The organism is Klebsiella sp. P1927 (assembly GCF_018204675.1).
Classification (GTDB): domain Bacteria; phylum Pseudomonadota; class Gammaproteobacteria; order Enterobacterales; family Enterobacteriaceae; genus Klebsiella; species Klebsiella pneumoniae.
Window position 1 is genome coordinate 2,195,998 of record NZ_CP073377.1, and the last position, 228,301, is coordinate 2,424,298.

The following is a 228,301-nucleotide window of genomic DNA, read 5'->3' on the forward strand; positions in this document are numbered from 1 at the left end:
CGCCTATTTTTCCCGTCTGAGCTGGACGGGTGAGCCTGATGTTTCCATTGATACCCTGCGGGAACTGCATCTGCAGCATAACAGCGCCATCCCCTTTGAAAACCTCGACGTCCTGCTGCCGCGTGAAATCCACCTTGACGATGGGGCGCTGGAAGAGAAGCTGATCGCCGCCCGCCGCGGGGGGTATTGTTTTGAACAGAATGGCCTGCTGGAGCGCGCGCTGCGCGAAATAGGCTTTAACGTCCGCAGCCTGCTGGGCCGCGTGGTGCTGGCCAACCCGCCGCAGATGCCGCCGCGTACTCACCGTCTGTTGCTGGTGGAGGTGGCGGGGGAGCGCTGGATCGCCGACGTCGGCTTCGGCGGCCAGACGCTGACCGCGCCGATCAAACTGCTGGCCGATATCCCACAGCAAACGCCGCACGGCAGCTATCGTCTGGTGCATGAAGGGGATGAGTGGACGCTGCAGTTCAACCATCACGAACACTGGCAGTCGATGTACCATTTCGATTTAGGCCGCCAGTATGCGTCTGATTATGTGATGGGCAATTTCTGGTCGGCGCACTGGCCGCAGTCCCACTTCCGTCACCATCTGCTGATGTGTCGTCATCTCCCGGACGGCGGCAAAATGACCCTCACCAACTTCCACTTTACCCACTGGGAGAATAACCATGTGGTGGAGAAGGTCGATTTTGCCGATGTCTCCGCGCTGTATGAAGCGCTGCAGACCCGTTTCGGCCTGGGGGTGGACGATCCTAAACATGGCTTCAGCGAAGCGGCGCTGGCGGCGGTGATGGCGGCGTTCGATACCCATCCGGAAGCCGGGAAGTAAATCTCCTCATGCCCGGCGGCGCTGCGCTTGTGCGGGTCTACGGGGTATGAGCCTGTAAGAGGACCCTGTAGGCCGGGCAAGGCGACAGCCGCCACCCGGCGAAATTACAGGAACCGTGCCTGATATCTTGCCCGGCGGCGCTGCGCCTGCGCGGGCCTGCGAGGTATGAGCCTGTGAGAGGACCCTGTAGGCCGGGCAAGGCGACAGCCGCCACCCGGCGAAATTACAGGTACCGTGCCTGATATCTTACCCGGCGGCGCTGCGCTTGCGCGGGCCTGCGAGGTATGAGCCTGTGAGAGGACCCTGTAGGCCGGGCAAGGCGTAGCCGCCACCCGGCGAAATTACAGGTACCGTGCCTGATATCTTGCCCGGCGGCGCTGCGCTTGCGCGGGCCTGCGAGGTATGAGCCTGTGGGAGGACCCTGTAGGCCGGGTAAGGCGACAGCCGCCACCCGGCGAAATTACAGATACCGTGTCTGATATCTTGCCCGGCGGCGCTGCGCTTGCGCGGGCCTGCGAGGTTTGAGCCTGTGAGAGGACCCTGTAGGCCGGGTAAGGCGACAGCCGCCACCCGGCATAAAGCCTGGAGCCAGGTACGATAAATACCCGGACTTGGCGCGAAGGCCTCGTCCGGGCTACCGGTAAGGATGAATGGTAAACGCCGCCAGCGCTCAGCGCCGGGAGCGTACCACCTGGTAACGCCGGGTGAAATATTCCACCGGCGCGCTCCAGACGTGAACCAGGCGGGTGAAGGGGAAGATCAGAAAGATGGTCATTCCGAGCACCAGGTGGACGCGGTAAATCCATGCGACACCGTCCAGATGCGCCGAGGCGCCGCCGTGGAAGGTGACCACCGCCTGCGCCCAGTCCACCAGCTTGAGCATTTCGCTGCCGTCCGGATGCTGGGCGGAGAAGGGGATGGTCGTCAGCCCCAGCGCGCACTGAATCAGCAGAATGCACAGGATCAAAATATCCGCGGTCGTGGAGGTGGCGCGAATTCGCGGGTTGGTCAGGCGGCGCATCAGCAGGCCGATACCGCCTACCAGGGTCAGCACGCCGCAGATGCCGCCAAGGATCATGGCCATCAGCTGCTTCTGGGACATCGGCAGGAACCACGAGTAGACCCAGTGTGGGGTCAGCATGCCAAAGAGATGGCCAAAGAAGATGCCGAGAATGCCGATATGAAATAAGTTCGACCATAGCACCATCCCGCGCTTATCCAGCATCTGGCTGGATGAGGCGCGCCAGGTATACTGCCCGTAATCGTAGCGCAGCCAGCTGCCCACCAGAAAGACGGTGCCGCACAGGTAAGGGTAGATATCGTAAAAGAAGAGGTTCAGATACTGGATCATTTCGGGCCTCCGGCGCGGATGTCAACGTACTGCGGCGCCACATCCTGACTAAAGCGTCGTTGATAAGCTTGCATCGACGAGCTATCGCAAGCGGTCGCATTATCTTCGATAAACTTCACCTGCTCTTCTTCCCACACGGCGTCCAGCGCCTGACGGGTATCGTCGCGCTTTTCTCCCGCCACCTGTTTTGTGACACTGTCACTGGTGAGCGGGCTTTTAGCCAGCGCCAGCAGGGCGTCAAACAGCTGGTAGTACGGGCAGGCTCGCTGCTTAAGACGGCCGCCGATCAGCGCCAGAATCGGCGCGATATTCTGCAGCCCCTCCCGAGCCTCCGCGGGAGGTAGAATACTGAGATACTCCAGATACAGCGGCAGATGGTCGGGCAGCTCGCGACAATCGATCTGCAGACCCGCCTGCTGATACTGATTCATCAGGTCGACCATCGCCTGGCCGCGGTCGCGGGATTCGGCATGCACATGTTCAAACAGCAGCAGCGAGGTGGCGCGCCCGCGCTCGAACACCTCGCACCATTCGGCCTGGCGATCCAACAGCGGAGCCGTCAACAGCTCACCGACAAACGGCGTCAGGGAAGGGACATCGGCCCTGATCAGCGCCAGGGCGTCGTCGCGGTTCTCCCACAGTAACTCGTCGGGGTACTCCAGCAGCAGACCGATCACTTTCAGGATCCGCATCACTCGCCCTCCCCATGCTTACGCACGCCGCTGACGTCGATGGCGTCGATCCGCCGGCTGTTAAACAGGTTGAATTTCGTATCTGACCCGTGGCAGCCATCGCCGAAGGTAAAGCCGCAGCCGTTACGTTCCGGAAAGGCATCCTCCGCCAGTTCGCGATGGCTGGTGGGGATCACGAAGCGGTCTTCGTAGTTGGCGATCGCCAGATAGCGATACATCTCTTCGACCTGCTCAACGCTGAGGCCCACCTCTTCAATGGCGCGGGTATCGGTGACGCCCTCGACGGTTTGCGAGCGCTTGTAGTGGCGCATCGCCATCATCCGTTTCAGCGCGCGCAAGACCGGTCCGGTATCGCCGGCGCTCAGCAGATTCGCCAGGTATTGCACCGGGATGCGCAGACTCTCAACCGCCGGCAGGATGTTGCCGTTGCTCGGTAAGCCGCCGGCGTCGGCAACCGACTGGATCGGCGACAGGGGCGGCACGTACCAGACCATCGGCAGGGTGCGATACTCCGGATGCAGCGGCAGAGCCAGCTTCCAGTCCATCGCCAGCTTATAGACCGGCGATTTCTGCGCCGCCTCAATGACGTTGTGCGGGATGCCTTGCTTTAGCGCTTCCTCGATGACCGCCGGATCGTTTGGATTAAGGAACACCTCGCACTGGCGCTCATAGAGGTCGGTTTCATGTTCGGTACTGGCCGCCTCTTCAATGCGGTCGGCGTCATACAGCAGTACGCCAAGATAGCGGATGCGCCCGACGCAGGTTTCTGAGCAGACCGTTGGCTGCCCGGACTCAATGCGCGGATAGCAGAAGATGCATTTTTCCGACTTACCGCTCTTCCAGTTAAAGTAGATTTTTTTGTACGGACAGCCGCTGATGCACATCCGCCAGCCGCGGCATTTGTCCTGATCGATCAGTACGATGCCATCTTCCTCACGCTTGTAGATGGCGCCGCTCGGGCAGGTGGCCACGCAGCTCGGGTTGAGGCAGTGCTCGCACAGGCGCGGAAGATACATCATGAAGGTATTTTCGAACTGGCCGTACATCTCTTTTTGCATGGCTTCGAAGTTACGGTCGCGGGCGCGTTTCTCGAATTCGCCGCCGAGCAGCTCCTCCCAGTTCGGGCCCCAGCTAATCTTATCCATACGCTCGCCGCTGATCAGCGAGCGCGGGCGGGCGGTCGGCAGATATTTGCCCTCCGGCGCGTTGTGCAGGTGCTGGTAGTCGTAGGTAAAGGGTTCGTAGTAATCGTCGATCGCCGGCAGCACCGGGTTGGCGAAAATCTTCGATAACACGCTGACCCGATTGCCGAGGCGGGGCGTCAGCTTACCGCTAATGCCGCGGATCCAGCCGCCTTGCCACTGATCCTGGTCCTCCCAGTTTTTGGGGTAGCCAATGCCCGGTTTGCTCTCCACGTTATTGAACCACGCGTACTCCATGCCTTCGCGGCTGCTCCAGACGTTTTTACAGGTGACCGAGCAGGTGTGACAGCCGATGCATTTGTCCAGATTCAGCACCATTCCAACCTGAGAACGGATTTTCATTTTTTCGCCTCCTGTACCTGATCGCGACCTTCGTCATCCAGCCAGGCAATATTCTTCATTTTGCGGATCATGATGAACTCGTCGCGGTTCGATCCGACGGTGCCGTAATAGTTAAAGCCATAGGCCAGCTGGGCGTAGCCGCCAATCATGTGCGTTGGCTTCGGACAGACGCGGGTTACCGAGTTATGAATGCCGCCGCGACGACCGGTCACTTCCGAACCCGGGATATTCATAATCCGTTCCTGAGCGTGGTACATCATGGTCATCCCCGGCGGCACCCGCTGGCTCACCACCGCCCGCGCGGTGAGAGCCCCGTTGGCGTTGAACGCTTCAATCCAGTCGTTATCTTCAATGCCCAGCTCTTTCGCGTCGGTTTCGCTAAGCCAGACGATCGGCCCGCCGCGCGACAGCGTCAGCATCAGCAGGTTTTCGCTATAGGTGGAGTGGATCCCCCACTTCTGGTGCGGCGTCAGGAAATTCAGCGCTTTTTCCGGAAAGCCGTTTGGCGGCACGGCCTTCATCTGGCTGACGCTGCGGGTATCAATGGGCGGGCGATAGGCTACCAGGCTTTCGCCAAAAGCGCGCATCCACGGATGGTCCTGATACAACTGCTGGCGGCCGGAGAGGGTGCGCCATGGGATCAGCTCATGCACGTTGGTATAACCGGCATTGTAGGAGACGTGCTCGCTTTCCAGTCCCGACCACGTCGGGCTGGAGATAATTTTGCGCGGCTGCGCCTGAATATCGCGAAAGCGGATCTTCTCATCCTCTTTATTGAGCGCCAGATGGGTATGATCGCGGCCGGTAAACTCTCCCAGCGCCTGCCAGGCTTTCACCGCCACCTGGCCGTTGGTTTCCGGGGCGAGGCTAAGAATAACTTCAGAGGCGTCAATGGCGCTGTCGATCCGCGGCCGGCCTTTGGCCGGACCATCGGGCTTGACGTAGTTAAGCTTGCCGAGGAAATCGACTTCGCTTTGCGTATTCCACGAAATGCCTTTTCCGCCGTTGCCAAGCTTATCGAGCAGCGGGCCGAGAGAGGTGAAGCGTTCCCAGGTGGCAGGATAGTCGCGTTCCACCAGGGCAATCGACGGTGCGGTTTTCCCGGGGATCAGATCGCATTCGCCCTTGCGCCAGTCAAGCACCTCGAACGGCTGCGACAGTTCGCCGGGGGAATCATGCTGCAGCGGGACCAGCACCACATCGGTCTCTTTGCCAAGATGGCCGACGCAGACCTGCGAGAAGGATTTAGCGATATCCTTGTAGATCTCCCAGTCGCTTTTCGCCTCCCAGGCCGGGTCGACGGCGGCGGAGAGCGGGTGGATAAACGGGTGCATGTCCGAGGTGTTCATATCGTCTTTTTCATACCAGGTGGCGGTCGGCAGGACAATATCGGAGAAGAGACAGGTACTGGACATGCGGAAATCCAGCGTCACCAGCAGGTCGAGTTTGCCCTCAATCGCCGCGGTCTGCCACTCGACTTCCTCAGGTTTTACCTCATCGCTGGCGCCCAGTTCATCACCCTGAATACCGCTGTCGGTCCCGAGCAGGTATTTCAACATGTACTCATGCCCCTTACCGGACGATCCCAGCAGGTTTGAGCGCCAGATAAACAGGTTGCGCGGATGGTTTTTGCCGCTATCCGGCTGCTCGGCGGCAAAGCGAATATCGCCTGATTTTAACGACTGGACGGTGAACTCCGCGGGGGAGAGCCCGGCGGCCTCGGCCTGCTGCTTAATGGTCAGCGGGTTGACGTTGAGCTGGGGCGCAGAGGGTAACCAGCCCATCCGTTCCGCACGGACGTTGAAGTCGATAAGGCTGCCGCTAAATTTGCTGGCGTCGGCCAGCGGCGACAGCAGCTCCTGCGCGGTCAGTTTTTCGTAGCGCCACTGGCTGGCGTGGTTGTAGAAATAAGAGGTACTGTTCATCTGCCGCGGCGGACGACTCCAGTCCAGGGCGAACGCCAGCGGCAGCCAGCCGGTCTGCGGGCGCAGTTTCTCCTGACCGACATAGTGCGACCAGCCGCCGCCGCTCTGGCCGACGCAGCCGCAGAATACCAGCAGATTAATCATCCCGCGGTAGTTCATATCCATGTGGTACCAGTGGTTCACCCCGGCGCCGAGGATAATCATTGAGCGGCCGTGGGTCTTATGCGCCGTATCGGCAAACTCGCGGGCGATTTGTTCGATATGTTGACGCGGTACGCCGGTGATCTGCTCCGCCCATGCCGGGGTATAGGCTTTGACCTCGGCGAAATCCTTCGCCGCATTGACATCGTCAAGCCCGCGATCCAGACCGTAGTTGGCCAGAATCAGGTCATAGACGCTGACCACCAGGCCGCTTTCGCCACTGGCCAGCGTCAGCTGTTTAGCCGGTAGCGGGTGAAGGGTCACCGGTGACTGCGCTACGCTGCGAAAATGCGGGTTTTCGTTGCCGCCAAAGTAGGGGAAGCCCACCGACACCACGCTGTCGCGAATATCCAGCAGCGACAGCTTAAGCTCGACATCTTTGCCGTCTGCCCGTTGTTCGAGATTCCATTTGCCTTTTTCGCCCCAGCGAAAGCCGATGGAGCCGTTCGGCGCCACCAGTTCGCCGTCGCTGTTATAAGCCACGGTTTTCCATTCCGGGTTATTACTTTCTCCGAGACCGTCAAGCAGGTCGGAAACACGCAGCATACGGCCCGGCGTATAGCTGCCGTCGTCGCGCGGCTCGAGTATCACCAGCATCGGCATGTCGGTGTAGGTCCGGCAGTAGTTGAGAAAGTAATCGCTCGGGTTATCGAGGTGGAAGGCTTTGAGGATCACATGGCCCATGGCCATCGCCAGCGCGCTGTCGGTGCCTTGCTTCGGCGCCAGCCACTGGTCGCAGAGCTTAGCGACTTCCGAATAGTCCGGCGTGATGGCGATAGTTTTGGTGCCCTTGTAGCGCACTTCGGTAAAGAAGTGGGCGTCCGGGGTTCGGGTCTGCGGCACGTTGGAGCCCCAGGCAATAATGTAGCTGGAGTTGTACCAGTCGGCGGATTCCGGCACGTCGGTCTGTTCGCCCCAGGTCATCGGCGAGGCGGGGGGCAGATCGCAGTACCAGTCATAAAAGCTCAGGCAGGTGCCGCCAATCAACGATAAATAGCGAGTGCCCGCGGCGTAGGAGACCATCGACATCGCCGGGATCGGCGAGAAGCCGGCGACGCGGTCCGGGCCATAGTGTTTGATGGTCCAGACGTTGGCGGCGGCGATGAGCTGGTTCAGCTCTTTCCAGCTGGAGCGGACAAAACCGCCTTTGCCGCGCGCCGCTTTATAGCTGCGGGTTTTTGCCGGATCCTGCATGATGCTATCCCATGCCAGCACCGGGTCGGGATGCTGCGCCAGGGCTTCGCGCCACAGCTCAATCAGTCGTTTACGCGCCAGCGGGTACTTCAGGCGGTTGGCGCTGTAGAGATACCAGGAGTAGCTGGCGCCGCGCGGGCAGCCGCGCGGTTCGTGATTTGGCAGATCCGGCCGGGTGCGCGGATAATCGGTCTGCTGGGTTTCCCAGGTAACGAGGCCGTTTTTGACGTAAATTTTCCAGCTGCAGGAGCCGGTGCAGTTCACACCGTGCGTGGAGCGGACAATTTTGTCGAACTGCCAGCGTTGACGGTAGCTGTCTTCCCAGTCACGGTTGTTGTTGTAGACCTGGCCGTGGCCGTTGGCAAAGGTCTCGCCCTTCTGCTTAAAGTAGCGAAAGCGATCCAGAAGTTTACTCATGACATTTCTCCTGCTCCGATGATGTCCGGCATCGTGCCACCCGGCCGGATGAGCGAACGAACTCGTAAGGCCGGATAAGGCGTAAGCCGCTATCCGGCAGATAAATCGTTATGGTTAAGCGGGTTTACGGCGGCCGTAGACCAGCCAGGTCACCAGCACGCAAACCACATAGAAGACAAAAAAGACTTTCATCGCGCCAACCGGTGAGCCGGTCATCGCCAGCGAGGTGCCGAAGGCTTTCGGAATAAAGAAGCCGCCGATGGCGCCGATCGCCGAGATAAAGCCCAGCGCGGCAGCGGTATCGGTCACCGCCTCGTGCTGCGCTTCTTCATCGCTTCCGCCGCGCTGTTTTACGCTGTCGATGGTGAGCTGGCGGAAGATGACGGCGATCATCTGGAAGGTGGAGCCGCTTCCCAGACCGGCGGTTAAAAAGAGCCCCATAAACACCACGTAGAAAGCGAGAAAGCTGCCGGAGCCGCTGCCTGGCAGGGTCAGAAACAGCAGGCCGGTAAACAGCGCCATCAGGACGAAGTTAACCAGCGTCACCCGCACGCCGCCGAGACGGTCGGAGATGATCCCGCCGAACGAGCGCGCCAGCGCGCCGATGAACGGTCCAAAGAAGGCGAGCTTGAGGATATCGACCGCGGGAAACTGGGTTTTCGCCAGCATGGCAAAGCCGGCGGAAAAGCCGATGAACGAGCCAAACGTCGCCAGATAGAGCAGGCTTAACAGCCACATATGCGGTCGCTTGAGCACGGGAAGCTGATCGCGAATCGAGGCCTTTGAACCGGCGATATCGTTCATGCCGAACCATGCCGCGACGGTGGCGAGCAGCAGCAGCGGTACCCAGACGAGCGCCGCATTACTCAGGGTGATTGTCGAACCATCGGGCTGGGTGACGCCATGGACGCCGAGAAAGGTGAAGAGCGGCAGGAAGATGACCGCCGGGGCGACCATCTGCATCACGCTTACGCCCAGATTGCCAAGACCGCCGTTGACTCCCAGCGCGCTGCCCTGTTTCGCTTTGGGGAAAAAGAAACTGATATTTCCCATGCTGGAAGCAAAATTCGCTCCGGCAAAACCGCATAGCAGCGCAATAATAATAAATACCCAGAACGGAGTAGTAATATTCTGGATTGCCACTCCTAACCAAATACAAGGCACGATCAGGATAACGGTACTTAATACGGTCCAGTAGCGCCCGCCAAAAAGGGGTACCATAAAGGAGTAGGGGACCCGTAATATCGCGCCGGAAAGTGAAGGCAGGGCGGTTAATAAAAAAAGCTGGTCGGTGGTGAAATGAAAACCGACCTTATTGAGATTGACCGCTACGGCGCTGAATAACATCCATACGCAGAAAGCAAGCAGCAGACAGGCCACTGATATCCATAGATTTCTTCGCGCAATGGCTTGGCCTTTATTTTCCCAGAATGCCTTGTTTTCAGGCCGCCAGTTGTTCAAAAGGTAATGATTATCTTTATCATTCTGCACCGACATATTGCCCTCTACTTGCCCGGAAAGGAGTAAATAAATAAGGTCAACAGCTGAATACAAGGGGATAGTGAATAACGCTTAATTTGCGTTATCTATGAAGCGTAGATAAAAAAAACGTGCTGACAGAGAGCACGTGGTAAGCGTAGCGGAATTAATTGTTACTAAATGTAAAGATAGCTAAAACAACTCCAGCTTAATCATCTTATTTACATAGCGGCTAAACGCCGCCTCATCCAGGGCCTGCGCGTCCAGCGCATAAATCCCGTCGAGGCCGCACACCAGGGCGATAAAGCGCCAGGCGATATCCGCCGCAGGCTCAGCCGACCGAAATTCGCCGCTGGCGAGGCCCTGCTCGATGATGGCGACGGTCTCGGCATGCCACATATTCATGGTCAGCAGGTAGGCCGCTTTGATGTCCGGATCGCTGTCGGCCAGCACCTGGCCTTCGCGCCACAGGCGGATATAGGGTTCCAGTCGGCCATCCTCGCTGCCGATCATCGAGAACAAGCGCTCGCGCCAGCTGGCGTCCTCAGCCACCAGCGGCATGTCGAGCATCTCGCGGATCAGGCGGATGAAAACCTGCGCTTTCAGCTCGCCGATGGAGGTGAAGTGGTGGTGCAGCTGCCCGGCGGCCACCTGGGCTTCGCGGGCGATCTGCCGCACGGTCATGGCGGCAAAGCCGCCGCGTAGCGCCAGGCGCATGGCGGCCTGCATAATCCCTTCCCGTCGCGCATCACGTTGTAAATAGTGCATAGAACCCCACTGTCATCTGGCTTTGGCCGAGTGTAACAAAAAGTTGGACATGTGTTCAACAATCCGGCAGGATCGCCATCCTGGACGTGTGTCCAATATTCAATATTGATTGAGGTACAAGCTATGTCACGGCAATGGATGACGCTGATGGCGATTTTGCTGGTTTATATTCCGGTGGCGATTGACGCTACGGTGTTGCATGTGGCCGCGCCGACCCTCAGCGTGGCGCTGGGTAGCAGCGGCAATGAGCTGTTGTGGATCATTGATATCTACTCATTAGTGATGGCCGGCATGGTGCTGCCGATGGGCGCCCTTGGCGATAAGATCGGCTTTAAGCGCCTGCTGCTGCTCGGCAGCGCCATTTTTGGCATCGCCTCGCTGTGCGCCGCGCTGTCGCCTACGGCCATGACGCTGATTGCCTCACGCGCTTTGCTGGCGGTGGGGGCGGCGATGATCGTCCCGGCGACGCTGGCCGGGATCCGCAGCACCTTTGCCGAGGCCAGCCAGCGCAATATGGCGCTGGGGCTGTGGGCAGCGGTCGGCTCCGGCGGCGCGGCCTTCGGCCCGCTGGTGGGCGGTATCCTGCTGGAGCATTTCTACTGGGGGTCGGTGTTCCTGATCAATGTGCCGATCGTGCTGGTGGTTATCGCGATTAACGCGAAAGTGGTGCCGCGCCAGCCCGCGCGCCGCGAACAGCCGCTCAATCTACTGCAGGCGCTCGTTTTGATTGCCGCGATCCTGATGCTGGTGTTTAGCGCGAAATCGGCGCTGAAGGGCCAGCTGGCGCTGTGGCTCACCGCGCTGGTGGCGCTCGGCGGGGCGGCGATGTTAACCTGGTTTATCCGCAAGCAGCTGTCGGCGGCCCGCCCGATGGTGGATATGCGCCTGTTCACCCATCGCATTATCTTAAGCGGGGTGATGATGGCGATGACGGCCCTGATTACCCTGGTCGGTTTTGAGCTACTGATGGCCCAGGAGCTGCAGTTTGTGCACCAGAAAACGCCGTTCGAGGCGGGGATATTTATGCTGCCGGTAATGGTGGCCAGCGGCTTCAGCGGCCCGATTGCCGGCCTGCTGGTGTCGCGGCTTGGGCTGCGCGAGGTGGCGACCGGCGGGATGCTGCTCAGCGCCTTCAGCTTTCTCGGCCTGGCGTTGACCGATTTCAGTACCCAGCAGTGGCTGGCCTGGGGGCTGATGACGCTGCTGGGCTTTAGCGTGGCCAGCGCGCTGCTGGCCTCCAGTTCCGCGATTATGGCGGCAGCGCCGAAGGAGAAAGCGGCGGCCGCCGGGGCGATTGAAACCATGGCCTATGAGCTGGGCGCCGGTCTCGGCATAGCGCTGTTCGGCCTGATCCTGACCCGCAGCTACAGCGCCTCTATTGCGCTGCCGTCTGGCCTGAGTGGCGCCATGGCGCAGCAGGCGGCGTCATCGATTGGCGAGGCGGTGAGTCTGTCCCAGGCGCTGCCCGCCGGGGTGGCGCAGGCGCTGATGGCGGCGGCGAAGACGGCTTTTATTCAGGCTCATAGCCTGGTGCTGGCGACGGCGGGTGTATTGCTTCTGCTGCTGGCCGCTGGGATCTGGCGCAGCCTCGCCACCGTGGCGAAACCGCAGTCGGCGCTATAGCTGCAGCGACAGATCCATCGCCGCGCGCCGTAGCGGGGCGAGAGCCTTCTCTTTTAACGCCGCGGCGCTGACCGTCGCGGCAGGTACCCCGACATTCAGGGCGGCCACCACCTGACCGTGACGCGACAGCACGGGTACCGCCAGCGAGCACAAGCCTACCTCGATCTGCCGGTCGGCGAGGGCATAGCCCTGCATGCGCACCCGGGCGATCTCTGCACGTAAACCGGACAAATCGCACAGGGTATGCGGAGTGTAGCGAATAAGCGTAGCCCGTGACAACGTCACTTCCAGCTGTTCCTCCGGCAGCGCGCTCAGCAACACCCGCCCCATCGACGTGGCCCACGCCGGCAGGCGGCTGCCTCGCCCCAGATCGATGCTCAGTAAATTATTGACCGCCGCGCGGGCAATATAGAGCACGTTATCCCCGTCGAGCGTGGCCGCCGAACAGGATTCGCCGAGCGCTTTGCCAAGATTATCCAGCGCCGTCTGCGCCACCTTGGCCAGCGGCGTGCCTGCCAGATAGGCGTGGCCGACGGCCAGCACCCGGGGGAGCAGTTCATAGCTACGGCCATCCGGACTGTGCACCATGCCCAGCGCGGCGAGGGTATACAAACAGCGGCGTACCGCCGCGCGCGAGATTTGCGTTTTCTGGCTGAGCTGGGAAATGGTCAGCCGCTGGCGCTGGGGGGTGAAGGCGTTAAGGACCTCAAGCCCGCGGGCCAGAGACAGCATAAAGTTAGGGTCGTGCTCGGCCTGCCTGGCGCTCAGCGTATTGGGTATATTGTCGCTCATCGCATCCTTCTCCGTTGCAGCGTAAAGCTCACGGCAGATCACTATACCTTGCGCAAAATGGGGCGCGCTGAATTGTGCCGGTTTTACCACCATGATCACATTAATAACCGTCTATTAACAAACGCGTCGATAATCGCACAACATTTCGATTATCGCCGTTGACCATCCGCCAGGCTGAACCCTATTGTCAATGGCACAGACCCCCGTTATGGATGTGGGTACAAAAAGTTATATATCTCATCAGGAACAGAAGATGACTGCCACCATAGAGCAAATCGAGAGCTGGATTGTGGATGTCCCGACCATCCGGCCGCATAAATTGTCGATGACCACCATGGGCTGCCAGTCGCTGGTGATTGTGCGCCTTACCCGTTCCGACGGCATCTGCGGCATCGGCGAAGCCACCACCATCGGCGGCTTGAGCTATGGCGTTGAGAGCCCCGAGGCCATCTTGTCAGCGATCACCCATTATCTGACGCCGCTGTTGAAAGGGCAGCCGGCCGATAACCTGAATGCGCTGACCGCCCGCATGAACGGCGCCATTAAAGGCAACACCTTTGCGAAGTCCGCCATCGAAACCGCACTGCTCGACGCCCAGGGCAAAGCCTTAGGTCTGCCGGTATCAGCCCTGCTCGGCGGCGCGCTGCAAACGGCGTTGCCGGTGCTGTGGACCTTAGCCAGCGGCGATACCGCGAAAGATATCGCTGAAGGAGAGAAACTGTTGGCCGAAGGCCGCCACCGGGCGTTCAAACTGAAGATCGGCGCGCGTGAACTCGCCACCGACCTGCGTCATACCCGCGCCATCGTTGAAGCGTTAGGCGACCGCGCCAGCATCCGTGTCGACGTCAACCAGGCCTGGGACGCCGCCACCGGCGCGAAAGGCTGCCGCGAACTGGCGGCGATGGGCGTCGATCTTATCGAACAGCCGGTCAGCGCCCACGATAATGCCGCCCTGGTGCGGTTTAGCCAGCAAATTGAAACCGCGATCCTCGCGGATGAAGCGGTCGCGACCGCCTACGATGGTTATCAGCTGGCGCAGCAGGGCTTTACCGGCGCTTACGCGCTGAAAATCGCCAAAGCCGGGGGGCCGAACAGCGTGCTGGCGCTGGCCCGCGTCGCGCAGGCGGCAGGGATTGGCCTGTACGGCGGCACCATGCTGGAAGGCACCGTAGGGACCGTGGCTTCTCTGCACGCCTGGTCGACGCTGCCGCTGCAGTGGGGTACCGAGATGTTCGGCCCGCTGTTGCTGAAAGACGATATTGTCAGCGTGCCGCTCACCTTTGCCGACGGTCAGGTGGCGCTGCCGCAAACGCCGGGACTTGGCGTCGAGCTGGATGAAGACAAACTGCATTTTTATACCCGCCAGCCGTAGCGGGGAACAGGAGAAAAAAATGTTATTTAAAGTGGAGATGACCGTCAATATTCCGCCTGGCTTTCCCGCCAACGAGGCGGAGGAAATAAAACAACGCGAAAAAGCCTATTCGCAACAATTACAGCGGGAAGGCAAATGGCGGCATATCTGGCGCGTTGCCGGCCTTTATGCCAACGTCAGTATTTTCGATGTTCAAGATGCCGAAGAATTGCATCAAATATTAATGGGATTGCCGCTATATCCCTTTATGGCGATAAAAGTGGAAGCCCTCTGTCGTCATCCGTCATCAATTCGCGATGACGATCGCTAATAATAATATCTGACCTCACGCCGGTATTACCGGCGTATACCCTGCAAAATATAAGAGAGAACCAGTATGAGTAATGTATTCGTACAACAGCCAGCTATTCAGAAATTATTACGCGACAGTGCCGGATTAGATGTTGCCGGCGGCGATGAACGTTTTAAGGCGATTATTCATCGTCTGCTGGAAAATATCTGCACGCTCATCGACGACTATAACGTTACGGAAGAAGAGTTCTGGCACGCGGTAAACTATTTGCACGAGCTGGGCGGGCGTCAGGAGGCGGCGCTGCTGGCGGCGGGTCTGGGACTGGAGCATTTCCTCGATCTGCGCCAGGACGCCATCGACGCGGCAGCGCATCGGGAAACCGGCACCCCGCGCACCATCGAAGGGCCGCTGTACGTGGCTAATGCGCCGCTGGCCGAGGGTCACGCCCGCATGGATGATGGCGCCGACGCCGGAGAAGTGATGTGGCTGCACGGTGAAGTCAAAGACACCGAAGGCCGGCCAGTGGCCAACGCTATTGTTGATATCTGGCACGCCAACACCCTCGGAAATTATTCCTTCTTCGACCCAGGCCAGAGTGAGTACAACCTGCGCCGGCGGATCCGCACCGGCGCCGATGGCCGCTACAGCGTGCGCAGCATCATGCCCTCCGGCTACGGCTGCCCGCCGGATGGCCCAACCCAGAAACTGCTGGACAGACTGGGTCGCCACGGCAACCGTCCGGCGCACATTCACTTTTTCGTCTCCGCGCCGGGTCATAAACATCTGACCAGCCAGATTAACCTCAATGGCGATAAATACCTGTGGGACGATTTTGCCTTTGCCACCCGCGACGGCCTGATTGCCGATCCGGTAAAAGTGACCGACCGCGAGATCATCGCGCAGCGCAATCTTGAGGGAGAGCACACCGAGGTTTGTTTTGATTTCACCCTGTGTAAAGCGCTGAGCGCCGACGAAGAGCAGCGCGGGATCCGCGTGCGCGCCAAAGAGTAAGCGGCATTATCGGCCCCGGGCACGCTACTGCCCGGGCCAGATATTGCACTCGAAAACGAAGAATTCACCCTGTTTCTTTCATCCTGAATCCTGCAGGAGGGACCGACTCATGCAAAAAACGCTCTCGACGCTCAAAGACAAAATCAATAATGCCTTAGTTGTCGACCGTGAAAATCATATTTACCGCTGCCATCGTTCTATATTTACCGACCAGCAGTTATTTGATTTTGAAATGAAACATATCTTCGAAGGAAATTGGGTTTTTCTTGCCCATGAAAGCCAGGTTGCCGAGCCGGGAGATTATTATACCCTGACGCTGGGACGGCAGCCGGTTATTATTACCCGCGATAAAAAGAATGAGCTGCACGCGCTAATTAACAGCTGCGCTCACCGCGGCGCCATGTTATGTCGACGCAAAACCGGGAATAAAAATTCTTTCACCTGTCCGTTCCACGGCTGGACCTTCAGCAATAATGGCAAATTATTAAAGGCCAAAGATGAGAGCACTGGCGGCTATCCGCCGAGCTTTAAACAAGACGGCTCCCACGACCTGCAAAAGTTGCCGCGTTTTCAGTCCTATCGCGGTTTCTTATTCGGTAGCCTCAATGACGACGTGCAGCCGCTGGAGGCCTATCTCGGGGAAACCTGCAAGATTATCGACCTGATCGTCGACCAGGCGCCGGAGGGGCTCGAGGTACTTAAGGGTTCGTCGAGCTATGTATATGAGGGCAACTGGAAACTGGGCGCGGAAAACGGCGCCGATGGCTATCACGTCAGCGTGGTGCACTGGAACTACGCCTCAACCATGTCACGCCGCAACTATGAAGCGGAAGGGACGCACGCGGTGGATGTCAACGGTTGGTCAAAAAGCCTCGGCGGCGGCTATGGATTTGATAACGGCCATATGCTGTTGTGGACCCGGGCGCTCAACCCGGAAGTGCGCCCGGTCTATGCCCACCGCGAACGGCTGCAGGCGGAATTTGGCAAACACCGTGCCGACCAGATGGTCAACGAAACCCGCAACCTGTGCCTGTACCCCAATGTCTACCTGATGGATCAGTTCTCGACGCAAATCCGCGTAATCCGCCCCATTGCGGTGGATAAAACCGAAGTCACCATCTGGTGCTTTGCGCCGAAAGGGGAATCCGACCAGGCCAGAGCGCTGCGAATCCGCCAGTACGAGGATTTCTTTAACGTCAGTGGGATGGGGACGCCGGACGACCTCGAAGAGTTCAGCGCCTGTCAGCGCGGCTATCTCGGCGAAAATCTGCCATGGAGCGACCTCAGCCGCGGCGCGCTGCGCTGGGTCGATGGCGCGGATGAGCATGCGCAACATGCTGGCTTTTCGCCGCGGTTAAGCGGGGTGAAATCGGAGGACGAAGCGCTGTACATCGCTCATCACCACCACTGGCAGACGCTGATGCTGGCGGCCATTGAACAGGAACAACAGCGTTACGACCAGTCCATTACCCAGCGCGTGGAGGTGGCCTGATGCTTAACCTCGAACAGGTTCGCCAGTTTCTCTACTACGAAGCCCGTCTGCTGGACGATCGTCAGTGGGACGAATGGCTCAGCTGCTACAGCCCGCAGGTGGTCTACTGGATGCCGGCGTGGGGCGACGATGACCAGCTGACCCGCGACCCGCAAAAAGAGATTTCGCTTATCTACTACCCCAACCGCGAAGGGCTGGAGGATCGCGTCTACCGCATTAAAACCGAGCGCTCCGGGGCCAGCACGCCAGAGCCGCGGACCACCCATATCATCAGCAACGTTGAGCTGATGGGCGAAAGCGACGAGGGTCTGGAGGTGCGTTACAGCTGGGTCACCTGGAGCCATCGCTATCAGCACACTGATGCCTATTTTGGCTCTACCTGCTGCACGCTAATTGAGCAGGACGGCAGGCCGCAGATCGTCCGTAAAACCGTGCGCCTGAATAACGACTATATCCGTCAGGTGATTGACGTTTACCACATTTAAGAGGCGCTTATGACCTTCAATATTGCTCTTAATTTTGAGGACGGCATTACGCGATTCATTCAATGCCATGCCGGGGAGAAGGTGCTGGATGCGGCCTATCGCCAGAAGGTAAACCTGCCGATGGACTGTTCGGACGGCGTTTGCGGTACCTGCAAATGCCACTGCGCCAGCGGTGAGTACGACCTGGGTGAAGATTATCTCGACGAGGCGTTAAGCGACGACGAAGCGCAGGCCCGTCAGGTGCTGACCTGTCAGATGGTCCCGACCAGCGACTGCGTGATCGATGTGCCGGTGGCCGCCGCGCAGTGTAAAACCGCGCTGACCAACACCGGGGCGCAGGTACGACAGGTGAATTTACTGTCCGATACCGCCATCGAACTGGTGGTCGCCCTCGATGAGCCGCTGGCCTTCCTGCCGGGGCAGTACGTCAACATTCAGGTGCCGGGTACGCCTCATGTCCGCGCCTACTCATTTAGCTCGCAACCGGGCTCCCTCGAAGGGCGTTTTCTGATCCGTAACGTGCCTGGCGGGATGATGAGCCAGTGGTTAACCCAGCGGGCGCGGCCCGGCGATCGTCTTACCCTCAGCGGCCCGATGGGCAGCTTCTATCTGCGCCACGGCGAACGTCCGCTGCTGATGCTGGCGGGCGGTACCGGCCTGGCGCCGCTGCTCTCCATGCTCCATACCCTGCAGACACAGGGCAGCCAGCGTCCGGTGATGCTGCTGTACGGTGTTACTCGTGACTGCGATCTGGTGAAAACCGACGCGCTGGATACCTTTACTCAACAGCTGACGGGGTATCGTTGGCTACCGGTGGTGGCCGATGAAAACAGCACTTGTCCGCAGCGCGGCTTTGTCACCGACCATCTCGACGACGCGATGCTGAACAACGGCGACGTGGACATCTATCTCTGCGGCCCGCCGCCGATGGTTAACGCGGTTGCCACGGCGTTGCGCGACCGCGGGATCACCCCGGCGGGGTTCTGGTATGAGAAATTTATCGCCAGTCAGAGCGCGGCGGCATAAGGAGACAAAATGCGTTTTACCGATAAAGTCGTCGTCATCACCGGCGCGGCGCAGGGCATTGGCCGCCAGACGGCGGAGCAGGCGGCTGCAGAAGGCGCGGCTCTGCTGCTCATCGATCGCTCGTCATACGTCCATGAGCTGGCGGCGACGCTGGCGCAATCCGGCTGTCTGGTGCTGGCGCTGGAGGCGGATCTGGAAGCGTGGGAAAGTACCGAGCAGGCGTTTGCCGCCGGGGTCGCTCATTTTGGCCGTATCGACGTGCTGATCAACAACGTTGGGGGCACCATCTGGGCGCGCCCCTTTGCCGAATATCAGCCGGAGCAGATTGAGAAAGAGATCCGCCGCTCGCTGTTCCCCACGCTGTGGGGCTGCCGCGCGGCGCTGCCATGGATGCTGAAGCAGGGCAAAGGCAGCATCGTCAACATTTCGTCGGTGGCGACGGCGGGAGTGAATCGGGTGCCGTACTCGGCGGCGAAAGGCGGCGTTAACGCGCTGACCCGCTCGATTGCCATGGAGTACAGCGGCAGCGGTATTCGGATTAACGCCGTGGCCCCGGGCGGGACCGAGGCGCCGCCGCGCCTGACGCCGCGTAACGAAGAGCAGCCGAGCGAGCAGGAAAAGGCGTGGTATCAGCAGGTCGTCGATCAGACGGTGGCGAGCAGTCTGCTGCACCGGTACGGCACGCTGGCGGAACAGGCGAATGCGATCCTGTTTCTCGCCAGCGATGAGGCCAGCTATATCACCGGCGTGACGCTGCCGGTAGCAGGAGGCGATCTCGGCTAACGGCGGGTGGCGTACCAGCAGAGCAGGGAGCCGAGACATACCATCCCGGCCCCCTGCCAGAAGGACCACGACAGGGTCGCACTCAGCAGGATCGCCGCCAGCGCAGAGGAGAGCACCGGCGTGAAGTAGGAGGCCGCCGCCAGCAGGCTGACGTTGCCGTGCAGGATGCCAACGTTCCACGCCGCGTAGGCCAGCCCCAGCGCCACGGAGACCGTCATCAGCTTAATGACCACCGGCCAGCTAAACAGCATCGGCGGCTGGTCGCTGGCGAGGAATTTCAGCCATAGCGTCAGGGCGGTTAACAGGACGAACAGCGTAATGGCGTTTTTACCGCGGGCATATTTGGCCGTCACCGTGCAGTAGGCGGCCCAGATAAACGCCCCGACAAAGGCCAGCAGATAGCTAAGCGGGCTGGAAATGACGTTACTGATAATCTCATCGGGCTGTAGCCCATGCTCACCGCCCAACACCCAGCCAACGCCCAGCAGGGCGAGAATCAGGCCGGGGATCACCAGCCAGCTGCTTTTCTGGCCATTAAAGAGAATGGCGAATAAAATCGTCAGGCTGGGCCACAGGTAATTGACCATCCCCACCTCAATGGCCTGCTGGCGGCTGGCGGCATAGCCCAGCGACAGCGCGAGGCAGATTTCATAGCTGACAAACAGCACGCTGCCGGCCAGCAGATAGCGACGCGGGATCTGGCGCAGGTTGGGAAAGCCGACGGTAAAGATCAGCAGCAGGCCGCTAAGGCTGTAAATCATCGCCGCGCCGCCGACCGCTCCCAGTCCTTCGCTGACGCCGCGAATCAATCCGACCATCGTGCTCCATAAGATAATGGCGGCGAAGCCGATGGTCGTGGCTCTCTTTTTCTCCATGCTTTTCCTGATGGTTACGCAAATGCAGCCGGCATATATATCATCTTTTTATCGGTGAGGGGCGAAATTTTCCGCCGTTGCTAACCCTTAGGGATTAGCGAAAATGGCCAGGGCTGGCGATTAAGGGGGCGAAGGTTTTCCTCCTTGATTTGACGCAAATTTTCCCGGGATTTTGCTGTTAGTTTCCTCCGCGCGATGAATCAACATCCTGCATGGAGGAATGCAATGGACGTCAGCCGCAGAAAGTTCTTTAAGATCTGCGCAGGCGGTATGGCCGGAACTACCGCCGCCGCCCTGGGCTTTGCCCCTAAAATGGCGCTGGCTCAGGCACGCAATTTCAAATTGCTGCGTGCGAAAGAGATCCGCAACACCTGCACTTACTGCTCCGTGGGCTGCGGGCTATTAATGTATAGCCTCGGCGACGGTGCGAAAAACGCCAAAGAAGCGATCTACCATATCGAAGGGGACCCGGACCATCCGGTGAGCCGCGGCGCGCTGTGCCCGAAAGGGGCAGGCCTGCTGGACTATGTCCACAGCGAAAACCGTCTGCGTTATCCGCAATACCGCGCCCCGGGCTCGGATAAATGGCAGCGCATCTCCTGGGATGAAGCCTTTAACCGCATCGCCCGACTGATGAAAGCCGACCGCGACGCCAACTTTATTGAAAAGAATGAACAGGGCGTGACGGTTAACCGCTGGCTTTCCACCGGCATGCTGTGCGCCTCGGCGGCAAGCAATGAGACCGGCATGCTAACGCAAAAATTTGTGCGATCGCTGGGTATGCTGGCGGTAGACAACCAGGCGCGCGTCTGACACGGACCAACGGTAGCAAGTCTTGCTCCAACATTTGGTCGCGGTGCGATGACCAACCACTGGGTGGATATCAAAAACGCCAACGTCGTGGTGGTGATGGGCGGTAACGCCGCCGAAGCCCATCCGGTGGGTTTCCGCTGGGCGATGGAGGCGAAAAACAATAACGACGCCACGCTGATCGTCGTCGACCCGCGCTTTACGCGTACCGCGTCGGTGGCCGATATCTATGCGCCGATTCGTTCCGGTACCGACATTACCTTCCTGTCGGGCGTGCTGCTGTACCTGATCGAAAACAATAAGATCAATGCCGAGTACGTTAAGCATTACACCAATGCCAGCCTGCTGGTGCGGGATGATTTTGCCTTCGAAGAGGGGCTGTTCAGCGGCTACGATGCGGAAAAACGCCAGTACGATAAATCGTCCTGGAACTACCAGTTCGATGAAAACGGCTACGCCAAACGCGATGAAACGCTCACCCACCCGCGCTGCGTGTGGAATCTGCTGAAGCAGCACGTTTCCCGCTACACGCCCGAGGTGGTCGAAAACATCTGCGGTACGCCGAAAGCGGACTTCCTTAAAGTGTGCGACGTGCTGGCCTCAACCAGCGCCGCGGACCGCACCACCACCTTCCTGTATGCCCTGGGCTGGACGCAGCACACCGTCGGCGCGCAGAACATCCGCACCATGGCGATGATCCAGCTGCTGCTCGGCAATATGGGGATGGCCGGCGGCGGCGTCAACGCCCTGCGCGGCCACTCTAATATTCAGGGGCTGACCGATTTGGGCCTGCTGTCGACCAGTCTGCCGGGCTATTTGACGCTGCCATCGGACAAACAGACCGATCTGCAAAGCTACCTCAGCGCCAACACGCCGAAGGCGACCCTGCCCGAGCAGGTGAACTACTGGAGCAACTACCCGAAATTCTTCGTTAGCCTGATGAAATCCTTCTACGGCGAGGCGGCGCAAAAAGAGAACGACTGGGGCTTTGAGTGGTTACCGAAGTGGGACCAGGCTTACGACGTTATCAAATACTTCAATATGATGGATAACGGCAACGTCACCGGCTATATCTGCCAGGGCTTTAACCCGGTTGCCTCCTTCCCGGATAAAAACAAAGTGGTTCGCAGCCTCAGCAAGCTGAAATATATGGTGGTTATCGACCCGCTGGTGACCGAAACCTCGACCTTCTGGCAGAACCACGGCGAGTCTAATGATGTCGACCCGTCGGCGATTCAGACCGAAGTCTTCCGTCTGCCGTCGACCTGCTTTGCCGAAGAGGACGGTTCGATCGCCAACTCCGGCCGTTGGCTGCAGTGGCACTGGAAAGGTCAGGATGCCCCAGGTGAAGCGCGCAATGATGGCGAAATCCTTGCCGGGATTTACCATCGCCTGCGCGAACTGTACCGCACCGAAGGCGGGAAGGGCGCGGAACCCCTGCTGAAGATGAGCTGGCGCTACAAGCAGCCGGACCATCCGGAATCGGAAGAAGTGGCAAAAGAGAACAACGGCTACGCGCTGGCGGATCTCTACGATCAAAATGGCACTTTGCTGGCGAAAAAAGGCCAACTGCTTAATAGCTTCGCGCTGCTGCGCGATGACGGCAGCACCGCGTCGTCTTGCTGGATCTATACCGGCAGCTGGACCGAGCAGGGTAACCAGATGGCGAATCGTGATAACGCCGATCCTTCGGGCCTGGGCAATACGCTGGGATGGGCCTGGGCGTGGCCGCTCAATCGTCGGGTGCTGTACAACCGCGCTTCGGCCGATATCAACGGCAAGCCCTGGGATGCGAAGCGGATGCTGATCCAGTGGAACGGCAGCAAGTGGGTCGGGAATGATATTCCGGACTTCAATACCGCGCCGCCAGGGAGCAACACCGGGCCGTTTATCATGCAGCAGGAGGGGTTGGGTCGCCTGTTTGCGCTCGATAAACTGGCGGAAGGGCCGTTCCCGGAGCACTACGAGCCGATGGAAACCCCGCTTGGCACTAACCCGCTGCACCCGAAAGTGGTCTCCAGCCCGGTGGTGCGGTTGTATGAAGAGGACGCCATTCGCTTAGGTAAGAAGGATAAATTCCCGTATGTCGGGACCACCTATCGTCTGACCGAGCATTTCCACACCTGGACCAAGCATGCGTTGCTCAATTCCATCGCGCAGCCGGAACAGTTTGTCGAAATCAGCGAAGGGCTGGCGAAAAGCAAAGGCATCGCTAACGGCGATTGGGTGAAAGTCAGCAGCAAGCGCGGCTTCATTCGCGCGGTTGCCGTGGTGACTCGCCGACTGCGCACGCTGAACGTCAACGGCCAGCAGGTGGAGACCGTCGGGATCCCGCTGCACTGGGGTTTTGAAGGCGTGGCCCGTAAAGGCTACATCGCCAACACCCTGACGCCTAACGTTGGCGATTCCAACTCGCAAACGCCGGAATACAAGGCGTTCCTGGTCAACATCGAGAAAGCGTAAGGAGCGATTCAATGGCGATGGAAACCCAAGACATTATTAAACGCTCCGCGACCAACCCGATCACCCCCGCGCCGCGCGCGCGGGACTATAAAGCGGAAGTCGCCAAGCTTATCGATGTCTCCTCCTGCGTGGGCTGTAAAGCCTGCCAGGTGGCCTGTTCCGAGTGGAATGACATCCGCGATGACGTGGGGCACTGCGTCGGGGTGTACGACAACCCGGCGGATCTCAGCGCCAAATCCTGGACGGTAATGCGTTTTAGCGAGACCGAACAGAACGGCAAACTGGAGTGGCTTATCCGCAAGGATGGCTGTATGCACTGCGCAGAGCCGGGCTGCCTGAAGGCCTGCCCATCCGCCGGGGCGATTATTCAGTACGCCAACGGCATCGTCGATTTCCAGCAGGAAAACTGCATCGGCTGCGGCTACTGCATTGCGGGGTGTCCGTTTAACGTCCCGCGCCTCAATAAAGAGGATAACCGGGTCTATAAATGCACCCTGTGCGTGGATCGGGTCAGCGTCGGCCAGGAACCGGCCTGCGTGAAAACCTGTCCTACCGGCGCGATCCACTTCGGTACGAAGAAAGAGATGCTGGAGGTGGCCGAGGAGCGGGTGGCTAAGCTTAAAAAACGCGGTTATGCCAACGCCGGGATTTACAACCCGCCGGGCGTCGGCGGAACCCACGTGATGTACGTCCTGCATCATGCCGACCAGCCGGAGCTGTATCACAAGCTGCCGAAGGAACCGCAGATCGATACCAGTATCAGTCTGTGGAAGGGGGCGCTGAAACCGCTGGCGGCGGCGGGCTTTATCGCCACCTTCGCCGGGCTGATTTACCACTACATCGGTATCGGGCCGAACAAGGAAGTTGACGACGACGAGGAGAAGCATGATGAGTAAATCGAAGATGATTGTGCGCACAACGTTTATCGATCGCGCCTGTCACTGGACGGTGGTTATCTGTTTCTTCCTCGTGGCGCTGTCGGGAATATCGTTCTTCTTTCCGACGCTACAGTGGCTAACGGAAACCTTCGGCACGCCGCAGATGGGGCGTATTCTGCACCCGTTCTTTGGGGTGCTGATTTTTGTCGCGCTGATGTTTATGTTCGTGCGCTTTGTCCACCATAACATCCCTGATAAACAGGATATTCCGTGGCTGAAAGGCATCGTCGAGGTGCTGAAAGGCAACGAGCATAAGGTGGCGCGCGTCGGTAAGTATAACGCCGGGCAGAAGATGATGTTCTGGACCATCATGAGCATGATATTTGTGCTGCTGGTGACCGGGGTGATTATCTGGCGCCCATATTTCGCGGAATATTTCCCGATGCAGGTGATTCGCTATAGCCTGCTGATTCATGCGACGTCGGCCATCATTCTGATCCACGCCATCCTTATCCATATGTATATGGCGTTCTGGGTGAAGGGGTCGATTAAAGGCATGATCGAAGGCAAGGTGAGCCGCCGCTGGGCGAAGAAACACCACCCGCGCTGGTATCGCGATGTCGAACGCCTGGAGGCGATGAAAGAGAATCGTGAAGGGATGAAGTAAGCCTTCACGGCGCGAAACCCGCTCCGGAGATGTCGGAGCGGGTTCCCGGCAGTCAGCAGTTCGTGATAAGTGTATCGATTGAATCGATAACGCCCTGGCGCGCATGACTCAGATTGCAGACGAAATCCTGTGGCGGGATCCGTTTATTATTTAAGTTACTGCTCATTGGCGTACAAAGTAAAAAGCTGTCAAATTCTATATTTATCCTTGGTACGGCATGCTGATGCCAGCGTGGTAACTGTTGTGGTCGCATTAAAGGAATAATGACTCTCGTGGCCAGGTCTGTATAATAATCATTCTGCACGATCATATAATATGGCAGGGTTTTATTTGTCTGAGCAGAACAATTTCGATAAACATTGAATTGTTCAAGCATCATAGCACCCTGAAAAATTCATCATCAGTAAGAGTGCCTCCTTTTGTAATAAATTCATTCATTGCGGCAATGAATTCCTTGTGCTGTCGCTGTTTATCCGCTTCTCGTAAATCCTTACCTGGCTGTTCTGACGCCTTCTGGACGGGTACGTCAGTGGGTCTTTTACGTAGCGTATTACTTTTCATCATAGGCTCCTTGCGGTTGGTTCTGTGATTATTGACTTTACCCACTAAAAAATAAATACCAGCAGTAAGTTTAATATTTATTTTGCGAGACAGCTTCCAGAGGGAAGTAACAGCCTGAAATATTCATGGTTATAGTAATAAACCTGGCGCTGGCATTAACCAGCGCGACGGGAAATAATCAAAACTTCTCCGGAATAAAGCGGAAAGGAAAATTAGTCTGTTTCATTTTGCCAATTTTGCGCTTCGGCAGCGTCACAGGCTCCACCGGTAAAGCTTCATAGGGGATCTGCGACAGCAGATGGGTGATGATATTCAGACGCACGCGCTTTTTATCCTCCGAGCGGGCGACGAACCACGGCGCCCAGGCGGTATCGGTGGCGGCGAACATGGCGTCGCGGGCAGCGGTATATTCATCCCAGCGGTTGAAAGACTTAATGTCCATCGGCGAGAGCTTCCAGATTTTACGCCCGTCGTCGATGCGATCCCGCAGACGGCGCTCCTGTTCCTGCGGAGAGACCTCCAGCCAGTACTTGAGCAGAATAATGCCCGATTCGACCATGCCGCGCTCCACCATCGGCGCGCCGTCGAGGAACTTCTGCACCTCCTCCGGCGTACAAAAGCCCATCACCCGTTCGACGCCGGCGCGGTTATACCAGCTGCGATCGAAAATCACGATTTCGCCGGCCGCCGGGAGATGCTTGATATAGCGCTGAAAGTAGAGCTGGCTTTTTTCGCGCTCGGTGGGCGAGGGTAAGGCGACGACCCGAAAGATACGCGGGCTGACGCGCTCGGTGATGGCCTTAATGGTGCCGCCTTTCCCGGCGCCGTCCCGGCCTTCAAAGACAATGCACACTTTCAGTCCCTTGTGCACTACCCAGCGCTGCAGTTTCACCAGCTCAACGTGGAGTTTGCGCAGCGCTTTCTCGTACGCTTTGTTGTCGAGCGGCGCGATTTTTGTCGCCGTGTCGACCGGATTACCGCTTTTCTTGTTGCCCATCGCCATGCTCCGTGTTGCCGAGGTATCCCTTTGAAGTGTAATCCTCCCCCGGCGAGGCGGTGGAAAATTATTCGCCGGGTTTTCCCGCCAGGATGACTTCCAGTCCCACCCGCTGCCCCCACGACAGCTCCAGGGTGTTACCGTCCGGGTCGGCAAAGAAAGCGAAATAGCCCACCGGATCGCCCAGCTGCTCCGGCTCCCGGCGTAAAACACCTTCCCGCCGTGCGAGGGCCACTTTCTCATCGATCTCGGCCTGGGTGGCGCAGGCGACGCCGAGATGGCCGAACGGTCCCAGCGGCGTATCGGCCGGATCGTCACTTTGCACCAGCACCAGGGCGAAAGGCCGGGTGCGGTCGCTGAGCCATGCCACTTTCCGCGCCGAGGGGAGGTCGGGCTCGCGCTGGTGAATGACGGTCATCGCGGTATAGCGGGTATAAAAATCGATGCTGCTGGCCAGACAGCGGACGGTAAAGGCGACATGAGTAAAACCGACATCAACACTTTGCATGGATAATTCTCCCAAGGTGAACGATGTTTTGACTTTACAACCTCAAGTTAACTTGAGATCAATGAGGTGTTTATCTCTTTGAGCTCACTGATTTTGATAGGGGATTGTTTCTACGAAACCACGCCGCCGGTATGCCACGCGGCTGGGGAACATGAACGAATCAGGCTGTTGTATGGAGGAAACTGCCGTCGGGCGTTTTTAGCTGGTGTGTCGGGGCGGGATAGTAAATAATGCCGGCCGGCTCTCAATACCCCTATAAGATGTATGAAAAAAACGATTTTTTCACTGGCGCTGGGCACCTTTGGACTTGGCATGGCGGAGTTTGGCATTATGGGCGTGCTGCCGGATATGGCGCACGATGTCGGAATATCCATTCCCGCCGCCGGCAATATGATTGCCTGGTATGCCTTCGGCGTGGTGATCGGCGCGCCGATCATGGCGCTGCTCTCCAGCCGGTTTTCCCTGAAATCGGTGATGCTGTTCCTGGCTGGCCTGTGTATTCTCGGCAATACCCTGTTTACCTTCTCCAGTAGCTACGCCATGCTGGCGCTTGGCCGGCTGGTTTCCGGGTTTCCCCACGGGGCGTTCTTTGGCGTCGGCGCGATTATCCTGTCGAAAATCGCGCCCCCGGGGAAGGTGACCGCCGCGGTGGCGGGGATGATTGGCGGCATGACGATCGCTAACCTGGTCGGCGTCCCGGGTGGCACCTGGCTTGGGCATCACTTCAGCTGGCGCTATACCTTTGCGCTTATCGCGGTATTTAACGTGGCGGTATTTCTGGCGATCTTCTGCTGGGTGCCCACGCTTTATGACCGGGCCAGCACGCGGCTGCGCGAGCAGTTCCGTTTTCTGGCCTCCCCGGCGCCGTGGCTGATTTTCGCCGCCACCATGTTCGGTAACGCCGGCGTGTTTGCCTGGTTCAGCTATATCAAGCCCTTTATGCTCAACGTCTCCGGCTTTGCTGAAAGCAAGATGATGCTGATTATGATGCTGGCGGGGCTGGGAATGGTGGTCGGCAATCTGTTGAGCGGCAAAATTTCCGGGCGCTACAGCCCGCTGCGCATTGCGGCCATGACCGACGGGGTCATAGCCGTGACGCTGCTGCTGATCTTTGCCTTCGGTGAACACAAAGTCGCTTCGCTGGCGCTGGCGTTTCTCTGCTGCGCGGGACTATTCGCCCTGTCAGCGCCGCTGCAGATCCTACTGCTGCAGAACGCCAAAGGCGGCGAGATGCTGGGGGCGGCCGGGGGACAGATCGCCTTTAACCTCGGCAGCGCCATCGGCGCCTTCTGCGGCGGAATGATGATCGCCCAGGGCTTTGGCTGGAACAGCGTGGCGCTCCCCGCCGCCGCGCTGTCGTTTCTGGCGATGAGCGCCTTGCTCATCTATGGCTGTCATCAGCGGCGACAAGCTTACTAACGACGCCTACTCACGCCAGGGTTCGCCCAGGGTCAGCATCAGGCGGTTGGCCCAGGCGAAAAAGGCCGCGGACTGCAGCAGATCCAGCTGGGCCAGAGTATCTAAGCCCTGCTCATCAAGCGCCGCCAGATGATCGGCGTTTAACGCGGGTGGCGTCACCGATAGCGCGGCGGCGGCGTCGATTTCCGCCTGCCAGCGCGGCGATTGCCCGTCGCGCAGATCCTCTCCCGGCGTCACCGCCAGCAGCGTGTCGACGGCGGTCTCGTCCTTCGCCAGCTGCGCCGCTTTGCGGGCATGCACCGAGGCGCAGTAGATACAGCCGTTGATTTTACTGGCGACCGTGGCGGCCAGCTCGCGATCGGCGCGCGGCAATCCTCCCGCGGTATAGAAAATGCCCCTATCGGTCAGGGTCCGCTGCTCCAGCACCGGCTGGTTGCGCGCCAGCAGGCGAAAGTAGGGGGAGTCGCTATGGCCATATTTGGCCAGAATCGCCTGTTCTTCAGCGTTGAATTCCGCCAGCGGTTTATCGGCCAGCCAGGGTTCCCAGTGCAGCTCGTCGCGGGTGAAGCGAACCGGGGCCGCTTTGCCGCTCTGCGCGTACGGGGTGGTATGCCAGTATCCGGCGACCAGCGGCGTATCTGCGCTGACGATGGGCTTATGGTTGAGCGCCCGCAGGCCCAGCAGCAGTCGGCTCTGGAAGCTGACAAAGGCTACCAGCTGCGCCAGGGTGACGATGCCCCGCAGGCTCCAGCCCGCGCCGGTTAAGGTGTGCAGCGCGCCGGGAGTGGCTTCAACGGGGGTGAAGGTGAGCAGGCGGGCAAAGGCCAGCGCCGGGACCAGACGATCGGTGGTCGGATCGGCGAGGCCGAAACCGGCATAGTGCGCCGCCAGCGCGTCCGCCTGGTGCAGTTTTGCCACCTTCGCGGCCACCGCGAAGCGTTCATCAAGAGGAAAGTCAGCGTCCTGCTGGCGGAACAGCACTTCATAACTTCCCTGGGCGTGACGGGTGGCGGCATCGCGGACGGCGCGCGCCTGATCGAGCGGGGAACCGGGGGCGATCTCCGCCAGTTCGGCCAGAATATCCTGACTCAGCGTCATGGGGACTCCTTATCTGATGTGGGGGGCAATATGCTGAGCGATCAGCTCAATGGAACGCAGCGTATCCCGGTGCGAAGGCTCGACTGAGTGCACCTGAAACGAAATATCGGTGGCGCGGGCCAGCACGCTGTCCTGCGCCAGGGAGGCAATAACATGCTCAGGATCGCCAACGTGGGCATCCAGCTGTTGCAGATAGTCGGTGACACTGTCACCTTCTATCGTATGACCCGCCGCCCGGTGCTGAGTCGCCTGCTTGCGCAGACCGGGCTCGGCGACCTGCAGGGCGTGGGCGTGACTGTCGGCGACGAAGGCGGTGCGCGAGGCGAGGATCCGCGGCGCAACGCCGTCCGGTAGCGCCGACAGGTAGGCGTCGATGATCGGGTTCTGAATGGCGTCCAGCGGCAGACGTGGCTCGCCGGGCGGCCGTGGCTGGGTGCGGGACAGCATCAGCCCGTGTCCCGCCTGACCGGCGCGGATGGCGCCCTCCGCCGAGAAGGTGGCGATCCAGATACGCTCCGCCAACTGCGGCGCCGGCGGATAGAGACGGTTGTCCGGGTGGCTCAGCGTGTCGCCGCGCCAGGCGCTATGGATCAGGTGCAGATGGTCGGCAAACGCCGCCCCGCGCTGCTCGCTGGTCAGGCCGAAGGGCAGAAACGAGGTTGGCGTGCCGCCGGAGCCAAACCCCACCTCCAGACGTCCGTCGGTGAGTAAATCCAGTACCGCTGCGTCTTCGGCGACGCGCAGCGGATTTTCCATCGGCAGAGTGATAATCGCCGTGCCGAGACGGATCCGGTCGGTCTGTGCCGCGACGTGGGCGAGAAACACCAGCGGTGAAGGCAGGCCGCCTTCCTGTTCATGAAAATGGTGCTGGGCAATCCATGCGCTGTCGAAGCCCAAACGCTCCGCGTGGCGGATCTGTTCGGCCGCCAGCCGGTAGCGCGTTTGCGCGGAGCCCTGATCGAGCAGACGGGTAAAAAAACCGAGGCGTTTTGGCATTATGCGTTCTCCGTGTGGGCCTGTGCTAAGCGGGAGGAAACCTGGGGAATGGCGGCGATCAGTTCGCGGGTGTAGGCCTGCTGCGGGGCGGCGAACAGGCGGTTTACGTCGCCATGCTCCACCACCTGGCCGGCGCGCAGCACCGTGACGCTGTCGGCGATCCGCCTGACCGTCGCCAGATCGTGGGTAATGAACAGGTAGCTCAGACCCAGCTGCTGCTGTAGCTGCTGCAGCAGGGCGAGGATCTGCGCCTGAACGGTGACGTCGAGCGCCGAAGTCGCTTCGTCAAGGACCAGTATCGCCGGCTCGAGGATCAGCGCCCGGGCAATCGCCACCCGCTGGCGCTGGCCGCCGGAAAGCTCCCGCGGCGTACGCGACAGCAGCTCGGGGGCCAGGGCCACCCGGGCGGCAACGCTCTCCACACGCTGGCGACGCGTCGCCGCGCTGAGGCGCTCAAAGTTTTTTAACGGCTCTTCGATAATCGCAAACAGCGTCTGGCGCGGGTCGAGCGAAGCGAAGGGGTTCTGGTAGACAAACTGGATCTTGCGCCGCAGCTGACGCTGTGCCTCGCGGCTGAGATGCCCGGCGTCGATACCGTCGATGATGACCTGTCCGGCATCGGCGCGCTCAAAGCCCAGCAGGATCCGCGCCAGGGTGGTTTTCCCGGAGCCGGATTCGCCCACCAGCGCATGGGTGCTGCCGCGTCTGACTTCAAAGCTGACGCTGTCGAGCGCCTGCAGCGCCTGTTTGCCCAGCGAGAAGCGTTTGCTGATCCCCTCCACGCGAATGGCCGGCGTGGCCAGCGGCCGGTGACGAGCCGCCGCCAGCCCCAACGGCGCATCCAGCAGGTCGTGGAGCAGCTGGCGGGTGTAAGGATGCTGTGGACGCTGGACAATCGTCTCGGTGGCGCCTTGTTCCTGAATCTCTCCCTGGCGAAACACCATGATCCGGTCGGCGCGTTCAGCGGCCAGCGCCAGATCGTGGGTGACAAACAGCACGGCGGTACCCGACTCGCGACGCAGGATATCGAGCAGGTCGAGAATGCGCTTCTGCACCGTGACGTCGAGGGCGCTGGTGGGCTCGTCAGCAATAATCAGATCCGGCTGCAGGGCAATGGCGATGGCTATCAGCACCCGCTGTTTCATCCCGCCAGACAGCTGATGCGGATACTGGTCAAAACGCTGTTCCGGGTGGCTTAGACCGACTTTAGCGAGCAGGTTAAGGGCCTGCTGTCGGCGCTCAGCGGCGGAGAGGGACTGATGCAGCCGCAGGATCTCTTCCACCTGCTGACCAATGGTTTTTACCGGGTTGAGCGAATTACCGGGATCCTGCGGGACCAGGCTGATGCTCACTCCGCGCAGGCGGTTCAGGCGTTTATCCGACCAGTCGCTAATCACTTCGCCATTGAGGACAATCCGCCCGGCATCCCGGCGGGCATTATCCGCCAGCAGGCCGATAATGGCCTGCGCGGTGGTGGTTTTCCCCGAGCCGGATTCTCCGACGAAGGCCAGCATTTCGCCGCGCTGGATGGAAAAGCTGATGTTGTGCACCACCTCGCGCCATTCGCCCCGCGAGCGGTAGCTGATGCGTAGATCTTCAACGGACAGAACGGTCATGGGCGTACTCCACTCCACTGGCGGCTAAGACGATTGGCGGCAAGGACCACGGCGACCACGGCGAGGCCGGGGAAGGTGGTCAGCCACCAGGCGGTTGACAGGTAATTGCGACCTTCGGCGATCAGTAGTCCCCACTCCGGGACCGGCGGCGGAGTGCCGTAGCCGAGGAAGCTGAGGGTGGCCAGGGCCAACATCGCCTGACCGAACTGCAGCGTCGCGAAAGCAAGCACCGCAGTGAGCGAGTTGGGCAGAATATGGCGCCAGAAGACGGCGAAAAAAGTGCCGCCGCTGCCCCGGGCCGCCTCGACGTAATCGCTGTGGCGCACGCGCACCACTTCTGCTCGCGCCAGGCGCGCGAAGCTGGCGATAGCCGCGACGCCAACCGCCACCGCCGCATTTACCGTGCCGAAACCCAGCAGAATAATCACCGTGAGCTGCAGCAGCAGGGAGGGGATGGCCAGCAGGACATCGACCAGGCGCATGATGGTGGATTCCACGCGTCCGGCCAGCGCCCCGGCGAGGGCGCCAAGGGTGGTACCCACCACCAGGCCGATGGCGACGGCGATCAGCGCCGCCGACAGGGAATGCACCGCGCCGTAAACCACCCGCGTCCACAGGTCGCGCCCCAGCTGGTCGGTACCCAGCCAGTAGTGCGCCTGCGGCGCCAGGCGCTGAGCGCCGGGGATCCCCTCCAGCGGGTTAGCGGAGGTAAACCACTGTGGGGCAATGGCCATTAACAGGGCGGCGATCATCACCGCCCACGCCAGCCACAGGCCAGGCTGCAGGCGCACTCTACGCCACTCCGGGCGGCGGCGAACCGCGATGGTATAGTCGACCAGGCTCATTTTGCACCTCCGGTCTGTAAATGGAGTCGGGGATCCAGTCGCGGCATGACCAGGTCGACCAGCAGGTTGATCAGGACGAAACCGAGGGCGGAGATCATCACCACCGCCTGTAGTACGGCGATATCCTGGTTATTGACCGCCTGCTGGGTCAGCTGGCCGAGGCCGCTGCGGCCGAAGACGGTCTCGGTGATCAGCGCCCCGGCAATCAGTTCGCCGAGCAGCAGCCCGGCAATATTCAGCGCCGGCAGCAGGGCATTCCCCATCACATGGCGCCAGAGGACGCCCGTTTCGCTCATGCCCTTGGCGCGGGCGACCGCGACGAAGGGCTGAACCGCCACCTGATCCATGCTGCGCATCAGGATCTGCGCCAGCGGGGCGGAAATGGGCAGCGCGACGGCGATAACCGGTAAAATCAGTCCTTCCAGTGGGCCGGGGTTGATTACCGGGATCCAGCGCAACTGAAACGAGAAGAGCTGGATCAGGGCGATACCCAACCAAAAGGTAGGTAGAGAGATAAACAACACCGGTAGCGACTGCAGAAAATTGCTCAGCCAGCGCAGCCCCGGCAGCCGCGAGGCGAAAGCGAGGGCGAACGCCAGCGCCACGGCCAGCAGGAAGGCCGGCAGCGCGAGGCTTAAGGTATCCGGCAGGTTGCTGGCAATCAGACTGCTGACCGCCAGACCCGCCTGCAGGGAATAGCCGAAGTCGCCGTGCAGCATCGCCAGCAGCGTGTGCAGGTACTGGCGCCACAGCGGGCTATCGGCGCCGTAGGCCAGCCGCATCTCCGCAATTTGCGCCGGGCTCAGGCCGAGGTCCGGGTTCTGAAACTTGATCAGCACCGCATCCCCCGGCAGGACCTGCAGCAGGAAAAAGGTGAGGGTAAAGGCCGCCCACAGGACCAGCAGCCCCTGGCCGAATCGTCGCAGAAGATAAGCGCTCATAACCGGCCTCTTAGTGCTTGTCCAGCCACGCGCCGTAGAACGACGGACGACCGACGGCCTCGAAGCTGACGCCTTTGACCCACGGCGCGCCGGCGAACACCTGCGGCTCTTCGAAAATAGGGATCACATAGGCGTTATCGATCAGATAGCGCTGGGCGTCACCGGTTAACTGCAAGCGCTGCTGCGGCTCTACCGCCGCGGAGATGCCGGTCAGCAGGTCATTGAGCTTATCATCGCGGAAGCGCTGCACTTTATCGCTGGAGCCGCCTTTCTGCAGCAGCGCATCGCGGTTGTTGGGGAAGAACATACTTTTCACCACATCCGGGTCGGCGCGGCCCACTTCTGAGACGGTGAGCGGGGTTTTCTGCGGGTCGAGGTTATCCAGCGTACGGCTACCGGCATCCCCGGCTTTGACCGTCAACGCCACACCCACCTGGCGCCACTGCTGGGCGATCAGCTGCAGCACTTCCTTATTTTGCGGCTGCGGCAGCGACTCATAGACGGTCAGCGCCAGCCGCTGACCGTCTTTGCTGCGAATACCGTCGGCGGCGGGCTTCCAGCCGGCGTCATCCAGCAACTGCCGGGCTTTGGCCTGGTCGAAGGTGAGTTTATCGCTGAGATTGACATAGCCGGCGGCAGAGCTGGCCAGCACGGAGGTGGCTTGCGGGTAGTTAGCGGAGAACAGCGTCTCCACCACCTGCCTGGCGTTGGTGGCATGGAGCAGGGCCTGACGCACCCGCAGGTCGGCGACCAGTGGGTTATCCGGGCGGAAGCTCAGGCTGTCGTTGACCCCGCGGGTAGGGGCAGCGTAGATCTTAAATCCCTGATCGGTAGCCTGCTTTTCATCGTAGGCCTGCACCTGGCGAATAAAGCCCGCCTGACCTGCCAGCAGCGCGCCGATACGCACGCTGTCTTCCGGCGTCACAATATAGGTGATGCCGTCGAGGTTAGCGGGCCCCTGCTGGGCAATGTTTTTCGGCCCCCACTGGTAATCCTTGCGCGCCACCAGCGTCAGCTCGCGGCCTGGTTTTTCATCCTGCACGACGAAGGGGCCGGAGCCGATAATATGTCGGGCATCGCCCAGCTCTTCAAAATTACGCTGCAGGGTGCTGAGAGATACCAGACCGGAGCCGATGGTGGCGGTTCCCTGCAGGAAGCCCGGCGACGGCTTGTTGAAGTAGAATTTTACCGTCAGCGGGTCGATCACTTCGCTGCGCTGGTAGTTATTGATGACCTCCGAGACGGGCAGACGATGGGCTTTATCTCCCAGACCATAGGTATCGAAGTTTTTGGCGACGGCGGCGGCGTCCAGCGGTGTGCCATCTGAGAAAGTGACCCCTTTGCGCAGGTGGAAGGTGTACTCGGTTTTATCGGCGTTGCTGGTCCAGCTCTCGGCGATCCACGGCTCAATCTCCAGCGTTTTGGGATTCTGCCAGGTGAGCTTGTCGGTTATCTGATTGAGAATCCCGCCATTCGGGTAAAAGCCGCCGGCGGGCGGATAGAGATTGGTGTGCGGTTGCTGCTCCAGATAAATTAAGGTGCCGCCTTTAACCGGCGTGTCGGCGGCCCAGACGGAAAAGGCGCCGGTGAGAAACAGCGCGGCCAGCGCGGGCAGGCGAAAATGACGATGCATGGTGAATTCCTTTGTTATCTATTGTGTTGCCATCATCGGGCGCGGCTAAAAACAAAGGAACCAAGGAATTGCGCTAAGCATTTGCGGAAATTGCATTTACTTCCCGGGTTGGGAAGCGAGAGGACGTGCCAGGGGGATCGCCTCTCCCGGACGGGAGAGGCGCGGGTGATTAGCTACGCAGATCGATAACCATACGGCCGCGGATCTGACCTTGCTCCATCTCTTTGAAGATAGCATTGATATCTTCCAGCGGACGCAGGGTGACTTTCGGCACCACTTTGCCTTCGGCGGCAAACTGGAAGGCTTCCACCAGATCCTGACGGGTGCCGACCAGCGAACCGACCACCTCGATGCCGTCCAGCACCAGACGCGGAATATCGAGGCTCATCGCCTCCGGCGGCAGGCCCACCGCAACCACGCGGCCACCGGCGCGAACGGCATCCACCGCCGAGTTAAAGGCCGCTTTAGCCACCGCGGTTACTACCGCAGCGTGGGCGCCGCCGGTTTTTTCCTGAATCACTTTCGCCGCATCTTCATTGCGGGAGTTGATGGTCAGGTCGGCGCCCATCGAGGCCGCCAGCTCCAGCTGTCCGTCGTTGACGTCGATAGCGATCACTTTGGCGTTAAAGACATTCTTCGCATACTGCAGCGCGAGGTTACCCAACCCGCCGAGGCCGTAGATGGCGATCCACTGGCCCGGTTTGATGTGGGAGACCTTGACCGCTTTGTAGGTGGTGACGCCCGCGCAGGTGATGCTGCTGGCGGCGGCGGAGTCGAGGCCGTCCGGAACTTTTACCGCGTAGTTGGCGGTGACGATGCACTCTTCCGCCATGCCGCCATCGACGGTATAGCCGGCGTTTTTCACCGAGCGGCAGAGCGTCTCGTTGCCGCTGTTACAGTAATCGCAGTGGCCGCAGCCTTCGAAGAACCACGCCACGCTGGCGCGGTCGCCCGGCTTCAGGGAGGTGACGCCCGGGCCGACTTTTTGTACCACCCCGATCCCTTCATGGCCGAGAATGACGCCGGTTTTATCGCCAAAATCGCCGTTTTTCACGTGCAGGTCAGTATGACACACGCCGCAGCATTCCATTTTCAACAGCGCTTCGCCGTATTCCAGCGGGCGCAGCGTTTTTTCCGTGACGTTAACCTGATGGTCGTGGGTAACAACAGCTGCCTTCATGCCTGTCTCCTTGTGGGGGAATTGATTAACTTAATTAATGCAATAGTACCCAATAAGGATTAGACGCTGAGCGGTAAAATACAAGGCGCTTAGTACAGAATGTGGCTTTTTGCTACAGAGATAGCACAAAATTCAGACAACATCGCTATATTTGGTAGGTAATAATATTGACGCTGAATGGTCATGTTTTTGTCATCACTCGAATCTATTGTTTTGCGCATCAATTTCTTATAACAACAGAGTGATACAACAATGCATCTGGTAAAAACCATCCTCACCGCCGGTCTGCTTTTGTCCGCCGCCGCCCAGGCCCACAATGTGCTGGAATTTCCCCAGCCGGAAAACAACCCGGAAGAATTTTACGCCGTCACTGAGATCCCGACGGGCGGGATCATTAAGTACGAAACCGATGCTAAAACGGGGTTTATCGTCGCCGACCGCTTTCAGTCGATGCCGGTGGCCTACCCGGCGAACTACGGCTCGCTGACCCAGTCGCTGGCCGGGGATGGCGACCCGCTGGACGTGGTGTTTTATACCCGCGCGCCGATGGCCCCGGGCACGCTGATTAAGCTGCGGGCAATTGGTGTGCTGAAAATGATAGACGGCGGTGAGAAAGACGACAAAATCATCGCCGTACCGGCCAGTAAAATTGACCCGACCTACGACGACATCAAGACCATCTCCGATCTGCCGAAAATAGAACAGCAGCGGCTGGAGGCCTTCTTCCGGGTCTATAAAGAACTGCCGGAGGGGCGTAAAAAGGTCGAGCTGGCCGGCTTTAATGACGCCGCGGCCGCGAAGCAGGAGATCAAATCGGCCTGGGAGGCCTGGAAGGCGAAGAACCCGCAATAATATTCATCGCGGGCGCTGTCCGGCGCCCGCGGCATTCGCTTTCACGATCCCTATGGCGGCAAAATCACACGTCACACGTCACACGACAACGCTTATTCCACCATATTGCATCTTGACGCAGGATGAAGGCGATGGTTGTATTGTACAACCATTTCATTTTCTGGACCCGCCGCCATGCCTGATACCCCCTTAATCCAACAGATTCGTACCGCCTCGCGGTTAATGGTGCGCGAGCTGGGCTTTATGAGCACCACGCTGGCCGCCACCCATTATTCACCTTCGGCGGTGCACACCCTGCTTGAGGTATCGATGAGGGGGGAGATGACGGCCGCGCAGCTGGTCACGTTGCTGGGACTGGAAAAATCAAGCGTCAGCCGGATGGTCTCTCGTCTGCTGGCGGCTGGTGAGCTGGAGGAGCGTCCTTGCGCGGAGGATGCGCGCGCGAAATCACTCGCCCTGACGGCAAAGGGGCACGATACGGTGGCGAAAATTAACGCCTGGGGTACCCGTCAGGTGGTGGAGGCGTTAGACCATCTGGATGAGACGCAGCAGCAAACTGTCGCCACTGGACTGGCGGCCTATGCCCGGGCGCTGGCGCAGTGTCGGGATAGCGCGCTTGCGGATACGGCTCCGCAAATTTCACTGATGACCGGCTACCATCCGGGGATGATCGGCCGGATAGCCCAGATGCACGGGGAGTATTACGCCCGTCATCATGACTTTGGCGCTTTTTTTGAAGGCAAGGTCGCCAGCGGCGTAGCGGAATTTGCCACCCGGCTCTCCTCCCCGGCCAACCAGATCTGGCTGGCGATCCGCGAAGGGAAAATCGTCGGCTCGCTGGCTATCGATGGCGAGGACCTCGGCCAGCAGGAGGCGCATTTGCGCTGGTTCATTCTCGATGACAGCTGCCGGGGAACCGGCATTGGCAGGCGGCTCCTCAGCGAGGCGATGGCTTTCTGCGATAGTCGCCAGTTTAGCGCGGTGCAGCTGTGGACCTTTAAAGGGCTGGACGCGGCCCGCAAACTGTATGAATCCTTTGGCTTCACGTTAATCCGCGAATGGCAGGGGGAGCAGTGGGGAAAGGTAATGACCGAGCAGCAGTTTACCCGGTCCGGAAACACCGGCTAAGGGCGTGGCGCCTTAGCCGGTGGGGGGACATGGAGATTACGTCAGTTGGTTAAGCAGGCGGGCAATCTCCTCTTGCCACTGTGCCTGCAGTGACGGCTTTTGATGTTTTGGCTTGCGGGCCATGTCGTCAGCCAGCCACTGCTCCAGGTCAATCAGCCGCGCCAGCAGCGCCTCCTCATCATCGTCAGCCCCGGCGGGTGTACTCTGCAAAGCGAGCCGACTGTCCGGGGCGGGCGCCACGGCCTGCAGACGGGCATAGACCTCCTCCAGGCTGTGCCACTCCGTTAGCCCGGCGCTGTCAATCAGCCAGAAGCGGTTACAGCTTTCGCTAATCAGCTGGCGGTCATGACTGACCAGCAGCACGCCGCCGGGGTAATCGCGCAGCGTCTGCGCCAGCGCCGCTTTACCCTCCATATCAAGATGGTTGGTGGGTTCATCCAGCAGCAGCAGACTGTAGCGCGCCAGCGACAGGCCAACGAACAGCAGCCGCGATCGCTCGCCGCCGCTGAGGGTGCTGATCTTCTGGCTATGTCTCGCCCAGCCAAACCCGGCGGCGATCAGCGCCCGTTTACGGGTGTCCGCCGACGGGGCAAACGGCGTCAGGGCCTCGAGCAGGCTGGCCTCGTCCGGCAACTGCGCCAGCGTCTGGTCATAGTAGCCGGGGTGCAACCGGGGATGCAGGCGCAGCCCCGGGAGAGGCGATGCGTTGTTCATCTGCTGCCACAGCAGGCGCAGCAGGGACGATTTGCCGCCGCCATTACGTCCCATGATGGCCACGCGATCGCCGCTGCGCAGGCGCGCCACGCCGGTGGTGAAGAGGGATGGCTGACCCGGCGCGGGCGAGACGGGAAGGGTGTCCATCTCCAAAAGGCGGTCGGCCGGCAGGGGGTCCCCCTGTAACACCAGGCGCCACGGCGGGCCGACGCTGAGCTCGGTCTGCTCGTCTTTCAGGCGGGCGACCTGCTTCTCCATCTGTTTGGCTTTGCGGGCGAGATCTTCATTGTCATAGACCCGACCCCAGGTGGCCAGCCGCCGGGCGCTGGCGCTGACCCGGTCGATCTCTTTTTGCTCCGCCTTATGACGTAACGCGGCGCTTTCATCCTGCTCCTGCAGTGCCTGACGGGCAGCGCTGCAGGGCAAGGCGAAGCAATGTAGCGTCTGGTCACGGAGGATCCAACTCGCATTAGTTACAGCATCCAGTAAGGTGTTGTCGTGTGACACCAGTACGAAGCTCCCCTGCCAGGTTTGCAGGAAGCTTTCCAGCCACAGCAGGGTGGGCAGATCGAGATGGTTGCCCGGCTCATCCAACAAGAGCAGATCAGGCTGGCGGATCAGCGCCCGGGCCAGCAGCAGACGCGTGTGCTGGCCGCCGCTCAGGGTGGCGGTCTGCTGCTCCATCACCGCCGGGGTAAAGCCCATCTGCGCCAGCAGGCGCTCGGCCAGCCAGCGCTGTGCTTCCCGCGCGTCGGCGGGTAATGGGGCCAGCACCGCCTGCAGCAGCGACTGCGTATGCAGCGCCTCCGGCAGATGCTGTTCAACGCGGGCCATCAGACACTGACCGGCGAGCGAGACGCTGCCCGAGGTGGGCGCGAGGGTGCCCTCCAGCACCTGTAACAGGGTGCTTTTGCCGCAACCGTTATGGCCGATGAGACCGATCCGGTCGCCTTTCTTCAGGGTGAAGGAGAGGGAGTTAAACAGCGGCCCAAAAGCCGTCTCCACGTGGAGCGCATGGGCAGTTAGTAATGTACTCATAGTCAACTTACTCAAGAGTTACAGGCATGCAAATGCCTCGTCAAAACTCGCTGACGATAACCCGGTAAGCCGGAGAGAAGGGATTGCGTGAAGGGTCTTCGCTCAAGCCATAGTTATCGCAGCACGATACCGATAACGCTTGAGCTGGCGCAATTGCCTAAGGCATGTGAAACAATAAACATTTCACAATACAGCATGGGGGGCCTCCTTTTTTATTCAGTCAGTGGATGGGTGATGGCAGTGTAGTGGGGAAAGGGAAAGCGCGCCAGTGACAAAACTGGCAGGGGCCGATACCCACCAGTTTTCGTGTTCAGTGCCATTACCGGCGAGATATTGTTGGCGCAGAAGGCTAGTGTGTTTGCTAAAACGTAATGGGAAACCAGCGGGCGTGGTCGCGGGTATATTCCGTCATCGCCTGGGGATCCTTTATCGCCTGGCAGGGAGCCTCGAGAATATTCGGATACGAATCCGGATACCAATCCTCTTCGGTCGTTAAGGTAAAAAAGCGAGACTCCCGGTGGGTTTCACAGGTATAGGCGTTTTTAATATTGTCGACTTTGCGATATCCCCTGGGATCACGATATTCGATATACACGTTGTACTCAGAGCGGGTACCCCGCCACGCGCCAGGCTCCGGTTTCTGCCAGCGTATCGTCTGGTAGTAGCGCTCCCGCTCGCCGTAGCGATAGACAGGGGTTTCCCCGCCGGGAATCACGTCGGGTCTCAGGAAGAAAAACAGCAAACCCGCCAGCAGGAGTAACACCGATGGGAGAGTGTGGGTCAGCAGCCGCGGCGCCCGACGGTTAACCAGCAGCAGCCACAGCAGCGGCGGGATCGTGCTGACGATAAAAGCAAAGAGGATTTTCGCCGGCGTATAGAGTTCATGCACAGAGACCTCGCCGGCTTTCGCCGCGTAAAACGCCTGCTTATCGCCGAAATACCAGTACTCACCGTGAAAGGCGCTGATGGCGCTCACCAGCAACAGTCCGCTAAACAGCCCCAGCCAGAGGCGTAATATCGGCTGCAAAACCATTTTTTGCTGGCTCATTTACGGCTCCTGATGGTTTTAGTGACAAGCAGCTCGTCTTCAGAGACCGTATCCAGATCGGCAATCTGACTACACTGGTTGGCAAGGACCTGCGGATCGCCGTTCGGGAACCAGCCCTCATTGAATGACAGGGTGTAAAACTGGGTATGCCGCTGCACTTCACAGCGCCAGGCGCGGCGAAGATTGTTTCTGTCGATAAGCCAGCGGGGATCTTTCGCTTCAACAAAGGTTTCATATTTTGATTGCTTAGCGGAATGACTACCTGACCGGGTTTTCATCCAGAATATGGACGCATAATAGGTATTGTGTTTACCGTACTGAATACTGGCATCCCGACCCGGGGTGACCTCCGGGTGGAGGAAAATAAATATCCCGGCGGCAATCAGTACCATCAGCGGTAATATAGGATGCTGTATCGGCCGCCAGGGGATTTTACGTACCGCCAACAGCCAGACCAGGGTAATAATAAACACGTAGAGCAGAGCGAAGAAAAATTTACTCGGTTCATAGATGACGACATCCACCAGATCGCCGGTGGCGGGCTGATACTGTTCCGCCCGCGGGGTGAGCATCCACATATCGCCGCTGAAGAGGCACATTCCGGTGATGATGGCGATACCTCCGATAAGAAACAAGACAATACGGATCAGAATCGCATTCGCTTTATTCGCGCCAAGGGTTAATTTTAGCATTTCACATTCCGTTGTGAGGGGGTGAGAAACAACTATTTTGCACAGCGGAGGGCGCGCGGCAAATGCTATCCGTTTTATATTTTTACGATGAATGTATATAGGCGGAAAAAACGTTTCTGTGGCGGGAGGTATTATTCTGACGTTATTAAAAACCGGGCCGATATGTCGACCCGGTGAGCGTGATTAAATCGAGGTGCGGCGATAATTGCGATATTCCGGTAGCCAGAAATTATCGCTGATCGCTTGCAGCAGCGCTTCAGCGGAAGTTTTCACCGCCACGCCTTGCTCCTGGGCCACCTTGCCGACCGCGAAGGCAATTGCCCGTGAGACGGTCTGGATATCCTTCAGCTCCGGCAGCACCGGACCTTCGCCGTTGTTGACCAGCGGCGAGTGCTGCGCCAGGGTTTCGCTGGCAGCCATCAGCATCTCGTCGGTGACCCGCGACGCGCCGGAGGCGATCACCCCCAGTCCAATACCCGGGAAGATATAGGAGTTATTGCACTGGGCGATGGGATACTGCTTGCCTTTCACGGTAACCGGGGAGAATGGACTGCCGGTGGCGACCAGCGCCTCGCCGTCGGTCCAGCTCAGGATATTCTGCGGCGTCGCTTCCACCCGTGAGGTTGGGTTGGAGAGCGGCATCACGATCGGCCGCGGGCAGTGCTTGTGCATCTCGCGGATAATCTCTTCCGTGAACAGTCCCGGCTGACCCGAGACGCCGATCAGGATGTTCGGCTTCACGTTGCGCACTACTTCCAGCAGGGACAGCGCCTCGCTGGTGGTATCCCAGCTCTGCAGCTGCTCACGCTTTTGCACCAGCTTGTTCTGGAACGGTAGCAGATTAGGCATGCCGTCGGTTAACAGGCCGAAGCGGTCAACCATAAACACGCGCTGGCGGGCCTCTTCTTCACTGAGTCCTTCGCGGACGATCTGGGCGATAATCTGTTCAGCGATACCGCAGCCGGCCGAACCCGCGCCGAGAAAGACGATTTTTTGCTCGCTCAGCTGGCTTCCGGCGCCGCGGCTGGCGGCGATCAGCGTCCCGACGGTCACCGCCGCGGTGCCCTGAATATCGTCGTTAAACGAGCAGATTTCATTGCGGTAGCGGTTGAGCAGCGGCATGGCGTTCTTTTGCGCAAAATCTTCAAACTGCAGCAGCACGTCCGGCCAGCGGGCCTTAATCGCCTGGATCACGTCGTCAACGAACTGATAGTACTCGTCGTCGGTAATGCGTGGGTGGCGCCAGCCCATATACAGCGGATCGTCGAGCAGCTGCTGGTTGTTTGTTCCGACGTCCAGCACGATTGGCAGGGTGTAAGCCGGGCTGATGCCGCCGCAGGTGGTGTACAGCGACAGTTTACCGATCGGGATCCCCATTCCGCCGATTCCCTGGTCGCCGAGGCCGAGAATGCGCTCGCCATCGGTGACCACAATCACTTTCACGTTGTGGTTCGGGACGTTTTGCAGGATGTCGTCAAGGTTATGGCGATTCTGGTAGGAGATAAAGACGCCGCGGGCGCGACGATAGATCTCGGAGAAACGTTCGCAGGCCGCGCCTACCGTCGGGGTATAGATAACCGGCATCATCTCTTCAAGGTGGTTGCCGATCAGGCGATAAAACAGGGTTTCGTTGGTGTCCTGGATGTTACGCAGATAAATATGTTTGTCGATTTCAGTTTTGAATCCCTGATACTGGATCCAGGCGCGTTCCGCTTGCTCTTCGATAGTTTCAACCACTTCCGGCAGCAGGCCGAGCAGATTGAAATTGCTGCGCTCTTCCATACTGAAGGCGCTTCCCTTGTTGAGCAGGGGGAATTCAAGCAGAACGGGACCCGCGTAGGGGATGTACAGGGAACGGTTTTTCTTATGGGTAAATTGCATCGCACTAACTCCTTGATCATGACCACAGTCCCGGCGCGGCGATAAGCGAAGGGCGGGTGGAAAGCAGCGGGCAGAGTATAGAGCAGAAGGTCTTCAAGCGGGTAAACAAGCAGTCAATTGCCATAAAAAAACACCATCCTGGCAACAGGACGGTGTTGTTTATCATCACTCAGGCTGAAAATTAACCACCGCGGCGTTTGCGGCCGGTAGCATGGATGTGGTTGATGGTGGTTTCTTCATCGCCTTCCAGCACCACTTTTTTCTGCCGGGAAAGCTTATAGTTCAGACCGAGAAGATGACGTGCCTGATGGTTCGATTTCATTCTGACTCCTTTATCCTGTTCTGGTTTCAAGGGCAAACCCGGTAATGACCGGATGAAATGTAACCCAAAGTCGGCCGCGCGTTTTTTGTGCGGCCACAGGTAGGGTGGTCCATTTTCTCGGTAATAGCAACCCTGGGGAGCCAGATTAAGAACAGTCCTCCTTGCGCGCCGCAGGGGTCACCACTTCATCTCACCGGTATTAACTTTGGCGCTTAACTCCAGCGAGCTGGTCTCCGCCAGGCCCGGCCACTGTGCCTCCATCGCCTTGATCACCCCGGCCGAATCCGAATGCGTCTTCAGCGCCTGCTCGAACTGCTGGAGATAAGTTTTTGTAAAGCGCACCGCGCTGTCTCCCTCCGGCGGGGTGCCGAGATAATGGCCCGGGATCACCCGCTGCGGGTGCAGGGCGATCATCTGGTCCAGCGTATTACGCCATTGCTGACGACTGGCCGGCGTCTGGGTGTCGGCGGTCCAGAGATGCATACCCCACGCCACGCCGGTGCCGCCGAGGATCGTTTTGTTCGCCCGGATCCAGACGAACGCCGCGTAGTCATGCGGCTGCATGATGGTCACTTTCTCGCCATCGATGGTAAAGCTGTTGGCCTCCAGCGCCTGCGGGACATACACCTGCGTCGGCGCGCCGTCTTTCATTTGCGGGCCCCAGTACGCCAGTTTGGCCGCTTTGGTGGCTGCAATATGTTTGACGACCTCCGGCGTGGCGACCACCTCCGCCTGCGGGAAGGCTTTTACCAGCGGCTCAAGACCAAAATAGAAATCCGGATCGCCAGAGGTGATCACAATCCGCGATAGCGGTTTGCCGTTTTTCTTGATCATCTCCACCAGCTTTTCCCCATCTTTGACGCTGAACTGCGCGTCGAAAAGTACCGCTTCATGCGGACCGGAAACGAGGGTCGAGTTGACGGCAAAAAGTCCTTTTTCCTGCGGGTTGTAAGTTTGCAGCGTCAGAGGCGCCGCGAAGACCGCGCCGCTGAACAGGGCGGTAGCAACAGCAAGGGCAGATAATTTCATGATTTATTCTCAGTAACAGGTGAATGCGTTCCATTGTACGGATTTCGCTATTTGATAAAATTCCTGAAACAAGAGATGCTGAGTTTCATAAAACGTGCAGATCAGGGGGAGTGATGGACAGGGTGATTGCTGCGCAGGTGTATCTGCGCATCTGCGAGCTGGGAAGTCTTAGCGCCGCGGCGCGGGCGCTGGGTATGTCGCGCCCGATGGTGAGCCGCTATCTGGAACAGATGGAGAGCTGGGCCGGCGCCCGGCTGATCCATCGCTCAACCCGGCGGCTGACGCTGACCCCGGCCGGGGAAAAGGTATTGCTCAAGACCCGCGGTTTGACGCGGATCGCCGATGAAATCGCCGGCGAGCGTCAGCGGGCCGATCCCAGCGGCACACTGCGCGTCGCCTGCGCGCACTTTACCGCCATGCAGCTGATCTCCCCGCTGCTACCGGACTTTCTCGCCCGCTATCCACTGCTGCGCCTGGAGCTGGATATCAATAACCATCCGGTCAGCCTGATCGGCGAGCGTATCGACGTGGCCATTCGCATTACCGACAACCCGGAAGCGGGGGCCATCGCTCGTCGCCTCGGAGTGTGCCGTTCGCTGCTCTGCGCCGCGCCGCGCTGGATGCGCCAGCATGGCCCGTTGACGACGCCCGACGATCTGCAACGACATAACTGCCTGCTATACAGCCATTTCGCCAGCCAGCACTGGCAGTTCAGCGATGCGCAGGGGCGGGAAGCGTCGGTGGCGGTGAACGGTAATCTGAGCGCAGGGATATCTTCATTGCTGCTGGAGGCGGCGGTTGCCGGGTGCGGCATTGCGATGCTTCCCGAACTGGAGGCCCGGGGCGCGATTGACAGCGGCACGCTGGAGGTGGTGCTTCCGGAGTGGACGCCAAAGGCGTTGAGCGTTTACGGCATCTATCTTTCCCGCGACTACCAACCTGACGGATTACCGCTATTTCTTGATGCGCTGCAGAGGCGTCTGGGAGAGGAGACTGGCCACGGCTGAGTCTAGGCGCTTCGTGCCCAGGCAGCACCGGCGGAAGGCAATTCCGCCGGTAGGCTGACGTTGAGCTTTATTCGTTGCCCCACTGATTAAGAAAATTAGCGATATCGTCAATGCGGTTTTCGTTAATGGCCGCCTCGCGGGCCATTTCTCGCTGCGCCTCTTCGTCAATCTCTTCGTTATTAGTTAACCGCGCAATCAGCAGTTGGAAATAGCGCGCCAGCGCATCGCGTTCTTCATCCTTTACCGGCGCAGCCGCTTCGGTCTCGTATTCGTCCACGATGTCATAAAATTTCAGGGGGATGTCATTACTCATCTGTCGTCCTCAGGGGTGGCGTCGGGGCCAGGGTTAGCGCACAGCGGCGGGCGGACATCATAGCATGCGGCCAGAGTAGCGGAGTGCAGGAAAGAAAAAATTGCCGCAACCGGGAGGCGAGGGGCCAGTATATAGCCGCAAGGGTTGGCCGGGAAAATACCGGCGCGCGCTGGCGCGCGTCGGTATGCCGGGAGGCTTAGACCACACCATCCCCGCCGTCAGAGCACCACACCTGTCCGGAGGTATATGAGCAGGCATCGGATGCCAGGGTGACATACAGCGGGGCGATCTCTACCGGTTGCCCCGGGCGCCCCATCGGCGTGTCTTTGCCAAACTGTTTCACCTTCTCGTCCGGCTGGCCGCCGCTGGATTGCAGCACCGTCCAGTAAGGGCCAGGCGCTACGGCGTTTACGCGAATGCCTCGTTTCGCCACCTGTTTAGCCAGCGATTTAGTGAAGATCGCGAGACAGGCTTTGGTCTGCGCATAATCGAGCAGGATCGGGCTGGGTTTATACGCCTGCACCGAGGTGGTATTGATAATCGCGCTTCCGGCCTGGAGGTGAGGCAGTGCGGCGCGGGTGATCCAGAACGGCGCGTAGACGTTGGTTTTGAAGGTAGCGTCGAAATCTTCGGTAGTGAGTTCCTCAAGGGTTTCACAGTATTGCTGACGCCCGGCGTTATTAACCAGGATGCTCAGACCTCCCAGCTGTTCCACCGCGTCGGCCACCAGCGACTGGCAGAAGGATTCGGAGCGAATATCACCCGGGAGGGCCACCGCGGTGCGCCCTTCGGCTTTGATCAGGGCGATAACTTCATCCGCATCCTTTTGCTCTTCGGGCAGATAGTTTATCGCGACGTCGGCGCCTTCGCGGGCAAAGGCGATCGCCACCGCACGGCCAATACCGGAGTCGCCGCCGGTAATTAACGCTTTCTTACCGGCCAGTCGCCCGGAGCCGGTGTAGCTGGTTTCACCGTGGTCCGGGGATGGCTCCATTTCCGCATCCAGACCCGGCGGGGTTTGTTCTTGCTCCGGGAACTCCGGACGTGGAGCCGTCTCTTCTGGCAACATGGAGGTGGGTAACTTCTTCATTGGCGGTTTTTCATCTTGCATAGTCATCTCCTTCAGACAGAACGGGCCAGCTCTAAGAATAGGTCAGCTTCTCCTGGCGACAGACCCTGGATGACTCGCAACATCGCAGTCAATGGCCAATCGTAGGCGTAACGGTATGCCTTAACCGACTGATCCTTGGCGTATTTCGGGGGATAGCGTTGCGTTATTATTGCTGACGTTAAATTAGGATTATTCCATCCTTAATCAAGGGCCAAGGGCTATTTTCGTAACGCGCATGATCTTTTTCTCAAGTTACGATGAAGGTGCTGCCTGAATAAACGATGAAGATGTTCATTCGCAAACCATGGTCTATAAAGTAATACCTCTTTAGGGGTAATATTCCTGGGGTTGTGTTCCGCGGGATAAAGAAATATTTATTCATTAAATCGTTTGCATTTTTTTACAAACGGCCGTTGGACGTTTCTGTTTTACCCGCCGGTGAACATAACCTACGTCAAATAAAGGAGTTGTGTGAGGTATATTTTATCTTACCGCTTCGTTAGTAAAGCTTTATTTTGTCAGTGCGCGGATGGGTATCTGAAATTAATTTGACTCCTGCAGGCATTCCTCTAGTGTTAGATATCGAGGGCGATGATTTGTAACAGGGTCATTTTCCATTTACCAACCGATATTGATCAAACCAAAGGTGAAAATTATGGCAGAGCATAGAGGCGGTTCAGGTAATTTTGCAGAAGATCGTGAGAAAGCATCCGAAGCCGGGCGTAAAGGCGGACAGCACAGCGGCGGGAACTTTAAAAATGATCCTGAACGTGCATCCGAAGCCGGTAAGAAGGGTGGTAAGAACAGTCATGGCGGCGGTCGTAAATCCGGTGACAGCTAGCGACTGATGAGCTGTGACGCCGACAAATCGGCGTTGAGACAAAACCTGTGGGCCAGATGGTCCGCAGGTTTCTGCATATTCAGGGTTTATTTATCTATAACGACATTCATTATCCGCGATGTGGGGAAACTAAAAGGTGAGGAGGAAATCGCCGCATCACTAGCAATTAAAGACGGCCGCAGCGGCAATAAATTAGCCGGACGGTAAAGACAGAAAATAACGGAACGGGACAATACGCAACGCTGTTTTCTTTTTTATGCTTAGGCAAAAGAAAGACATTTTCAGCGTAAGGTTTAGCGCCTGACGCAGCGGTCAGAGCGTCGATAAAATGGTCGCTCAATATTGTTCGGTCCTAAGGTAATAAAATGAAGTTGACGCCAGTGTTTATTAAGCGCTGTCATCTTGTCGCCGCCGTTATGTGGGTGGGTCTGGCGATACCCTCGTTAATCTGGTGGAAAGACAGCGTACTGTGGGTCATTCTCATCAGTATTTATGCCAATATTGTTGGCCATTTATCCGGATATAGCGCAGCGCGAGCTGACCAGGCGGCGGAAGAGAGTGAAGATTCCACGTCAAAATAAAAGGTTAATGATCAGAGGTGTATATGACGGATATCGAAAATTATCACAACTGGCTTCGCGATGCGCATGCCATGGAAAAACAGGCTGAGTCGCTGCTGGTGGCCACCATCAGACGCCTCGATAATGAACCGCAGTTACGCACCCGCCTTGAACAACATCTCTATGAAACCCGACGGCAATTGTCCGCCCTGCAGGATATCATCGCCCGCAACCATATTTCCCGCTCCGCGCTGAAGGATGCGATGAGCCGGGTGGCGGCGTTAGGACAGACCATTGGCATCATGCTGCCCGGTGATGAGGTTATTAAAGTGATTATCACTGCCTACGTTTTTGCCCATTTTGAGGTCGCCTGCTATACCGCTTTATTAACGGCGGCGAAAAGAGTAGGCGACCACAGCGCGATGCATACACTGGAGGGTATCCTGGCTGAAGAGAGAGGAATGGCTGATTGGCTGCTCCATTATCTGCCAGCGCTGACCGGGCAATATCTTATGGATACCGATATGCCTGGCGTTGAGGCCGGGCATTAAGCCGCCGGAGAACGCTATGGTCAAACGGCAAACCATCGCGCTCCTCGCCGCCGAGGAACAGGTTCCGCTGGTATTAACCGCCAGGCAGCAGGCGCTGGTGGACGCGGTAGCGAACAGGATGCTACCAGCGGAACGCAATCCCGTATCGCCTGTCGGCAAACCGCGCGCGAAGGCCAGGGCGGGGTCCGGATCGCGCTGAGGCGGCTGACAGGGACGGGCAGAACGCGAGGTGAGAGTGATGCAACGGGAAGAGTGGTTTCACAGAGCGGTCATCTATCAGGTTGACAGTTCGCTCTTTTATGATGCCAATGGCGATGGTTTTGGCGATCTCGCGGGCATTCGCCAAAAGCTACACTACATTCGCAGCCTCGGAGCGACGGTGCTCTGGCTGACTCCGTTCTATCTCACTCCTCTGCAGGATGATGGCTATGATATCAGCGATCATCTGCAGCCCGATCCGCGGTTCGGCACTATCGCTGACGTGATTGAGCTGATTGCCCGCGCCCGCGAGCTGGGACTGCGGGTGATCGTTGAGCTGGTGATCCAGCACACCTCCGCGCAGCACCCGTGGTTCCAGGCGGCGCGACGCGATCCCCGGTCGCCGTGGCGGCCGTATTATCTGTGGGCCGATCGGCCGCCGGAAAACGACGATCCTCCCATGTTTCCCGGCGTTGAGGAGAGCGTCTGGCGCTGGGACGAACAGGCTGGGCAATATTATCGCCACATGTTTTATCACCACGAGCCCGACCTGAATCTCGCCCATCCGCCGGTGATCGCTGAAATCGAAAACATTATCACCTTCTGGCTGCAGGCTGGGGTGTCTGGCTTTCGTCTCGATGCCGCGTCACATCTGGTCAAGCAGGCCGGAAAGGGCGACGAGACGCGCGGCTACCCGCTGCTGACCCATCTCCGGCAGGTTGTACAGCGCCTCAATCCCGATGCGATACTCCTGGGTGAAGTGGACGTCGCGGTAGAAGATTACCGTCATTATTTCGGCCAGGGCGATCGGCTGCAGATGGTGCTTAATTTCTGGCTTAACAAATACCTCTACCTCAGCCTGGCGCAGCAGCGCGCCGCGCCGGTGGTGAAGGCCCTGCAGGCGATGGTGACCCCGCCGGACGGGTGCTGCTTCGTCAACTGGCTGCGCAACCATGATGAACTGGATCTTGAGGGGATTGGCGAGCGCAACAAGCGCCAGGTTATCCGCACCTTTGCCCCTGATAAATCGATGTCCGTTTACCAGCGCGGCGTACGCCGAAGACTGGCGCCGATGCTGGACGGCGATACCCGACGCATAGCGTTAGCCCATGCTATCCTGCTGGCGCTGCCCGGCGTGCCGGTGATGCGCTATGGCGACGAGATTGGCATGGGTGACGATCTCTCCTTACCGGAGCGCTACGCGGTCAGAACGCCGATGCAGTGGTCGGCCGCGGCCAACGCCGGCTTTTCCCGGGCGGCGCGGGATGATTTGCCGGTAAAACCGGTGGCCAGCGGGCGGTTCCGCTACCAACGGATCAATGTTGAAACGGCGCTGCGCCATCCCAGGTCGCTGCTGCATCGGGTACGCAATATGGTATTGGCGCGCACGGAATATACTGAACCGGGATCCCTCCCTTTTACTCTCCTTACCCTAAAGCCCGACGCGGTGCTGGGCTTGCTCTATCGCAGCGAATCGCGGGAGGTACTGATGCTGGCCAACTGCAGCCAGCAGGCGGTAGAGGTCCTGCTCCCGCCGCTGGCCGAGGGCTACTGGAGCCCAATTCTGGAAGATAAGCTCTATCAGGATGGGCTGCACGGCGGGAAAGATGCGCGGCTGGCACTCTCCGGGTATGGTTACCGTTGGTTCAGCCGCAGCCTGAGTTAGCGCCGTTTTCCGGAACGACGGAACAACGCCCGCAGCGCCATCGTCGCCACCGCTACCCCGACGCCGGCGGCGACTTTACCCGGGAGATCGGCGCTGATGGTGACTGCTTTACGCCGTGCGCCATCGTTAAAGGGGCCGTGGCCCGGATGATTGCCGCGCACCGGCGTGAACAGGTCGTCCTGTTGGTCTGACGACTTTGGCTGACCGGTAAACTGTCCCTCCCACGCTTTTTTCACCATCAGCCGATCGAGCAGGCGAGGGAAGAAGACCTGGCCGAGGATCGACTGGATGGTGCTTTTTCCGACCCACAGCTCGTTGACCGGGCGCTGGATGACGCTGTAAATAGCCTCGGCGGCGACTTCCGGCTGATAGACCGGGGGCACCGGCTGCATGGCCTGATCCATTTTGTTTCGCGCCCAGCCAAACTGGGCGGTGTTCATCCCCGGCAGTTGCACCATGGTCAACTGGATGTGGCTTTTCTCATGCATCAGTTCGGTTCGCACGGCATCGGTAAAGCCGCGGATCGCCGCTTTCGCTCCGCAGTAAGCCGACTGCAGTGGGATTGAACGCCAGGCCAGCGCCGAGCCGGCCTGAATAATCACCCCCCGATCCCGGGGGATCATGACCTCCAGCGCCGCGCGGGTGCCGTTCACGTACCCGAGATAGGTCACCTCCGTCACCCGGCGAAACTCCTCCTCGCTCATCTGACGAAAGGGCGCCAGCACGGTGGTCATGGCGTTGTTGATCCAGACGTCGATTGCCCCGAGGGTGGTTTCCACCTCGGCGGCGGCGCGCTGCAGCGCCCCGGCATCGACGACATCGGCGCTAATAGCCAGCGTTTTAATGCCAAACCGTTCACAGGCCTGTCGCGTCTCCTGCAAACCCGTTTCGTCTCGGGCGATCAGCGCCACGTGATATCCAGCGCGGGCGAAACGCAGCGCGGTAGCTTTGCCCGCTCCCGCGGTTCCACCGGTAATAACCATCACAGACATAGTGACCTCATTATGTTTTGGCTTTCACAATATTGACTGTACGGATCGGTTAATTATTTCTCACCAATGGCAATGACGAGGTGGGAAATATCCTGGAATAAGCGCAATGTGAATCAGGCGGCATCTCCTGGTTAGTTTCGGCAGATCCTACATACTTCGGCGAAGGCGTTCTATAATTTGTAGGATCCCTGACAACCAGCGAGGAGGAAAAATGTTAATGTTGAACGTTGTTAACGGTGAAAAAGAAGAGGATGACGCCACTCGCGCTCCGGAATCAGGTGATAAACAACCGGAGCGTGATAAATAGCGAAGCCGATACTATTCCTGCTCAGGAATAATGGATATCTGGCCGTTACGCTCGAGAATAGCGAATTTGATCGCTTTCAATTCATAAATGCCATGGTGCTGCCTGGCCGCCAGCAGGATATCATCGACAGAGATATTGACGAGCTTAATCTTCTCGTCGATGACAGCACCATTTTCCACCACGATAACCGGCGTACCATCGAGAAAATTTTCTGCCTGAGCAAATTTTTTCTTAATATAGCCGAACAAAATATCAATACTAACCAGGGTGACGATAGTCAGCATCGACCCGGTAACCGAATAGTCTGTGCTGAGCATCGCCTGCTGGGTGGCTTCGCTGATAATCAGCAACAGTATCAGGTCAAAGTTGGTTAATTGCATCAGGGTTCTTCTGCCGGCAATCTTAAAAATAATCAACAGGATCAGATAGATTGCTGCGGCTCTAAGGACCATTTCCATAGCGACTCCTACGGATAGACAAACTGCTGCCAGGTTACAGAATAGCGATCGTTAACTACCGCCTGCAGGGAGATATTACCGGCCGTTTTTGGGGTAACGGCTAACCACACAGATATCGGTGAAGGCGGGGTCGACCGCTGATAGACGAGATGTAATTTCCCGTCGGCGCTATACATTTTATCCGGCTGCGGACGGATATCACCGATCTGGTAGCGGGTTAATAACGGGGCGGCGAAGCTGATAATGGTGTCGCTGGCCGTATCCGGTTTAATCTGAATATTAAACTCGGTTTCACTCATCAGCCTGGCATAGCGCTGATAATCGACGCTTAATTCGCCTCCACTAGTTTCCCTGTGTGCTTCACTGAAATAACCGGAGGACCACAGGCCGCTTAACGCGGTAAGAATGATGAGACTCAAAACAATTATCCCATAGCGGCGGAAACGATATTCAAAGCGTAAGGAGCGTTCATTCTCATCGACGATAGGACAAGGCTGTTGATTCTTAATCATTAATATTTTCCCCGCGTTTCGTTTCGCCAGGAGCGTAACGATAAGGACATTCTTATATTAGACGATATCAGAACAATTGACTTTGTAAAAATGGCCAGCATCAGCCAGGCTTTATTCTCATCGTCAGCAAAAAACGGAGGCATGATGAAAAAACTAGCATTGGCCATGGCATGTCTGTTTGCCGTAGGTGTCGCGCAGGCGGACGATAAGGGAGGGTTTAGCCAGGATGCCGCGCCGCCGCCGCCGCACAAACTCGATGACGGCTATCGCGGCGTCGAGGATGGCCGGATCATGACCGTTGAGCAGGCGAAAACCATGCACGATGGCGCGACCGTTTCGCTGCGCGGCAATCTGCTCAAGCGGCAGGGAGATGACCGTTATCAGTTTCGTGATAAAAGCGGCACCATCACCGTTATTATCCCGGTCGCCGCGTTTAACGAACAACACGTAGAGCCAGACGATCTGGTCAATATCAACGGCAGTCTGGATCGCAAAATGACGCCGCCGGTCGTGCGAATCGATCGTCTGCTCAAGCAGTCGCCTAAGTAAGCGGAGCACGTCGATATGAGCACCTTTTCTCACTCGCAAGACGAAGAGCGCGGTAAGCAACCTGCCCGTGAGGCGCCCGGAGAGCAGGGCGAAGTTCCGCGTAAACGGGACGACAGCAAGGATGACAAATCCGATCCCTGGCATCCGCAGGATGGCCGATAGCGTCACCCTGCCTCACCAACGACACGAAAACCAGGGGAACGTGGGGGCCAGAGGCTGCAAAAAGACGCAGCTTCGGCATCACGCACTATACTTTTTGTTCGACATCACTACAGGAGGAATCAAATGGCGATTCATAAGAAAGGGCTAGCGCACTGGGAAGGCGACCTGAAGCATGGCAAAGGCACCGTGTCGACAGAAAGCGGGGCGCTGAGCCAGCAGCCCTACGGATTTAACACCCGTTTTGAGGGGGTGAAGGGCACCAACCCTGAGGAGCTGATCGGCGCTGCACATGCCGCCTGCTTTTCGATGGCCCTGTCGCTGATGCTCAGCGAAGAGGGATATACCGCAACGTCCATTGACACTACCGCAGTGGTCACCCTCAATAAAACCGACGGCGGCTTTGCGATTACCGATATCGCGCTGCAAAGCCAGATCGTCCTGCCGGACGTGTCTCCGGCGGCGTTCGATGAGATCATCCAGAAAGCGAAAGCAGGCTGCCCGGTATCGCAGGTGCTGAAGGCCAACATTACCCTCGATTACCAGCTGAATCCGTAAGCCGTCGTGCCCGCGTGCTGCGGGCACTCTTTCCGCAATATCTCTCCCAATGCTGTCCAACAGTGGTATCTTTTGTCCTTTAGTTGCACGTAAGGGATACCATCATGATCGGCATTCGCCGGATGATCGAGGCGCAGGTGCTCGGCCTGACCGGCATGGCGCTAAAAGAGATCGACTTTGAACGACCCAAAGGAGAGCCGGGGCTGTTTGGTCCCCAGTCGGCCATCTGGCAGGTGCACGGCGATTTTACCTCGATGCTCTGCGGCGGCATTAGCGCGCTGTTGCTGCAGATGCTGCATCCTCTGGCGCTGGACGGCGTCTGGGATCACTCTCGTTTTCGCGAGGATATTTTGGGTCGCCTGCGCCGCACCAGCCAGTTTATTTCTGCCACCACTTTTGCCACTACCCCCGACGCCGAACGGCTAATCGCCAAAGTACAGGGGATCCATCAGCGGATCGCCGGGGTGGATAAGGACGGAACCCCGTATCAGGCGAGCGACCCGGCGCTGTTAACCTGGGTGCACGTCGCCGAGTGCAGTTGCTTTATGGCCTCCCACCTGCGCTACAAGCGGACGGTGGTCAGTCCCGAGCGCCAGGAGGACTATTTTCGTGAGTCGGCGGAAATCGCCCGGCGGCTGGGGGCTCGGGATATCCCTCAGACACCGCAGGAGGTGGCGGACTATCTCGAGGCGATGCGCCCGCGACTGCGCTGCGACGAACGTACCCGGGAGGTAGCTCAGGTGCTGCTCTCCACCCGTCTGCCGGGGCGGATGAGCCAGCCGGTCGGCCGGGTGATGATGAACGCAGGAATTGACCTTTTGCCGGAATGGGCGCAGGAGATGCTGGGATTGTCGCTCACGCCGCTGCAGCGGCGCACGACGCGCCTGATGGTGCATGGCGTGGCCCGCGTACTGCGCGCCTCGGTACGCAACGGCGCCTGGCATTGCGCCATGCGCCGGATGACGGAGGCGTGATTCAGTTCGCTTGGCCCAGGTGACCGGCAATCAGCGCCAGCAGACTGCCATCCGCCCGCCACTCGCTAAGCGCGTCGTTTACCGCGTGAAAACGGTCCACGTCCGCCCGGGCGACGCAGATGGCCTGCTGGATCTCGGTAAAATTATCCGCCAGTACCCGCACCCCGGCGTGCTGACGGGCTGTCGCCTCCAGCGGCTGGCGGATACCGGCGACCATATCCCCTTCACCGGCGAGGAAGGCGTCGATTGCCTCCTGCGAAGAGGGAAGGCGATGCAGGCTGGCGTGCTGCAGATGGCGGGTTAGCCATAGATCGTATGCGGCGTTTTGTCCGACGTTAATGGTGGTTGCCGGGCGATCCATGTCGGCCACGCTCTGGCAGGGCGAATCAACGCTGACCAGCGCGGTGCCCTGGATGGTGATATAGGGCGAGGTAAAGCGCAGGGTGGCTTCCCGCGCCGGATCGATGGCCAGAAAGGCAATATCCCAGTGCTCGCCACCGGCGTCAGCCACCACTTTACCCGCGGCAGGATAGGGAACGAATTCGGCGCTGACGCCCCAGCGCGTCGCCAGCCGATGGCTGAGCTCGACGGTGATGCCCGCTGGCTTTCCTGTCTCCCCGAGATGGGCCAGGACCGCATTGCCCAGATTAATGGCGAAACGCAGCCGGGATGGTTTGTTATGTGACATCGCTGACTCCTGTGGTGGCTAAGCTAAAGTGGCCCGACCTGTGGCCACCCTTCAAAAGATAGTTCATAGGCGCAAGGTTGCAGCGTTCCAACGGCACATACAGTAAATAGTCATTACCGACCGCCGCGATATCGTTAAACGGCAAGGCAATGGCTTTTATATTGTTAAGCATAAACTCAGTTTGTCAGTTTATTCTTCTCGCTCACAAAGGGAGAGAAATAATGACACAACATAATTTTGAAAATGATAATAAATATCATGAGCGTTCGGTGCAGGCGCGAAAGAGTACCCTTGTAAGCGTGGTGGTTAATATTTTCCTTTCTGCCTTACAGGTAGTCGTGGGAATATTTTCCGGCTCTCAGGGATTAATTGCTGACGGAATGCACTCTTTTTCCGATCTGGTCGCCGATGGCGTGGTATTGATGGCGAATAAAAAGAGCCGTCGACCGTCTGACCACGATCACCACTATGGCCACTGGCGCTATGAGAACGGCGCCTCCCTAATCATCGGCGCGATGCTGCTGCTCGTCGGGGGTGGCATGCTATGGTCCGCGGCGGGCCATCTCGCGCAACCGCAAACTATTCCGCCGGTGCACAGCGCGGCGCTGTGGATGGCGCTGGTGGCGCTGGCCGTCAAGGAGGGGCTGTTTCGCTATATGCTGGCGGCCGCCAGGCGGCTGAATTCGTCGCTGCTTATCGCCAATGCCTGGCATGCCCGCTCTGACGCCGCATCCTCCCTGGTGGTGGCCCTGGGGATTATCGGTAATCTGGCCGGGTTCGCCTGGTTCGACCCGCTCGCCGCGCTGGCGGTGGGGCTGCTGATTGCGCGCATGGGCTATCGTTTCGCCGTCAGCGCGCTGCATGATTTAATGGACCGTGCGGTTGATGAAGAGATGCAGCAGGCGATCGCCGATACGCTGCGAACCACGCCGGGCGTGGCGGGCCTCCACGATCTGAAAACCCGTAAGGCGGGGGATCTGGTGCTGGTGGATGTCCATCTCGAGGTGGCTGGCGAGATGTCGGTAGCCGAAGGGCATCAGATTGCCCATCACGCGCGGGAGCGGGTGCTGGCGCAGCATCCGGTGCTTAATGTGATGGTGCATCTCGATCCCTGCGAAGCGCAGGGGTTGACGAAAGCGGTCTGATACACCCGGTAGCATAAGCGGAAAAATGAATTGGCTCAGCGGTTATTTTTTCTTCTGAGCCATTATTGCTGGCGCATTGATTGCCTGAAATATAAAAAAGGCCCATACTAAAAACGCCATTACCATCGCTAAATAATGGCGCAGATCTGCCCATCGCAGTTAACGATAAAATAAACCAATCGGCTCATAGATAATCTCTATTCTGTATTCAGAGATAATGACCAGAGCGGTAATTCAGGAAGTCAGACAATGATCATTCGGCCAGAACAACACTGGTTTCTTCGCCTATTTGACTGGCACGGCTCCGTGCTGTCGAAAATCATCTTTCGCCTGCTGCTAAATGTGCTGATGTCGATCATCGCCATTATCAGCTATCAATGGTACGAACAGCTGGGGATCCACTTAACCGTGGCGCCGTTCAGCCTGCTGGGGATTGCGATTGCGATTTTCCTCGGCTTTCGCAACAGCGCCAGCTACAGCCGCTTCGTCGAGGCGCGCAATCTGTGGGGGACGGTGCTTATCGCCGAACGCACGCTGGTGCGTCAGCTGCGCAATATCCTGCCGGCGGAACACGATGCCCATCGCCGCATCGTCAGCTATCTGGTGGCCTTTAGCTGGAGCCTGAAGCACCAGCTGCGCAAAACCGATCCGACGGCTGACCTGCGGCGGTTGCTACCGGAGGAGAGGGTGACGGAGATCCTCGCCAGCTCAATGCCCACCAACCGGATCCTGCTGCTGGCCGGCAACGAAATTGGCCAGCTGCGGGAGGCGGGCAAGCTCAGCGACATCACTTACGGGCTGATGGACAACAAACTCGACGAGCTGGCGCACGTGCTGGGCGGTTGTGAAAGGCTGGCCACCACCCCGGTGCCTTTCGCCTATACCCTGATCCTGCAGCGTACCGTCTACCTGTTCTGTACGCTGCTGCCGTTCGCCCTGGTCGGCGATCTGCACTACATGACGCCGTTTGTCTCGGTCTTTATCTCTTACACCTTTTTATCGTGGGATTCGCTGGCGGAAGAGCTGGAAGATCCGTTCGGCACCGCAGCCAATGACCTGCCGTTGAACGCGATGTGCAATACCATCGAGCGCAATCTGCTCGACATGACCGGTCAGCATCCGCTGCCGGAGACGCTGCGTCCGGACCGTTACTTCAATCTGACCTGAGCCTGGCCCACCGGGCGGTTTCGCTGCCCGGTCATCACTTTCCGTAGCAATTTATCCGTCACAGCACCGCGGTGAAAACCGCAAAATTTGCAAATAAGTTAAATTTAACACCTGATAGATAACATCAATTATACAGAATTGTGGTGTATGTTATTATTCAGTTAACAAACGCAGTACCTACGCTTTCCCATCGTACTATCCTTGAGAAACAGCATTCTTTTCAGGTGACGCAATGCGATTCACGCTTCGTCGCCGGGGTTGTCGTACGCCTTTTTCGGCTAGAGACAGCCAGAACAGAGCAGCAGGAGTAAAGAGATGACCAATAAAAGACGCGCGGTTCCCGGTGTTCACCCCTATGACGGTCCGGCAGGCGGGTGGGGCGCGTTGAAGGCCACGGCCATCGCCGTGCGCACCCAGATGGATGCCTTTGAGGCGCCCGCCACGCTGCTGCGTACCAACCAGCCGGACGGTTTTGACTGCCCGGGCTGCGCCTGGCCGGATAAAGAACATAAATCGACCTTCCAGTTTTGCGAAAACGGCGCCAAAGCCGTGACCTGGGAGGCGACCACCAAACGGGTGACGCCCGCATTCCTCGCGGCAAATACCGTATCTTCCCTGCTGGCAAAAAGCGATTTTGAACTGGAGGGCTACGGCCGCTTAACCCATCCTTTGGTTTACGACCGGGACAGCGATACCCTGCGCCCGGTGGCGTGGGAGCAAGCCTTCGCCCGTATCGGCGAGATCCTCCGCGGCCTGCAGCCGGATGAGGTTGAATTCTACACCTCTGGCCGAGCCTCCAACGAAGCGGCGTGGCTGTTCCAGCTGTTTGCCCGCGAGTATGGCACTAACAACTTCCCCGATTGCTCCAACATGTGTCATGAATCCACCAGCGTGGGCCTGCCACAGTCGATCGGCATTGGTAAAGGCACCGTCTCCCTCGACGATTTTGACCAGACCGAGCTGGTGATCTCCATCGGCCATAATCCGGGCACCAACCACCCGCGGATGATGGGCACCCTGCATGAGCTATCCCGCCGCGGCGTGCCGATTATCGTTTTCAATCCGCTGCGTGAACGGGCGCTGGAGCGTTTTGCCGATCCGCAGAACGTAATGGAGATGGCGACCCGGCGCTCGACGCCGATCGCCTCGACCTACTACCAGGTACGGGCCGGCGGCGACGCGGCGGCGCTGAAAGGGATCGCCAAAGCGCTGCTGCAGCTGGAGGAGGAGCAGGGCAATGTGCTCGACCACGCGTTTATTGCCCAACATACCCAGGGATTCACCGCCTTCGCCGATGACCTCCACGCCACCCGCTGGCAGGACATCGAACAGGAGTCTGGCCTGACGCGCGAATCCCTGACCCAGGTTGCGGCGGCTTACGCCAAATCCAGGGCCACCATCGTCACCTACGGTATGGGCATCACCCAGCATAACAAAGGCACCTCCAACGTGCGTCTGATTGCCGACCTGCTGCTGATGCGCGGCAATATCGGCAAGCCGGGGGCCGGGATCTGTCCTTTGCGCGGTCACTCGAACGTCCAGGGTAACCGCACTGTCGGGATCAGCGAAAAACCCTCCGCGGCTTTCCTCGACAGCCTGCAGCGGGTGATGGGGATTACGCCGCCGCGGCATCATGGCCACGATGCGGTAAAGGCCCTGGAGGCCATGATCGCCGGCGATGCCAAAGCGCTGATCTGCCTTGGGGGCAACTTCGCCGTGGCGATGCCGGACCACGAACGCGCCTTCCCGGCGATGCGCGGCCTTGAGCTCAGCGTTCACGTCGGCACCAAGCTCAACCGCTCACATCTCCTGACGGCGAAAGAGACCTTTATTCTGCCGTGTCTGGGCCGCACCGAGCTTGACCTGCAGGCCAGCGGCCGGCAGTCGATCACCGTCGAGGATTCGATGTCGATGGTGCATGCTTCGTCGGGCAAGCTTAAGCCCGCCTCGCCGATGCTGCGCTCGGAGCCGGCGATTGTCGCCGGTCTGGCGAAGGCCACCTTGCCCGCCAGCAAAGTGGACTGGCAGTACCTCGTGGAAGACTACGATCGCATTCGCGATCTGATCGAACAGACCATTCCAGGGTTCGAGAATTATAACCAGCGCATTCGCCATCCTGGAGGCTTCCGCATGCCGCTGCCGCCGACCGAGCGCATCTGGCCTACCGCCACCGGTAAAGCCATGTTCTCGGTATTTAAAGGTGTGCATGAGAACGTGGTGGTGGAGGGTGAGGACGTGATGCGCCTGGTGACGCTGCGCAGTCATGACCAGTACAACACCACCATCTACGCGATGGATGACCGCTACCGTGGCGTCTTTGGCCGCCGCGACGTGCTGTTTATGAACGAGCAGGATATGGCCGCCCAGGGTCTGGAGCATGGCGATCGGGTAGATATTCATACCGCGCTGCCGGGAAGCGCGCTGACGCTGGAAGATATCACGGTGGTGGCCTACGGCATTGCGCCGGGCACCGTCGGCGCCTATTATCCGGAAGCCAACGTGCTGGTGCCGCTGAACTATCTCGATGAAGAGAGCGGCACCCCTTCATATAAGTCGGTTCCCGTTCGTCTGACGCTGCGCTCGAAAGAGATCCGTCCGCTGGCCGGCGGGCGCTAAAAAGGTATAGCGCAGAGCGGCGTCGCGCCGTCCTGCGCCCCGCAGCACCTCGTGGTGTCCTCGCTTGAATTTATCGCTAGCGAAACTAACATTCTGGTAACCTGTGCGCGGCCCCGGGGGTGAACGGCGGGGTTCAAACGGGAAAGAGAATGGATATTAAGCAACTCAAGTATTTGATCGCGCTCGATCAGACGCGCCATTTTGGCCAGGCGGCGGCGGCCTGTCATATTACCCAGCCGACGCTCTCCATGCGCATTCGTAACCTGGAAGAGGAGCTGAACCTGACGCTGATCCAGCGCGGCCAACGCTTTGAAGGTTTTACCCCGGAGGGAGAGCGGATCCTGGCCTGGGCGCGGGCGGTGCTGGCCGCTCATGACGGCCTGGCGGCAGAGGCGGCCATCTGTCGCGGGCAGATGGTCGGCCAGCTGCGGGTCGGTATGGTGCCGCTGGCGAGCCTCAATCCGATGCAGTTGATTAAACCCCTGGCGGAGAAATATCCGGCGCTGCAGTTCAGCCTGTTGTCGATGACCTCGGAGCAGATTATCGATGGCGTCAGCCGTAATCAGCTGGATCTGGGGATTTGTTATCTGCAGCATCTGGATGAAGGTCAGTTCAAGATTGCTCGCTTGCCGCAAACCCGGATGGGGCTCCTGCACGATAAACGCCATTTCGACTTCAGCGCCGGGACGCCGGGATGGGAGACGCTGGCGACGCTGCCCCTCGGCTTTTTGACCAAGGGGATGTATTACCGGGAATCGATTGAAATCAGCTTTAAGGCCAAAGGGCTAACGCCGAGGTATGTCTTCGAAAGTGATTCGACGTTTCAGATTATCCAGGCGGTGCAGGCGGGGATCTGCTGCGCCATTATGCCGCTTAACAACGGCCTCGAAGCGCTAAGCGATAATCTTGAAATTCTGCCGATCGCCGAAACCCATGTTGATTCACAGCTGGCGCTGATTATGCGCCAGCAGGAACCAGTCTCGACCCTGGCGGAAAAATGCTTCGCCGAGGCGCAGGGGATATTTGGCTGAGGCCGGGCCGCCGACCTGGCGGCTTGTCACTAAAATGCCTAAACGCCCCTCTGATGGGAAAGTGTCAATATAGCCCCGGTGATGCTGGACCGTTGGTAAAAGTGGTATTGCGGCGCCGCTTAATGCTGTCCAGAAGTTACAAGCCTTAATGACAATTTTTTATCCCTCCTGCAGTACACATCACAAATATTAACTATGGCAACAGCCGTCATTTAAGTTAACAACAACCGATATGTATTACTCCCTAATGATATATTAGGCTGACTTCCTGGTTAGATTATGATGCATTAATGTCATGCCGGCATATGAATTCTTAAATGAATATGTCTGAAAACTAATAATATCACGGACTGTTTACATGTCATCTCATACCAACATTGTACAAGAAAAGGCTTTGCAACTGATGCAAAGTATTGGTCAAAATACCTACCTTAAGTCAATCATGAGCGGTATGATGCTCATATTGCCAGTAACGATCATGAGTTCTGTGGCGACTTTGGTTAAAGTGTTTCCGTTTGCTCCATATCAGGATTTTTTGTTACGACACAACTTAACTCGCTTCTTTGATATCCCGATTACCTTCACGAATAATTTTTTAGCCGTGATTGTCGCTTTCTCCGTTGCCTATACGCTAGCGAAAAATTTCGATGTTGATGGCTTCATGTCAGGCCTGATTTCAATGATCTCTTTCTTTATTTTAACGCCGTATGATCTCGGTGAAATAGGGCCGTTAGGGCAATCATTTTCAATCCCTGGCCAATGGCTGGGGCCCATGGGGCTGTTTACCGCCATTCTGGTGGCGATAATTTCAACACGAATATTCGTGGCGATAACTCGCAAGGGGTTGATTATCAAAATGCCAGAAAATGTCCCTGAATTTATCTCTAAATCGTTCTCTTCATTGATTCCAGGAATCGCCATCCTGACGCTGTTTACAATTATCTCCGCAGTCATTACCAGCGTTGGTTATGGGAGCATTCACGAAATTATTTATAAATTAATCCAGGTTCCGCTAACATCACTTGGATCCGGAATCTGGTCACTCATCTTTGTTGCTGTTGTTGCGCAATTGCTATGGTTTTTTGGGCTGCATGGCCACGCTATCACCCTCGGTATCGTAGCGCCGATCTGGTTTGCCATGGATGCCCAGCAGCTTGCTGCGTATGCTGCAGGCGTCGACTTACCCAACATCACCGGCTTTGCGTTCTTTATGACTTATGGCGCTGCTGGAGATTTATTGCCGCTGGCTATAATGCTCGCTTTTTTCGCGAAGAGCGCACGCTATAAAACGCTCGGTAAGATCGCCTTGCCGCCAGCTATCTTCACCATTGGCGAACCGATGGCTTATGGCGTGCCGCTGGTAATGAATTTTACTCTGGCGATTCCTTATATTTTTATCAATGGCATCATGCTCGGCATTGCATGGTATCTAACGGTCATTGGCGTATTGCCTCGCGTCGCTGGGGTGAGTACCCCGGCCGGCATGCCGATCATTATTTCTGGTTTTATGCAGGGGAGCTGGAAAATTGCCGCTTTCCAATTTATAGGACTTTTTGCGCGATTTGCAGGATGGTATTTCTTCTTCAAGACTGCCGATCTTGTCGCTTGCCGGGAAGAAAATCAGACGGATACCATTTGAATGCTCCTTAAAAAAATGCCAGCAACGCCAATTTAGCCATGGTGGGAAAGATGTTAAGTATCAATTACCAAACGGAAAACATTATTGTCGATCATCTGCCAATTATGGTGTGCTGGTCTACCAATTATCCTCAAAAGTCATTTTCGATAAAAGTGTATAAAGGTGCCGAACTGGTATCTCTTATCGCAAGAGAGGGTAATAATACAATTGTCACTCTCGATGCAATATCGTTACAAAGCTTTACTTCTTATACCATAGAAGTCCTTACCCACGGTGACAATGGTGAGAACAACGTTTTCAGAAACAGTTTTACAACCAGTAATCTTGGCCATTTTTCTGGCCGCTGGGTGAGCGGTGGGCATCACTTCACTAATGATATTCATTACTATCGCGGTAAACGTAATGTGGTGATGAGAAAAAAAATTTATCTCGACGAAGACCTCCTCGATGCCTATATCAGTATTGTTGGTCTTGGTTTTTATAAATTGTATATCAACGGTAAAGAGGTCACACGCGGTGAGCTCAATACTGACTGGACAAATTATGCTAAAATTATTTATTATGATACTTACAATATAAAGCCGTTTATTAATCAGCCGAAAAATGAAGTCATTGTTGAGCTAGCCGATGGCTGGTTTAATCCAGCACCGCTTAAATTATTTGGTAAATATAACCTGAGAGAGACCTTAACCATCGGTGAACCACAGGTCATCGCTGACATTTATATGAGGTTTGCAGATCGCGAAATGATCATCGGTAGTGATGCCGACTGGCAATATTGCGAAGGCGCTTATACCTTCAATAATATCTATTTGGGCGAACGCCTGGATATGAAACTGTTTCGCGGAGACAACACCACCGATTTGCTGATGCCTGACTGGAAAAATGTGGTGCTGAGCAACGGGCCTGAAGGCCGTCTGGTCTCGAGTTTTATTCCGAAAATTAACCATACGTTGTCCCTCGGGGCAGAGCATATCCACGTCGTAGACGAAGAGACATTCATTATTGATTTCGGTGCCATCGTCACCGGATTTATCGATTTATCCATTACCGCGTCTGAGAATCAACGTGTGGAACTGCTCTATAGCGAAAACGTTGATGAAAACTACGAACTAAACACTGACTCCACCCTTGCGGGATTTGTCGGCAAACAGGTTACTGAAGGTGTGATTATTGACGGCGGAATTGGAGCACCGGCGAGGGCGGAGCAGAAGGATGCCTTTGAATGCCGCAGTGGGAAGAATCATTTTATCAATGCCTTTACCTGTCATTCGTTTCGCTATGTGCAGTTAAGCGGTATTAATATTGAACAATTAAACAACGTTCAGGCGCTTTCAGTACATACAGTACTAAGGGAAAACGGGGGCTTTTACTGCTCAGATCCTTACATAAATAAGCTCTTTGAGGTTGCTAAAAGAACCAAACTGAATAACATTCATTCGGTCTTCGGGGATTGTGCCCGCGAACGTTTCGCCTATGGCGGAGACATTGTCGCGTTGGCCCGGTCGCAAGTGTATCAGTTTGACTCTGCCGCTATTTATAAGAAAACTATCTTTGATTTTATCAATGATATTCGTCCCTGTGGTGGTGTGACGGAAACTGCGCCATTTATGGGAATTAAGACTAATGGAGTCGGCGGGGAAACGGGCCCCCTGGGCTGGCAACTGGTATTACCTTATTTGATAGCCATTCACTATCGACATTATGGCAATGTCAATCTGCTGGCCGAAAGCTTGCCATTTCTTGAGAAGCAGATCCTCTCCCTGGAAATGCGCGACTTTGATGACCTGGTGACCTGCTGCCTGGGTGACTGGGGAAGCCGCGTTCATGATATGCGTAATTACAAAAATGGCTCGCCAGCTCTCCATTTCACCAGTGCTTGTTTCTATTATTATCATTTGTTAATTATCGCAAAAATATGTGATGATCTTGGCTTTAAAGAAAAATGGCTAAAATATATTGGCAAGGCCAATAAAATTAGAGAGAAAATTTTATCACTCTATAAGAATACGGATGGCAGCTTTGCCGATCGCAGTCAGACCAGCTTTGTTTTTGCAATCTACTTCGATTTGTGTGATGATATCGAGAGTTCATTGAATGCATTGATCGATCTCATCAAAAAAGAGCAAAATGTTATCACTTGTGGGATTTTTGGCCAAAGTTTTGCCTATGAAATATTTCATCGCTATGGTCATAATGAATTAATCCTTGAATGGTTAAGAGTCGAAGCCGGATTCAAGAAAATGCTTAAAAATGATGCCAGCACATTGAAGGAATTTTTCGGTGATAACCTGAATGGTTCGAATAATCATGCGATGTTCAGTTCTTATTCCAGTTGGCTGTTTCAGGCTTTGGGCGGCATTACCGTCGCTGAGGAGGCGGTTGGTGCTGATGTTATTTTAATCAGTCCATCCTTTACTGACACGATTAACTTTGTGGATTGCTGGCATCAAACCATCAGAGGGCGTATTGAGTGTCGCTGGCGGCGCTATAAAAAAGGCATAGAATTAGTCATCAAAGTGCCATTTAACCTCAAAAAATGCACTCTTAAATTACCAAAAGTGTATCAACTTAATAAACAATTACCTGCGCCGATAGACTGTGATACCTATCATCACTTTTATGACATTACCGATGCAGGTGAGATAAAAGTACTATTGTAATGATAGTGCATACCCAAACGTTCGCTCCAGTTAGGTACTTTTATGTTACACCATGATATTCATGAAAAGCTACTGGCTTATACCGATAGAGAACTCGAACTGCTTCGCGCTAACTATCAACTGTGTCATAAATTCAAAAGCCATATGGAGCGAAGGTTTTTCAAAGACAACTACATTCATATTGAAAAGCAGACCCGATTTACTAAAATTCCGTTGCATTCTCATGGCTTTATCGAGCTTATTTATATATATCAGGGTAAAATGCATCAGAAGATTAATGAAGAAAGTCTCACTTTAGGTAAGGGGGAGATCCTGCTTATCAACCAGTTTGCCAGACACGAAATTGAAGCCGCAGGGCAGAATGATATTATCATCAATTTTATTATTAAGACCGAATTTTTCGGTCGACTCATGTCCCTTTTTGACGAAAATAACATCATTTCCCGTTTTATCCTTTCAGCAATTAATGGCAGAAAAAAACATGGAGAGCATATTCACTTTAAAGTGGGGGAAATCGACGCAATTCAAAACATTATGCATGTCATCATTAGCGAGATCTACAGTAATAACCACTTAAAAGAGATACGCGTCAATTTCCTGGTGGGACTGTTGATGACCGAACTGCTCTCGAATGTGCAAGCCAGCGATTACCATATCAACGGCAGTTACAATGAATCACTTGCCATGGCCGTGTTGAGATATATTGATACCGATTATAAAACTGCCAGCCTGAAAGAGATCTCCTGTCGTTTAAATCAGCCTAATTATAAGGTGAGTAAACTGATAAAAGACTTCACTGGTAAGAACTTTAGCGATTTGTTGGTTGAAAAACGCCTGGATGTGTTGATCCATCTCCTTAAGCATACTAATCACTCTATTATTGATGTTATTAATATGACGGGTTATGAAAACGCCTCGCATTGTTATAAGGTATTTAAAGAGAAATATAATATGAGTATTAAGGAGTATCGTGATCTGAACTCCTGAATAGTAAATTGGCTCACAGCGTTCCTGCTATTGCATGTTTTTGTAATAAGTAAAATCGGCAACAACCGATATATAAAAAGGCAAGCTGGGTTATAACACGGGTGGTATTCTTTAAATAAAATCAGATAAGCAATAAAAATAATAATTTTATTTATTTTATATCTCTTACCCGATGGAGTCTGAAGAATGAACCCCAGAATTATTATTTCAGGTGTTATCTCATGTTTTCTGCCTGCGACCTTATGCCATGCGGCCAATCTAAGCGACGACGGCAGCTTCCAGTTAAATGGATATGGCATGGTGGCTGGAGATTTTCAGAGCGAACTAAACCGTCCCAAAAACATGTCGTTGCATACCGATCCCACCGGACCTAATCAGGATCCTCGTGGCAAAATGGGCGATTTGGGAAACAGTTTCTGGCACGATTACTGGACATCGCTGGCTATCACTAAAAAATGGCAGGGGCTGGCTTCTCCCGAGCAATGGGCTGATTACACCTATGAAATGGTGGGTTACGGCGATAAAACGGTAGAAACGGCACAGAATTATGGGCGCTTTGGTGGGCTCTCTTTTCTTCCCGAGGGCGCAAACATTTGGGCTGGGCGTCGTTACCTCGATCAACGTATTAATATCTTCGCTTACAATACCAAAGAAGTACATATTGATTCCGGCCTCGGTTATAACAGTAAGAATTTTGATTTGAACGTTGGTACCGACCAGATCGACTGGTCCAGCGATACCGCGCCGCAGGCGATAGAAGGCTCGCGGCGCATCGTTGATATGGCTTATCGTATCGATCAGACAGAGCTGGGTATGACCTATGTTAAAGAAATTGATGACCCGTTGGGCACTGGCAAGCAGAAAGCAATTAGTTTTTCCGCGAAATACAGCATGCCGTCTTTTTGGGGAGTGGCAAAGGGACAATCGACAGTCAAATTACAGTATGGTAAAGGGGTTATTGCTCCTTATCTGAACACCAGTCGTATTACCGTCCTTAGCGAAGAGGGCGATTGTTCAATGCGTTTTTCCACCGACGGAAACTTGACGTTATTTGATGATTTTGCCGTCTCGCCGGCTTTCATCTATGAATATACCAAGCGTGAAAAAACTGCTGACCGAACCACCTTTATACCTGATACAGGTTATTCAGGGGGGGGACATGACCTATGGTTCCGCAAATGAAACCGGGATCTTTACCGGCGTAAACGTTAAACAAAACATTCATCACCAAAATCTCTCCATGTTGTATGAAGTCATGGTGAATAACACTATCAATAAAAATGGCGTCGAAGGTGCCAGCGGCGTCGGCTACAAAATTGCCGCCGGCCCGGCCCTGCAACTGGATGTTTTACCGTATGTCGCGCCGATTCTCAGTTTGACGGTTACCTACGCAGGCGGGGACAAAGAGGTCACGTTATTGCCGGAAGACTCGGAGTGGCGAGTCGGGTATCGAATGGAAGTCTGGTTCTGAATCATTACTACATCACTACAGGATATTACCCTATGAACAAACACGTCGCTGCTATGCTGACGATGCTTATTATTCCGTCTGCTTTTGCACAAACACCTTTAACAGACAGCAAAACTATCGTTATTAAACCCAGCGCTCTGGCCGTCGAGATGGTGCCTGATATTGCCTATTCATTTACGCAAAATATCATGGGACGACCGCTCCAGTTAACGATGGATTTGCTCAAGCCTTATGCTGATAAACCGTTACCCGCAGTAGTATTTATTACCGGCGGCGGCTTTCTCGATGCGCCCAAATCAAAATTCATCGGTCAGCGGGTCGATATTGCCCGGGCCGGTTACGTCGTCGCCAGCATTACCTATCGGGTCGTACCCAATGTGACTTTCCCGGGCATGGTTGAAGATGCGAAAACGGCGGTCAGATTTTTACGCGCCAATGCTGAAAAATTAGGCATCGATCCCAACCATATCGCTGTGATGGGCGAGTCGGCGGGTGGGTATTTAGCCGCCATGGTGGGTACCACCAGCGGCCATAAGGAATTCGACCAGGGAGAGTATTCAAATCAAAGCAGCGATGTGCAGGCGGTGGTTGATCTCTATGGCCTGTCCGATCTGACGAAAGTCGGGGCTGACTTTTCCGCGGTCATTCAAAAAGCGCATCAGTCACCGGCCATACCAGAGGCGATGCTGGTTAATGGTATTCCCTGGCAAGGCGGTGGCGCGATCTCCGCCTATCCCGAAAAGGCGAAACGGGCTAATCCTATCACCTGGATTTCGAATAAAACGCCGCCTTTTCTGCTAATGAACGGCGATGCCGACAATGTGGTTTCACCCAGCCAGTCAACGCTTTTACACGAGGCGCTGGTAGCGAAAAAAATACCGTCCACCCATTACGTGGTGAAAGGGGCGGATCACGCAGGTTTGATGTGGTATCAGCCTGAAGTATCAAAAATTATTATTAATTTTTTAGACCAAAATCTCAAAGATAAGCATCAATAATACGTTACAGGAACAGGTAAATAAGATGAAAAAAATATTTTTGTGCTGCGCTGCCGGCATGTCAACGAGCATGGTAATGAATAAAATGAAACAAGCGGCCGCGGCGCAAGGCATTGCTGTCGATATTATTGCTGTTTCAATGGATGATTTTGATCGCACGTTACCAAATTACGATTGCTGTCTTTTAGGGCCGCAGATCAAATATAAATTCGAAGAATTTAACAAAAAGGCCGCTGCGGTGGGCAAGAGAGTCGCCGTTATCGATAGCATGGATTACGGCATGATGCGTGGCGATAAAATTCTTGCTGCGGCGCTGGCGCTGCTGGATGAACCTTCACTTAACAAGTAGGGAAACCGTATGGATATGGAAGCAACCGTCATGGAACTCATCATTAACGCCGGTGAGTCCCGCAGTCTGGCGATGCAGGCGCTGCAAGCCGCCAGAAAAGGAGTGTGGCAGGACGTTGATAGGCTGATGCAGGACGCCGCAGATGCCGCAAAACGCGCGCATGATGTACAAACCATGCTTATCGGTATGGATGAGGGCTGTGGCAAAGTACCGGTTAATCTTATTCTGGTACATGCCCAGGATCATATAATGACCTCTATGCTTGCGCGGGAGTTGATCGCGGAGCTTATTGAGGTTCAGCGCCAGCTGCAACATCGCAACTGATAAAATATGTCGCCGCCGTCACCCTCGGCGGCGACCGCCATCAGATATTCTCCAGACGAATGCCCCGCGTTCTCGGGCCGAAGATCCCTACCGACAGCATCACCATCAGCATACTGACGACGATAAAGCTAATTACTCCCGGCGTGCCGGCGTATTGCAGAATAATGCCGATCAGAATGCTGGTCACCGCGGTCGAGAGCCGGCTGAACGAGTAGCAGAAGCCGACGGCGCGGGCGCGAATATGGGTCGGGAAGACCTCGGCCTGGTAGGCGTGGTAGCTGATGGTCAGCCAGGCGTTGGACCAGGTGATCATAAACCCGCAGATCACCAACAGGATCGGACTGTTTTGCAGAGCGAACAGGGTGCCGAAGATAACGGTCATCAGCGCGGAGAGGACAATCTGCCACTTGTTTTCAAAACGATGCACGAAGCGGGTGCAGAACAGACAGCCCAGCGGATAGGCGAGGGTGATAAAGAAGGCGTACAGCAGGCTATGGGTGATGCTGGCGCCCTGACCGGAGAGCAGCGCCGGCAGCCAGTTGCCAAAGCCGAAGAAACCGATCGCCTGGAAGAAGTTCATCACCATCAGCATCAGGGTGCGCTGCCGATACTGCGGCGCCCAGATTTCGCGGAAGGTGCCGCGTTTGACGACGCTCTGTGCCGCATGCGCATGCTTTGGCGACGGCGTCAGGCCGCAGCGGGCTTCCATCTCACACATCACCGTATGCGCGTCATCATGCCTCCCTTTGCTTTCCAGCCAGCGGGCTGACTCCGGTAGCTTTTTACGGATAAACCAGATCGCCAGCGAGAACAGTGCGCCAAAGATGATCACCCAGCGCCAGCCGCTGAGGCCGAACAGGGTGGTCGGCACCAGCATCCAGGACATCAGCGCCACCGCCGGAACCGAGAGGAACTGGATGAAGAAGGCAAAGGCAAAGGCTTTATTGCGCAGATGGGTTGGCACCCATTCGCTGAGATAGGTATCAATGGTCACCAGCTCAATGCCGAGGCCGATCCCCACCAGAAAGCGGAAGAAGATCACCCCTTCCGCGCTACTCTGCGTCGCCATCAGCAGCGAAAAAAGACCGTACCAGGCGAGCGCCACCATAAAGGTCAGGCGGCGGCCCAGTTTGTCCGCCAGCGGCGCCAGCAGACTGGCGCCGATAAACAGCCCCATAAAGGTGGCGGAGGCGAAGGCCGCCTGGTCGGCGATGCCGAAGATGCCCGCCTGTCCGGTGTGGAAAATGCCCTCCGCCAGCAGGCCCGCGCTGATATACCCGGTCTGGAAGAGATCGTAGAGCTCAAAGAAGCCGCCAAGTGAGAGCAGGGTAATAAACGACCATAACCCAAATGAGGCGGGCAGCGCATCAATGCGTCCGGTTAAGCTGGCGTGCGGTTGTCCTGGCGAAGCATAGGGCGTTTCGCCGAGAACCTGGGTGGTAGACATGGTGTTGTGTTCCTCAGGAAGAATGGTTTGCCTGCTAATGTTAATTGATTGTTAATAGTTTTAAATTTTTAATCCTTAGCCTTAGCGACATTCTTTAGCGTAAGATCGCGCTGGGGAGACATAAAGTTGATATTCATGCTGGTTTTCGCCGCATCCCAGCGAAGGAATTGAAGTAAATCACCGCTGACGGCATTTTAGTCGCCTGGCGATGTCACGCTACGCAGGACCCGCGAAAGACAAACTAAACGAATCGTCACCGGCGGCGTTTTCGTGCTTTACCCATCATTACCCCGGGCTATAATGTGCCCACTTTTATTCAGGAGTCATACGTTGGACAGTCACCCTTATTGCGATTTTCCGGCAAGCTAACGCGATCATTTCGCTGCTTGCCGTCCCGGCGGGCAGCAATCTCTCAGTTCCGGATTGCCTCCCTCAATAATTTATGCGCCATTGAGCGCGAGAGGCAGCGTTATGTTTATGTTTTCCAGACCCTTATTTCCTCCACCATCATCCACCGGCTAATCGCCCGGCGCGGCTGAGCGCTACATCTGTAATTTTTGGCTTTCTGTTTTCTGGAGGAAGGCGCGATGGTATTTCCTTATATGACACATTTACTCGCGGCAATGTTGTTGGGGGCGCTGATCGGCGCGGAAAGACAGTGGCGACAACGTATGGCCGGTTTACGCACCAATGCCCTGGTGGCCACCGGCGCGGCGGTGTTTATTCTCAGCGCGATGTCGGCCTCGCCGGACAGCCCGGGGCGTATTGCAGCGCAGATCGTCTCCGGTATCGGCTTCCTTGGGGCAGGGGTGATTATGCGCGATGGTATGAACGTCCGCGGCCTCAATACCGCCGCCACGCTGTGGTGTTCGGCCGGGATCGGCGTACTCTGCGGCCTGGGACAGTTCTGGAACGCGACGGCGGCTACGCTGATTATTCTGTGCGCCAATATCCTGCTGCGCGAGGCGGCGCAGCGCATTCATGCCTTGCCGGGGGCCGGTGACGAAGAGAAACGCTATGTCTTACGCGTCACCTGTCTGCGCGAACATGAAAATGCCGTGCGTCAGCTGTTGCTGAATATTGCGCAGCAGCAGCGGTTTACCCTGCAGGGATTGCAGTCGGCGGCGGCGGACACAGCGGACCATCTGGAGATTTGCGCGCAGCTGATTAGTCATAAGCAGCACCAAAAAACGCTGGCGCAAATTATGGCGCAAATGGGCGTTCAGCAGAACGTCACATCGGTGCACTGGCGTGTCGGAGAGGCGTAGGGGCTGGCGGCGGAGCAGCGGAAATGGCCGCTCGTCGCGCGATTCGCCATCCCGCGGGAAAGCGGCTAGAATGGCCTCCTCGCAGGAGGTTATAAGAATGTTAAATAATGGATGTGTACCCTCGGAATCTGGTCCCACAGAGGTGACGGCTGATTTTCGTTTTACCCGCGTGATGGCCGAGCAGGCGGCGCGGGCGCGTCTGACGCTGGACGACGATCAGCTGTCACTCATCGCCCGCCTTGACGCCCTCGGTCAGCAGTTGGTGTCCACGACAGGCAGGCCGCAGGGGGTATACGTCTGGGGACGTACCGGGCGAGGGAAAAGCTTTATCCTCGACCACTTTTTCGCCAGCCTGCCGCTCGCCGCCAGGCGGCGGGTCCATTTTCATCACTTCTTCCGCGAACTGCACCAGCGGCTGAATGCCCCCGGAGCGCCCGACCTGCAGACGGTGATGAGGCAGATGACATCCGGTTGCCGCCTGCTATGCTTCGACGAATTTCATCTGCACGACCCCGGCGACGCCATGCTGATTAAAGCCTTGCTGGAACACCTCTTTCAACACGGTATCGTGCTGCTGGCCACCTCAAACTACCCGCCGGAGATGCTGCTGCCCAATCCGCTGTATCACGATCGCTTTTTACCGTCGATCGCGCTGATCCGCGCCCATCTAACGGTGGTGGCGCTGAACGGCGAGGAAGATTATCGCGAACGGCATCTGAGCCAGGATAACGCCTTCTGCAGCGGGCGGATGTGGGTTAATCCGAATGCACAACAGCGTCAGCTGTATGACCTGCCGTCGCTGCCTGGCGAACCGGTTTCGCTGACGGTAGGCTATCGCACGCTGCTGGCGGCCGCGGCGTCGCCCGCGTTGCTGCACTTCACCTTTACCCAGCTTTGTCAGGCCGCCACGGCGGTGATGGACTATCTGACGCTCTGCGAAAGCTATGCCGTCTGGCTACTGGACGAGGTGCCGCCATTGGCTACGGTGGGGCCGGCGACCCAGCAGCGCTTTATCAATGTGATTGATGTGCTGTATGAAAAGCAGATCCGCCTGCTGCTGGTGACCCGCTGCGACCTGGAGACGCTGGTGGCAGGGGTGGAACTGGAGGATATTCAACGAACGCGGAGTCGCCTGCAACAGCTGCCGCGGGCGGTATAAGAAAAACGCCCCGGCGGGAGCCGGGGCGAGGGGATTACAGATCGAAGCGGTCGAGGTTCATCACCTTGGTCCAGGCGGCAACGAAGTCATGCACCAGCTTCTGCTGCCCGTCGGCGCAGGCGTACACTTCCGCCAGGGCGCGCAGTACCGAGTTGGAGCCAAACACCAGATCCACGCGGGTGGCGCTGTACTTCGCTTCGCCGGTTTTACGGTCGCTGCCGGTAAACAGCTCCGCGTTATCATCGGCCGCTTTCCAGACGGTAGCCATATCAAGCAGATTAACGAAGAAGTCATTGCTGAGCACGCCGACGCGGTCGGTAAACACCCCGTGTTTGCTGCCGTCGTAGTTCGCGCCCAGTACGCGCAAGCCACCGACCAGCACGGTCATTTCCGGGGCGGTTAGCGTCAGCTGCTGCGCTTTATCGATCAGAAGGGTTTCCGTCGAGACACCGCCTTCGATACGGCGATAGTTGCGGAAGCCATCCGCCAGCGGCTGCAGCAGATCAAACGACTCGACGTCGGTCTGCTCAGGCAGAGCGTCGACGCGGCCTGGGGTAAACGGCACATTGACGCTGACGCCGGCGGCAGCGGCCGCCTGCTCAACGCCGACCACGCCGGCCAGCACGATAATATCGGCCAGCGACGCTTTGCCGGAGGCGCGCTGGATCGCCTGCAGGGTCGGCAGCACCCGGCTGGCGATGGCGTTAACCGGCCAGTCTTTCTGCGGGGCCAGCGCCAGACGCGCGCCGTTAGCGCCGCCGCGTTTATCGCCGCCGCGGAAGGTGGAGGCGGACGCCCAGGCGACCGAGACCAGCTCACTGACCGACAGGCCGGCGCCGGCGATGGCGGTTTTCAGGCTGGCGATATCTTCCGCGCTCGGCTGATGGGTCGCTGCCGGCAGCGGATCCTGCCAAATCAGATCTTCTTTCGGCACTTCCGGCCCGAGGTAACGGGATTTTGGCCCCATATCACGGTGGGTCAGCTTGAACCACGCCCGGGCGAACGCCTCGTTAAAGGCCTGCGGATCGTTGAGGAAGCGGCGGGAGATTTTTTCAAACTCCGGGTCGAAGCGCAGGGTCAGGTCGGTGACCAGCATGGTCGGTTTGCGCTTTTTCTCCGGGTTAAACGGATCCGGGATAATCTCCGGCGCGTCTTTGGCTTCGAACTGGATCGCGCCAGCCGGGCTGCGGGTCTGCACCCATTCGTATTTGAACAGGTTTTCGAAAAAGTAGTTGCTCCACTGGGTGGGCGTCTGCGTCCAGACCACTTCCAGACCGGAGGTGATGGCGTCCGCGCCTGCGCCGCTGCCGTAGCTGGAGTGCCAGCCCAGACCCTGCGCTTCCAGCGGCGCGGCTTCCGGCTCGGCGCCGACGTGGCTGGTTTCTGCGGCGCCGTGGGTTTTGCCCAGCGTATGGCCGCCGGCGATCAGCGCGACGATCTCTTCATCGTCCATCGCCATATTGCCGAAGGTGGCGCGAATGGCCGCCGCGGCGGACAGCGGCTCGCCGCTGGCGTTCGGACCTTCCGGGTTGACATAAATCAGACCCATTTCGGTGGCACCGATGGCCTGTTTCGCCAGGCTTTCCGGATGACGGTGGGCCAGCCACTCTTTCTCATCGCCCCAGTCGACGTCGAGATCCGGTTCCCAGACGTCTTCGCGACCGGCGCCAAAGCCAAAGGTGCGGAAGCCAGCGTTTTCCAGAGCGACGTTACCCGCCAGCATGTAAAGGTCGGCCCAGGAGATTTTCTGGCCATATTTCTGTTTCACCGGCCACAGCAGACGGCGGGCCTTATCGAGGCTGACGTTGTCAGGCCAGGAGTTCAGGGGAGCAAAGCGCTGCTGTCCACGACCTGCGCCGCCGCGACCGTCAACGGTGCGGTAGGTGCCGGCGCCGTGCCAGGCCATACGAATAAACAAGCCAATATAGCTACCCCAGTCTGCCGGCCACCACTCTTGCGAATCGGTCAGCAGCGCTCTGAGATCAGCCTTCAGCGCGGAGTAATCGAGCTTTTTAAACTCTTCCCTGTAGTTAAAATTCTCACCCAACGGGTTGGAGCGATTGGAGTGCTGGTTTAACAGATCGACACGCAGCTGGTTCGGCCACCAGTCGCGGTTGGCGGTGCCGCTGCCGGCGCTCTGTTTTGGCGTCTCGGCGTGGAAAGGGCACTTCCCGGCGGATGCATTGTTGGATGGGTCGTTAGACGTGCTCATATCAGGCTCCGTTTGCTTTTGTGAATGCCGTTACGATATACACTGCTACCAATAAGCGATATTTGAATGAATCTACGGATTTAATAGCTATTTCCGTTCAATGAAGGGTTAGGCAACCCCCTGGTGGGACCGTGTCGGCCTGGAGATTGAGATTAACCTCATTAGTAACCATAGCCGTAACGAGGCGGCAAAGGAAACGATCCGCGTCAAGCTGGGCGAAGAAATGCTAATTGTTTGAGATATGACAAGTTTTACTACGAAACTCGCATTAGCGCTGCCAGTAGGGCGGCGATCCAAACACGTCGGCAAAATAGTCAATCACTGTCCGCACGTTGAGAGAGGGATGGCGGGTATAAGGATAAATCGCCGCGATATACGATGGCGTGTGGCTGATGGCCGCCGAATAGCGATCCATCAGCGTGACTAATGTCCCGTTGTGCAGCGCCTCGCTGACCATCCAGTCGGGAAATAACACGATCCCCATCCCGCCGATGGCTGAAGTGAGCAGGGCATCGGCATTGTTCGAGGTCATGAGCGGGGTCAACGGATAGTGCACCCATGCCTCTTCGCGCTGGCGAAACAGCCAGCGGTTGGCTCCCTGCGAACCGCCATACACCAGCGTGCAATGTTGATGCAATGCCTCCGGCGAAGTCGGGCTGCCGTACCGTGAAACATACTCCGGGGAGGCGGTCAGGTAATAGCGCTGGCTGCCAAACACTCTGGCGTGATAGCCCGCGTCCGGCAGGCTGCTGATGCGAAAAAGGATATCCGTCGCATCGCGATGGGGATCGATAAAATCGTCGGTCAGCGTCAGGTCAAACTGCAGTTTGGGATGCAGGGCCGCCAGTTCCGGAAGCCAGGGGGCGATATGCCGCTGACCAAAATAGACCGGCGCATTGATCCGCACCAGCCCGCCGGGGACCTGTGCCCGATCCTGTAACGCCCGTTGCGCGTCGGCGTACTGTCCCAGCAGTTCCCGGGCGGACGCTGCGAAAAGGCGTCCTGCTTCGGTCGGTACCACGGCACGGGTGTTGCGGTAGAACAGCTGCTGCCCGAGGGCATCTTCCAGCTGCTGGATGGTTCGCGAGATCAGCGAGGGAGAGACCCCTTCGCGGCGGGCCACTACGGAAAAACTCTGGTTATCGTAAACCGCGATGAAAAGCTGAAGGGCGCGAAAATCGACGCTGCTGGCATCGGCCATCTGTGCAATTCCTGCAATAGTGTTTTCTGCATTATACCGTTTATCGCATCAGCACGCTGTTTTATCCTCAGCCGCCTGTTGTACAGAGGAGGCGCAGTAATGGCGTTATTATTCATTTTATTAGTGATTGCCGGCGGCATGGGATTATCGGTCGAGGCCGGCCTGCTGGGGCCGCTGGCGAGCCAGGTGGGGGATCTGTGGGCAACCATGAGCATCTTTGGGATTGGCGCAGTGTTAACCTTTTTTCTGATGCTCTTTTTCAGCCCGCGTAGCAGCCCGTCGTTCTTTTCTCTGCCCGGCTGGCAACTCACCGGCGGTCTGTTGGGGGCGGGGTACGTGGTGATCTTGACTGTGGCGACGCCGGTGATTGGTATTGCCATGACCATGATCGGCATCCTGGCGGGTCAGATTGCGAAAAGCCTGGCGATCGACCATTACGGGTTATTCGGTAGCCCACGGCGCAAAATCGATCCGCGGCGCGCCATGGCGCTGATGTTGATTATGGCGGCGTTACTGCTGGTGGCTCTGGGTTAAGGAGGGGAAATGGATACGATAGTGATCATTCTGGCACTGTGCGGCGGCGCATTGCTTAGCGTCCAGGCGGCGATAAATGGCCGTCTTGGCAGCCAGGTGGGGGTGCTGCGCAGCGCCTTTTTAACCTTCGCCACCGGCGCGCTGGTGACGGGATTGCTGATCCTGTTTTTTGCTCCAGCGACGTCGGTAAACCTGCTACAGGTGCCTAAGTGGCAGCTGCTGGGCGCATTTTGCGGCGTGCCCTACATCGTCATTATGGTGCTGGCGGTGCAGCGGATAGGCACCGCTACGGCCACCGTGGCGGTGATCTTTGGCCAGCTGACGATGAGCCTGCTGATCGACAACTTTGGCTGGCTGGGCAACAGCACGATGGCGTTCTCGCCGGCGCGACTGGCGGCGGTGATATGTCTGGCCCTCGCGCTGTACTTAATCTATACCTCAGGGAAGTCGGCTACCTCCCACGTGGCGGCCCGCGCAGAACAGTGAGCTGCGCCGACGCGTCGGGCATCGTGAATATAGCCTGACGCGTCACGGGCAAGGTTAAGAATAACGATCCCTCTAACATGCTGAAACATTTCTGCCAGATCATTAGCAACCTTTCAGTAGGGCTGACGCTGCGATAAGGCTATGCTTCCCGGCCGTTACGCCGTTGGCTTTTCCAGTGATTCAGGTGATGTACCGCTAATGCCCCTTTTGAGAGACGAAATTCGCGACCACTCCGCGGAAGAGATGCTGTTTATCCGCCGGGCCGCAATTGCTTTTCTGCTGGTGGTGGTCTGCTTTGGCGTGCTGATCGTTAACCTCTACCATCTGCAGGTGGAGCAGCACGATTTTTACCAGACCCGGTCAAACCAGAACGACATCAAAATGCTGCCCATCGCCCCCAGCCGCGGGCTGATATTCGATCGCAACGGCATTCCGCTGGTGCAGAATATCACCCTGTATCGCCTGCAGGTGATCCCGAGCAAAATTCACGATATGGCCGCGCTGTTGCAGCAGCTGACGCCTATCGTCGACCTGACGCCGGACGACATCGCCAGCTTTCGCGACGATATGCACCACACCAGCCGCTACAAAGCGGTCACCCTCAAGTCAGACCTCAGCGATGTGGAGGTGGCCCGCTTCGCGGTCAACGAATTCCGTTTCCCCGGCGTGACGGTGGAGAGCTACCAACAACGGGAATACCCCTACGGCGCAGAGCTGGCGCACGTGGTGGGCTATGTGTCGAAAATCAACGACAGCGATCTGCAGCGGCTGGCGAAAAACGGCGAAGAGGAGAACTACGCCGCCGACCGCAATATCGGTAAGCAGGGCATCGAGGGCTATTATGAAAAAGCGCTCCACGGCACCACCGGCTATCAGGAAGTGGAGGTGGATAACCACGGCCGGGTGGTGCGTCTACTGAAAGAGGTGCCGCCGGTGGCCGGAAAAAACCTCTATCTGACTCTCGACCTTCATCTCCAGCAGTATATTGAGTCGGTGCTGAAGGGACAGCGGGCGGCGGTGGTGGTGGTCGACCCGCGGGATGGCGGCGTGCTGGCGATGGTCTCCAGTCCCAGCTACGATCCTAATCCGTTCGTCAAAGGTATCGGCTATCAGGCCTATAAATCGCTGCTGGAGAATCCGGACCGGCCGCTGATCAACCGCGTCACCCAGGGGCTATATCCTCCGGCTTCGACGGTCAAACCCTATATGGCGCTGTCGGCGCTCTCCGCTGGGGTCATCACCCCGAACACCACCTTCTTCGGGGCGCCGACGTGGACGCTGCCGGGCACGCAACGCCGCTACCGCGACTGGCTGAAAACCGGCCACGGCATGCTCAACGTGACTAAAGCCATCGAAGAGTCAGCGGACACCTTTTTCTATCAGGTCGCCTTCGAGATGGGCATTGACCGGATCCATGAATGGCTGAGCAAGTTCGGCTACGGCCAGTCCACCGGCATCGACCTTAATGAGGAGTACGCCGGGGTGCTGCCCAGCCGGGAGTGGAAACAGCGGGTGCATAAAAAGCCCTGGTATCAGGGGGACACCATCTCGGTCGGCATCGGCCAGGGGTACTGGATCGCCACCCCGATCCAGATGGTGAAGGCGCTTACCACTCTGCTGAACAATGGTAAAGTACAGGATCCGCATCTGCTCTATTCGATGAAGCAGGGCAACCATGTGGAACGTTATCAGCAGCCGGCGAACCTGCCGCAGGTGGGTGACCCGAAATCCCCGTACTGGGGCATTGTGCGCAACGGCATGTATGGGATGGCGAATCAGCCCAACGGCACCGGCTATAAGCTGTTTCATACTGCGCCGTATCAGATCGCGGCGAAGTCCGGGACCTCGCAGGTCTTTAGCCTGAAGCAAAACCAGACCTATAACGCCAAAATGATCCCGGTGCGTCTGCGCGACCATATCTTCTACACCCTGTTTGCCCCTTATCAGCATCCGAAGGTGGCGATGGCGCTGATTCTGGAGAACGGCGGCGGGGATGGGGTGGTGGCCGGACCGACGGCGCGCGCCATCCTGGACCATATTTTTGTCCCGCAGCAGGCATCTTCGGCGGCAGCCGATGTGCCGCAGCGTGATAGCGCCGATGCCCAGTAAGCGACAGGACTTATTCCGCAGGCGCATCGTCCATAGTAATTGGTTATTTGTCCCATCGTCTTCCCGGCGGCATAGTGTTTTACGGGAACATGACCCGGAGCGAGGAGGAAAGGTGACACGTAACCGATTACTGCTGGTCCAGACCGGCACGCCGCCGACGGCCATTCGCCAGGCGCATGGCGATCTGCCGCGCTGGTTTCGCACGCTGCTGGCGCCGTGGCAGACGCAGCTCACCACGGTGCGGGTGTTTGAAGATGAACCGCTGCCGACGCCGGATAACCAAACCTTAGCGGTGCTAACCGGCTCGTGGGCGATGGTAACCGATCGTCTGGCGTGGAGCGAACGGACCGCCGACTGGATCCGGCAGGCGGTGGCTATCGACATGCCGCTGTTCGGCGTTTGTTATGGTCATCAGCTGATGGCCCATGCCCTGGGGGGCGAGGTGGCGTATCATCCTGGCGGGCGGGAAAGCGGCAGCCAAACCATTACGCTGTCGCCATGGGGTGTCGATGATCCGCTGCTGAGCGGCCTGCCGGCTACATTTCCTGCGCATCTGAGCCATTTGCAAACCGTGACTCGTCTGCCGGAAGGGGCCACGGTGCTGGCCGCGTCCGCCCACGATCCCCACCAGATTGTGCGCTATGGGCCTCACGCGGTCTCTACGCAATTTCACCCGGAATTTACCGCGCCGATAGCCCGTTCGCTGATCCGCCACCGGGAGGCGGTGCTGCAGGCGGAAGGTATTGACGCGCAGCGGTTACACGAAGAGGTGCAGGAGAGCCCGCAGGGCGCGGCGATCCTTACGCGCTTCGTCAGCGCCTTTCTGACCCCGGATGCCCCCGGCCATTAATCCCCTGTCGTGAATAGCACCTGCCAGCGGCGACGCCGGCGGGTCATTTCGCGTGCCAGATCGGCCACCTCTGCAACGCGCAGCGCGTCGACCGCCTGCGGCGTTAGCTCTGGTAAACCATACTCCTGACGCAGGGCGGACAGCGCCCGCGCCTCTGGCGGCCTGCTGGCGCGGATCTGAGCGGCCAGGCGCTGCTGTAGCGGTCTGAAGGTCGCCTCATCCATGGGGGCCAGCTGGCGCAGAAAGTCTTTACCACAGCGCAGCAATTCCCCGGCGCGGCGATCCGGGGACTGGAGCGCCATCAGCAGCCCGTCGCGATCGGCGACCCGCTGATAGCGGCAGCTCACCACATAGCCAATCTGCTGCTCCACCCGCAGGCGCTGGAAAAATAGCGGCTCACAATGCTGCGCCAGCAGCCGCAGGGCCGCCAGCGAGGCGCCATCCGGCAGCGGAATAAAGACCAGCAGCGCCGTATCGCCTCCCGGATAAACCAGACGTTCGACGCCGCGGCGGCAGGGCGCCGGAGCGGGCATCGGCGGATTAACCGGGGCGGTAATCAGGCTCAGCTGACGCGCTATCCACTGCGCATCTTCTGCGCTGCCGCCGGCCAGGGCCGCCAGCCAACCTTTCTGATGCCCGCATGTACCCAGCCGTTCGGGGAGTTGAGCCATGAGATAACGGATAGCGATACTTTCCGGCGGTGGGGTCAGCGAGGCGACCGGGAGCGCGAGCTGCCGCAGGATGGCCTGCAGGATCGCCTCCGGCCGTCGGCCTGGCTCCGGCAGCTGGAGGGTCAACTGCCAGCTGCCGTCGAACAGATGCCACTCGCCGTGTCCCCCGGCATGGCGCAGGGCGGCAAGCTGTGGGCGCAGCTGTTCCCCACGCGCCAGTCCTTCGGCCTGATCGGGCGAGCAGTAGAAGGGCGGTCGCAGCAGGAGCCTCGGCGGCTCTCCCGGTGACGGGAGGTGGAGCAGCGGCGCGGCTTCCTCCGGGCATTTGGCAACGAGATCGCCAGCGGCCTGCGGATAAAAAGCGAACGCCAGCGCCGGGTCAGACTCAGGGCGGCGGCGCCAGCGGCTAAGCGGCAGGCTAAAGCCCTGGGTGGCAACAGGCTCCCCTGGGGAAACGGTCTGACAGGCCAGTCTGACCGACGGGGCGGCCTGCAGGGCGGCGCAAAAATCGGCGAACCCGGCGGGCGGCGCGCCGGGGGCAAAGCCGAATGCCCGCTGGCGCAGCTGATCGAGAGGCGACAGCGCCTGAAAGCGGCGCCGGGATAGCTGATAGTAGTGTAGCTGCTGCTCAGGCGTCGTTTGCTGTAGCGCCTGCAGCCAGTGGGTTATCTGCCGGTCGACCTCTTCCGGCCGGTCGCTGGCGAAGACCAGCGCCAGCCAGCCGAGGTGCCGATCCTGATACAGCCAGTTCAGCGCCACATCCCCGGCCAGCCGGCGCTGGCGCAGGCCGGCCATCAGGCTGCCGGGGGCTTCATCCAGCAAAAACTCGCGCAGTAACGTGACGTTGTCACTTAAAGCGATCAGCGGGCAGCGCCACAGCGCGGGCTGGCTGGAGACCGCCAGCTGCAGTGCAGTGAACTCGCCCAGGCGCAGCGGCGGCGCCGGCGGCGGAGCCTCGCCTGCGGCAAGCCCGGCGGCGAAACGGGCCGCCAGCTCGCCGAGAGCCTCCAGCGACTGCGGCCCCTGCAGCCAGAGCTGCATTCGCCGGGCGACGTAATGGGTGCGGTGAAAATCGCCTAAGGCGGCCTGCAGCGCAGCGAGATCGCCCGCCAGCGCGTCGGCGCTGCCAACCTGAAAGCGGCGAAACGCCGCGGGCGCGCTGGCGGCGTGGCGCACCGCGGCTTCCCGGCGCGATGGCTCATGCTGCTGGATCAGGCGGTACTCGGCGTCAATCACCGCCACTTCGCGCTGAATATCTTCCCTGAGCAGCAGCGGGGCCTGCAGCATCTCCTGTAGACGCGCGACACCATCAGCCAGAGCATCGGCGGCAACCTCGAAAAAGAACGCGCTATGGCGAGCCAGGGTGGTGGCATTCACGCTTCCGCCCTGGCGCTGCACCCAGCCCATCAGTCGGTCATCATCCTGGTAGCGCTCTCCGCCGTAAAACAGCAGATGTTCCAGCAGGTGCGCCAGCCCAGGGAAGCGCGACGGTTCGTGGTGGCTGCCGGCGGCGACCCGCGCCAGGGCAGCCGCACGATCCGCCTGCGGCTGATGGACCAGGGTGGCCTGCAGGCCGCCCGGCAAAGTGACGGTGCGGGTCGCCAGCGTCATTACAGGTCCCGGGTTTGGAAGATCAGCTGCGAGCGGGTACGGTTGCGGAACTGCAGCTGGCTGACTTTTATGTCGCTGCAGGCCGCTTCGCGCCGGGCCTCGAGGATTTTGTGATGATGCGGGGATTTGCTGCACACCGGGTCGGCGTTATCGGCGCTGCCGGTCAGCATAAAGGCCTGGCAGCGGCAGCCGCCGAAGTCCTTCTCTTTTTCATCACAGGAGCGGCACGGCTCCGGCATCCAGTCATACCCGCGGTAGCGATTGAAGCCGAATGAGTCATACCAGATCGATTCCAGACTCTGCTCCAGCACCGACGGAAACGCCACCGGCAGCTGGCGCGCGCTGTGGCAAGGCAGGGCGGTGCCTTCCGGGGTGACGCTGAGGAAAATCGATCCCCAGCCGCCCATGCAGCCTTTCGGCCGCTCTTCGTAATAGTCCGGGGTGACGAACAGCAGGTTGGTGAGGTTGCCGCTGGCGGCCATTTTCTGCCGGTAGTCAGCGACCACCTGCTCGGCGCGGGCGATCTGTTCCCGGGTCGGCAGCAGCCCTTCGCGATTAAGAAACGCCCACCCGTAGAACTGGCAGGTGGCCAGCTCAACGTCATCGGCTTCCAGCTCAATGCACAGCTCGATAATTTTATCGAGCTGGTCGATGTTGTGCCGGTGGAGAACGAAGTTGAGCACCATCGGGTAGTCGCGCGCTTTCACGGCTTTGGCCATGGTCAGCTTCTGCTGGAAGGCTTTTTTGTTGCCGGCCAGCGCGGCGTTGAGCACTTCATCGCTGGCCTGGAAGCTAATCTGGATATGGTCCAGCCCGGCCTCGCTGAAGGCGTCCAGTTTGCTCTCCGTCAGCCCTATCCCGGAGGTGATCAGGTTGGTATAGAACCCGAGGTCGCGCGCGGCGCGGATCAGCTCCGGCAGATCTTTACGGGTCAGCGGCTCGCCGCCGGAAAAGCCCAGCTGAACGCTGCCCATCGCCCGCGCCTGGCGAAAGACCTCGATCCATTGTTCGGTGGTCAGCTCCTTATCCTGCCGGGCGAAGTCCAGCGGATTGGAACAGTAGGGACACTGCAGCGGGCAGCGGTAGGTCAGCTCCGCCAGCAGCCACAGTGGCGGATTGACGGTGGGTTTACTCTGGCTCACGGCAGGTGATCCACTTCTGTTGACAGGCGATCTGCAGGAACTCGATGACGTCGTCATCGACGCCGCCGGCTTCCGGGAAACGTTCATTAAGCATGGCGATAATCGCCGCGACGTCGCGCCGGCCATCGACCAGCTCGAGGATCGCCGCGGCGGTCTCATTGAGTTTGGCCATACCCTCCGGATAGAGGATCACATGGCTCTCCTGGGCGGCTTCCCACTGCAGTCGGTAGCCGCGACGAAAGGCAACGATGGACGTTTTTTGCATGATTACACCAGTCGGGTCGTGTGCCAGGCCGCCTTGTCGGTGACCGTGTGATAGGGCGGGCGCTGCAGGGCATAGGCCATGGTCATGGCATCGAGCATCGACCACAGAATGTCGAGCTTAAACTGCAGGATCTCCAGCATCCGGTTCTGTTTTTCAGCGCTGTCACAGTAGGCCTTCGCCAGCGCCAGGCCATGCTCAACGTCGCGATTGGCCTGGCTCAGACGACTGCGGAAGTAAAAGTAGCCTTCCTCTTTGATCCATGGATAGTGCTGCGGCCAGCTGTCGAGGCGCGACTGATGGATCTGCGGGGCGAACAGCTCGGTCAGGGAGCTGCAGGCCGCCTCCTGCCAGCAGGCGCGACGAGCGAAATTGAGATAGGCATCCACTGCGAAGCGCACGCCGGGCAGCACGTGACGCTCGCTGAGCAGATCGTCGCGGCTCAAACCGACCGCTTCCCCCAGCCGCAGCCAGGCTTCAATCCCGCCGTCCTCGCCGTGGCTGCCGTCGTGGTCGAGGATCCGCTGCACCCATTTGCGCCGGGTTTGCGCATCCGGGCAGTTGGCCATAATCGCCGCGTCTTTCAGCGGAATAGTGGTCTGGTAATAAAACCGGTTCGCCACCCAACCCTGAATTTGCTCGCGGGTCGCGTCGCCGTTATGCATGGCGATGTGGTAAGGGTGGTGAATATGGTAGAAGGCGCCTTTAGCCCGCAGAGCCTCTTCAAAGGCCTGCGGCGACAGCGTGTCAGTGATCAGCATGCGGTATCCTGAAGGGTGATTGCCATCCCGTCCCAGCTCACTTCGATCCCCTGTTGCGTTAGCGCCTGGCGCTGGGGAGACTGCTCGTTAAGGATCGGGTTGGTGTTATTAATATGAATGAGAATTTTGCGTTTTGCCGGCAGAGAGGCCAGCAGGGCCATCATCCCGTGCTCGTCGCCGAGCGCCAGGTGGCCCATATCGCGGCCGGTATTGCGTCCGACGCCGGCGGCCTGCAGCTCGTCATCCTGCCAGACGGTGCCATCGATCAGCAGACAGTCCGCTTTTTGCAGCCACGGCAGAAGGGTTTCATCCGGCTCACCCAGCCCCGGGGCATAGAACAGCGTCTGCCCGTTGCGGCGGTTTTCGATAAACAGCGCCACGTTATGACCCGGCAGCGGCCGGTCGCGATACGGCGAATAGGGCGGCGCGTTGCTGGCGATAGGCACCGCGGTAAACTGCAAATCAGGACAGGCGTCAACGGTAAAAGGCTGCTGCGGAGCGATGGGATGATGCACCAGGCCGCCGTTCCAGTGCCGCAGCATGGTAAACACCGGGAAGCCGGTGGAGAGATCCTCATGAACCTCCGGGGTGCACCAGACCTGATGTGGGCAGCCTTCCCGCAGGCTCAGCAACCCGGTTGTGTGGTCGATCTGGCTGTCGGTGAGAATAATGCCGCCGATATGCGTTCCGCGCAGTACGCCGGCTTTATTTAACTCGGGGGTATTGGCAATCTGCTGGCTGATATCCGGCGAGGCGTTGCACAGCACCCACTCTTTACCGTTGTCGCTGACGATAATTGACGACTGGGTGCGGGGGGCAGCCTGAATGGTGCCATCGCGCAGACCCTGACAGTTGGCGCAGTTGCAGTTCCATTGCGGGAAACCGCCGCCGGCGGCGGAACCGAGGACTTTAATGAACATGAAGACGGACCGGGTAATGAATGAAGGTGCCCGCGCGAACGGCGGGCGGGGCGATTAACGGTTAGAAATGTACAGCGTCACTTCCAGACCGAGACGTAAATCGATAAAAGCAGGTTTCTTCCACATGTTTTGTTCCTCTTAAAAATGACTACAGGCCTCACGGATAATGGTGGATCTGTGACGGCTGCCGCATATTGCGCTTCACCGGGAGAGAGATCAACCCGGAATCTGTAAGGAATTAACTTTATGTTTACAATATAACCTATTGTTGCCAAACATTTTTTAATACCCGTAGCCAGTTACGCCACAGCAGCTTATCCAGCACCAATTGATCATAGCCGCTAGCGCGCAACGTATTGATAAGCCGCGGTAAGCCGGCCACATCGCCCAGCTCGTCCGGCAGGGTGATGCCGTCAAAATCCGAGCCAAGGGCCACATGATCCTCACCCATTATGTTAATAAGATAGTCGATATGCCGGACAATGGTGGTTAAGGGCGTGTCGCTATCGCGCCGGCCGTCGGCGCGCAGGAAAGCATTGCCGAAATTGACGCCCACCACGCCGCCGCTGTCGCGGATCGCCCGCAGTTGCTGGTCGGTCAGATTGCGCGGCTGCGGGCACAGGGCATGGGCATTGGAGTGGGTGGCCACCAGCGGTGACGTTGCGTGATGGGCGGTATCCCAGAACGCTTTTTCATTCATATGAGACACGTCAATCTGCATCTTCAAGGCATTGACCTGCTTAATCAGATCGATACCTGCCGCTGTCAGTCCAGGCCCAGTGTCCGGGCTACCGGGAAACGAACCGTTAACGCCGCTGCCGAAGCGGTTCGCAATATTCCAGAACGGACCAATGCTGCGGACCCCGGCGGCATAAAAGGCCTGCAGGTCGCGGCCCTCGCCATCAAAACCTCCGGCACCCTCAATATGCGCCACCATCGCCAGTACCTTATCCTCGCGGCAGCGCTCGATATCCGCCGCGCTCAGACACAATCTCAAGCGTCCAGCGGAGTGCGCGATAAGTTGCTTCAGGATGGCCAGTTGCTGCCAGAGGATATCGATCGGATCCCATCGTTGGCTGGCGTATTGCGGCGTCATACGGGCAATATATTCCTGCGGTGGCACGAATAGCGCGAATAGCCCGCCGGCAAATCCGCCTTGCAGCATGCGCGGATAGTCGAGATGGCCGTTCTCTATCCCGGCAAAGAAGGCGCTCACCGGATCCTCGCGATGGTGAAGCCAGAGATTCAGCAGCAGGTCATTGTGACCATCAAAAATCGCCATAGCGGGTTCCTGCGTTCTTAAGTGGTGAAAAATGCCTGCCACGGTAACGGATTTATCTCCCGGGGCAAGCATAAATTCACATGCCCGCAACAATTGCCAACCTCGACTTTGTATCACACTGTATCTCGCGGTGCTGCGCTGACATTAAGAGAGAAAAATGGCCCCGGTCGGGCACATGGCGGATACAAATTTCCGCTTTACTGGTCACGTACTCTCTTGATGACGATAAAAGGTGAGAAAACGATGAACAGATTATCCCTGATCCGCTATACCAGCGCCGTGGCGCTGGGGTTATCCACCCTGTGGTCCGCCGCCGTTTGCGCCGCTGAAGACGCGGGGGCGTTCGACAAGATCCAGCAGATCCGCGCCGGCGACCTGAATATTGGCTACGTGGATATCGGCCCACGCGACGGCCAGCCGGTGATCCTGCTGCACGGCTGGCCCTACGACATTCAGAGCTATGCCCAGGTGGCGCCGGCTCTAGCGCAGAAGGGTTACCGGGTGATCGTGCCGTATCTTCGCGGCTACGGCACGACCCGTTTCCTCTCCGCCAGCACGCCGCGTAACGGTCAGCCGTCGGCGATGGCGGCCGATATTGTCCATCTGATGGACGCCCTTAACATCAGGCAGGCGGATCTGGCCGGTTTTGACTGGGGCGCGCGCACGGCGGATATCGTCGCCGCGCTGTGGCCGCAGCGGGTGAAATCCCTGGTCTCGGTGAGCGGGTATCTGATCAGCAGTCAGCAGATTGGCGAAAAACCGCTGCCGCCGCAGGCTGAGCTGTCGTGGTGGTATCAATTCTATTTTGCCACCCCGCGTGGGGAGGCCGGTTACCGGCAAAACACCCACGACTTTGCGAAATTTATCTGGCATCAGGCGTCGCCGCAGTGGCAATTCAGCGACGCGACCTTTGCCAAAACCGCCCGGGCTCTGGATAACCCGGACCATGTGGCGATCACCATCAGCAACTACCGCTGGCGCCTGGGGCTGGAGAAAGGGGAAGCGAAGTATGCCGGCTATGAACAACGGCTGGCGGCGCTACCGCCGATAACCGTGCCCACCATCACCCTGGAAGGGGCGAATAACGGCGCGCCGCATCCGGCTCCCGCCAGCTACCGTGCCAAATTTACCGGTAAATATGAGCACCGGGATCTGCCGGGAGCTGTGGGCCATAACCCGCCGCAGGAGGATCCGACGGCGTTTGTGCAGGCGGTGGTGGACGCCGATCGTTTGTAACCCGCGCCTTGCCGGCGGCGCGACGTTGCGCTTCCGGCAACACGGCTTATGCTTGTGAAGAGTTTATTTTGCCCCAGGAGCAGCCTTTGGAGCGTATTGACCACATCCTGGTCGTCGACGACGACCGCGACATCCGGGAACTGATTGTCGACTATCTGGAAAAATCGGGATATCGCGCCAGCGGCGCGGCGAACGGCAAAGCCATGTGGTCGGTACTCAAAAACCATCAAATTGACCTGATTGTGCTGGATATTATGATGCCGGGAGAGGATGGCTTAACGCTCTGTCGCCAGCTGCGCGCTAACCCGCAGCAGGATATCCCGGTGCTGATGCTCACCGCCCGCACCGATGACAGCGACCGGATCCTCGGCCTGGAAATGGGGGCTGACGATTATCTGATTAAGCCCTTTGTGGCTCGCGAACTGCTGGCGCGCATCAAAGCTATTTTACGCCGCACCCGGGCGCTGCCGCCGAACCTGCAGATCACCGAGGCGGGCAGGCTGATCGCCTTTGGCGACTGGCTGCTCGACACTGCCGCTCGCCATTTGCTGGACGACAGCGGCGCCATCGTCGCCCTCAGCGGGGCGGAGTATCGGCTGCTGCGGGTGTTTCTCGACCATCCACAGCGGGTGCTGAACCGCGATCAGCTGCTCAATCTGACCCAGGGACGCGACGCGGAACTGTTTGAGCGGTCAATTGACCTGCTGGTGAGCCGACTGCGCCAGCGGCTACGGGAGGATGCTCGCGAGCCGGCCTACATTAAAACGGTGCGCAGCGAAGGCTATATGCTGTCGGTACCGGTCTCCATTCGCGAGAGGCATGAATGAGGTTCTGGCCCGCCTCGCTGCAGTCGAGGCTGATGGCGCTGCTGTTTCTGGCGCTGCTGCTGGCGAATACCTTAACCCTGTCGCTGCTGTTTTATGAGCGTATGAGCAGCGCTCGCAGCGTGATGCTGGGCAATCTGGCTTCCGATGTCGCCACCAGCGTGGCGATCCTTGACCGCCTGCCGGCCGCTGAGCGCCCACAATGGCTGCCGAAGCTGGCGCGCGGCAATTATCGCTATCTGCTGGACGCCGGGGAGCGCGGCGATTACCCGGACAACTGGCGCGCCCGGGACGCAGCGCGCTCCCTGCAGGAGGCGCTGAGCGCGCAGTATCCGGTAAGTATTGTGGCGATCCCCGGCCCGCGGCAGCATATTCAGGCCCATATTACCCTTCACGACGGCGCGCCGTTGACCCTCGACCTGTGGCCGAAACTACCGGCCATCGCCCGCTGGCTGCCGGTGGTGCTGATCGCTCAGTTTGTCCTCCTGCTGGCCTGCGCCTGGTACGCGGTTCGCCAGGTATTGCTGCCCATCTCCCGCTTTACCCACGCGGTAAATGCCCTGGAGCCGGCCAGCGACACGGCGGGAACTATGGCCGAGCAGGGGCCGGAGGAGGTGCGTCGCGCCGCTCGCGCGTTTAACGCGATGCAGGCGCGCATCCACGATCATCTGCAGGAGCGAGCGCGGATCCTTGCCGCCATCTCCCACGATCTGCAAACCCCGATAACCCGAATGAAGCTGCGGGTGGAGATGGCCGACCAGCCGGAACTGCGCGATAAGCTACTGCAGGATCTCGACAATATGACCCGTCTGGTGCGGGAGGGCATCGCCTTCGCCCGCACCTCGCAGCCGCTGGAGGAGGCGCGACAGCGGCTGAATCTCGATGCGTTTCTCGACACCATCGTCTGCGATTATGCCGATGTCGGCCGGCCGGTCCAGTTTTGTCCCGAAGAGACCGCCGGGGTGGTGTGGATCCCGCCGCAGGCTCTGCGCCGGGTGATGACCAATCTTATCGATAACGCCTTGAAATTCGGTACGACGGCCACGGTAACCCTGACCCGTGACGCCGTGGGGGATATCACCCTTCATGTGCTGGATGAGGGGCCGGGGATCCCCGAGGCCGCGCTGCAGGCGGTGCTGCAGCCGTTTTATCGCCTGGAGGACTCGCGCAATCGCGATACCGGCGGCACCGGCCTGGGGCTGGCGATCGCCGCGCAGCTGGTCAGCCAGATGGACGGCGCGCTGCGCCTGGCCAACCGCCCGCAGGGCGGCCTGGACGCCAGCGTTCGCCTTGCCGCGGCGGGATTGTATCCTGATGTATCTTCGGGGAAAACGGATAACTAAGCCGACAATTCTCCCCCTTTCCCGACACATTCGCCTTACATGGCCTTGCTGTAATGTCGTGGCTGCCACTTTCGGCAGCGATGGCATAATGAGGAGAAGGCGATGTCGATATTAATTGCATTTTTGGGCGGGATGTTAACTCTGCTGAGCCCCTGTACGCTGCCGGTGATCCCGCTGCTGTTCGCCAGCGTCCGGGGCCGCCGGGGGCAGCTGGCGATCATGCTGGCAGGCATGGCGCTGATGTTCGGCGCTGTCTCCTGGCTGGTGACGGTCGCCAGCGGCTGGGTGGTGAATCTGACCCTCGCAGGCCGCGGTCTGGCGCTGGCGTTCTTCGCCCTGGTCGGGCTGAGTCTGCTTTCGCAACGCGTCGCGCAACGGCTGACCTCACCCCTGGTAGCGTTGGGGAATCAGCTTAACGATGCCAGTTCACGCCAGCGCGGCTGGATCGGTTCTCTACTGGCCGGGCTGGCGGTGGGCCTGCTGTGGGCGCCGTGCGCCGGGCCGGTATTGGGAGCGATACTTAGCCTGGGCTTTGTGCATCCGGGGCAGGCGACTACCGGCGGCTTGCTGCTGGCCTACGGCAGCGGCGGGGCGCTGATGTTATTCCTGCTGGGGTGGTGCGGGGCGGCGTTGATCGCCAGATTGCGTCGCGGACAGGCGTTCGGCGAACGGCTGCGCCGGTTGGCAGGGGGGGCAATGCTGGCCTCGGTGGCGCTGATCGCTAGCGGCGGCGATCGCTATCTGCAAAGCGCTGGTGGACTGAGCCAGGCGCTGGAGCAGCGGCTGGCCGCCCGTCTGCCGCAGCCGGAGCAAAAGACCAGCCTCCAGCCGATCGCCGCGCCGCAGCCCAGCAGCGCGATGCCCTCTCTGGCGGGGGGCAGCGCATGGATCAACAGCCCGGCGTTAACTCCGGAGCGTCTGAAGGGCAAAGTGGTGCTGGTGGATTTCTGGACCCGGGAGTGTATCAACTGTCAGCATACCCTGCCTTACGTGCGCGACTGGGCGAACAAATACCGCGCGGCGGGCCTGGTGGTGATTGGCGTTCATACCCCGGAATATCCCTGGGAGCGTTCGTTGCCCCTGCTGCGCCAGGCGGTGAAGGACTGGCGGATAACCTACCCGGTGGTGGCGGATAATGAGTACGCCATCTGGAATGCCTTCGGCAATCAGTACTGGCCGGCGCATTACATTTTCGACGCTCGCGGACAGCTGCGTTATACCGCCTTCGGCGAAGGGGATTATGCCCGCCAGGAGCAGGTGATCCAGCAGCTGCTGCAGGAGAGCAAAGCCTGACCCGCGGCGCAGGCGTCTGGCGGACGGAACCCTCCAGCCCTTATACCCATTGCCGGGCGGCGCTGCGCTTGCCCGGCCTACATCAGCGCGCAGGGATGGCGTGACAGTGTCACCTGTTGAGCCATCCCTGCAGGGCCTCGGTCATCAGTTCGCCGAGCAGCGCCACGGCGGCGGAATGGTGTTCCTCACGCGGGGTTTGTCGCAGGCTGACGGCCAGACTTCCTGGAGCTGGCAGGAGTCCTCCTGCGGGGCGCAGGTTGCCTGGCATGCCGATGCGGGTGCGTATCGTCAGGCCCAGCCCGGCCTGCACCGCCGCCCAGATGCCGCTCAGGCTGTGGCTGACGAACACCACCTGCCAGGGGATCCCCGCGGCATCGAGACAGGCAATGGCGCGGGAGCGCATCAGGCACGGGCTGTCGAACATCACCAGCGGCAGCGGCTCGCCGGAGACCAGCAGAGCGCGAATATCCAGGTCAGGATGCGCAATCCACGCCAGCGGGCAGAGGCCCAGCCCGGAACCCTGATCTTCGGTTTGCCACAGCAGCGCCAGATCCAGCGCCTCTTCCGCCAGCGCCTGGCGCAGCGGACCATTGCGATCCACCCTGGCGACTATCCGCACCTGCGGATGATGCCGTTTAAATTGCCCGAGGATCTCCGGCATCAGCGATTCGCCAAAATCTTCCTGCATACCAAGGTGGATCTCGCCGGTGAGCCGCTCACCCTGCAGCGCGCGCAGGGTTTCATCATTGAGCGCCAGCAGGCGTCTGGCGTAGCTCATCAGCTTTTCGCCTTCCGCGGTGAGCACCAGATGGCGCCCCTGTTTGGTCACCAGCGCCGCACCGCACTGACTCTCCAGCTTTTTAAGCTGGGCGCTGACCGCGGAGGTGGAACGCGACAGGCGCAGCGCTGCCTGGGCGAAACTGCCGCACTCCATGCCGGTCACAAAGCTGCGCAGGGCGTCGAGATCCAGCCCTGGTAAGCGTTTCTCCATCATCATCCCCATTTTCAGGACGTTTATCCTGAACGTTGTTATTTTCGGGATAGTACTGTGGCATCGCGAGGGGCAGGGGTCAACGGGCCCTGCGAAGAGAGCATTAGCGGTGCGGAAAGAAATAAAAAAAGCCGATAAGGACATTATCGGCTTATTGCAGGCAAGGCTGACAGCGGGGCGGCAGGCGCCGCCTCGCTAAGGCAGGTTATTGCGCCAGCAGCTCCTGAGCGGTGCGCTCCACCAGGTTCAGCAGAACCTTCACGTCATCCAGCGTCACCACCGGGTTCAGCAGGGTCAGCTTCAGGCAGGTAACGCCGTTGTGCTCGGTTACGCCGACGTTAGCGCGGCCGGAGGCCAGCAGGGCGTCGCCGACGCGCTGGTTGAGCAGCGCGATAGCCGCCGCGTCGCTCCCGGCCATCTGCGCCGGACGGGAACGGAACAGCACGCTCGCCAGCTGCGGCTGCATCACCAGCTCCAGCGTCGGCTGCGACTTCACGTACTCCGCCACGTTTTTCGCCATCGTGACGCCGTGATCGATGATCGCCGCATACTGTTTCTGGCCCAGCGCTTCCAGACCCATCCACAGCTTCAGCGCATCGAAGCGACGGGTGGTCTGCAGCGACTTAGACACCAGGTTCGGTACGCCGTGTTCTTCATCGAACTCGGAGTTCAGATAGGCCGCCTGATAACGCATCAGCTCGTAATGGCGCGCGTCCTTCAGCAGGAATGCGCCGCAGCTGATGGTCTGGAAGAACTGCTTATGGAAGTCCAGGGTAACGGAATCCACCAGCTCCAGACCGTCAAGGTAGTCGCGATACTGCTCAGACAGCAGCAGGGCGCCGCCCCAGGCTGCGTCAACGTGCAGCCAGATCTGATGTTCCGCAGCGATACCGGCGATGTCGCGCAGCGGGTCGATAGCGCCTGCGTCGGTGGTGCCGGCGGTGGCCACGATCGCCATGATCTGCTCGCCGTTAGCCTGCGCTTGCGCAATCTTCGCCTGCAGGTCGGACACGTCCATCCGCGCGAATTCGTCGGTTTTCACCAGCGTTACCGAGCGGTAGCCGAGGCCCATCAGCGCCATGTTCTTCTGCACCGAGAAGTGGGCGTTTTCCGAGCACAAGACTTTGTACTTGCGGATATCCCCCGGCAGCCCATCCTGCTGGATGGAGTGCCCCTGACGGGCGAAGAAGGCGTCGCGCGCCAGCATCAGGCCCATCAGGTTGCTCTGGGTGCCGCCGCTGGTGAAGACGCCGGCGTCGCCCGCCGGAAAACCGACCCGGGCGCGCAGCCATTCGATCAGCTTCATCTCGATAATGGTTGCCGACGGGCTCTGATCCCAGGAGTCCATGCTCTGGTTGGTGGCGTTAATCAGCACTTCCGCCGCCTGGCTAATCACCAGGCTCGGGCAGTGCAGGTGCGCCACGCACTGCGGGTGATGCACCGACAGGCTATCTTTCAGGAAGTACTCGATCGCACGATCAATCGCCGCCTGGTTACCCAAACCCTGTTCGTTAAATTCAAGGGAGATACGCTCACGCAGCTCGTCAACGCTTTTCCCCTGATACATCTCAGGTTGCTTCAGCCACTGCACAACGGCCTGGCTGGTCTGCTCGATAACCTGCTGATAGGCTTCAACGCTCTGCGCTGAACCAGCAAGAATCGGATTCAATGTGGACATGGCGGTCACTTACTCCACTCAGACCGGTTTTACGCCGGCGGCCAGCAGGGCCTGTTCAAATTTGTCGAGGAACACGTCCAGCTCCGCGTCGCTGATCAGCAGGGACGGCAGCAGGCGCAGCACGCAGCCGTGACGACCGCCACGCTCGAGGATCAGGCCCGCTTCGAAGCATTTCTTCTGCAGCAGGGCAGAGAGTTCGCCGTCAGCCGGGTAGCAGCCCATGTGATCCTGCGCTTCGTTCGGCTTGACGATTTCGATACCGATCATCAGACCGAGACCGCGAACGTGGCCAATCACCGGGTAGCGTTTCTGCAGCTCGGCCAGTTTACCTTTCAGCCACTCGCCCTGGGCGGCGACTTTGTCGGCGATCTTGTTGTCGCGCAGATGACGCAGGGTGGTCAGGCCGGTGGCCATCGCCAGCTGGTTGCCGCGGAAGGTGCCGGTGTGGTGACCCGGTTCCCAGGCGTCGAACTGCTTTTTAATGCCCAGCACCGCCAGCGGCAGCCCGCCGCCAACCGCTTTCGACATCACGATGATGTCCGGCTGAATACCGGCGTGCTCGAAGGCGAAGAATTTACCGGTACGGGCAAAGCCGGCCTGCACTTCATCGACGATCAGCAGAATGCCGTGCTCTTCGGTCACTTTGCGGATGCGCTGCTGCCACTCGACCGGCGCCGGGTTCACACCGCCTTCGCCCTGAACGGCTTCAAGGATCACCGCCGCCGGTTTACGGACGCCGCTCTCCACGTCGTTGATCAGGTTTTCGAAGTAGTAGGTCAGGGCTTTCACGCCGGCTTCGCCGCCGATGCCCAGCGGGCAACGATACAGGTGCGGGTAAGGCATGAACTGGACTTCCGGCATCATGCCGTTAACCGCCGCTTTCGGCGACAGGTTGCCGGTGACGGACAGCGCGCCGTGGGTCATCCCGTGATAGCCGCCGGAGAAGCTGATCACCGCGGTACGACCGGTGTATTTTTTCGCCAGCTTCAGCGCAGCTTCCACGGCGTCAGCGCCGGACGGGCCGGTGAACTGCAGGCAATATTCTTTCCCTTCGCCCGGCAGGCAAGAGAGCAGGTATTCGGAGAAGCGATCTTTTAACGGGGTGGTAAGATCGAGAGTATGTAACGGCAAGCCGCTGGTAATGACACTTTGGATGCTCTGCAATACATCAGGGTGGTTGTGGCCCAGAGCGAGAGTACCGGCGCCCGCGAGGCAGTCCAGGTACTGTTTGTTATCCGCATCCGTCAGCCACACGCCTTCGGCTTTAGTGATAGCCAGCGGCAGCTTACGCGGGTAACTCCTGACATTCGATTCGAATTCGGCCTGACGGGCCAAAAAGGTTTCGTTGTTTGCGTCTAATAAATCGGCACGTAAAGTATCAATACGGACTTTATCCGTCATCATATCACTCCCACAACCAGCATTGCGGTTGAACGCTGGTTGAATAATTGGTGTAAGAAATTGAATTGGCATTCATAAAGCGCGCACAATATATGGCTTTTTAAATCCGCATTCAACGTTTTATTGATTGCGCTATTTTGACGTTATTCTTACCAGGGGCAAAATTAACGTAACTCGCTGAATTATAATAGAACAACACTCTGTCACTATAACCCTTTAAAGTGTAATTATTAGTGAGAAAGTCTCTATATTTTTATTGCCGCTACGTTAAAGCGCTGACGGAATGCCTTCCGTCAGCGATAGCAAGACTCAATGCAGTTCCACCGCATAATTTGTTAAAGGTGTAACTTTTTTCACCAACTTATTGTTATATAAAAACTGTTCGTAAGTCTCGTAGCGCGGTTTATCCAGCGCTGCCGGATCGGTGGCGAACAGGGGCACGGTTTGCAACCACGCCTGGTGGTTGAGTTCGGTCCTAAGCTCCGGGTGGGCGGCGGCGAACGCCTCCCAGCTCTTCTGCGGATGGGCGCGCAGATAGCCCACTCCCGCCTGCAGGGCGGTGAGGAATTTACGGATCTTCGCCTCATGAATTGCGTCGCGATGGGCGACAATCACCAGCTCGTCATAGGCCGGCACGCCGTAATCTTCGACGTTCATCACCACCGGCGTTTTGCCCTGCAGCTTCAGCTCCTGCGCTTCTATATTACGATAGCCGCCGATAACCGCGTCCACCTGGCCGGCCAGCAGGGCGCTGGTCAGCTGGAAATTGACGTTCACCAGTTTGATGCTGGCCGGATCGATCCCTGCATGTTGCGCCATGGTCGCCAGGGTGGCCTGCTCAATTCCGCTGACCGAGTAGCCCACCTTCTTGCCTTGTAGATCTGCCGGGGTTTTGATCTGCTTATCCAGGGCGATAACCGTATTCAGCGGCGAATTAATCAGAGTCCCTACACGCACCAGCGGTAACCCTTCGTCAGCGAAGAAGTGCACCTGCGGCTGGTAGGTGATGGCCAGATCCGCCTGACGGGCGGCCACCATGCGCGGAGGCAGCGCGGGATCGGAAGGGGGGACAATCCTGACGTCCAGCCCCTGGGCCTTAAAGGCGCCGATCTGCTCGGCCACCATAATCGGCGCATGGTCGGGATTAATGTACCAGTCCAGCACCAGCGTCAGCGGTTCATTGGCCAGCGCGTGGCCGCTGAACAGGGCCGTCAAGGTTGCCCCGGCGAATAGCGACTTTTTCATCTGTTTTCCTTTATTACGTCATTCTTATTCCGGCGACCAGTCGATCAGCCGGTGTAGCAGGGTATCTACCGCCAGCCACAGCAGGAGGGTCAGTAGTACTAAAATAAACAGCGCGGCGAAGCAGATATCGGTTTGCAGTCGCGCATTGGCGTTGAGCATGACGTAGCCCAGCCCCTCGGCGGAGCCGACCCATTCGCCGATGATCGCGCCAATGGGCGCCACCGCCGCCGCCATGCGCAGGCCAGAGCCCAGCGCCGGCAGGGCGGCCATCAGGCGGACATGTCGCAGTTGAGCGCCGAAGGAGGCATTCATGCTGCGCGCCAGATCGAGATACTCCTGGTTGACCCGCCGCAAGCCATCAAAGAAGGCGGAAGTCACCGGAAAGAAAATCACCAGCACCGCCATCGCCACTTTGGCGCTCATGCCAAAGCCCAGCCACAGCACCAGCAGCGGGGCGAGGGCAAAGACCGGGATCGCCTGACTGGTGAGCACCAGCGGCATCAGCCAGCGCTGCAGACGGGGGGAGAGGATCATGCCCAGCGCCAGGGTGACGCCGAGCGTCACGCCCAGCGCCAGGCCGCTCAGGATCTCACTGAGCGTGATAAGCGTATGCCAGCCGAGATAGGCGCGATTAACCCATAGCGCCTCGGCGACCGCCATCGGGGACGGTAAAAGAAAATGGGGAATGCCGCTGCGGCTGGCCAGACCCCAGAGGAGCATCAGCCCGCCGAATACCATGCCGCCGCGCCAGAGACGTCCAGTCATGGTTGGGCCCTCATCAGCTGCTGCAGCAGGGCGGCCTGGCCGATCAGGAGATCGGGCGCGTCCGGCGCGCGCGGAGGTGTGCCGGCGAGGTGATGGCTATCATCAATGTCGCCGTCGGCCGCCGAGAGGACCAGCAGGCGGTGGCTCAACCGGCAGGCCTCCTGCGGATCGTGGGTGATAAGCACCACCGTGCGACCGGCCAGCAGGGTGGCCGCCAGGGTCTGAATGCGCGTACGGGTGAGGGTATCCAGCGCCGAGAAAGGCTCATCCATCAGCACGATGGGTCGATCCTCATACAGCGTGCGCGCCAGCGCGGCGCGCTGACGCATACCGCCGGAGAGAGTCGCCGGCCGGGCGTCGGCGCAGGATGAAAGCTCAACCTGTTCAAGCAGGGCGGCGACCCGGGCACGATCGACTTTTTCACCGCGCAGCCGCGCGCCGAGGGCGACGTTGTCCCTAACGCTCAGCCAGGGGTAGAGCAGATCTTTCTGCCCCATCCACGCCAGACGGCCCTGAATCGGTTGCCCATCGCTGGCGACCACTTCTCCGCGGGTGGCGGGCGCCAGACCGGCCATCACCCGCAGCAGGCTGGTTTTGCCGGCGCCGCTGGCGCCGAGCAGCGACACCCACTGCCCGCCGGGGACCGTAAACGACAGGTTGTCGAACAGCCGACGGTCGCCGACATGCAGGCTCAGGCCACGGACCTCAATACCCGGCGCCGTCACGCCCGGGTCTCCGCCGCGGCGTTGAGGCCCATCTGCCAGAACTGCGCCTCAAGGCGGGTGGCGGTGGTGAAAATCTCGCTCAGCTCAGTGATTCGCGCCTCGCTCCCGCGCTGCTGCCACACCGTTTCCAACAGCGCCAGCGCGGCGCTGACGCCCTGCAGATAGCCTTCATCGCCATAGTTGCGGATCCATGAGGCGTAGGGGTTATCGTCCAGTCGGGTGGCGGGATGTTGCAGCAGGCCGAGACCGATTTCGGCGTAGCCCGCGACGCAGGGCATCAGGGCGACCAGCAGATCCAGCGCGTCACCCGAGTGGCCAATATCCAGCACATAGCGGGTATAGTTGAGAGTTTCGGGGGCTTCAGGTTGGGCGGCCATCTCCGGTTCGCTAATCCCCCACTGGGCACAGTAGCCGACGTGCAGCGGCAGTTCGTTGAGGATGGCATTCATCGAGGCGGCCGCGGCCCGCATCTCCGGCAGCGTGCGCAGTTTACTCACCAGCAGCGCGTAGCTGCGGGCAAAGTGAATCAGAAACAGATAATCCTGGGTCAGATAGCGACGAAAGGCGTTTTCCGCCAGCGTCCCAGAGGCAAGTTGCTGGACGAAAGGATGCGCCACATAGCGCTGCCAGTCAGCGGCGGCCAGCTGGCGTAAACGGCCGTAAAGACCTTGGCTAAAAGCGGGAACGATCACAGGACCTCCATTTATTCAGGGGAGATCCGGGCGTGCAGGGGTGTGAACAGGCAATGGCGGTAATGCTGGCAAAATTGCCGACCCGTCCCTTCGCTGGCATGACCCAGATCAGGTTCAAAGGGTTCGGCTTGCGCCATCTCAGCCCTCACGGGACACCCCTCGGTAGCGCTATGTTATACGACATTCACCTTTTGAATACAATCACCGCGCCACCTTGCCGCAGGATGATGGTAATGGGGGATAGCCAGCGCTTTTCCGCGCGCAATAGTTTCTTTGTCGGCGCTGAATACCGTTTTTAACTAAAACCGCAGGCGCTATCTGCCGGTAAGATGCGCGCACTTTTATTGCTGTGGAGAGGCTGTTGATGTGTAAAGCCTTCTGGCTATTATTCGCGCTGGCGCTGGCGCTGCCGGCGCTGGCGCAGGATCCGGTGCTACCCGCCGTGACGGCGATCCATACGGCGCCCACCCTCGGTGAGCTGCCGCCGCCGGAGTCGCTGCGACCGTGCTGCGCTTTTGGTTACGACCTGCACGTGCGCGCGGCGGGCATTCCGATCCCGATGTACCAGATCGGTAATGTGTTGACTCTGGGTACGCTGGGTAAGCACCATTACAACGACAGCGCGTTCGGTGCGGTGAAAAATCTGCTGGGGCTCAGCGAGGAGAAGAACGGGCTTATCTATACCCGCCGCGGCGGGTTTATTGATATCGCCCATGTGCGCGATACGGCGGACAACACCTTTTATCTGTTCAATCGTATTGCGCCGACGCTGGGCCAGGCGGGGCGGATCTTCTACAGTGAAGAACTGGGCGTGCGCCGCGTGCAGCTGAATGCCTTTACGCCGCCGGCGGGCGTCAGGCAGCGCTATCAGCTGGCTGCCTGGCTCGCCGGGCATCTGGCCTTCGAAATCGCCCAGTGGCATGAGATCGCCCAGTGGTATGGCTTCCAGTCGGTCCCCGGGTTTTCCGAAGAGATTTCCGCTTTTTCGCCCGAGGATCTCTACTCCAATTTACTGGGCGCGAGGCTGGCGATTAATGTCATCCTCAGCGGCCACGGCGGTTCGCTGGAGGATTATAACCAGGCCATGGATGCGGCGCTGAAACAAGTGCTGACCCGGCTGCTGGTGGCGACGCGCGGTGAGACGGAAGCGATGTTTCAGCAGATCGACGGCGACTGGTGGAACAGTCACCGGCGGGTGCCGGATAAGTTTCTGGTACTGAAGCGTAACTACGATCTACAGGAAAACCGGCTGCCGACGCCGGTCCCATTCGAAACCATGCCGCCGTATCGCCTGACCATGCCGGAGCAGGTCGGGGGATTCCGCTTACGCGACCTCGGCGAACTGCAGATCTATCCAGGGCACGATATGCAGGCATTGCCGGTTCCCGCGCAATACTATGGCGCCGGAGCGTTCCAGGGGCTGGCGGACCGCGCCCATGAGGCGGATAAAACCCAGCTGGCGCGGACAGAAAAATAGCCGTAAAGGCTCAGGACGAACGCCCTGAGCCGGCGAGTTAGCGGAAGTCGACCCAGTAGGCGCCGTTGTCGGCAGAACGCACGCAGTTTTCCACCCAGCGGACGCCGAACGCCCCGGCGCGGGCGTCCGGGTACCAGAAGTCGGCCAGCAGCGCCTCGTCGCGATGGTCGGCGGCATCCATGGCGATGGCGAAGCGGCGATAGAGATTCGACCATGCCTCAAACAGGCCCTCGGGATGGCCGCCGCCGATGCGATCATCCTGACGCGCCAGCGGATCGAGATAGTCCATACCGCGCTCGAGGATGCGCACGGGTTCGCCCTGGATTTCGTAGCGTAGCTGGTTGGGCTGTTCATCCCACCATTCGAGACTGGCTTTTTCACCGATGATTCGCACCTTTTGCCCGTGCATCGAACCGCAGTTGACGGCGGAGCTCCACAGTGAGCCGATGGCCCCGTTGTCATACTCCATCAGTACATGGGCGTTATCTTCCAGCGGCGCGCGGCTTTTGACGAAGCTTTGTCTGGCGCACATCAGCCGGGTGATCTTCAGCTGCGGGGCCATGGTTTCGACCAGAAACAGCGGATGGGTGGCCAGGTCGCCCAGCACATAGCTGGGGCCGACGAAGCGGGGATCGACCCGCCAGCGGGTACTGGCGTTTTCCTGTTCCACCGGCTGGGCGTGAAAACCGTGGGCAAACTGCATATTAACGATACGGATATCGCCCAGCAGCCCGTCGGCGATCATCTGCCGGGCCTGCAGGATCAGCTGGTGCCCGGCATAGCCGTAGGTCACCCCGATGATCTTGCGCCGCCGCTGGCTGAGCGCCACCAGCTCGTCAGCTTCCTCGCTGCTGAAGCACAGCGGCTTTTCGCACACCACGTGCAGCCCGGCCTCCAGCGCGGCCCGGCAGATGGCATAGTGGGTGTTATTTGGCGTGGCAACTGACACCGCCTGAATGCCGTCAGGCCGGGCAGCCTCGCCGCGGAACAGGCTTTGATAGTCGGCGTAACAGCGGTCGGGATCCACCCCCAGCCGTTGGCCGAACTGGCGTCCGCGCTCGCCATCAATATCAAAGGCGCCGGCCAGCAGCGTGAAGGTGTTATCGCGCAGCGCTGCAGAGCGGTGAATATAGCCGATCTGGCTGCTGCCGCCGCCGCCGACCATGCCCCAGCGCAGGGTGCGGTCGAGAGGTTTTAAACCGTTAATCATGTCGTGCCTCCTGTCAGAATCCGACGTCGCGCAGATAGCGCAGACTTTCCGTGACCGCCTGCAGGCTGCCTGCGGCATGGCGCGGGTCGCGCTCTTGTTCAATGGTTATCCAGCCCTGATACCCCCGGCGGGCAAGAAAGTCTTTGATAGCCGGATAGTCAATGGCGCCGCTGCCGAGCGGGCACATCACCCCTTCGGCGCAGGCAGTGAAGAAGTCGATACCTTCATGGATAGCGCGCTGATAAACCTGCGGGTCGACATCCTTGAAGTGCAGATAGTCCAGGCGGTGGTAATAGCGATCCAGCCAGTCGAGCGGATCCATCCCGGCGTAATAGAGATGTCCGGTGTCCAGACACAACCCGGCGACGTCGTGCGGGATATCGTTGGCCAGCCGCTCGATCTCATCCGCGAATTCAATGCTGCCCCCGGCGTGCGGATGGATAACCGCCCGCACACCGTACTCCTGCCAGGCGAGGGTGCTAAGGGCGATAATGTGCTCCATCATGCGCTGCCAGTCTTTGTCATTGAGGCGCGGAGCCAGCGCGCCGCGCCCGGCAAAGCGCGCCCGTTCGGGGTTGCCGAAGTCGATAATCACCAGATAGGGCGGCTGGAAAGGGCGGCCCGGGATCGGTTCGGCAGCGGCTACCTGCGACAGATTGCGGCAGATTTGATGGGTCAGCGCCACCAGGGTGGGGAAATGGGCCTCGCTCACCAGATCGTCAAAGATCGTGCCGGCGACCAGCGACAGCTGATGCTGCTCCAGCGCCGCGCGCAGGCTGGCCGGATCGGTGGGGAGATAACCCCAGGGGCCGAGCTCAATGCTGCGATAGCCAGCCTGCGCCGCCTCCTTAAGCACGGTAGCCCAGGCAGGGAGGTTAGGGTTTTTCGGGTCATCGACGCCCCAGCTGCAGGGGGCGTTAGCGATAGGATGTGTCATGTCGGCTTCCTTTTTCATACAAGGGATGCCGCTGAGTATTGAATAAAGATTTCATTGTCAACAATGATGGAATTTTGATTTTATGATAATCATCATTATTTTAATTGATGGCTTTTTTGATAATTTTTTATCAAACCGAGAGGTGGCGCGGTCCGCCCGATAACCGTCTCCGCTGGAGACGGAGCCGAAAATTTACATATTTTCTTTGGTGATGATATCGAAAGGCTGAGGGAGTGAAATCACCTCGCTATGGGGGCGTGAAGCGGCGTCCGCCATGGCGCGCAGCGTAACGGCGGCAAACTCATCCAGCCGGTGGTTAAGCATGATGTCGATGGTGCCATCGATCAGGGCCAGTTCACTGTCGCTGAGCGGACCGTGGCAGACCAGAGCGATCTCCTGCTGACGGCCGCTGTCGCGCAGCGCGTCGACGATCCCTTCGACGCCGCCGCAGGGGGCGTAGATCGCCTGCAGGGCCGGGTACTGAGTCAGCATCTGTTCCGTCACGGTCCTGGCGATATCCGCCCGTTCATGACAGCGAACCGGCTCAAGGATCTGTTGCCCCTTGCCCTGTTCTCGCAGGCAGGAGCGAAAGCTGATCTCACAGCTTTCCTGGCAGGTAAAACGATTATCGCCAATGATAATGCCAATTTCGCCATTCCCCCGACATAAGCGCTCGATAAACCAGGCGGCTGTGCGCCCGGCTTTATGATTATCGAGGCCGATATACCCGCTGCGCTGGGGGACCGATAGATCGGAAAGCAGGGTGAACACGCGCACGCCGTGGGCGGCGGCCCGGGCCACCGCGTGGCGAATCAGCGGGTGATCCAGCGCCACCAGGCCGAGCACCTCCACTTCATCGCTGAGTCGGTGAATGGCCTGAGCCATCGCTTCCACCGCATCGATGGCAAAATGCAGTATCACCGGCGCCTGGCCCGCCGGTAGCCATGGGGCAGCCTCGCGCGTCAGCGCCCGGGCCAACGGCAGGTAGAAGGAGTGGCTCTCCTGCAGCAGGATAAAGCCCATTCTGATCGTGACCGGCGCTTTGCCGGCAGCCAGGCGATAGTGGGGCTGCTCGAGGGTAAAACCCAGCCGGCGGGCGGCCTCCAGCACGCGCCGCGCCGTGGACTCTTTCACCGCCGCGCGCTTATTGAGCACCCGGTCGACGGTGGCTACGCCGACGCGCGCTTCACGCGCAATGTCGGCAAGGGTGATTTTAGTGGCGATTTTTTTCAAGGTAATTGTCGCTATGAATGAGCGTAATGATAGAAACTATCACGGTTAGCCTGGGCAGAAAAGCGACTCTCTGCCCGCCCTGGCCTATGCCGTTGCGCCTGCCGGGTAACCCTGTTGGCGATGCACACTCTGTGATCAAAAGCGACTACCCGTTCTGGCATTGCTGCTATGCTGTTGAAATAAAATTATTATTAAAGGCAGCATCGCTTCTGTTGGTTAAACTGCGCGCAAAGTCACCCTCAGAGGGCTTTACTGGGCGCATAACCGACTATACTTGGCGCGCTCGCGCGTAATTGCGGTTTCTCGGTGTCTATTTTGCTTTCACTTTAAACCAGCGTTGGGGCTGCACAGCGTTAAGTGCCGTTCCGCGCCGGCAGTGGGTCGGTTTGGGGCCTGTATGTTATTAAAAGAGCTGGCTGTTTTTGAGGTCTTAAGCACCCCGATATGGGTAGTTCATCCTTTTAACGAAAGGGTGGTCTATGCCAATCAGGCTTCCCGGACATTGAGCGGCGAGATGTCGCTCAATGAGATGCGTAACGGTATTTATTCCACCTGTCCGGAAACGCAACTGCAGCACTACCTTCGCTATCTCGACACCATGAGCGAGATATTCGAAGTCTGGACGTTACCCACCGCCAATGGGTTGCAGTCGGTGTATTGCAAAACCACCCTGATTGATACCGAAGACTGTGGTTGCTTGCTGCTGTTTGAAGCGGTGAAGCTGCTGGCGCAAAATCAGTCGATTCATACCGGCTCCCGCCGCTACCAGCGGCGTAACAATGGCTTTTTCGCTCGCTTTTTTATGACCAATACCGCGCCGATGCTGTTGATCGACCCTCATAAAGATGGCCGGATTGTCGATGCCAATATTGCCGCGCTACGTTTTTATCATTATTCCGATGAGGAAATGCGCACCAAACATACCTGGCAAATAAATACCCTGGGCCGGGACGTCATCCCCATTATGAATAATATTGCCAATCTGCCTGGCGGTCATAAACCGCTTAATTTTACGCATATTCTGGCTGACGGCTCGCTACGCCATGTCCAAACTTATGCCGGGCCGGTGGTGCTGTATAATATTCGACTGATGCTATGCATCATTCACGATATCACCGAAGAAGTGCATCTGAAAAAAGAGCTGGAATTTTCCGCCGCCCACGATCCGTTAACCGGCTTGCTTAATCGCCGGGAGTTTCACCGTCTGGTTGAGGCGCCAACTTTTATCCCCCGGGGTTATTGTCTGCTGTTAATCGATATCGATCATTTCAAGAGCATTAATGATATTCACGGCCATCAAAAAGGCGATGAGGTCCTGCTGGTGCTCTCTCGTATTCTGGAAACGTCGGTCGACCGCGAAGATAAAATTTATCGCTGGGGTGGAGAAGAGTTTCTGCTTTTTTTGCCCCATTCGCCGATCGGCCGCGCGCTGATACTGGCGGAGGGGATCCGCCAGGCGGTTAGCGAATACCAGACGCTGTCGGTGACCGTCAGCATCGGCGTAGCTGAGCATCATGACGGCGAAACGGTTGAACAACTGTTTTCCCGCGTCGATAAAGCGCTGTATGCGGCAAAAAATGACGGGCGTAATCGGGTCTCGCGCATGCCTTTTGACAGCTCTGAGCGACGGCGCAGTAGAGATGGCGCCGCCTGAATAAGCCCCCGCCTGTAGTGGTTAGCCTGCGTTAAGGTGGCAAACAAGGTATGGTGCGTTTTCTCGTTCTTTTCAGGAAGTGGGACTGGCTGAGGGGTCAATCCTGACACCACACCCGCTCGCCGTTCACCCACGTCTCGCTGATATTGCGTTCATCACCCAGGGTCATCAGCACGAACAGCTGCTCATAAATGTCATGGCAGCGGCCTATGCGCAGGCGCTGCAGCGGGGTGACCGCCGGGTCAATCACCACAAAATCCGCCTCTTTGCCCGGCTGGAAATTGCCAATTTTCTCCTCCAGCCGCAGGGCGCGCGCCCCGCCGAGGGTGGCGTGATAGAAGGCCTCGCTGGCGCGCAGGCGATAGCTCTGCAGTTGTCCTACCTTGTAGGCCTCGCCCAGCGTCCGCAGCATGCTGAAGGTGGTCCCGGCTCCGACGTCGCTGCCGATGCCCATCCGCACCTGGTGCTGCCAGCAGGCGGGCAGGCGGAACAGCCCGCTGCCGAGAAACAGATTCGACGTCGGGCAGAAGGCGACTGCGGACCCGGTGTCATGCAGGCACTGCCACTCGGCATCATCGAGATGGATCCCGTGAGCGAAGACGCTGCGTTCGCCGGTGAGCTGATAGTGATGATAGACATCCAGGTAGCGCGCATGCTCAGGCCACAGCTGTTTAACCCAGGCGATCTCCTCCCGGTTTTCACTGAGATGCGTCTGCAGCCAGGTGTCGGGAAACTCGGCCCGCAGGCGCTGCACCGCCTCCAGCAACGCCGGAGTCGAGGTGGGGGCAAAGCGCGGGGTGATGGCATAGCCCAGCCTGCCGCGCTGATGCCAGCGGCGGATCAACGCCCGGGTCTGCTCGTAGCTCTCCCCGGCGGTTTCGCACAGGTAGTCGGGCACATGGCGATCCATCATCACTTTCCCGGCGATCAGGCGCATATTGAGGCGCAGCGCTTCGCTGAATAACGCCTCCACCGATGCCGGATGCAGGGTACAAAACACCAGCGCGGTGGTGGTGCCATGGCTTATCAGCTGATTTACAAAAAACTGCGCTATCTCCTGGGCATACTCCGCATCGGCAAACTGGCTCTCCACCGGGAAGGTGTAGGTGGTGAGCCACTCCAGCAGCTGTTCGCCAAAGGCGCCGATCATCTCGGTCTGCGGATAGTGAACGTGGGCATCAACGAACCCCGGCAGCAGCAGCTTACCCCTCAGATCGACATAGCCCTTCAGGGGATGCAGAAAGGCTTCCCCCTCCTGCCATGGCAGCAGGGCGATAATTTTCCCCTCCTGCAGGAACAACAGGCCATCATCGAGATAGCGGGCCTGGGCGGCCACCTCATCCGGGGTCTCTGCCACGCCGGCGATATCAAAAAATGCACCGCGCACAGCGGTCTGGTAATCCATCATCGAACCTGCCTTCTCTTAACGCTCTGGGAATAGTGATAAACAGCAAGATTGGTGCCAGTTTGCAGCCTGCCGCGGCCAGACGCCGCGGCAGAAGGGGAAGGTTACTCTTTTTGCGCCACCGCGCCGGAGCGGAAGGCGGCTTTCGCCTGCACTTCGCGCTCGTCGCGAGCCAGCCAGCGGTAGGTGGTGGCGCCGAGGAAGACGCCGATAAACCAGCTGAAGTTCGCCACTTCATGCAGGGCCGGAATAAAGCTGATAATCAGCCCCAGGCCCACCGACGGCAGCAGGGCGGCAATCGCTTTCGGGTTAAAGCCATTGCGGTACCAGTATTTACCCTGCGGCGTATCGTCAAACAGATCGTCCACTGACACCCGGCCGCGTTTGATCAGGTAGAAGTCGGCGATCAGGATGCCAAACAGCGGGCCAATAAAGGCGCCCAGCACGTCGAGGGTATAGTGGATCAGCTCCGGGGAGTTAAACAGGTTCCACGGCGTCAGGAGTATCGAGCCCACCGCGGCAATCATCCCGCCGGTACGGAAGCTGATTTTCTGCGGGGCGCAGTTGGAAAAATCGAAGGCCGGCGAGACGAAGTTAGCCACGATATTGATGCCGATGGTGGCGGTGATCATGGTCAGCAGGCCGATGGCCACCGCCAGATCGTTACCCACGCGGCTGACGGTTTCGATCGGGTCGGTGATCATTTTGCCAAACAGCGACTGGGTGCCGGAGACAATCACCACGGTAACCACCGAGAATAGCAGAAAGTTAAACGGCAGTCCCCAGCGGTTACCGCGGCGGATCTCGCCCATGCTTTTGCCGTAGCGGGAAAAGTCACCGAAGTTAAGCAGCGGCCCGGAGAAGTAGGAGACCACCAGCGCCGTGGCGGTGATCATCTGCCAGGTCTGCTCGCCGGCGCTCAGGGATTTGCTGGCGAGGGTAAAGGAGATACCGTCCAGACCAGTCTTGTATACAATCCAGCCGGCCAGCGCCAGCATCACCACATAAACCGCCGGACCAGCGATATCGATAAAGCGTTTGATGGCGTTCATGCCATGCCAGAACACCATCGCCTGCAGCAGCCACATAGTGGCGAAGCACAGCCAGCCGAGCGTTGATAGCCCGAGAAAGCTGCTGCTGGTCAGCGAGGCAAGGAAGGGCCAGAACTTGAGCAGGACCAGCATCAGGGCATTCGCCGCCAGATAGGTCTGAATACCGTACCAGGCGAACGCGATCAGCCCGCGGATCACCGCCGGGATATTGGCGCCGAAGACGCCAAACGCCTGACGGCAGATAACGGCGTATGGCACCCCGGCCATCTGGCTCGGCTTCGCCACCAGGTTGGCGCACAGCTGCACAATACAGATGCCCACCAGCAGGCAGAGCAGAACCTGCCAGCTGGCCAGCCCAAGCGTAAAGAAGCTCGCCGCCACTACGTAGCCGCCCATGCTGTGCACGTCCGACATCCAGAATGAAAAGATATTGTACCAGCTCCAGTTCTGGTCGTGGGTCGGCGCCAGATCGTCATTACATAGCCGCGGACTGTAGCCGGCGGCCGCCTTGTGAGTCTTCGTCTGCTGCGTGTGGGATGAATGTGGCATGAAACCTGCTCCTCTGAATGAAAACCCTTTGATATGGATTGCCGAGGCTATTGCAGGATCCAGGCCAGAATGATGAATCTTGTATACAAAAATTAAATTTTATGTATACGATCTGCTATCGATAAGTGAAACCGGAGTGGGTTAATGAATAATGAACATCGTCTCCAGGCCGCGCCAGCGCTGCAGGACAAGGACGAAAGCATTTACCAGGCGCTGATGACGGCTATCGTCGAACATCAGCTGCCGCCGGGCAGCAAACTGCCGGAAGAGGCGCTGGCGGAGGTGTTCGCCGTGAGCCGCACCGGCATCAGAAAGGTGCTGCAACGACTCGCCGCTGTGCAACTGGTCACGTTGACGCCCAAACGTGGTGCACACGTCACCAGCCCGAGCGTGGAAGAGTCCCAGGCGATCTTTCGCACCCGGGCGCTGCTTGAGGTCGCCAATCTCCCCGATGTGATCGCGCGCTGTCAGCCGCCGCATCTGGCGGCGCTGGAGAACATTATTCAGCGTGAACAGCAGGCCCATGCGGCGCACGACGGCCCGGCGGCGATCCGCCACTCCGCTGACTTTCATATTCAGCTGCAGGCTATCTCCGGCAACCCGGTGCTCACCGAGATGGTGACCCGCCTCAGCCAGCGCTCCTCTTTAGTGATTGCCGCCTGGGGCGCCCCCTGGCGACAGGGCTGCCGTTGCGACGATCACCAGCAGCTGGTCGGTTTGCTGCGGGATAAAGCCCTGCAGCCGCTCAGCGAGGCGCTGATGCACCATTTTGATCATATTGTCGCCAGCCTGTGCTTCGAGCGCGATGGCGTCAGCCTGCCCGATTTTTCCCGGCTGTTCGCCGGCCACAAGGAGTCGTGATGTCTTCCGTTCGTATACAAGTGATTAACCCCAACACCAGCCTGGCGATGACTGAAACGATAGGCGCCGCTGCGCGTGCGGTCGCTGCACCGGGCACCGAGATCCTTGCGGTCTGTCCCCGCGCCGGGGTGCCGTCAATTGAGGGCCACTTTGACGAAGCCATCGCGGCGGTCGGCGTGCTGGAGCAGATCAGGGCCGGACGCGAGCAGGGAGTGGATGGGCATGTGATCGCCTGCTTCGGCGACCCGGCGCTGCTGGCGGCGCGGGAGCTGGCCCAGGGGCCGGTGATCGGTATCGCGGAGGCGGCAATGCATATGGCGACGATGGTCGCCACCCGTTTCTCCATTGTGACCACGCTGCCGCGCACGCTGATCATCGCCCGTCATTTGCTGCACCAGTACGGATTTCATCAACATTGCGCGGCGCTACACGCCATTGATTTGCCGGTGCTGGCGCTGGAAGACGGCAGTGGCCTGGCACAGGAGAAAGTGCGTGAGCGCTGCATTCGCGCGCTGAAAGAGGATGGCAGCGGGGCGATTGTTCTTGGCTGCGGCGGGATGGCGACCCTGGCGCAGGAGCTGACCCGCGAGCTACGGGTGCCGGTGATCGATGGCGTCAGCGCGGCGGTGAAGATGGTGGAGTCGCTGGTCGCGCTGGGCCTGGCGACCAGCAAGCATGGGGACTTAGCGTTCCCGGAGAAAAAAGCGTTAAGCGGACAGTTTCAGTCGTTAAATCCATTTTAAAAGGGGCAGGAGATGGGAGAGAACCAGGAACACTATCCTCGCGATCTGCGAGGTTACGCAGGGGAACCGCCGCACGCGCGCTGGCCGGGTGGGGCGCGGATCGCGGTGCAGTTTGTCCTCAACTATGAGGAAGGCGCGGAGAATCACGTCCTGCATGGCGATGCGGGTTCGGAACAGTTCCTGTCCGATATTATCGGCGCCGCCAGCTACCCGGCGCGCCATATGTCGATGGATTCACTCTATGAGTACGGCAGCCGGGCAGGGTTCTGGCGCATCCATCGCGAGTTCAGCCAGCGCGGGCTGCCGTTGACGGTCTTCGGCGTGGCGATGGCGCTGGCGCGGCATCCGGAGATTGTGGCGGCGATCAAGGCCGCGGATTACGATGTGGTCAGCCACGGCTGGCGCTGGATCCACTATCAGCACATGGATATCGCCGAGGAGCGCGAGCATCTGCGCAAAGCGGTGCAGGTACTGACCGACCTGTTCGGCAAACCGCCCACCGGCTGGTATACCGGCCGCGACAGCCCTAACACCCGCCAGCTGGTGGTGGAGCACGGCGGCTTTGACTACGACAGCGATTATTACGGCGATGATTTACCTTTCTGGAGCGAAGTGGCCTGCAGCGACGGCAGCCAGCGGCCGCACCTGATCGTGCCTTATACCCTCGACGCCAACGACATGCGCTTCGCCACCGCCCAGGGATTCAACACCGCGGAGCAGTTTTATACCTATCTGAAAGACAGCTTTGACGTGCTGTACGCCGAGGGTGAAACCGCGCCGAAGATGATGTCCGTGGGAATGCACTGCCGGCTGCTTGGGCGTCCGGGCCGTTTCCGCGCGCTGCAGCGTTTCCTTGACTATATCCAGCAGCACGACAAGGTGTGGGTCTGCACCCGGCAGCAGATTGCCGACCACTGGCGCGAAACCCATCCGTATCGCGGGTAGCTTGTTGCCCCTGATCCTGGCCCTCTCTCCAGGGAGAGGGCTCCGCCCGGTCGCGTCTGTTACACCGGTTTACCAGAATGTAATTTGATTATTGAATAAGCATGGCGAGGAGTACCAGGCACAGCAGCAGCACATAGATGCGCGCATACCATACATCAGGTACCGCAGGGATTGCCCGGCGGCTAAACACTATCCCGGCCCAGCCGGTCAGGACGAGCAGGCCTAAAATTTTCAGGCTGATAAACCCCAGAAATCCGCTCAGCGGAATGCTGTGCCAGCCAATGACGGCATAGGTCACAGCCCCGCATAGCGCCACGGGCAAAGAAAGCGGGTTGGATGCGCTAACGCACTCCTGCATTGCATACCCGTGTCGCCGTAGCAGGGGCACCGTCATGACGCTGCCGCCCACGCCCAGCAATGCGGCGATCGTACCGATAATCACACCGCCGCCGGTGACCACTGGCAGGGACAGGCGACGCCGAGCGCTGCCCGTGAAAAAACCCTTGCGCAACAAACAATCGCTGATGGTTGCCAGCATATAGAGAATAAACAGCGCGCGAACAATATTCTCGCTCAATATCCCCGCCAGACAGGAGCCGACCACCGCCCCAATGGCAATAAACCATAACAACGGAAACAGCGTCTGCGCGGCAAGCCTGCCCGCCCGCCAGTTTCGATAGCTGACCCAGCCGGCGTTAAATATCATCACCGCCGTTGAGGTAGCCACCGCGACATGCATGGCGTTGCCCGCGATCGCCGGCTGCCGGAGCATCAGTTGATAGACAAAGGGCACCACCACAAAGCCGCCGCCGAAGCCGAACAGCACCGTGGTAATGCCGGTAGTAAAGCCTGCCAGCGCAATAATAACGATCTCATTCAAGAGAGTATCCCCGACCTGAAAATGAGCGAGCAGCTTATACCGGTCGCGTACTGCTTCCCATTTGCGTAGCGCTCAATTACCTTTGTAAATTGGTCAGAGGGAGGCAGGTGTGCGCAACGTAAAAATTGACGAGTTCGATCGACTCGATCGTGATGTGGTGGCGTTAGGTAATGACTATGCGCAGGGATTTATCCTGCCCCCGCACCAGCATCGTCGCGCACAGCTACTGTATGGCGCGACCGGACTGATGTATGTCACTACGCAGGACGGAGAATGGGTGGTTCCTCCGCAACACGCTGTCTGGATCCCCCCTGAAACCGTGCATGCCGTCAGATTTGCAGGGGTGACCACGCGTAGCTTGTATATTGAGCCAGATTGTGTGGCCGCTTTCATTAAACACCGTCGTTGCGAAGTGATCAGCGTCTCGCCGCTGTTGCGCCAGCTACTGCTTGAGGCTGTGGATTTACCACCGTTGTACGACAGCCCACGCGATCGCACGCTGATACAGTTGATGTTGCTGGAACTGGCCGCCATGCCGGTCCGCGAATTTGACATTCCGTTGCCGCAGCATCCGGCGCTGCTGGCGCTTTGTCAGGCTTTTTTGCTTAACCCCTCTATCCATGATCCTGCGGCGCGCTGGGCCAGGGCGCTGTTTATGAGTCCTAGTACCTTTCGCCGCCATTTCCTGAAGCAGCTGGGCCTGTCGTTTTCCGCCTGGCGACAGCGAGCCTGCGTGGTGAGCGCCCTGGCATGGTTGATAGCAGGCAAACCGGTGAACGAAGTGGCATTATCCCTTGGATACGACAATGCGTCCTCTTTCGCCACCATGTTCCGCCGCGTGACCGGGCAGCCGCCGTCGTTTTATCACCCAGCCTGAGGCGTCGGAGAAGGGGACTCCGGCAGCATGTGTCGGAAATGAATGTCGCTTTTATGGCGTTGCTATGCGTTTACGCGGTCATAAGACAGATAATCCGGGAAGGCCTGGCTTCGTCTTCAGGTACCCCTACATTTAGTGGTGGCTACATCCAGGCGGTTTATCTATTCTGCCTGTAACCGTGAGAAGACCGGAGTCTCTCTTTGTGAACCATCTTATCGTTGAAAAAATCATCATCATCTTTCTTCTCATCCTGTGGGGATTCGATACATTCAGGACCAGGAAAAGAAAACGTTATGATCCCGCCATTGAAGCGGCTGATGCCAGCGAACGCCATCAATGGCGCTATCTGAGATGGGGGTTTCGGATCATACAGGTGGTAGCGGGAGTGTATATCGTCGTTCAACTGATACAGGTATTACTGAGATAGAGGCATGGGCAGAGTTGCTTTTCGCGTCGACAAGGGGAAGCGTTCGCTCTGTGCCAGAGCAGACGTTAACGTCGATAACTACGTCACTTCTGAAGCTGAACATAACCATTATCAGCTACACTTGTTCCTGTTTTTCGTCGAGAGCTGAGAACTTGCCTGCATATCAAAGGAGGGTTTTTAGATGATAACATTTCAAATAACGGCTTATGTGACCCTGCAATGATGCAAGTGATACTGGTTCGACACGCGGAAACAGAATGGAATGTAAAAAATATTATTCAGGGACACAGTGATAGCGCATTGACGCTTCGTGGGGAGCGTCAAACATCAGCTTTATTGGCAGCGCTTGCAGAGAGTGATTACCGGGTAGAATGTGTTTACGCGTCTCCACTTGGCCGGGCCTGGCAAATGGGACAGCGCCTGGCTGAGCGTTTTTATTGTTCACTGATAGCTGAACCGGCTCTGAAAGAACAGGCTTTTGGTCAGTTTGAAGGCATGACAACCGTAGCGCTGCTGCAAAATAATCCGGACGCCGCAGAAGCATTATTCACCCTGGATGCAGAGTATTGTCCGCCAGGGGGTGAGTCTCTCTCAGATGCTTCGCAGCGAATGATACATTTTTTATCCAGTCTGGAAAAAAAACATCATCATCGAACAATATGTATTGTGTCTCACGGGCAGGTCATTCAGGGCGTGCTTGCGACATTAAAAAGTGGATCTGTGGATGATTTTCACCGCTATGCACAACCCAATGCGAGTTACGCCGTTTTCGAGCTGATTAATGGAAGCTGTACCGTTCTAAGCTGGGGGATCGCGACACATTTACGTCACCTGGATTAGCCGTTACCTTGCTGTCATTCAAATCGATGATGATTGAAGTACAACGTCCGCTTCTTGCCCGCATCGAACGGAGGTAACGTAGCGGAAATATGTTTTCGGACTCTACCAGGATGCCTTCCATCGAAACGTTTATGACTTTCCTTCTCGCACTGACGCTTCTGGAGATTTCTCCTGGGCCAGACATGATGCTGACTATCGCCACCAGGAGCGGACGTTCAGATGACTGAGGATCCCCGGTTATATCCTCCCGTTTTTTGACGTCAGAAATTCATAGTTTTATGCCCAGGTTTTGATATTTCAGAGGAACTGGTAACAAAAGCATGTTGAGGTAGAACTTTTTTAAGTAAAAACATATTGGTGTCAGGATCTGGATCTGCGCAATAATCATTCACAACGATAAGGCGGTAATCCAGATCAAAAGCTTGTCCGACTGTGGAAAGCACCACACGACTGGTAGTTACACCCGTAAGAATCAGGTTTTCGATGCCTTGAGCACGAAGGATCATCTCAAGTTCAGTAAACGAGAAAGCTCCGACTCTGCGTTTGACGATGACGACTTCATTTTCTGCTGGAGCAACATCAGGATGAATAGCCGTGCTCTCGTTATCAGCCATAAAAACTCCATTCTCCTTAATCGAAGCGAAGATAGTGTTGTTTTTGCTGACCTCTGGATACCCCTTGCGGAATCCGACGCTGACATAAATGACCGGTACGCCTGCTGTGCGCGTAGCGGCAATCAGCGGAAAGCCGCCTCCGCCTTCTTGAGGCAATCAATTCAAGCAGACGTAGCCTGAGGGCGAGGGGTATTGCGATATCCTAATATAAGTCGCCAGTTTTGATGACAGAACGACAAAAATCCGCTTTTCGCTCACAGCGGATCTTCACCTGCGTTAGCTCGTCCGCTCCTCCCTTAAAGCTGCCCTTTACGGCAGACTAGTGCCAGGAGCGGATGTTGCATGCCCACAGGAGCGCGATGGAAATGTAGCAGTACAACTTATCCCTATCGTCAAAAAATGGCACTAACTGAAAGATGTCAATCTGCTTCCTCATATATATCTACATTCCCCCCTATTCATTAATAAAGGATGGATGAAGATGCTGAGAGGTAAAAGAGCTGTAATTACCGGTGGTGGCACGGGATTTGGTCAGGCGCTGAGCGTATGGTTAGCGCGAGAAGGCGTCGAGGTGGATTTTTGCGCGAGGCGCGCTGATGACATTCAAAAAACTTGCAGTATCATTACGGCTGAAGGCGGAATGGCGAAAGGGCATCTCTGTGATTTAACCCTACCTGAATCCCTTTCTCAGTTTTCTTCACAGTTGTTAACTTCAGACAAACCCATAGACATTTTAATCCTCAATGCTGCTCAGTGGCTTTCAGGAACATTAGACGACCAACCAGACACAGAAATTGTCAATACCATCAGTTCTGGACTGACAGGTTCTATTCTACTGACTCAGGCGTTACTACCTGGGTTAAGACGTTCAGAAAGCGCAGATATCGTTTCAATTATATCTTCATGTGGGATTCCTAATTTTACAGATTCAATCGCGCACCCCGCTTTTTTTGCCAGTAAACACGGGCTTAGCGGGTTTATAACTAAACTCTCGCACCAGTTGTCCGCAGAAAATATACGTGTGACCGGTTTGTATCCACCGGATTTCGAGCTGACAGGGTTAGACTCTTTTGCCGATAGCCAGGCCAAAATGGGGGAACGGCTGATGAATGGGCGTTCAGTCTGGGAAACAATTCGCTTTGTGCTGACTCAACCCCGTAATTGCCATATCAGGAGCATCTACTTTGAAGGCCCAACTCGCGAAAAACTGGCAGTCAGAAGCTGAGTCTGCGACGTTTAACAGTGTAGCCAACGTCCGCTGATCGCTCATATCAGACCTTCAACTCAGATAGCTTGTCCGCTCTGTGCCAGGAGCGGACATTAAAATCAAAACCGATGGCAAGCTTACCGAGCATAACATTATGCTTGCGCTGCTGTGTAACGTGCTTCCAGCTTATCCAAAAAGCCAAAAAGTACTTGATTCATTTCACTGTAATCGTGCGCCCGGAGCGCTTCAGGCGTGTCAACGAAACGATATTCTGCTGCACGGCTCAGGTCTTTCTCAGAATGAGCGATCAGCCGTTCTACAACGTCCAATGTGAGCTCCATGTGGCACTGGAAACCAAAGACGCGGTCTGAATAGGCAACGATCTGCCGCGGACAGCCTTCGCTGTAAGCAATAATTTTGGCCTCTGGCGTCAAACCTGGCATATCGTTATGCCAGTGACCCACTTCAAGTGTTTTCCCAAAGTGAGAGAACATCTCATCCTTCCTGCCGTCTTCGCTCAATGTGATCGGGAATTTACCAATCTCTTTTTCCGGGCTATGAGAGAACGGCGCGCCCAGCGCTTCACCGATTAGCTGTGAACCCAGGCAGATACCGATCACCGCCTTACCGGTTTTAACCGCGGAAGCAATCAGCGCCTGTTCCGCTTTAGCATTAAAGTGCGGGCACTCTTCAAGCGTGGTGTCAGGATCTTGCGGACCGCCCATAACGATAAGAAAATCGATGCCTACGGCGTCATCAGGTAGCCGATCGCCTGCATAGACGCGTGAGTAAGTTACATCATGACCCTGGTTTATTGCCCAGGTTTCATATGCGCCCGGGGCTTCAAAACTTTCATGTACGATAAAGTGTACACGCATGAGGTTAAGCTCCTGTAATATCTTTGATGATCAGAATGATAAGTCACGCACCCATTGCCTAAGGCTCTACTCCGGGTGGTTCCAGTTTCGATATGATAATGGCAGGGGCTAAATCTGAAATGCCAGGTAGTATAGATAAAGCGCCAAGACATGATGAAGCCACAGGCTGGTCCAGTACTGCGATAAGCTATCAACGCGGCGAGGCAGATCCTCCCCATCATCATGTTGAGGGGCAGCTACTCTTCGCCACCAGAGGGGTTATGCTGGTGCAAACAGAGAGAGACCGTTGGGTGATCCCTCCTCAGCGGGCATTATGGCTACCGCCTCTGCATATCCATAGTTATCATCTGCTTTCACAAACCGATCTCAGGGCGATCTATTTCAGCAGTAGCCTTATCGCAGAATGTACGAGCTTTACGAAGAGTCAGCAGGTACATGTGATCACGGCTACGCCGTTAGTCAAAGAGCTTATCGCTGGGCTGTTCAGTGAGGACTACGCCAGACCGAGTCAACGGAAGATAGCGTTGTTGCTTCTGGAAATTCTCAGCGAGGCTCCACCTTTAACGATGGCGCTTCCCATGCCGAATGATGAGCGATTATTCAGCGCGGCCAGATCGCTACTGGTCAATCAGCGCTGGGAATCATCGCTGAGCGAGCTGGCTTTTATGTCGGCCATGTCGGAACGGACCTTTTCCCGATTGTTTATGAAGGATACAGGCTTTAGTTTAAGAACATGGAAGCAGAGAGCCAGAATTTGCGCTTCGTTGGATCTTCTCGCGAACGGTGTTCCAATCAAACAGGTCGCTTACCAGCTTGGTTTCTCATGCCCGGCGGCCTTTACCGCTGCTTTTCGCTGCATTTTGGGGGCAACGCCACGCGATTATGTGCCTTAAACCGGGAAACCCTCAAAGCGGTCTTTGAGACTGTCATGGGCATATTACCAGACGCAGAAACCCTGCGAGGGCAGGGATATCCCGCCTTTGCTGTTGAGAAAGGTAGTTTAATTTGCACCCGACACACTCTCATTGATTAAAGCACGGAGTGGAGATTACTGCGGTCCACAGTTCTGACAAACCGTGAAAGAGAAGGCTTGCATGAAGAAAAAAGGTGTCGCGATGTGTGATGAAATTACCTTATGACAGACCTTGCGGTGATTTACGGCACCGGGTGGTGGATTCCGGACGCTGTGAGCCGACTCATTGCTACGAAGCCTGATTCTGCTGTACCTCAGGCCATATGATAGCCTGCGCAACAATCACATCCTGCCCATTAATGCGTCCAGGGGAGTACTCCCGGGCCCTGGACATCCCCTGTGTGCCAAAAGCGGAAGTAGGCTGAAGATAAATTAGCATTGCTGTTAGTCGTGGGTTCTGCAGATGGGTAGAAATTGATAACTTAGGATGCAAGTTCGTCCCGCTCTTTCTGCAGTTTTCATCGAGGGGATATTCTGCGGAATAATTGTGCCCATATACATAGATAGTTCAGAATCGGAATGAGTTAATAATCGGTACAGCAGGAGTTGCGCTCGGGCCGACAATGATCGACCACGAAAAGCAGGAAGTATTACTTTGTCAGTAATACGATATCCTCTCAGAAAAGCGAGGTTTCCTTTCTGGCATATTAGCAACCCGGCGCGAACATCGTTTTCATAGATAATATATACTTCTCTCTCAGAAATATGGTCACACAACTCTTCGTCATCAACTGCTACCAAATTGCTTGCAGATAGTTCGCGAACTGTCTGCCATGTATGCTTATAGGCATCACCCAGGGCCTGACAACACCAGTCAAAATCTTCGTATGTCGCCACTTGCAAAGTAAGAGATTTATCATTGAATTCAGGGGGTTCAGAAAAAGAAGTGGCATATATATACTGGTCAGGAATACCCTGCGGGAAGGACTGGCCTGGCACAAGAATGCGGACATACTGAGCTCTGAGTTGTGACCATTCCTTACTAATGAGTTCTAATGCAGTATGATTTAGGTCAGAATCCATACCTACAATATCAATAAAAGGTTTGTTAATATTTCCGCCCTGATAACGGGGGCCAGTAAGAAATTGCTTTCCATCAATTTTGAGTTTTCGTTGTAAAAAATATTCCTGACATAATCCAGTTTCTCTCCAGGGAAATCGCGCCGAGAAACTTCTGTCTGTACACCTCGATTCCTGCTCTGACAACCATTGTTTTAACCATGAACGTAGAGTAACTTCAGGCACAGGTAGCCTGGCATATTGAGATAGCATGTAAGATAGCATAAAAAATATTTTGCCCTTGGATGTAAAAATGTTTTTTTAAACAAATCAGAATAGTTCTACTCTCGTTTTATTACCAATTATAGCTGGCACGTCAGCTCCTTGCTCAATGCGGACCTTTAGCTCGATAGCTTGTCCGCTCCGCGCCAGAAGCGAACAGTGTTATGAGTGGCCAGTGATAAAACGTCAGCCCGTTGACCTTGCCTTACAGCACCTCAACCACTTCAAATTCTTCTGCGATCAACTCCATATCTTCAGAAAAATGACCTTCAGAGCTGAAAAATCTCTGATGCTCTTTCTTCCAGTATTCAAGGCTTAAATCGCCTTCACCTTCTTTGCGGGCGAACGCTTCAGTGACATCACAAAAACGAACCAGCTGCATCGAAATCAGTCTGATCACGCAAACTGGAACATTCTGACCATCAAGAATAATGTTATAACTCCCGATTCTCGGGGCAGATTCTTCCTGCTGGTAAGAGGCAAAAGATCCGCAAGAGGCCGTTTTGATCCCTTTTTTGATCAGGTCAGCAAGCTCGTTAGCCAGCTCCGGACTGTCACCCATTTGCCAGGCATCTGCGCCGGGATATTTCTTTTTTATTTCCTCAACCTCAACCATGAAAATTCCTTCGTTATCGTCAATGAAAAGAAAAGCTATCCCTTTTTTAACATGAGCGGTCCCAACATAATAGGCGATATCATTCTTTAGATAGTGTGGTCCGTTCTTCGCTCAAAACTGACCTTGATCGATAACTTCGGCTGGCTGGACAATGCGTCGATTCCATTCTCGATGAGCCGAATAGGCGCCATTGTCTCACTGGGTATCGCGCTGTACTTGATTTACTCCAGCAGCAGGGCAAAAGCCGCAACGGTGGAAATCCCCCGTCGGCCAGTACCGCAGGGGAGCTGACGATTATTGCCAGCGTTTCAGCAGCAGGCTGGCGTTAACGCCGCCAAAGCCAAAACCGTTCGACAGCGCATAACGCATCTTCTGCGGGCGGGCCTGCAGCGCCACCAGGTTCATGCCTGCCGCGTCTTCATCGGGGTGATGCAGGTTCAGCGTCGGCGGCACCACCTGGTCACGCAGGGCCTGAATGGTGAAGATGGCCTCGATCCCGCCGGCCGCGCCTAACAGATGGCCGGTGGCGGATTTCGTCGAGGTAATGGCGACCGGATGCGCGCCAAACAGCGTTTTAATCGCCGCCAGCTCACCTTTATCACCGACCTGCGTCGAGGTGGCGTGGGCGTTGATATGATCAATCTCGTCGACGGTCACCCCGGCCTGGCGAATAGCGATCTCCATGGCCCGACGTGCGCCGTTCCCGTCTTCCGGGCCTGCGGTCAGGTGATAAGCATCTGCGCTGGTGCCGTAGCCCACCAGCTCGGCCAGCGGCGTGGCCCCGCGCGCCAGCGCGTGCTCCAGAGATTCGATCACAATAAGCCCGGCGCCTTCTCCCATCACAAAACCATCGCGGTCACGGTCAAAGGGGCGGGAAGCGCTTTCCGGCTGGTCGCTGTAGGCGCTGGACAGCGCCCTTACCGCGGCAAACCCGGCCAGGCTAACGCGATGAATTGCCGCTTCCGCGCCGCCGCAGAGGGCAATATCCGCCTCGCCGCTGCGGATCATCCGCGCTGCATCGCCGATGGCCTGGGCACCCGCTGCGCAGGCGGTGACCGGCGCGCCGATGGGGCCCCGGAAGCCGTGGGCGATAGACACATGCCCGGCGGCCAGGTTGGCCAGAAAAGAGGGGATAGTGAACGGCGAGAGACGACGCGGCCCGCGCTCCTCGGTGGTATGTACCGCATTGGCGATCTCGCTGAACCCGCCGATCCCGGTGGCGATCACCGTGGCAGTGCGTTCCTGTTCGGCCTCGGATGCTGGCGACCAACCGGCCTGGGCCAGCGCTTCGCGCGCGGCGACCAGCGCAAACTCAATAAAGCGATCCATCTTTTTGCGCTCTTTCGCCGGGATGGTCGCCAGCGGGTCGAAGCCGTGCAGCGGATCGCTGTCAATGGACGGCACCTGGCCAGCCACTTTGCAGGGAATATCCGCGACCAGCTGCTCGCTGAGTCGGGTGATCCCTGACTTTCCTGCCAGCAGCGACTGCCAGACGTGCTGTACGCCGCAGCCCAGCGGGCTGACAATCCCCATCCCGGTGACGACAATGCGTTTAACGGAAACGCCCATAGTTAACTCTCCTGTAGTATCAGTGTGCCGGCGGCTTTTTCATCAAGGGAGCCAGCAGCGCGGCAAGTAAAAAACCCATCATGATGAGGTAGAAAGCATCGGAAAATGCCTGGGTTCGCGCCTCCCGTAGCGCCAGCGCGGAAAGATTTTTCAGCGCCGCCGTCTGCGCGGCATCCGGCGAGATCCCCTGGACGGTGAAGTTTGCCGCGCTGCGCTGAACAAAATCGCTCATTGCCAGGTTGGCGTTATTCAGATGGTCCGCCAGGCGGCTATAGTGCAGATTGGTTCTGTCGTTAAGCACCGTGCCGCACAGGGCGATGCCGATGGCGCCCCCGAGGTTGCGCATCAGATTAAACAGCCCGGAGGCCAGCTTCAGGCGCGCGGGCGGCAGGCTGCCCAGCGTCAGGGTCACCGTTGGCGCGACGGCAAACTGCTGCGCCAGTCCGCGAAAGGCCTGCGGGAGCAGCAACTGGTCCGCCCCCCAGTCGTGAGTGATCGGAACAAAGCTGTACATTGACACCGCAAAGCCGATCAGCCCGGCCATCAGCAGCCAGCGCAGATCGACGCGGTTGGCGAGCCACGAATAAAACGGAATAGACATGACCTGGAACAGACCGGTGGAAAATACCGCCAGGCCGATCTCCAGCGCACTGAAACCGCGCACGCTCCCCAGATACAGCGGGGTTAAATAGATGGTGGCGAAGATGCCGACGCCGGCCATAAACGAGAAATAGCAGCCGAGGCTGAAGGTTCGATCCTGCAGGGCGCGGAGATCCATCACCGGCTGCGGATGGCGCAGGGTGCGGATAACAAAGGCCACGCCGCAGAGCAGGGCGACCCAGGCGGTGGTCGTCAGGGTCGCGTCATCAAACCAGCCCCAGCGCGGACCTTCTTCGAGGGTATATTCCAGGCAGCCGAGGGACAAGGCCAGCAGCAGAATACTGAGATAGTCGGCGCCGCGCAGCAGAGTAGGGTCGGCGCTGTCTACTTTTACCAGCAGCGGCACTGCCACCGCGATGTAAATCCCCGGAACAACGTTGATAAAGAACAGCCAGTGCCAGTTGTAGTTTTCGGTGATCCAGCCGCCCACCGTTGGACCCAGCGTAGGGGCGAGGGAGGCCAGGCCGCCGATCGTCGCCGCGGCGATGACCCGCTGTTTGCCCTGAAAAAAGGCGAAAGCGGTGGTGAACACCAGGGGGATCATCGACCCGCCCGCCAGTCCCTGCAGGGCGCGGAAGGCGATCATACTCTGGATGTTCCACGCCCAGCCGCACAGCAGGCTCATCAGCGTGAAGCCCGCCGCGGAAGCGGCAAACAGCCAGCGGGTCGACATGACCCGGGCCAGCCAGCCGGAAAGCGGGATAATAATGATCTCGGCGATCAGGTAGCTGGTTTGTACCCAGACGGTTTCATCGTCGCCCGCCGACAGGCCGCCGCCAATATCCCGCAGCGAGGCGGAGACGATCTGGATGTCGATAAGGGCAATAAACATCCCCACGCACATGCTGGCGAAGGCGAAGATCTTCTTCGCCGTCGGCATCGACAGACCCTGCGGGGCGGACAGCGCCTGAACGGTGCTCATCGAGGGCTCTTTTCGTTCACGGTGACGATCACCGACAGTCCCGGGCGCAGGACGTCAAGCTTTGCCCCGTCACCTTCCAGCGCAATGCGGACCGGCACCCGCTGCACGATTTTAGTGAAATTCCCGGTCGCGTTCTCCGCCGGCAGAATGCTGAAGCGTGAGCCGGTCGCCGGCGCCAGGCTGGCGACATGCCCCTTAAAGGTATGGTTCGGCAGCACATCGGCGACGATGGTCGCCGGCTGGCCGGCACGCATATGCGCCAGCTGGTTTTCCTTGAAGTTAGCGTCAATCCACAGGCCGTGCGCGGGTACCAGGGAGAGCAGCTGCGTACCGCTGCTGACGAAGGAGCCGGACCACGCGCGGCGGTTGCCAATCACCCCATCGAACGGCGCGCGAATGTCGGTATAGCTGAGGTTCAGCCTGGCCATCTCGAGGTTAGCCTGGGCCTGCGCCAGGGCAGCCAGGATTTGCTGGTGGCGAGCATCCAGCACCGCCAGCTGACGTTCGGCCACGGTTTTATCCGCTTTGGCCTTCTCCTGCTCGGCGTGCGCCCGGCGATAATCGGCGGAGGCGTTATCGCGGATCTGTGCGGAAATCGCGCTCGACGCGGCCAGGGCGTTATAGCGTCGGTTGTCGTTAGCCAGTTTTTCGGTTGCCGCCGTGGCGGCCAGTAACGAGGCCGCAGAGCCGGCAATGGTCGCCTGCTGAAGCTGGCGGGTAGCCTGGATATCGGCCAGCGCGGCCTGCTGCGCCGCCACTTCTCCGGCGGCTTTCGCGAGGGCGGCGCGATAATCGCGGTCGTCAATGCGGATCAACAGGTCACCTTTTTTCACCGCCATATTGTCCTGCACCGCCAGCTGCTGGATATAGCCGGAGACTTTGCTGGAGATGGCGCTAATGTCGCCGCCGACATAGGCATCATCGGTGGTCTGCATAAAGCGCCCGGTATGCCACCAGTAAGCGCCGTAGCTCGCTGCCGCCAGGGCGGCAGCCCCCAGGGCCGCCAGGACAAGAATATTTTTCTTACTGGTCGGATTCATTGCTGGCATCTCTGTAAGGTTCAGGCTGGAATTTTTGTCCGCTATCGCCTTCGCGTTTGCGCAGCAGATATTCATGACGATATTTCATCAGCGGCGATGCGGCGGGGCCCGGCACCATGGCGTATTTACCCGGGATAATCTCTTCCCCAGTCGCTTTATCCACCATGACTGGCTCCACGTGGCGCTGGGTTGCCATTTCCACCAGCTGCATCTGACGCCCTTCGGGGGCGAAGTGGCGATTACCCCATTCCGCCAGCGCCAGCAGCACCATGCGGAAATCGCGGCCGCGCGGCGTGAGGTGGTATTCGTAGCGCGGCGGGGTGCTGCTGTAGCACACCTTCTCCAGCAGTCCGTCATCGACCAGTTCCTTCAGGCGGCGCGACAGAATATTGGGCGCGACGTTGCTGCTTTTCTGGAACTCGTCAAAGCGGGTAAAGCCCGCGAAGGCATCGCGCAGGATCATGATGCTCCAGCTGTCGCCGATGCGGCCCAGGCTGCGGGCGATGGGGCAGGGAGCGCGGCAAAGCGGTTCATTTTTCATGGGCTGTCCAGTAACCAGGTGGCTTTTGCCAGCAAATTGACATAGTAACTATCAAAATGCAAGTTACTCTTCATGGTACCCAGAGAAGAAGCTGCTGCCGTTTCGCTACGCCGTTTCACCTTTGAATGCCGAATATTGGACAGTCGCCGCCGCCTTATATCTTCTTGACCGTAATAAGAGATAAATATCGCTGATGGCAGATGAAACATTTTAATAATGATAAAAATCGATGTGCTGGGTAATGACCTTTATTGGGGGATACGATATAAGGTATGGCGACACTCAAATTAACATTCTCATAACTTATAAAGGTTAAATAAATGAAGCAGGTGGGTATTGTTGGTTGGCGAGGGATGGTGGGCTCAGTATTGTTGCAACGCATGATCGAAGAAAATGATTTCGACGATATTACAGCGCATTTTTTTAGTACCTCCAGTGCGGGTGCCCCGGGCCCGGTTATTAATGGTAGAAGCGACAGGCTGAAAGATGCGAATTCCCTTAGCGCACTCGCCGAAATGGATATCATCATCACCTGTCAGGGCGGGGATTATACCAAAGCCATCTATCCGGCGTTAATTAACCATGGCTGGCAAGGTTACTGGATTGATGCGGCTTCGGCGCTGCGGATGGATGAAAGAGCCTGCATTATTCTCGACCCCGTCAACCGCGAAAATATCGATCGTGCGGTAAAAGCGGGAATTAAACTGTTTGTCGGCGGCAACTGCTCCATTACGCTGAGCCTGATGGGGTTGGCCGGGCTGATAAAAGCGGATCTTATCGAATGGATGAGCGTGATGACCTATCAGTCTGCCTCCGGGGCGGGCGCCAAACAGGTGCGGGAATTAATCGCACAAAGCGCTTATATCAGTCAGCATTTATCCGCTGATGAACTGACATCATCAGGTTCCGTGCTGCCATTGGTAAATAAAGTGAGTGAGTTGATTAACAGCGCGGGCATGCCGGTGGAGACTTTTGGCGTCCCCCTCATGGGCAGCATCATTCCGTGGATCGACAGCGATCTGGGCGATGGAAACAGCCGCGAAGAATGGAAGGGCGAGGCGGAAACTAATAAAATTCTTGGCCTTGCGCCGGGTACCATCCCGGTCAATGGTTTATGCATTCGGGTCGGGGTGATCCGCTGTCACAGCGCGGCGATTACGCTGAAACTTAAACGTGAGGTCAGCGAAGCGGAATTTGCTGAGTTAGTCACCCATTCCCATCCGTGGGTAAACTATGTCCGCAATAATAAGCAAGAGAGTGTCAGTAAATTGACCCCGGCTGCTATTAGTGGTTCGCTGCAGGTAGGTATTGGCCGCTACAAGAAAATGTCGCTAAATAATGACCCAGTCTACTCGGTGTTAACGGTTGGCGATCAGCTATTGTGGGGGGCTGCGGAGCCCCTGCGCCGCATGTTAAATATCCTGCTGGGCAAAATATAGTTACGGTCATCCGGGGAAAGCCCTCGCGCGCAGGCGGTTAAGACAAATGTTTAACGAAGCGTTTGCGAACCTCCTTGTAGCCGTTATTTTCATAAAATTGATGCGCTCTGATTCTTTTTTCACTACTTGAAAGTTCGATCTGAGCGCATTGTTTATCGCGGGCGAGGCGCTCTGCGGCCTGGAGAAGCTGCTGGCCTATCCCTGATCCACGTGACGATTCCTCGATGACCAGCGCGGAAATTAATGCCCATAAACGGTTCTCATGTACCGGTAAAATAAAATTGATAACGATTACGCCACACACGGCGTTTTCTGTTTCCGCCACCAGCGCACTCATCATGCTCTGCGGGGCAGTGATGCGTTGCGCTAAGATCGCCGTCTCCGTCTGATAGCCCAGCTGCAGAAATAGCGTTTGCAGCGAGGGGATATCTTTTGCTTCCGCAGCTCTGATGAACACCATGATATTCGACTCCAAATAGCATGTTACCGGACCGGAAGCGGGCCGGTGGATACCTTAGTCTCCGGTCCGCTCCCGTATACTCTACTCAGTCCATCAGACTGACCTGGGCGGCGACAATCCGCCAGCCGTAGGGGAAGCGTACCCAGGTCTGCTGCTGGCGGCCCAGGCGCGCGCTGCCTTCGCGGGTGAACTCGGTGCTGCACACCGCCATATCCGCGCCAAAGGTGGTAATGGTGGTATGGCGCAGATCGCGGGCCAGACCGGCGGCGGGGCGGGCGGCGCGAAAGGCGCGGATCGCCTCGATGCCATACAGATTTTCGCCGGCTCCCAGCCGTACGGTGCGCGGGTCGTGCCAGAACAGCGCATCCAGCGCCTCGATGTTATTGCTGACCAGCGCCTCTTCATACTGATAAAACGCCGCCGTCACCTCGGCGAGGATCGCCGGGCGGTCTACATTATCCAGATTGATCATGCTGCACTCTCCGCCACTCGGGCATCGGTAATGCCCATCGCTTCCAGCGCCCGCGCGGCGCGAAGACAGGCTTGTTCGTTAAACGGCGCGGCAATCAGCTGCAGGCCAATCGGCTTACCGCTGGCGGTACGCAGGGGCACGGTCACCACCGGCAGCCCGAGGAAGGAGATCGGCTGCGTCAGCATTCCCATGCTGGCGCGCACCGGCAGCGGCTGGCCGTTAATCACCATCTCCTCCGCGCCTATTGGCGTGGCGCTGCATGGGGTGGCCGGGGCGATCAGCACGTCGGCCTGGCTGAACAGGGATTTCATTGCCTGGCGAGCATGACGGCGAAAACGCTGAGCCTGCAGATACCACGCGGAGGGGATCATCGCGCCGGCCAGCAGCCGCTCGCGGGAGTGGGGTTCAAAGCGCTCGGGCGAGTGGCGAAGATCCGTCAGGTACTGATTGCCGCCTTCGCTGGCGCTGATGATAAAGGCCGCCGAGCGGGCCAGCGCGGCATCCGCGAACTGCAGCTCGCTGTCGGCGCCCAGCGCGTGGGCGACCCGATCCACGGCCGCCCGGGCGTCGTCATCGCACCAGGTGGTGAAATAGCCGCCCAGCCGCGCGCAGCGCAGCCCCTCCAGTCCGCGTTCCAGCAGATTGCCGGTGCGCTCGCTGGCTTTATCAGCCTGAAAGTCATCGGCCGGGTCGCGCCCCTGCAGGGCGTCATACACCGCGGCGAGGTCGGCCACCCGGCGGGCAAAAGGACCAATATGATCCAGACTGGCGACAAACGGATGGCTGCCGGAGCGCGACAGGCGCCCGAAAGTGGGTTTCAGGCCAAAGATCCCGCACAGCGACGCGGGGACGCGGATCGAGCCGTTGGTGTCGCTGCCGAGGCTGAAATGAACCAGCCCGGCCGCCACCGCCGCGGCCGAACCGCCGGAAGAACCGCCGGCGATCCGCGACAGATCGTGCGGGTTGCGCGTCGCGCCATAGTAGCTGTTTTCGGTGGTGAAGCCGTAGGCGTAGGCGTCCATATTGAGCATCCCGCTGAGCAGGGCGCCGGCGCTGTGCAGCTGGCGCACCGCCCAGCTGTCGCTGGCTGCCGGCGGCCGATCGCTCAGCAGTTCGGCGCCGGCGAGGGTGGTGTGCCCGGCGACATCAAACAGATTTTTCACTGCGTAAGGAATGCCTGCCAGCGGCGGCAGGGGGCGCTTTTCCCGGCGCAGGGCGTCGATGCTGTCGGCCTCCGCCAGCATGCGCTGGGCGGTGACCTCGGTCCAGGCGTTGATCTGCGGATTCACGCGGGCGATATCGTCCAGCGTCTGGCGGGCGATCTCCCGGGCGCTCAGTTCGCCATCGTGCAGCGCACGCTGGAGATCGGCAATGGTGAAGTGTTGAAGAGTCATGCTTTATACACCCCCGCAATCTCCTCGCGCGGCCCGAGGGGATAGTCCATCAGCGGCTGCGCCATGGCGGCGATGCGGGCAAACTGGCGCTCCAGCTCCTTACGGCGCGGCGCATCCAGCTCCATATCCAACAGGTGAGTCATCTGCGTCAGATACTCGCTCCAGTCTGGCTGTGTGGTCATGGTCTGCTCCTTAGTACCCGGCGGCGGCGCCGTTGCTGCGTGGATCGGTCGCCCCTTCAAGCAGACCGTTGGGATGGCGGACAATGGCCCCGGCGTGGCCCATCGCTTCGCTGAAATCGGCCAGCACTTCTACGTCATGCCCCAGCTCGCGCAGGCGAGCGATACAGGCGGGGGCAAAGCGTCCCTCCAGCTTCAGTGAGTCGGAGGACTGGCCCCAGGTGCGGCCCAGCAGCCAGCGCGGACGGGAGATGCTCTCCTGCAACGGCACCCCCTGCAGGATATAGCGGGTAAACAGCGCCGCCTGCGTTTGCGGCTGACCGTCGCCGCCCATCGAGCCATAGACCATCACCCGGCCATCGTTCAGGCGCGCGGCGGCAGGGTTGAGGGTGTGGAATGGCTGTTTGCCAGGGGCCAGCGCCAGGAGATGCTGCGGATCGAGGCTGAAGGCCGCCCCGCGGTTTTGCCAGACGATCCCGGTGTCCGGGAGCACCACGCCGCTGCCGAACTCGTGATAAATACTCTGAATAAATGACACTGCCAGTCCGCTGTTATCCACGACGCCCATCCAGACGGTATCGCCCGGGCCTTTGCCGCGGCCCCAGGGGGAAGCGCTGGCGTCGTCGATGCTGTCGGCCAGCGGCTGCAGGGCTTCCGGGGTGAGCAACTGCTGTACATCCACATCCAGATGGCGTGGATCGGTGATATGCGCATCGCGCAGGGCAAATGCCCGCTTGGTGGCTTCGACAATACGGTGCACCGTTTGCGCGTCGTCGGCATCGGCCATGTTCAGGCGGTCGGTGATGCCAAGGATCGCCAGCGACACCAGTCCCTGCGTCGGCGGCGCAAGATTCCACAGCGTGCCCTGCTGGTGCTGGAGCGTCAGCGGCGCCGGACGCCGGGCGCGGTGGGCCTGCAGGTCGCGGAGGGTGACAGGCATCCCCAGCGCGGCCATACCCTGCGCCAGACGCTCGGCCAGCGGCCCGCGATAAAAGCTGTCGAGACCGTCGCTGGCCAGCATGCGCAGGGTACCGGCGAGGGCGGGCTGGCGGAAGCGGCTGCCGGGCCGCGGGGCCTCGCCCGCGACCAGCCAGGTTTCGCTGAAGCCCGGCTGATGGCGCAGCTCTTCCAGTTTGCTGGCGGTGGCGTGGGCCTGCGAGGCAGTGACCGGAATGCCGTCTTCGGCATAGCCGATCGCATCGGCCAGCAGGCGGGCCACCGGCAGCGCGCGGCCGGTTAAGTCCCGTGAAATACGCAGCGCCTCGTCCCAGCCGCTGACGGTGCCGGCGACGGTCAGCGCGGCCTGAGCTCCCCGGTGGGGAATATGCCGCTGTCCGGCGTAGGCCTCGAGGGTCGCCAGCGATCCGGCGGCCCCGCTGGCGTCAATGGCGATTGGGTCTCCCTCAGGCGGCACGATCAGCCAGAAGCCATCGCCGCCGAGGCCATTCATATGGGGATAGACGACGGCGATGGCCGCCGCGGCAGCCACCATCGCTTCAATGGCGCTGCCGCCCTCGCGCAGGATCGCCAGCGCGCTCTGACTGGCGAGGTGGTGGGGGGCCACCGCCATGCCGTGGGTCGAAACGTTGCTACTGTGCATAAATTATCCTTTCTGAACGAATCACCCGCAGAACACTGCAAAAGCTGTTCCATCTCTGAACGTTTCGTTTCATTGATAAAAACGATGACCAGAATTTTCCCACTGGCACGCTATGTGTAAGGCATAGCAGATACAGTATGATGAGGAATGGATGATGAAACGAAAGTTACAGGGGCGCTATGCAACAACTCGATGAACGACTGAAAGGGCAATACGCCTCGCTGTCGCCGCAGGAGCAGCGGGTGGCGGATTTCATCTTTGACCACTTTGACGACCTGATAAGCTACAACAGCGCCGAGCTGGCGCAGCTGAGCGGCGTGTCGAAAGCCACCGTCAGCCGGCTGTTCAAGCGCCTCGGTTACGACAAATATAAGGATATGCGCGATGAACTGCGCACTCTGCGTCAGAGCGGGATGCCGCTCACCGACCAGCGCGACGCGGTGCAGGGTAACACGCTGCTGGCGCGCCATTATAAGCAGGAGATGGCAAACCTCACCCAGTGGGTCAACGCCCTCGACGCCCGCCAGTTCGCTGAGGCGCTGACGGCGATGGTGGCCGCCCGCCGCATTGTGGTGATTGGCATGCGCAACGCCTATCCGGCGGCGCTGCATCTACGCCAGCAGCTGCTGCAGGCCCGCGGCCAGGTGCTGGTGCTGCCCCAGCCGGGTCAGAGTCTCAGCGAAGAGCTGGTCGATCTGACCGCCGATGATCTGGTGGTAATGATGGCGTTTCGCCGCCGGCCGCGAATAGTACGCCCGCTGCTGCAGCAGCTGCAGCGCGACGGGGTGCCGGTCCTGTTAATGTGCGAGCCGCAGGCCCACAGCCTGTTTCCGCTCTCCCGCTGGCAGCTCTGCGCGCCGCTGGACAGCGTCTCCGCCTACGATAGCTATGCCTCGGTCAACAGCCTGATTAATCTGCTGGCTAATGCCTTTCTCCATGAAACGCTCGACAGCGGTCGTCCGCGCATCCACGATATCGCCACGCTTTACCAGCAGCTGGACGAGCTGGAACAACGCTGATGGGGCGCCAGCGTGGTGCTGTGCATTATTATGGTGCAATAAAAACCACGTGATGGCGCCGCCGCTCTCTGAACACTTTTCCGTTAACGCTTGTCCTTTCTCACTTTTTGTTTTAATTCCTCGCCAACCCTCGCCTCGTCCGTATCTGGCACATTAGTTGCAAAAACAGATTCAAAGAATCTTTTGTTTCATGCTAACGTAACGGGTAAACATCATGAAGAAACTGTTGATCGCGCTGGCCGGGGCCGCTTGTCTCCTATCGTCTGTTTCTGCCGCGCAGGCTGACCAGCTCCAGGATATTGAAAAACGCGGCGTCATCCGCATTGCCGTACCCCAGGACTTTCCACCGTTCGGCTCGGTGGGTACCGACCTGCAGCCGCAGGGGTATGACATCGATATGGCGCGCTATCTGGCGAAATCGATGAAGCTCAAGCTGCAGCTGGTCCCGGTGACCAGCGCCAACCGCGTGCCGTATCTGCAGACCGATAAGGTGGACCTGGTGATCTCCAGCCTCGGCAAGAACGCCGAGCGCGAGAAGGTGATCGACTTCAGCCGCGCCTACGCCCCGTTCTTCCTCGGGGTGTTTGGCCCGAAAGGGGCGGAGCTGAAGGACGCGGCCGCGCTGAGCGGCAAAAGCATCGGCGTGACCCGTGGGGCGGTGGAAGATATGGTGCTGACCAGCGTGGCGCCGCAGGCGGCGCAGATTAAGCGCTACGAGGACAATAACACTACGCTGTCGGCTTACCTGTCCGGTCAGGTGCAGTATGTCGCCACCGGAAACCTGGTGGTGGCGGCTATCTCCCGGCAGAACGCCGACAAAGCGCCGGTCCCGAGCTTTATGCTGAAGGACTCGCCGTGCTTTATCGGTCTGAAAAAGAACGAACCGGCGCTGAAGGCAAAAGTGGATACCCTCATCGAGCAGGGCATTAAGGACGGCACCCTCAACGGTCTGTCTGAGAAGTGGCTGAAAGCGCCACTGCCTGCCAGCCTCGGCGCGTAAGGTCTGGGGATGACGGAGCAACTTCATTTCTCTGAGCTCTGGCCGCACTGGCCGGAGCTGCTGGCCGGCCTGTGGGTGACGGTGCAGTTGACGGTGCTGGCGACGATCGGCGGACTGGCGATCGGCATCCTTGGGGCGGCGATCCGCAGCGGTCGCCCGGGAATGCTCAGCCGGGTATGGGGCGGATATGTGGAAATCATCCGTAATACGCCGTTTGTGGTGCAGCTCTTTTTTATCGTCTTTGGTTTACCGAACCTGGGACTGAAGATGACCGCCGGTGAAGCGGCGCTGCTGGCGATGGTTGTTAACCTCGGCGCCTACAGCACCGAGATCGTCCGCGCCGGCATTCAGGTGACGCCGAAGGGCCAGTGGGAAGCCGGTCGCGTGCTCGGGCTTAGCCGGACGCAAACCTTCGTTCGCGTCGTACTGCCCCCGGCGCTGCAGCGGATTTATCCGGCGCTGGTCAGCCAGTGCATCATTGTGATGCTCGGCTCGTCAGTGGTGTCGCAGGTCTCCTATGAGGAGCTGACCTTCGCCGCCAACCTGATCCAGTCGCGGACATTTTTGAGCTTTGAGGTCTATCTGGTAACCACCGGGATCTACTTAGCGTTATCGATAGCGATGCGCCAGCTGCTGATGGCGGCGGGGCGTAAATGGCTGGGGGTACAGGCCTGATGACCACTTTTACTGACTGGGACATTATCCGCAACCTGCTGCTGGCCGGTCGCTGGACGGTGCTGCTGTCGCTGGTCGCGTTCACCGGCGGGGCGCTGGTGACCTTACCGTTACTGCTGCTGCGCCTCACCGGCGGACGCCAGGTGAAACGGCTGATCCGCGGGTATATTGAGCTGTTCCAGGGCACGCCGCTGCTGATGCAGCTGTTTCTGGCATTCTTTGGCGTGGCGCTGTTCGGCGTTGACGTCTCGGCGTGGACCGCCGCCTCGGTCGCCCTGACGCTCTACACCAGCGCCTTTCTGCTGGATATCTGGTTCGGCAGCATTCGCGCGCTGCCGAAAGGCCAGTGGGAAGCCTCGCGCTGTCTCGGGCTGAGCTTCGGCCAGACCCTGTACCGGGTGGTGGCGCCGCAAGCGCTGCGCATTGCCATCGCGCCGACGGTGGGCTTTGCCGTACAGGTGATCAAAGGCACGGCGCTGGCATCGATTATCGGCTTTGTGGAGCTGACCAAGGCCGGGACGATGCTGACCAACGTCACTTATCAGCCGTTTAAAGTGTTTGCCCTTGTGGCGCTGGGCTATTTCATTCTGTGCTATCCGCTGTCCCGCTACAGCCGCTATCTGGAGAACAAATTCAATGCCTCTCATCACCATTAATCAGATGCAGAAGTACTACGGCGACAACCATGTGTTGAAGGGCGTCGATCTGGATATCGACATGGGGGAAGTGATCTCGATCATCGGCCGCAGCGGCTCGGGTAAAAGCACCCTGCTGCGCTGTATCAATGGTCTGGAGGGCTACCAGGAGGGAAGCATCAAGCTCGGGGGCATGACCATCACCAACCGCGATTCCCAGGCCCGGGAGATCAGCCGCTCCATCGGCATGGTGTTCCAGAACTTTAACCTGTTCCCGCACATGACGGCGCTGGAGAACGTCATGCTGGCTCCGCGGCGGGTACTGAAGAAGTCCCAGGCCGAATGCCGGGAGCTGGCGCAGCGGATGCTGGAGAAGGTCGGTCTTGGCGACCGTCTGGATTACTATCCGGCCAATCTCTCCGGCGGCCAACAGCAGCGCGTGGCCATTGCCCGGGCGCTGGCCATGTCGCCGAAAGTTTTACTCTGTGACGAAATCACCTCGGCGCTCGACCCGGAACTGGTGGGTGAAGTGCTGAAGGTGCTGGAGCAACTGGCGGCGGAAGGTATGACGCTGATCCTCGTCACCCATGAAATGAATTTTGCCCGCGAAGTGGGCGACCGCGTGGTGTTTATGCATCAGGGACGCGTCTGGGAGCAGGGCGACAGCAAAACGCTGTTCGCCAGCCCGCAGACCAGCGAACTGAAACAGTTTATCTCCTCGGTGCGCGGTCTTAACTAACGTAAGGAATGGCAGATGGATATCACTCAGTTTTCGCAAATTAACCCGCCGCAGCGCCTGCTGATGGGGCCGGGGCCGATCAATGCCGACCCGCGCGTGCTGCGCGCCATGTCGAGCCAGCTGGTTGGCCAGTACGATCCGGCGATGACCCACTACATGAATGAAGTCATGGCGCTCTACCGCGGCGTGTTTCGCACCGAAAATCGCTGGACGATGTTGGTCGACGGCACCTCGCGCGCCGGGATCGAAGCGATTCTGCTGTCGGCGATCCGTCCCGGTGACAAGGTGCTGGTGCCGGTGTTCGGCCGGTTTGGTCATCTGCTGTGCGAGATCGCGCGTCGCTGCCGGGCAGAGGTGCACACCATCGAGGTGCCGTGGGGTGAGGTCTTTACGCCGGATCAGGTTGAGGATGCGATCAAGCGCGTGCGGCCGCGCCTGCTGCTCACCGTGCAGGGCGATACCTCCACCACCATGCTGCAGCCGCTGGCGGAGCTGGGAGAGATTTGCCGTCGTCACGATGTGCTGTTCTATACCGACGCCACCGCGTCGCTCGGCGGTAACCCGCTGGAAACCGACGCCTGGCAGCTGGACGCCGTGTCCGCCGGGATGCAGAAGTGCCTGGGCGGTCCTTCCGGCACCTCGCCCATCACCCTCAGCCCGCGGATGGAAGAGGTCATCCGCCGCCGCCGCTGCATTGAGCAGGGGATCCGCACCGATGCCCATCACGATGGCGTCGACGAGATGATCTACTCCAACTATTTCGATCTCGGCATGGTGATGGATTACTGGGGGCCGGAGCGCCTTAACCACCATACCGAAGCGACCTCGGCGCTGTTCGCCGCCCGGGAGTGCGCGCGCCTGATCCTCCAGGAGGGACTCGACAACGGCATCGCCCGCCACAAACTGCACGGCGATGCGCTGCTGAAGGGCATCCAGGCGATGGGGCTCGAGACCTTTGGCGACCTGCGGCACAAAATGAATAACGTGCTGGGGGTGGTGATCCCCAACGGGGTCAACGGCGATCAGGTACGCAAACTGATGCTGGAAGATTTCGGCATTGAAATTGGCACCTCGTTTGGTCCGCTGCACGGTAAAGTCTGGCGCATTGGCACCATGGGCTATAACGCGCGTAAAGACTGCGTGATGCAGACGCTCAGCGCGCTGGAAGCGGTCCTGAACTACCTCAGGTTCACCACCACCCAGGGCGCGGCGATGCAGGCGGCCTGGGATCACTACCGCACCGAGGCCACCCTATGAGTGACACCGTCCGCCAGCAGGCGGAGAGAGAGGCGGCCGCCAGCCGGGTGATGGCGCGTGCCGATCGGCTGGCCGCCCTCAGCGAAACCGCCGATGCCCTGACCCGGGTCTATCTGTCGCCCGAGCATCTGCAGGCCAACCAGCTGGTGGGGCAGTGGATGCAGGCTGCCGGCATGATGGTGTGGCAGGACAGCGTCGGCAACATCTGCGGACGTTATGAAGGACAACAGGAGGGGGCGCCGGCGGTGCTGCTGGGCTCTCATCTTGACACCGTGCGCAACGCCGGACGCTACGACGGCATGCTCGGCGTGCTGGCGGCGATTGAGGTGGTCCAGCGTCTGCACCAGCAGGGGCGACGGCTGGCGAAGGCAATCGAGATCGTCGGCTTTGGCGATGAAGAGGGCACCCGCTTTGGCATCACCCTGCTCGGCAGTCGCGGCGTCACCGGCACCTGGCCTGAAAGCTGGCTGTCACAGTGCGATTCCGACGGGGTGAGCGTCGCCCAGGCGCTGGTGAATGCCGGACTCGATCCGGCGCGGATCGCCCACGCGGCCCGTCACCCGCGGGATATCGCCGCCTATCTGGAACTGCATATCGAGCAGGGGCCGTGCCTGGAGCAGGCGGGGCTGGCGCTCGGCGTGGTGGAGGCGATTAATGGCGCCAGACGGCTGAACTGCCGCTTTACCGGCGAAGCTGGCCATGCCGGCACGGTGCCGATGCTTCATCGCAAGGACGCCCTCGCCGCGGCGGCGGAATGGATGATGCAGGTGGAAAACCTGACCCGGCAGCACGGCGGTAACCTGGTGGCGACGGTCGGCACCCTGCGCTGTGCGCCGGGCGCGGTAAACGTGATACCGGGCGAGGTGCAGCTGACGCTGGATATTCGCGGCCCGCAGGATGCGCCGCTGACGGCGCTGCTGGAGGAACTGCTGGGGCAGGCGCAGGCCATTGCCGGGCGCCGCCAGCTGAGTTTCGCCGCCGAGGAGTATTATCGCATCGCCGCCACCGCCTGCGACAGTCACCTGCAGGCGGTGCTGAGCGAGGCGGTGGTGGCGGTGCAGGGCCGTTCGCTGACGCTGCCGAGCGGCGCAGGGCATGACGCCATCGCCATCGCCGAGCGCTGGCCATCGGCCATGCTGTTTGTGCGTTGCCTGGGGGGCGTCAGCCATCACCCGGCGGAGTCGGTCACCGCCGCCGACGTCGGGCTGGCTATCGACGCGTTCTCCCGGGCGGTAGAGAAGGTGGCTGACGCCTGATCGCGGCGGTTACCGTGCCCCGGCTGGCGGCTTCATACCGCCAGCTGATTGACCACCTCGGCGACGGAGGTGATGGCATGGATGTTGCCGATCCCCGCGCCCACCGAGATATATCCCTCATCAGTATTCCCCTCCAGCATGCCCAGCCGCATCCCGCGCAGCCCGCCCATCGCCTGGGCCAGCTCGGCTTTTGAGGCGCCGGCCCGGTCCATGGCTACCAGTGTGTCGCTCAGTTTGCCGGGCAGCGCGCGGTAGTAGTCCGGCAGGGTACGGAACAGGCGCAGATCCAGACCGTTGGCGGCCACAATTTTCGCTTTCACCGAGTCGGGAACCCGGCTTTCGATGGTGCTGATAAATACCGAACCGGCGAAGACGCCCTCCGCCCCCAGGGCATGAACGGCGCGCGCGCCCCGGGCGTCGGTGATCCCTCCGGCGGCCATCACCGGAACCCGCTGTACCGCGTCGACGATCAGCGGGACGATGGTGAAGGTCCCGAGGGCGGTACCCGGCAGCGTGCCGCCTTCGTCAAAGCCGGTGGCGACAATAATATCCGCTCCGGCCTGCTCCGCGCGGCGGCTGTTCTCCGGCGTCGGGTTGATGTCACGATAGATAATGGTGATCCCGGCGGCTTTCAGTTCGTCGAACAGCGCCGGTTTTAACGAACCGTCGCCGTAGCCGGTGTAGACCACCACCTTAACCCCTTCCTCTTTGATCACCGGGAGGATCGCCGGCGTCCAGATGTCATTTTCCGCCGTCGGGATCAGGTTGACGCCAAAGGGTTTCTCCGTCAGCTGTTTGGTTTTGCGGATCTCTTCGCGCATTTTCTCGGCGGTGGCCTCCGGGGTGGAGACGGCGGTTGCCGCCGTCAGTCCGGCGTTCGGGCCCAGCACGCCAAGCCCACCGGCGTTGCCGACGGCCGCCACCAGACGAGCATCGGTTAGCCAGGAGAGGGGCCCCTGGACCACCGGTTTTTCAATACCCAGAATGCGGGCGACGCGGTTAGGTTGCATGCTATTTTTCCTTGTATGTTAATAAGTTATAAATTTGTTCGCCCCAGCGATGCGGCAATGAGGGCAGTGTAGGCGTCTTTATTGTTTTAAAAAATGAGCAAAAACTTTCATCACTGTTATTAAATTAGTAATAATGTGAACTGATGAAGAGGTGGGAGGCGGGTCATCATGCAAATGAATCTGTTTGAAAATATTAAAATTTTTATTGAAATCGTCGATGCCGGCAGCTTTGCCCAGGCGGCGGAAAATTTGCAGATCCACCGACCGGCGGTGACCAAAGCACTGCAGCAGCTGGAGCAGGAGAGCGGGGTCCGGCTGCTGCAGCGCACCACCCGGCGTCTGTATCTTACGCCGGAGGGGGAAGAGTTTTATCGTCGCAGCAAACCGTTGCTCTCCCAGGCCGACGATCTGCTGGAGTCGTTCGCGCCGGACCGGCCGATCCGCGGTCAGCTGCGCGTTGATATGCCGATCGCCTTTGCCCGGCTGCTGGTGATCCCGCATCTGCCGGATTTTTATCAGGCCCATCCGGAGGTGGAGATTGTCCTCAGCAGCTCCGACGTACGCCGGGATATGCTGCGCGATGGTCTGGATTGCCTGCTGCGGGTGGGGGATCTTGAGGATGGCGACTATGTGGCGCGTTCACTGGGGGAGGTGGCGTTAACCACCTGCGCCAGTCCGGGCTATCTGGCGCGCTATGGGGCGCCCGCGACGCTGGAGGACCTGCAGTCGCATCTGGCGGTGAACTGGGTGAACAGCAGCAGCCGGCAGATTATGCCCTGGCGATTCCAGACCCCGGAGGGCATCAGGCAGATCGCCATTCCCGGTAAACTGGTGCTGGACAACTCTGAAGTCTTTACTGCTGCCGGGCTGGCGGGGCTGGGGATGCTGCAGGGGATGCGTTTCTTTTTGCAACCTTATATCGACAGCGGGCAACTGGTGGAAGTTTTGCCGGACTTTCCGGCGCCGCGTCGACCGTTGTCGCTGCTCTATCCGCACCGGCATCTCTCGCATAAGGTTCGGGTCTTTGCCGACTGGCTGCAGGGGCTGGTAGCGACCCTGGACTGACAATCGGCGCTGTCGCCTTGACTCTATCGGCTGAGCGTTTATATATAAAATGTGAATGCTATTAATGCAACGAATCACAAAGCTGGATAACGACTTAACCTGTAAGGGAATGCTGATGAAACTCTGGAATAAAACACTACTCGCTTCCGCCCTGTGCCTGACCCTGTTTGGCTGCGACGATGCGTCGAAAGTTGATAACAAACTGGATAAGGCTAAAGATAATGCGGAGCAGATGAAGGATGCCGCGGCGGATAAAGCGCAGGCAATTAAACAGGATGCGGATAAGCAAATCGATACGCTGAAAAGCCAGGCTGACGCCGAGGCCGATCGCCTGAAGGATCAGGCCAGCGCCATCAAGGCCGAGGCGGACAAGAAGGCGGACGCCATCGCCCAGCAGGCGAAAGCCCAGGCCGATGCGGTGAAGCAGAACGCAAAGCAGGAAAGTGACCGTATAGTCAAAGAGGCGGGTCAGATCAAAGACAACGCCATCGGTGACGCCAATCAGCTCTCGGCTGAAGCGGCGAGCAAAACCAAAGCCATCCAGGACAGTATCGCGAAGGATAAACAGAACGCCGCACCGCCTGCCGCACAGCAGTAACTCGCGGTGTTTGTCTGACCCGCCGCCCGGAAATATAGGGAGCGGAGCCTGATAGATTGCCCGGCGGCGCTGCGCTTGCGCGGCCTACGCAGGGGGCGGGTTGGCTGCGCAATTACCGGGTATCGCCCTTTTGTAGGCCGGGCAAGGCGTCGCCGCCGCCCGGCACATGGACCGCAATAACATCCTGCTCAGGGGTATCTTACGATACCCCTTTTTTATGCCCGCCGTGGGTTCAACGGTTTGGCAGCAGGGTGCCTTTCAGGCCGTGCGGCTCCGAGCGCAAATACTGCGACGGCACACGGACCTGGGCGCCAAGGCTGGCCGCTGCGTGCCACGGCCAGTGCGGATCGTAGAGTACCGCGCGGGCGAGGGCGATCAGGTCGGCATCGCCATTCTCCAGCGCCGCTTCCGCCTGCTGCGGGTCGGTGATCAGCCCCACGCCAATCACCGGGATGGCTACCTGCTGGCGAATGTCGCGGGCGAAAGGCAACTGGTATCCCGGCCCAACGGCGATCGCCTGCTGCGGCGACAAACCGCCGCTGGAGACGTGAATATAGTCACTGCCCAGCGTTTCCAGCTGCTGGCTAAACTTAATGGACTGCTCGCAGTCCCAGCCGCCTTCGACCCAGTCGGTAGCCGACAGCCTGACGCCCACCGCCATGGTGTTGCCCACTGCCTCGCGGATCGCCTTAAAGACTTCCAGCGGATAGCGCATTCGATTCTCCAGCGAACCGCCGTACTCGTCGCGGCGCTGGTTGCTGAGCGGCGAGAGAAACTGGTGCAGCAGATAGCCGTGGGCGGCGTGCAGTTCAATCAGCTCAAAGCCCAGCCGCTGGGCGCGCAGCGCGCTGGCGACGAAGGCCGCTTTGATGCGCGCCATATCGGCATGGCTCAGTTCAGCGGGGGCGCGATCGCCATCGTGAAACGCCACGGCGGAAGGGGCGACGGTCTGCCAGCCACCATCGTTGAGCGCCAGCTGATGGCCTCCCTGCCAGGGGGCGGCGCAGGATGCTTTGCGTCCGGCATGACCCAGCTGGATCCCCAGACGGATCGGCGACCAGGCCCGAATATCTTCGACTACGCCGCGCAGGGCGTTTTCGGTTTCATCATCCCACAGCCCCAGATCCCCCGGGGAGATACGCCCCGCAGGCTCTACCGCCGTGGCTTCCAGAATTAACAGGCCGGCGCCGGAGAAAGCCAGTTGGCCAAGATGGATCCGGTGCCAGGAGGTCGCCTTACCCTCGTCGGCGGAGTACTGACACATCGGGGCGATAACGATACGGTTATCAAGGGTGAGTTGACCAATTCGCGTCGCGCTAAAAAGATGACTCATGAATACCTCGTAAATGTTAAACGTGGTCGTGCAGGGGACGGACAGTTGCTGTTTATAGCACGCCTGTTCACCCCCCCAGTATTCGGATATTGCGCTTAAGCGCTCCGCTATTCGATATACCAGAGACGGCGCCGTCGGCCGGCGGCCTGCTGCGACACGGCGCGGGCCATAGCGCTGCCAATCTCGGCGCTGGCCGTCAGCCCCTGCACAAAGGGGCGATCGTGCATCAGCCAGGGAAGGGCGCCGAAGGCGACCCGGCCGCGCACTGTCTCCGGCGCCTGCAGCGTGTAGTCATCACCGACGTCCGGAATGTCGTCGCCGCAGGCCAGCAGCTGCTGGCGCAGTGAAGGGAAGGGCAGATCCCGGGTTTTCAGCGCTTTTTGTCCGCGGGCATCGATAAAGACATCGAATTCGCAGCGCTGACGATGATGAACAATCAGCGTCCGGTCAGGCTCCCGCTGCAGCTCATAATCTTCGCCCAGCGTCAGGATCCGCAGAATGCCAGCCCGGTGCAAGGCCAGCAGCCGACGTATCGACTCCGGCGGAATGGCGGCGTAGTTATCGATAAATACCCGAGCGAGGCCCTGGCGGAAGCGACGGCTGTCCGCGTCGTTGAACTGCGGCACCACGGTTTCAATCGCCTCATGCAGGCGCAGAATGGCATAGCGCCAGGGCACCGTGTGGTGTTCGCGCTTATTGCGCTCCACCTCCTGCAGATTGCGCTGCGCCCACTGAAAGGGGTCATGGGTGAGGCGGTCGGCAAACCAGGCGTCGGCGATACTGTCAGGCGTCAGCTGACGAAGCCCGATCGCCTCGCTCCAGTCGGGGGCGGCATATTCCAGCTCTTTAACGATCAGCTCAAAAATCCGATCTAACAGAGCGTCGCTACCCTCCGCAATGGCCGCTTCGAGGGCGGCGGGAGTGGCAATCTCCAGCGGCTCCCACGGGATCGGGCAGTAAAAATCGGCCTCCGGCAGCACGCCGTGGCGTGACATCAGGGTGATCTCCAGCGCTTCGCTGCCTGGATGGAGGGAAAAATGGGTCGTTTTGTCGTCCTCGGTATGGAAAACGCCGTGGCGGGCCACTACCGCCACGGCGGCATCAATCGCGCTTAATGAAGTCCCAAGGATCCCCACCCGACAGGGGGCAATGCGGGCCTCCATCAGGCCGGTCCACGGGCTGGGGAAGTACTGTCGGCTGGCGCGCTCTTCTTCAGGCCACAGATGGCCGGTGGCAATCGCCACCAGGTCGACAATTACCGGGTCTGCTGCACTATCGGTGTGGATGGCGATCCCGGTGGGCTGAACCGCAATATCCGTGACTTCACAGGATTCACAAACGCTAATCACAAAGCCGACGTCCCGGGCCCGCTCAACGAGGTACAGAAAACGGTCGCGATAGTATTCGCCGAGGATCACCCGCGGCAGAAACTGGCGCTCATGCAGGGCGTGCCGTTCAAGCCCGCGCGCCGCCAGCCAGTCATCGCTTTGCTGCTGCAGCCATTGCAGGTAGGTCAGGTCGATGGGGGGGATCTCAATGCTGGCAATATTGGCCAGCATCTGCGCCGCGGTATTATCGTCACTGTAGGGCATACCCACCCCGGCCTGCGCCTCTTTTTCAAACAGGGTGATGGCCAGCGGCTCACCGCGCTTCACCAGTTCATAAAAGGTGTAAATCCCCGTCGGCCCCACGCCGACGATGGCAATTCTCTTCATGATTCTCTCCCTTCCTGTGGGCAGATGCGGCATTGATGACGCTTCGCTTAAGCGAACCTGGTTTTAATTCTGGTCGAAAATTGCCGAACCGGTGAGGGGAACACGCAATTTGAAACAAATTAGCATGCTAATAAACTTGCCGATTGTCGTAAAAGGGGTGTAATTAACAAAAGAGCAACTTTCTATACAAACAATTTACACAAGCGGTGACCCCAGCTCGCTCTGCTGGACGCCGCGCACACTCCCGGCAATGCCGTCGGGATAGGGATGACAAGATGCACGGCTGGACCTCACGACAGCGTAATGCGGCGATAGCCAGTTTTTTAAGCTGGACGCTCGATGCTTTCGACTTTTTCCTGTTAGTTTTTTTACTGAGCGATATCGCCCACTCGTTTCATGTCGACCTTGAGGAGGTCACCCTGGCGATTCTGCTGACTCTGGCCGTGCGGCCCGTCGGCGCGCTAATTTTCGGCAGGGCGGCGGAGAAGTTTGGTCGCAAACCAATCCTGATGCTCAACATTGTGTTCTTCTCGGCTTTTGAGCTGCTCTCCGCCGCCGCGCCGTCGTTGATGCTGTTTTTCCTGCTGCGGGTGCTGTACGGCGTGGCGATGGGCGGGATCTGGGGCGTGGCCTCTTCGCTGGCGATGGAGACGATCCCCGACCGCTCGCGCGGCCTGATGTCCGGCCTGTTCCAGGCGGGATACCCCTTCGGCTATTTGCTGGCGGCCGTCGCCTACGGGCTGCTGTTTGAACAACTCGGCTGGCGCGGGATGTTTGTCATTGGCGCCGCGCCGGTGCTGCTGCTGCCGTTTATCTATTTCTGCGTCGAGGAGTCTCCGGTTTGGCAGGCGGCCAGGCAGAATAAAGAGAGTACGGCCCTGCTGCCGGTACTGCGTAGCCACTGGAAGCTGTGCCTGTACCTGGTGGTGCTGATGGCGGCTTTCAACTTCTTCTCTCACGGGACGCAGGATCTTTACCCGGTCTTTTTGAAAGTTCAGCACGGCTTCGAGCCTAAAACGGTCAGCATCATCGCGGTCTGCTATAACATCGCCTCGATCATTGGTGGAGTGTTCTTCGGTTCGCTGTCGGAGAAGATTGGCCGACGCAAAGCGATTATGATCGCCGCCCTGCTGGCGCTGCCGGTCATTCCACTGTGGGCTTTCGCCAGCGGCTCGCTGGCGCTGGGGGCGGGGGCGTTCCTGATGCAGTTTATGGTTCAGGGGGCCTGGGGGGTGATCCCCACCTGGCTCAATGAACTGGTCCCGGCCAACACCCGGGCGGTGCTGCCCGGCTTCGTCTACCAGCTGGGTAATTTGCTGGCTTCGGTGAATGCCACTCTCCAGGCATCAATCGCCCAGCATCATGAGCATAACTACGGCCTGGCAATGGCCCTGGTGGCCGGGACGGTGGCGATTGTCATTACCGTCCTGACCTTTTTTGGTCGCGAAGGCCGGGTGATCCAATCCGCAGGAGCGGGACATCACCAGCCGCTCTCCACCAGCCGTTAACCTCTGTGACCGGGTGTCGACAGGCGCCCGGCCGCCTGGCGTTTTTCCAGGGAGCAAATGACAATCCCCAGCATGATAAACAGCGCGCTAAACAGATGCCAGGCCTGCGGTTGAGTATGCAGGAAGAGGATGCTCAACACCCCGCCGGAGAGAGGGATGATGTGGGTGTAAATTTCGCCCCGCGTGGCGCCAATGGTGGCGATACCTTTGTTCCAGAACAAATAGGCCAGCCACGATGGGAAAATTACCAGATACGCCAGGCCGCTGAGGAAAAACGGCTCGCGCCAGGCTGCCGAGTCCTGCGCCGGGTGGCGCATCAGCCAGAAGATGACGATTGGCAGCAGGATCAGGGCGCCGAGCAGCGAGCTGACGGCGACAAAGCCATTCGCCGGGATACGGCGGTCCTTCAGACGTAACAGCGAACAGTAGAGCGCCCAGCTCAGCGCCGACCCCATCGCCCACAGGTCGCCGATGGCAAAGGTGTGCAGAGAGGCGGCGTGCAGCGGATTTCCCTGAAATAAGAGGATCATCACGCCGAGGGTGCTAAAAGCCACTCCGAGCCAGTTACGCCCTGATACCGGGTCGCGGAAAATCAGCCGGTTAATCAACAGCACCATGCTCGGCGTGGCGGACATATAGATGGCGGCGTTGAGCGCGGAGGTGGTTTGCAGGCCAATATAGAGCGTAAGCGGGAAGCTGACCTGGCCACAGAGGGTGAGCACCACCACCGCCGGGGCGTTTGCCCGCAGCAGGTGGCGACTGCCGACGATTTGCCGTCGGTAGAGCAGGCCCAGCAGCAGCGCCGTCAGCGCCCAGCGCGCTTCGGTCATCAGGATCGGATCCACGCCCTGCACCAGCACGTGCCCGACAACATAATTCCCGCCCCAGAACAGAGCCGCCAGCGTCAGTAACAGATAAGGCATGATGGTTCCTTGTGTCGTTTGTCACTGTACTGAATGGTAATGTTATTGTTTTTATAATATCAATAATATTTTAGTGGTTTTTATTGTATTCATTTAAATTCTTTGATAATCAGTAAATTGAAAGCACGTGTGAAATTTACGTTGCCGCATTATGGACGGTACTATACCGTATAGTAGCCATGTATTTCACAGGGATAAATCATGCGTAACACAGATAATGGGGTGATTGGAAGCGACCAGACCGCGGTGATGGCCAGGCTGGCGCTGGATGAGTTAATTGACCAGCTTCTGCACAGCAACGCGCTGTCGCTGAAGCTGACGGCCAACCCGCTGGTGGCCGACAGAGCCTGGCATCTCACTGAGAATACCTGCATCCGCGCCTTCTCCGCTGACGATCCACAGGCCAAAAAGCGTGCGCACCACGCGCTGTTCATTCTCTATCAGTCCTGGCTTGCCGACCCGCTCTCGCCAGCGGCTGCCAATCAGTTTCATCCGCTGCTTTCCGGGATCAGAAATTACATCGAGTCTGAGTGGCTGCGGGCGGAATGCAAACGCTTCCACCACCAGAGACCAATGCTTAACGCCGGCAATATCGTCGACGAACTGCGCGCCTTATGCCAGCAGCACCCGGCGTCTCATCATCCGCTGTTCGATTTCCTTGCCAGCGAGGCCTCTGCGGCGCAAATCGACTATTTCTTCAAAAGCGACAGCGCCCTCAATCTGCTTTTCTTCGATCTGGTGGCGATGGGGCTGGTGGGCTCGCTGCCGGAAACCCGCGCTGAGATTGCGCAAAATCTGTGGGATGAGATAGGCCAGGGCAGCACTGAGATCACCCACGTCAATTTGTACAAGGATTTACTGAAGCGGCGGAATATCGCTTTGCCGGACAATCATTTTGCCCATTTGTACGAGTGGCAGGGGCTGGCCGGGTATAACGCCTTTATGCTGGGCGGCGTTAACCGTCAGCATTACTACAAATCACTGGGCGTGATGGCCATGACCGAGCTGCTCGACCCGCCGCAGTATGAAAAACTGGTGGCGGGCTGTCGGCGGATTGGGCTTTCCGAGCGCGACGTGCATTACTATGCCGAACATATCACGGTCGACATCGGTCATGCGGATGGCTGGCTGAACAATGTGATTGTGCCGATTGGCAAAAAACATCCGGCGGCGATGGAGGAGGTCTTCTTTGGCGCCGCGCTGCGTCTGCAAACCTGCAACGATTACTATGATGGTCTGCTGGCGGCCCTGCAGTCGCTGGGCGGCAGCTTATCATCTCACAGCGTACCGCCTTCTGAGTAAATAAGCGCTTTGGCCGCGCTCCAGGCGGTCACCCCTGGCGGGATCTCCCGGCATTCGGCGGACTCGGCCTGCTGGGCGGCGATGGCGCCATCGATGAGCATCACCATCATCATGGCCACCCGCTCGGCAGGTTCCGGTTTTAACACCTGCAGGAGGATATCGCGGAAGAACTGCCAGAGGAGCGACTTAAATCGGGAGCATTGCTCCCGGATCGCCGGCGATGACGCGCCATATTCAAACAGCGCGCGGGTAAACATGCAGCCGTGGAACGTTTCGCAGGTAAACCAGCGATGGTAGTAGTCGAACACGGCGAACAGCTTTTCCCGCGCGCTGGCTTTATCCGCGGTGATCTGCGCCAAATCCTGCATAAATTCGCTCTCTTTCTGCTTGAGGATAGCCAGAATGAGCGCCTCTTTATCGGCGTAATAGCGGTAGAAGGTCATTTTGGAGATGCCAGCATGTTCAGCAATCCGCTCGATGCTGGGCGACTGATATCCTTCGCGATTAAACAGCGTGCTGGCGTGGCGGAGAATGTCCGCTTGTTTTGGCTTCATGCGTTTTCCTGTCGAATGGTTCGCTGTCACGATTGCCGGTGACACGGCCGTCCTGCGACAGCGGTGCATTATGCCGGATCTTGCCGCCAGACGGGCAAAAAGTAAATCAGCCGCGGTTTATGCGGCGTCGGTTCCCTCAATAAAAACAAGATTGCGTAGACATACACAAGTCATGTCCTTATGTTTCTGAACCGACGTATTATTCGGACCTTTATACACATAAGCTGTGAATGATGTACTTTCTGATAGGCATTATTTCTGAAGTCTGAGACGGTTACAGCAGGACAGGCATCGAATGAGGGTATTACAGACATCATTACCAGGATGATCCGATAACTATGATGAATCTTATTAAAAGATTGCTGCGAAGAATATTCAAGTCGTTAATTTCATCTTATGGCCCAGCTGTACTGACCATCCTCTTCGCCGTGGCGCAAGGGCTCTTTTTTCCAGAGACGCCTCTCTGGCTTGTTCCCCTGTTTTTCGTATTTGTTATTGTAATGTTTTATCGGTTTGTGAAATTTTAATATCGAAATTTAACTTTATATTAAATTGACAAGGAAGTGCGATGGCTGGGTTGAGGCTGCGCAGGTTAAGATGGCCCCGCCATTGCCCGTCTCATTGAGAAGAAGAGAAGAGATGATGTTACCCCTGACCACGCCCCGGCTGCTGCTGCGCCGGTTCAGAACGGAAGATCTGCCGACTTTCAGCCATTATCGCAATCTGCCGGAGGTGGCCCGCTTCCAGAGCTGGACCCACTACGGCATGACAGAGGCGACAGCCTTCTATGAACAACAGCGTTCGCAGGCCTTTGCTGAGGATGAGAGCTGGTTCCAGCTTGCCGTAGAGATCCAGGCCAACGGTGCGCTGGCGGGAGATGTGGGGATCCACTTCTTAGATCACGGCAGACAAGCCGAGCTGGGGATGACCTTTTCCCCTGCGTATCAGCATCAGGGGTATGCCCGGGAAGCCATACGGGCGGTGATGGCCTTACTCTTTGAACAGTTAGCCCATCACCGGCTGACAGCGGTGGTAGACACACGCAATACCGGCGCGATCAAACTCCTGGAAGGGCTGGGCTTTCGTCGCGAGGCGCATTACCGGCAGAATATCTTTTTTAAAGGCGAGTGGGGCGATGAGTATCTGTACGCGCTGCTGCGCAGCGAATATCAGTGAAGTGACGGGCGAACCGTCACTTCTGCCCGGCGGACGATTAGCTATGCTGGCGGATAAAGCGCGCGCGCCACGGTTTTAGCACCCACAGCGCGAGGGCGGCGGTGATAAAATCAAGGCCAATAGCGCAGCTGAAGACTACATGCCAGCCGTGGGTGTACTGATAGAGCAGTGCCGCCAGCGGGCCACCGAAGATTGACCCGATGCCCTGCGAAATATACAGCCAGCCATAGTTGGTGGCGGCATGCTCGCTGCCGAACGTATCGGTGAGTGTCGACGGGAAGAGAGAGAAGATCTCCCCCCAGCCAAAGAACACCACCCCGGAGAGCAGGACAAACAGCAGCGGATCTTCCCGGCACGCCAGCCAGAGCATCATCGCCACCCCCTCCAGCGCAAAGGCGATAAACATGGTTTGCTCGCGGCCGAAGCGGTCGGAAATAAACCCAAACAGCGGCCGGGTTAAGCCGTTGGTAAAGCGGTCTATCGTTAACGCCAGCGGCAGCGCCGCCATGCCAAACACCACCGCCTGGCTAATGCCGAAATCCTCGGCGAACACCGCCATCTGCGAAGTGACCATCAGCCCGGAAGTCGACATCATCGCCATCATGACGAACATCAGCCAGAACAGCGGCTGGCGCAGCATTTCCCGGGAAGTAAACGATCTGCTGCTCTGCACCACCGTCTGACTGACGGGCTGGGAGACAGCGGGCGGCGGCAGCTTCAGCCCCTGACTGGCGATGAAGCCGACGAGGGCGAAAAGGATCCCGAAAGTCGTCATCGTGTGTTCAAGGCCGTTAGTGGTCAGCGACAGGGAGATGGGGAAGGTGGTTATGATGGCCCCCATCCCGTAGCCCGCCGCCACCGCGCCGGCGGCAAATCCCCGCTGCTGTGGGAACCATTTGACCATCAGGCCGACAACGCCGATGTAGACGATCCCGGTCCCGAGGCCGCCCATGCAGCCATAAACCAGCCAGAGCGTTGCCAGGCCATTCACCTGCGCGGAAAGTACCCAGCTCATTCCCGCCATCACCGTGCCAATAGCGATCAGCCGCCGTGGGCCAAATTTTTCCACTAACCGCCCCTGAAAAGGGGAAAAGAAGGTCTGCAGGATGATCAGTAGCGAGAAGGTGACCTGCAATTCTGGCAGACCGACGCCAAGTTTGGCGGACAGGGGTTTTGTCAACAGCGTCCAGACATATTGCGGACTGGAGATGGCGGCCATACAGATCAGGCCCAGCACCAGCTGGCGCCATTTGCCATATTTCGGGGTAACCAACGGTTCGCTGAGTGTCGTCATGTTGTTCTCCGTTTTCAGTAAGCAGGCTTCCGTGAAACGCATCCACCCTGGATGCCTCACAGAAAGGGGAAGGTTGCGACCGCAGACTGGCGACCTGTTGTGGCCATATGGCATACGTTCTTGTCCACATTGCGGTATACAAGCGAAGAGCATTAAACGTGCCATATAAAATAATTTTTTATATTCAAGTGGTTAATGTAATGAGGGCATGTCTGACGGGGGGCGGCATGGTGAATGTGCGGCACCAGGGCGGTGCAAATGAATTATCGCGGTGCGCTTTACCTGCTAACTGGCTTAGGAGACATCGTATATCCTGGACTGGCGCTAGACGGACTTCAGTGCAAAGCCGCCCAGGCGGGTCGAGGCTACGAAATCACCGCCTGGGACGGCTGGCAAGATAAACGGGAAATGAGGCTGGCGGTTTACCCGCTTAGTAGCGAAAAAACGCTACTGTCCCGACTATTTTTTGCTTTATGAGCTGGGCATTTATTGTATGGACTCTCGCAGAGAGACATTCTTCCTGGTAGAAACCCTGGCTACCACACACAGATACTAGATAGGGGAAGCCTTATCGCCCTATATTAAACTCATGCCGCGGTACTGGCCCGGACTTTGAGCACTGACGGAATTTCAATGAACTTTTCACCAGGCTTATCGTTAAGCAGTTCGAGAAGGGCTTTACCGGCTTTCACCCCAATGTCATGCCAGGGAAACTCAACGGTTGTCAGGGCAGGGGAACAGACAGTCGATAACACTCCTCCGCCTAAACTCGCAATGGCTACGGTATTGGGCACCTTAATGCCGGCACTGTGGCAGGCCATCATACATCCACAGGCCATTTCATCCGACGTGCAAATTAACGCATCCAGATCGCCCCAGGTAATCATCATATCCTTGAATATATTGACGCCTGTGGCGATGGTGGATGGCAAATGCGTGGTTACCACCCGGTGCGGGGAGCGGTTCAGAGCGAGCATCGCCGTATTCCATCCGCTCAGCAACTGGCGAAACATTGTGTTATTTGCCGGGGTACAGAGCAGTGCGATGTTTTTTAATGAGGCGTCGGCCAGATGAGTCACGATCTGTTTTACGGCCTTACCGTAATCCACGCCGATGCACATACCCACTGGGTGGGTATTTAGCGCGCCAATTTCCAGAATAGGAACATCCACGTTGGCCAGCAGCTGGGTGCAGCTCTCAATGGTATCGATATTGAACTGAATAATGGCCGCCGGGTTATAGGCGAGCATTTTTTCAAACGTCTTTTGTTCACTTTGACCGTCATGCCCGGATTCCATAAACATCATGGTATATCCGCGTTCGGTCAGCACTTTTTGCAGCGCTTCAGAGACCGGCAAAAAACCCGGTGAAGAGAAGGTGGGGACGACGGCGAGAATAAGATCGGAATGGACCGACGCCAGATTACGTGCCTGCAGATTAGGGACATAGCCGAGTTGACTGACGGCCGCATCGATGCGATCGCGAAGCTCAGGATTCACTTTTTCAGGCATTCTCAGCGCTCGCGAAACGGTCATGGCGCTCACACCGACAAACTCAGCCACCTCGGTCAGGGTTATCTTACCCGTTCCTTTACGTCGTTTTTCTTTCGGGCTACCGTCCGCGTCTAAACTCTTCACCAAAATCACCAACCGTTTGAAAAATAAAATATAACGAAAGTATATCTGCGAATCGCATTATAACTTACCACAGCGAGGGGGAAAGCACATTATAGCCAGTGTTAGCGGTAACGCATTTTTTAACATTTTTCTTTGTTAGCGCTAACTTTGGGAGGTGTATCACAGTTGCATTTTATTTAGCTGTTTATAGTGCAGCACATAGACCCCCTCGGGAGAGCATATGATCAGAGACTGGTTAACCCCGGATAAAATTAAAGTCATTAACTCAATAGATAGCTGGGAAAATGCCGTTCGACTTGCAGCAGAACCCTTGCTGATGCAAGGGTATATAGCCGGGTCGTATATTGAGGCGATTTTGCAAAGCCATAAAGAACTTGGGCCCTATTACGTATTAGCTCCCGGCTTGGCGATGCCTCATGCCCGTCCTGAACAGGGGGTATTAAGAAATGGATTATCGCTTCTTCATATTAAAGAAGGGGTGTCGTTCGGCTCGACAGAGAACGATCCGGTATACGTGGTAATCATACTATGCGCTCGTTCCGGAAATGAACATATCACGATGATTGGTGAACTGGCTGAAATCTTTAGCGATCAGCAAAAGTTACACCGATTGTTCAATGCCGATGATAGCAAGGCGATTCAGGCCGTTATTGACTGAAGGAAAACAGAATGAAAAAAGTGCTTATCGTGTGCGGTAATGGTTTGGGCAGCAGCTTCATCGTTGAAATGAATGTCAAAAAGATCCTTGCCGAAATGAATAAAGAAGCTGAAGTCGCACATACCGACCTGACGTCGGCAAAAAGCGAAACTGCCGATCTTATTCTCAGCGCCAAAGACATTGCAGAACATCTTAGCAGTCACTCTGCAAAGGTCGTTGGATTAAGTAATTTACTTGATAACAATAAAATTAAAGAAATTTTAGCAGAAAACATTTAAGCAACGGCTATCTGATTCGTGGAGTTTAACATGCTTCATTTTCTTATTTATGATGTGCTAGGAACACCGGCGATACTGGTTGGTTTATTTTCACTGATCGGTCTGCTGTTGCAAAAAAAAGGAATTTCAGACGTTATTTCAGGCACGCTGAAAACCATCATGGGTTTTGTCATATTGACCGCCGGCGCCGGTATTATAGCCTATACGTTAACCATCTTTAGCCAGTTATTTGAACATTCTTTCCATATTCAGGGCGTGGTGCCCAACACTGATGCCATGGCCGCTCTGGCGCAGAAGAATTACGGCACGGAAACCGCCACCATTATGGTATTGGGCATGCTGATCAATATCGCCCTGGCGCGTCTAACGCCATTAAAGTACATCTTTCTGACCGGACATCATACGCTTTATATGGCTGCGATGCTGGCGGTTATCCTGTCTGTAGGGGGCTTGTCAGGGGGATGGGTGGTGGCCATCGGGGCGGTTATTCTCGGTGCGATGATGGTCATCTCCCCGGCTATCTTGCAGCCGTTTACCCGTAAAATAACCAACACCGACGATCTGGCGCTCGGTCATTTTGGATCTATTGGCTACCTGCTGTCCGCGCTGGTGGGCAAAATTATTGGTAAAGGCAGTCCCTCGATTGAAGAGATCAAAGTACCTAAGTCGCTCAATTTCCTTCGCGACTCATCGGTAGCCATCTCTCTCACCATGATGATTCTGTTTCTGGTGCTGGTGCTCGTTGCGGGCAAATCCTTTGTCGAGGAGACCCTGAGCGCTGGTCAGAACTTTATTATCTTCGCCATTATTCAGTCCCTCACGTTTGCTGCAGGAGTTTATATCATCCTCGCCGGGGTTCGGATGGTGATTGCCGAGATCGTCCCGGCGTTTAAAGGGATTGCGGACAAACTGGTTAAAGACGCGAAGCCGGCGCTGGACTGTCCGACGGTGTTTCCCTTCGCTCCGAATGCCGTCATCGTCGGCTTCCTCGCAAGCTCTGTCGCAGGGCTGGTCAGTATGTTCCTCTGCCCGCTGTTCGGCTTGAGCGTCATCGTCCCGGGCCTGGTTCCCCACTTTTTCTGCGGGGCCACAGCGGGGGTTTACGGCAACATTACCGGCGGACGTCGCGGGGCGGTGGTAGGGGCTTTTGCTCACGGTCTGCTCATTTCGTTCCTGCCTGCCATTCTCTTGCCCATGATGGGGGATATGGGACTGGGCTCCACAACCTTTGGAGACGCAGACTTTGGCGTTGTCGGCATCGTGCTGGGTCATATCATCGCAATGTTTAACTAACTATTTATCGGAGGTGGTTTATGAGCGCTAAATTTTCACCGTCACTGATGTGCATGGATTTAACGCAGTTCAAAGAGCAGATCACGGCAATGAATAAAAAAGCGGATTTTTACCATGTTGATATAATGGATGGCAATTACGTCCGCAATATCACACTGTCTCCCTTTTTTATTGAGAATCTGAAAAAAATTACTACTGTGCCCATTGATGTTCATCTGATGGTGAATCATCCGGAAGATATCATTCCCATGTGTCTCGAGGCCGGCGCCGATATCATCAGCTTTCATCCCGAGACGGCGAATAACAAAATATTCCGCCTGCTGAATCAGATCAAGGATGCGGGCAAAAAGTGCGGGGTGGTGCTGAACCCGGCGACACCGGCAGAAAGCATTGCCGAATATGCGCATCTGCTGGATAAAGTGACGGTCATGTCGGTTGACCCTGGCTATGCCGGACAAAAGTTTATTCCTGAGTCGCTGAACAAGATTAGAAAGCTCATCAACATGCGCAAAAATAATGGCTATAACTATCTGACGGAAATTGATGGCTCTTGCAATGAGAAAACCTTCGGTCAGATTGCTGAATCCGGGGTAGATGTCTTTATCGTCGGCACATCGGGTCTGTTTTCGCTCCATGAGGATGTCAGCCAGGCGTGGGACAGAATGATCGAGATCTTCCAACGGGAAACTGTCGCTGCATAACGGGTTATTTCTCTTCGAACCACAGTGTGTATTTGAATAAGCCTTAAAAGATCTGCATCACGCCAGCGATGCTGGTTTGTTATTTAACGACCACTCTATATGAATGCGGGTGAATCATGGATATTTCGACAGTGCTTAATGTTAAAAACATCAAGTTAAATATGACCGCCAGAACCAAAGAAGAGGTGATAGAAGAACTCACCGATTTACTTATCCAGGATGGCGCCGTCACCAATAAGGAAGACTTTATTCGTGATGTCTGGTTACGCGAGGAGCTAGGCTCTACCGGCTTTGAAAACCATATCGCTATTCCACATGGTAAATCTTCCGGTGTTTCCCGTACCGCATTAGCCATCGGACGCACGCAACATGCCATTCCCTGGGAGACCATGGATGGCAGCGATGTCCGCTGTGTTATTTTATTTGCGGTTTGCCTGGTGGATCAGAATGCCACCCATATTCGCCTGTTGGCACAAGTGTCTGGGTCACTGGCGGATGAAGACATTATCGCTAAATTACTTGTTGAATCTGATCCACATAAAATCATTGCGCTTTTCAATTCAGAAACAGAAAACGCCGATGCTTAATACCAACTTGCTAATATCGATTAGTAATTTATTAAATTAATTAACGGAGAAACATTATGAATATTGTCGGCGTTACCGCCTGCACGGTGGGGATTGCACATACCTATATTGCGCAAAAGAAAATTGAAACTGCGGCTAAAAAAGCCGGACATAACGTTAAAATCGAGACGCAAGGAACCATCGGCATTGAGAACTCGTTAACCGCTGATGAGATTGCCGCAGCAGATATTGTCCTGCTTGCTGCCGATGTCAAAGTAACGGGCGAGGAGAGATTTGCCGGCAAGAAAGTCGTTAAAGTCGCGACGGAAACGGCAGTCAAATCCCCCAATAAGTTGATTGAAAAACTCAGTGAACTAGTCAATTCATAATTTTATTTCGGCCTGGCGACTCTACATTAAAGGGCGTGACTTATGTCTCTAAAACAAATATGGCAAGCAGCAAACCCTAAAGGACATCTGCTGACCGCTATCTCGTTTCTGATCCCCATTGTCTGTGGTTCTGGGTTTATTATCGCCATCGGCATGGGGCTTGGCGGAACGGTGCAGGACACGTTAACTCCGGGACAATTTGATGTATGGCAGGCGATGGCCACCCTGGGCGCCAAGGCGCTTGGGCTGTTGCCGGTGGTGATTGCCGTGGGAATATCTGGCTCGATTGCCGGCAAACCAGGCATCGCGCCAGGATTTGTCGTCGGGCTGGCGGCGAATACCATAAGCGCAGGCTTTATCGGTGGGATGATTGGTGGCTATATTGCGGGGTATATTGCGCTGGCGATCATTAAAAACGTCAAGGTGCCTGACTGGGCCCGCGGGTTGATGCCGACGCTGATCGTTCCCTTTTTTGCCTCCATTATCAGCTGCCTGATTATGGTCTATATCATCGGTACGCCTATCGGTATCTTTACGGAAGCGCTTACGTCTTTCCTGAGAAGCATGGGCACGTCGTCGAATTTGGTGTTAGGCGCAGTCATAGGCGCATTGTGTATTGTTGACTTTGGCGGCCCGCTAAATAAGACATGCTTTGCTTTCGTGCTGACCCTGCAGGCGCAGGGGATAAATGAACCCATTACCGCACTTCAGTTAGTTAACACCGCTACGCCTATCGGATTTGGCCTGGCTTTCTTCATTGCTAAGCTTCTGCGTAAGAACATCTATAACCGTGAAGAAGTGGAAACCTTAAAATCGGCGGTTCCGATGGGGATTGTGAATATCGTTGAGGGTTCTATCCCGATCGTCATGAATGATATTGTGCGCGGTATCGCGGCGGCGGCTATCGGCGGCGCGTGCGGCGGGGCGGTCACCATGGTCTATGGTGCGGATGCGACGGTTCCTTTTGGTGGAGTATTGATGATCCCTACGATGTCACATCCGATGGCAGGCATCATGGCCCTGCTGGTGAATATCGTTGTTACCGCCACGGTCTATGCCGTCATCAAAAAAGATATCCCTCGCGACGTGATTGTTGATAATGATTACGAAGAAGAGGATATCGACCTGGATGATATTAAAGTGAGCTAACGTATCCCAGGGTTATTTTAAATCAACATTAAGCTCTTCCTGTAAGAACATCAGCCCATGACTAAGCATTACTTAGTCATGGGCTACTCTTTGCATCTGTCATCCCCGAAGAAAAATGGAGCAGGGTAAGCAGAAGATCAGGGGAAATAATCTTGTTGCAAAAATGTGAACCCTTCAGTAGCCTTGTCTCTTTCGGAGACAGGAAATGCTCGTCACTGATTCACTTCTTGCTTACACCCTCGCTGCTACACTGCTTACCCTGACGCCAGGTCTTGATACTGCTCTTATTCTCCGCACGGCGACTGCTGAAGGGGGACGCAAAGCCTTGCATGCCGCGTTAGGCATTGATCTCGGATGCTTTATCTGGGGCGCCGTGGTGGCCTTTGGCTTAGGGGCGCTGCTGGCGGTTTCTGAGTTGGCTTATACCTTGTTGAAATGGTGCGGAGCGGGCTACCTTTGCTGGCTGGGCATCCAGTTGCTTCTGCGCCCGCGCCAGCAATTTAACACCACTCCGGCAGAATCCACTACCACCAGTAACTGGTTTCTGCGTGGGATGCTGGGGAATGTGCTTAATCCCAAAATGGGTGTTTTCTACGTTTCGTTTTTACCTCAGTTTATCCCCGCCGGGCATTCACCCGTGAGCTGGACTTTTCTCCTGGTCGCTATCCATGTATTGATTGGTACGCTGTGGTCGTTAACGCTGATTACCGCCACTCGCTATGCCGCAGGCATCCTGAAAAAACCAGCCGTAGTGAAATGGATGGATCGAACGACCGGCTGCCTGTTTCTGTTGTTTGCCGCGAAGCTGGCCATGAGTCGGCGGTAGTCACGCAGGGGCGTATGCCCCTGTTTTTGCCTTAAAAAATGAGCAACCCGTGGAGTACTACTCAGTGGTGAAACGATCGGGCTCGAACGTACGTTTAGCCAGTTTCTTTTGCAAAACGATGACAATAATTGGGGTTCCTGATGCGGTAATTGCACATACCGCCAACAGCGTATCCATATTTTGTAGCGCCATGCGATGGTCGGGTAACAAAAAAGCAGACAGGAAAAATGCGGCAGTTGTCATCAGATACATCATGGATGTCTGTAATGAAGAGAATCCCGCTCGTTGCTTGTTATCAGGAAACTGAATCGTCACCGCCGACGATGACACCAGACGACTGTAAGCTGCGCCGAGAAATAACGTAATAAATAGCGCTGGATGCGGATAGCCCATCACGGGTATCAGTAAGCTCAGGATAAAAACGAGGGTCGACCCGGTCGCCAAACTCAAAGCAGAAACACGAGAGGTTAATGCGCCTGTCATTCTGGTAGACAGATACCCCGCCAGGCCCCCGCCGAAGAACAACCAGGGCAGCAGACCTTGAGAAGCCCCCAACAGCTGCGTCATTAATGGCGCCAGGACAGGAATGATCAGCATTGGACTAAACTGTACCAGCGCATTACCGGAAGCAAACAGTAAAGTATCTACATCGAGGGGCAGCGCGTTGGACGTGTCGAAAGTGACGGGATCCTGAGGGATGATGGAGACGATCAGTGGCAATGCCAACCAACACAGTGTACAAATTAACCACAACGCGACATGCCAACCGTAATGAGTACACAAAAATAGTACAGCGGGCATCCCCACGATGCTGACCATCGAAAATGACGCAATCACCGTCGCCAACATTTTTCCGCGCAAGTCAGCCGGTGTGTGGTTTATCAAAATAGTGATCCCCACAGCCATTGTCGTACCGCCAACCAGTCCTGCGAAGAAGCGCAATGTAAGAAGAAGAGGAAAACTGGTAGTGAATGTCGTCAACAGTGTCGCCATGGCTAGCAGTACCATATTAGCGATTAAAAAATGCTTCTTATTGCAACGATCAATCCAGTAAAAGGCGATAATTCCCGACAGGACGGCTCCAGATGTGTACATACCGGATACATAGCCTGAGAAGGTGACGGGAACAGCGAAATCTGCAGCCATAAATGTAAAAACAGGGCTGAACATCATATATTCCAGCGCATTAGTAAACTGGACAAAAGCGATTACCATAGCAATCCGAATGAGCGTCTTTTGATTAAATGTTGTGGTGACCAGTGGCATAGCAAGCGACCTGTGGATGAAAAATATCCTAGCTTAACTGCTATCAAACTTGTCGATTAGATGGTAAAAATGGCACTCATTATTATCATATGTGGGATAGTTGATGCGGCCAGTTCTTGACTTTAATACGCTGAAAATCTTCATTGCTGTGGTGGAAAGAGACAGTTTTGTCGGGGCATCGAAAGCCCTGGAAATGCCGACATCAAATGTGAGCCGTTGCATTTCTCAGTTAGAAGACAAACTGAACCTTCAGCTCATTGAGCGCAGTACCCGACATATGAAGCTCACACAGGCTGGGCATCTACTCTATACCCGGGCGAAGCCATTACTGGAAGCACTTGAGCAAACTGAAACCGAATTAACGTTGCGACAAATGCAATTCAAGGGGCCATTACGTATCTGTATTCCCAATGAAATCGGTCCTGTATTGCTGGGCTCTGTTGTTGCTGATTTCGCCTGTCAGCATCCGGATCTGGAGATGAGTTGCGTCACAAATTTGTCGGGTTATGAATCCCTGCGAGATGATCTGGATTTAGCTGTCATTGTTAGCCGTGGTAAGATGGATGACAGTGACTACATCGCCCGTCATCTGGTGACGATCCCTTGCACCATCGTTGCGGCCCCCTCCGTCATCCAGCGTTATGGCACGCCTTCTCGAATACAGCAATTTGAAGAGTTACCCTGTATTACAACGGTGAATGCGCTTAAAGGCGCTCCCTGGCAGTTTGTGAATAAAAAGGGCGGATTCGAGACGATCAAGGTTAACGGTCGTTATCGGGTCAACAGCGGAGAGATGGCAGGGCGAGCGGCCATCTCAGGTGTCGGTTTTGCCATCCTGTCGAAACAAGCCTGCCAACCCTATATTGATGATGGGCGGTTAATCGAGATTGAATTTGAACAATCGGCAGCCCCCTTGCAATTGTTCGCTCTGTATTCAGATCGGCGTTACTTGCCGGCAAAAACAAGAGCGCTTATTGATTTCATGCATCAGAGATTGAGTCATTAACAAGAGGCCATCTTCAGCGCGCCAGGGCAGCGCTGTTTTATTCAGCCGGCCGGCTCAAGCAACAAATCTCTGATATAGCCCTCCAGCAGGGAAGCACAAATTCGCGTTTCATACGACATCATCCCAGCTGGTGGATGGAGCAACCAGGCACTAAATGGCGGGATCGGATAGTGGCTTAAGAGGGGGATGAGCGCGCCGTCTGCAATTTCTTTTCTGCAAACCGGACTTTGCAAAACACCAATGGCATGTCCCGCTAATAACCAGGAGAGGACACTCCGCCAGTGCGTGGACTGAAATTGAATATTGACGGGAACATTAATGAGTTGATCTTCGGAAGCGACCAATTGAATGCGATTACTGGCGAATACACCGGAAACAGCAGCAAATGGATAATCTGTCAGCGCATCCGGCGTGTCAGGATGACCCATTTTCGCCAGCAGAGCCGGAGAGGCGAGTAACACTCTGCGCACGGTGCCAAGCGGGCGTGCGACAAAAAAACCTTCGGAGACATCACCTAATCTCAGCGATAAATCGACCCCCTCGGTGACAGGATTGATGACGCGGTCGTTAAAAATGACATCGACCTGTAGCTCCGGATGCTCGTTCTGAAGCTGCAACAATGCAGGCATCAGCAGGCTTTCTCCGGCGGAATAGGGCGCGGCAATACGGATTTTGCCTTGCAGCCCCTGATTTTCCTCATTCACAGAAAGAGCATGCTCTGCCGCCTGAACGGCCGTTTTGCTTCGCTCATAAAACACGTTACCGCTTTGCGTTAGAGACATGTTACGCGTGTTGCGCCTAAGCAAACGTGTCCCAAGATGAGCTTCCAGTTTTTCTATTCTTTCACTCACGGCGGGCTGGCCAATACCGAGATCGCGGGCTGCAGCCGACATGCTGCCCCGTTCAACCACCCTGATAAATATGCGCATTGCTGAGAAGAGATCCATTCACCAATTATATTGGCTTTACCGATAAATGTAAGTGGGGACAGGTATCTACTGCTTTACTGCGAAATGATGAAAAATCCAGACTCAAGGCCTGAGTCAGGCTAAATTTCAATCTATTTAATTGATTTATTGGTGGAAAATAATGATGCCAGAGATAAAGCTTTTCATGTTCCAGTCAGGAACACAGCATTGTCGATATCAGCATATCCGGATGAATCAGGGCGTGGGAGAGCATTATGAGATCCCTGTCCCCTGGTTTCTACTGACCCATCCGGATGGGTTTACGCTGATTGACGGCGGTCTGGCTGTCGAAGGATTGAAAGATCCCAGCGGTTATTGGGGAAGTGCTGTAGAGCAGTTTAAACCGGTGATGTCAGAAGAACAGGGTTGCGTGGAACAACTTAAGAGGATTGGCATTGCTCCTGAGGATATCCGCTATGTGGTCCTGTCCCATTTGCACTCTGATCATACGGGAGCAATTGGTCGCTTCCCCCATGCTACGCATGTTGTCCAGAGGCAAGAGTATGAATATGCCTTTGCCCCTGACTGGTTTACTTCGGGAGCCTATTGCCGACGCGATTTCGATCGTCCCCAACTTAACTGGCTATTTCTGAACGGGTTGTCCGATGATCACTATGACCTTTACGGTGATGGCACGTTACAATGTATTTTCACCCCAGGGCATTCACCGGGCCATCAATCTTTTCTTATCCGCTTACCGGGTGGTACAAATTTTACGCTAGCGATTGATGCGGCTTATACCTTAGATCATTACCATGAGAAGGCGCTCCCGGGGCTAATGACGTCTGCTACTGATGTCGCTCAGTCTGTGCGAAAGCTGCGTCAGCTTACCGAGCGATATCATGCGGTATTCATACCCGGCCACGATCCTGAAGAATGGAAAAAAAACAGGCTTGCGCCAGCCTGTTACTATTGAATCATTCCTCGCTGATCGCCAAAAAGCGTCTGTTAAGCAGGGCTGTCAGCTTATCTTGTTCGAAATGGCCCTGGTGATGGCCGGGGCCATTTCTGCGGGCAAGCTCAGGGCTTCACGTCCAGCACGACATGACTGAAGGTTTGATAGGTTTTTTCGTCCGGCGCGGGCGGGATGTTGGCTTTTTTCAGCGCGGACATCACCTGCGCGCAGAATGGCCGATCGCCGCTCTCGACCGTTGGATCCTGCACCGTCCCGTCACGCTGCAGCATAAAGCGCACCGAGCATTTTTGCCCTTGCCAGGAGGCCGGCTGGTCTATGTTAGCGAAGATAGCCGCCTGGATCCGTGCCAGATAGCGTGAGGCATTGGCCTGGGGTGAAGTATCGGAACCCGTTTGATAATCGCGAAGTATCTTATCCACTTCAGCCGATATTTTAGCGTCTTCGGCGCTGCCCGGCGCAGAAGCACGACCCGAGCAGGCGGAAAGGAGTAAAGAGAGGGTGCAAACGAGCACAGCGTTGGTTTTCACGGACATGCTAAGCCTCCTTGCTGGTGGTGATACCGTCGTGTACGAGGCGGTTATCCTCTGTTATTCCGCGATATTATTCAAACGCTGAATTGCATGGCACGCGCTTTCAGTGACAGTGTCACTCATTTTTTACTTTCGTCGCGGGCGGTGATGCCATCCAGTCGCGAATGATGTCACCGTATAGCTGTTCGGCCTCCGCCAGTCGGCTGAGCAGGCAGTATTCGTCGGTTTGATGCGCCATCGACGGCTCGCCGGGGCCGAGAATAATACAGGGCGGATCGCCCAATGCAGGCAGCAGCAGCGAGGCGTCGGTAAAGTAGGGCACCACGCGCGGCGCAATCGGCTCAGCGTGCAGCGGCTGACAGCGTTGATAAACCTGCTTAATCCACGCATGATCCTCCCGGCTGAGGACGGCGGGCAGGTCGACCAGCGTGGAGACGGTGACGCTTTCGCCAAGCAGCGTCGTCAAGCGCTCCCGGATAGTGGCGTGCTGTAAATTGGGCGCGCTGCGGATATCGACATCAAAACGCGTGCGGTCCGGTACGGAATTAATATTGAGTCCGCCTTCTATGCGTCCGACGTTGAGGGTGGGTTGCTTCATTAGCGGATGCGGCGCGCCTGGCGAAAAATGCTGAATCTTACCCAACGCATCCGCCGCAAGATAGATAGCATTGATCCCCAGCTCCGGCATCGCGCCGTGGGCGGTTTTCCCCCGCGTTTCGCAGCGTAGCCAGAGCGCGCCTTTATGGCCGATAACCGGATAGTTGGCGGTGGGTTCACCGACGATCAGCGCGCCCACCTCCGGCAACGTTGCGGAGGCGATCAGCGCCCGCGCGCCGTCGCAGCCGGTCTCTTCTCCGCCGGTTATCAGCAATACCGCGCCGCGTCCGGCGAGGATCGCTTCCCGCTGATGAACGCAGGCGACGGCAAACGCCGCTATCGCCGCTTTCATATCGCTGGATCCGCGGCCATAAAGACGCCCGTCTTCCATCTGCGAGCCGAAAGGATCGTACTGCCAGCGGGCATTTCCCAGCGGGACGGTATCCAGATGTCCGGTAAAGGCCAGCGGTTTACCGCTCTTCGCCCCGGGCAGGCTGGCGATAAGATTGCAGCGTCCTTCGCCGAACGACGACAGCGAAACCTCAAAACCGCTATCGTCAAGCCAGTCGGCGAAGAACCGCATGCAGTCGGCTTCGCTGCCCGGCGGGTTGATGGTGTTAAAGCCCAGCAGCTGCCGGGCGAGCTCAAGGGTCGCGGTCATCAGCGGCGTTCCGTCAGCCAGTCGAGGCAGTTAATCCACAGCTGGCGATAGCCGGGCCATTTGGCAAACTCTTCCGGCAGCCAGTGCGCCGACATGTCGCTGGTCCACACCAGCGAGCGACCCTGCTGATATTCGCGAACAGCCAACAGCGGATGACCGGTACCGGCCACGGTCGCCAGCAGTTTGCCTTCCGGGTGCATTTCAACTTCGTTATAGCCCAGCAGCCACGGCCATTCGCCCGGAATATCGTTAAACAGGGGGTGAGCCTCCGTCACTTCGGCATAGCAGCCTTCCGGGGTTTCAATGCGATCGTCCCAGGCCAGGCAGCGTACCGGCAGCACTTTCTCCACCTCGGTATGGCGGTAGCGCGCGCCGCCGTTGATTCCCTGGAAGCTGTAATAGCCGCCGATCATCATCAGCGCCCCCCCGCCGGCCACGTAATCATGCAGGAGCGTTAAACGGTTGGCGGTTCGGCGGCTCTTCAGCCAGGTGTCCGGATGCAGCAGCAGCGTATTGGCGCCAATGTCCGAGAGAATAATCGCATCCCACTCCTGCAGCGCTTCCAGCGTCAGCGGAAAGTCGGTCGCCGCCGCGTGGGCGGGCATATAGGTAATGGCATAGGGACTTTCGGCGAGCGCGGCCAGAAAGTCCGTTGCGCCGGTGTGCCAGGTGGCGGTGGCAAACTGGTCGAAGCCTTTAACGTGCGTTGACGTGCTGGTCCAGGACTCACCGACCAGTAAGATTTTTTTCTGCATGATGACGTTTCCTTTTATCCGCCAAAGACCCGCTGGGGGTTTCCAATCATTAAGGTTTCAAGTTGTTCGCCGCTGACGCCGTGGCGCCGCAGACGGGGAACAAAATGCTTGAGTATGTAGCCATAACCGTGGCCGCCGTAGCGGGTGAGCATGGTTTTCAGGAAGACGTCCTGCGACAGCAGAATTTGCTGGATGTAGCCGTCGTCAATCAGCTCGCGGATCGCGCGGGCGTTCTCCTCGTCGGAGGGCGACTGCGCCGACTCGTCGGCGTAGTAATAGCTCATGCCAATCATGTCGTATTCGAGAAACGCCCCGCGCTGCGCCAGTTCGCGCTGGTAGCGCTTATCGGCAAAGCTGGGATTCATATGGCACAGCACGGTATGGCGTAAATCGGCGCCTTCCTGCTCGAGAATATCCAGCACCCGATGGCCCAGCCGCTCCCAGCCGGGCAGATGGACCTCGATCGGCACGCCGGTCGCGGCGCTGGCCCGACCCGCAGCGCGCAGGGATTTCTCCTCATCCGGCGTAAAGCGGCTGGAGATACCGATTTCGCCGATGAGCCCGGCGAGCACCTCCGGTTTCTCCTCCGCGCCGCCAAGATCGTAAATCAGCCGTTCGGTCAGCTGTTCGACGCTGCTGATTTTTACCCACTCAGGGTGCGAAGGTTCCAGATAGAGCCCGGTACCCATAATGATGTTCAGACCGGTCAGCCGCGCGATGCGCGCCAGCGCTTTCGGATCGCGGCCAATGCCGATATTGGTCGGGTCGACTACCGTTTCTCCGCCAAGGGCGCGATATTTAGTCAGCTCGTCAATCGCAACGTCGACATCAAACAGCTGACAGTTATCGCGGCTCATCAGCGGGTTGAGCGACAGTTCGCCAAGGTTTTCCATTTTCACCGGCATTTCGGCAAGATGGCGATCGCTGCAGCAGCAGGGCGGCACCCATTTGCCGGAGGCATCCAGCAGAATATGCTCATGCATCAGAGTAACGCCCATTTCGTTAATCGGCAGTGGGCCAAGCACAGTCATTACATAACCGCTGCTAACGCCAACCGGCAGCGGGGAGGGATGGCGAAAAATTGATCCTTTCATCAGCTATCCTTTTGCCGCGGAGCGCGTCGGGTTGAGAATGCGGGTGTTCAGCCAGATAGCCAGCAGGATAATGGTGCCGGTGGCTATCTGGGTGTAAAACGGCGAAATATGCGACAGGATCAGCCCGTTCTGAATGACCGCAATCGACAGTGCGCCCAGCAGCGTGCCAATAATAGTTCCGAAGCCGCCAAACAGACTGGTGCTGCCTAGCACAACGGCAGCAATGACCTGCAGTTCAAAGCCTTCGCCCTGGTTGGAGGAGCCGCTGCCGAGGCGTGCGGTAATGATCATCCCCGCCAGCGCGGCGGCCATTCCGCTGATGATATAGACCTTCATGGTGACCGCTTTGGTGTTAATGCCGCTGCGCCGCGCGCCTTCGGCGTTAGCGCCGATGGCGGTCACGTAGCGGCCAAAGCGCATATGGTTGAGAACGATATGCCCGATCAGCAGAATCAGAATGCCGAGCAGTGCGGGCATGGGGATCCCGACGACCCACGCGCGTCCGATAAAGGTAAACAGGCTGTCAGCCGGCACCGGAATCGAGTAGCCCTGGGTGACCAGCAGCGCGATGCCGCGAACTACGGCCAGGGTGGCGAGCGTGACGATAAACGCCGGAATGCCTTCATAGGCAATAAAGAAGCCGTTGATGGCGCCAACGAATCCGCCTAGCAGCAGGCCGCCGAGGAGTACCACCGGCCACGGCAGACCCCAGCTATTCAGGGCGATAGCGGAGAGCGCGCCGACCAGCGCCAGGGTGGAGCCTACCGACAGATCGATACCGCCGGTGGTAATGACCAGAGTCATTGCCGTCGCGACGATCAGCAGCGGGGCGCTCTGACGGATAATGTTGAGCCAGTTGGTGCCGGTGAGAAAGTTGCTGGTGATCAGCGAAAACACCACGCAGCAGAAGACGAAAAAGAGCGCGATGCTGACTACGCCTGAATGGTTATGCAGCAGGCGGCGCGGCAGCGAATGCTGGATCATGCGTGAGCTGCTTAAATTCATGATACTCATCCTGTTACCTCAATGTGCTGCCGCAGAGCGGGCGGTGAATTTTTCGCCCACAATCAGGTTAACGATATCGCTCAGGCTGGTGTCGGACACCCGTCTGTCGGCGACGTTGGTACCTTCATACATCACCATGATCCGGTCGCAGACCAGGAACAGGTCCTGCAGGCGGTGGGTAATCAGAATCACGCTCACCCCGCGAGCGGAAACGCGGCGAATGAGCTCCAGAACCGCTTCAACTTCCGCGACGGCCAGCGCGGCGGTGGGTTCATCCATAATCAGCACTTTCGGGTCAAAGGCCGCGGCGCGGGCGATGGCTATAGCCTGGCGCTGGCCGCCGGAGAGATTTCGCACCAGCAGCCGGGTATCCGGAATGGAGATCCCGAGCCCTTTAAGCATCTCTCTGGCATCGGCGTGCATTTTGGCCTCGTCGAGAAAGGGGATGCCGAGGACCGATTTCATCGGCTCACGGCCCATAAACAGATTGCCCGCGACATCGACCGTGTCACAGAGCGACAGATCCTGGTAGACCATCTCGATATGGCAACGGCGTGAATCGGCCGGATTCGTAAACTGTTGCTGTTCACCGTCGATACGAATCGTGCCGCTGGAGGGGATCACCGCGCCAGAGAGCACTTTGGTCAAGGTGGATTTCCCCGCGCCGTTATCGCCCACTAAGCCCAGCACTTCGCCCGGGGCCAGCTCAAGGTTGACTCCGCGCAATGAGCGTATCGACCCGTAGGTCTTGGTGATATTGATCATCTCTACCCTTGGCGGGGTAGTTTGTGGCTGCTGCATCTGATAACTCCCATCGCTGTGGCCGGGAAAATGTTCGCCATCCTGCGGGAGAGACTCTATCCGACACGGTTTACAATCTAGTAAACCGGTTTACCTGCGGACCAGAGCACTCGCCAGTGCAGTCAGGACAAACGCTATGTAAGATATTTGTTCGCCAGTAAGAACATTGCAGCATCCGTGCCAGGGCAGTAACCACACAGCAGCCCTGTAACTTAACCTTATGTATTCAATACACTTAATTGAATACAATCCGGTAAACCGGTTTACTGATTATAGTGAATAAATTGTTAATTGATCGTTTTTTGCGCCAAAAGCGGGCGCTTTTGCGCCATTTTGGGACGGGCTTAACAAATCTTGATCGAGTCGCGGCCAATCCATTCAACCGGCAGGCGGGTTTCCGCAGGGATATCCGGATCGTCGTTTAGCAGTCGCATCATGATGTTCACCGCAGTGCGGCCCAGTTCGCGGGCGGGCTGACGGATAGTGGAGATCCGCGGCTGGGTAAAATCGGCATAGTTGGCGTCATCGAAGCCGACTAACGATAGCGCCTCTGGCGCCTGGAGCCCACTGGCGCGCAAGCCGTCGAGCAGACCGAGCACCAGATAGTCGCTGGCAGCGAAGACGGCGGTAGGGCGAACCTGTTGGCTGAACAGGTACCGCAACGCTTGCTGGCCAAACTCGCGCTGGTAGTCGCCATACATCACCCATTCGGGCGGCCAGCTCAGGCCCGCTTGCTCCATCGCGGTGCAAAAGCCCTGATAGCGCTCGCGGACGCTCATCAGCTTGTCCGGGCCACCGACGAAAGCGATATGGCGATGCCCGGCGGCGATCAGTTTTTCGGTGGCGATCCGCCCGCCCTGGACGTTATCGGCAAACACTTTCGGTACCTTACTGCCGGGAATATCTTCATCCAGCAGGACAATCCGTTCGTGACGCTGGACTTCCTTGCGCAGCAGGCCATTATCGGGGCGGTTGGTGGTGAACAGCAGACCGTCGACCTGGCAGGTATCCAGCCAGCGAATGAACTGGCACTCTTTTTCCGGGTTGTTGCGGGTGATACACAGCACCAGGCTGTAGCCGCTGGCAGAAGCGGCCTCTTCGGCTGCGTCGGCCAGTTCGGCAAAGAAGGGGTTGGTAATATCGGGAAGCACCAGGCCAAGCGTTTCGCTGCCGCCTTTGCTAAGACGGCGTGCCAGGCTATTGCCGCGATAGTCCAGTTCGCGAATGGCGGTTTCGATGCGGTCGATGGTGTCCTGCGGCAGCACAATACTGTTGTTCATATAGCGCGACAGGGTCGCCTTCGACAGCCCGGCCAGCTTTGCCACATCGGATAACAATACACGTTTTATACTCATTTCCTGCGCCATTTGTGCCAGAATCGGCTATCTGTAACATAGTTAAGCGCGGTGGATACAGCAATTTCTCTGCGAACAATCACCAAAAATAAATGCTTGACAAATTTTAATCAGCAGAGAATTGTATAGGCAGTTTACCGCATTATCCGGGAAGTCATTCCCAACCCCGTTTAAGTTATTCCAGTCGCGCACCGACACGGACCGGTTGCCGGGATGACATTAAGCAGGTATCCGCCGAACGTTCAATGATTGTTCTGGCGATATAGACGATATTTGCCCGCCAAAAAAAATAATCCTTCTGCGTTCGCATGCGGCGCGGAACTCTGCTGGCTATCAACTATTCCCGACGAGGATACTGATGATGTTATTTCACACCGGAAAACTGCGTTTCCTTGCTGTCGCCACGACCATGCTGGCATCCATGAGTTTTATTTCTGCCGCCAGCGCTGCCGGTCCGACTTATGCGCTGGTACAAATCAACCAACAGGCGCTGTTCTTTAATCTGATGAATAAAGGCGCACAGGATGCGGCCAAAGCCAGTGGCAAGGATTTAGTTATTTTTAACTCTAACGATAATCCCGTGGCGCAAAACGACGCGATAGAAAACTATATTCAGCAAGGCGTTAAAGGCATTCTGGTTGCTGCTATCGACGTTAACGGGATCATGCCAGCGGTTAAAGAAGCCGCCGCCGCAAACATTCCGGTGATTGCGATTGATGCCGTATTACCGGCCGGGCCACAGGCAGCTCAGGTCGGCGTTGATAATATTGAAGGCGGCAGAATTATCGGTCAATACTTCGTGGACTACGTGCAGAAAGAGATGGGCGGCCAGGCGCGACTGGGTATAGTCGGCGCGCTGAATTCGGCCATTCAGAACCAGCGGCAGAAAGGGTTCGAAGAGACGCTGAAAAGCAATCCGAAGATTACTATCGCTAACGTGGTCGACGGGCAGAATGTGCAGGATAAAGCGATGACCGCGGCGGAAAACCTGATCACCGGTAATCCGGATCTGACAGCGATTTATGCCACCGGCGAACCCGCGCTGCTCGGCGCTATCGCCGCCGTAGAAAACCAGGGGCGGCAGAAGGATATTAAAGTCTTTGGCTGGGATCTGACGGCGAAGGCGATTTCCGGTATTGACGGCGGCTACGTCACCGCCGTACTGCAGCAGGACCCGGAAAAGATGGGCGCCGAAGCCCTGAATGCGCTGAACAGCATCACGTCGGGTAAAACCGTGCCGAAAACCATTCTGGTTCCGGCGACGGTGGTAACCAAAGCGAACGTCGATTCATACCGTCCGCTGTTTAAGTAGGTCAGCGCGCCCCGTCCGTGGTTAACAGGGCGGCGAGCTCACGGCTGCCGGGAAACGCGCTGAGCGTCCCCCGGCGGCTAACCGTAATGGCGGCAGCGCGACTGGCGTGCGCCAGCGCCAGCGCATCCGGCGCGACGCCGCGCAGCAGGGCGGAGGCCAACATGACGGCGAGGAACGTGTCGCCCGCGCCGGTAGTATCAAGCGCCTCGGCGGGCACGGCGGGACAAAACTGACGCTGGCCCTCCTGGACCAGCCAGGCGCCTGCGGCGCCCTGGGTAATCACTAAGGTTTTCACCCCGTATGGCTGGAGCAGCTCGGCCTCGGATTCATTGACCACCGCGATGTCGATGAGGGGCCACAGATGGCAAAAGTCAGGATTGACAGGTGAGGGGTTGAATACCGTCGTCATGCCGCGGCTTCTGGCGTACTGGAACAGCGCCCGCGTTTTATCGAGGGAGAAATTGCCCTGCTGTAGCAGAATATCGCCAGCGACGGCATCCGCCATATGCGGAATCATTTCATCCAGGCTGAATGTATCGGCCGCCGCCGTAGTGGTAATGATGGCGTTGTCGCCATCAGCGCTATTTAAAATAATCGAGGTATCGCTATGTTGATTGAAATGGCCGTCGGGTAGTAGCATCAGTGGTTCATTTTTTATCTGCTGGCGGATCCACGCGCCGTTGCTGTCATTTCCCGTGGCGGCAATTAAACGCGTCTCTATTCCGCAGCGGGATAATATAATCGCCTGGTTCGCGCCTTTACCGCCGATATCCTGCGACACTTTAACGCCGTGAATGGAGGCTCCTTTTTTCGGTATATCCGGAATGGACCAGGTTTCATCTACGGTAATATTACCAGTAACGTAAACACGCATAGTGTTCCCTTAACAGGATGGATAAGATGGTTGCTATCTCAGCAGAAAAAACGAATGCAATACAAGCTATTTTTTCACGAAGCAAGGCTGTTATTGGTGTTATTCATTGCGACCCATTTCCTGGCTCGCCAAAATATCGAGGAAAATCAGTCTCGGATATTGTTGAACGTGCGCTTCGCGATGCTGAAAATTATATTTCAGGCGGTGTTCATGGTCTGATTATTGAAAATCATGGCGATATTCCTTTCTCTAAACCTGAGGATATCGGCCATGAAACCTCCGCGCTGATGGCGGTCATTACCGAGAAAGTTCGTGAACGTTTTGCTGTGCCGCTGGGCATTAACGTTCTGGCTAACGCGGCGATCCCGGCAATGGCGATCGCCCTGGCGGGAGGCGCCGATTTCGTCCGCGTAAACCAGTGGGCCAACGCCTATATCGCCAACGAAGGATTTATAGAAGGGGCGGCCGCTAAGGCGCTGCGCTACCGCAGTATGCTGCGCGCTGAACATATTCGCGTTTTTGCCGATAGCCACGTTAAGCACGGTAGCCATGCCATTGTCGCCGATCGTTCGATTCAGGAACTGACGCGCGATGTCGATTTCTTCGAGGCTGACGCGGTGATCGCCACCGGCCAGCGTACGGGCGATAGCGCCACGATGGCGGAAATTGACGAGATCCGCGCGGCGACGGAACTACCGCTCCTGGTGGGCTCCGGGGTGACACCGGCTAACGTGAAGCAGATCCTCGGGCGGACTCAGGGGGTCATTGTGGCCAGTACAATGAAGGTCGATGGCGTCTGGTGGAACGATGTTGAGCTGGCCCGGGTGAAACATTTTATGTCGGTCGCGCAGGCCGCGCTGGAGGAGGCATAATGGAAGCGTTTAGCGAACGCCTGCTGCGCGAACATCAACCGGCGTGGCAGGCGATGCAGCAGCACCCGTTTGTGACTGATATCGAACAGGATCGTCTGCCGACAGTCGTCTTCAACCGCTATCTGGTGTTTGAGGGCAACTTTGTCGCGACGGCAATCGCGATTTTTGCCCTCGGGGTCAGCAAAGCGCCGGGTATTCAACAGCAGCGCTGGCTGATTGGCGTGCTGAATGCCCTGGTTGATATACAGATCGCGTGGTTTGAACAGGTGTTGTCAGCGCGGCAGATCGATCCCGCTGAGTACCCGGATGATTTGCCCGGGGTACGGCGCTTTCGCGACGGTATGCTGCGGACCGCCCACGAGGGCAGCTATGAGCAGATTGTGACCCTGATGTTCGGTGCGGAATGGATGTACTATTTCTGGTGCCGACGGGCGAGCGAACATTATCAGAGCGATGCTGATTTACGACGCTGGGTGGAAATGCACGCTGAGGACGAATTTTATCAGCAGGCTCTCTGGCTAAAAAACGAACTCGACCGCTGCGCCATGGCGCTGAGCGAAAACGAAAAGCAGGCGTTATCGGCGCTTTACGGCGAGGTGCTGCAGTGGGAAATTGATTTCCATCACGCGGCGTACGAGGAGTAGCCGCGAGGTGAAGAACAGGAGGCGCCGGAAGCGGCGTCTCCTGAAATATTGCTCAGGTCGTCCGCCTCTTATCCGGGCAATGTCTCTCCAGCCATTGTGCGACGAGGGGCCATAATTTCTCCGCATTCCGGGTACGAAAGAAGCCCATATGACCAATGGATGAAAGTCCGTAATCCGCCCGCCGTATTTCACGGCGTTCTATTTTTGCGTTTTGCGCTGGAGCAAGCAGGCGTGAGATGGCTTCTGTATTAGCCCAAGGGTCGTCATCAAAACCCAACACCAGAATAGGTAAGGTTATCTTTCCTGCCCGCTGACGCGCATCCCACTCCGGGTCGTCATAGAAATATTCAGGCATCGCGCTCCAGCGTCCCCACTGAAGCATCGCCGGAGCCGGTAAATCTTCACCCAGCCCGAGACGTCTGGCTGGCATATACCCAAAGAGCCGGCAAAGTGCCGGCCCCAAAACGCGCAGTAAACACCATACTCGCAGCTTTTCCTTCGTTTGGCTGATAGTGCTTGTCACGCCTGCGTGTGAGGCAATCATGACGGCGGCTCGCAGGTCGGTGGAGGCGGAAGATAACAGCACGGCATGCCCGCCAATACTGTGCCCAATCGCCAGCAGGGTAAGGCCAGGGGCTCGGGCTTTCGCCCACGCGGTGATGCATCCAACGTCCTGCTCGATCCAGTCGGACATGGTGTTTTTGTTGTGACGGACTCTCCCGGACTTCGAAAGACCAGTGCCCCGGTAATCATAAGTAATGACACTAAACCCCCTTTTATAAAGGTATTCAGCGAATCCTTTATAAAATCCCTGTACAACGGCCGTCGCCGGGTGAACGATCACCAATGCTTTGGCTTTGTGTCTTTGCCAGAGCGTGGCGGCGACAAAGCCGCCCTGGCTTACGGGGATGATGACAGGTTCCATGAGTCTCGCCTTGTGTGGTCATACCAGTTCAACCTGGATTTACTGTAGCTGCTGCGGCAGAAATCAGCGAATGTTTTTGAGACGATCTCAGTAAGAAAAACGTCCTGAAAGCATTGGCGACCAGAATCAGGAGCCCTCAGGCGGGGTGCCAACTCCCAGCCTGCCATTTAAATCCTTTCACAATCAATCAGCCTCTGCGCCAGGTGCCTTGTGTTCGGGGGGATAATGTCCGCTTTAGTTTCGTGTCGCCTTGCCGGAATACAGACTTTCCTGCCATACCATGGCAAATTTCCTGCACTTTGACGCTCATTGATTATACTTTGATGGCAGCTTGTGCTGCCTCAAGCAGTTGTCGCGATGGTGGATATCAAAACCAATATCCCGAACATTGGGTCAACGGGGCCGAGGAACATGTGTTCATGTAACAGTCGTGGAGGTATGGAAAGATGGGATTATTAAATTTTGTGAAAGAAGCGGGCGAGAAAATATGGGATGCCGTCTCCGGCGACAGTAAAGAAGATCGGGCTGAAAAGCTGAAAAAACATATCGATGGACTTAATCTGCCTGGCGCCGAAAAGGTCAATATTGATGTTGCGGAAGATGGCACCGCAACGGTCACTGGTGATGTCGCTTCGCAGGAGGATAAGGAAAAAATTCTGGTTGCGGTCGGGAATGTCACTGGCGTAGGCCAGGTCAGTGACGGCGTTAAGGTGACGCAAAGCGGGGCGGAAAGTCGTTTTTACACGGTCAAATCCGGTGACACTCTGAGCGCAATCTCAAAAGCGATGTATGGCTCGGCCAATGAGTATCAACGCATTTTTGAAGCCAATAAACCGATGCTGACCCATCCCGACAAAATCTATCCGGGTCAGGTGCTGATTATCCCGGCGAAGTAGGCCACTCAGCAGCAACATCAGTGATGGCAGGAAAACTTGCTTTATACCGCTGTCGGAAGCCGCCGCGGACATCTATTCCTCTATCAACGACAAAAGAGCCAGCAAGCTGGCTCTTTGTTCCCCCGGGTTCAGGCGCTTACTGTGCGTCAGCCAGTGCCAGTCGGGCCTCTTCCTGCTCGGTGATTTTACGCTGTTGCTCAAGTTCCAGCGCGCCGCGATGAGAGAGGTAGCAGAAGAGTATGCAGCAGACGATCCCGCCCATCAGCAGATAGAACCCGCCGTGCCAGCCCATTTTATCGACCATTACGCCGAACAGGCTGGTGCCTAACGATGCGCCAAAGATATAGCTCATAAATCCGCGCAGACCCACAGCTGAACCGACGGCAAAGCTGGGGACGATTTCCATGGTCTGGACCGAGGCCAGAAACTGCGGGACATAAATAAGGCAGCCCACAATCGCCGCGAATACCGTGACCATCAGTAGCGATTCGCTTTTCCAGTAGCCGATCAGACAGATGAAGATTAGCGTCATACAGATTATGGCTAACGGCATCCGGCGCCCTTTAAACAGCTTGTCGGAGAGCCAGCCGGCCAGCAGAGTAGACGGAATTGCCGCCCACTCAAAAAACAGGAATGCGACGCTCATTTGTTCTTTGGAAAAATGTTTCACCGTCAGCAGGTAAATTGGCAGCCAGCTGATCATGCCGAAACGCACCATATAGACAAACACATCCACAAAGGAGACATACCAGGCGTTTTTGTTACGCAGTACGTAGGTACAGAAGATCTGAAATGCGCTCATGTTCTCCGGCGCTTTCTGGCCGTGTTTGGTCTTCAGCACCACTTTCTCTTCCGGCATCATCTCTGCCAGCGAAGGCAGACCTTCCTCGCGCGGCGAACCCTTACCCAGCACCAGTACGCTAATGGCGAATACCACCGCCACGCAGGCCGGTACAATGTAGCTGGCGCTCTGCCAGTGCTCGGTGCCGAGAATGGCGAATGCGGCGCCGACGATCGGGGCGACAATTCCGCCGCCGACGTTATGGGAAATGTTCCAGAACGCCCCTACGCGGCCACGCTCACGGCGCGGGAACCAGTTCGCAATAGTAATACCTAGATTCTACGTCAGTACTTCAAAAAGCATAATCAAAGCCTTGATAAATATGCATTCCTTCGAAATTCAGCTTTCACCCATTGGGTGAAAGAAAAGTGCTCAAAAATATGTTAAATTATCAGCTTTTATGACTCGATATATGGTAAAATAATAGTAAGAAAAGTAGTAAAAAGGGGTTCTAATTATGATTAATAAAATTGATTTCAAAGCTAAGAATCTAACATCAAATGCAGGTCTTTTTCTGCTCCTTGAGAATGCAAAAAGCAATGGGATTTTTGATTTTATTGAAAATGACCTCGTATTTGATAATGACTCAACAAATAAAATCAAGATGAATCATATAAAGACCATGCTCTGCGGTCACTTCATTGGCATTGATAAGTTAGAACGTCTAAAGCTACTTCAAAATGATCCCCTCGTCAACGAGTTTGATATTTCCGTAAAAGAACCTGAAACAGTGTCACGGTTTCTAGGAAACTTCAACTTCAAGACAACCCAAATGTTTAGAGACATTAATTTTAAAGTCTTTAAAAAACTGCTCACTAAAAGTAAATTGACATCCATTACGATTGATATTGATAGTAGTGTAATTAACGTAGAAGGTCATCAAGAAGGTGCGTCAAAAGGATATAATCCTAAGAAACTGGGAAACCGATGCTACAATATCCAATTTGCATTTTGCGACGAATTAAAAGCATATGTTACCGGATTTGTAAGAAGTGGCAATACTTACACTGCAAACGGTGCTGCGGAAATGATCAAAGAAATTGTTGCTAACATCAAATCAGACGATTTAGAAATTTTATTTCGAATGGATAGTGGCTACTTTGATGAAAAAATTATCGAAACGATAGAATCTCTTGGATGCAAATATTTAATTAAAGCCAAAAGTTATTCTACACTCACCTCACAAGCAACGAATTCATCAATTGTATTCGTTAAAGGAGAAGAAGGTAGAGAAACTACAGAACTGTATACAAAATTAGTTAAATGGGAAAAAGACAGAAGATTTGTCGTATCTCGCGTACTGAAACCAGAAAAAGAAAGAGCACAATTATCACTTTTAGAAGGTTCCGAATACGACTACTTTTTCTTTGTAACAAATACTACCTTGCTTTCTGAAAAAGTAGTTATATACTATGAAAAGCGTGGTAATGCTGAAAACTATATCAAAGAAGCCAAATACGACATGGCGGTGGGTCATCTCTTGCTAAAGTCATTTTGGGCGAATGAAGCCGTGTTTCAAATGATGATGCTTTCATATAACCTATTTTTGTTGTTCAAGTTTGATTCCTTGGACTCTTCAGAATACAGACAGCAAATAAAGACCTTTCGTTTGAAGTATGTATTTCTTGCAGCAAAAATAATCAAAACCGCAAGATATGTAATCATGAAGTTGTCGGAAAACTATCCGTACAAGGGAGTGTATGAAAAATGTCTGGTATAATAAGAATATCATCAATAAAATTGAGTGTTGCTCTGTGGATAACTTGCAGAGTTTATTAAGTATCATTGCAGCAAAGATGAAATCAATGATTTATCAAAAATGATTGAAAGGTGGTTGTAAATAATGTTACAATGTGTGAGAAGCAGTCTAAATTCTTCGTGAAATAGTGATTTTTGAAGCTAATAAAAAACACACGTGGAATTTAGGTTAGACTATAAATAGAAAAAGGCGTTTTGACAATGACAGAGATTATCAAAGATTTATACCAATTTACAGAGGTAATGGAGCCGATTAAGCTTTCAATGCACCAATACTTATTGATGACAAATGAGCCTGTTCTCATTCAGACCGGAGCCGTATCACAAGCGCAAACTACCATTCCTAAGTTGCAAGAGTTGCTCGGTGAACGCAAAATAAAATACATTCTAATTTCTCATTTTGAATCAGACGAATGTGGCGGACTTGCTTTGGTTCTCAAAGAACATCCCGAAGCTGTCGCGGTTTGTTCCGAAACCACAGCAAGACAACTGATGGGGTTTGGTATTACTAACAATGTGCTTATTAAAAAGCCGAATGAAATATTTGCCGGAGATGATTTTGAATTTCAAACTATCAGTTACCCATCTGAAATGCATATGTGGGAAGGACTTTTATTTTTTGAAAAGAAACGTGGTATTTTCTTTAGCAGCGACCTCATGTTCGGCATGGGTGAGAATCACGGACAAGTTATCGAAAGCAGTTGGGACGCAGCGGTAAAATCAAGCGGCGCAGATACATTGCCCAATCAAGAATCCGGACAAAAGCTATCCTCGGATTTGAGTGAGATTGAACCTAAGTTCGTTGCTTCCGGTCATGGGTTTTGCATTACGATTGTAGGATAAATCAAGCAAATAGACCTTGCAAAATAAGCATTTGCAAATATACCACTTCATAAAACCGTATACTGTAATTATCAAGATTTTGAACGATATTGAAAAACAGTAACTTAAAGGCTCGATATATTTATAATATATCGAGCTTTTTTCATGTCTAAAAACTTGGGGGTATATAGTGAAAAATACCGTCCCAACGTCCCAAAGGCTGATAAGTAGGCGCATTATATGGGTAATAAAAGAGGGGCCGACCCCCATACCCTGAAACAGGCCGTTCAGGACAACCAGCGCAGCGAAGACCCAGAATGCGGTACTGAATCCTAATCCGACGTTGACGATGGCGCACAGCACCAGGCCACAGGCCATAAAGACTTTCGGGCTGGCTTTATCCGCGAGGCTGCTCATTACGCCTTTACTGATCCCGTAGGCGATGAGCATACAGCTGCTGAGCAAACCGATCTGCGTGGCGCTGAGGTCTAACTGTTCTTTCAGATAGGGCGTGGATAAGGTGAAGTTATTGCGCACGATATAGTACGCCAGGTATCCCAGAAATACGCTTAGCAGCGCCTGCATACGGTATCGACCATAGGTTGCCTGAATTTTCTCAGCAGGAACTTTATTCGCCGACGGGCCTTTTTTTAATAATGATAACATGTCGTCACCTGTATTTATATTGATATGAACATCAGGAGTAATTACCCCGAAGGGTGAAATAAGCGGCTAAAAAATTCAAATCGTCGAAATGAGTCAAAATTGACTCAAAATAATGCAGGGACGGGTTGTTTTTGACCCATCTGGCATGAGCGAGATTTTGCGTAATTAATTTTGCGCTGATTTTATGTCCGGCTTGTGCGGACACTAACAAATTGCCTAATCATTATCTGGTAATCTTTCCCGATATTCCCGGACGCCCGTTTGACTATTTTTCCGCTCGCGGCGATTAATTCACCAGATGTCATAAACGGGTAAGTTTTGTCTCAACGCGGTTTTTACGGTATTTCAATATTTATGAACGGGATCACAAACATATTTCTTCGTGGGGTCGGGATAATGAGCAAAATGTTCGCGCTGCTGCTGCTGAGCGCATGGCTGAGACCCTGTGCGGCGCAAGGCAATGAGCTGGTGATGGCGACGACATTTTCTCCCAGCGCCACCGTGTGGATTATCGATCGCTGGCAGCAAGAGTCGGGGTCGGTGATGATAAGGACGCTCAACCGCACCAGCGCCTCGCTGGAACAGTTGCTTGATACGGCAAATGCCGAAAATGTCGATCTGATCCTGACTTCGTCGCCGATGCTGCTGCAGCATCTTCAGGAGCATCAAAAACTGGCGCCGTTCAGCGGTGCGCCGGCAGTAAGCCAACATCTTGTGCCGGAATCCATTCGCTCCACCTCCGTGGCCGTGGCGATCTCCGGGTTCGGTTTGCTGATGAATCGCTTGGCACTGATGACCCGGCATCTGCCTGCGCCAGCGGACTGGGATGACCTGACCGATCCCCGTTATCAGGGGGCGCTGCTGATGAGCAGTCCGTCGCGTTCGGATACTAACCATCTGATGGTGGAGTCGCTGCTGCAACAAAAAGGCTGGATTAAAGGATGGGAAACGCTGTTGACGACGGCGGGAAATCTCGTGACCATTTCATCCCGCAGCTTTGGGGTGGCAGATAAGATTAAAAGCGGCCTGGGCGTGGCTGGTCCGGTGATTGATAATTACGCCAATCTGCTGCTGAACGATCCGCACCTGGCTTTTACCTATTTCCCTCAGTCGGCGGTTTCGCCGACCTATGTCGCAGTGCTTAAAAACAGCCAGCACGCCAGCGAAGCGCGGCGGTTTATTCGCTATCTGTTAAGTCCGGAGGGCCAGACGATCCTCGCCGACGCTAATACCGGGAAGTATCCGGTAACACCGCTGGCGCCAGGCAATCCACGGGCGGCGCAGCAGGCGATGCTGATGAATCAACCGCCATTAAACTATCGATTGATCCTCAAACGTCAGCGTTTGGTTCAGCGAATGTTTGATACGGCGATTAGCTTTCGTCTTGCCCAGCTCAAAGACGCCTGGCGAGCGCTGCATAGCGCGGAGGTCCGTCTTAAGCGTCCGCTGCCCGAGATACGGGCGCTGCTCACCCGTGTCCCGGTGGATCCGGCCAGCAGTGAGGATGAAGCCTGGCTGGCTCAGTTCGACAACAAAAGTTTTGCGGAACAGCAGATGATGGAGTGGCAGCTCTGGTTTCTCAACAACCAGCGACAGGCGATTACTAAACTGGAAGAACTGAAATGACGGACAGGTCCATGCTGCAACGCCTGCGGCAAATCAGTATCAGTAGCAGTCTGCGCGGGGCATTTCTGACGGGGGCGCTGCTTACGCTGATTGTCAGCAGCGTAAGCCTCTATTCCTGGCATGAACAAAGTTCGCAGATCCGCTATTCGCTGGATGAGTATTTTCCGCGCATCCATGCGGCTTTTCTGATTGAAGGGAATCTCAACCTGGTGGTCGATCAGCTCAATGAATTTCTGCTGGCGCCAAATACCACGGTACGACTGCAGCTGCGCAACCAGATTATCCAGCATCTGGACAAAATAGAACGGCTAAGTCAGGGGTTGTCGCCGGCAGAACGCCAGCAGTTGGGGGTGATATTGCAGGACAGCCGCGCGCTGCTGGCGGAACTGGATCGCGTGCTCTACAACATGTTTCTGGTTCGTGAAAAGGTGGGAGAGCTTGCGGCGCGGATCGACTGGCTGCACGATGATTTCACCACCGAGCTGAATTCGCTGGTGCAGGATTTTACCTGGCAACAGGGAACGCTGCTCGATCAGATTGAAGCCCGACAGGGGGATGCGAGGCAGTATCTGAAACGCGCCCGGGAAGTGCAGAATGAACAGCAGCAGGTCTATACCCTGGCTCGTATTGAAAATCAGATCGTTGACGACCTGCGCGACAGGCTCAATGAACTGAAATCCGGGAATGATGACGGCATGCTGGTGGAGACGCATATCCGCTATCTTGAAAACCTGAAAAAAACGGCGGATGAAAATATCCGTGCGCTGGATGACTGGCCGAGCACCATTACCCTGCGACAAACGATAGATGAGCTGCTGGAAATTGGCATGGTGAAAAATAATATGCCGGATACCATGCGCGACTATGTTAGCGCGCAAAAAGCGCTCGTGGAAGCCAGCCGGTCCAGAGAAGCGACGCTGGGGCGCTTCAGAACGCTGCTGGAAGCCCAGCTTGGCAGCAGTCACCAGCAGATGCAGATGTTTAATCAGCGTATGGCGCAGATTGTCCGGGTCAGCGGCGGGTTAATCCTGGTGGCGACCTTGCTGGCGCTGCTGCTGGCATGGGGGCTAAACCATTATTTTATTCGCTCGCGGCTGGTGAAACGCTTTACCGCGCTGAATCAGGCGGTGGTGCAGATTGGTCTGGGCCGGACCGAGGCGACCATTCCGGTTTACGGGCGCGACGAGCTGGGACGTATTGCCGGTTTGCTTCGTCATACCCTGGGTCAGCTTAATGCGCAAAAACAGCAGCTGGAACAGGAGATTGGCGAGCGAAAAGCGATTGAGGCCGATCTGCGCGCCACGCAGGACGAGCTGATCCAGACCGCTAAACTGGCGGTGGTGGGGCAGACGATGACCACCCTGGCGCATGAGATTAATCAGCCGCTGAACGCGCTGTCGATGTATCTTTTTACGGCGGGAAGGGCGATCGAACAGGGACAGGCGGAGCAGGCGCGGACGACGTTAAGCAAAGCAGAAGGGCTGATCAACCGCATTGACGCGATTATCCGCTCCCTGCGCCAGTTTACCCGCCGCGCAGAACTGGAAACGCCGCTGCATCCGGTCGATTTGCGTCAGACGTTTACCGTGGCGTGGGAACTGCTGGCGATGCGTCATAAGCCTCAGCAGGGGACGCTGGTGATACCGGATGACACTGTCTGGATCCAGGGGGACGAAGTGCGCGTCCATCAGGTGCTGGTGAACGTGCTGTCCAATGCCCTCGACGCCTGCCCGCACGCCGCGCAAATCACCGTGAGCTGGCAAATCCAGGGCGGAAGGCTGTGCGTGTTGATTGCCGATAACGGCCCTGGCTGGCCTGCGGCCTTACTCCCTTCGCTGTTAAAGCCGTTCACTACCAGTAAAACCGTGGGGCTCGGAATAGGGCTTTCGATATGTGTTTCGCTGATGACGCAAATGGAAGGGGCGTTGCGCCTGGCGTCGACGTTTACACGCAGTGCCTGCGTGGTGCTGGAATTCAATTTGACGGATGTAAAAGATGTTGAGTAATAACTGTTCGATTCTGCTGATTGACGATGATGCCGATGTGCTGGATGCCTATACGCAGCTGCTTGAGCAAGCGGGGTATCATGTCAGCGCCTGTAATAATCCGTTTGATGCGCGGGAGCAGGTGCCGAAAGACTGGCCAGGCATTGTTTTAAGCGACGTCTGCATGCCCGGCTGCTCCGGTATCGATTTAATGACGTTGTTTCATCAGGATGACGATCTGCTGCCGATTCTGCTTATCACCGGTCACGGCGATGTGCCGATGGCGGTGGAGGCGGTGAAAAAAGGGGCTTGGGATTTCCTGCAAAAGCCGATCGATCCGGGCAAGCTGCTCACGCTGGTGGACGCCGCGCTGCGTCAGAGGCAATCGGTTATCGCCCGTCGCCAGTATTGTCAGCAAAAATTACAGGTTGAGCTTATTGGCCGCAGCCAATGGACGGTTCGGTATCGCCAGCGCCTTCAGCAGCTGGCAGAAACGGATATTGCGGTATGGCTTTACGGCGAGCCGGGAACCGGCCGCATGACCGGCGCGCGTTACCTGCACCAGTTAGGACGGCACGCTGAAGGTCCGTTTATCGCCTGCGAGCTGACTCCGGCTAACGCCCATACGCTTAATGAACTGATCGCCCAGGCCCAGGGCGGGACGCTGGTCTTAAGTCACCCCGAGCATCTGACTCACGAGCAACAGCATCAGCTGGTACAGCTGCAGAGTCATGAGAAGCGGCCTTTTCGCCTGATTGGTATCGGTAGCGCTTCGCTGGTGGAGTTGGCCGCCAGCAGCCAGATAGTGGCGGAACTCTATTACTGCTTCGCGATGACGCAAATTGGCTGCCAGCCTCTGTCAAAGCGACCTGATGATATCGAGCCGCTGTTTCATCACTATTTGCAAAAAACCTGTCAACGGCTGAATCATCCCGTCCCGGAGGTGGATGCTGGTCTGTTGAAGGGGATGATGCGCCGGGTGTGGCCAAATAACGTTCGCGAACTGGCGAACGCCGCCGAGCTGTTTGCAGTGGGGGTATTACCACTTGCAGAAACGGTTAATCCGCTGATGCACATCGGCGAGCCGACGCCGCTGGATCAGCGGGTTGAGGACGTCGAACGGCAGATCATCACCGAAGCGCTGAATATCCACCAGGGACGTATTAATGAGGTGGCGGAGTATCTGCTGATACCGCGTAAAAAACTTTATCTCAGAATGAAGAAGTATGGTCTGAATAAAGAGCACTACAAAGGGGTTTAGGGCATCTTGTCAGACGATGGTTGAAAACTATGAGGACAGATACAGATTATAAATGCCTTCAAGTCAGCAGAGGCGATTTATGTTATTGTGACTGCTTAAATTTCCTTAAAAGGTGTGACTGTTGAACATGCGAATATTGACTGTAGTTGATTATGATGAGATGTGGCCGGCTTTATTTGAGAACGAACGTACTCTGTTGCAGATGACGCTTGGTAAAGTGATATCCCGGATTCATCATATTGGTAGCACCTCGGTGCCTGGATTATCAGCTAAGCCAGTAATAGATATATTAATCGAAGTTGCTAATCTTGAAGAACTGGACAGTTTGAATCAGGCAATGGAGGGTGTAGGATATACTGTGCGTGGTGAAAACGGCATTTTAAATCGTAGGTACTTTACAAAAGGTGGAAATCAGCGTAGTCATCATATCCATGCGTTTGCCACCGGGGATGCTCAAATCATAAAACACCTGGCATTCCGTGATTACCTTATTAAACACAATGACGTAGCCATTCAGTACGCTTTAATGAAAAAAAGCGCGATGTTATTATGTGAAAATGACAGCCACCGATACAGCATTTATAAAGCGGATTTCATTCAGAAACATCTTCGTATGGCGCTTATTGATGCGGGTCACCTGGGCTAGCCTTCTAATAAACTACAACCCATGTTTTTTTGTAATTTTTCACAGCGTTACCTCTTGTTTCTCCATTATTAGCAAACAGCACGCCTTGCAGACTCCCTGCGGCTTCCTGCAACTGAGCATTCTGAATAAGCGACGGGGCGATAAAGCCGATAACGCATCGTTCAGTATGGAGGCACTATTTCACAACCCCAGCGGCCTGGCCTCCTGTATGAACTCAATCAGAAGGCGAAGCCCGGTCGGCAATTGCCGGCGGCTTGAATAATAGATATGAAAACCTTCCTCTAGTGGGGACCATTCCGTAAGCACCAGACGGAGCCGTCCATCCTTGACATAGGGTGCAACAAGAGGCTCCGGAAAATACATCAGGCCAGCCCCGCCCAATACGGCCACCAGACCCGTTTCGGCATGATTGACCGTCACTGAGCCTGGCACTGTCATTTGGTATGTTTCGCCGTCTCGCGCAAGTTCCCAGCGATAAACCCGATCGTCACCGAGACGATTGCTGATGCAGCGATGGTGTAATAAATCATCCGGATGTTCAGGCGTTCCGTAGCGTTCCAGGTAATCAGGGGAGGCCGCGATAACCCAGCGAATATCGGCAGATAAACGCCGGGCAACCATGTCCTCCGGGACGGTGCCACCATAGCGGATGCCAGCATCGAAGCCCGCATCAGTCACGTCAACCATACGGTTGCTGGCCACAATATCGATTTCAATATCGGGATAGCGATCCATAAAAGCGGGCATGACCGGCGCAAGCAAAAGATTTGCCGCTTCAACGGCTGCATTGATGCGGATACGTCCGGTAGGGGTATTGCGATACCGGTTAAGCGATTCAAGCGCGCCTTCTATGGTGTCGAAAGGCTGAAGAACAGACTGAACCAGTTCCTCGCCGGCTGCCGTAGGGGTGACGCTCTTGGTCGTGCGATTAAGCAGGCGAACCCCAAGCCGGGTTTCCAGCCCCTTCAGGGCATGACTCAGCGCTGATGCACTGACGCCTAGTTCAATTGCCGCACGGCTGAAGCTGCGATGACGTGCAATCGCCATGAAATAAATAAGATCGGCAACATCAGCTCTGCTTATTTGCATACAGAAAAGTTTTCCTTATGCGGCGTTAAAACCCGAATGCGTTGATGAAGAAATGATATACACCTTAGACCGATTAGGGCTAATCCGTTGCTGAATTTTTTTCACAAGTCCATTCATGCACGTCCACTCACTGTACACGTTGTGCTTCGTTATTCTTGAAAATCATGCGCTCTGGCTGGTAGGCCAGGGCGGAACACTCATCTAACGGAGCCGTTTATGAACTATACGCATCTTGGCCGCACCGGCCTGAAAGTCAGCCGCCTTTGTCTCGGAACCATGAATTTTGGTGACGTCACCGACGAGAAGACCAGCGCCCGCATTCTGGATGAGGCGCTTGAGGCGGGTATCAATTTCATTGATACAGCAGACGTGTATGGCACTGAACAATCTCCCGATATCCAGCAAGGCTCAGGGCTGTCCGAGGAAATTATTGGTCGCTGGCTTCAGCAGGGTGGCCGCCGTGAACGCATCGTTCTGGCGACAAAAGTCTATCAGCCTATGGGGCCAGGTCCGAACGATCGCCGGCTTTCTGCGTATCATATTCGCAAGGCCTGCGAGGACAGTTTGCGACGGCTTAAGACCGACCATATTGACGTCTATCAGATGCATCACATCGATCGTCATACGCCGTGGGAAGAGATCTGGCAGGCCATGGAACTGCTTGTTCAGCAGGGAAAGGTTCTTTATATCGGTAGCAGCAATTTCGCGGGCTGGGACATTGCGACTGCGCAGTCAGTCGCCACGGCCCGTCATTTCCTGGGCCTGGTCGCCGAGCAAAGTCTTTATAATCTGACAGCCCGCACCATTGAGCTGGAGGTCATTCCCGCATGCCGCCATTTTGGCCTGGGGTTGATCCCCTGGAGCCCGCTTGCCGGAGGGCTGCTTGGCGGCGTACTGAAAAAGATGGCAAGCGGGCGCCGTGCCAGGCCCGCGTTTGCCCGTCTAATCGAACAGTATCGTCCGCAGCTGGAAGCCTACGAGGGATTATGTAAGGACCTCGGCGAAACCCCTTCCGATGTGGCCCTGGCCTGGCTCCTGCAGAATCCTGTCGTTACCGCTCCACTGATTGGGCCTCGTACGGTCGAACAACTCCAGCAGGCGCTTCACGCAACGACAGTCACGCTATCAGACGACACCATGAGCTGTCTCGACGAAATCTGGCCCGGCCCCGGGGGAGAAGCGCCCCAGGCTTATGCCTGGTAATGACCAATTAATGAATCCTTTCTTCGTTATAGGGAGTTCCAGTTTATGAGCAAGATGATCCATGACCAGCCTTCTGCTGCCGCACCCGCTTCCCGGGACCGGCGCAATTTTCTGATCGCCGGCGCCGGTCTGGCGTTGGCCGCAACCACCCTTGGCAGGAGCGGCGCCGTGATGGCGAAACCGGCTGGTCAGGACACGCTGAACGCCCCTTCGGATGCTGCTCCCGTCCGGAAGGAAACCTTAACCACGCGTAAACTCGGCTCGCTGGAGGTTTCCAGCATGGGACTCGGGTGCCTGCCGATGGTGGGTTATTACGGCGGAGGTCCGCGCGATCGTAAAGCCATGGTTTCGCTTATCCGGGCAGCCTTCGAACAAGGTATCACGTTCTTTGATACTGCCGAGGTCTACGGCCCCCATCTCAGTGAAGAATTTGTCGGGGAAGCATTGGCCCCTGTTCGCGATCGTGTAGTGATTGCCACCAAGTTCGGTTTCGGCGTGGAAGAGGGGAAGCCAACTTCCCTAAACAGCCACCCTGACCATATCCGCCGTGCCGTAGAGGGCTCACTAAAGCGTCTGAAAACGGACCACATCGATCTTCTTTATCAGCATCGCCCCGACCCGAATGTGCCGATCGAGGATGTGGCGGAAACCGTGAAGGCGCTGATCCTGGAGGGGAAAGTGAAACACTGGGGACTGTCGGAAGCGAGTGCCAGGACAATTCGCCGCGCACATGCGGTACTCCCTGTGACTGCGGTGCAGAGTGAGTATGCCATGTGGTGGCGGGAACCAGAGACGCGAATATTTCCAACGCTCGAAGAGCTGGGTATCGGTTTCGTACCTTACTGCCCGACTGCCCGCAGCTTCCTCGCCGGAGCAGTCAATCCAAGCCAGCGGTTCGACAGCACCGATCGGCGGCATAACCTGCCACGCTTCCAGCCCGATGCCCTGGCCAAAAACATGGTGCTGCTTGAATTCGCGCAGTCGTGGGCCCGTCGCAAAAACACCACTCCGGTTCAGTTCGCGCTGGCCTGGGTAATGGCCCAGCGGCCCTGGATTGTCCCTATCCCGGGTACGACGCAATATCCGCACCTGATAGAAAACAGCGGCGCACCGCAAGTCCGGTTGACGGACAGAGAGCTACGCGAAATCGATGCGGCGCTTGCCAAAATCCCATTGCAGGGCGGTCGCGCCGATCCGTTTACCGAAAGTCAGTTTGATAAAAGTTAATACCTGCTGTCACAGGGAGACTGCAGGTGAAGTCTCCCTCTGTATTATTGCCGGGGATAAACCACATGAATGGACTAAATCATAACGCGCTTACATGCAGTGCCGTCCCCATACCGCCCTGGGAGCGTCCTCTCCAGACCGTGGAGGCCCAGCCGTACTTCAACGTTTCACAGGCGTCGCTCGTGCTCGAAGGGATCGTGTTCGATCGGAACAATAACCTGCTGTTTGTTGATGTGGCGACGGGGCGCGTGTTTAAGCTAACCCCGGAGCGGCAGCTTTCCATTGTCCTTAAGGAGAATTCATTCGGTGCTTCCGGCCTGGCGGTACACAAAGATGGACGGATCTTTATCGCCTCGGTGGGCGATATGCAGCGAGGTTCTGTTCGGGCTATCGAACCCAACGGCACCCGTGAGCAGATGATTGTTGCTCCTGATGCCGGATTTCTTGTCAACGACCTGGTCTTTGATAATTAGGGCGGATTTTATTTCACTGACAGCCGGGGAAATTCAGCCGATCCACAGGGTGGGGTGTTCTACGTTAGTCCCAATGTCGGGTCAATTCATGCCATCCTGCCTGGACTCGCGGTCGGGAACGGCATAGCGATTGACCCCGTCGGCTCTCAGATATGGGCCACAGAACACGCTAAAAACAGGCTTCATCGCGTAAGACTGTCAGACGCCACCACGGTCGCCCCGTTTGGTTCAGTTGTTACCTATCAGTTCACCGGGCCGGCGCCAGACGGGGCCCGTGTCGACAGCGAAGGCAATGTATATGTGGCCATCTCAGGCCAGGGCCGCGTCATGGTCTTCAACCGCAACGGACTGCCTATTGGGCAAATTGTGCTGCCTGACCGCGACAAAGGCCGTAACCTTAAATCGACAAGCCTGGCGATCCGCCCCGGGCATCGCGAGTTGTTTATTGTCGCTAACAGCGGGACCGAACCTGGTGGAGCGATGATTTTTCGATCGGGCGCATTCGCGCCGGCACCGTTTCCCTTTTCACATCAGTGACCGGGAATGAGTGGTCTGGGAGACCCGGCAACGCCGGGCCAGGGCAGGGTGTTAATAGTTCTGGATCGCTGAAGGTGGCGTGAGGGAAGGCGGCGTATCCGGAAGCGGGGGAATGATCCCGTCAACGGGGTGTGGCAGATAGCGAGCTTCCAGTTCCGTGATTTCGGCATCGCTAAGTGAAAAGTCCAGCGCGCTGATAGCCGTGGAAAGATGTTCTGGTTTCGTTGCGCCAATGATCGGTGCTGTGATGACGGATTTTGATAACAGCCAGGCAATTGCAACATGAGCTCTTGGCACCGCGTGCTTTTCGGCAATGCTGGCAACAACATCAATCACGGGCTTATCCAGAAGGGCTGCGTTCTCATACATTTTTAACGCAAAGGCATCGTTTTGCGTTCGTCGGGACGTGACACTCCAGTCGCGCGTTAGCCTGCCGCGTGCCATCGGACTCCAGGGGATCACCCCAACGCCTTGGTCTTCACACAGGGGCAGCATCTCGCGCTCTTCTTCCCGGTAAAGCAGGTTGTATTGCGGTTGCATCGTGATAAATCGGGTCCAACCGTTACGCTCAGCGGTATGCTGCATTTTTGCAAAGCGCCAGGCTTCCATAGAAGATGCGCCGATATAACGCGCTTTTCCTGCTTTAACGACGTCATGCAGAGCCTCCATGGTCTCTTCAACAGGCGTGGAGTAGTCAAAGCGATGAATCTGAAAGAGATCCACATAATCCATGCCTAAGCGCATCAGGCTATCGTCAATAGACTTAAAAATGGCCTTGCGGGAGAGAAACCCGGTATTGGGTGAGTTGCGCCACGGAAAGAAGGTCTTTGTCGCTACAACGATCTCGTCGCGTCTGGCCATCTCTCTCAGCGCTTTTCCTGTAATTTCTTCTGAACTACCGCCCGAGTAGATATTCGCGGTATCAAAAAAATTAATGCCGGCTTCAAGCGCCTGACGAATGAGCGGTCGTGACGCCTTTTCATCCAGGGACCAGGGTTGAGGCAAACGTTCAGGTTCGCCATAACTCATACAACCGAGACAAAGACGGGAGACTTTCAATCCGCTACGACCCAGATTCACATACTTCATTCGGTGTTCCTTCTTTTATTGCCAGCAATTATGTATGTGACAGGGTATTGCACTGGTATGAAGGGAACCAGCATGCGCCATTGAATGGTGTTATGAGTTTTTTTCACAAGTAGACAACATTCTCATACGCAAGCCTAGGCCCAAAGTCGGTATAGCGTTCGCGGATAATATTGAGTGCGTACCGGGCAAGACCATCAGGTAGCTGGTTATTGCTGGGTTATCCACGACGGCGGTTAGGCATACTCAGTGGGCCTGATTGATTGTAACGCGAGAGAAGGCGTCGGCACTGGCGATCCGGAATACCCAGGCGCTGCGCGGCCATCTGAGTGGTCAGACGCCGGTCGACAACGTCATGAATGATTTAGAGTCGGTTAACTTCATCCAAAGTAAAAATGCCGGTGCATGATCCGTCATCAGAATCCTTTGATTGGGAAACTATCTTTAAAAGCAGTGATCGCTGTGGTGAGACTGTAGCGCGGACATGTCTATTTGGTCAGAGACGGACATCTCAAGTTAGCTACTACAACATGAGTACGCATAATGTATATTATGTTAAATGCAATGTCGTACTCAATAACGTCATCTTTGATAGCTGCCTCTTCCCACATCAACACTATGACCGTCATTCCTTTCATGCACGTGAATGCTGCGCTATAAGGCAAAATGTTCGAGGTGATAAATCAAGCATGGCTTTTAACAATCACTTCGCCCACTACAGCCTGTTCTCCTACAGTAAAAGCCAGGGAAATTCATTCAGCCACACCTGCTGCTTGTACTGTCCGGCATATCTTACTGCTGTTGCATTTTCTGACCGAACGCGTCACGGGATGCCAGATGAAATGCTCATTTGATAGCGCGCCGCCTGCAGTGTGTATCAACCGGGCTTGATCAGCCACAGACGTGATTATCAAAAAGATGCCAGCTTCGTTTTCCGCACTCAAATGGCGAGTGCCATCGCGACCATAAACAGAACCGCCAGCTGAAGTTGAATGGTGTACTGAAGCCCAACGCAGCCGGCTTCCATGTTGACAGGCTCTGCCTCACCTCCCCCTTCCCTTGTATCTGGTGATTAGCTACCACCAGGGAGCACCTGACTACAACATATCGCAATTCCGTTCATCGCCGAAAAAGCATAAATGCTCTCTCGGGCATTTATGCTTTTATATCGCGGTCAGAAAGATTTGTTATGTTTCATCTATGAATGATACTCGAGCCACTATTCATCCAGCTGAACTGCTTATACTTTTACAGATGAATACAACACACAGTGGATTAGCTTTCACGCTTTGCCATCATCAATGCCAGATCAACGAGACGATTAGAGAATCCCCATTCATTGTCGTACCACGCCAGAATTTTGACCATATTACCGCCAATCACCAGCGTTGATAGACCGTCGATAATCGACGAGCGTGGGTCTCCCTGGTAATCGCTGGAGACGAGCGGTTCATCGCTATAACCCAGGATCCCTTTCAGAGGTCCCGCTGCGGCGGCTTCGCGAAAAGCATTGTTCACCTCTTCGACCGTCACATCTCGCTCAAGCGTGACGGTGAGGTCAACAATGGACACCACTGGCACAGGGACGCGTAGCGAGTATCCCGTTAAACGCCCATCCAGCTCAGGAATAACTTTACCCAGAGCCTTCGCTGCGCCGCTGGAGTAAGGCACAATCGACAATGCGGCGGCGCGAGCCCCGCGCAGATCTTTTTCCGGCTGATCGTGCAGCGCCTGGCTGTTGGTGTAGGCATGGGTGGTGTTCATCAGACCATGCTTAATACCGAAATGCTGGTGCAGGACCTGTGCAGCAGGTGCAAGACCATTGGTGGTGCAGCTTCCGTTGCTGATCACGTAGTGTTTATCCGGGGAGTAAAGGCTCTCATTAACGCCCATCACAATGGTTAAATCATCGTTTTTACCCGGGGCAGAGATAATCACGCGCTTGGCGCCACCGCTGTGGATATGTACAGCAGCCTTTTCACGGTCCGTGAATAATCCTGTAGCCTCAATAACGATGTCGACTTCACACTGACGCCACGGAATACTGGCCGGGTTGCGTTCACTGAATACGGTAATGGGTTTACCATCAACAACAAGCCCCCCTTCACCCGCGGTGACCTCTGCATCCAGCTTACCGAGAAGCGAGTCGTATTTCAGCAGATGCGCCAGCGTTTTGCTGTCCGTCAAATCGTTGATTGCCACAATTTGAATATCCGGATTATTCAGTGCTGCGCGCAGTACATTGCGTCCGATCCGGCCAAAACCGTTAATACCGACCTTTACCATAATTAACTCCTTATCGATTATCGCTGGAGTCAGAGTAGGACGGACGGGTTATGGCGTAAATGACAAAAAAGGATCACTTTACGCCATTTTGCGACAGTGAAATCGTTGACGATATTCACCTGGAGTGAGGTTAAGCTGTTTCTCAAACAAGCGTCGCAGGTTAATACTGCTGCCAAATCCCGTTTGCTCGGCGATACGATCCAGCGTCTCGTGAGTCTGCTCCAAACGCTGCCGCGCGGCGGCCAGGCGGGCTTCCGCGACGTACCGCGCTGGCGAAGCGCCGGTTTCCCGGGTAAAGACGCGGGTGAAATTTCGCGGACTCATGGCGACTTTTTCCGCCAGCTTATCTACGCTGAGGTCGGCGGTGAGGTTTTCGAGCAACCACGCCAGCAGATCGTTAATCGGGCCCTGGGTGGCGGTCTGCTGAAGGTTATAGCGGCTAAACTGCAGCTGGCCTCCCGGGCGACGCAGATACATGACGAAGTCCTGGGCGATATCGCGCGCCAGGCTGAAGCCATAGTCTTCTTCAACCAGCGCCAGCGTAAGATCAAAGCCGGAACTGACCCCGCCAGAGGTCCAGATATGTTCGTCCTGAATATAGAGCGGCCCGCCCTCGACGCGGATCTGCGGGAATTCCGCCTGCATGGTTTCCAGCAGCTTCCAGTGGGTAGTGGCCCGTCTGCCGTCCAGCAGTCCGGTTTGCGCCAGCAGCATCGCACCGCCGCAAATGGAGACTATGCGGCGGGCATGGGGAGCGGCAAGGCGCAACCAGTCAACCACTGCCATCCCCTCCTGCGGGTTTTGACCTCTGCCGGTAATCATGATGGTATCGAGGGGCTCGCGAGGGTCAATCTCATGCAGACGATGGTCGGCCAGCAGATTTAAACCTGACTGACCATGGATAACCTGATGCGGTTGAGTTGTCGCTAGCTTGACCTGGTAGCAGATTTCCCGGGCACCTTCCGGGTGCAGGCGGTTGGCCTGCATCAGAATGTCAGCAATACCGGCGGATTCAAACAGCATGCCGCCATCGGGTACAATAATAAGTATCTTTTTCATGTCCTGAAAAGTAATCTTTTTACAGAATAAGTCAACAAAAGGATGTAAAAACCTGAAGGCTCGGAAAGAGTGGTTTCATACGTGCCTTCAGTTTCAGGGAGATGAACGTTAAACAGGTAGATTTTGCCTCACAGTACAGGCAGCATCACTTTGACAGGACATCACGAAGGTAGAATCTCAATCGTGGCTGCCCTGGCGCGTATCCCTGTCATTGCGGAAACATAGCTGCTGCCGGAGTACTTTTTCAGGTAAGCCTGATCAATTTTACTTTCAAGCTCAGGGTCCGAGGGTTTTGCGAACAGTACGTCGAATTCCTGTCCGATAGCCAGTATCTTACCTGCCTGCTGGGACAATGCAGCCTGATACCATTTTGAACGGATACCACTATAGGCTCGGACGAAAAGTCGGTTGTCCACCTTCACTTCCCATATCCATGTCGGCGTACCGGTCGTATTCATATCGGGATGATACGGTGCGATTTTCAGGTCGTCGGCCGCATCTATTCTTGTTAATACTTCAGGGTTCCAGTACATATACCTCTCCTCTTTCATATGCGGTTGCTTTTTTCTGTCGCAGGATTAACTCGATAATATTCGGAAATTAATATCGCATCAGGAATTAGTGCCAGCTTTATCAGTAACAATAGAATACCCAACACCCCATGCTAAGAGAGCAGTATCTGTCGTTTGTCCCACAGACACTGCATCTGAAAACACCGGACGGTGCTATGGCTTATTTATTAAGATTTTTGTTGAAAAATGCAGTGATGTTATCGAACGGGATCTTGTCCATACGATCATATAAATCAACATGGGTAGCATTTTTTACAATCAGCAGCTCTTTTGGCTGATTTGCCGCTTCATAAGCCGTTTTGGAGAAGTAAAGCGAATGCGCCTTTTCACCATGGATGAACAGGATCGGGCGCGGAGAAATTTCCTTAATATAGGTCATGAGCGGGAAATTCATAAAGGCCATCGGCGTTGTCACGGACCATGAATTGCCAGAGTTGACGGCTCGGGGATGATAGCCGCGTTTAGTCATGTAGTAGTCCGCATAGTCCACGAGGAACTGTGCTTCACCGCCCTTCAGTTTATTATAGGCTGGCTGGTATGCCGGTTTGCCGTTTGCTGCATCTTCCCAGCGTTGAAGACTCATCTTCTCCAGCGCCTGCTCGCGTTGCTCCGGTGTTACGCTGTCATTGTAGCCTTTTGACATTACGCGGCTCATATCATACATGGTGCTGGCAACGACCGCTTTTACGCGCTTATCCACGGCAACAGCGTTCAGGGCAATCCCCCCCATGCCGCAGATACCGATGACACCGATACGTTCACGATCCACATAAGGTTGTAGTCCCATAAAATCGACTGCAGCCATAAAGTCTTCGGTATTGATATCGGGTGAAGCAATATTGCGGGGTTCACCACTGCTTTCACCGGTATAAGACGGATCAAATGCCAGCGTCACGAATCCGCGCTCTGCTAAAGTCTGAGCATAGAGACCCGAGGCCTGCTCTTTTACCGCGCCAAAAGGCCCGGAAATAACAAGCGCAGCAAGCTTCTTGTTCCCGCGATCTTTTGGAAGATACACATCTGCGGCCAGCGTAATGCCGTAACGGTTTTTAAAAGTAACTTTTTGATGATCCACTTTTTCGCTCCTTGGGAAAGTTTTATCCCACGTCTGAACCAGACGGCCTGAAGAATCTGCTGTGCCTGGTGCAGGCTGGGCCACCGCAACTTCTGTTGAAATCAGAGCCATCGCCCCGGCAAGGAGTGCGCCATTAAAAAAGCGCGTCGAAGATATTAGCGTCATGATATTAAAACCTTTCATTGGATATTGAGGGACCTATTTCAGACAACATGCATGAGTATTTCAGTTACAACTTTCGGCCGGTAATCACTGGCGATACCAAACGCTTTGACATTGATCTGGACGTTCTCAACGATAGCGGGCAGATCTGCTTCCTTGATGTTCAGCTGTTCAAGACGTGTTGGCGTACCAATTTCTTCAAACCACTTCTCAAGCGCAGCGATGCCGTCGTGGCAGTTAAAAAATGGCTTAAACCTGAACGGGTTAAATTTGCTCGCGGTGAACCCTGATTTCAGGACACTGCCTCATTTCAGAGTTATTATTTTGAATGTCTTTAATAAAAGGTGTTATTAAAATACTCTGCATTATTTGCCTGATCCTCTGAACCTAATCTCAAAGCGTGTATTTCAGTTTTCATAGCTGCTAAGTTGATAACCTCAAAAGAGGTCAAAAGTGTGGGGCATTACAGAATGATTCCTGACAAATCGGTTGAAATACTGCTGGGTGAGCTATCGAGGGATATTGCACAGCGCACACCCGGCACCGACGATTTCCCTACCGCCGTAGAAGGGCTCGAATTGTTTCGCCGAAACGAACCCGCTCCCCCGGTAAGCTGCCTGGTCCCTCCCAGTATCGTTCTGGTGGCCGATGGCGCGAAGATCATGTGGGTTGGGGGTGAACCTTATGAATATAATGCGGAAAAATTCCTGATTACCTCTCTTGACCTGCCGGCCAGTTCGGAAATATTGCAGGCTTCGACATCCCAGCCCTGCGTCGGCGTAGCCTATAAGCTTGACCAGCGCGTGCTAATGGAATTAATTGCCCAGGGAAGCCTGCCGCCGGTCAAAAAACGAGACGCGGGAACGAGTGTCGGGATAGGTACTATTACCGATGCTTTGCTGGAGCCTTTCTGCCGTCTGCTTTCTTTGCTTGACGAACCTGAAGCCATTCCTGTTCTCGGGCCGCTGATCCAAAGAGAGATACACTACCGGCTTTTGATGAGCGATCAGTCCGATCATCTCAGACAGATTGCAGCAGTCGACGGCCATGGCTACCGTATCGGTAAAGCTATCGACTGGTTAAAGACCAATATTGCATCACCTTTACGCGTCGAGGAACTGGCAAGTCGGGTGCAAATGAGCACGCCCTCTTTCCACCACCATTTCAGGCAGCTTGCGGGGATGAGCCCGCTACGGTATCAGAAATGGCTGCGCCTCAATGAAGCCAGGCGACTGATGCTGAATGAACATTACGATGTCACCACAGCAGCCTATGCGGTCGGTTACGAAAGCCTGTCCCATTTCAGCCGGGAATATACGCGGATGTTCGGGGAATCGCCCAAGAGGGATATTACTGAACTGAGAAAGTCAGCGGGTAAGCTTTAATCAATTCTGGACCGCCTGTACCATGCCTGGTCTTCGATATCCCCCGGCACGTGAGTCGAATACCCGGAACTTTATCCCCGCCCTGAGGGACGGGGTTTTACGACGCGCTGGTTAGTGACAACGTCACAGCAGCGCACTAAAGATGCTCCTCTTCATCCAGAGAGATCACCTGAATGCCAGCATTACGATACGCCTGAACGTCATCAGGCAGACGATCCACCACTACGGTGTCAATGCGATCTGCTGCGGTAAATTGGGCAAGCGAGGTGTTATTCAGCTTGCTATAGTCGCAGACAATAATCACCTGACTGGCGTGTTCCACCATGCCTCGTTTCGTTTCTGCCAGCATGATATCGGCCACGCAGGCGCCGTGTTTCAGCGACAGCGAATTGGTGCCCATAAATGCTTTATCGACGTTCAGCGTGTCGAGTATGGAACGCCCGTTAATTGCCACCACGCAGTGGTATCCCTTCTTGACGATCCCACCCAGCAGAATAGTTTGAATCGAGGCGCTGGCCTCAAGCTCCCGGGCGATTTGGTAATCATTGGTGACCACCGTGACGTTCTGTCTGTCGCGAATATTACGCGCAATATGCAGCGTCGTGGTACCGGTATCCAGCACGATAATGTCGCCATCCTCAACCAGCGCCGCCGCGCGCTGGCCGATCCGCTCTTTCGCGCTGAGATTGACAATTTCGCGATCGTCCGACGCCTGTTCAAAGCTTGCCCGGGTACGAAGAACGGCTCCGCCGTGGGTTCGGGTCAGCAGCCCCTCCTCTTCCAGCTGGCGGAGATCGGCACGAATGGTGGCGCCCGATACATTAAAGACGTCACACATCTCAGAAACAGCAACTTTGCGTTTTTCCCTGAGAATACCGAGTAACTTCTCCTGTCTTTCTTCTGCAAACATTCTGCCTCTCTCTTTTTTACGGCACGTTACGGCTTACCTTTGCGTATCAGTCGGGTCCTACGCTGAGCGCATCCAGCCTGTCGTATAAGGCAGCGGATTGCCGGTACAGCGTATCAAAAAGCTCGCAGCAGGCGTGGTAATAATCCCGCAGACGGGGATCCGGTGAGATCAGTTTGTCGAACTGCACCGTTTGCCGCACGCCGCTGGCAAAATCGGCGTACAACCCTACGCCAACCCCGGCGATAATACCGCATCCGGTGACGCCATTCTCCTGATTACGCGTAGATAATATCGGCAGATTGTACGCCGCGGCTTTGATTTCAAGCCACAGCGAGCTGCGCGCGCCGCCGCCGGAAGCGATCATTTGTTGCGGATACTGCCCGCACTTCTGCAGCTGCCGAAGATTGCGCCAGGATGCAAAGGCCACCCCTTCCAGAACTGCGCGGAATAAATGACCGCGGCGATGCTTGCGCTGCAGGCCAAAAAACTGTGCCCGCGAGTTCGTGTGTTCGGCCAGACGTTCTCCCGTCAGATAGGGAAGAAACAGCAGCCCTTCTCCCCCCGCCGGCACCGCCGCCGCTTCCTGTAAAAGCTGTGGATGCGTAATCTGGTTATCGGCAAGTGCCAGCCGCGCCCAGCGAACGGCATCGCCGCCGGCGTCGAGGATCGTAAATCCGCCCCAGGCCGCGTTGGCAAGATGTAGATTATTAACCAGCGGATGGTGTAACGGCCGCGGCGACACCACCGTCATCAGCGTCGACGTGCCGGTTGAATCAGACGCCATCCCCGGTTCATACACACCCGAGCCCAGCAGAGAGGCCGCCATATCCGACGTCCCGGCAACCACCGGGATACCCGCCGGCAGGCCCGTCAGGTCGGCTGCGCGCTGCGTCACCTGGCCGATTATGTCGCTGGAAAGTTTAAGCTCCGGGAGCTGATCGACCCGCAGACCAAACGTTTCGCAGGCTTGCGAAGACCAGCTACGGGTTTCGCTGTCCATCAGGAAATAGCACGACGCTTCGCTATAATCGGTCGCCATGGCACCGGTCAGCATGAAATTAATATAGTCCTTCGGCATTAATACTTTGGCGAGCTGCGACCAGCGATCCGGATGATTTTCGCGCCACCAGGCTAACTTGAAAGCGGGCCATGCTGCCGCAGGCGGATTATTCAAATGCGCCAGCCACTTTTCCCAACCTTCGCGCGCGTTAAAGGCGTCAACTTGCGGCTGGCTGCGCTTATCATTCCACAGCAACGCCCTATCCTCCACCAGCTCGCCACGGTCGTCCAGAAGGACGGTGCCATGCATCTGTCCGCAAGCACCAATAACCGCAATCTGCGCTGCCGTTTCTGGATAGCGATAAAGCACCTCGCGTATACAGTCGCAGGCGGCCTGCCACCATAAAGACGGGGCCTGTTCTGACCAACCTGCACGCGGCGTGGTTTGCTCATACTCTCTTTGCGCAAAGCCGATCATCGCGCCGTCAATGCGCACAATAGCGGCGCGGGTACTGCCAGTGCCAACATCAATCGTGAGTATTTTATCTTTCATCACTAACTCCGGTGACGTCTTAAGGCGGGCCACCAGGCCCGCGGTCTCTCAGTTTAATCGGCGTTCAGCTCGGGAAAACGTTCCGGGTGCTGCTCCAGTTCAGCCAGCACCTTGGTTACCGCGCCATGGCTCATGCCAAAGCGGCGCACGCCAAGCTGGTACAGCGCACGCACCGTGGCCAGATCGCGAATGCCCCCGGCGCCTTTGATATCGATTCGGCCTTTAAGCTGGTCGGCGATGATGCTGACTTTTTCCACCGTGGCGCCGGTGGGCGCCCAGCCGGTAGAGGTTTTGACCCACTTCATCCCCACCTCTACGGCAATTTCGCACACGCGACGAATCTGCTCCTCATTAAGATAGTGCGTTTCAAGGATCACTTTGGCCGGTACCGGGGCGGCGGCTTCCACCACGCGGCGCAAATCTTCGCGCACATAGTCATAATCGCCGGAGAGCACTTTGCCGATATTCACGACCATATCCACTTCCCGAGCGCCGTCGGCAATCAGCTGCCGCACTTCCTGAACCTTGGTATCGGTGGTATGCCCACCGCCGGGAAAGCCGACCGGACCGCCAATCATCACCTCTCCCGTACCCTGCTGCGGCAGCAACGTACTGAGAAAGCGCGTCCAGCAAGGCAGTACGTGGACGGAAATAATGTTGTATCTGGCAGCCAGCTCGGCGCAGGCGCGAACATCCGCTTCGGTACTGGTGGCCTGAACTGCGCTCAGATCAACTAAACGTGCAAAACGACGGGTTGTTTCATTCATGGTCTTATCCTGTCCTTTGTTTTTAATTGCTTTCATTTAATGCTGATATTTGGCTTAAATCCATTTAAAAACGCATTAAATGAAAATAACGTGATCAAATTAGCATTTTTTTATTTTCATTTGTTTTTAATTAGCAGCAGGAAATAAGCGTTAACCTTGCAGAGCAGGCGTAATCGGGCATAAATGGGCGCAAAAGCAATCTTGCATTTATTTTTGTTTGTTTTTGTTTATGCCTGAATCACGGGCGAAATAGCGCAAACCGCTGACGGAAGTGAAGCGAAATGCGTGCGCTATCACAGTGTTCGGCTGCGGATAGCTTGCCTTCGTGGGACATTCCCGAGGTCTCAACGCTCTGCGCAAGGGAAAGGTAATCTGATTATGTACTTCAGGAGAGAGCTATGTTGCCGCTGGAACGTCATCGTTTGATTGTTGAACTGCTGGGCCAACACGGCGTCATGCGGGTAAATGAGATTGCGCAAGCGACTCGGGTCTCCAGGGAAACGATTCGCCGCGATCTGAGCGAGCTGGAACGCAAAGGGATCTTAACCCGAAGCCACGGTGGAGCGCTGGCGGCGGAAAATCCGCTGCCGGCGACCCGGGCGGCGGCATCCGCCCTGCCAGTTGAAGATAGCCAGGGAAGCTTTCAGCACAGAACGCTGCTGCACAGCGAAGGCAAAATGCGCGTGGCCCGTAAAGCACTGCAGTTTCTCCAACCGGGACAGACCATTGTCCTGGACGGGAGTAGCACCAGCTGGTTTTTGGCCCGGCAGATGCCGGAGATGGCGTTAACGGTGATTACGCCCTCCATTCGCATCTTACAAACTCTGATGAGCCGACGCTCGTTGCATCTCGTCGGGCTGGGGGGCGATTTCTCCCCGACCGAAGAGTCGTTCTTCGGGGAAACCGCCTCACGAACGCTACGCGAATATGCCATTGATACGCTCTTTTTCTCCTGCCAGGGGCTGGAGCGCGATAGCGGCTTGTATGCGGGTACGCAAGCCCACGCCGCCCTGCTGAAACAGATGCTGCTGGCCGCCCGTCAGACTGTGGCTTTGGTCGACGGCAGCAAGCTGGGGCGAACAGGCGTCGCGCGTATCGGCGGACTGGGCGAGCTGGACTGTCTGGTGACTGAAAGGTTTGTCGATCCGCTGCTGGAAAAAGAGATGACCTGGCATAACGTCAGCCTGCAAATCGCCTGAGTACGCCGTCATGACGTGACGGTTAATACGCGCAATGTCGAAACGCTGCTTACCGCGGCAGGGCCAGACTTTGCCTGAATTCAGCCACCACCGGAATAAATGAGGCCTTATGCGTTATTACCTTTCTCCCTCGCTGATGTGTATGGACATGATGAAGCTGACGGAACAGCTGCGCTTTCTAAACAGCAAAGCCGACAGGCTGCATGTCGACATCATGGACGGCCACTATGTCAAAAATCTGGCGTTGTCGGCCAGCTTTGTGGCGCAGATCCGTCCCTACACCTCGCTTCCTATCGATGTCCATCTGATGGTCGAAGCGCCCGCTTCGTTTATACCGGCGCTGTTAGACGCCGGCGCAGACGCCTTCTCACTGCATCCGGAGACCATCTGCCGCGAAGCGTTCCGGGTTATCAATATGCTTCGTCAGGCGGGGAAAGAGGTGGGAATGGTGCTCAATCCCGCCACACCGGTTGAGAGCATCCAGCACTATCTGCATCTGCTCGATAAGGTGACGGTGATGACCGTCGACCCAGGCTATGCCGGTCAGCCGTTTATTCCTGAAATGCTCGCCAAAATTACGCAGCTTCATCAGCTCAAAGAGACCGGCAGCCTCCGCTTCTTGCTGGAAGTCGATGGCTCCTGTAACCGCAACACCTACCGCGCGCTGCTGGGCGCCGGCGCACAGATATTAGTGATGGGCAGCAGCGGTTTATTCCGCGCTGATATGCCGCTCGAGCTGGCCTGGGAAACCATGTCCCGCGAACTGTCCGCCGCGCTGCACTCCCCCGAGCTGGTATAGAGGAGCGAATGATGTCAGGAAAAGTCTGTGTTTTTGGTTCATTCAATTTCGACATGGTCGCCAGGGTGGATCGCTTTCCGGTACCAGGTGAGTCGTTAGTGGCCTGCGGAAGTATGACCAGCGCCGGAGGTAAAGGGGCGAACCAGGCCACCGCCGCGCTAAAAGCGGGAGCAAATGTCCACTATATCGGCAAGATTGGCAATGACACCTTCGGCCATTTTGCCCGCCGTCATCTGAAAGGCGTGGGCTTCAATGCTGTGACGCTGCTGGTCGCCGAAGAGATCCCCACCGGCAATGCGCTGATTTATGTCGCCGGTAACGATGCCGAAAACATGATTGCCGTCGATCCCGGCGCGAATATGACGGTGACCGATGATGAAATCGCCGGCTGCATTCCCGCTATCGGCTGCGCGGATGTGGTTCTGGTTCAGCTGGAGAACAATCTTTCTGCTATTGAACAGGTCATAGACGCCGGCAAACAAGCCGGGGCCCTGGTAATACTTAATCCCGCGCCCTGGCAGCCCGTTGAGCACGCCCTTCTACGCAAAGTGGATTTACTTACACCGAACGCCACGGAGGCCGGGTTAATGACCGGACGCCGGGTTGACAGTCTGACGGCCGCGGCTGAGGCCGCCGACGTGTTACATGCTCAGGGCGCGCGCAACGTCATTATCACTCTCGGCGCCAGCGGCGCCCTGCTGAGCGAGCATGGGGTGAAATCCCCTATTCCCTGCTTTCCTTCTCACCCCCGAGACACTACCGGTGCGGGCGATGCCTTCAACGGCGCGCTGGCGGCGCGGCTGGCCTGCGGGGAACCGCTACAGGCCGCAGCCCGATTCGCGGCGGCCTATGCCGCCGTCAGTGTCGAAAAGCAAGGCGCCTCATCTTTACCTGAGTACCTGGAGGCACAGGAACGGCTTCTCCGTGCCGCCGCTGATTATGAAATGGCATAAACCCTACTGTATAAAAAACATTAAGAGGATAGCTCAATGAGTACGCTAATCACGGATAAGGTCGATAACGCAGCGGTCCAAAAAGAAAAACTGGACACCAGTGCGTATTTACCCCATACCCCCTGGCTGCAATTTTTACTGGTCTGTTGCCTGTTTGCGCTATGGGGGATGGCGGGCAACCTGAATGATATTTTGATCGCCCAGTTTAAAAAGGGCTTCGATTTAACGGATACCCAGACAGCGCTGGTGCAGTCGATTTTTTTCCTCGGCTACTTTTTTGTCGCCCTGCCCGCGGCGGCGCTGATTAAGCGTTTTTCCTATAAAGCGGCGATTATTATTGGGCTGTGCCTGTACGCCCTCGGCTGCTTCCTGTTCGTTCCGGCCGCACAGATCATGACCTACGGCGCATTCCTCGCCTGCCTCGGAGTGATCGCCTGCGGACTCTCTTTTCTGGAAACGTCGGCAAACACCTACTCCAGCCTGCTGGGTCCGATTCAATCCTCCACCCAGCGTATTAACTTTTCGCAGATCTTCAACTCGCTGGGCGTGATCTCCGGCGTATTAATTGGCCAGCTGATGGTCTTTGGCGAAAACGATCCGAGTCATGAACAACTGCTGGCGATGCCCGCCGCCGCTGCAGACGTTGCACGCCATCAGATGGTTGGTCAGGTGGTCGGGCCCTATCTGATTATCGGCTCCGTACTGGTGGTGCTGGCGCTGGTGTTCGTGTTTATTAAATTCCCGTCGTGCAAGGGCGCGCCCGCTCAACAACAGCAACTCCCGACGGAAAGCATGGGGCCAACGCTGAAACGCCTGTTTGCTATCCCGCGCTTTCGCCTCGGGATCCTGTCGCAGTTTTTGTACGTCGGCGCCCAGGTTGGCGTATGGAGCTTCACGATTCGCTTTGTGCAGCTCGTGCAGCAAGGCACCAGCGAGCACTCCGCGACTTACTGGCTGCTGGCTTCTCTGGTGATTTACGCCGTGGGAAAAACCGTGGCCACCTGGTTGATGAACCGTCTGAATCCGGCGATGCTGCTCGGAACGTTTGCCCTGGCCGCCACCGCCCTGTTACTGATTGCCGTTTTCAGCGGTTCAATGCTGGCGGTCTATGCGCTCATTCTGGTCAGCTTCTGTATGGCGCCATGCTGGCCGACGAACTTTGGTCTGGTGATCAAAGGGATGGGGAAAGATACCCAGACCGCAGGCTCGATCGTGGTGATGTCGATTATCGGCGGGGCCGTAATTCCTCTGGTGATGGGCATTATCTCGGATATGAACGGCGGCAATATGCAAATCGCCTTTATCGCTCCGCTCCTGTGCTTTGTGTATGTCGCTTTCTACGGCTTCTGGTGCGTGCGTAAGGGGGTATAACATGCGCGAACTTATCAACACGATTGCTCATATTGGCTATCAGGTCAGTGACTTAACGCGTTCGCTTGCCTTCTATGAACCGCTGGGCTTTCAGCGCCAGCAGCGGTTTAGCAAGCCATCGCCACAGGGCACTATTGAAGTTGCGTTCCTGGAAATGGCGGGCGCCGTCCTCGAGCTGTATCAGCTTCCCGCTGGAACGCCCTTTGACGCCCCTCGCTGCGGTATCGATCATCTGGCGCTGGAAGTCAGCGACCTGGATGCGGTGCAGCAGCGGCTGGCGGCGCTCGGTTATCCGCTCGATGAAGGGCCGATAGAAGAAGACAACGTGCGCTTCCTGCTTATTCGCGGCCCCGATGGCGAACGGCTCGAGTTCGATGCCTGTAAACGCTAAGCGGCAGGGCTGACCCCTTCACTCTTTTAGGCCCGGTTAATACGGGTCTAAAAGATAGCGTCCTCTGGCATTATTCACGTCGGTTTGATTCGCGGATATCTCTCCCCCACCCGGTCTCTCCTGCCCATTGTGCAATGTTACAAAATTGCTTCTGTTTTGTTGATTTTCTATTGTGAGCCATTCGGCAATTTCCTCTCCTGAATTTCCCCAGACTACTCCTACTCAATACGCGATATCAGGAGAGACACATGAACAGCACCTCCGCCGACTTCCAGAATCTGTACCAGGCCCTGAGCCACAGCGCCGCCCGCAGCCCGGATGCCCTGGCGCTGGCGTTTGAGGATCGGCGCTATCTGTACCGCGATTTTCATCTGCGGGTACAGCGGGCGATGGCGCAGCTTGATCGCGGCTGGTCGCTGCGCAAAGGCGACCGTATTCTGCTGGCCTGGGGCAATCACCCCGCTTTTTGCGAAGTCCTTTTTGCCGCGCTGGGTTTGGGCATCGAAGTGGTGCCTTTCAGCACCAAGCTTAAGCAGGCCGAAAGCGAGGCGCTGGTAGGCCATATCGCTCCCCAGGTTGTCCTGTTCGATGCGACCGTACAGGACTGGCTGAAAAACACCCCTGACGCGCGTGCGGTTTCACTCAGCGAATGGCAGGCGCTCTGCCTTCCCGAACCGCTGACCCGCCCGCCGGTCCCGGTTAACCGCGACGATACGGCGGTGATGATGTTCACCTCCGGCACCACCGGAGAGCCTAAAGGGGCGATTATCACCCACAATAACCTGCTCTGCGCGATTGACGCCTATACGCAAAAACTGAATCTCACCGCCGCGGATAGCACCATTCTGGCGGTGCCTATCTATCACATCACCGGCCTGTCGGCGCTGCTGGCGCTGTTTATTAGCCTCGGCGCGAGCATCTGGCTGCAGCATCGGTTCAATGCCCCGCAGGTGATCACCACCCTGCGCGAGCAGAACATTACCTTTCTGCACGGCTCGCCCACCATTTTTATCCTTCTTTGTCAGGCTGCGCGTGAGCAGAGCGCCAGCCATCCCGGCGATTTTCCGGCATTGCGCACGATTGCCTGCGGCGCGGGCCACCTGAGCGATGGACTGATCAAGGAGTTAAAAACCCTGTTCCCGCATACCGCGATTCAGCCGATCTACGGCCTCACCGAAACGACCTCGCCTGCGACGATTTTTCCGGGCGACGTCTGGGGCAGCGATAAATGCGGCAGTTCAGGTCAGGCGATCCCGGGTCTCGCCATTACCATCCGCAACGATCGCCAGCAGCCCCTCCCCGCCGGACAAATCGGCCATATCTGGCTAAAAGGCGATGTGGTGATCCGCGAATACTGGCAGCACAGCGAGCGACGCCCGAGCTGCGATGCGCAGGGCTGGTTTTGTACCGGCGATCTGGGCTATCTCGACGACGAAGGCTGGCTGTACATCAAAGACCGCAGCAAGGACATGATCAATCGCGGCGGCGAGAAAATTTACTCACTGGAGCTGGAAAACATTCTCTCTACCTATCGGGGAGTACGGGAAGTTGCCGTCATCCCGACCCCCAGCCCGGTCTACGGCGAAGAGCCCGTGGCGTTTATCGTGCCGGATGGCCAGCATCACCTGACCAGCGAAGAGATCCTCGACTGGCTGAAGGTCAAAATCGCCCGTTTTAAGCTACCGGCGCGCATTATTTTCACCCGTGCTTTACCGCGTACCCACAACGGCAAAGTGAGCAAACAGCAGCTCAAAACGCGTCTCGCAGAATCCATCATCACGCTATCAACGGAGGATAAAAAGTGAGCAGCAAATTTATCGACGCCCATGAGGCGGCGCGGTGGGTCGCCAGCGGCGACACCGTCTGCACCGTCGGGATGACGCTTATCGGCGCGGCGGAGTCCATTTTAAGCGCCATCGAAGCGCGCTTTCTGACCACGGGCGAACCGCGTGACCTGACGCTACTGCATGCCGCGGGGCAAAGCGATCGCCAGCGCGGTATCCAGCACTTTGCCCATCCGGGTATGGTGACCCGCCTTATCGGTTCGCACTGGGGCCTGGCGCCGCGCTGGATGGCGATGATCAACAACAACGAAGTGGAAGCCTGGTGCCTGCCGCAGGGGCAGATCGTTCATCTCTATAGCGCGATGGCCGCCGGACTGCCGGGGCGGCTTTCTCCCGTCGGTCTCGGTACCTTTGTCGATCCGCGCATAGAGGGCGGAAGGATGAACGCCCGCACCCGCGAACGACCCAATCTGATCGAGCACGTCACGTTTCGCGGCGACGAATATCTGTTTTATCCGGCTCTTCCTCTGGACGTGGTCATTGTGCGCGGCACCCATGCTGATGAAGACGGCAACCTCACGACCGATGAAGAGGTGATGAAGCTGGAAGTCCTGCACGCCGTTCTCGCCGCCAGACGCTACGGGGCGAAGGTGCTGGCGCAGGTGAAATATCGCGTAGCGAAAGGCTCGCTGCATCCGAAAAGCATCACCGTTCCCGGCAACCTGATCGACGCCATTGTGGTGTGCGAAGAGCCGCAGACGGATCACCGCCAGACTTCAAGCTGGGCCTTCGACCCAGCGCTGTGCGGCGATATCCAGCTGCCCGCCGCGCAAAATGCGCCGCTGCCGCTGGACCTGCGCAAGCTTATCGGGCGGATTGCCTGCCGCTATCTGACCCCCGGCTGCGTCATCAATCTCGGCACCGGTATTCCCAATGACGTGATTGGCGCCATCATTCACGAGGAACAGCTCGGGGAGCAGGTCACCATCACCGTCGAGTCAGGGATCTACGGCGGGCAGCAGGCGGGTGGCGTGGATTTCGGTATCGGCCGTAATCTGAGCGCGATGATTAGCCACCAGGATCAAATGCTCTACTACAACGGCGCAGGGGTCGACATCACCTTTATGGGCGCCGGCGAGATGGACCCGCACGGGCACGTCAATGCCACACGGCTCGGCGCATCCTGCCCCGGCGCGGGCGGTTTTATCGATATCACCCAGAATGCCCGCCACGTCGTGTTCTGCTCCTCTTTTACCGCCAAGGGGCTGGAGATCGCCTGTGAACACGGGGCGCTGCATATCCGCCGCGAAGGCGAAGTGCGTAAATTCGTCGCCGGGGTAAACCAGATTTCTTACAACGGCGAACTGGCCCGCGCCAAAGGACAAACCATGCATTACGTCACCGAACGGGCGGTTTTCGAACTGCGCCCGGAAGGACCGGTGCTGACGGAAATCGCCCCCGGCATCGATCTTGAGCGCGACATCCTGGCGCATATGGATTTTCATCCGGCGATCGCCGCGGATCTTCAGGTTATGGACAGCCGATTGTTCGCCCCGCCGCCCTGCGGTCTCGCGGAACATCTGTCCCGGAATTCATCCTCTGACTCATAAGGAACGTTGCTATGAAACTTGCCAGTAAAACCGCCATTGTCACCGGCGCCGCACGCGGTATCGGCTTTGGCATTGCCCAGGTGCTTGCGCGGGAAGGCGCGCGAGTGATTATCGCCGATCGTGATGCACACGGCGAAGCCGCCGCCGCTTCCCTGCGCGAATCGGGCGCACAGGCGCTGTTTATCAGCTGCAATATCGCTGAAAAAACGCAGGTCGAAGCCCTGTTTTCCCAGGCCGAAGAGGCGTTTGGCCCGGTAGACATTCTGGTGAATAACGCCGGAATCAACCGCGACGCCATGCTGCACAAATTAACGGAAGCGGACTGGGACACGGTTATCGACGTTAATCTGAAAGGCACTTTCCTCTGTATGCAGCAGGCCGCTATCCGCATGCGCGAGCGCGGTGCGGGCCGCATTATCAATATCGCTTCCGCCAGCTGGCTTGGCAACGTCGGGCAAACCAACTATTCGGCGTCAAAAGCCGGCGTGGTGGGAATGACCAAAACCGCCTGCCGCGAACTGGCGAAAAAAGGTGTCACGGTGAATGCCATCTGCCCGGGCTTTATCGATACCGACATGACGCGCGGCGTACCGGAAAACGTCTGGCAAATCATGATCAGCAAAATTCCCGCGGGTTACGCCGGCGAGGCGAAAGACGTCGGCGAGTGCGTGGCGTTTCTGGCGTCCGATGGCGCGCGCTATATCAATGGTGAAGTGATTAACGTCGGCGGCGGCATGGTGCTGTAAGGAGAAAAACAATGACCCAGGCTAATGATATTGTGATTGTCAGCGGCGTCCGTACCGCTATTGGCACGTTTAACGGCAGTCTTAAACATACCCATCAGCATGACCTTGGGGCCGCCGTCATTCGCGAAGCGATCGCCCGCGCCGGGATTGCGCCGCAGGATATCGACGAAACGATCGTCGGCAACGTCGGGCAAATCGCCGAAAGCGGTTTTATCGCCCGCATCTGCCAACTGCGCGCGGGGATCCCGCAGGAGAGCACCGCCTATTCCGTTAACCGCCAGTGTGGTTCCGGACTTCAGGCCCTGGCGGACGGCATGATGCAGCTGCAAAGCGGCCAGGCCGAGGTGGTCGTCGCCTGCGGCACTGAAAATATGACCCAGCTGCCCTACTACCTGCGTAAAGCGCGCGATGGCTATCGCATGGGCCATGGCGAGCTGGAAGATGGCCTGATCTCCATTCTCACCTGGCCGGAAGGCCCTTATCACAACGGCATCACCGCGGAAAACGTCGCGCAACGCTTCGGTATTACCCGCGAAGCGATGGACGATTTTGCCTGGTCGAGCCAGCAGAAGGCGCTGAAGGCGATCGCGGAGGGTCGCTTTCGCGAGCAGATCCTGGCCCTTGAGGTGCCGGACGGCAAAAAAGCGACCCGCCTGTTTGCGACCGATGAACACCCGCGCGACACCCCGCGTGAAAAGCTCGCCACGCTGCGTCCGGCGTTTAAAGCCGACGGCGTGGTGACGGCGGCCAACTCATCGGGCATTAACGACGGCGCGGCGGCGCTGGTGATGATGACCCGCCAGCAGGCGGAAAAACGCGGCTTAACCCCGCGCATGCGCATTCGCGGCTGGGCGGTCGCCGGCTGCGGGGCGGAGATTATGGGGTTTGGTCCCTCTCCCGCCACCCGACGCCTGATGGACCGTCTCAATATAGATGTGCAGTCCATTGATTTAATTGAACTCAATGAGGCTTTCGCCGCTCAGGCGCTGGCGGTGATGAACGATCTGCGTCTCGACCCGGCCCGCGTTAACGTCAACGGCGGCGCGATCGCTCTCGGCCACCCGGTAGGCGCCAGCGGTGCGATCCTGCCTGTCAAACTGATGTATGAAATGGCGCGCAGCGGCGCACGCACTGGTCTGGTCACCATGTGCATCGGCGGCGGCCAGGGGATTTCTATGCTGTTCGAGCGCGAAGGCGCTTAGCAAAAGACGGCCCGAAGTGGGGCTTCGGGCCGGGCGTCGTTCGGGTCAGCACCCGGCGACAACCTGTGAGCTGACGAACGGGATCGTCTCGATCCCGGCAAGGCTTCTGACCACGAATACGGGGAAATAATAACCATGTCCGCAATAAATGAAAAGGCGGTAAACGGGACGCAGCTGCAACGCACCCATAAAAAAATCTACCGCCATTTGATGCCGCTGCTTATCGTGGCGTACATCATCAGCTTTATTGATCGTACCAATATTGGCATGGCGAAAGCGACCATGTCGGTGGATATCGGCCTTTCCGCAACCGCATTCGGCCTCGGGGCCGGGTTGTTTTTTCTCACCTACGCAGTGCTGGAGATCCCCAGTAACCTGTTTCTCACCCGGATTGGCGCACGGCGCTGGATAGCTCGCATCATGATTACCTGGGGCATCCTCTCCTGCGGTATGGCGTTTGTCACCGGGCCTACGTCCTTTTACGTGATGCGCCTTCTGCTCGGCGCCGCCGAAGCGGGACTCTATCCGGGCATTATTTACTACCTCACCCTCTGGTTTGGCCGCGAAGAGCGCGCAAAAGCCACCGGCCTGTTCCTGCTGGGGGTCTGTCTGGCCAATATTATCGGCGCGCCGCTGGGCGGATTGTTATTAAGCCTTGATGGCATGTCCGGCTGGCACGGCTGGCAGTGGATGTTCTTTATCGAAGGGCTGCCTGCGATAGCGCTGGCGTTCGTCGTCTGGCGCAGACTGCCGGATAAACCAGCCGACGCCCGCTGGCTGGACAGCGACGATGTGCAAGCCATTAACGCGGTACTGGCGAAAGAAGCCGAGGAAACGCGCCATACGCCGAGCCGTTTCTCCCTGAAAACCGCGCTGTCCACCCGAGTGTTTTTGTTGCTGGTGCTGATTTACTTTACCCACCAGTTTTCGGTTTACGGCCTGAGTTATTTCCTGCCGGGGATCATCGGTAGCTGGGGCCAGCTTACTCCGCTGCAGGTTGGTCTGCTGACCGCCATCCCGTGGATTGCCGCCGCCGCGGGTGGGATCCTGCTGCCGCGATTCGCCCGCACGGAACAGCGTTCCCGCAGCATGCTGATGGCCGGATATCTGGTCATGGCGACCGGCATGGCGATTGGCGCCATTGCCGGCCACGGTGTGGCGCTGCTTGGCTTCTCGCTGGCCGCTTTCATGTTCTTCGCTATGCAATCCATCATCTTTAACTGGCTCCCATCCATCATGAGCGGGCATATGCTGGCGGGCAGCTTCGGCCTGCTCAACTGCCTCGGGCTGTGCGGGGGCTTTCTCGGGCCGTTTATTCTCGGCGCGTTTGAGGACCGCACCGGTGCGGCAACGTCCGGCTTATGGTTCGCTGTCGCGCTACTGATTATCGGCGCGCTGGTGTCCCTGTTTCTCAAAAGTTCCTCATCCCCAGGCTCCGTATCGGCGAAACAGGCCCACGGCGAAAAAGTGTAATCAGGAGGCCATTATGCGTATTGAAGTGTTACTGGATTTAAAAACCCGACTCGGCGAAAGCCCGGTCTGGGATGTCGAACAGCAGCGTCTTTGGTGGGTGGACAGCCTCGACGGGCGCCTGTTCGCCTGCAACGCGCAGGGCGGCGCGATCAAGAGCTGGGACGTGCGACAGAAAATTGGCTCTTTCGCCCTGCGCCAGAACGGCGAAGGCGCGGTGGTGGCGCTGCAGAATGGCGTTCATCTGCTCGACTTCGCCAGCGGCGAGCTGACGCTGTTGCACCATCCGGAAGCGGACCGACCCTTTAACCGGCTCAACGACGGCAAAGTCGATCGTCAGGGACGCTTTCTGTTCGGGTCAATGGATATGCGCGAAGAGGAACCGAGCGGCGCGCTATATCGCCTGGACCCCGATCTGTCCCTGCACGTGCTGAAGAAAGACATTATCGTCTCTAACGCCCCCTGCTGGAGCCCCTCCGGCGAGACCTTCTATTTTGCCGATACCTGGACGGGCGAAATCTGCGCCTGGGACTACAACACCGCGACCGGCGATCTTTCCGGCGAACGGGTCTTTTGCCATGTCGATCGCAGCGAAGGCGGCGCGGCGGACGGCGCCACCGTGGACAGCGAAGGCTATCTGTGGAACGCGCTGGTCTACGCGGGCAAGCTGGTGCGCTATACCCCGGAGGGCAAGGTCGATCGCATCATTGAGATGCCGGTGAAAAAAGTGACCAGCGTGATGTTCGGCGGCGAAAACCTTGATGTGCTGTACGTCACCTCCATGGCGCAGCCGCCCCTGCCGCGCTTCCCGGAAGATAATCAGCTGCGCGGCAGCCTGTTCGCCATTTACGACCTGGGCGTGACCGGCGTAGCGGAACGGCGCTTCGCCGGCTAAACGAATCACCGGCTCGCCGCGATAACAATAATACCCGGCGAACTGACTCTGACCCTGACACCAGGCGGCGCGCATCATGCTGTCGCGACGCCGCGGAGTAAACACGACTATGACAACAATCAATCACACACCTGCCGGTGAACAACGTGGCAAAAAGCGGCTGATACATCGCTTCTCCTGGGTTTCGCTACTGGTTTGCTGGCTAATCTGGGTGCTTAACGCCTACGATCGCGAGATGATCCTGCGCCTTGGCCCGGTCATCTCTAAGGAGTTCTCGCTCTCGCCGGAACAGTGGGGCAATATCGTCGCCCTGATCATGGTAGCCCTTGCGGTGCTGGATATTCCCGGCTCCATCTGGAGCGATCGCTACGGGTCTGGCTGGAAACGAGCGCGCTTTCAGGTACCGCTGGTGCTGGGCTATACCGCGCTGTCTTTTATTTCCGGGATTAAAGCGATCAGCCACGGGCTGACGGCCTTTGTGCTGCTGCGCGTGGGCGTCAACCTTGGGGCCGGCTGGGGCGAACCCGTCGGCGTCAGCAACACCGCGGAGTGGTGGCCGAAAGAGAAGCGCGGTTTTGCGCTGGGGGTGCATCATACCGGCTATCCGATTGGCGCGCTGCTGAGCGGCGTGGTGGCAAGCCTGGTGCTTGCCACGTTTGGCGAAGGCAGCTGGCGCTACTGCTTCCTGCTGGCGCTGCTCGTCGCCATCCCGCTAATGATCTTCTGGGCAAAATATTCTACCGCCGACCGCATCAACACGCTTTATCAGCATATCGACAGCCAGGGGTTGACGCGCCCGGCGACGCAGGAAAGCAGCCATGTCGCCAAAGGCGAAGGGATGAAGACCTTTTTACGCACCCTGCGCAACCGCAATATTTCGCTGACGGCGGGCAATACCCTGCTGACGCAAATCGTCTATATGGGCATTAACGTTGTACTGCCCCCGTATCTTTATCACGTCTCCGGCCTGTCGCTGGCGGCGTCCGCCGGGCTGAGTATTATCTTCACGCTTACCGGTACCCTGGGTCAGGTAATCTGGCCCTGGCTGTCGGATAGCTTTGGCCGTAAACGAACCCTGATCGTCTGCGGTCTGTGGATGAGTATCGGCATTGCGCTGTTCTATTTCGCCACCAATATGCCGCGCCTTATCGCCATTCAGCTATTTTTTGGCCTGGTGGCCAACGCCGTGTGGCCTATCTACTACGCCATGGCGTCGGACTCCGCCGAAGAACGCGCCACCTCTACCGCTAACGGAATTATCACCACGGCGATGTTTATCGGCGGCGGCATTTCGCCATTGCTTATGGGCTGGCTCATTCAGTTTGGCGGCGGCTGGGAAAATCCAGCGGGTTATATCTACGCCTTCTTTACCATGGCGGGATGTGCGCTGCTGGGGATGTTATTACAGCTCATGACCACCGATAAAACGCCGCGCAAAGCGCATTAACGCAGGAGAACGTATGAAGATTGTTATCGCGCTGGATTCGTTTAAAGGTAGCTGTAGCGCGCAGGCCGCTTGCGCAGCGGTAGCCCAGGGATTGCGCCGGGTTGACCAGACGCTGGAGCTGGTCGAAATGCCCGTGTCCGACGGCGGAGAGGGACTGCTGTCGACTCTGGCGGATAGTCCGTTGCTTAAGGGGGCGGTGTGGCAACAGCAGCGCTGTACCTCGCCTTATGGCTTCTACCTGCAGGCGGATTTCCTGATCCTGCCCGGCGAGCGGGCCATTATCGAGATGGCGCAAAGCTGTGGGCTCGAACTCACGCCGCCAGCGCAGCGGGATGTGCGTCAGGCCAGCAGCTACGGGCTGGGCGAACAGGTAAAGGCGGCGCTGGACGCCGGGTGTCGGCATTTGATTATCGGCCTGGGCGGCAGCGCGACCAACGATGGCGGCATCGGTTTTGCCCAGGCGCTCGGCGCACGATTCTGGCGTAAGGACGGCACCCTGCTGCCGGCTCCCGCGGCAGGTCAGGACCTGGCGCATATTCAGCGCATCGATTTGAGCGGTCTGGACCCGCGTCTACAGCAAAGCGAAATACAGGCCTCCTGCGATGTCACTAACCCTCTGCTTGGCGAGCATGGCGCCACCTGGGTGTATGGGGCGCAGAAAGGCGCGGACGAGGCGGCGCTCTGCGAGCTGGAGGCGGGAATGGCGCATTATAGCCAGCTGCTTACGCAAACCCTCGGATTCGACGTCAGCGGACGGCCCGGCGCCGGGGCCGCGGGCGGTATGGGGGCTGCGCTTATCGCCTATACCGGCGCCACGCTGCGTCCGGGCATTGACCTGGTGCTGGAGCTGCTTAACGCCGACGACCATCTTCGCGATGCCGCGCTGACGATCGTGGGTGAAGGCTGGCTCGATCGGCAGAGCGCCTTTGGTAAGGCCCCGGTGGGCGTGGCAGGCAAAGCCGCACGCCATGGCGTGCCGGTTGTGGCCCTTTGCGGCGGGCGTGATGAGAGCAGCCGGCAATTATATCAACACCATATTGACGCAATGTGGTCTATTTGCCAGCGCCCTATGGCGCTGGCAGAGTCGATGAACACATGCGAACCGCTCCTCGCCGACGCCGCGGAGAATGTTCTACGAACCTTTCTGAGCGGGTGGCACGGAGAGGCACATAAGCGGATAACTGTATGATTATTACAACAGCGCTGGCTAATGAAATTGTCGCCCGGGCAATGGCGATAATTCATCATAACGTGAATGTCATTGACCATCATGGACAGATCATTGCCTCAGGTGAACGGCATCGTATCGGCGAACAGCATGAAGTCGCCCGGGAGGTAATACGCACCGGGAAACGCATTTGTATTAACAACGCCGCGGAAGCCGCGCGTTTTCACAACGTGCATCCTGGTATTAATCATCCCATTATCTATGACGATCGCGTGGTGATGGTGGTAGGCATCAGCGGCGATCCCGCGGCGATAAGCCGCTATGCTGAACTGGCGGTGCTCACCGCCGAACTGCTGGTCCGCCAGGCCATAGAGATGCGGGAAACCAACTGGCGGCAACGTCTGCGTGACACCTTGTTTTGTCAGTATCTGGAACAAGGGGCTACGCCCGCCGGGCAAGAAGCGCTTCATCGCCTGCTGGAACTTGGTTTCGATTTTGATACACCGCGGGTTCCGATCGTAGTGACCGTGCAGGTCGAACAGCATCAGTTAAGCGACATACTGAGTACGCTGTTGCGGGAATTCTCGCAGCTCTCCGGCGTAAGTGACGTTATTTTGCTGGGCAGCCATGAAATATTGATCCTCAACGCGCTAAGCGAAGCCCAGGAAACTCTGCTGCGGGGCATTGAGTTTGTACTGAGTAATCAGATAAGCCATTACCATATCGGGATTGGCGTGCAGGCGGACAGCGCCCCGGACATTCGCGAGGCCATTCGGTTCGCCCGCTCGGTGATCGAAGTGGGTAGCAAAGTGCAGCCGCAGCGGCAGATCTACTACTTTCGCGAAATGGCAATGCTCTGCCTGTTCAGGGTGCTGGAAGACAGCTATATGGTCAATTTTTTTATCAATAACGTACGCCAGCTGCTTGAGCATGATTCCGGCGAAGTGCTGCTGGATACCCTGAGCAGCTTTATTGCCAATAATGCCGAACCGGGCAAAACGTCGCTGCTGTTGGGGATTCATCGTAATACGCTCACCTATCGGCTGCAGCAAATTAAAAAGCATATACAGCTCGATCCGATGGTCTTCACCGACCTGACGCAGCTGGCGGTGTCGGTACACTGTTATCGCCGGCTGAATCCGCGCCAGAGCGAATGGATTGATAGCTTAAGCTAACGTACGGTAGATTCGAATTGATGCCCCATCCGCCAGGATAAGTGGCCACTATGGCCACTTCTTTCCTGGCGTGGGTAGGAAACTACGCTTTTGACGACGGCGACAGCCACTGATATACCGCAGACAAATCCTCTCCGGCATATCCCGCGTCCGCCGCCTGCTGCCACAGTTCGGCGATGTTTTCCAGCCCCGGCATGGTGTGCGGCTCGGCCAGGGAAAGCGCCAGCCGGGCATCTTTCAGGGCATGCGCCAGCTGCATCTGCGGGGTATACTGCTCGCTGGCGATGGCGTCCAGTTTCACTTTGACATAGGGCGCCGCCAGCGGGCCGCCTTCCAGGGCGCTCCACAGCTGGTCGGGGGTGAAGCCCAGCGTCTTCGCCAGCTGGGCGCTCTCCGCGATGCCCTGCATCATCGAAATCAGCCAGGCATTGAGGACCAGCTTCATTTTCTGGCTGTTGCCCGCCTCGCCAAACCATTGCGTCCCGCGGGAGATAGCCGCAAACACCGGTTCGGCAGCGGCGCCCTTTTCCCTATCTCCGCTGGCGAGCACCAGGATCTGTGCCTTCTCCGCGGGGGCTTTGGTCCCCGACACCGGGGCATCGATATAGGTCATCGCTGGCTGAAGTTCCCGCAACAACGCGATGGCCTGCCGGGTCTCCGGCAGGCCAATGGTGCCCATCTGGCAATAGATCGCCTGCGGCTGAGAGGCGGGCGCGATTTGCGCCAGTACCTCGAGGGTGGCCTCGCCGTCGGCGAGCATACTGATGATCACCTCGGCATCGGCCACCGCCTGCTGCGGCGTGGCGTGCAGAGATAACCCATGCGCCTGTAAGTCTTCGCCGCGGGCTGGCGAACGGTTCCAGCCGGCAACGGTAAAGCCGTTTTTCAGCAGGTTACTGGCAAAAGCGTGTCCCATGGCGCCGAGTCCCAGCACCGCGACCTTTGGTAATGTACTCATCTTGTCTGTCCTGATTCGCGTCTTAATAAAAGCGGACCTCTACTATCGCATCTCTGGCACGGATGTCAGTAGCAATAACGGGCATGAAAAGTGACACTGTCACTGATATTCTCAAGGCTGACGAAGCCATTCCAGTAAGCGGCGCATCGCTGGCGACAGGCTGGCGTCATCCTGGTAGCACAGGCACAAACGGCGCTGCGCCCAGCGGTCCTGTAACCCGATGACGGCAAACGAATAGCGCTGCCGGTAACGCTCGGCAATAACGCGCGGCAGGATCGCCCCGCCGGCGCCGTGCGCCACCATCTCGCAAAGCCCTGCAAAATGGCTCATCCTGACCCGAACGTTTAGCGCCTGGCCGAGTTCAGCTGCGTGCTGTTCGATATGCTGCTGTAGCGCACTGGTCTGATAGAGGGCGACCAACGGCTCGTTGAGCACCGCCGCAAACGCCACTTCCTCTTTTTCGGCCAGAGGGCGAGCTGGCGGCACGATCAGCACCAGCGGGTCGTCAGCGACGGGATCGAGGCGCAGCGGCCCGGGGTCGACCGCATCGGACACCACTCCGGCCTGCGCCACGCCCGCCAGGATACAGCTGACGATATCCGCGCTGGTGCGTTCTTCGGTTTCGATCTGCACCGCCGGGTGCGCTGCCATCCAGGCGGCGAGCTTCCCCGGCAGAAAGGCCGACATCGCCGAGGTGTTGGCGAACAGGCGCAGCGTCCCCCGCTGACCGCAGGCGAAGGCGTGCATCGCCTGGCGCAGACGCTGCTGCTGCGCAAGAAGCGGGCGGGCATGGCGCGCCAGTACCTCCCCGGCCTCTGTCATCGTCACCCCGCGGGCATGACGGTGCAACAGCGGCACGCCGATCTCGGCCTCCATCTTGCGCAGCCTCTCACTGGCGGACGCCAGGGCCAGATGGGCATTCGCCGCTCCGCCGGTGATACTGCCGGTATCCACGATGGCGATAAATAGCCGCAGATCGGCCAGATCCAGTCGCATCAGGCCCTCCTTTCCCTTCGGTTTTTCCGTAGTCTATGGCCAACATACCGCATTGTGGCCCTCACGACCAGCTGTTTCAATGCCCCTTTCTCCCCTGAAAAGTGAGCCATAATGTTCGATTTACACACGATCTCTTTCCTGTTGATCTTTATTGCCGCCGGGCTGGTCAAAGGGGTGACCGGCATGGGATTGCCCACCGTGGCGATGGGCCTGCTTGGCCTGCTGATGCCGCCGCAGGCCGCAGCGGCGCTGCTGGTCCTTCCCTCGCTGCTCACCAATCTCTGGCAGTTACTGGCAGGCCCGGCGCTGGCGCAGATTGTACGCCGTCTCTGGTTTATGATGACCGGGATTATTATTGGCACGTTGGCCGGATCCTCACTGCTGATCGGCCTCAATCCTCGGTGGTCGGCGCTGGCGCTTGGCGCCGCATTGATAGTCTATGCCGGGTATGCGCTCTGCAGTCCGGTGTTTCAGGTTTCCGGCCGCGTGGAGAAGTGGCTGTCGCCGCTCATGGGCGGGCTGACCGGCGTTATCACCGGGGCGACCGGGGTATTTGTTATTCCGGCCGTTCCCTGGCTACAGGCGCTGGGCTTTCGTCGCGACGAGCTGGTGCAGGCCCTGGGGTTGTCGTTCACCCTTTCCACCCTGGCGTTGGCGGCCGGCCTCGCCCTGCACGATGGCTGGCATGATGATGCATGGCTATTTTCGGCGCTGGCGCTGTTGCCGGCGCTGCTCGGCATGTGGCTGGGACAGCGGATCCGCTCGCGTCTCAGCCCGCAGCGCTTTCGTCAGGGCTTTCTGTTGTTCCTGCTGGCGCTGGGGATAGAGCTGATCGCCCGGGGATGGCTGGTCTGAATCCTCTAGCGGCGGGTAATGTGCTTCACATTGTACTTACTGGTGTTCTGGTAGATCTCTGAGAAATCGACGATCGCCCGGTTCTGGGCGTAGCTGATCGACTGCACCCGCAGCAGGAGGCTGTTTGGCGCCACCTGCAGCAGCTCCGCCTGCTCACGGGTCGCCAGCACCGGGGTATAGCTGCGGTGGCTCTCGATGATGGTGATATGGCACTCTTTTTTGAAATAGTTGAACTTAGACTGCTCGAGGTTACCCACGCTGAGCCAGGGGAAGGTGGCGAAGGGGATATAGCTGTTTTCCACCAGGATTGGGACCTCATCGATCAGCCGCAGCCGTCTGACGTAATACACTTTCTCCCCCGGCTGGATCTTTAACTGCTGGGCAATGGCTGGCGGGGCATCAAGCAGCGTAAATTCAATAACTTTGTTACGGTAGTTGGTGACGCCCACCACCTGCATCTGGTAGTTAAAGCCCTCCAGTTCCCCGCCATGATAGTTACTTTTACGCACAATGCAGGTTCCGCTGCCGTGCCGCCGCGCGATCAGCTTTTCTTCCTCCAGTAGCGCCAGCGCTTTGCGCAGCGTCATCACCGAGACCTTCAGCTCCGCGGCGAGCGCTTTTTCGCTGGGCAGCATATCGCCGACGGCATAGTCGTCGCTGTTGATGCGGGTCCGCAGTTCAGTGGCAATCTTTTTATAAATCACTTTTAGATGTCTCGATGGAGTGGCGTTAGTCAACGGCAAGCATGAATAACTTCATGTAATTAAATGATTATTTTTATCTCTCAGCGAAAAAATCAACAATGACACATCTATAAATCACGCCATATTTATATATCTGTCCAGCAACAATATATATGACTTTCGTCACAGATGGCCCTTTTCCTGCTCGGGATCCCGGTGGTCTGCTCCTAGTCTGATAAGCCTATTCATCAGGTGATGACAGCGGTCTGCAAAGACGAGAGGACAACCATGATTGGAGTGAAAAAGCTTCAGGACTTTTCCAAGGCGATGATCGGGCCGGTACTGTATCTGCCAGCTATCGGCCTGTTGATCGCCCTGTTCAGCATGACGACCAACCGGCTGTGGGTGGATGAAAGCAGCGGGCTCTACCTGATGGGGAAATTTGTCTCCAGTATGCTCTGGGCGCTGATGAACCATCTTGGGTTTCTGTTCTGCCTTGGGCTGGCCAGCGGTCTGGCGAAAACCCGCAAGGCCGAAGCGGCCTTCGTGGCGGCCATGACCTGGCTGATGTACCTGGCGGCGAATAATAGCTGGCTAACCCTCACCCATCGCCTGGCGACCGGAACCACCAACGCGCAACTGTACGGCAGCGGACAAACTTTTATCTTCGGTTTTCAGGTTATCGATATGGGCGTATTCCTTGGGATTATCCTTGGCTGCGCTGTCGCCTTTGTCCATAATCGCGTGGTTGGGATTGAGTTTCGCGGCGCGCTGTCGATCTACGGCAACAGTAAGCTGGTGCTGATCGTGATGCTGCCGCTGGTTGGCATGTTCGCCATCGCCACCGTCTATCTCTGGCCGGTAGTGGAGCTGGGCATCTCGGCGCTGACCGGCTTTATGAAATCCTTTGGCGCCATCGGGGTCTTCCTGTACGGCTTTCTCAACCGGTTCCTGATCCCCACCGGGCTGCATCATCTGATCTGGTCGCCGTTCGTTTTTACCTCTATCGGCGGTCAGCTGCTGATCGATGGTCAGACCGTCATTGGCGCTAAGCCTATTTTCCTGGCCGAAATCGCCCGCCACCCCGTTGACGCGCTCAGTGATTCCGCCCGTTTCCTCACCTATGGGATGGTGAAGATTTTTGGCACCGCCGGCATGGCGCTCGCCTTCTACCGTACGGCGAAACCGGAGAATAAGCAGCGGTTGAAAGTCACGCTGATCCCCTTGATTGTTACCTCCGTCCTGGTGGGGATCACCGAACCTTTTGAGTTTCTCTTTATCTTCACCGCCCCATTGCTGTGGCTTATCTACTCCCTGCTGGACGGTTTTTTCCAGATGCTGGCCTGGCTGCTTCACGTCAGGGTCTGCGCCACTAACGGTCTCATCGATTTCGTCGTCTATAACCTCCCGGCGGGAGTCAGCGCGACGCGCTGGCCGGTGTTTGTCGCCCTCGGTCTGCTGGAAACCGCGACCATGTACCTGGTCGGCACCTTCTGTATTACCCGTCTGCGGCTGCTCACCCCGGGCCGCGAAACCGCAGCCGAAGATGAGCATTCGCAACAGGCTAATAGCGAGCATCCGGATAAAGGCGCGCTGGTGATTGCCGGGCTGGGAGGGAAAGAGAATGTCTGTGCGGTGGGCAACTGTTTTACCCGTCTGCGGGTTGATGTGCGGGACCCCGCCCTTATCCAGCAGACGCTGTTGAAAGAGAGCGGCGGGAGCAGCGTGCTGATTAAAGGAAACCATGTCCAGGTTATCTATGGCCTGGGAGTTAACAAAATTCGAACGGCGGTCAACGCCAGTCTGGGTGTTATTGAATAACGAGGTGGTAAATGAAAGATAATTTTGTGGTCACCATTGCCGGCGGCGGCAGTACTTATACCCCTGGGATTGTGATGATGTTACTGGAAAATATGTCGCGCTTTCCCCTGCGGGAGATCCGTCTGTATGACAACCATCACCAGCGTCAGAAGACTATCGGCGACGCCTGTGCCATCCTGGTGGCTGAACGCTTCCCACAGGTGAAGTTCAGCTATACCACCGATCCGCAGGCGGCCTTTACCGACGTCGATTTCGTGATGGCGCATATTCGCGTTGGCCTGTATGAGATGCGGGAAAAGGATGAAAAGATCCCGCTGAAATATGGCGTGCCGGGCCAGGAGACCTGTGGTCCGGGTGGGATTGCCTACGGTATGCGCTCGATTGCCGGGGTGCTGGAGCTGGTCGATTATATGCAGCAGTACGCACCAGGGGCCTGGATGCTCAACTACTCCAACCCGGCGGCTATCGTCGCGGAAGCGACCCGTCGCCTGCGGCCCGACGCGCGCATCATCAACATCTGCGATATGCCGGTGGCTATCGAGGGTCTGTTCGCCGACATCCTCGGCCTGCCGTCGCGCAAAGCGCTGAACGTTCGTTACTATGGCCTGAACCACTTCGGCTGGTGGACCAGCATCACCGATAAAGCCGGTAACGATTTGATGCCGGCGCTGAAGCGTCACGTGGCGGAGCAGGGATACAGCAGCCCAAAAGAAGACTTTCAGCATAAGGCGCCGAGTTGGATCGAGACCTTTAAAAAGGTGAAGGATGTGTTTGCCCTCGATCCGTCGACGCTGCCTAACACCTATCTGAAATACTATCTCTACCCGGACTATGAAGTGGCGCATTCCGACCCGGAGTTTACGCGGGCCAACGAGGTGATGGCCGGACGCGAAAAAGAGGTCTTTGATATGGCCCGGGAGATCACCCGTCGCGGCACGGCGGAAGGCGCGCATTTCCATGCCGGGGCCCATGCCACCTTTATCGTCGACCTCGCCTGCGCCATCGCCTTTAACACCCAGGAGCGGATGCTGTTGATCGTCGAGAACAACGGAGCCATCGCCAACTTCGATGAGACGGCGATGGTGGAAGTCCCCTGCCTGGTGGGCGTTAATGGTCCGGAACCGCTGGCGATGGGGAAAATCCCGTCATTCCAGAAAGGGTTGATGGAGCAGCAGGTGGCAGTTGAGAAACTGGTGGTTGACGCCTGGATTGAGGGCAGTTACCAGAAACTGTGGCAGGCCATCGCCCTGTCGAAAACGGTGCCCAGCGCTTCGGTGGCGAAAGCCATCCTCGATGAACTGATCGTCGCCAACGAAGGCTACTGGCCCGCACTGCACTGATCTTTTTCGTGATGGGTAAGATGCAGAGAATCCCCCTTCTCTGCATTTTTACCCGGTGTTTCCCCCGGTGGTGCATTCATCCTTAACCTCCGCCCCCGTGGGCAAAGCGAACCGCTCATTTCCCCTTCAGACCGGAGGTAAAAGGCCTCTATCTTCATTTTGCCCCGAACGTGACAATGAAATATAAATTCTATTCTTCAATATTATGGCGTAAAAATGTGATCTGCGTAGTATTCTTCGATTTACATTAACCCACTGAAAACAACATCATTATTACATCACTGTAAATTTAACCTGCTTTTCATGGGGATATACTCCCTTTAGCCTTTGTGATTGGCTTCATGCATTTACCATTCTGCAACACTGAATTGAAATTAAATTTTCATAATGTGATCTTGTTGCATGTTCATTCCATTTCTTTGTGCCATATTCTTACCACGGTAAATCGCCGGAGCGACAGCAACGTGCCACACCAGAGCGCTGTTCATCGGCAAATGTCGTCGCGACTGACGCACTAAAGACCGCTAACCCGCAAAGGAGAACGGATATCGACTACATCCATGTCAACACCAAGCCGTAAACCTCTTTGACCGCCATTGCTTAGCGTACCCTGCCTTGTGCTGAGCAATTACATAAAGAAGAAAATCATTTAATTCAGTTAGATACGACAACACAGGCGTGATAAATCCTGACTGGGGAGATGTATTTTTATCTTGTGTCGTTCAACAAAATAAAGGGACTACCATGTCATTTATAACAAACCTGAACCAGCAACAGAGAAAACGACTTCATCAGATCACCTTAGTGGCCACCTTCGGCGGCCTGCTTTTCGGTTACGACACCGGCGTTATCAACGGCGCCTTTTCCTCACTGAAGCAGTACATGGCGCTGACCCCAACCACCGAAGGGCTGGTAATGAGCGTTCTGCTGGTCGGCGCCGCGCTGGGCAGCGTGTTTGGCGGCAAATTTGCCGATTACTTCGGCCGGCGTAAATATTTACTCTTTCTCTCCTTTGTTTTTCTCATCGGCGCGTTGCTTTCCGCCGCGGCCCCCGATATCACTACCCTGCTGATTGCCCGCGCCCTGCTGGGCTATGCCGTCGGCGGCGCTTCGGTCACCGCCCCCACTTTTATTTCAGAAGTGGCGCCTACCGAGATGCGCGGCAAGCTGACCGGCCTGAATGAAGTCGCCATCGTCATTGGCCAGCTGGCGGCGTTTGCCATCAACGCGATCATTGGCATCATCTGGGGCCATCTGCCGGACGTCTGGCGCTATATGCTGCTGGTACAAGCGATTCCGGCCATCTGCCTGTTCGTTGGCATGTGGCGCGCGCCGGAAAGCCCGCGCTGGCTGATCAGCAAAAATCGTCATGATGAAGCGCTGCATATCCTCAAACAAATCCGCCCGGCGGAACGCGCGCAGAAGGAGTACGATGACATCTCTACCCTGATCAAAATTGAAGCTGGTAATAAGTACAGCGCCCAGAGCACCTTTGCGACGATTGTCAAAACACCCTGGATCCTCAAAATTTTGCTGGTCGGCATTACCTGGGCCGCACTGCAGCAAACCACCGGCGTTAACGTCATTATGTATTACGGTACGGAAATCCTGAGTGCCGCCGGTTTCTCAGAGCGTACTTCGCTGATCTGCAACGTGCTGAACGGTGTTTTCTCCGTGGGCGGTATGCTGATCGGGGTACTGTTCCTTGTCGACCGCTTCAAACGTAAGACAATCATCATCTACGGTTTCGCCATTATGGCAACCCTGCATCTGATTATCGCCGCTGTCGATTACACCCTGGTGGGTGACCTGAAAGCTACCGCCATCTGGCTGCTGGGCGCGCTGTTCGTCGGCGTGATGCAGGGCTCCATGGGCTTTATTACCTGGGTGGTATTAGCCGAACTGTTCCCGCTGAAATTCCGCGGACTGTCGATGGGGATCTCGGTATTTTTCATGTGGATCATGAACGCGGTGGTCAGCTATCTGTTCCCGCTGCTGCAGGCAAAACTGGGCCTTGGGCCAGTCTTCTTTATCTTCGCCGCCATTAACTATTTAGCCATTCTTTTCGTGGTCTTTGCCCTGCCCGAGACCTCTAATAAATCGCTTGAGCAGTTAGAAGCAGAGCTGTCAGCAAACCATGAAGATAAAAAATCCACTCGTCTCACCAGGGAGGTTGGTTATGATCGATAACATCACGCTGGATAATCTGCATATTGGCTGCAAAGCCAGTAATAAAGCGGAAGTCATCGCCATGATCGGCGCGGAGTTTAAAGCCAAAGGCTATGTCAATCAGGAATGTGTCCACTTTCTGCTGGAGCGTGAACATCAGGTCTCGACCTTTTTAGGCAATGGCATCACCCTGCCGCATTTGCCGAAATCCGCGACGGATATCATCCTTAAAACCGGGATTGAGATCTATCAGTTTCCTGATGGCGTAATCTGGGATCGGAGCAATGTAATGTTTATTGCCATCGGCGTGATCGCGAAAGAGAAAGAGCATATTGACGTACTCAAGGAAATTGCCTCGATATTTAGCGATGAGCTGATCGCTAACGCACTGTCATTAATCTCAGACAAACATGATTTCCTGAAAATTCTGCAGCATAACGCCTTGCCCCATTAAGTATGACACCGACCGGAGCTCTGGCCCCGGTCGGATTTTCACCCCTCGCCCAGCAAACATGGCGAATAATCTGATTCTCCCCGTTATAACCTCAATGGTAATAATAACCAGAGAAACCAACGTATTGCTACTTGCTTGAAGTACGCACGTTACCGCAGGTATCTCATAACTAAAATGTTATTAAAACAATGAGTTAAATATTCTCCAGGGCTACTGATCCTCAGGTTTATTGCTCGCGCTGATAGCGCCGTACGCCAGTGATTCCTGCGGTATTCCATTAGTTTTGATTTATATCAATACCTGTTCGATCGTTAAAATGCATTTTACAGCGCGATTATTTTTGCAGGGTGAATACGACATTGGTTTTACGATTGGGATATTTATTTAGCCGACCCGCAAGTCTGTGGGGATGGCTGATGTGTAATGCGTTTAACGGTATTGCGATTGTCCTCTGCTTTCGTGGCATAAGCATCGTCACCGGTTTCAGCGAGGCGATCTGGCAGGTCATCATCACGCTGGCTATTATCATATCGACCTGGTACAGCGCTAACTATTTTGCTGCGCTGGAAGCTCGACGCGATAAACGACGCTATCTGCTGCTGGCCTGGGTGGTCATAACCATTCTGTTGAATTTTATTCACCTTGGCGGTGGTTAACGCCATTTATTAAAGGATCATACCATGACGCTGGCGATGCTGTTGGTGCTTATCAGCCACCATAAAGGGCTGACGCTCTTGCTGATCGTAATTATTGCGCTGCTGTTTATTGCGCTCACTCCGCTGGTCAAAAAACTGTTGAGTCACCTTCACGATCGTTCCTGAATTTTCTTTTATGACCGCCTACAGGGTCCTTATCTTCGTCATCTCCGTTTATCCCGTCACCCGCTCCCCCAGCATACAGTTTGTGGCAACGCCAGAAAAAGAAATGAGAACCATTATCATAAAAGCTGTGCTAACGTGTCAGCCCAACAATAACGCCAGAAGCAACAAAACAGGGGGACAGACGAGGTGAAGTTGAGTTCAGGGAGCATCACAACAGGTCGTACGAGCGGGCTGCTGACGCTGGCGATTGGCGCACTCTTCTACAGCAGCGGCAGTATTGCCCGGCCGGATCTTCAGCCGCTGGGGCCGAACATTGCGGATAAAGGGTCGGCGTTTTACCACTTTACGCAACGCCAGTATGACTCTGCCGATGGCGAACGTCACTACCGGGTATGGACCGCAGTGCCGGACAAAGCCCCGCCCGCCGCCGGCTATCCGGTACTGTATATGTTGGATGGCAACGCGGTGATGGATAAACTCGACGACGCGTTTCTGCAGCAGCTCTTCGCCGGCTCCCCGCCGGTGATCGTCGCTATCGGCTACCAGACCGCGCTGCCCTTTGATACCGCAGCCCGCGCCTGGGATTACACCCCACCGCTAAAGACGCATGAGCCTCGCGCCGGGAAACCCGCGCTACCGCCGCGTAAAACCGGGGGCAATGATGTTTTTCGCCAGCTGCTGACCGAAACGATGGTTCCCCAGACGGAAGCTAACCTGAAAATAGATCCCCACCAGCGCGCTATCTGGGGCCACTCCTACGGCGGATTGTTTGTGCTCGACGCGTGGAGGAAGGCTTCGCCGTTCGGGATCTACTATTCCGCCAGCCCGTCGCTAGGTCAGGCCCTGCAATCGCCTTTGCAGGCAAGCCAAAGTCTTGATGCCGTCCGCTTTCGCGGGAAATCGCTGTACCTACTCGAGGGTGACGGTAAAGCCCGTGGAGAGCCGTCCGGGCACGAGGCCTCGCTTGAGGTGTTGCGTCAAACCCAACAGCAGCTTGCCAGTAAAGGGTTGACCGTAGCCTTCTGGCGCTACCCCGGTCTGACGCACGGTCAGATGTTCGAGGTCTCGCTGCGCTCGGCGCTGCTGCATCTTTCCGGGCAGGCAGCGCTTGCGCATCAGTAACGCCCTTACGCCCACCAGCGGAGGGTGGGCGCATCAGCGCCGGTCGGGCAGGTGTTTGATATCGACCGGCTCGCCGAACAGAAATCCCTGCATTTCGTCACATCCCTCCTCTTCGAGGATCTGCAGTTGTCCAGCCGTTTCCACCCCCTCGGCGATAAGCGGCGTATTGATCGAATTGCCCAGCGAAATAATGGCTCGCACGAATGAGCGTACCTGAGGGTTGCTCTCCACATCTGTCATAAAGCTGCGGTCGAGTTTGATGACGTCGAAATGAAAATCGCGCAGCATGCTCAGGGAGGAGTAACCGGTGCCAAAGTCATCCAGCGCAATACTGATCCCCATTTTTTGCAGATGATGCAGAACGCTGAACGCCAGCTGTTTATTGATCACAAACGCCGTTTCGGTGACCTCAAACTCCAGCAGACTGACCGGGTAGGCGGTACGCATCAGGATCTCGCGGACTTTTTCGATAAAGCTACGATGACGCAACTGCACCGGAGAGATATT

The 228,301-nt window shown here is 57.0% G+C and carries 222 protein-coding genes, 8 pseudogenes and 1 riboswitch (2 of these 231 running past the window's edge); of the genes and pseudogenes, 127 read left to right on the forward strand and 103 right to left on the reverse strand.

Features of this window, described 5'->3' with window-relative positions; genetic code table 11:
• On the forward strand, positions 1–829 hold the 3' portion of the coding sequence (gene nhoA / locus KB892_RS11135; protein ID WP_002906551.1) for an N-hydroxyarylamine O-acetyltransferase. Its footprint begins 17 nt before the window's first position; 829 of the gene's 846 nt are visible here — the last part of the coding sequence; the start codon falls outside the window, past its left edge; it ends in the stop codon at positions 827–829.
• A gap of 670 nt (positions 830–1,499) precedes the next feature.
• On the opposite strand, the gene narI is transcribed toward nhoA, so the two are convergent.
• From narI to KB892_RS11165, 6 genes are all read right to left on the reverse strand, one after another.
• Positions 1,500–2,180 (reverse strand): respiratory nitrate reductase subunit gamma, encoded by a 681-nt coding sequence (gene narI, locus KB892_RS11140; protein ID WP_004200063.1) that lies wholly within the window; start codon positions 2,178–2,180, stop codon positions 1,500–1,502.
• The gene (gene narW, locus KB892_RS11145) at positions 2,177–2,872 is read right to left on the reverse strand and encodes a nitrate reductase molybdenum cofactor assembly chaperone (RefSeq protein ID WP_002906547.1); all 696 of its coding nucleotides are present in this window, start codon (positions 2,870–2,872) and stop codon (positions 2,177–2,179) included. The genes narI and narW overlap by 4 nt, the downstream gene beginning before the upstream one ends.
• Entirely contained in the window at positions 2,872–4,416 is a 1,545-nt protein-coding gene (gene narH / locus KB892_RS11150; protein ID WP_004200061.1) for a nitrate reductase subunit beta, read from the reverse strand. The genes narW and narH overlap by 1 nt, the downstream gene beginning before the upstream one ends.
• The gene (locus KB892_RS11155) at positions 4,413–8,153 is read right to left on the reverse strand and encodes a nitrate reductase subunit alpha (RefSeq protein WP_004200060.1); all 3,741 of its coding nucleotides are present in this window, start codon (positions 8,151–8,153) and stop codon (positions 4,413–4,415) included. Before KB892_RS11155 ends, narH begins: the two co-directional genes overlap by 4 nt.
• A 114-nt stretch (positions 8,154–8,267) precedes the next feature.
• Positions 8,268–9,650, reverse strand: a complete 1,383-nt coding sequence (locus KB892_RS11160) for a NarK family nitrate/nitrite MFS transporter (protein ID WP_004151231.1) — start codon at positions 9,648–9,650, stop codon at positions 8,268–8,270.
• 174 nt (positions 9,651–9,824) lie between these two features.
• Complete coding sequence (locus KB892_RS11165; protein WP_004200058.1) at positions 9,825–10,400, reverse strand: TetR family transcriptional regulator; 576 nt, start codon at positions 10,398–10,400, stop codon at positions 9,825–9,827.
• A gap of 123 nt (positions 10,401–10,523) precedes the next feature.
• Between KB892_RS11165 and kmrA the strand changes: the two genes are divergently transcribed.
• The gene (kmrA, locus tag KB892_RS11170) at positions 10,524–12,023 is read left to right on the forward strand and encodes an efflux MFS transporter KmrA (RefSeq protein WP_004175980.1); all 1,500 of its coding nucleotides are present in this window, start codon (positions 10,524–10,526) and stop codon (positions 12,021–12,023) included.
• Here the strand turns inward: kmrA and KB892_RS11175 are convergent.
• Entirely contained in the window at positions 12,018–12,908 is an 891-nt protein-coding gene (locus tag KB892_RS11175) for an IclR family transcriptional regulator domain-containing protein (RefSeq protein WP_014343110.1), read from the reverse strand. The two genes, kmrA and KB892_RS11175, sit on opposite strands and share 6 nt — an antisense overlap.
• Positions 12,909–13,023: 115 nt before the next feature.
• On the opposite strand from KB892_RS11175, the gene KB892_RS11180 reads away from it, so the two are divergent.
• From KB892_RS11180 to benD, 7 genes are all read left to right on the forward strand, one after another.
• Positions 13,024–14,187 carry a muconate cycloisomerase family protein gene (locus KB892_RS11180; protein WP_014343109.1) on the forward strand — a complete coding sequence of 388 codons (1,164 nt, stop codon included), beginning with the start codon at positions 13,024–13,026 and terminating at the stop codon, positions 14,185–14,187.
• A gap of 19 nt (positions 14,188–14,206) precedes the next feature.
• A complete protein-coding gene (gene catC, locus KB892_RS11185; protein ID WP_002906471.1) occupies positions 14,207–14,497 on the forward strand; it encodes a muconolactone Delta-isomerase in 291 nt (96 codons plus the stop codon).
• Positions 14,498–14,563: 66 nt separating this feature from the next.
• Entirely contained in the window at positions 14,564–15,490 is a 927-nt protein-coding gene (gene catA / locus KB892_RS11190; RefSeq protein WP_004175986.1) for a catechol 1,2-dioxygenase, read from the forward strand.
• 109 nt (positions 15,491–15,599) lie between these two features.
• Positions 15,600–16,982 (forward strand): Rieske 2Fe-2S domain-containing protein, encoded by a 1,383-nt coding sequence (locus KB892_RS11195; protein ID WP_004200054.1) that lies wholly within the window; start codon positions 15,600–15,602, stop codon positions 16,980–16,982.
• Complete coding sequence (benB, locus tag KB892_RS11200) at positions 16,982–17,467, forward strand: benzoate 1,2-dioxygenase small subunit (RefSeq protein WP_004200052.1); 486 nt, start codon at positions 16,982–16,984, stop codon at positions 17,465–17,467. The genes KB892_RS11195 and benB overlap by 1 nt, the downstream gene beginning before the upstream one ends.
• Before the next feature lie 9 nt (positions 17,468–17,476).
• Positions 17,477–18,493, forward strand: a complete 1,017-nt coding sequence (gene benC, locus KB892_RS11205) for a benzoate 1,2-dioxygenase electron transfer component BenC (RefSeq protein WP_004200050.1) — start codon at positions 17,477–17,479, stop codon at positions 18,491–18,493.
• Positions 18,494–18,502: 9 nt separating this feature from the next.
• A complete protein-coding gene (benD, locus tag KB892_RS11210; protein WP_004143751.1) occupies positions 18,503–19,276 on the forward strand; it encodes a benzoate diol dehydrogenase BenD in 774 nt (257 codons plus the stop codon).
• Here the strand turns inward: benD and yddG are convergent.
• Positions 19,273–20,151: an aromatic amino acid DMT transporter YddG gene (gene yddG / locus KB892_RS11215; RefSeq protein WP_002906464.1), complete on the reverse strand. Its 879-nt coding sequence runs from the start codon at positions 20,149–20,151 to the stop codon at positions 19,273–19,275. The genes benD and yddG overlap by 4 nt on opposite strands.
• Positions 20,152–20,376: 225 nt before the next feature.
• Here yddG and fdnG point away from each other — a divergent pair, with 225 nt between their 5' ends.
• The 3 genes from fdnG to fdnI are packed head-to-tail and all read left to right on the forward strand — an operon-like array spanning position 20,377 to position 24,969.
• Complete coding sequence (gene fdnG, locus KB892_RS11220) at positions 20,377–23,424, forward strand: formate dehydrogenase-N subunit alpha (RefSeq protein WP_085956052.1); 3,048 nt, start codon at positions 20,377–20,379, stop codon at positions 23,422–23,424.
• An 11-nt stretch (positions 23,425–23,435) separates the two neighbouring features.
• Positions 23,436–24,320, forward strand: a complete 885-nt coding sequence (gene fdxH, locus KB892_RS11225; RefSeq protein WP_004143747.1) for a formate dehydrogenase subunit beta — start codon at positions 23,436–23,438, stop codon at positions 24,318–24,320.
• Positions 24,313–24,969, forward strand: coding sequence for a formate dehydrogenase-N subunit gamma (gene fdnI / locus KB892_RS11230; protein WP_004175992.1), 657 nt, complete (start codon positions 24,313–24,315; stop codon positions 24,967–24,969). Before fdxH ends, fdnI begins: the two co-directional genes overlap by 8 nt.
• A 52-nt stretch (positions 24,970–25,021) precedes the next feature.
• Here fdnI and KB892_RS11235 read toward each other — a convergent pair whose 3' ends face one another.
• From KB892_RS11235 to KB892_RS11250, 4 genes are all read right to left on the reverse strand, one after another.
• Positions 25,022–25,348 (reverse strand): CcdB family protein, encoded by a 327-nt coding sequence (locus KB892_RS11235; protein WP_017896314.1) that lies wholly within the window; start codon positions 25,346–25,348, stop codon positions 25,022–25,024.
• The gene (locus KB892_RS11240) at positions 25,345–25,530 is read right to left on the reverse strand and encodes a hypothetical protein (RefSeq protein ID WP_014343108.1); all 186 of its coding nucleotides are present in this window, start codon (positions 25,528–25,530) and stop codon (positions 25,345–25,347) included. Before KB892_RS11240 ends, KB892_RS11235 begins: the two co-directional genes overlap by 4 nt.
• A gap of 178 nt (positions 25,531–25,708) precedes the next feature.
• Positions 25,709–26,527, reverse strand: a complete 819-nt coding sequence (gene ppk2, locus KB892_RS11245) for a polyphosphate kinase 2 (protein ID WP_004200045.1) — start codon at positions 26,525–26,527, stop codon at positions 25,709–25,711.
• Positions 26,528–26,594: 67 nt separating this feature from the next.
• Positions 26,595–27,035, reverse strand: a complete 441-nt coding sequence (locus KB892_RS11250; protein WP_002906451.1) for a VOC family protein — start codon at positions 27,033–27,035, stop codon at positions 26,595–26,597.
• 264 nt (positions 27,036–27,299) lie between these two features.
• Here KB892_RS11250 and araJ point away from each other — a divergent pair, with 264 nt between their 5' ends.
• Positions 27,300–28,454, forward strand: coding sequence for an MFS transporter AraJ (gene araJ, locus KB892_RS11255; protein WP_004200044.1), 1,155 nt, complete (start codon positions 27,300–27,302; stop codon positions 28,452–28,454).
• Positions 28,455–28,460: 6 nt separating this feature from the next.
• Here araJ and KB892_RS11260 read toward each other — a convergent pair whose 3' ends face one another.
• The 7 genes from KB892_RS11260 to adhP form a co-directional block, all read right to left on the reverse strand.
• Positions 28,461–29,552 (reverse strand): alkylhydroperoxidase domain protein, encoded by a 1,092-nt coding sequence (locus KB892_RS11260; protein WP_004200042.1) that lies wholly within the window; start codon positions 29,550–29,552, stop codon positions 28,461–28,463.
• 9 nt (positions 29,553–29,561) lie between these two features.
• The gene (locus tag KB892_RS11265) at positions 29,562–30,548 is read right to left on the reverse strand and encodes a putative FMN-dependent luciferase-like monooxygenase (protein ID WP_004200040.1); all 987 of its coding nucleotides are present in this window, start codon (positions 30,546–30,548) and stop codon (positions 29,562–29,564) included.
• Positions 30,548–32,164, reverse strand: a complete 1,617-nt coding sequence (locus tag KB892_RS11270; protein ID WP_004200039.1) for a dipeptide ABC transporter ATP-binding protein — start codon at positions 32,162–32,164, stop codon at positions 30,548–30,550. Before KB892_RS11270 ends, KB892_RS11265 begins: the two co-directional genes overlap by 1 nt.
• A complete protein-coding gene (locus tag KB892_RS11275) occupies positions 32,161–33,009 on the reverse strand; it encodes an ABC transporter permease (protein WP_004200037.1) in 849 nt (282 codons plus the stop codon). The genes KB892_RS11270 and KB892_RS11275 overlap by 4 nt, the downstream gene beginning before the upstream one ends.
• The gene (locus KB892_RS11280) at positions 33,006–33,950 is read right to left on the reverse strand and encodes an ABC transporter permease (protein ID WP_002906228.1); all 945 of its coding nucleotides are present in this window, start codon (positions 33,948–33,950) and stop codon (positions 33,006–33,008) included. Before KB892_RS11280 ends, KB892_RS11275 begins: the two co-directional genes overlap by 4 nt.
• Positions 33,951–33,960: 10 nt before the next feature.
• Positions 33,961–35,583 (reverse strand): TIGR04028 family ABC transporter substrate-binding protein, encoded by a 1,623-nt coding sequence (locus tag KB892_RS11285; protein WP_002906226.1) that lies wholly within the window; start codon positions 35,581–35,583, stop codon positions 33,961–33,963.
• 169 nt (positions 35,584–35,752) lie between these two features.
• On the reverse strand, positions 35,753–36,763 hold the full coding sequence (gene adhP / locus KB892_RS11290; RefSeq protein WP_002906221.1) for an alcohol dehydrogenase AdhP: 1,011 nt from the start codon (positions 36,761–36,763) through the stop codon (positions 35,753–35,755).
• Between the two features lie 252 nt (positions 36,764–37,015).
• Here adhP and KB892_RS11295 point away from each other — a divergent pair, with 252 nt between their 5' ends.
• Complete coding sequence (locus tag KB892_RS11295) at positions 37,016–37,615, forward strand: inorganic diphosphatase (RefSeq protein ID WP_002906218.1); 600 nt, start codon at positions 37,016–37,018, stop codon at positions 37,613–37,615.
• Between the two features lie 174 nt (positions 37,616–37,789).
• The gene (locus tag KB892_RS31655; protein WP_019725529.1) at positions 37,790–38,743 is read left to right on the forward strand and encodes a bifunctional helix-turn-helix transcriptional regulator/GNAT family N-acetyltransferase; all 954 of its coding nucleotides are present in this window, start codon (positions 37,790–37,792) and stop codon (positions 38,741–38,743) included.
• Between the two features lie 36 nt (positions 38,744–38,779).
• Here the strand turns inward: KB892_RS31655 and KB892_RS11305 are convergent, their stop codons facing one another.
• The 4 genes from KB892_RS11305 to KB892_RS11320 all read right to left on the reverse strand — a co-directional run bounded on the left by KB892_RS11305 (position 38,780) and on the right by KB892_RS11320 (position 44,116).
• Positions 38,780–40,495, reverse strand: a complete 1,716-nt coding sequence (locus KB892_RS11305; protein ID WP_004200033.1) for an ABC-F family ATP-binding cassette domain-containing protein — start codon at positions 40,493–40,495, stop codon at positions 38,780–38,782.
• A 361-nt stretch (positions 40,496–40,856) separates the two neighbouring features.
• The gene (locus KB892_RS11310; protein WP_004200032.1) at positions 40,857–41,543 is read right to left on the reverse strand and encodes a hypothetical protein; all 687 of its coding nucleotides are present in this window, start codon (positions 41,541–41,543) and stop codon (positions 40,857–40,859) included.
• Positions 41,540–42,235: a glycosyl transferase gene (locus KB892_RS11315; protein ID WP_004200030.1), complete on the reverse strand. Its 696-nt coding sequence runs from the start codon at positions 42,233–42,235 to the stop codon at positions 41,540–41,542. The genes KB892_RS11310 and KB892_RS11315 overlap by 4 nt, the downstream gene beginning before the upstream one ends.
• A 183-nt stretch (positions 42,236–42,418) precedes the next feature.
• Positions 42,419–44,116 carry an NAD-dependent malic enzyme gene (locus tag KB892_RS11320; RefSeq protein WP_004200028.1) on the reverse strand — a complete coding sequence of 566 codons (1,698 nt, stop codon included), beginning with the start codon at positions 44,114–44,116 and terminating at the stop codon, positions 42,419–42,421.
• 56 nt (positions 44,117–44,172) lie between these two features.
• Here KB892_RS11320 and KB892_RS11325 point away from each other — a divergent pair, with 56 nt between their 5' ends.
• A complete protein-coding gene (locus tag KB892_RS11325; protein ID WP_002906122.1) occupies positions 44,173–44,301 on the forward strand; it encodes a hypothetical protein in 129 nt (42 codons plus the stop codon).
• Here KB892_RS11325 and sra read toward each other — a convergent pair.
• Together sra and KB892_RS11335 are read right to left on the reverse strand one after the other, a co-directional pair.
• Positions 44,298–44,438: a stationary-phase-induced ribosome-associated protein gene (sra, locus tag KB892_RS11330; protein WP_004143727.1), complete on the reverse strand. Its 141-nt coding sequence runs from the start codon at positions 44,436–44,438 to the stop codon at positions 44,298–44,300. The two genes, KB892_RS11325 and sra, sit on opposite strands and share 4 nt — an antisense overlap.
• Positions 44,439–44,615: 177 nt before the next feature.
• Entirely contained in the window at positions 44,616–45,467 is an 852-nt protein-coding gene (locus KB892_RS11335) for a Vmh family MBL fold metallo-hydrolase (protein ID WP_004189881.1), read from the reverse strand.
• A gap of 113 nt (positions 45,468–45,580) precedes the next feature.
• Here KB892_RS11335 and KB892_RS11340 point away from each other — a divergent pair, with 113 nt between their 5' ends.
• Complete coding sequence (locus tag KB892_RS11340) at positions 45,581–46,474, forward strand: LysR family transcriptional regulator (RefSeq protein ID WP_004200027.1); 894 nt, start codon at positions 45,581–45,583, stop codon at positions 46,472–46,474.
• A gap of 67 nt (positions 46,475–46,541) precedes the next feature.
• On the opposite strand, the gene KB892_RS11345 is transcribed toward KB892_RS11340, so the two are convergent.
• Both KB892_RS11345 and KB892_RS11350 read right to left on the reverse strand, forming a co-directional pair.
• On the reverse strand, positions 46,542–46,787 hold the full coding sequence (locus KB892_RS11345; protein ID WP_004180069.1) for a YmjA family protein: 246 nt from the start codon (positions 46,785–46,787) through the stop codon (positions 46,542–46,544).
• 196 nt (positions 46,788–46,983) lie between these two features.
• Complete coding sequence (locus tag KB892_RS11350; protein WP_004151242.1) at positions 46,984–47,898, reverse strand: SDR family oxidoreductase; 915 nt, start codon at positions 47,896–47,898, stop codon at positions 46,984–46,986.
• A gap of 655 nt (positions 47,899–48,553) precedes the next feature.
• Between KB892_RS11350 and KB892_RS11355 the strand changes: the two genes are divergently transcribed.
• From KB892_RS11355 to KB892_RS11375, 5 genes are all read left to right on the forward strand, one after another.
• A complete protein-coding gene (locus KB892_RS11355) occupies positions 48,554–48,739 on the forward strand; it encodes a con-10 family general stress protein (protein WP_004143718.1) in 186 nt (61 codons plus the stop codon).
• Positions 48,740–49,104: 365 nt separating this feature from the next.
• Complete coding sequence (locus tag KB892_RS11360) at positions 49,105–49,320, forward strand: hypothetical protein (protein WP_004143717.1); 216 nt, start codon at positions 49,105–49,107, stop codon at positions 49,318–49,320.
• Between the two features lie 23 nt (positions 49,321–49,343).
• The gene (locus KB892_RS11365) at positions 49,344–49,850 is read left to right on the forward strand and encodes a ferritin-like domain-containing protein (RefSeq protein WP_004151243.1); all 507 of its coding nucleotides are present in this window, start codon (positions 49,344–49,346) and stop codon (positions 49,848–49,850) included.
• A gap of 16 nt (positions 49,851–49,866) precedes the next feature.
• Entirely contained in the window at positions 49,867–50,049 is a 183-nt protein-coding gene (locus KB892_RS11370) for a hypothetical protein (RefSeq protein WP_004143715.1), read from the forward strand.
• Positions 50,050–50,088: 39 nt separating this feature from the next.
• Positions 50,089–51,714: an alpha-amylase family protein gene (locus KB892_RS11375; RefSeq protein ID WP_004184169.1), complete on the forward strand. Its 1,626-nt coding sequence runs from the start codon at positions 50,089–50,091 to the stop codon at positions 51,712–51,714.
• On the opposite strand, the gene KB892_RS11380 is transcribed toward KB892_RS11375, so the two are convergent.
• From KB892_RS11380 to KB892_RS11390, 3 genes are all read right to left on the reverse strand, one after another.
• The gene (locus KB892_RS11380) at positions 51,711–52,706 is read right to left on the reverse strand and encodes an SDR family oxidoreductase (RefSeq protein ID WP_004151245.1); all 996 of its coding nucleotides are present in this window, start codon (positions 52,704–52,706) and stop codon (positions 51,711–51,713) included. The genes KB892_RS11375 and KB892_RS11380 overlap by 4 nt on opposite strands.
• Before the next feature lie 318 nt (positions 52,707–53,024).
• Positions 53,025–53,471, reverse strand: coding sequence for a DUF421 domain-containing protein (locus KB892_RS11385; protein ID WP_004148482.1), 447 nt, complete (start codon positions 53,469–53,471; stop codon positions 53,025–53,027).
• Between the two features lie 8 nt (positions 53,472–53,479).
• The gene (locus KB892_RS11390) at positions 53,480–53,983 is read right to left on the reverse strand and encodes a hypothetical protein (RefSeq protein ID WP_004151247.1); all 504 of its coding nucleotides are present in this window, start codon (positions 53,981–53,983) and stop codon (positions 53,480–53,482) included.
• A gap of 144 nt (positions 53,984–54,127) precedes the next feature.
• Between KB892_RS11390 and KB892_RS11395 the strand changes: the two genes are divergently transcribed.
• The 4 genes from KB892_RS11395 to KB892_RS11410 all read left to right on the forward strand — a co-directional run bounded on the left by KB892_RS11395 (position 54,128) and on the right by KB892_RS11410 (position 56,223).
• The gene (locus tag KB892_RS11395) at positions 54,128–54,532 is read left to right on the forward strand and encodes a YdeI family stress tolerance OB fold protein (RefSeq protein WP_002906035.1); all 405 of its coding nucleotides are present in this window, start codon (positions 54,128–54,130) and stop codon (positions 54,530–54,532) included.
• Between the two features lie 15 nt (positions 54,533–54,547).
• Positions 54,548–54,694 (forward strand): hypothetical protein, encoded by a 147-nt coding sequence (locus KB892_RS11400; RefSeq protein WP_002906033.1) that lies wholly within the window; start codon positions 54,548–54,550, stop codon positions 54,692–54,694.
• A gap of 123 nt (positions 54,695–54,817) precedes the next feature.
• Complete coding sequence (locus KB892_RS11405; RefSeq protein WP_002906030.1) at positions 54,818–55,249, forward strand: OsmC family protein; 432 nt, start codon at positions 54,818–54,820, stop codon at positions 55,247–55,249.
• Between the two features lie 104 nt (positions 55,250–55,353).
• On the forward strand, positions 55,354–56,223 hold the full coding sequence (locus tag KB892_RS11410; protein ID WP_004200025.1) for an oxygenase MpaB family protein: 870 nt from the start codon (positions 55,354–55,356) through the stop codon (positions 56,221–56,223).
• Position 56,224: 1 nt separating this feature from the next.
• Here KB892_RS11410 and KB892_RS11415 read toward each other — a convergent pair whose 3' ends face one another.
• The gene (locus tag KB892_RS11415) at positions 56,225–56,911 is read right to left on the reverse strand and encodes an ABC transporter substrate-binding protein (protein ID WP_004200024.1); all 687 of its coding nucleotides are present in this window, start codon (positions 56,909–56,911) and stop codon (positions 56,225–56,227) included.
• Positions 56,901–57,083, reverse strand: coding sequence for a hypothetical protein (locus KB892_RS11420; RefSeq protein WP_004143707.1), 183 nt, complete (start codon positions 57,081–57,083; stop codon positions 56,901–56,903). Before KB892_RS11420 ends, KB892_RS11415 begins: the two co-directional genes overlap by 11 nt.
• Positions 57,084–57,132: 49 nt before the next feature.
• On the opposite strand from KB892_RS11420, the gene KB892_RS11425 reads away from it, so the two are divergent.
• The 12 genes and pseudogenes from KB892_RS11425 to KB892_RS11475 all read left to right on the forward strand — a co-directional run bounded on the left by KB892_RS11425 (position 57,133) and on the right by KB892_RS11475 (position 71,301).
• A complete protein-coding gene (locus KB892_RS11425; RefSeq protein WP_004200022.1) occupies positions 57,133–58,056 on the forward strand; it encodes a cation diffusion facilitator family transporter in 924 nt (307 codons plus the stop codon).
• A 249-nt stretch (positions 58,057–58,305) separates the two neighbouring features.
• Positions 58,306–59,223: a bestrophin family protein gene (locus tag KB892_RS11430; RefSeq protein WP_004148478.1), complete on the forward strand. Its 918-nt coding sequence runs from the start codon at positions 58,306–58,308 to the stop codon at positions 59,221–59,223.
• Positions 59,224–59,538: 315 nt separating this feature from the next.
• A complete protein-coding gene (locus KB892_RS11435; RefSeq protein ID WP_004200021.1) occupies positions 59,539–61,839 on the forward strand; it encodes an FdhF/YdeP family oxidoreductase in 2,301 nt (766 codons plus the stop codon).
• A 149-nt stretch (positions 61,840–61,988) separates the two neighbouring features.
• Positions 61,989–62,870, forward strand: a complete 882-nt coding sequence (locus KB892_RS11440) for a LysR family transcriptional regulator (RefSeq protein ID WP_002906016.1) — start codon at positions 61,989–61,991, stop codon at positions 62,868–62,870.
• A gap of 403 nt (positions 62,871–63,273) precedes the next feature.
• A complete protein-coding gene (locus tag KB892_RS11445; protein ID WP_014343100.1) occupies positions 63,274–64,509 on the forward strand; it encodes a PTS sugar transporter subunit IIC in 1,236 nt (411 codons plus the stop codon).
• 50 nt (positions 64,510–64,559) lie between these two features.
• Positions 64,560–67,172, forward strand: coding sequence for a family 78 glycoside hydrolase catalytic domain (locus tag KB892_RS11450; RefSeq protein ID WP_014343099.1), 2,613 nt, complete (start codon positions 64,560–64,562; stop codon positions 67,170–67,172).
• A gap of 42 nt (positions 67,173–67,214) precedes the next feature.
• A complete protein-coding gene (locus tag KB892_RS11455; protein ID WP_004180047.1) occupies positions 67,215–68,159 on the forward strand; it encodes an AraC family transcriptional regulator in 945 nt (314 codons plus the stop codon).
• A 186-nt stretch (positions 68,160–68,345) separates the two neighbouring features.
• Positions 68,346–69,341 (forward strand): carbohydrate porin, encoded by a 996-nt coding sequence (locus KB892_RS11460; RefSeq protein WP_014343098.1) that lies wholly within the window; start codon positions 68,346–68,348, stop codon positions 69,339–69,341.
• Positions 69,319–69,630: a hypothetical protein gene (locus KB892_RS31115; RefSeq protein ID WP_014343097.1), complete on the forward strand. Its 312-nt coding sequence runs from the start codon at positions 69,319–69,321 to the stop codon at positions 69,628–69,630. Before KB892_RS11460 ends, KB892_RS31115 begins: the two co-directional genes overlap by 23 nt.
• A 32-nt stretch (positions 69,631–69,662) precedes the next feature.
• A pseudogene (locus KB892_RS11465) lies at positions 69,663–70,618 on the forward strand (alpha/beta hydrolase fold domain-containing protein).
• Between the two features lie 35 nt (positions 70,619–70,653).
• Positions 70,654–70,977, forward strand: a complete 324-nt coding sequence (locus KB892_RS11470) for a PTS sugar transporter subunit IIB (protein WP_004180042.1) — start codon at positions 70,654–70,656, stop codon at positions 70,975–70,977.
• Positions 70,978–70,986: 9 nt separating this feature from the next.
• The gene (locus KB892_RS11475; RefSeq protein WP_004180041.1) at positions 70,987–71,301 is read left to right on the forward strand and encodes a PTS lactose/cellobiose transporter subunit IIA; all 315 of its coding nucleotides are present in this window, start codon (positions 70,987–70,989) and stop codon (positions 71,299–71,301) included.
• A gap of 40 nt (positions 71,302–71,341) precedes the next feature.
• Here KB892_RS11475 and KB892_RS11480 read toward each other — a convergent pair whose 3' ends face one another.
• Positions 71,342–72,748: an MFS transporter gene (locus KB892_RS11480; RefSeq protein WP_004143698.1), complete on the reverse strand. Its 1,407-nt coding sequence runs from the start codon at positions 72,746–72,748 to the stop codon at positions 71,342–71,344.
• A gap of 587 nt (positions 72,749–73,335) precedes the next feature.
• Here KB892_RS11480 and KB892_RS11485 point away from each other — a divergent pair.
• Both KB892_RS11485 and zapE read left to right on the forward strand, forming a co-directional pair.
• Positions 73,336–74,016 (forward strand): MgtC family protein, encoded by a 681-nt coding sequence (locus tag KB892_RS11485; RefSeq protein WP_002906011.1) that lies wholly within the window; start codon positions 73,336–73,338, stop codon positions 74,014–74,016.
• Positions 74,017–74,113: 97 nt separating this feature from the next.
• The gene (zapE, locus tag KB892_RS11490) at positions 74,114–75,175 is read left to right on the forward strand and encodes a cell division protein ZapE (RefSeq protein WP_025403899.1); all 1,062 of its coding nucleotides are present in this window, start codon (positions 74,114–74,116) and stop codon (positions 75,173–75,175) included.
• 34 nt (positions 75,176–75,209) lie between these two features.
• On the opposite strand, the gene katG is transcribed toward zapE, so the two are convergent.
• Positions 75,210–77,387 (reverse strand): catalase/peroxidase HPI, encoded by a 2,178-nt coding sequence (gene katG, locus KB892_RS11495; RefSeq protein WP_004176050.1) that lies wholly within the window; start codon positions 77,385–77,387, stop codon positions 75,210–75,212.
• A 268-nt stretch (positions 77,388–77,655) separates the two neighbouring features.
• Positions 77,656–78,588: a LysR family transcriptional regulator gene (locus KB892_RS11500; protein ID WP_004200013.1), complete on the reverse strand. Its 933-nt coding sequence runs from the start codon at positions 78,586–78,588 to the stop codon at positions 77,656–77,658.
• A gap of 99 nt (positions 78,589–78,687) precedes the next feature.
• Here KB892_RS11500 and KB892_RS11505 point away from each other — a divergent pair, with 99 nt between their 5' ends.
• The 4 genes from KB892_RS11505 to KB892_RS11520 all read left to right on the forward strand — a co-directional run bounded on the left by KB892_RS11505 (position 78,688) and on the right by KB892_RS11520 (position 82,567).
• Entirely contained in the window at positions 78,688–79,122 is a 435-nt protein-coding gene (locus KB892_RS11505; RefSeq protein WP_004200008.1) for a DMT family transporter, read from the forward strand.
• Positions 79,123–79,131: 9 nt separating this feature from the next.
• Complete coding sequence (locus KB892_RS11510; protein WP_004200007.1) at positions 79,132–79,608, forward strand: DMT family transporter; 477 nt, start codon at positions 79,132–79,134, stop codon at positions 79,606–79,608.
• 198 nt (positions 79,609–79,806) lie between these two features.
• The gene (gene mrdA, locus KB892_RS11515; RefSeq protein WP_004200006.1) at positions 79,807–81,717 is read left to right on the forward strand and encodes a penicillin-binding protein 2; all 1,911 of its coding nucleotides are present in this window, start codon (positions 79,807–79,809) and stop codon (positions 81,715–81,717) included.
• 112 nt (positions 81,718–81,829) lie between these two features.
• Complete coding sequence (locus KB892_RS11520; protein ID WP_004200004.1) at positions 81,830–82,567, forward strand: glutamine amidotransferase; 738 nt, start codon at positions 81,830–81,832, stop codon at positions 82,565–82,567.
• Here the strand turns inward: KB892_RS11520 and pqqF are convergent.
• The 7 genes from pqqF to KB892_RS11555 form a co-directional block, all read right to left on the reverse strand.
• Positions 82,564–84,849 (reverse strand): pyrroloquinoline quinone biosynthesis protein PqqF, encoded by a 2,286-nt coding sequence (gene pqqF / locus KB892_RS11525; protein WP_004200002.1) that lies wholly within the window; start codon positions 84,847–84,849, stop codon positions 82,564–82,566. The genes KB892_RS11520 and pqqF overlap by 4 nt on opposite strands.
• On the reverse strand, positions 84,849–85,991 hold the full coding sequence (gene pqqE, locus KB892_RS11530; protein WP_004199999.1) for a pyrroloquinoline quinone biosynthesis protein PqqE: 1,143 nt from the start codon (positions 85,989–85,991) through the stop codon (positions 84,849–84,851). The genes pqqF and pqqE overlap by 1 nt, the downstream gene beginning before the upstream one ends.
• Positions 85,978–86,256: a pyrroloquinoline quinone biosynthesis peptide chaperone PqqD gene (gene pqqD, locus KB892_RS11535; RefSeq protein WP_004143686.1), complete on the reverse strand. Its 279-nt coding sequence runs from the start codon at positions 86,254–86,256 to the stop codon at positions 85,978–85,980. The genes pqqE and pqqD overlap by 14 nt, the downstream gene beginning before the upstream one ends.
• Positions 86,257–86,258: 2 nt before the next feature.
• Entirely contained in the window at positions 86,259–87,014 is a 756-nt protein-coding gene (gene pqqC / locus KB892_RS11540; protein ID WP_004143685.1) for a pyrroloquinoline-quinone synthase PqqC, read from the reverse strand.
• On the reverse strand, positions 87,008–87,934 hold the full coding sequence (pqqB, locus tag KB892_RS11545; RefSeq protein WP_004199996.1) for a pyrroloquinoline quinone biosynthesis protein PqqB: 927 nt from the start codon (positions 87,932–87,934) through the stop codon (positions 87,008–87,010). Before pqqB ends, pqqC begins: the two co-directional genes overlap by 7 nt.
• 54 nt (positions 87,935–87,988) lie before the next feature.
• Entirely contained in the window at positions 87,989–88,060 is a 72-nt protein-coding gene (pqqA, locus tag KB892_RS11550) for a pyrroloquinoline quinone precursor peptide PqqA (protein WP_002905689.1), read from the reverse strand.
• A 136-nt stretch (positions 88,061–88,196) separates the two neighbouring features.
• Positions 88,197–89,216 (reverse strand): dipeptidase, encoded by a 1,020-nt coding sequence (locus KB892_RS11555; protein ID WP_004199994.1) that lies wholly within the window; start codon positions 89,214–89,216, stop codon positions 88,197–88,199.
• A gap of 243 nt (positions 89,217–89,459) precedes the next feature.
• On the opposite strand from KB892_RS11555, the gene KB892_RS11560 reads away from it, so the two are divergent.
• The 4 genes from KB892_RS11560 to KB892_RS11575 all read left to right on the forward strand — a co-directional run bounded on the left by KB892_RS11560 (position 89,460) and on the right by KB892_RS11575 (position 93,912).
• Positions 89,460–90,452 (forward strand): alpha/beta fold hydrolase, encoded by a 993-nt coding sequence (locus tag KB892_RS11560; RefSeq protein WP_004180015.1) that lies wholly within the window; start codon positions 89,460–89,462, stop codon positions 90,450–90,452.
• A gap of 86 nt (positions 90,453–90,538) precedes the next feature.
• Positions 90,539–91,279, forward strand: coding sequence for a response regulator (locus KB892_RS11565; protein WP_004199992.1), 741 nt, complete (start codon positions 90,539–90,541; stop codon positions 91,277–91,279).
• Positions 91,276–92,619, forward strand: a complete 1,344-nt coding sequence (locus KB892_RS11570) for an ATP-binding protein (RefSeq protein WP_014343090.1) — start codon at positions 91,276–91,278, stop codon at positions 92,617–92,619. Before KB892_RS11565 ends, KB892_RS11570 begins: the two co-directional genes overlap by 4 nt.
• Positions 92,620–92,721: 102 nt before the next feature.
• Positions 92,722–93,912, forward strand: coding sequence for a cytochrome c biogenesis protein/redoxin (locus KB892_RS11575; protein ID WP_004184155.1), 1,191 nt, complete (start codon positions 92,722–92,724; stop codon positions 93,910–93,912).
• 109 nt (positions 93,913–94,021) lie between these two features.
• On the opposite strand, the gene KB892_RS11580 is transcribed toward KB892_RS11575, so the two are convergent.
• From KB892_RS11580 to tenA, 7 genes are all read right to left on the reverse strand, one after another.
• Complete coding sequence (locus tag KB892_RS11580) at positions 94,022–94,915, reverse strand: LysR substrate-binding domain-containing protein (RefSeq protein WP_004199988.1); 894 nt, start codon at positions 94,913–94,915, stop codon at positions 94,022–94,024.
• 193 nt (positions 94,916–95,108) lie between these two features.
• Positions 95,109–96,590: a pyridoxal phosphate-dependent decarboxylase family protein gene (locus KB892_RS11585; protein WP_004217942.1), complete on the reverse strand. Its 1,482-nt coding sequence runs from the start codon at positions 96,588–96,590 to the stop codon at positions 95,109–95,111.
• Positions 96,591–96,599: 9 nt separating this feature from the next.
• A complete protein-coding gene (locus tag KB892_RS11590) occupies positions 96,600–97,985 on the reverse strand; it encodes a diaminobutyrate--2-oxoglutarate transaminase (RefSeq protein ID WP_004199985.1) in 1,386 nt (461 codons plus the stop codon).
• 306 nt (positions 97,986–98,291) lie between these two features.
• Entirely contained in the window at positions 98,292–99,227 is a 936-nt protein-coding gene (locus KB892_RS11595) for an ABC transporter substrate-binding protein (protein WP_004199983.1), read from the reverse strand.
• Between the two features lie 24 nt (positions 99,228–99,251).
• Positions 99,252–99,992 (reverse strand): ABC transporter permease, encoded by a 741-nt coding sequence (locus tag KB892_RS11600; RefSeq protein ID WP_004143673.1) that lies wholly within the window; start codon positions 99,990–99,992, stop codon positions 99,252–99,254.
• The gene (locus tag KB892_RS11605; RefSeq protein WP_004180001.1) at positions 99,989–100,717 is read right to left on the reverse strand and encodes an ABC transporter ATP-binding protein; all 729 of its coding nucleotides are present in this window, start codon (positions 100,715–100,717) and stop codon (positions 99,989–99,991) included. The genes KB892_RS11600 and KB892_RS11605 overlap by 4 nt, the downstream gene beginning before the upstream one ends.
• Entirely contained in the window at positions 100,714–101,409 is a 696-nt protein-coding gene (tenA, locus tag KB892_RS11610) for a thiaminase II (RefSeq protein ID WP_004189951.1), read from the reverse strand. The genes KB892_RS11605 and tenA overlap by 4 nt, the downstream gene beginning before the upstream one ends.
• A 68-nt stretch (positions 101,410–101,477) precedes the next feature.
• Positions 101,478–101,579: riboswitch (TPP riboswitch) on the reverse strand.
• Between tenA and KB892_RS11615 the strand changes: the two genes are divergently transcribed.
• Together KB892_RS11615 and KB892_RS11620 are read left to right on the forward strand one after the other, a co-directional pair.
• Positions 101,580–101,708 (forward strand): hypothetical protein, encoded by a 129-nt coding sequence (locus tag KB892_RS11615; RefSeq protein WP_014343089.1) that lies wholly within the window; start codon positions 101,580–101,582, stop codon positions 101,706–101,708. It begins immediately after the preceding riboswitch.
• A gap of 65 nt (positions 101,709–101,773) precedes the next feature.
• A complete protein-coding gene (locus KB892_RS11620; protein ID WP_004199977.1) occupies positions 101,774–102,886 on the forward strand; it encodes a DUF4056 domain-containing protein in 1,113 nt (370 codons plus the stop codon).
• A 37-nt stretch (positions 102,887–102,923) separates the two neighbouring features.
• Here KB892_RS11620 and KB892_RS11625 read toward each other — a convergent pair whose 3' ends face one another.
• The 3 genes from KB892_RS11625 to KB892_RS11635 all read right to left on the reverse strand — a co-directional run bounded on the left by KB892_RS11625 (position 102,924) and on the right by KB892_RS11635 (position 106,266).
• Entirely contained in the window at positions 102,924–104,096 is a 1,173-nt protein-coding gene (locus tag KB892_RS11625; RefSeq protein WP_004199975.1) for a Gfo/Idh/MocA family protein, read from the reverse strand.
• 13 nt (positions 104,097–104,109) lie between these two features.
• Positions 104,110–105,033 carry a TIM barrel protein gene (locus KB892_RS11630; protein ID WP_004199974.1) on the reverse strand — a complete coding sequence of 308 codons (924 nt, stop codon included), beginning with the start codon at positions 105,031–105,033 and terminating at the stop codon, positions 104,110–104,112.
• Positions 105,034–105,225: 192 nt separating this feature from the next.
• Entirely contained in the window at positions 105,226–106,266 is a 1,041-nt protein-coding gene (locus tag KB892_RS11635; protein WP_004199973.1) for a LacI family DNA-binding transcriptional regulator, read from the reverse strand.
• Positions 106,267–106,663: 397 nt separating this feature from the next.
• On the opposite strand from KB892_RS11635, the gene KB892_RS11640 reads away from it, so the two are divergent.
• A complete protein-coding gene (locus KB892_RS11640; protein ID WP_014343088.1) occupies positions 106,664–107,920 on the forward strand; it encodes a sensor domain-containing diguanylate cyclase in 1,257 nt (418 codons plus the stop codon).
• Between the two features lie 97 nt (positions 107,921–108,017).
• Here the strand turns inward: KB892_RS11640 and guaD are convergent, their stop codons facing one another.
• Entirely contained in the window at positions 108,018–109,328 is a 1,311-nt protein-coding gene (gene guaD, locus KB892_RS11645; RefSeq protein ID WP_004199969.1) for a guanine deaminase, read from the reverse strand.
• Between the two features lie 101 nt (positions 109,329–109,429).
• A complete protein-coding gene (locus KB892_RS11650; protein ID WP_014343086.1) occupies positions 109,430–110,926 on the reverse strand; it encodes an NCS1 family nucleobase:cation symporter-1 in 1,497 nt (498 codons plus the stop codon).
• A gap of 144 nt (positions 110,927–111,070) precedes the next feature.
• Between KB892_RS11650 and KB892_RS11655 the strand changes: the two genes are divergently transcribed.
• The 3 genes and pseudogenes from KB892_RS11655 to puuE all read left to right on the forward strand — a co-directional run bounded on the left by KB892_RS11655 (position 111,071) and on the right by puuE (position 113,475).
• Positions 111,071–111,787 carry a GntR family transcriptional regulator gene (locus tag KB892_RS11655; RefSeq protein ID WP_004179987.1) on the forward strand — a complete coding sequence of 239 codons (717 nt, stop codon included), beginning with the start codon at positions 111,071–111,073 and terminating at the stop codon, positions 111,785–111,787.
• A pseudogene (hpxA, locus tag KB892_RS11660) lies at positions 111,787–112,658 on the forward strand (allantoin racemase). Before KB892_RS11655 ends, hpxA begins: the two are co-directional and overlap by 1 nt.
• Positions 112,543–113,475 carry an allantoinase PuuE gene (gene puuE, locus KB892_RS11665; protein ID WP_004199965.1) on the forward strand — a complete coding sequence of 311 codons (933 nt, stop codon included), beginning with the start codon at positions 112,543–112,545 and terminating at the stop codon, positions 113,473–113,475. The pseudogene hpxA and the gene puuE overlap by 116 nt, the downstream one beginning before the upstream one ends.
• 88 nt (positions 113,476–113,563) lie before the next feature.
• Here the strand turns inward: puuE and KB892_RS11670 are convergent, their stop codons facing one another.
• Positions 113,564–114,355 carry a sulfite exporter TauE/SafE family protein gene (locus KB892_RS11670; protein WP_004184144.1) on the reverse strand — a complete coding sequence of 264 codons (792 nt, stop codon included), beginning with the start codon at positions 114,353–114,355 and terminating at the stop codon, positions 113,564–113,566.
• A 109-nt stretch (positions 114,356–114,464) separates the two neighbouring features.
• On the opposite strand from KB892_RS11670, the gene KB892_RS11675 reads away from it, so the two are divergent.
• The 5 genes and pseudogenes from KB892_RS11675 to KB892_RS31120 all read left to right on the forward strand — a co-directional run.
• Positions 114,465–115,232 (forward strand): AraC family transcriptional regulator, encoded by a 768-nt coding sequence (locus KB892_RS11675; RefSeq protein WP_004189983.1) that lies wholly within the window; start codon positions 114,465–114,467, stop codon positions 115,230–115,232.
• Between the two features lie 202 nt (positions 115,233–115,434).
• Positions 115,435–115,659 carry a hypothetical protein gene (locus KB892_RS11680; protein ID WP_004199962.1) on the forward strand — a complete coding sequence of 75 codons (225 nt, stop codon included), beginning with the start codon at positions 115,435–115,437 and terminating at the stop codon, positions 115,657–115,659.
• Between the two features lie 4 nt (positions 115,660–115,663).
• Positions 115,664–115,807 carry a hypothetical protein gene (locus KB892_RS11685; RefSeq protein WP_004184140.1) on the forward strand — a complete coding sequence of 48 codons (144 nt, stop codon included), beginning with the start codon at positions 115,664–115,666 and terminating at the stop codon, positions 115,805–115,807.
• Between the two features lie 71 nt (positions 115,808–115,878).
• The gene (locus tag KB892_RS11690) at positions 115,879–116,499 is read left to right on the forward strand and encodes a histidine phosphatase family protein (protein WP_017896232.1); all 621 of its coding nucleotides are present in this window, start codon (positions 115,879–115,881) and stop codon (positions 116,497–116,499) included.
• Between the two features lie 110 nt (positions 116,500–116,609).
• Positions 116,610–116,714 (forward strand): annotated as a pseudogene (locus KB892_RS31120) (LysE family translocator); the annotation flags it as partial.
• Between the two features lie 45 nt (positions 116,715–116,759).
• Here KB892_RS31120 and KB892_RS11695 read toward each other — a convergent pair.
• The gene (locus KB892_RS11695) at positions 116,760–117,269 is read right to left on the reverse strand and encodes a cysteine hydrolase family protein (protein ID WP_014343084.1); all 510 of its coding nucleotides are present in this window, start codon (positions 117,267–117,269) and stop codon (positions 116,760–116,762) included.
• 325 nt (positions 117,270–117,594) lie between these two features.
• Between KB892_RS11695 and KB892_RS11700 the strand changes: the two are divergent.
• A pseudogene (locus KB892_RS11700) lies at positions 117,595–118,119 on the forward strand (SDR family NAD(P)-dependent oxidoreductase); the annotation flags it as partial.
• A gap of 15 nt (positions 118,120–118,134) precedes the next feature.
• Positions 118,135–118,338, forward strand: a complete 204-nt coding sequence (locus tag KB892_RS31505; protein ID WP_014343083.1) for a deoxygluconate dehydrogenase — start codon at positions 118,135–118,137, stop codon at positions 118,336–118,338.
• Positions 118,339–118,472: 134 nt separating this feature from the next.
• On the opposite strand, the gene KB892_RS11705 is transcribed toward KB892_RS31505, so the two are convergent.
• Positions 118,473–119,198 carry a type 1 glutamine amidotransferase gene (locus tag KB892_RS11705; RefSeq protein WP_004199957.1) on the reverse strand — a complete coding sequence of 242 codons (726 nt, stop codon included), beginning with the start codon at positions 119,196–119,198 and terminating at the stop codon, positions 118,473–118,475.
• 119 nt (positions 119,199–119,317) lie between these two features.
• On the opposite strand from KB892_RS11705, the gene KB892_RS11710 reads away from it, so the two are divergent.
• Entirely contained in the window at positions 119,318–120,091 is a 774-nt protein-coding gene (locus KB892_RS11710; protein WP_004199956.1) for an AraC family transcriptional regulator, read from the forward strand.
• 464 nt (positions 120,092–120,555) lie between these two features.
• Here KB892_RS11710 and KB892_RS11715 read toward each other — a convergent pair whose 3' ends face one another.
• A complete protein-coding gene (locus KB892_RS11715; RefSeq protein ID WP_017896235.1) occupies positions 120,556–121,455 on the reverse strand; it encodes a hypothetical protein in 900 nt (299 codons plus the stop codon).
• A gap of 202 nt (positions 121,456–121,657) precedes the next feature.
• Positions 121,658–122,014, reverse strand: coding sequence for an ASCH domain-containing protein (locus KB892_RS11720; protein WP_014343081.1), 357 nt, complete (start codon positions 122,012–122,014; stop codon positions 121,658–121,660).
• Between the two features lie 177 nt (positions 122,015–122,191).
• On the opposite strand from KB892_RS11720, the pseudogene KB892_RS31125 reads away from it, so the two are divergent.
• Positions 122,192–122,359, forward strand: a pseudogene (locus tag KB892_RS31125) (EamA-like transporter family protein); the annotation flags it as partial.
• A 3-nt stretch (positions 122,360–122,362) separates the two neighbouring features.
• On the opposite strand, the gene fabF reads toward KB892_RS31125, so the two are convergent.
• Genes fabF through KB892_RS11745 form a run of 5 tightly spaced genes read right to left on the reverse strand, consistent with a single transcriptional unit; the run spans position 122,363 to position 126,919 of the window.
• Positions 122,363–123,637 (reverse strand): beta-ketoacyl-ACP synthase II, encoded by a 1,275-nt coding sequence (fabF, locus tag KB892_RS11725; protein WP_014343080.1) that lies wholly within the window; start codon positions 123,635–123,637, stop codon positions 122,363–122,365.
• Between the two features lie 19 nt (positions 123,638–123,656).
• Entirely contained in the window at positions 123,657–125,219 is a 1,563-nt protein-coding gene (locus KB892_RS11730; protein ID WP_014343079.1) for a DHA2 family efflux MFS transporter permease subunit, read from the reverse strand.
• Positions 125,216–126,259 (reverse strand): HlyD family secretion protein, encoded by a 1,044-nt coding sequence (locus KB892_RS11735; RefSeq protein WP_004199950.1) that lies wholly within the window; start codon positions 126,257–126,259, stop codon positions 125,216–125,218. The genes KB892_RS11730 and KB892_RS11735 overlap by 4 nt, the downstream gene beginning before the upstream one ends.
• Entirely contained in the window at positions 126,243–126,800 is a 558-nt protein-coding gene (locus KB892_RS11740; protein WP_004199948.1) for a winged helix-turn-helix transcriptional regulator, read from the reverse strand. The genes KB892_RS11735 and KB892_RS11740 overlap by 17 nt, the downstream gene beginning before the upstream one ends.
• Positions 126,797–126,919 (reverse strand): hypothetical protein, encoded by a 123-nt coding sequence (locus tag KB892_RS11745; RefSeq protein ID WP_014343077.1) that lies wholly within the window; start codon positions 126,917–126,919, stop codon positions 126,797–126,799. The genes KB892_RS11740 and KB892_RS11745 overlap by 4 nt, the downstream gene beginning before the upstream one ends.
• 201 nt (positions 126,920–127,120) lie before the next feature.
• Between KB892_RS11745 and asd the strand changes: the two genes are divergently transcribed.
• Complete coding sequence (gene asd, locus KB892_RS11750) at positions 127,121–128,239, forward strand: aspartate-semialdehyde dehydrogenase (protein WP_004199947.1); 1,119 nt, start codon at positions 127,121–127,123, stop codon at positions 128,237–128,239.
• 37 nt (positions 128,240–128,276) lie between these two features.
• Here asd and KB892_RS11755 read toward each other — a convergent pair whose 3' ends face one another.
• The 5 genes from KB892_RS11755 to hpxW form a co-directional block, all read right to left on the reverse strand.
• Positions 128,277–128,699 (reverse strand): GNAT family N-acetyltransferase, encoded by a 423-nt coding sequence (locus KB892_RS11755; RefSeq protein WP_004176111.1) that lies wholly within the window; start codon positions 128,697–128,699, stop codon positions 128,277–128,279.
• Between the two features lie 85 nt (positions 128,700–128,784).
• Positions 128,785–129,171, reverse strand: coding sequence for an oxalurate catabolism protein HpxZ (gene hpxZ, locus KB892_RS11760; protein WP_002905421.1), 387 nt, complete (start codon positions 129,169–129,171; stop codon positions 128,785–128,787).
• Positions 129,168–130,565: an AtzE family amidohydrolase gene (locus KB892_RS11765; protein ID WP_004199945.1), complete on the reverse strand. Its 1,398-nt coding sequence runs from the start codon at positions 130,563–130,565 to the stop codon at positions 129,168–129,170. Before KB892_RS11765 ends, hpxZ begins: the two co-directional genes overlap by 4 nt.
• Positions 130,562–130,747: an oxalurate catabolism protein HpxX gene (hpxX, locus tag KB892_RS11770; RefSeq protein ID WP_004176113.1), complete on the reverse strand. Its 186-nt coding sequence runs from the start codon at positions 130,745–130,747 to the stop codon at positions 130,562–130,564. Before hpxX ends, KB892_RS11765 begins: the two co-directional genes overlap by 4 nt.
• A 10-nt stretch (positions 130,748–130,757) precedes the next feature.
• The gene (gene hpxW, locus KB892_RS11775; RefSeq protein WP_004199943.1) at positions 130,758–132,344 is read right to left on the reverse strand and encodes an oxamate amidohydrolase; all 1,587 of its coding nucleotides are present in this window, start codon (positions 132,342–132,344) and stop codon (positions 130,758–130,760) included.
• Positions 132,345–132,523: 179 nt separating this feature from the next.
• Here hpxW and hpxU point away from each other — a divergent pair, with 179 nt between their 5' ends.
• The 7 genes from hpxU (at position 132,524) to hpxK (ending at position 138,925) form a co-directional block, all read left to right on the forward strand.
• Positions 132,524–133,363: a MurR/RpiR family transcriptional regulator HpxU gene (gene hpxU / locus KB892_RS11780; protein WP_004176115.1), complete on the forward strand. Its 840-nt coding sequence runs from the start codon at positions 132,524–132,526 to the stop codon at positions 133,361–133,363.
• A gap of 214 nt (positions 133,364–133,577) precedes the next feature.
• Positions 133,578–134,363, forward strand: coding sequence for a transporter substrate-binding domain-containing protein (locus tag KB892_RS11785; protein ID WP_004143665.1), 786 nt, complete (start codon positions 133,578–133,580; stop codon positions 134,361–134,363).
• 9 nt (positions 134,364–134,372) lie between these two features.
• Positions 134,373–135,038 carry an amino acid ABC transporter permease gene (locus tag KB892_RS11790; RefSeq protein WP_004176117.1) on the forward strand — a complete coding sequence of 222 codons (666 nt, stop codon included), beginning with the start codon at positions 134,373–134,375 and terminating at the stop codon, positions 135,036–135,038.
• A complete protein-coding gene (locus KB892_RS11795; RefSeq protein WP_004176118.1) occupies positions 135,038–135,694 on the forward strand; it encodes an amino acid ABC transporter permease in 657 nt (218 codons plus the stop codon). The genes KB892_RS11790 and KB892_RS11795 overlap by 1 nt, the downstream gene beginning before the upstream one ends.
• The gene (locus KB892_RS11800) at positions 135,675–136,412 is read left to right on the forward strand and encodes an amino acid ABC transporter ATP-binding protein (protein ID WP_004143660.1); all 738 of its coding nucleotides are present in this window, start codon (positions 135,675–135,677) and stop codon (positions 136,410–136,412) included. Before KB892_RS11795 ends, KB892_RS11800 begins: the two co-directional genes overlap by 20 nt.
• Positions 136,413–136,427: 15 nt before the next feature.
• Complete coding sequence (locus KB892_RS11805) at positions 136,428–137,669, forward strand: pyridoxal-phosphate-dependent aminotransferase family protein (protein ID WP_004179945.1); 1,242 nt, start codon at positions 136,428–136,430, stop codon at positions 137,667–137,669.
• Positions 137,666–138,925, forward strand: coding sequence for an allantoate amidohydrolase (gene hpxK / locus KB892_RS11810; RefSeq protein ID WP_004148417.1), 1,260 nt, complete (start codon positions 137,666–137,668; stop codon positions 138,923–138,925). Before KB892_RS11805 ends, hpxK begins: the two co-directional genes overlap by 4 nt.
• 32 nt (positions 138,926–138,957) lie before the next feature.
• Here the strand turns inward: hpxK and KB892_RS11815 are convergent, their stop codons facing one another.
• Positions 138,958–139,935: an NAD(P)H-dependent flavin oxidoreductase gene (locus KB892_RS11815; protein ID WP_002905232.1), complete on the reverse strand. Its 978-nt coding sequence runs from the start codon at positions 139,933–139,935 to the stop codon at positions 138,958–138,960.
• Positions 139,936–140,109: 174 nt separating this feature from the next.
• Between KB892_RS11815 and KB892_RS11820 the strand changes: the two genes are divergently transcribed.
• Entirely contained in the window at positions 140,110–141,000 is an 891-nt protein-coding gene (locus KB892_RS11820) for a LysR family transcriptional regulator (RefSeq protein WP_004218747.1), read from the forward strand.
• Positions 141,001–141,064: 64 nt separating this feature from the next.
• Positions 141,065–141,598, forward strand: a complete 534-nt coding sequence (locus KB892_RS11825; protein ID WP_004179939.1) for a hypothetical protein — start codon at positions 141,065–141,067, stop codon at positions 141,596–141,598.
• A gap of 232 nt (positions 141,599–141,830) precedes the next feature.
• On the opposite strand, the gene KB892_RS11830 is transcribed toward KB892_RS11825, so the two are convergent.
• Positions 141,831–142,931: an NADH:flavin oxidoreductase/NADH oxidase gene (locus KB892_RS11830; RefSeq protein ID WP_004199939.1), complete on the reverse strand. Its 1,101-nt coding sequence runs from the start codon at positions 142,929–142,931 to the stop codon at positions 141,831–141,833.
• 107 nt (positions 142,932–143,038) lie between these two features.
• Complete coding sequence (locus KB892_RS11835; protein WP_004184114.1) at positions 143,039–144,646, reverse strand: FAD-NAD(P)-binding protein; 1,608 nt, start codon at positions 144,644–144,646, stop codon at positions 143,039–143,041.
• A 275-nt stretch (positions 144,647–144,921) separates the two neighbouring features.
• On the opposite strand from KB892_RS11835, the gene KB892_RS11840 reads away from it, so the two are divergent.
• Positions 144,922–146,154: an MFS transporter gene (locus KB892_RS11840; protein WP_004199937.1), complete on the forward strand. Its 1,233-nt coding sequence runs from the start codon at positions 144,922–144,924 to the stop codon at positions 146,152–146,154.
• On the opposite strand, the gene KB892_RS11845 is transcribed toward KB892_RS11840, so the two are convergent.
• Positions 146,151–147,077 carry a DMT family transporter gene (locus tag KB892_RS11845; RefSeq protein WP_004199936.1) on the reverse strand — a complete coding sequence of 309 codons (927 nt, stop codon included), beginning with the start codon at positions 147,075–147,077 and terminating at the stop codon, positions 146,151–146,153. The two genes, KB892_RS11840 and KB892_RS11845, sit on opposite strands and share 4 nt — an antisense overlap.
• Before the next feature lie 201 nt (positions 147,078–147,278).
• Between KB892_RS11845 and KB892_RS11850 the strand changes: the two genes are divergently transcribed.
• On the forward strand, positions 147,279–148,379 hold the full coding sequence (locus KB892_RS11850) for an iron-containing redox enzyme family protein (RefSeq protein WP_004199934.1): 1,101 nt from the start codon (positions 147,279–147,281) through the stop codon (positions 148,377–148,379).
• Here the strand turns inward: KB892_RS11850 and KB892_RS11855 are convergent.
• The gene (locus KB892_RS11855; protein ID WP_004199932.1) at positions 148,355–148,933 is read right to left on the reverse strand and encodes a TetR/AcrR family transcriptional regulator; all 579 of its coding nucleotides are present in this window, start codon (positions 148,931–148,933) and stop codon (positions 148,355–148,357) included. The two genes, KB892_RS11850 and KB892_RS11855, sit on opposite strands and share 25 nt — an antisense overlap.
• 338 nt (positions 148,934–149,271) lie before the next feature.
• Between KB892_RS11855 and KB892_RS11860 the strand changes: the two genes are divergently transcribed.
• Together KB892_RS11860 and KB892_RS11865 are read left to right on the forward strand one after the other, a co-directional pair.
• Positions 149,272–149,460, forward strand: a complete 189-nt coding sequence (locus tag KB892_RS11860; RefSeq protein WP_004199930.1) for a hypothetical protein — start codon at positions 149,272–149,274, stop codon at positions 149,458–149,460.
• Between the two features lie 70 nt (positions 149,461–149,530).
• The gene (locus KB892_RS11865; RefSeq protein WP_014343072.1) at positions 149,531–150,109 is read left to right on the forward strand and encodes a GNAT family N-acetyltransferase; all 579 of its coding nucleotides are present in this window, start codon (positions 149,531–149,533) and stop codon (positions 150,107–150,109) included.
• A gap of 37 nt (positions 150,110–150,146) precedes the next feature.
• Here KB892_RS11865 and oxlT read toward each other — a convergent pair whose 3' ends face one another.
• Positions 150,147–151,445 (reverse strand): oxalate/formate MFS antiporter, encoded by a 1,299-nt coding sequence (oxlT, locus tag KB892_RS11870; protein ID WP_004199926.1) that lies wholly within the window; start codon positions 151,443–151,445, stop codon positions 150,147–150,149.
• 216 nt (positions 151,446–151,661) lie between these two features.
• Here oxlT and KB892_RS11875 point away from each other — a divergent pair, with 216 nt between their 5' ends.
• Positions 151,662–151,880 (forward strand): hypothetical protein, encoded by a 219-nt coding sequence (locus tag KB892_RS11875; RefSeq protein ID WP_014343071.1) that lies wholly within the window; start codon positions 151,662–151,664, stop codon positions 151,878–151,880.
• A gap of 110 nt (positions 151,881–151,990) precedes the next feature.
• Here KB892_RS11875 and KB892_RS11880 read toward each other — a convergent pair whose 3' ends face one another.
• A complete protein-coding gene (locus KB892_RS11880) occupies positions 151,991–153,043 on the reverse strand; it encodes a LacI family DNA-binding transcriptional regulator (protein WP_004151868.1) in 1,053 nt (350 codons plus the stop codon).
• A gap of 217 nt (positions 153,044–153,260) precedes the next feature.
• Between KB892_RS11880 and KB892_RS11885 the strand changes: the two genes are divergently transcribed.
• The 8 genes from KB892_RS11885 to KB892_RS11920 all read left to right on the forward strand — a co-directional run bounded on the left by KB892_RS11885 (position 153,261) and on the right by KB892_RS11920 (position 158,900).
• A complete protein-coding gene (locus KB892_RS11885; RefSeq protein ID WP_004199922.1) occupies positions 153,261–153,698 on the forward strand; it encodes a PTS sugar transporter subunit IIA in 438 nt (145 codons plus the stop codon).
• Positions 153,699–153,709: 11 nt separating this feature from the next.
• Positions 153,710–153,976: a PTS sugar transporter subunit IIB gene (locus tag KB892_RS11890; RefSeq protein WP_004176134.1), complete on the forward strand. Its 267-nt coding sequence runs from the start codon at positions 153,710–153,712 to the stop codon at positions 153,974–153,976.
• Positions 153,977–154,006: 30 nt separating this feature from the next.
• The gene (locus KB892_RS11895) at positions 154,007–155,269 is read left to right on the forward strand and encodes a PTS ascorbate transporter subunit IIC (protein ID WP_206659699.1); all 1,263 of its coding nucleotides are present in this window, start codon (positions 154,007–154,009) and stop codon (positions 155,267–155,269) included.
• 20 nt (positions 155,270–155,289) lie between these two features.
• The gene (gene alsE, locus KB892_RS11900) at positions 155,290–155,970 is read left to right on the forward strand and encodes a D-allulose 6-phosphate 3-epimerase (RefSeq protein ID WP_002905133.1); all 681 of its coding nucleotides are present in this window, start codon (positions 155,290–155,292) and stop codon (positions 155,968–155,970) included.
• A 116-nt stretch (positions 155,971–156,086) separates the two neighbouring features.
• Positions 156,087–156,557, forward strand: a complete 471-nt coding sequence (locus KB892_RS11905) for a PTS sugar transporter subunit IIA (RefSeq protein WP_002905131.1) — start codon at positions 156,087–156,089, stop codon at positions 156,555–156,557.
• Positions 156,558–156,613: 56 nt separating this feature from the next.
• Positions 156,614–156,925, forward strand: coding sequence for a PTS fructose transporter subunit IIB (locus KB892_RS11910; protein WP_004190049.1), 312 nt, complete (start codon positions 156,614–156,616; stop codon positions 156,923–156,925).
• A 42-nt stretch (positions 156,926–156,967) separates the two neighbouring features.
• A complete protein-coding gene (locus KB892_RS11915; protein WP_004176140.1) occupies positions 156,968–158,074 on the forward strand; it encodes a PTS fructose transporter subunit IIC in 1,107 nt (368 codons plus the stop codon).
• Between the two features lie 205 nt (positions 158,075–158,279).
• Positions 158,280–158,900, forward strand: coding sequence for a LysE family translocator (locus KB892_RS11920; RefSeq protein ID WP_004190051.1), 621 nt, complete (start codon positions 158,280–158,282; stop codon positions 158,898–158,900).
• Positions 158,901–158,957: 57 nt separating this feature from the next.
• On the opposite strand, the gene KB892_RS11925 is transcribed toward KB892_RS11920, so the two are convergent.
• Positions 158,958–160,166, reverse strand: coding sequence for an MFS transporter (locus KB892_RS11925; protein WP_004199920.1), 1,209 nt, complete (start codon positions 160,164–160,166; stop codon positions 158,958–158,960).
• 103 nt (positions 160,167–160,269) lie between these two features.
• Here KB892_RS11925 and KB892_RS11930 point away from each other — a divergent pair, with 103 nt between their 5' ends.
• Positions 160,270–161,172 carry a LysR family transcriptional regulator gene (locus tag KB892_RS11930; protein WP_004199918.1) on the forward strand — a complete coding sequence of 301 codons (903 nt, stop codon included), beginning with the start codon at positions 160,270–160,272 and terminating at the stop codon, positions 161,170–161,172.
• A gap of 41 nt (positions 161,173–161,213) precedes the next feature.
• Here KB892_RS11930 and KB892_RS11935 read toward each other — a convergent pair whose 3' ends face one another.
• Entirely contained in the window at positions 161,214–162,101 is an 888-nt protein-coding gene (locus KB892_RS11935) for a LysR family transcriptional regulator (protein WP_004151649.1), read from the reverse strand.
• A 160-nt stretch (positions 162,102–162,261) separates the two neighbouring features.
• On the opposite strand from KB892_RS11935, the gene ahlK reads away from it, so the two are divergent.
• On the forward strand, positions 162,262–163,056 hold the full coding sequence (gene ahlK, locus KB892_RS11940) for an N-acyl homoserine lactonase AhlK (protein ID WP_004218740.1): 795 nt from the start codon (positions 162,262–162,264) through the stop codon (positions 163,054–163,056).
• A 104-nt stretch (positions 163,057–163,160) separates the two neighbouring features.
• Here ahlK and KB892_RS11945 read toward each other — a convergent pair whose 3' ends face one another.
• From KB892_RS11945 to KB892_RS11975, 7 genes are all read right to left on the reverse strand, one after another.
• A complete protein-coding gene (locus tag KB892_RS11945; RefSeq protein ID WP_004179900.1) occupies positions 163,161–163,589 on the reverse strand; it encodes a cell envelope integrity TolA family protein in 429 nt (142 codons plus the stop codon).
• Positions 163,590–163,701: 112 nt separating this feature from the next.
• A complete protein-coding gene (locus KB892_RS11950) occupies positions 163,702–164,844 on the reverse strand; it encodes a M20 family metallopeptidase (protein ID WP_004199916.1) in 1,143 nt (380 codons plus the stop codon).
• Positions 164,844–165,599 (reverse strand): glutamine amidotransferase, encoded by a 756-nt coding sequence (locus KB892_RS11955; protein WP_004199914.1) that lies wholly within the window; start codon positions 165,597–165,599, stop codon positions 164,844–164,846. The genes KB892_RS11950 and KB892_RS11955 overlap by 1 nt, the downstream gene beginning before the upstream one ends.
• 14 nt (positions 165,600–165,613) lie before the next feature.
• Positions 165,614–166,693 (reverse strand): phosphotriesterase family protein, encoded by a 1,080-nt coding sequence (locus tag KB892_RS11960; protein WP_004176149.1) that lies wholly within the window; start codon positions 166,691–166,693, stop codon positions 165,614–165,616.
• A 3-nt stretch (positions 166,694–166,696) separates the two neighbouring features.
• Positions 166,697–167,698: an ABC transporter permease gene (locus KB892_RS11965; protein ID WP_002904978.1), complete on the reverse strand. Its 1,002-nt coding sequence runs from the start codon at positions 167,696–167,698 to the stop codon at positions 166,697–166,699.
• A gap of 18 nt (positions 167,699–167,716) precedes the next feature.
• Entirely contained in the window at positions 167,717–168,463 is a 747-nt protein-coding gene (locus KB892_RS11970) for an ATP-binding cassette domain-containing protein (protein ID WP_004198552.1), read from the reverse strand.
• A 380-nt stretch (positions 168,464–168,843) separates the two neighbouring features.
• Positions 168,844–169,866, reverse strand: coding sequence for a LacI family DNA-binding transcriptional regulator (locus tag KB892_RS11975; RefSeq protein ID WP_004176158.1), 1,023 nt, complete (start codon positions 169,864–169,866; stop codon positions 168,844–168,846).
• A gap of 346 nt (positions 169,867–170,212) precedes the next feature.
• On the opposite strand from KB892_RS11975, the gene KB892_RS11980 reads away from it, so the two are divergent.
• Positions 170,213–171,166 (forward strand): ABC transporter substrate-binding protein, encoded by a 954-nt coding sequence (locus KB892_RS11980; RefSeq protein WP_004176159.1) that lies wholly within the window; start codon positions 170,213–170,215, stop codon positions 171,164–171,166.
• A 1-nt stretch (position 171,167) separates the two neighbouring features.
• Here KB892_RS11980 and KB892_RS11985 read toward each other — a convergent pair whose 3' ends face one another.
• Positions 171,168–172,040: a PfkB family carbohydrate kinase gene (locus KB892_RS11985; protein ID WP_004179897.1), complete on the reverse strand. Its 873-nt coding sequence runs from the start codon at positions 172,038–172,040 to the stop codon at positions 171,168–171,170.
• Between the two features lie 26 nt (positions 172,041–172,066).
• On the opposite strand from KB892_RS11985, the gene KB892_RS11990 reads away from it, so the two are divergent.
• Together KB892_RS11990 and KB892_RS11995 are read left to right on the forward strand one after the other, a co-directional pair.
• Positions 172,067–172,912 carry a BtpA/SgcQ family protein gene (locus KB892_RS11990; RefSeq protein ID WP_004176161.1) on the forward strand — a complete coding sequence of 282 codons (846 nt, stop codon included), beginning with the start codon at positions 172,067–172,069 and terminating at the stop codon, positions 172,910–172,912.
• Positions 172,912–173,556: a TenA family protein gene (locus KB892_RS11995; protein ID WP_004199912.1), complete on the forward strand. Its 645-nt coding sequence runs from the start codon at positions 172,912–172,914 to the stop codon at positions 173,554–173,556. The genes KB892_RS11990 and KB892_RS11995 overlap by 1 nt, the downstream gene beginning before the upstream one ends.
• Before the next feature lie 52 nt (positions 173,557–173,608).
• On the opposite strand, the gene KB892_RS12000 is transcribed toward KB892_RS11995, so the two are convergent.
• Complete coding sequence (locus KB892_RS12000; RefSeq protein WP_004199910.1) at positions 173,609–174,481, reverse strand: alpha/beta hydrolase family protein; 873 nt, start codon at positions 174,479–174,481, stop codon at positions 173,609–173,611.
• 446 nt (positions 174,482–174,927) lie between these two features.
• Between KB892_RS12000 and lysM the strand changes: the two genes are divergently transcribed.
• Positions 174,928–175,377, forward strand: coding sequence for a peptidoglycan-binding protein LysM (gene lysM, locus KB892_RS12005; RefSeq protein WP_002904908.1), 450 nt, complete (start codon positions 174,928–174,930; stop codon positions 175,375–175,377).
• A gap of 136 nt (positions 175,378–175,513) precedes the next feature.
• Here lysM and KB892_RS12010 read toward each other — a convergent pair.
• A pseudogene (locus tag KB892_RS12010) lies at positions 175,514–176,488 on the reverse strand (MFS transporter); the annotation flags it as partial.
• Positions 176,489–176,675: 187 nt separating this feature from the next.
• Here KB892_RS12010 and KB892_RS12015 point away from each other — a divergent pair.
• Positions 176,676–177,938 (forward strand): IS1380-like element ISEcp1 family transposase, encoded by a 1,263-nt coding sequence (locus KB892_RS12015; RefSeq protein ID WP_000608644.1) that lies wholly within the window; start codon positions 176,676–176,678, stop codon positions 177,936–177,938.
• A 239-nt stretch (positions 177,939–178,177) separates the two neighbouring features.
• Positions 178,178–178,819 carry an oxygen-binding di-iron domain-containing protein gene (locus KB892_RS12020; RefSeq protein WP_000134999.1) on the forward strand — a complete coding sequence of 214 codons (642 nt, stop codon included), beginning with the start codon at positions 178,178–178,180 and terminating at the stop codon, positions 178,817–178,819.
• A 222-nt stretch (positions 178,820–179,041) separates the two neighbouring features.
• Here the strand turns inward: KB892_RS12020 and KB892_RS12025 are convergent.
• A pseudogene (locus tag KB892_RS12025) lies at positions 179,042–179,464 on the reverse strand (MFS transporter); the annotation flags it as partial.
• 405 nt (positions 179,465–179,869) lie between these two features.
• Here KB892_RS12025 and pgtC point away from each other — a divergent pair.
• The 4 genes from pgtC to KB892_RS12045 all read left to right on the forward strand — a co-directional run bounded on the left by pgtC (position 179,870) and on the right by KB892_RS12045 (position 184,982).
• Positions 179,870–181,090 (forward strand): phosphoglycerate transport regulator PgtC, encoded by a 1,221-nt coding sequence (pgtC, locus tag KB892_RS12030; protein WP_014343066.1) that lies wholly within the window; start codon positions 179,870–179,872, stop codon positions 181,088–181,090.
• Between the two features lie 11 nt (positions 181,091–181,101).
• On the forward strand, positions 181,102–183,096 hold the full coding sequence (pgtB, locus tag KB892_RS12035) for a two-component system sensor histidine kinase PgtB (protein WP_004176164.1): 1,995 nt from the start codon (positions 181,102–181,104) through the stop codon (positions 183,094–183,096).
• On the forward strand, positions 183,086–184,336 hold the full coding sequence (gene pgtA / locus KB892_RS12040; protein ID WP_002904899.1) for a two-component system response regulator PgtA: 1,251 nt from the start codon (positions 183,086–183,088) through the stop codon (positions 184,334–184,336). The genes pgtB and pgtA overlap by 11 nt, the downstream gene beginning before the upstream one ends.
• A 127-nt stretch (positions 184,337–184,463) precedes the next feature.
• Positions 184,464–184,982 (forward strand): GrpB family protein, encoded by a 519-nt coding sequence (locus tag KB892_RS12045; protein WP_004199889.1) that lies wholly within the window; start codon positions 184,464–184,466, stop codon positions 184,980–184,982.
• Positions 184,983–185,162: 180 nt separating this feature from the next.
• Here the strand turns inward: KB892_RS12045 and KB892_RS12050 are convergent, their stop codons facing one another.
• Positions 185,163–186,071, reverse strand: a complete 909-nt coding sequence (locus tag KB892_RS12050) for a LysR family transcriptional regulator (protein ID WP_002904893.1) — start codon at positions 186,069–186,071, stop codon at positions 185,163–185,165.
• Between the two features lie 216 nt (positions 186,072–186,287).
• Between KB892_RS12050 and KB892_RS12055 the strand changes: the two genes are divergently transcribed.
• The 3 genes and pseudogenes from KB892_RS12055 (at position 186,288) to KB892_RS12065 (ending at position 189,511) form a co-directional block, all read left to right on the forward strand.
• Complete coding sequence (locus tag KB892_RS12055) at positions 186,288–187,274, forward strand: aldo/keto reductase (protein ID WP_004199887.1); 987 nt, start codon at positions 186,288–186,290, stop codon at positions 187,272–187,274.
• Positions 187,275–187,319: 45 nt separating this feature from the next.
• Positions 187,320–188,501 (forward strand): aldo/keto reductase, encoded by a 1,182-nt coding sequence (locus KB892_RS12060; protein WP_004199885.1) that lies wholly within the window; start codon positions 187,320–187,322, stop codon positions 188,499–188,501.
• Between the two features lie 65 nt (positions 188,502–188,566).
• A pseudogene (locus tag KB892_RS12065) lies at positions 188,567–189,511 on the forward strand (SMP-30/gluconolactonase/LRE family protein).
• A gap of 51 nt (positions 189,512–189,562) precedes the next feature.
• Here KB892_RS12065 and KB892_RS12070 read toward each other — a convergent pair.
• Both KB892_RS12070 and KB892_RS31130 read right to left on the reverse strand, forming a co-directional pair.
• Entirely contained in the window at positions 189,563–190,600 is a 1,038-nt protein-coding gene (locus tag KB892_RS12070) for an aldo/keto reductase (protein WP_004179866.1), read from the reverse strand.
• Positions 190,601–190,817: 217 nt separating this feature from the next.
• Positions 190,818–190,922, reverse strand: coding sequence for a helix-turn-helix domain-containing protein (locus KB892_RS31130; protein ID WP_077257447.1), 105 nt, complete (start codon positions 190,920–190,922; stop codon positions 190,818–190,820).
• On the opposite strand from KB892_RS31130, the gene KB892_RS31135 reads away from it, so the two are divergent.
• A complete protein-coding gene (locus KB892_RS31135; protein ID WP_223174606.1) occupies positions 190,887–191,006 on the forward strand; it encodes a hypothetical protein in 120 nt (39 codons plus the stop codon). The genes KB892_RS31130 and KB892_RS31135 overlap by 36 nt on opposite strands.
• A 280-nt stretch (positions 191,007–191,286) precedes the next feature.
• Positions 191,287–191,451 carry a hypothetical protein gene (locus KB892_RS12080; RefSeq protein ID WP_004221585.1) on the forward strand — a complete coding sequence of 55 codons (165 nt, stop codon included), beginning with the start codon at positions 191,287–191,289 and terminating at the stop codon, positions 191,449–191,451.
• Positions 191,452–191,872: 421 nt separating this feature from the next.
• Here KB892_RS12080 and gap read toward each other — a convergent pair whose 3' ends face one another.
• The 4 genes from gap to KB892_RS12100 all read right to left on the reverse strand — a co-directional run bounded on the left by gap (position 191,873) and on the right by KB892_RS12100 (position 195,772).
• A complete protein-coding gene (gene gap, locus KB892_RS12085; protein ID WP_002904873.1) occupies positions 191,873–192,883 on the reverse strand; it encodes a type I glyceraldehyde-3-phosphate dehydrogenase in 1,011 nt (336 codons plus the stop codon).
• Between the two features lie 78 nt (positions 192,884–192,961).
• Entirely contained in the window at positions 192,962–193,942 is a 981-nt protein-coding gene (locus tag KB892_RS12090; RefSeq protein ID WP_002904870.1) for a GlxA family transcriptional regulator, read from the reverse strand.
• A 161-nt stretch (positions 193,943–194,103) separates the two neighbouring features.
• Entirely contained in the window at positions 194,104–194,475 is a 372-nt protein-coding gene (locus tag KB892_RS12095; protein ID WP_004176172.1) for a DUF2255 family protein, read from the reverse strand.
• A 199-nt stretch (positions 194,476–194,674) separates the two neighbouring features.
• Positions 194,675–195,772, reverse strand: coding sequence for an alpha/beta hydrolase (locus KB892_RS12100; RefSeq protein ID WP_004221581.1), 1,098 nt, complete (start codon positions 195,770–195,772; stop codon positions 194,675–194,677).
• 29 nt (positions 195,773–195,801) lie between these two features.
• Between KB892_RS12100 and KB892_RS12105 the strand changes: the two genes are divergently transcribed.
• Positions 195,802–196,041 (forward strand): hypothetical protein, encoded by a 240-nt coding sequence (locus KB892_RS12105; RefSeq protein WP_002904864.1) that lies wholly within the window; start codon positions 195,802–195,804, stop codon positions 196,039–196,041.
• 180 nt (positions 196,042–196,221) lie between these two features.
• Positions 196,222–197,136: an AraC family transcriptional regulator gene (locus KB892_RS12110; protein WP_062954958.1), complete on the forward strand. Its 915-nt coding sequence runs from the start codon at positions 196,222–196,224 to the stop codon at positions 197,134–197,136.
• Positions 197,137–197,272: 136 nt separating this feature from the next.
• Here the strand turns inward: KB892_RS12110 and KB892_RS12115 are convergent, their stop codons facing one another.
• Genes KB892_RS12115 through deoC form a run of 3 tightly spaced genes read right to left on the reverse strand, consistent with a single transcriptional unit; the run spans position 197,273 to position 200,401 of the window.
• Positions 197,273–198,046 (reverse strand): DeoR/GlpR family DNA-binding transcription regulator, encoded by a 774-nt coding sequence (locus KB892_RS12115; protein ID WP_002904861.1) that lies wholly within the window; start codon positions 198,044–198,046, stop codon positions 197,273–197,275.
• Positions 198,047–198,092: 46 nt separating this feature from the next.
• Positions 198,093–199,598: a xylulokinase gene (locus KB892_RS12120; RefSeq protein ID WP_004199871.1), complete on the reverse strand. Its 1,506-nt coding sequence runs from the start codon at positions 199,596–199,598 to the stop codon at positions 198,093–198,095.
• A 53-nt stretch (positions 199,599–199,651) separates the two neighbouring features.
• Positions 199,652–200,401, reverse strand: coding sequence for a deoxyribose-phosphate aldolase (gene deoC, locus KB892_RS12125; RefSeq protein ID WP_004190109.1), 750 nt, complete (start codon positions 200,399–200,401; stop codon positions 199,652–199,654).
• A gap of 362 nt (positions 200,402–200,763) precedes the next feature.
• On the opposite strand from deoC, the gene KB892_RS12130 reads away from it, so the two are divergent.
• From KB892_RS12130 to KB892_RS12195, 14 genes are all read left to right on the forward strand, one after another.
• Positions 200,764–201,564: a DeoR/GlpR family DNA-binding transcription regulator gene (locus KB892_RS12130; RefSeq protein ID WP_004143408.1), complete on the forward strand. Its 801-nt coding sequence runs from the start codon at positions 200,764–200,766 to the stop codon at positions 201,562–201,564.
• Positions 201,565–201,673: 109 nt separating this feature from the next.
• Positions 201,674–202,363 carry a D-allulose 6-phosphate 3-epimerase gene (gene alsE / locus KB892_RS12135; RefSeq protein ID WP_004151641.1) on the forward strand — a complete coding sequence of 230 codons (690 nt, stop codon included), beginning with the start codon at positions 201,674–201,676 and terminating at the stop codon, positions 202,361–202,363.
• Between the two features lie 11 nt (positions 202,364–202,374).
• Positions 202,375–203,316: a ribokinase gene (locus KB892_RS12140; RefSeq protein ID WP_004184063.1), complete on the forward strand. Its 942-nt coding sequence runs from the start codon at positions 202,375–202,377 to the stop codon at positions 203,314–203,316.
• A 36-nt stretch (positions 203,317–203,352) separates the two neighbouring features.
• The gene (fucP, locus tag KB892_RS12145) at positions 203,353–204,687 is read left to right on the forward strand and encodes an L-fucose:H+ symporter permease (protein ID WP_002904849.1); all 1,335 of its coding nucleotides are present in this window, start codon (positions 203,353–203,355) and stop codon (positions 204,685–204,687) included.
• Between the two features lies 1 nt (position 204,688).
• Positions 204,689–205,078 carry a VOC family protein gene (locus tag KB892_RS12150; RefSeq protein WP_004176179.1) on the forward strand — a complete coding sequence of 130 codons (390 nt, stop codon included), beginning with the start codon at positions 204,689–204,691 and terminating at the stop codon, positions 205,076–205,078.
• Between the two features lie 248 nt (positions 205,079–205,326).
• On the forward strand, positions 205,327–206,883 hold the full coding sequence (locus KB892_RS12155; RefSeq protein ID WP_004199868.1) for a class I adenylate-forming enzyme family protein: 1,557 nt from the start codon (positions 205,327–205,329) through the stop codon (positions 206,881–206,883).
• The gene (locus tag KB892_RS12160) at positions 206,880–208,472 is read left to right on the forward strand and encodes an acyl CoA:acetate/3-ketoacid CoA transferase (RefSeq protein ID WP_004199867.1); all 1,593 of its coding nucleotides are present in this window, start codon (positions 206,880–206,882) and stop codon (positions 208,470–208,472) included. The genes KB892_RS12155 and KB892_RS12160 overlap by 4 nt, the downstream gene beginning before the upstream one ends.
• Positions 208,473–208,483: 11 nt before the next feature.
• Positions 208,484–209,218: a 3-oxoacyl-ACP reductase FabG gene (fabG, locus tag KB892_RS12165; protein ID WP_002904841.1), complete on the forward strand. Its 735-nt coding sequence runs from the start codon at positions 208,484–208,486 to the stop codon at positions 209,216–209,218.
• An 11-nt stretch (positions 209,219–209,229) separates the two neighbouring features.
• Positions 209,230–210,420 carry a thiolase family protein gene (locus KB892_RS12170; protein ID WP_004179834.1) on the forward strand — a complete coding sequence of 397 codons (1,191 nt, stop codon included), beginning with the start codon at positions 209,230–209,232 and terminating at the stop codon, positions 210,418–210,420.
• Positions 210,421–210,555: 135 nt separating this feature from the next.
• On the forward strand, positions 210,556–211,893 hold the full coding sequence (locus KB892_RS12175) for an MFS transporter (protein WP_004199866.1): 1,338 nt from the start codon (positions 210,556–210,558) through the stop codon (positions 211,891–211,893).
• Positions 211,894–211,906: 13 nt separating this feature from the next.
• Positions 211,907–212,785 (forward strand): SMP-30/gluconolactonase/LRE family protein, encoded by an 879-nt coding sequence (locus KB892_RS12180; protein WP_004148392.1) that lies wholly within the window; start codon positions 211,907–211,909, stop codon positions 212,783–212,785.
• A 76-nt stretch (positions 212,786–212,861) separates the two neighbouring features.
• The gene (locus tag KB892_RS12185) at positions 212,862–214,232 is read left to right on the forward strand and encodes an MFS transporter (protein WP_004176181.1); all 1,371 of its coding nucleotides are present in this window, start codon (positions 212,862–212,864) and stop codon (positions 214,230–214,232) included.
• A gap of 13 nt (positions 214,233–214,245) precedes the next feature.
• Positions 214,246–215,421: a glycerate kinase gene (locus tag KB892_RS12190; protein WP_004199865.1), complete on the forward strand. Its 1,176-nt coding sequence runs from the start codon at positions 214,246–214,248 to the stop codon at positions 215,419–215,421.
• Positions 215,418–216,575, forward strand: coding sequence for a CdaR family transcriptional regulator (locus KB892_RS12195; RefSeq protein ID WP_002904834.1), 1,158 nt, complete (start codon positions 215,418–215,420; stop codon positions 216,573–216,575). Before KB892_RS12190 ends, KB892_RS12195 begins: the two co-directional genes overlap by 4 nt.
• An 82-nt stretch (positions 216,576–216,657) precedes the next feature.
• Here KB892_RS12195 and KB892_RS12200 read toward each other — a convergent pair whose 3' ends face one another.
• Positions 216,658–217,533, reverse strand: coding sequence for an NAD(P)-dependent oxidoreductase (locus tag KB892_RS12200; protein ID WP_004199863.1), 876 nt, complete (start codon positions 217,531–217,533; stop codon positions 216,658–216,660).
• A gap of 111 nt (positions 217,534–217,644) precedes the next feature.
• Positions 217,645–218,529, reverse strand: a complete 885-nt coding sequence (locus KB892_RS12205) for a LysR family transcriptional regulator (protein WP_002904829.1) — start codon at positions 218,527–218,529, stop codon at positions 217,645–217,647.
• Positions 218,530–218,640: 111 nt separating this feature from the next.
• Between KB892_RS12205 and KB892_RS12210 the strand changes: the two genes are divergently transcribed.
• Positions 218,641–219,384, forward strand: coding sequence for a sulfite exporter TauE/SafE family protein (locus tag KB892_RS12210; RefSeq protein ID WP_004199862.1), 744 nt, complete (start codon positions 218,641–218,643; stop codon positions 219,382–219,384).
• Between the two features lie 5 nt (positions 219,385–219,389).
• Here the strand turns inward: KB892_RS12210 and KB892_RS12215 are convergent, their stop codons facing one another.
• On the reverse strand, positions 219,390–220,088 hold the full coding sequence (locus KB892_RS12215) for a GntR family transcriptional regulator (protein ID WP_002904825.1): 699 nt from the start codon (positions 220,086–220,088) through the stop codon (positions 219,390–219,392).
• A gap of 267 nt (positions 220,089–220,355) precedes the next feature.
• Here KB892_RS12215 and KB892_RS12220 point away from each other — a divergent pair, with 267 nt between their 5' ends.
• The 7 genes from KB892_RS12220 (at position 220,356) to iroE (ending at position 227,794) form a co-directional block, all read left to right on the forward strand.
• Positions 220,356–221,888, forward strand: coding sequence for a PTS transporter subunit EIIC (locus KB892_RS12220; protein ID WP_004199860.1), 1,533 nt, complete (start codon positions 220,356–220,358; stop codon positions 221,886–221,888).
• Positions 221,889–221,899: 11 nt separating this feature from the next.
• The gene (locus KB892_RS12225) at positions 221,900–223,228 is read left to right on the forward strand and encodes a 6-phospho-alpha-glucosidase (RefSeq protein ID WP_004143438.1); all 1,329 of its coding nucleotides are present in this window, start codon (positions 221,900–221,902) and stop codon (positions 223,226–223,228) included.
• Between the two features lie 744 nt (positions 223,229–223,972).
• Positions 223,973–225,418 (forward strand): sugar porter family MFS transporter, encoded by a 1,446-nt coding sequence (locus tag KB892_RS12230; RefSeq protein ID WP_004143440.1) that lies wholly within the window; start codon positions 223,973–223,975, stop codon positions 225,416–225,418.
• Entirely contained in the window at positions 225,408–225,851 is a 444-nt protein-coding gene (locus KB892_RS12235; protein ID WP_002904819.1) for a PTS sugar transporter subunit IIA, read from the forward strand. The genes KB892_RS12230 and KB892_RS12235 overlap by 11 nt, the downstream gene beginning before the upstream one ends.
• 416 nt (positions 225,852–226,267) lie before the next feature.
• On the forward strand, positions 226,268–226,507 hold the full coding sequence (locus KB892_RS12240) for a hypothetical protein (protein WP_004143442.1): 240 nt from the start codon (positions 226,268–226,270) through the stop codon (positions 226,505–226,507).
• A gap of 24 nt (positions 226,508–226,531) precedes the next feature.
• Entirely contained in the window at positions 226,532–226,672 is a 141-nt protein-coding gene (locus KB892_RS12245) for a hypothetical protein (RefSeq protein ID WP_002904814.1), read from the forward strand.
• A 186-nt stretch (positions 226,673–226,858) separates the two neighbouring features.
• On the forward strand, positions 226,859–227,794 hold the full coding sequence (iroE, locus tag KB892_RS12250) for a siderophore esterase IroE (RefSeq protein WP_004148380.1): 936 nt from the start codon (positions 226,859–226,861) through the stop codon (positions 227,792–227,794).
• A 33-nt stretch (positions 227,795–227,827) separates the two neighbouring features.
• Here the strand turns inward: iroE and KB892_RS12255 are convergent, their stop codons facing one another.
• Positions 227,828–228,301, reverse strand: partial view of a putative bifunctional diguanylate cyclase/phosphodiesterase gene (locus tag KB892_RS12255; RefSeq protein ID WP_004199859.1) — the 3' end only. The gene runs 1,182 nt beyond the window's last position; only the last 474 of its 1,656 coding nucleotides appear in the window; the start codon falls outside the window, past its right edge; it ends in the stop codon at positions 227,828–227,830.

Coding starts and splice junctions, on each gene's coding strand:
- KB892_RS11315 (WP_004200030.1), bottom strand. CDS start 42,235: ATGCTAAAATTAACCCTTGGCGCGAATAAAGCGAATGCGATTCTGATC.
- KB892_RS11815 (WP_002905232.1), bottom strand. CDS start 139,935: ATGCAACCTAACCGCGTCGCCCGCATTCTGGGTATTGAAAAACCGGTG.
- KB892_RS11285 (WP_002906226.1), bottom strand. CDS start 35,583: ATGCATCGTCATTTTCGCCTGCCCGCGCTGGCCGCGCTGTTTCTCACC.
- pgtC (WP_014343066.1), top strand. CDS start 179,870: ATGTTCGCGCTGCTGCTGCTGAGCGCATGGCTGAGACCCTGTGCGGCG.
- KB892_RS11365 (WP_004151243.1), top strand. CDS start 49,344: ATGACGGATATCGAAAATTATCACAACTGGCTTCGCGATGCGCATGCC.
- KB892_RS11990 (WP_004176161.1), top strand. CDS start 172,067: ATGGTTGCTATCTCAGCAGAAAAAACGAATGCAATACAAGCTATTTTT.
- KB892_RS11600 (WP_004143673.1), bottom strand. CDS start 99,992: ATGACTGGACGTCTCTGGCGCGGCGGCATGGTATTCGGCGGGCTGATG.
- KB892_RS11165 (WP_004200058.1), bottom strand. CDS start 10,400: ATGCACTATTTACAACGTGATGCGCGACGGGAAGGGATTATGCAGGCC.
- narW (WP_002906547.1), bottom strand. CDS start 2,872: ATGCGGATCCTGAAAGTGATCGGTCTGCTGCTGGAGTACCCCGACGAG.
- KB892_RS11310 (WP_004200032.1), bottom strand. CDS start 41,543: ATGAGCCAGCAAAAAATGGTTTTGCAGCCGATATTACGCCTCTGGCTG.
- KB892_RS12175 (WP_004199866.1), top strand. CDS start 210,556: ATGTCCGCAATAAATGAAAAGGCGGTAAACGGGACGCAGCTGCAACGC.
- KB892_RS11890 (WP_004176134.1), top strand. CDS start 153,710: ATGAAAAAAGTGCTTATCGTGTGCGGTAATGGTTTGGGCAGCAGCTTC.
- KB892_RS12235 (WP_002904819.1), top strand. CDS start 225,408: ATGATCGATAACATCACGCTGGATAATCTGCATATTGGCTGCAAAGCC.
- hpxX (WP_004176113.1), bottom strand. CDS start 130,747: ATGACCACACAGCCAGACTGGAGCGAGTATCTGACGCAGATGACTCAC.
- zapE (WP_025403899.1), top strand. CDS start 74,114: ATGTTAAATAATGGATGTGTACCCTCGGAATCTGGTCCCACAGAGGTG.
- KB892_RS12150 (WP_004176179.1), top strand. CDS start 204,689: ATGCGCGAACTTATCAACACGATTGCTCATATTGGCTATCAGGTCAGT.
- KB892_RS11860 (WP_004199930.1), top strand. CDS start 149,272: ATGATGAATCTTATTAAAAGATTGCTGCGAAGAATATTCAAGTCGTTA.
- KB892_RS11320 (WP_004200028.1), bottom strand. CDS start 44,116: ATGCAATTTACCCATAAGAAAAACCGTTCCCTGTACATCCCCTACGCG.
- narH (WP_004200061.1), bottom strand. CDS start 4,416: ATGAAAATCCGTTCTCAGGTTGGAATGGTGCTGAATCTGGACAAATGC.
- pqqF (WP_004200002.1), bottom strand. CDS start 84,849: ATGACGCTGGCGACCCGCACCGTCACTTTGCCGGGCGGCCTGCAGGCC.
- KB892_RS11960 (WP_004176149.1), bottom strand. CDS start 166,693: ATGAAAGGATCAATTTTTCGCCATCCCTCCCCGCTGCCGGTTGGCGTT.
- KB892_RS11175 (WP_014343110.1), bottom strand. CDS start 12,908: ATGGTGGTAAAACCGGCACAATTCAGCGCGCCCCATTTTGCGCAAGGT.
- KB892_RS11590 (WP_004199985.1), bottom strand. CDS start 97,985: ATGATGACGGATAAAGTCCGTATTGATACTTTACGTGCCGATTTATTA.
- KB892_RS11785 (WP_004143665.1), top strand. CDS start 133,578: ATGAAGAAACTGTTGATCGCGCTGGCCGGGGCCGCTTGTCTCCTATCG.
- KB892_RS12245 (WP_002904814.1), top strand. CDS start 226,532: ATGACGCTGGCGATGCTGTTGGTGCTTATCAGCCACCATAAAGGGCTG.
- KB892_RS11945 (WP_004179900.1), bottom strand. CDS start 163,589: ATGTCCGTGAAAACCAACGCTGTGCTCGTTTGCACCCTCTCTTTACTC.
- alsE (WP_002905133.1), top strand. CDS start 155,290: ATGAGCGCTAAATTTTCACCGTCACTGATGTGCATGGATTTAACGCAG.
- KB892_RS12230 (WP_004143440.1), top strand. CDS start 223,973: ATGTCATTTATAACAAACCTGAACCAGCAACAGAGAAAACGACTTCAT.
- KB892_RS12055 (WP_004199887.1), top strand. CDS start 186,288: ATGAACTATACGCATCTTGGCCGCACCGGCCTGAAAGTCAGCCGCCTT.
- KB892_RS11895 (WP_206659699.1), top strand. CDS start 154,007: ATGCTTCATTTTCTTATTTATGATGTGCTAGGAACACCGGCGATACTG.
- KB892_RS11335 (WP_004189881.1), bottom strand. CDS start 45,467: ATGAAATTATCTGCCCTTGCTGTTGCTACCGCCCTGTTCAGCGGCGCG.
- KB892_RS11935 (WP_004151649.1), bottom strand. CDS start 162,101: ATGCGCATATTTATCAGGGTGGTTGAACGGGGCAGCATGTCGGCTGCA.
- KB892_RS11555 (WP_004199994.1), bottom strand. CDS start 89,216: ATGGCGATTTTTGATGGTCACAATGACCTGCTGCTGAATCTCTGGCTT.
- benB (WP_004200052.1), top strand. CDS start 16,982: ATGCTTAACCTCGAACAGGTTCGCCAGTTTCTCTACTACGAAGCCCGT.
- KB892_RS11435 (WP_004200021.1), top strand. CDS start 59,539: ATGACCAATAAAAGACGCGCGGTTCCCGGTGTTCACCCCTATGACGGT.
- KB892_RS11155 (WP_004200060.1), bottom strand. CDS start 8,153: ATGAGTAAACTTCTGGATCGCTTTCGCTACTTTAAGCAGAAGGGCGAG.
- KB892_RS11400 (WP_002906033.1), top strand. CDS start 54,548: ATGAGCACCTTTTCTCACTCGCAAGACGAAGAGCGCGGTAAGCAACCT.
- KB892_RS11915 (WP_004176140.1), top strand. CDS start 156,968: ATGTCTCTAAAACAAATATGGCAAGCAGCAAACCCTAAAGGACATCTG.
- KB892_RS11390 (WP_004151247.1), bottom strand. CDS start 53,983: ATGATTAAGAATCAACAGCCTTGTCCTATCGTCGATGAGAATGAACGC.
- KB892_RS11425 (WP_004200022.1), top strand. CDS start 57,133: ATGACACAACATAATTTTGAAAATGATAATAAATATCATGAGCGTTCG.
- KB892_RS12140 (WP_004184063.1), top strand. CDS start 202,375: ATGTCAGGAAAAGTCTGTGTTTTTGGTTCATTCAATTTCGACATGGTC.
- KB892_RS11405 (WP_002906030.1), top strand. CDS start 54,818: ATGGCGATTCATAAGAAAGGGCTAGCGCACTGGGAAGGCGACCTGAAG.
- KB892_RS12105 (WP_002904864.1), top strand. CDS start 195,802: ATGCATGAGTATTTCAGTTACAACTTTCGGCCGGTAATCACTGGCGAT.
- KB892_RS31655 (WP_019725529.1), top strand. CDS start 37,790: ATGCCTGATACCCCCTTAATCCAACAGATTCGTACCGCCTCGCGGTTA.
- KB892_RS11850 (WP_004199934.1), top strand. CDS start 147,279: ATGCGTAACACAGATAATGGGGTGATTGGAAGCGACCAGACCGCGGTG.
- KB892_RS11370 (WP_004143715.1), top strand. CDS start 49,867: ATGGTCAAACGGCAAACCATCGCGCTCCTCGCCGCCGAGGAACAGGTT.
- KB892_RS11455 (WP_004180047.1), top strand. CDS start 67,215: ATGTTACACCATGATATTCATGAAAAGCTACTGGCTTATACCGATAGA.
- KB892_RS11715 (WP_017896235.1), bottom strand. CDS start 121,455: ATGCTATCTTACATGCTATCTCAATATGCCAGGCTACCTGTGCCTGAA.
- KB892_RS11910 (WP_004190049.1), top strand. CDS start 156,614: ATGAATATTGTCGGCGTTACCGCCTGCACGGTGGGGATTGCACATACC.
- KB892_RS11235 (WP_017896314.1), bottom strand. CDS start 25,348: ATGATGCTTGAACAATTCAATGTTTATCGAAATTGTTCTGCTCAGACA.
- fdnI (WP_004175992.1), top strand. CDS start 24,313: ATGAGTAAATCGAAGATGATTGTGCGCACAACGTTTATCGATCGCGCC.
- KB892_RS11865 (WP_014343072.1), top strand. CDS start 149,531: ATGGCCCCGCCATTGCCCGTCTCATTGAGAAGAAGAGAAGAGATGATG.
- adhP (WP_002906221.1), bottom strand. CDS start 36,763: ATGAAGGCAGCTGTTGTTACCCACGACCATCAGGTTAACGTCACGGAA.
- catA (WP_004175986.1), top strand. CDS start 14,564: ATGAGTAATGTATTCGTACAACAGCCAGCTATTCAGAAATTATTACGC.
- pqqC (WP_004143685.1), bottom strand. CDS start 87,014: ATGCTGATCACTGACACGCTGTCGCCGCAGGCCTTTGAAGAGGCTCTG.
- KB892_RS31115 (WP_014343097.1), top strand. CDS start 69,319: ATGACCTATGGTTCCGCAAATGAAACCGGGATCTTTACCGGCGTAAAC.
- benD (WP_004143751.1), top strand. CDS start 18,503: ATGCGTTTTACCGATAAAGTCGTCGTCATCACCGGCGCGGCGCAGGGC.
- KB892_RS11380 (WP_004151245.1), bottom strand. CDS start 52,706: ATGTCTGTGATGGTTATTACCGGTGGAACCGCGGGAGCGGGCAAAGCT.
- KB892_RS11270 (WP_004200039.1), bottom strand. CDS start 32,164: ATGACCGTTCTGTCCGTTGAAGATCTACGCATCAGCTACCGCTCGCGG.
- lysM (WP_002904908.1), top strand. CDS start 174,928: ATGGGATTATTAAATTTTGTGAAAGAAGCGGGCGAGAAAATATGGGAT.
- KB892_RS12090 (WP_002904870.1), bottom strand. CDS start 193,942: ATGAAAAAGATACTTATTATTGTACCCGATGGCGGCATGCTGTTTGAA.
- KB892_RS11375 (WP_004184169.1), top strand. CDS start 50,089: ATGCAACGGGAAGAGTGGTTTCACAGAGCGGTCATCTATCAGGTTGAC.
- KB892_RS11580 (WP_004199988.1), bottom strand. CDS start 94,915: ATGGGGATGATGATGGAGAAACGCTTACCAGGGCTGGATCTCGACGCC.
- KB892_RS11430 (WP_004148478.1), top strand. CDS start 58,306: ATGATCATTCGGCCAGAACAACACTGGTTTCTTCGCCTATTTGACTGG.
- KB892_RS11560 (WP_004180015.1), top strand. CDS start 89,460: ATGAACAGATTATCCCTGATCCGCTATACCAGCGCCGTGGCGCTGGGG.
- KB892_RS11195 (WP_004200054.1), top strand. CDS start 15,600: ATGCAAAAAACGCTCTCGACGCTCAAAGACAAAATCAATAATGCCTTA.
- KB892_RS11415 (WP_004200024.1), bottom strand. CDS start 56,911: ATGTCACATAACAAACCATCCCGGCTGCGTTTCGCCATTAATCTGGGC.
- KB892_RS12155 (WP_004199868.1), top strand. CDS start 205,327: ATGAACAGCACCTCCGCCGACTTCCAGAATCTGTACCAGGCCCTGAGC.
- KB892_RS11440 (WP_002906016.1), top strand. CDS start 61,989: ATGGATATTAAGCAACTCAAGTATTTGATCGCGCTCGATCAGACGCGC.
- hpxU (WP_004176115.1), top strand. CDS start 132,524: ATGCAACAACTCGATGAACGACTGAAAGGGCAATACGCCTCGCTGTCG.
- KB892_RS11720 (WP_014343081.1), bottom strand. CDS start 122,014: ATGGGTGACAGTCCGGAGCTGGCTAACGAGCTTGCTGACCTGATCAAA.
- KB892_RS11800 (WP_004143660.1), top strand. CDS start 135,675: ATGCCTCTCATCACCATTAATCAGATGCAGAAGTACTACGGCGACAAC.
- gap (WP_002904873.1), bottom strand. CDS start 192,883: ATGGTAAAGGTCGGTATTAACGGTTTTGGCCGGATCGGACGCAATGTA.
- KB892_RS12130 (WP_004143408.1), top strand. CDS start 200,764: ATGTTGCCGCTGGAACGTCATCGTTTGATTGTTGAACTGCTGGGCCAA.
- KB892_RS12205 (WP_002904829.1), bottom strand. CDS start 218,529: ATGCGACTGGATCTGGCCGATCTGCGGCTATTTATCGCCATCGTGGAT.
- KB892_RS11640 (WP_014343088.1), top strand. CDS start 106,664: ATGTTATTAAAAGAGCTGGCTGTTTTTGAGGTCTTAAGCACCCCGATA.
- hpxW (WP_004199943.1), bottom strand. CDS start 132,344: ATGCACAGTAGCAACGTTTCGACCCACGGCATGGCGGTGGCCCCCCAC.
- KB892_RS11820 (WP_004218747.1), top strand. CDS start 140,110: ATGAATCTGTTTGAAAATATTAAAATTTTTATTGAAATCGTCGATGCC.
- KB892_RS11740 (WP_004199948.1), bottom strand. CDS start 126,800: ATGAAAAATGAACCGCTTTGCCGCGCTCCCTGCCCCATCGCCCGCAGC.
- KB892_RS11950 (WP_004199916.1), bottom strand. CDS start 164,844: ATGACCGCGACCCTTGAGCTCGCCCGGCAGCTGCTGGGCTTTAACACC.
- deoC (WP_004190109.1), bottom strand. CDS start 200,401: ATGAAAGCAATTAAAAACAAAGGACAGGATAAGACCATGAATGAAACA.
- KB892_RS11765 (WP_004199945.1), bottom strand. CDS start 130,565: ATGACTCTTCAACACTTCACCATTGCCGATCTCCAGCGTGCGCTGCAC.
- KB892_RS12100 (WP_004221581.1), bottom strand. CDS start 195,772: ATGAAAGGTTTTAATATCATGACGCTAATATCTTCGACGCGCTTTTTT.
- KB892_RS11835 (WP_004184114.1), bottom strand. CDS start 144,646: ATGAAGAGAATTGCCATCGTCGGCGTGGGGCCGACGGGGATTTACACC.
- KB892_RS11655 (WP_004179987.1), top strand. CDS start 111,071: ATGAATAATGAACATCGTCTCCAGGCCGCGCCAGCGCTGCAGGACAAG.
- KB892_RS11690 (WP_017896232.1), top strand. CDS start 115,879: ATGATGCAAGTGATACTGGTTCGACACGCGGAAACAGAATGGAATGTA.
- KB892_RS11755 (WP_004176111.1), bottom strand. CDS start 128,699: ATGGTGTTCATCAGAGCTGCGGAAGCAAAAGATATCCCCTCGCTGCAA.
- KB892_RS11855 (WP_004199932.1), bottom strand. CDS start 148,933: ATGAAGCCAAAACAAGCGGACATTCTCCGCCACGCCAGCACGCTGTTT.
- catC (WP_002906471.1), top strand. CDS start 14,207: ATGTTATTTAAAGTGGAGATGACCGTCAATATTCCGCCTGGCTTTCCC.
- KB892_RS11250 (WP_002906451.1), bottom strand. CDS start 27,035: ATGCAAAGTGTTGATGTCGGTTTTACTCATGTCGCCTTTACCGTCCGC.
- KB892_RS12225 (WP_004143438.1), top strand. CDS start 221,900: ATGAAAGATAATTTTGTGGTCACCATTGCCGGCGGCGGCAGTACTTAT.
- KB892_RS11730 (WP_014343079.1), bottom strand. CDS start 125,219: ATGAGCACCGTTCAGGCGCTGTCCGCCCCGCAGGGTCTGTCGATGCCG.
- KB892_RS11985 (WP_004179897.1), bottom strand. CDS start 172,040: ATGCGTGTTTACGTTACTGGTAATATTACCGTAGATGAAACCTGGTCC.
- KB892_RS11305 (WP_004200033.1), bottom strand. CDS start 40,495: ATGAGTACATTACTAACTGCCCATGCGCTCCACGTGGAGACGGCTTTT.
- guaD (WP_004199969.1), bottom strand. CDS start 109,328: ATGATGGATTACCAGACCGCTGTGCGCGGTGCATTTTTTGATATCGCC.
- KB892_RS12050 (WP_002904893.1), bottom strand. CDS start 186,071: ATGCAAATAAGCAGAGCTGATGTTGCCGATCTTATTTATTTCATGGCG.
- KB892_RS11620 (WP_004199977.1), top strand. CDS start 101,774: ATGTGTAAAGCCTTCTGGCTATTATTCGCGCTGGCGCTGGCGCTGCCG.
- KB892_RS12195 (WP_002904834.1), top strand. CDS start 215,418: ATGATTATTACAACAGCGCTGGCTAATGAAATTGTCGCCCGGGCAATG.
- KB892_RS11710 (WP_004199956.1), top strand. CDS start 119,318: ATGCCAGGTAGTATAGATAAAGCGCCAAGACATGATGAAGCCACAGGC.
- benC (WP_004200050.1), top strand. CDS start 17,477: ATGACCTTCAATATTGCTCTTAATTTTGAGGACGGCATTACGCGATTC.
- KB892_RS11480 (WP_004143698.1), bottom strand. CDS start 72,748: ATGTCTACCACCCAGGTTCTCGGCGAAACGCCCTATGCTTCGCCAGGA.
- KB892_RS11980 (WP_004176159.1), top strand. CDS start 170,213: ATGATGTTATTTCACACCGGAAAACTGCGTTTCCTTGCTGTCGCCACG.
- KB892_RS11650 (WP_014343086.1), bottom strand. CDS start 110,926: ATGCCACATTCATCCCACACGCAGCAGACGAAGACTCACAAGGCGGCC.
- KB892_RS11905 (WP_002905131.1), top strand. CDS start 156,087: ATGGATATTTCGACAGTGCTTAATGTTAAAAACATCAAGTTAAATATG.
- KB892_RS11410 (WP_004200025.1), top strand. CDS start 55,354: ATGATCGGCATTCGCCGGATGATCGAGGCGCAGGTGCTCGGCCTGACC.
- KB892_RS31130 (WP_077257447.1), bottom strand. CDS start 190,922: ATGGCCGCGCAGCGCCTGGGTATTCCGGATCGCCAGTGCCGACGCCTT.
- KB892_RS12000 (WP_004199910.1), bottom strand. CDS start 174,481: ATGGAACCTGTCATCATCCCCGTAAGCCAGGGCGGCTTTGTCGCCGCC.
- alsE (WP_004151641.1), top strand. CDS start 201,674: ATGCGTTATTACCTTTCTCCCTCGCTGATGTGTATGGACATGATGAAG.
- asd (WP_004199947.1), top strand. CDS start 127,121: ATGAAGCAGGTGGGTATTGTTGGTTGGCGAGGGATGGTGGGCTCAGTA.
- araJ (WP_004200044.1), top strand. CDS start 27,300: ATGAAAAAAACGATTTTTTCACTGGCGCTGGGCACCTTTGGACTTGGC.
- hpxZ (WP_002905421.1), bottom strand. CDS start 129,171: ATGATCAATCTGGATAATGTAGACCGCCCGGCGATCCTCGCCGAGGTG.
- KB892_RS11735 (WP_004199950.1), bottom strand. CDS start 126,259: ATGAATCCGACCAGTAAGAAAAATATTCTTGTCCTGGCGGCCCTGGGG.
- KB892_RS11260 (WP_004200042.1), bottom strand. CDS start 29,552: ATGACGCTGAGTCAGGATATTCTGGCCGAACTGGCGGAGATCGCCCCC.
- ahlK (WP_004218740.1), top strand. CDS start 162,262: ATGATGCCAGAGATAAAGCTTTTCATGTTCCAGTCAGGAACACAGCAT.
- KB892_RS12110 (WP_062954958.1), top strand. CDS start 196,222: ATGATTCCTGACAAATCGGTTGAAATACTGCTGGGTGAGCTATCGAGG.
- KB892_RS11180 (WP_014343109.1), top strand. CDS start 13,024: ATGGATGTGGGTACAAAAAGTTATATATCTCATCAGGAACAGAAGATG.
- KB892_RS12200 (WP_004199863.1), bottom strand. CDS start 217,533: ATGAGTACATTACCAAAGGTCGCGGTGCTGGGACTCGGCGCCATGGGA.
- KB892_RS11930 (WP_004199918.1), top strand. CDS start 160,270: ATGCGGCCAGTTCTTGACTTTAATACGCTGAAAATCTTCATTGCTGTG.
- KB892_RS11630 (WP_004199974.1), bottom strand. CDS start 105,033: ATGACACATCCTATCGCTAACGCCCCCTGCAGCTGGGGCGTCGATGAC.
- KB892_RS11340 (WP_004200027.1), top strand. CDS start 45,581: ATGGACAGGGTGATTGCTGCGCAGGTGTATCTGCGCATCTGCGAGCTG.
- KB892_RS11965 (WP_002904978.1), bottom strand. CDS start 167,698: ATGAATTTAAGCAGCTCACGCATGATCCAGCATTCGCTGCCGCGCCGC.
- KB892_RS11470 (WP_004180042.1), top strand. CDS start 70,654: ATGAAAAAAATATTTTTGTGCTGCGCTGCCGGCATGTCAACGAGCATG.
- KB892_RS11460 (WP_014343098.1), top strand. CDS start 68,346: ATGAACCCCAGAATTATTATTTCAGGTGTTATCTCATGTTTTCTGCCT.
- KB892_RS11845 (WP_004199936.1), bottom strand. CDS start 147,077: ATGCCTTATCTGTTACTGACGCTGGCGGCTCTGTTCTGGGGCGGGAAT.
- oxlT (WP_004199926.1), bottom strand. CDS start 151,445: ATGCGTTTCACGGAAGCCTGCTTACTGAAAACGGAGAACAACATGACG.
- KB892_RS11265 (WP_004200040.1), bottom strand. CDS start 30,548: ATGCCAAAACGCCTCGGTTTTTTTACCCGTCTGCTCGATCAGGGCTCC.
- KB892_RS11805 (WP_004179945.1), top strand. CDS start 136,428: ATGGATATCACTCAGTTTTCGCAAATTAACCCGCCGCAGCGCCTGCTG.
- yddG (WP_002906464.1), bottom strand. CDS start 20,151: ATGGAGAAAAAGAGAGCCACGACCATCGGCTTCGCCGCCATTATCTTA.
- sra (WP_004143727.1), bottom strand. CDS start 44,438: ATGAAATCGAACCATCAGGCACGTCATCTTCTCGGTCTGAACTATAAG.
- KB892_RS11160 (WP_004151231.1), bottom strand. CDS start 9,650: ATGTCGGTGCAGAATGATAAAGATAATCATTACCTTTTGAACAACTGG.
- KB892_RS12070 (WP_004179866.1), bottom strand. CDS start 190,600: ATGAAGTATGTGAATCTGGGTCGTAGCGGATTGAAAGTCTCCCGTCTT.
- fdxH (WP_004143747.1), top strand. CDS start 23,436: ATGGCGATGGAAACCCAAGACATTATTAAACGCTCCGCGACCAACCCG.
- KB892_RS11500 (WP_004200013.1), bottom strand. CDS start 78,588: ATGGCCGATGCCAGCAGCGTCGATTTTCGCGCCCTTCAGCTTTTCATC.
- KB892_RS11345 (WP_004180069.1), bottom strand. CDS start 46,787: ATGAGTAATGACATCCCCCTGAAATTTTATGACATCGTGGACGAATAC.
- puuE (WP_004199965.1), top strand. CDS start 112,543: ATGGGAGAGAACCAGGAACACTATCCTCGCGATCTGCGAGGTTACGCA.
- KB892_RS11795 (WP_004176118.1), top strand. CDS start 135,038: ATGACCACTTTTACTGACTGGGACATTATCCGCAACCTGCTGCTGGCC.
- KB892_RS12180 (WP_004148392.1), top strand. CDS start 211,907: ATGCGTATTGAAGTGTTACTGGATTTAAAAACCCGACTCGGCGAAAGC.
- KB892_RS11920 (WP_004190051.1), top strand. CDS start 158,280: ATGCTCGTCACTGATTCACTTCTTGCTTACACCCTCGCTGCTACACTG.
- fabF (WP_014343080.1), bottom strand. CDS start 123,637: ATGGGCGTTTCCGTTAAACGCATTGTCGTCACCGGGATGGGGATTGTC.
- KB892_RS11830 (WP_004199939.1), bottom strand. CDS start 142,931: ATGAGTCATCTTTTTAGCGCGACGCGAATTGGTCAACTCACCCTTGAT.
- KB892_RS11395 (WP_002906035.1), top strand. CDS start 54,128: ATGAAAAAACTAGCATTGGCCATGGCATGTCTGTTTGCCGTAGGTGTC.
- KB892_RS12060 (WP_004199885.1), top strand. CDS start 187,320: ATGAGCAAGATGATCCATGACCAGCCTTCTGCTGCCGCACCCGCTTCC.
- KB892_RS11955 (WP_004199914.1), bottom strand. CDS start 165,599: ATGCAGAAAAAAATCTTACTGGTCGGTGAGTCCTGGACCAGCACGTCA.
- KB892_RS12120 (WP_004199871.1), bottom strand. CDS start 199,598: ATGAAAGATAAAATACTCACGATTGATGTTGGCACTGGCAGTACCCGC.
- KB892_RS11360 (WP_004143717.1), top strand. CDS start 49,105: ATGAAGTTGACGCCAGTGTTTATTAAGCGCTGTCATCTTGTCGCCGCC.
- KB892_RS11570 (WP_014343090.1), top strand. CDS start 91,276: ATGAGGTTCTGGCCCGCCTCGCTGCAGTCGAGGCTGATGGCGCTGCTG.
- pgtB (WP_004176164.1), top strand. CDS start 181,102: ATGCTGCAACGCCTGCGGCAAATCAGTATCAGTAGCAGTCTGCGCGGG.
- KB892_RS11970 (WP_004198552.1), bottom strand. CDS start 168,463: ATGATCAATATCACCAAGACCTACGGGTCGATACGCTCATTGCGCGGA.
- KB892_RS12190 (WP_004199865.1), top strand. CDS start 214,246: ATGAAGATTGTTATCGCGCTGGATTCGTTTAAAGGTAGCTGTAGCGCG.
- hpxK (WP_004148417.1), top strand. CDS start 137,666: ATGAGTGACACCGTCCGCCAGCAGGCGGAGAGAGAGGCGGCCGCCAGC.
- KB892_RS11240 (WP_014343108.1), bottom strand. CDS start 25,530: ATGAAAAGTAATACGCTACGTAAAAGACCCACTGACGTACCCGTCCAG.
- kmrA (WP_004175980.1), top strand. CDS start 10,524: ATGTCACGGCAATGGATGACGCTGATGGCGATTTTGCTGGTTTATATT.
- KB892_RS11450 (WP_014343099.1), top strand. CDS start 64,560: ATGTTAAGTATCAATTACCAAACGGAAAACATTATTGTCGATCATCTG.
- KB892_RS11625 (WP_004199975.1), bottom strand. CDS start 104,096: ATGATTAACGGTTTAAAACCTCTCGACCGCACCCTGCGCTGGGGCATG.
- ppk2 (WP_004200045.1), bottom strand. CDS start 26,527: ATGGGCAACAAGAAAAGCGGTAATCCGGTCGACACGGCGACAAAAATC.
- KB892_RS11420 (WP_004143707.1), bottom strand. CDS start 57,083: ATGCTTAACAATATAAAAGCCATTGCCTTGCCGTTTAACGATATCGCG.
- katG (WP_004176050.1), bottom strand. CDS start 77,387: ATGAGCACGTCTAACGACCCATCCAACAATGCATCCGCCGGGAAGTGC.
- KB892_RS11505 (WP_004200008.1), top strand. CDS start 78,688: ATGGCGTTATTATTCATTTTATTAGTGATTGCCGGCGGCATGGGATTA.
- KB892_RS12020 (WP_000134999.1), top strand. CDS start 178,178: ATGACAGAGATTATCAAAGATTTATACCAATTTACAGAGGTAATGGAG.
- pqqB (WP_004199996.1), bottom strand. CDS start 87,934: ATGTTCATTAAAGTCCTCGGTTCCGCCGCCGGCGGCGGTTTCCCGCAA.
- KB892_RS11825 (WP_004179939.1), top strand. CDS start 141,065: ATGCAACGAATCACAAAGCTGGATAACGACTTAACCTGTAAGGGAATG.
- KB892_RS12045 (WP_004199889.1), top strand. CDS start 184,464: ATGCGAATATTGACTGTAGTTGATTATGATGAGATGTGGCCGGCTTTA.
- pqqD (WP_004143686.1), bottom strand. CDS start 86,256: ATGCAAAAAACGTCCATCGTTGCCTTTCGTCGCGGCTACCGACTGCAG.
- KB892_RS12015 (WP_000608644.1), top strand. CDS start 176,676: ATGATTAATAAAATTGATTTCAAAGCTAAGAATCTAACATCAAATGCA.
- KB892_RS12220 (WP_004199860.1), top strand. CDS start 220,356: ATGATTGGAGTGAAAAAGCTTCAGGACTTTTCCAAGGCGATGATCGGG.
- fucP (WP_002904849.1), top strand. CDS start 203,353: ATGAGTACGCTAATCACGGATAAGGTCGATAACGCAGCGGTCCAAAAA.
- KB892_RS12210 (WP_004199862.1), top strand. CDS start 218,641: ATGTTCGATTTACACACGATCTCTTTCCTGTTGATCTTTATTGCCGCC.
- KB892_RS12095 (WP_004176172.1), bottom strand. CDS start 194,475: ATGTACTGGAACCCTGAAGTATTAACAAGAATAGATGCGGCCGACGAC.
- KB892_RS11875 (WP_014343071.1), top strand. CDS start 151,662: ATGAATTATCGCGGTGCGCTTTACCTGCTAACTGGCTTAGGAGACATC.
- KB892_RS11885 (WP_004199922.1), top strand. CDS start 153,261: ATGATCAGAGACTGGTTAACCCCGGATAAAATTAAAGTCATTAACTCA.
- KB892_RS11995 (WP_004199912.1), top strand. CDS start 172,912: ATGGAAGCGTTTAGCGAACGCCTGCTGCGCGAACATCAACCGGCGTGG.
- KB892_RS11595 (WP_004199983.1), bottom strand. CDS start 99,227: ATGAAAAAGTCGCTATTCGCCGGGGCAACCTTGACGGCCCTGTTCAGC.
- KB892_RS11615 (WP_014343089.1), top strand. CDS start 101,580: ATGTTATACGACATTCACCTTTTGAATACAATCACCGCGCCACCTTGC.
- fabG (WP_002904841.1), top strand. CDS start 208,484: ATGAAACTTGCCAGTAAAACCGCCATTGTCACCGGCGCCGCACGCGGT.
- KB892_RS12240 (WP_004143442.1), top strand. CDS start 226,268: ATGTGTAATGCGTTTAACGGTATTGCGATTGTCCTCTGCTTTCGTGGC.
- KB892_RS11485 (WP_002906011.1), top strand. CDS start 73,336: ATGGTATTTCCTTATATGACACATTTACTCGCGGCAATGTTGTTGGGG.
- KB892_RS12080 (WP_004221585.1), top strand. CDS start 191,287: ATGGCTTTTAACAATCACTTCGCCCACTACAGCCTGTTCTCCTACAGT.
- KB892_RS11295 (WP_002906218.1), top strand. CDS start 37,016: ATGCATCTGGTAAAAACCATCCTCACCGCCGGTCTGCTTTTGTCCGCC.
- narI (WP_004200063.1), bottom strand. CDS start 2,180: ATGATCCAGTATCTGAACCTCTTCTTTTACGATATCTACCCTTACCTG.
- pgtA (WP_002904899.1), top strand. CDS start 183,086: ATGTTGAGTAATAACTGTTCGATTCTGCTGATTGACGATGATGCCGAT.
- KB892_RS11510 (WP_004200007.1), top strand. CDS start 79,132: ATGGATACGATAGTGATCATTCTGGCACTGTGCGGCGGCGCATTGCTT.
- KB892_RS11355 (WP_004143718.1), top strand. CDS start 48,554: ATGGCAGAGCATAGAGGCGGTTCAGGTAATTTTGCAGAAGATCGTGAG.
- KB892_RS11385 (WP_004148482.1), bottom strand. CDS start 53,471: ATGGAAATGGTCCTTAGAGCCGCAGCAATCTATCTGATCCTGTTGATT.
- KB892_RS12170 (WP_004179834.1), top strand. CDS start 209,230: ATGACCCAGGCTAATGATATTGTGATTGTCAGCGGCGTCCGTACCGCT.
- KB892_RS12185 (WP_004176181.1), top strand. CDS start 212,862: ATGCTGTCGCGACGCCGCGGAGTAAACACGACTATGACAACAATCAAT.
- KB892_RS11350 (WP_004151242.1), bottom strand. CDS start 47,898: ATGCAAGATGAAAAACCGCCAATGAAGAAGTTACCCACCTCCATGTTG.
- KB892_RS11280 (WP_002906228.1), bottom strand. CDS start 33,950: ATGAGCGCTTATCTTCTGCGACGATTCGGCCAGGGGCTGCTGGTCCTG.
- mrdA (WP_004200006.1), top strand. CDS start 79,807: ATGCCCCTTTTGAGAGACGAAATTCGCGACCACTCCGCGGAAGAGATG.
- KB892_RS11685 (WP_004184140.1), top strand. CDS start 115,664: ATGGGCAGAGTTGCTTTTCGCGTCGACAAGGGGAAGCGTTCGCTCTGT.
- KB892_RS11705 (WP_004199957.1), bottom strand. CDS start 119,198: ATGCGTGTACACTTTATCGTACATGAAAGTTTTGAAGCCCCGGGCGCA.
- KB892_RS11790 (WP_004176117.1), top strand. CDS start 134,373: ATGACGGAGCAACTTCATTTCTCTGAGCTCTGGCCGCACTGGCCGGAG.
- KB892_RS11475 (WP_004180041.1), top strand. CDS start 70,987: ATGGATATGGAAGCAACCGTCATGGAACTCATCATTAACGCCGGTGAG.
- KB892_RS11445 (WP_014343100.1), top strand. CDS start 63,274: ATGCAAAGTATTGGTCAAAATACCTACCTTAAGTCAATCATGAGCGGT.
- KB892_RS11975 (WP_004176158.1), bottom strand. CDS start 169,866: ATGGCGCAGGAAATGAGTATAAAACGTGTATTGTTATCCGATGTGGCA.
- KB892_RS11275 (WP_004200037.1), bottom strand. CDS start 33,009: ATGAGCCTGGTCGACTATACCATCGCGGTTCGCCGCCGCCCGGAGTGG.
- KB892_RS11840 (WP_004199937.1), top strand. CDS start 144,922: ATGCACGGCTGGACCTCACGACAGCGTAATGCGGCGATAGCCAGTTTT.
- KB892_RS12115 (WP_002904861.1), bottom strand. CDS start 198,046: ATGTTTGCAGAAGAAAGACAGGAGAAGTTACTCGGTATTCTCAGGGAA.
- KB892_RS11575 (WP_004184155.1), top strand. CDS start 92,722: ATGTCGATATTAATTGCATTTTTGGGCGGGATGTTAACTCTGCTGAGC.
- KB892_RS11925 (WP_004199920.1), bottom strand. CDS start 160,166: ATGCCACTGGTCACCACAACATTTAATCAAAAGACGCTCATTCGGATT.